This window comes from Bacillus sp. FSL L8-0199 (genome assembly GCF_038005705.1).
Taxonomy (GTDB): Bacteria; Bacillota; Bacilli; order Bacillales; family Bacillaceae_G; genus Bacillus_A; species Bacillus_A cereus.
Window position 1 is genome coordinate 3,081,029 of the sequence record NZ_JBBOTS010000001.1, and the last position, 230,686, is coordinate 3,311,714.

Below are 230,686 nucleotides of genomic sequence, written 5' to 3' on the forward strand. Positions count from 1 at the left end.
GTTCAGCGTGAAATTAAGTCCTGGCGTCTCTAATAAAAATTTTGCATAATCTGTTTTCACTTTAACTGGTGATACACCAAATACCTTTTCGTAAAATTCAATAGACTTCTCTAAATTCGTAACGTTTATACCGACGTGAATATATCTCATACCTTATTCCTCCTCTTTATATATTATTAATCAATTTTTTTTGATTAATTACTCAAAATTTTAACAGCAGCTACCTTTACCTGTTTTTCTAAAGATACAGCATAATTCTTCTGATAATAAATTATTTACTTCCGCATCATTTAAATCATAATAACTCCACGTACCTTTTGTTTCTTTTACAATTAAACCTGCGTCTAATAAAATCTTTAAATGATAGGACAACTTAGATTGCGTCATTTCAAAAATCTCTGTTAAATCACATACACAAGTCTGGCCTCGCTGGCAAAGTTCATACATAATCTCTAAACGCTTCTGATCAGCCAACGCTTTAAACTTTTTCTCATATAACTTAAAATCTTGTGCCACTGTAGTTTCCTCTCCCTTCATCAATTTTTTTTGATATTTATAGTATATACGCAGATGGGTTCTATATGCAACTAATTAATCAAGTTTTTTTGATTTATCAAAAAAACTTCCTCGCATCCTATCTTTGTTACAGTAAAAAAGACCATAGCTTTTTCAACAATGAAAAACTACGGTTCTTTTTACAACTTAATAGTTATAATATTTCCCAGCGATGGAGTCTCTATAACTGTTTTAAATTTTAATTTGACCATTATAGAGTAGTGCCCCATCAAGCTAAGAAAAACAAATACCCCAAAATGAGAAAAATCGATATAACTCTTGTTTTTGGTGCATATTCATAAAAATAGTTTAAATCCTTAAGTTGATGGTTGTGGGGCGGGCCCCAATAAGAACGGTATCTAAGTGTTAGTTCCATTCAAAAGGCCTCAGCCGACGATTAACTCAAGTACCGATTTCGGATGACCCCCATGTGATGAAGTTCGTGTCCTGCGATGCCGTACGCGAGGGCGCGCGCCGTAATGCTTAGGTTGTTGGCTGTACCCTTACGATTCCACGCCTCAGCCGGTAGCCCGCGCAGCAATGTGATCGTTGATTGCCGGACGGCCTGGTAGTCTTCGGCCAGTTGCGCGATTGTCCAGCTTCCAAAAGGAGGCATGAACAATTCCTGATCGAAACCGGTCAGCGGAGTCTGGTCCCCTCTTGCGAACCGGAGCAGGCGGTAGGTCATGACGCGTTCCGCGTCTGTAATGTGGCCCACAACTTCTTTCAGTGTCCATTTTCCTTCCGCATACCGATATGCGGCCTGGCTTTCGGTCAACGATGCCAGGAGCTCGGTCATTTGCTTTTCCTGAGCGAGCAAAATGTCGATGATGTTACCGTCTGGCACCAAACGGATATATTCGCCGGAGCTCCCAGCGTATTCTTCTTCTGACGGTCTTTGATTCATGCGTAGTCACCTCTTTATGTAGATATAGAAAATTATAGCACTCGTCTATGTCTAATAAATTCGCGAAATGATAGAACTTCCCTTCTAATAATTGAGGCTAAGCAACTATTTAGTCGGTCGCCACACTATCCTGATTCGTTAGCACAATAAGCAATTCTAATCAATAATGCATAAAAATTAGAAGTTATACAATATTTCAAAGTTATTAATATATATTAGATTATTCCGAAACACACATAAATATATTTTGTCGAAACTATTAAAAAGGGAGAATTTCTCTAGCTGAAGAATTAATAATTGTGTTACCAATATGTAAAAATCTCAATTTAAAACTAAAGGAGAACAAAATGGGACAAATAATTGTATCGATGTACCTCTCACTAGATGGTGTCATGGAGGAACCAGCTTGGACTGCTCCATATTTCAATGAAGAAGTAGCAAAGTTTCAATCCGATTTACTGTTTGAAAGTGAAGCTCTTCTACTAGGGCGAGTAACCTATCAAGGTTTTGCAGCTGCTTGGCCTTCTATGACTGATGAAGAGGGTTTTGCTGATAAGATGAACAGCATGCCTAAATTTGTTACTTCAACAACTTTGGAAAAAACCGAATGGAATGCAAATCTTATCAAGGGTAATATTGTAGAAGAAATATCGAAACTGAAGGAACAGCCTGGTCAGAACCTTTTAATCTATGGCAGCAGTGATCTTACACAAACATTAATGCAACATGACCTCATTGATGAATATCACTTTATAGTCAATCCCGTTATCGTAGGGAGCGGAAAGCGTCTCTTTAAAGACCAGAACAATACAAAAGCATTAAAACTTATAGAAACAAGAACGACCAGTTCAGGTGTCGTTATTCTTTCCTATCAGCCGGAGAAAAAAGAATAATTATTGATAAATTATCTTATGGAAAACTCTATTTATTCCATAGGAGTTGCTATTATTTTATTAATTATCTGTGCAATGTTTAGGGGCATTATACGTATAATTCGTCATACTAACAATCGTAAAAAGCAAGATTCAGTCGCACAAAATTAGATAAGGTTATTCAACTGTTAGAAGAACAAAACAAAGATTGACTCTTTCGGATCAGGAAAAGTTCAAATAACTTCCAATAACGAGAATAATGTAAATAAGCTGTCCATGTGGGCAGCTTATTGTTTTTTTGCTTAGCGTGCAAAATTCGCGTCTTGTTCGCGAGACCCCACACAGTACGATTTTATTTCAAAGACACAACAATCTTACTACACACTTTTTATTTATCCCACACTCTCATCTGCTAGTATTACTATTTTTTATTACTAATGTTGCCGTTTCACTCGGATGGCTAAGAGGAAAATGATGGCCATATGGAACAAAATCAACTTTACCAAGATGCGATGGAGCAGAATAGGCTCTGTCATACTCCCCCCAAATAATGTGAAGATTATACTTTGTTACTTCATTGAAATCATCTTGATCGTTTTTCAGTAGTAAACTGTTAAGCTGAACCGTTGTATTTAAAATTCTAGGAGAAGTAAAACTGTTCCTTATTTTTTCAATATAATGTTCAGGGATACTCTCCATACTTTCAAACAAACCATTACTTAATAAATAACGCCCTATCAAATTAGTAGTTGCCAATTTTAATGTCCATTTGTTTATAAATTGAGGAACATTTAGCGATTTAGCATTTTTTTTAGCAACAGGTGGCTGAAGTAAAGTGATTGTATACTTCTCATCTATGTACTCTTGTACCAATGCTTCCAGAAGAATAAACGCACCGAATGAATGGCCAATTAGATGTGCACCATTCGTAGCTTTCTCCAATAACTTTTTCACTACATTCAAATAGATAGCTAGAAGATTTTTCTCTCGTTTAAAAGGAGAACGTCCCAAACCTGGAAGATCCAAGATCCATACAGGTTGACCAGTTTTTTCATGAAGCTCTTGTGCCAAAGGAAATAAATCCTCTCCATCACTCAATAAACCATGTAATAAAATAAACGGTTTACCCTCTCCTTGTAATTGGTAAAGGGTAGTGCTATCGCATAATGTTCGTTTAAATACATGATTATGCTGGCCATTTTGATACATCATTCGATAATCCAAATCAGCTACTACGGCAGGGAAAACTTTCATTACACTCGCCTTCTTAAACCAATCTCCTCCCATAATTTTTTTCGCTGAAACATTTGAAAATTTTCGTTTTGTAATAAAATTCAGTCCATCAGAAGGAATTTTTGTTATTTTACCTACTCCACTATTCATAATTGCTTTCATAAGTGGCATTGGGACAGAGATTTTTGGTGCCCTCATATTCATACTTTCCGACATAATACTTAATAATTCAGCCATGTTCTGATCGTGCGGTTTGTCTTCAACAAGTGTATATGTTTGAATAGTCGATTGCTCCAATCTGAAAACCTGCACAATAAACTTCGCAAGCCCATCGTTTGAAATAAGTGGTAACCTATATCCCTTACCTCCAGGAATCATTGGCATGAGCCCTCTTCGCATACTCTTCACAAGCAAACCTAATCCTGCTATCTGCTCTGTACTCCCTGTTTTACTACTACCGACTACAGTTGGCGGATTAATTACAGAAAGCGGATAACCTACTGCTGATGCCTGCTGACGGATATAAAGATCTGCTAAAAATTTTGTTCTCTCATATGGATTTTTTATTTTCAAATAATTGTTTCCTTCTTGAAACACATCAATTGCAATCTTGCTATTTTTATCATCAAAGGGACTCATATAACCTACAACATGAATAAATTGTTGCAAGCCCTTCAATTGATGAATACTTTTAGCTAATTCACTAATATGTTTCGCGCCATTTAAAAATACGGAAGCTGCCTCTTTACTTGTCGCTTGAATATCCATGGGGCCTCCTGCGTGAATAATCACATCCGTTTTCAATACCCTCTCCTTATCTTCAGCACTTAGACCTAAATCTATTTTCGTCAAATCACCTTCAATAAAGTGCATAACTTCCTTTTTTAAGATGCCTCTTTCTTGAAAAAGGCGTATTGCTTTACTTTTCGACCTCACTAAAAGAAGAATTTTCACATCCTCTTTGGCTAACTCTTTCACTAATTGCTTTCCAATAAAGCCTGTTCCACCAGTTAAAAATACTGTTCTCATATAAAATCCCCCTTTTTAGTACTATTCAGTACTAATTTGATGTAAAAAAAATGCTTCTTTTATCGAAGCAATTTAAAAAAATGATCTGCTGTTTTCGTGATTACAGTTGCATCCTTCAATGTTTCTGAAATAAATAACGCTCCTTCAAGATTTGTAATAAAAAGTGATGCAACCTCATCAATATGAATCGTATTTCTGAATTCTCCATTCTCTACCCCTTGTTTAAGTAATAGAGAAACTTTCTTTTGTAATCCTGTAAAAAAAAGACCTATTTTTTCTTTTATTTGCGTGGCCTGTTTAGGACTTTGAATATAAAGAGTAATAAATGGACAGCTCCCCTTATACTCTCTCGACTGAACTCCTTGTGATAATTGCTTTAAAAACAGTTGGATACGATCTTCAACTAAAAATTGGTTCTGAGAAAGTACGTCATCAATTGCAGATTGATACATTTCAATCCAATAATCAACGACCCCTTCTAATAATACTTCCTTATTAGAAAAGTGATAATACACATTAGACTTTGAAACTTTGCTTACACGTACTAATTCATCCATACTTGTATAAGCAAACCCTTTTTCTAAAAATAATGTTGCAGCTACTTCAATCACACGTCTTTGATTCATTAATTTTACCTTTGTCATAACTAGAACTATATAGTACTAATTTAAATATTGCAAGTATTTATGTTCATTTAGAAAAAAGTTTGATTAAAAAAATTCTACTAATATTGATTTTACTGCAAAAAAATCTTAGCATCAGTGTTACGCAAAAAAGAAAGGGAGTGGATCCCCCACTCCCTTTAACCATCTACCCCTGATTCTTCTGCGCTTCTCTAAACTCCTCCTTCACCTTCTCTAACAACCCTTCTTCCGTAATTAATCGATATGCCGTATTCGCTAGTGCTTTTGCCGATGTAATTAATGCTTTATCTCCAAGTTCTGAACGTGCTGCTTCTCTAAATTCATTCGTATGTGCAATTAAATCATCTGGTCCGATTTTAATGTACGGATGAATTGTCGGTACGACTTGACTTACGTTTCCTGCGTCGGTTGAACCAATCCCTACTCTTTCTTTACGATTTACATCTTCACCTAATAGTTCTAGTTCTTCCGCTACGATATCGTTATATGTTTTTGTTACGAGTAATTCATCGATTTCATTTTGGAATTGATGGATTTTTACTTTTGCACCTGTTGCTAACGCTGCTCCCTGTGCAATGTTTCTTACTTTTTCTGTTACTTCCGCGCATCTTTTTCGCGTTGCTGCACGGATGAAGAATCTTGCTGCAGCGTAGTCAGGAATAATATTAGGTGCTTTTCCGCCCTCTGTAATGACCCCATGAATTCTCACGTCTGACGGAAGTTGTTGGCGAAGTGCGTTAATACCGTTATAGAGCTGAATAACCGCATCTAATGCATTAATCCCTTCTTCTGGCGAAGCTGCAGCATGAGCTGTTTTTCCATAAAAATGAAAATCAAGTGGATCGACTGCTAATGAAGGACTCGTTGTCGCTGTCTTTCCGCTCGGATGAATCATAAGCGCCGCATCAATGTCTTTAAATAAACCTGCCTTTACATAACTTGATTTCGCGCTACCATTTGGCCCGCCTTCTTCTGCTGGCGTACCAAACACGACAACTTCCCCGCCAATTTCTTCAAGCGTTGCTGATAATGCGATTGCTGCTGCAACGCTAATTGTGCCAATTAAATTGTGACCACACGCATGACCTAGTCCTGGTAAAGCGTCGTACTCCGCTAAAAATACGATTGCAGGTCCTTGTTTTCCAGAGCTTTTTCGCGCGATAAATCCCGTTTCATGTCCAGCTATATTGTGCTGCAACTGAAATCCTGCACTGCCTAGCAATAAACTTAACGTTCTAGATGCATAAAACTCTTGGTTACCAATTTCCGGATTCGCATGAATATCATGACTTGTTTCTATGTACTTTTCCTTATTTCTTTCGATACTCTCTTCAATTGTTTTTCTTTGTGACGCTACTCCTGTCGCTCCCATTTTTCTTCCTCCTTTTATTTTCACATAAAAAAGCCTCTTTCTAAAAGATAGAAAGAGGCTTCTGTATATACAGTCAAAATGAGCTTCTTTCTTATCTTTCAAGTTACCTTGCTGGAATTGGCACAGTATTCATAACGAATCCGCTGCCGAGGTATCATAGGGCCAGTCCCTCCACCTCTCGTGATAAGAATTTTCATAAAATTATATTAAATTATTTTTTATTCTAAGTTCATTCCAAGTAAAAGTCAAGGAATTCCTATCCGAATTTACCGAATATCTAAAAATCCTTTTAATACACCAATTGTCTCAGGTGCTTGCAGTCTTGCACATACGTACGGAAATTCCGTACTACCTTCAAACATCATTTGGGATGTAAGGGGTGCGCCTGCCCAGAAGATTTCATCATCAATTACGATAAACGGGAATGCTTTATTTTGTCTTTGTAACTTTACATTTTTCAGTGGAACTGGTCCATCACTATACACTGTTATTTGCGCATTTGTACGCATTAACGCTTGCCATACTCGTTTATCCACTTGTTTTGTACTTGGAAGTGAAATAATAATTTTTCGTTTTGCGACTAAAACATCTTTCAATAACCCTTTCGTTTCCTCAAGATTCATTTCCATAAACCAGCGTAAACGTTTCGAAATTTTCCGTTCCCACAATTGTCTTGATGTCGTACGATCATACACATCTCCGTGACGTTCTATATGAGCTGTTAATTGCGATAACGCTTGTTTTCTTGAAAGGTTTTTACGCATATAATGGCAATCTGATAATTGAATGAACTTCCCTCTCGCCCTTGTCACTGCTACATTGACGAGGCGATGGTTTTTGTGATCAAAGAATAATACGCCAGGTCGTTCTTGCGGATAACTGTCAACCGTATCAAAGATCATCATATCTCTTTCAGAACCTTGGAACTTATGAACTGTCGCCGCTAAAACTGGTATGTTTTGATATTTCGTTCTCTGCAACATTTCTCTAATACACGTTGATAAAAAGCGTGACTGCGCCCTGTAAGGTGTCACAATACCGATTGATTGCACACCGTCTAACAATCCGATTAACATCATTTGCATTGCTACTAAACCAGACATAATGTTAAAACGTGAACCAGAAGCAGCATCTTTTAACGAAAAAGCTCCCATTTGGCTCGTATCAAATAAAACACTCGCTTCATTTGCGAACGGCTGCAATTGCGCAAGTTCTTTACGCTCTGAAACAGACGGATGATCGTATACTCTATTTTTATAAATAAACGAATTCGTAAACTTCGATATATCCGCATGCATACGTCTTTGTTCCTGCAACATAAATAGGTTTGGGTGTGCTTCTGATTTATTAACAGACTCAACAATCCCAGCATGGTAAAACATATCTTCCCCAAGCCATTTGCGAACGAGTTCATGATTTGCCATCGCAATTGGAGGTAACTGTAAAAAGTCACCGCAAACGACGATACGTTTTCCAAGTGAAGCAGCTAATGCAATTTGCGGAACATATGCCATACTTACTTCATCTACAACAACTAAATCAAATGTGCGCTCATAAATAAGTGAATCAATGGCACATTTCGATAAAGTTGCGCCGATTACTTTCGCATTTTCAATATATTCTTTTTCTACTTCTTTAATTTTAGCCTTTTGCTTTCGAAGATCACTTTCAATCTCTTGTATACGCTTCTTATCAGCAGATGTTGCTTTATACGATAAGATTTTTTCACGAAGATCTTGTCGCGTCTCTTCTAAATAGAGTCTTTCCTCACCCCAAGATCCGTTCGTCGTTTCAACTAACTTCGACGCAAGTAACGTTTCATGATTTCGTATATGTTCATGTTGACTATAACCGTAACGAACAATTTCGCCAGGCGTCCATTTCTTTTTCTTCTCAATTTGCTTCGTTACTTCACTCATTAATACGTCTACTGCCGCATTACTATGAGCCAACACAAGTACCGATTTTCCTTTTTGATAATGAGCCGAAATAATACGTGATAAATTGTAAGACTTCCCTGTTCCTGGTGGTCCCCATACGTAAGTTGTCGGATTATAAAACGCACGATATGCCAATTCATTTTTCGGATTTTTCATCTTCTCAATATGTTTCGGACTGCTCGTCCCATCAACAAGACGCTTTATACGATTACGTTTTAGCTTATCTTTACGTGCTTCCTTCAACCTCTCTTGTAGTTGCTCTAACAATTGCCACGGTTCACTATATAAAACAGCTTCTCGTATTTCACCTTGTATATAATCATTTAATTTCAGTTCTATTTCTAATCCATGTACAGACAATACTTCTCCTGTCGCTTCCTCACCATCAAACTCAATTCGAATGGGTGAACCTTCAGGTAAGCTTACTTCCGAAATAAGCTGAAATACGTATACTGTACTTTCATAATCTGTATATAAAAAACGACCATTCATGATAGAAATTTTACTACCACCTATCGTTTTCCAATGTTTAATTTCATATGCTAATGCATAATGCCACTCTTTCATCGTTTCCGATAATGAAGGAGTTTGAGTAGTTGTATTCATCGTATAATCTCCTTCCTTCTCCCCAAACATACTTTCTCACTATACCATATAAAACGCTAAAATTTGTAAGGTTTTTATCTTGCTTATTTTCTTAATTTTCAATAACATATTGTATATAATTTTCAGAAAGAAGGAATCTACATGCCAGTTAGAAGAATTGAACACGTCGGACTTATGGTTGCAAACTTAGAAACATCTATTTCATTTTATGAAGAAGTAGTCGGCTTACAACTCATGAAACGTATGGGACACCCGAATCCAGACTTAAAACTCGCTTTTTTAGGTGTGGAAGAATCAAAAGAAACGATACTAGAACTCATTGAAGGCTACAACTCTTCTCTTCCGGCAGAAGGAAAAGTACATCACATTTGCTTTAAAGTGGATTCATTAGAGGATGAGATCGAAAGACTGAAGAAACAAAAAGTAACCTTTTTACTAGGAGAAGAAATTGAAACATTACCAGATGGAACACGTTACATATTCTTCGCTGGTCCTGATGGAGAATGGATTGAGTTTTTTGAGACGGAGAGATAAAATGAAGCTTTAGGATAGAAAAGGAGCCGGAATTCCGGCCCTTGTTTTTAATGAAACATATTTTATTATAGGAATAAAAATCTTTCTAATAGCTCTAACTTGCACAATGCTTCCCGTTAATATAATACGCTGATTCTGTGAAAACTGTAAATACAACCTCTACTTCTGGAAGTCCAAAATCCATTACATATGTAGTAATGGCCTTGGCAAATCGATCACGAATTTCCTGTCCACGCTCGAACCATTTCACTTCAATAAGAGGAAACGCTTCTATTTCTTCTCCATTGAATACAAACGTAGAACTTGGTAGTTCCAAGGTGAAATTATCCGTACCACACTCACAGATATCTGCGAGTTCTTCTACTAATGGCTTGCTTATGCTTTTTAATTGTTCAGTAGTAATTCCACGAAACACAACATGCGGCATGTTATTCCCTCCGTTACATAGCTTTATATTTCCTCATATCATAACACAATTTATTTTGCTGCACTAACATCTATTCGTACATTTCAATGATATTCTTAAGAATGATCATATGTTATTGAAGCTAATATAATCAGGAGTTAAGGAAAAGCAGACTGATAGAATTAAAGGTGAAGAGGTAATACTTGACCTCAATTCTAATCGTCATATAATCAATGCCATGCACAAAATGACTCATCAAAAAGTATTATCTCATGAAAAGCAAGGATTTATTAAAATGACTCATCAAAACATCGAAGCAGTACGTTGAGTAATTGATGAAAATAATAGTGGAACCTTACAACATAAAGAATAGTACCTCAAGATTTTGATTGGTTGGTATGAAGGCGATTTCTCCCTTATCGTTTTATGATATGCTAATAACATTTGATAAAATATGGTATCTATAGACAGTCAAACACCTTTAAAGATACCTCATCCAGTTCTTGCTGTTGCAAGATAAACAGCATGTAATCAGTTAACCACCCACATTAGTAACGAAAACATAAAGAAAAGGCATTCCAAATATGAAACACCTTCTTTCGTTTTATAAAACCATCCAACACGCTGAACTTTTCAATTTAATATAATGACTCGTTTAACTAAAGAAATTAATTACGTGCATAACGCTCTTCTCACTTTTCTTGCAAAATTTAGTGGATCATCAACGTCTTCGATATTAACGTAAATTAAATTTGGATCATCACATAACCACTCATTGTGTATAGACGAAACGATTATTCCTTGTTTAATAATTGTCGCCACAAATTCAGTGACTTCTTTTTGTAAGAGTGCTACTCGGCCTAGGCATAATGCCCGTCCGGTTTTATTGTCTCGTGATTCGAATGAAAAGGAAGTTGTTACTCTAAAACGTTTTCCCAAGATTGTTGCTCGTATTTCATCTCGGTTTATTGTTGCCACGCATTTCCCACCGGCGAATCCTTCTTGACCGCCAATGATTCTTGCAAACTGTTGACAAATTGATTCCTCATTAACCGCCATACCTTTAATCATTCCTCCTTTTACTATTAGATTATGAATTCATACATAGGTCTGAAACGGCAATGAATCTAATCTATTATAAAAAAATGATGGCAATCTACCGAAAGCTATTAACTCAATTATTCTTGATTGTATGAATTGTTATCAGAGTTTAAATGGTGCAGAATTTTTATTCTATGCTTAATGGGCATCGGAGACTGAAAGCAAAACTCAGCTATTATATGGTAAGACATTTTTAAAAAGCATAAAAAAGACACCCTAAGGTGCTATCCTCCGACTTGAGAATCGTATCTATGTATGGAGAAATTTAGAAAAAACAAATACAAAAGAGAAGATTCTAACTATAATTTATAGAACTCTTATGCCATGACTTACTTACATATTTCCTTATTTACCAGAAGAAGAATCTCAGTTACATTATTTTCTGAACAGTCTCGTTAAAGCCATACCAAGAAATCCAGCGCCCATTCCTATTAGCCATCCAGTTTGGGCATTACCTAACATAGATCCCACTCCTCCACCAAGAAACATACAGCCAACGAATACTAATCCTCCAATTCCCCAATTCGGCCGTTCCATAATTCAATCACATCCTTTCAATAAAACATATGCGATTGGCTAACTCAACTTTCTTCCTTAAGATAGTTCATTACTTTGCTTAGGTTTAGCACTTCAGGGAATTCATAAGATGCGAAGCTTGAGTCATTTATATAGATTGTAGAAATACGGGTATCAATCGTTATTAAAAATAACTGACGCATTTTAAACATCATCGATTTTATCATTTTGGACAACCTATTCTGTTAAATTGATATACATGCGAAAAAACTATCAAAATAAAACCCCAGAAATCCAATGGTCTCTGGGGCTTCCTTATATATTTAGCTCTTTTTGCTTTTTGTTTTGTTTATATCTATACAGCAATTTTCGGCTTATTAGAGAAATCACTAATAAGGTCAGAATTAATAAGATAAGTTGCATAAATGATAAATCAAAATATTTAGCACCTGTAACGATTAAAAGTGTAGAAATCGTGCCTTTTACAACGAAAAAAATAATAACCCATAATCCGCCTTTTTTCCAGTTCATTTTATATTACCCTTTCCTACGTTTAAATTCTTAAAATATTTAATGATAGTTCTTAAATGTGACAACTTAATAGAAATCTATTATATTAACAAAAAATTCATGTCTAATTAAATGCAACGATTCTATATTAAATGAAAATGATATTCATCGTCAATTTTATTGACTATTTGAATACTTATTATTTCTTTCTACTTTGTTTCTTATAAGCAATACACTCTTGTATTCAAACAAAAACACCTCCATTACATTTGCACACTTAGTATGCGAATGCAAGAGGTGTTTTTTCATATACCATCAGGTAAGACTTCCTGCTTTGTTTATTTCTTGATACGTAGCTATTTTTTAATAAACAATAACTGGATCATACGTGTCCAAACTATCATATACAGTTTTTGCAACATTAGGAAGAAGGTTCACACACCCACCTGATCCTCCTGTTAAATAAGCATTATTTCCCCAGTCTTTTCGCCAGCCGGCATCGTGGAATCCTTGACCACTATTTGTGAATGGAACCCAGTAATCTACTTTAACCGCATAATCAGCTTTTCCTACTGCGTTACCTCTTAGCGTATATGGTGTTCGTTTATATAGGACGTACCACACACCTGGTGATGTATCTTCACCAGTACTATGTTTACCAGTTACTACATTTGTTGTAACGACTAATTTTCCATCTTTGTAAATCCAAATTTGTTGCTCTGCAATTGAAACTTCTGCATACGTGTCTCCGATGCCATTATTCGATGTTGTTTTATAACCGATACCTTCCTTCTCCCAACCATTCCCTTGAATATTAGAAGCAGAAAGCGATTTGTCGCCTTTCTCAAAGGCTTGTTGAACTTGTTTAGTTTCTTTTTCAACATCTAGTGCCCAGCCGTATCCCTGTCCTTTTACTGATATGACTGAACCGGAATGAGTTTTAAATGAGAAATCTTTATTTAATGTTGATTTGGCATTATTAATTTCAGTAATTTTCTTCTTAATGTCACTCGCATCAATTGTAACTTTCATATCCTTTGACATAGAGGCATTTTGAATTAAATCTTTCGCTTTTAAAGGATAAACTTCATCCTGCACTTTATACTCAACAGACTGCCCAAGAAGATTCTGTAGTGCTTTCTCCTCTTTTTTGACAATCGGATCGTCTTCTTTAATAGGTTTTATGTATGCAGACTTCAGATGAATTTCGCTTTTATATTTTTGTTTATCATAATCTTTCAGTAGACTAGTAACATCATACTGTTTTCCTTCAACACTTTTCGAAATAACAATTTTCCCTTGTTCTAGCTTCGCCATAGCATCTTGAGGCGCTTTTAATTTCTCATTCATAGAGATGAGCTTTTCTTCTACAAGTTTTTTCATCGTTTCACTACGATACTGATCTGCCTTCTCTGGTAGCAATGAATAATTTTCTCCCTTTGAGGAAGGGAAAAATGTCCACTGGTTTTTTAATAGTTTCTTAACTTGAGGCAAATCTTTTTCCGTAAGTTCCGTTTTTGTATCTTTTTCATCTAAAATTTGTTGTTGATCAACATAGACTTTGTTTGCTAGTCCAGATGTCTTTAATTTCTGTATTGCCTGATCAGCACTCAGACCACCAACTTTTGTGTCATTAATTGTAACATTCGAATTGAAGTGAGTTGCCTGATAATAACTCATTCCCCCAATAAGAAGTGCAAATACACCAATACCCGCTGCAATAAACTTCCAATTTGTATAACGTTTTTTTGATCTTACTCGTTTTTGATCAATTTCTTCAACTGATTCATTTGTTGTATTGTTGTTCATCAATCTTTCCCCCGTATGCATTAACGTCAAACGATTTTCAACTAAAATCATAAACTAGTGTACCTTATTTTTCCTAAAATTTCATTATTTCCGACCACATTTTATCGCAATTTAATGATTAAATTTAGATTTTTCAATAGTACGATGCATTGCACAGCCCTTTACAAGTTATAAAATGAAATTTCAATCAACCGTTATACCAAAGGAATTAACTACATCTTTTTTGGAAAACTTTTTCTCTTTACGTAAAACACGAATTATATTATCCATTTTATAAACATCACCTCCTAATTTTGTCAAAAAAATAAACGATAGTCCTTCTATCTAAAATGTAGAAGGACTATCGTTTTTTCAGTTAGAGTATTTGTATAATCGTTTAACTTTTTATTTCCTGAAGGTCAAACTTGATGAAGATGATGAAATTTCATCTCATAGCCTTTAAATGAAAACATTATGTTTTTTATGGCAACCAAGTTTATTTTCTTAGCTTGATGTCCCCCACATCTCCAGCAGCCTAAGATGAAGTAAGAGTCTGTTCAACTAGATTTTTTCTAATATTTTTAGGAGCATCTTATTTCGCCTCGTCATATTTCACTAATTGAATTTAAAACACATCCGTATGCTATTTAGTAAAATTTACGATTCGAGACGTAATTATTGCAGTAATCAAGATAATACTAGCGGTTATCAAGCCAGATTCTCCAATCCAAATCTCAGTTTGATACCCTGTACTTGCACGTGTGAAAGGTCCTTGAATAATGGCATTCCAAGTAGCATGGATGATAACCGAAGGCCAAATGCTACCTGTGATAAGTCGTAAATAAGCTATAATATAACCGAATGGTACAATACAAAGATAGATACCAAGTACTGAAAGAACGACAGATGGTCCCGCTACATATAGACCAGCAATAACTATTGGAACATGCCACGTTGCCCAAATCAATCCACTAATAAGGATGGGCCGTGAAAACTCTGCATCGACTAGCCTTGTGAGCATATAACCTCGCCAACCCATTTCTTCTCCCAAAGCTGGGATTAAGCCAAGCAAACTTCCGAAAATGCCGCTCAATACTACTAGATAAATGAAGCTGAATGGTGCCGTTACATACTGAAGCCCAAGCATATTGTAGATCGGTTCTAAAATAAACATACCAACTTCGGGATACTGAAACCCCGCAATTCCGCTCAACCAGGCGATAGAATACGTAATTCCACAAATAATCATAGGGATTAGCAGAGCAAAACCAATCCCTTTCCATATCTTTAAGTTACCGAGACTAAAAGATACATCTTTAAACCCTTCTTTCAGTATTATGCGAGTCAAAATAGAAGATAATGCTGGGGTAAACATATATACCACAATAAGTAGCATACTTTTCGTAATTATTACTACTACATTTAGGATAATTGAAGTAATGATTAAGATACTCAGAAAAAGTTGAAGTCCTATTTTAGCACGTTGGATTTTATCTTTATTGTGGAACGATTTTGCGTGTAATATCATTTTAATCCGCCCTTCCCCTATAATTCACTTGTTTATCGAATATACTTCTTGTCATTTTCACAGACACAACTTAGAATAAAAATATTTTTGTATACAAATTCATTCATCTTTAAAATCCCTCCCCAATTTATAATCTAGTCTTACTTACGACTCATCAATGTGATTATTATTTATAAGTTGTCATAGCGGATAGTACAAAAGTGTAATGATTAGTCTATGACCTGTGTCAATTAACCTCATGACAATATGTAACTAGAGAATATGATATGGAATAGATAACAATTGAATTAAGGCAATTGATTCGTGCAAGTACAATGAATCAATCTTGCTTTACAAATAATTCAATTGAGGTGGAAAAAATGAATAAGAAAAGAATAATTGCAATGGTTAGTACAGCTTTATTAGTCACAGGAGGTGTAGAAGTAGGTAACGCTCAAACAGTAGCAGTCGAAAATTCAAGTCAATCAATACAAAAAAATATAGTTAAATCCATACAATCACAGGCTTACCCATTAAAAACGATAGAGCCGTCAAAATCATTTGAGGATTTAAAACCACTTAAGAAAATGATTGGGAGCGCACAATATGTAGGATTAGGAGAGAATACTCATGGAAGCTCTGAAATTTTCACTATGAAGTTTCGCCTTGTGAAATATTTGGTTACTGAGATGGGTTTTACAAATTTCACAATGGAAGAAGATTGGGGAAACGGCTTAAAACTAAATGAATATATCCAAACAGGAAAAGGAAACCCTAGAGAATTTTTAAAATTGTTATATCCTACTGATGAAATTATAGCCATGATTGAGTGGATGAAAGATTATAATGCTGATCCATCCAATAAAAAAAAGATCCAATTTATTGGGCTCGACTTAAAAACGTTGGACCAAGGCAGCTTTAATAAAGTAATTGATTATGTAAGGGTGCATCGACCGGATTTGTTGGCAGAAGTAGAAGAAAATTATAAAGAATTATCGTCTTTTACTGAAAGTATACAGGAATATATAAAACTTGCTCCTGAAATAAAAGAAAAGTTCAAAGGAAATGCTGAGAGGGTAGCTCGATTACTAAAAGATGAGAGTGAGCAAGCCAACACAGAAATAGTTTCACCTGAGTACATCTGGGCGAAAGCAACGGCAAGTGCAATAGAGAAATTTACCACAATGCTACTTCCTAGCGACTATCCAAGTATGATAAAGCTACATGAGCAATACTTGGCCGATCATGCAATGTGGGCACAAGAGACATTTGGTGGTAAAACGATGGTATGGGGACACAATATTCATATAGCTAAAGGAATTATCGATGAGCAATTATATCCTGATGTTGCGGGGCAGTTTTTAAAGGAACGTTTAAACAATAATTATGTCACAATTGGTAGTACAACTACGGAGGGGAATTTCACCTTATACAGTGAATATGATCCTTCCACTGGAGGTAAAATTACATCGCGTGCGATTCCACAAAATGTAAATAGTTTCAATTATACCCTCGGAAAAGTACCATATAACATGTTTTTATTGGATAACCGTCACCTTAAAGGACCAGCAGAGAAATGGGTTAAAGCAAAAAGACCATTACTAAGTATAGGAGGACAAATCATCCCCAACAGTTCGGTATACTTTGATACTTCATTGCTTGAGCAATTTGATATTATTTTTCATATTCGAAAAACAAGTCCATCTCATATTAAATAAAAGTACAAAACAATCCCGTTCTTGCAGATGTAAGAACGGGATTGTTTTGTGGGGATTAATAAAGTGAAACTTTAATCAGCAAGTTTTTGTTCATCCCCCACTTATTATTAGCCTTCACCAATCGTGCGTTTACCGTCAGCCTGCCCCCCCACCTAACGCTTAATTTTGAGGCGGGGGTCTTACTGCCTGGCAAATAGCGGGATAAAAGCATCTTTGTTAACTAGAAGTAAACTGCTCTCCCCCTTTTTAATATCATTTAGAACTGTCATATGACACTTTTACACTAGTGAGAATGACAAAAAAAGCCGTACAATTCGGTTATTACATAGATAGGAGCGATGAACTTTATGAAATCAAAATTCATCCAGAATGGTTATTTTTTATTGCTAACTTTCGTTACAGGATTGTTTTATTTTTGTTTTTATCTTATAGCTCTGCTATTTAGTTTCACCCTTTCATTTACTGTTGTTGGGATTCCATTAATTATGCGCGTACTACAGACTACGACACCTTTTATCCAATTCGAGCGCATACAGACGAAAATTTATACAGATATTTCAACAGACTCTTATGATAAAAGTATAACAATAGATACATCGAACTGGGCTCAGGTGAAATTAGTGCTTACAGATCGTCGTACTTGGTCTGCTGTCTTTTGGTTAATGCAGAAATTAGTGATTGGCATTTTCAGTCTCATTAGTGCAATCATTTTTTATGTAATGCCACTTATGCTCCTGTTGGCACCACTACTGTATCGATACATCGATATGAATATTATATTCATACAGATAGATACTTTTGCCAAGTCACTCTTTGTAATGTTTATGGGGATAGTATTTACCGCCATAAGTATTAGAATAGTAGAAGGTTTGACAAAGAAAATTGGGGGCTATACACGTAGTATGATTCGGCAACTAAATCAATAAAAGTTTGCAGTCTGTGAGTAGTATCGTAGTTTTAAATTAAAAAGTATAATAAGGCAGGAAGGATTAAATTATAATATAGGAAGAAAATGGTAGGCTATTTAGGGGGTAAAGAACTTGTTAGATATGGTTAAGTATTGGTTTTGGTACGATTGGATTATGTTAGGGATACGTCTACTTACTAGTGTGTCTATCATCCTAGCTACATTAAATTTTCAGGATGGTTTAACATTACCACTTTGGATTATTATTCTTTGGGAAATTATTGCCTTCTCTGTTCCATGGGTAGCCTTACTATTCAATTATAAATATTATTTGTTCACAGAAATACTGCTATATGGTGGACAATGTATATATTTAACCTCATTATTTCCGGAAGCTTACAACATATTTCTTATATCAGTGTTTCTAATTGCTGCGAATAGTAAGCATTTGTCCTATTATTGGACAGCTCCAATAACAGTTTTTATAACGACTGGAATTTTCTATGCGGTTGCGCCAAGTAATAGCTATTGGGTTATGGTCACCTATTATGGATTCGCATATGTAATGGGCTTCGCTTTTCATTTATTAATCGTCAATCATAAACAAAATGAATCAATTCGTAAACAAAACGCGGTACTTGAGCAATATATGTCTCAGATTGAACGCATCACACTGGCGGAAGAACGGAACAGACTGTCGAGTGAGCTTCATGATACAGTTGGTCACGCTTATACTTCTATTATTATGGGGATGGAAACGTTGCGCACCGAACTTGCTACTGAAATGGGTATACAGAGGCTAGATTCTCTGCTTGAAATGGGACGGAAAAGCATCGAGGACGTGAGAGGTTACCTACATCAAATGGATTCTCCGTGTCAATCGCCTTCCTTAATTCAATCTCTCCAAAATCTTGGAGCCGAATTTCAGGAGCACGCTCAGGTTAATGTAAGTTTTCGAGCATACGGAGAGGAATATGAATTGTCTCGGCAAGCAAAGATAGCGTTCATTCGTTGCTTACAAGAGTCCCTTACGAATGCAGTACGCCATGGTCAGGGAACTGAAATTATAGTTTCATTGCAGTTTGAACAACAATATACGAGATTAGAAGTTCAAGATAATGGAAAAGGAAATGTAGAATGGCAGGAAGGCTTCGGTATGAATGCGATGAAAGAACGAGCAATGAACTTGCAAGGTCAATTGTCTGTATATACAAAGCCAGAGGAAGGAATGCTTGTTACTTGTACCATACCGCGACAAACTGAAATAAAAGATGGACTTATTCGTTTGTTAATTGTAGACGATCAGCCATTTGTCCGGGAAAGTTTGAGGACACTACTCGATAGATATGAAGATTTAAATGTAGTCGGTTTAGCTGAAGATGGCAATGAAGCCATCGATTTGTGTGGGCGCCTTCAACCCCATGTTATACTTATGGATTTAGATATGCAGCACATGGATGGAGTCGAAGCAACCAAAAAAATCAAGCAACAATGGCCACATATCCGCGTATTAATTTTCACAACGTTTCAGGATACCGAACAGGCGTTGGAATCACTTCGCAACGGTGCGGATGGCTTTTTACTTAAATCTATTGAAACGTTGGAGCTAGCTAATACGATCCGACTTATTCACAAAGGTGGAACACTGATTGATCAGGGAATGTCTCACAAAATATTTGAGAAGTTCGATGAGCAAAAAGAGACACCACAATCAAAAGCAGCCGCTTATGAGCTAACAGCTAGGGAGATAGAAATATTACAGCTAGTAGCAAAGGGACTTCGATACACTACCATAGCATCAAGGTTATATTTGTCAAATGGCACGGTCAGAAATTATGCTTCTACAGCTTATACAAAGCTAGGAGTCTCTAACAAAGAAGAAGCTGTTCAAAAGGCTCTAGAAATTGGAATTATTGAATAAAAAAGTGTTTTTTGTTTCTTTACAGCAAGGTAAAATGTAGTTACAAGGTACAGTAAAGGATAAAGTGAAACTTTAATCAGCCCTCACCAATCGGGTTTTTACGGGCAGGCCGCCCCTACCTAACTTCTTTGCTTCCGGTGAATTTTGAGGTGGGGGTCTTACTGTCCGGCAAATAGCGGGATAAATAGCACCATTACATTAATCTTTTCTCGGGAGTACAATTCCTTTATATAATTGAACTGTAATCAAGTAATAAATCGAGTAAATTACTACAAAAATAACAAGTGGTAACCAAATACGAGAGTACGGATCGATTAAAATAGGACTAACCATGTTCATACCAAATAATATATGAGTAATCCCGACAATTGCTGGGAATAAAATATGAAGTATAACTCTTTATAGATTAATTTTGTTAATAATTCTCGGCGGACAACAAATTTACAAAGCATTTGATAACGTGCCACATCTTTTGATGCTCCCGACAGAACTTTAAACATTAAGCAACTTTCCATCATTGCTAAAAATGCAACTCCAACGAAGAACCCCATAAACATTAGTCCGCTAGCAAAATCATGACTCACAATATTGTGACGAAAAACCGGGAAAATAATAATAACTAGTTACTATTATTATTTATTTGTCACTTTTAAAGCATCTAACACTATCTTGGTTGCTTCTGCAATAAGCTTATCATCGTATTTAGCATCCTCTTTATCATGATTAGAAAGTATCGCAAGAACAATTGGCTTTTTATTTGGTGGCCAAATAATTGCGATATCATTTCTGGTTCCATAAGATCCCGATCCCGTCTTATCAGCTACTTCCCATCCTCCTGGAACTCCAGCACGAATTAAGTTGTCTCCCGTAGTATTCCTTTTCATCCAATCTATTAATAAATCCCGTTTCTCAGTTGAAAGTACATCTCCTAGCGTAAAAGCCTGAAGACTAGTAGCTAATGCCTTTGGGGTACTAGTATCATGTACGTCTCCTGGATGTACTTCGTTTAATTCTGGTTCAAAACGTTCAGGATTTGTAACGGTGTCTCCTACTTCTCTTAGTGATTTTTTGAATTCACTAGGTCCACCTAATTGTTTAAGAATAAGATTTTGTGCAGTATTATCACTATATCGAAGAGAAGCATCTGCAAGCTCTTTCAGGGTCATACCACTATCAACATACTTTTCTGTAATTGGATTATAATTAACAAGATCTTCACGGGTATACAAAACTCTTTGATTTAGATCTTCTATTGATTTCTTTTGTAAAAGTACTCCCACAGCTAAAGCTTTGTGGGTAGATGCGTATGCAAACCGTTCATCTGATTGATAAGTAACGGTTTGATTCGTATCAGTGTCCAATGCATAAATACCGAGTTTAGCATCAAATTCTTTTTCAAGTTTAACAAAAGAATCATTACCGGTAGTTTCTTGTTTGGTTTGATTTGTTTGTTTTGTTTGTTTTGTTTGTTTAGATAATTCAGATTGAGTATTACCATCGGAACAGCCTATAAGCGTTGCACATGAAAGGAATACTACAGGTACCACCTTTTTGTAATGTAAAATGTTAAAAAACTTGTTTAAGACTATCATACATTTTCAACCTCTTTCAAGAATATATGTTTTTTTAGGTGTTATACATATCGATACAATTAAAGAGTGTATCGGATATCACTCTCTTGCATCTCACTTTTCATAAAATGAGTGAACTATCATGAACCCCTGTTTTATACGTATACTTAATAGACAACCTAAATAACAAGTTTGTTCCATTTTTATCAGTAGTCGTATCTAGAAACCTAAAAAAGTCCATTTAGAAAATCTAAATGGACTTTTTCGCTCATATAATCCTATCTATAGTTAAACGAATAAGATTAAATAAATTTAATTTTTCTTATTTTATCTAATAAACTGTTTAGGCATTTCTTTAACGTGCTTATCGTCATCACGCCAATCATAGGTTTCTTTCTGTGAAACATCTAAAGTTTGATCTCCAATTCTAACAATATTCTTATTTACCCATTCAATATATGGATCTGTATCTGGATAGTTCCAATATATATTTTTCTCTGAATCTGTATCAAGGTTAACTAATTCACCCCTAACAGCATCCGCACTTAATGATCCTGCATTATGAAAATAAGTCTTGATGAGATATTTTCCATCTGGAGATTTCACTGTTCGAATGAATTCCCCTTTTGGAACACCTTGCAAACTAAAAAGTTTCCAATATCCAAATCCAATTATAATTACTAACATAGTAAGTATAGTTAGTAATACTTTTCTTTTTGTTTTTTTTATTTCACCTTTTGTATTTATAATACTCATTCAACTCCATTCCACAGAACACATACCATATTATACCATTAAATAAATGGTATAATATATCAAAAATAAAAATCCTCCCGTAATAGTATTATAAAAAGAGCATGTGATGGTCTCCCTATTTATAAAGTGAAACTTTAATCAGCCCTCACCAATCTGGCTGCCCGTTAATGCGGGATAATCATGAAAATTCCCCTTTAAGAAAAAAATAAAAAATCAGACAGTATACTTGAATTGCTCTTCGCAAGAGAATATACTAATAAAGCAGGCTATGACGTTCCTTCCTTCTAACTTCTTTGGCCAAATAGGGATGTTACTTTCCTGCTAAACACATAGGCTATGACAATTCTTCCTTCTTTGTAGAAATTTCAAATTGTTTTAGAGTTGTCAATTCCCTATGAAAAATAATTAGACTATAAAACCTCTTTCTTCTTTGGGATTGCATAAACTTTAGTTTATCAACCATTGATGTAGAGGTTTTCTTTTCTTAATTAACAAATTACCACTTAACAACTAAATGTTATATCCCTAATTTTCCACTAAAAAATAGCTATGTACCCTCTGTACATTTTTCTACAATTAGTGTGTTTATACATATAAAAATAAAAATCTACCACTGAAAGGAGGACAGTCAGACTATTCCCCTCTTTTATAAGGCGTGAATAGCTGGCGTTCTCATGAAAAATTCTATTTACATAAGAAGAAGTTTGAAAGTAATTATAAAAAGAGAAGAAAATAAACTACCGAACATTTATTTAGCCACTGTTTTAAAAAACTTGGAAAATTTAGGATTTACTTTTTCCGAGCCTTTAATAGAAGAGTTGCAAACACTTTCGGTTGATGCATTCACATCGTTTTACAAAGAGTTGGTAAAACATTTAAAAGAAATGGTTGGAGCACATATTCAGTTTACTCCTATGTATCCAAACTTTCCGCAACAAATGATGGATTTAAGTGACGCTGATTTATACATTAATGCTATTATTCATTATGTGACGTTGCGCCTACCTGTATCAAAAGTAGAAGAACGACTCCCTCTTTTAGATAGAGTTGATTTGAAAGTTATTGACTTAGGAAGTGAAGAAGATTTCAATCAAATGATTTCTCAATTGATTAGTGCAAACAGCTCTATTTCCTCAACTGATAAGACGGATGTAGAATGGGCTATTACACACACTGAAGATGTTTCCTGTTTTCTACCTAATGTAATTCCTCATAAGGAAAATATGTCTTTTATAATTGGGGTTTTATTAATAAACAGAAAAATATCAGCCGATGCTGCTGCAAAGTATTTTAAAACAGCAACTGATGTTCTTCGCCTTGCAGTTGCTTTATCTGAAGGGGATGTGAGTTTAGCATCCTCCGTCCGATTCAAGAAGTTTAACCGAGCAGAAAGACGCTTCCTTTTAGGATTGTTAGAGCAATGCGGAAACATTACCGAAGATATGCTTCGATACAAAAAACGTTGGATTCGTTTAGGTGAAATTCTTCATCCAGCAGAATATCATACTCGTTTCCCAAAAACTCACCGAGCATTTGAGATTCTTCGCAACAACATTAAAGTTGAAACATTTAATGGAAAAATAGAAGCAGCTTTGTTGAATCGTGATATCATGACAGCAAAAAATCTTTTAAAAACTCGCCCGGGGGAATTTGCCAGACGCTTGGATCATTTAATCCGTTTATGTAGTGATAAGTCAACAGATGTTTTCAATATTCTCGAAGATTTTCTAAGTATAATAGGAAACGTTTCTACTCCTGTATTACTTCAACTCACAGCTCATTTTAAGCATCGAAATGATAAAAATGAATTTCGCACCTTTTTTCCAAAGGGAAATGTAGCAAAAGCTATAGGTATTGAAAATACACTTCCATTTATCTCAGAGGATATTTGTTTAATGATTGTAAAAATGTGTGAAGATACTTTAAAAAATCGCTTCGCAGAACTTCCAAGTCTCGGAAAAGTATTTTTGGATGAACAGTTAAAAAATCACTTAGTTCCCTTCTCTCAACGTTCAGCCAGCAAAGCGCTTCGCACATTATCTCGAGGAAGTAAAGTAGATTTGCCAGAAGGAGATACGATTCGTTTTTTCCTATGGTGGAAAGAAGGCTATGTGAATGGACAACATACAGGACGTGTTGACATTGATTTATCTGCTGCAATGTACGACGAAGATTGGCAATACAAAGAACATGTATCCTTCACGAACTTACGTTCAAAAAATTTCAAAGCCTACCATAGCGGAGATATTACTTCTGCACCAAAGGGGGCATCTGAATTCATTGATTTCGATATTCCGTCTGTGTTGAAATATGGTGCACGCTATGTAGTCATGACTTTGCTTTCTTACACAGACCAACCGTATAAAGATTTACCAGAATGCTTTACTGGTTGGATGGTTCGTCAATATCCTGGTTCAGGTGAAATATTTGAACCTTCTACTGTTCAAGATAAAGTGGATATTACTGCCGACACCCAAATCTCTATTCCAGTTATTTTAGACTTAAAGGAACGAAAATTGATTTGGACAGATTTGTCTCTTACAAGAGATCTAACTTATGATAATACCATCGAGGCTAATCAAAAAGGTATGATACTAGTTGGAAAGGCTTTAACTAATTTAGTTAAACCGAATTTATATGACTTGTTCCGATTACATATTGAAGCTAGAGGTGAACTCGTTCAAGACATCGAAGAAGCAGAAAGCATTTTTTCTTTGGATAAAGGGATTACTCCTTTCGATATTGAAAAAATAATATCTGATTTTATAGCTGACTCAAAAGGCTAACTACATTACAAACATTAATAATGCGTGGAAAATATCGATGTATAATGTCTATGTGAAACAGGACCCGATAGATGCATATCAGGTCCTGTTTTTTATTTAGTAGATACTAAATAGTCCAGTTAATCACTATTCATCTAAATACACTATACTAATAAAGTGAAATTTATTCGAAAGAAGTTCATTAGTTAATATGTATCTAATTAAGAAACAGTCATATACCAGCCCAAACATCTTTTCCATATCGCCCTTCATCTTGCACACGATCCAACCAATTTCTTGCTTCTTGTTCACTGACTTCATGAATTTCTTGATATGCTTGACAAAGGGTATCTTCTACATCCGGAGCCATTTTACTTCCATCACCACATATATAAAGATGAGCTCCATTATCTAATAACGAAATTAAATTGATTCTATCTTGTTTTATTAAATGCTGTACATATGTTTTTGGATGTCCCTCTAGACGAGAAAAAGCTGTGTGTAAAGAGATTAATCCATCTCTTTCATCATTTTCTAGTTCTGTACGATAAAGATAATCTTTTTCAGGATGACGACAACCAAAATATAGATGTGCTTGTCCTAAGTTAATACCTTTTTGCTTTTGAACACGACGCGCTTGCAAGAATCCACGGAATGGTGCAATTCCAGTACCTGGACCAACCATAATAATTGGTGTTTCTGGATCTTTAGGTAATTCAAAGTTTGATTGTGGCGTTCGAATGAAACAGATAATCTCATCTTTATTATGACGCTGAGCTAAGTAATTAGAAGCGACTCCTTCATATGTCCCTTCCCCACTCCATGCAGGCGCATTAACAACACCGACCGTAATGCTCAGACGATTCTGTGCAACGAGTGGAGAGCTTGAAATAGAATAGTAACGCGGTTTGAGCGCAGGAAGAAGTTCTAAAAAGCGTTCAAATCGGATTTCACAAGCCTCATACTTTTCAAGAAGGTCCAACATTGAAATCCGTTTCTTTAATATTTGTTCATGGTAAACTCCTTCTTCTAATAATGCTTCCAATTCTTTTTTATGAGGAGGACATGCTGTGAATGTTACCATTTCTCGTATTTGTGCACGAGTGGCTGCTTCTTGAACTTCGACACTATAACTAAGAAGGTCCAATAAACTAACAGGACTGTCTAAAGGTATGTGATTTATACTTCGTCCACTTGCACTCAGTATAACTTGATCCTTCCCATTTAATCCAAAACGTTTTAAAATTCGGTTGATATTTTTCTCGCTATTAACTGGCAGCACTCCAAGGTGGTCTCCTTCTTTATATGTAGCGCCTTCTGGCAAGGATACCTCGATATGTCGTGTACTTCTATCACTACTGGATGATTGGAGTTCACGATTTTCTAGTATAGATGCATAAACTGCTTCATATGTTCGTGCAAGAGGAGATCCTCCAAGACGACTGACAAATTGCAAACTCAAAGTACTGCGCTCTTTTTCCATATTTTTGTTGAGCTCCAATCCAAATGCCTTCATTGCATCAGACCACATACTTTGTTTCCATTGCTCGAGCTGTTCCTCGAAATCACCACTTGCATCTGCTTCTCCGCGTTTAGAAAATCTTGTTGCTCCTTTTTGAGCCATCTGCTCATCAATGTATCTTGGAATCCGTTGATAGGTACTAGCCCAATTATGATCTCCACAACCAAAAACTGCGTATTGAACCCCTTTTAGCTCATCCGGTTTTAGTTCCTCCAACCATTGCACAAACTGCCCTGCATTACTTGGCGGTTTTCCATTATAAGAAGAAGTCACAATAAGTACCGCTCCTTCTTTTGGCAAACTTCCAATTCGATCGTTAAGAGCTACCACTTCCGTTTGAACTCCTTCTAAACTAGCTGTATCCGCTAATTCTCTTGCAATACCTTCTGCTACACCTGTATCCGAGCCGTACAGAACAAGAAGTGAAAGATTATCGGCCCCAATAATAGAAGGTGTCTTCTGAACGTGCTGCTTAATTTCATCGTTTTTCAGCTTGTCCTCTGTAGGTGCAAGAACAGTAGGATGGCTAATAGTTTGTTTTCGGGGTAGAATCCTAATCTTAAAATCGCCGGGCTTTAGCGTTAATGTTTGTTTTACTTCCAGCTGATAGTTTTGATAATCGATTAATTCAAAATGTTGAAGAAGCATTCCCATTACAAGAGTGGCTTCATGAAGTGCAAATTGCATACCGATACATGCTCTCTGGCCATTTCCAAATGGCTTATAAGCATGATGAGGAACCTTATCCAGCTCTTCAAATCGTTCAGGTTGGAATTCTTCCACATTGTCTCCCCATGCATCTTTATCCCTATGTAGCTGTGGAATAAGAACAGAAATACGATCTTCTCCTTTCTTAATTGGGTATTTCCCGCCAATCACTGTATCTTCTTTTGCATAGAGACTGAATGCTGGAGCGGTAGGCCATAGACGCAGTGATTCATTTAAAATCATCCGTATATACTTCAGTTTCATAACTTGTTGGTATGTTGGAGTAGCATCTGTCAAAACACGGTCTACTTCTTCATAGGCTTTTTTCAATTTATCCGGATTCTTTAATAAAAAGTAAATTGCAAAAGATAACAATCCACTTGTTGTCTCATGCCCAGCTATTAAAAAAGTGATAATTTGGAAACGAATGTTTTCATCATCTAATTTTTCACCAGTTTCCGGATCTGGCACATTTAACATACGGGAAAGTAAATCATTTTCTTCCTGATCTCCACTACTTTTACGTTCAGCAATAATATTATCTACTAAAGAAAACATAGATTGGATATCATGCTGAAATTGACGTTTCGTTCTCCACATAAGTTTGTCTTCTATATCCAGCCGCTGCAATTGGTGCATCGCCTCATCTAGAGCACGGGTCATGCTAGTAATAAAAGGATGAGGTGTCTCACGATAAAAGCTATTAAATCGGTAATTAAAACCACATAGACCAATTGTATCTAACGTAAGCCGAGTCATATCCTCTGGAACATCTACGTTTTCATTCGGATTCAGTCTTGCCCATTTTTGAACGAGTTGTACAGCAATATCGACCATCATGGCATGGTAATCTTTCATTGCCCGTTGGCTAAATGTAGGCATCAAAATATTATGAGCTTTTTTCCAGTTAGGCTCGTGAGTCTCGCTTGTAAATAATCCGTCTCCAGCAAAGGCACGAACTTTTGCTAAAGCACCATCTATACTTTTATCGAACCGTGTTTCGTCACAGACTTCTGCTACCAGTTCATGTCCGGAAACGACAATTATGGCATCACTTAAAGTTTGAATTCGAAAAATGGGACCATACTCTTCCGCCAGCTTAATAAACGATAGAGTCGGTTTATCTTTATCGATTAATGGGAGATTACCCAGCGGTCCATATGTTTTCGGCTGAGGAATGGCAGATACTTTTTTTTCCATTTAAAACACCCTTTCAAAAAAGCATGAAATAACATATCCCATTTAATAAAGAGGAAATAGCAACTAATCGCCTGGGATAAAGATATGTAATTGATTACCTTATTTTATCTTTTCCCTAACTATTCATGATTATGATATTACGTATAAGCTTGGCAATTAGATTTATAACTTGTAGAAAAATACTAAATTAAAATGAAGCGAATAAATATAGTTGGAGCCTTTTAATGTTGAGGTTAAAAGATAATCTAAACTTGTAATGTTTATGAGAAATTGCAAATGGATCTCATCTCTTGTATTTGTTTATAAAAACGATTATTTTGATTCATTTTCTTCTAAAACACCCCAAAACAAAGAAGTTGACGCTCTTAAGATTGTAGTATTCGAAAAATCAGTAGTTTAGTTAAACCAATACGATAAGCAAATATACCGTGTTACTAGTGAAAGAGGACCTGATATGAACATCAGGTCCTCTTTTACTATATAATTATTTCCCTGCTTCTTTTAGTTCTTTTCCAGCTTTAAATACCGGCGCCTTAGCAGTAAAAAACTTGTAGGAATCATTATCTAAGGTTTTATTCTTCTCTACCGATTTAACTTCTCGACAGCTTCCGCACTTGTATCTACACGTTTAACGAAAAAAACTAGTAGTAGTGCAACAACATTCATGCCAAGCGCTACATAAAATGAATATTGAATTCCAGATAATAAAGCTTTCTGAGTTACTATTGCCTTCGTAGTTTCTGTGAAGGTTGTTGGATCTATATGAGACATTAAACTTTCAGCTTTCGTTTTTGTTACAGAATTCATAATCGTAACAAGAATAGCAGTACCAATCGAACCGGACACTTGTTGAGCTGTATTATTAACAGCTGTACCGTGCGGATTTAAGCGAGTTGGCAATTGATTAAGACCATTTGTCATAAGTGGCATCATAACCATCGCCATCCCAAACATCCGCAGTGTGTAGATAAGAATAATATGTGTGTGACTAGAGTCAATTTGCAGATTTGCCAACATATACGTTGAAACAGCTGTAATGGAAAGCCCCACTATGCCAAGAATCCGAGGACCATATTTATCAAATAGTTTACCTGTAATTGGTGACATAATCCCCATTATTACCGCACCTGGAAGCATCATCAGCCCAGAGCTCAGCGGCGAAATACCACGGACGTTTTGTACATAAGCTGGTGTTAAAATCATACCCGAAAACATGGCCACCGCGTTGACAATTGCAATTACAGACGCAAGTGCAAACATTGGGTACTTGTAAACACGTAAATCCAATAACGGCTCATCCATTTTTAATTGACGAATAATGAAAGCAATTAGGGCAATAGCGCCTATGATTAAGGTTGTTAAGACAACTTTATTTGTCCAACCATCGGAGCTTGCAGAACTGAATCCATATAACAAACCGCCAAAACCGACAGAAGATAATAGTAATGAGAGATAATCAAGTTTTGCATTTTTGTTTTGTTTCATGACATTCTCAGATTTCCAAATCCCTAACAGTAAGCTAATGATTGCTAACGGTAAAATCATTTCAAAAAGCAAACGCCAGTCATAATACTCTACAATATAACCTGATAGTGTCGGCCCAATTGCTGGAGCTGTAATCATAACTAGTCCAAAAATCCCCATTGCTGTTCCCCTTTTTTCTCTTGGAAAGCTTACTAGCATAATATTCATTAACAAAGGTCCCATAACTGAAGAGCCTGCCGCTTGAACCATCCGACCAGTAAGTAATAAACCAAAGTTAGGTGCTACAGCCGCTAAGGCAGTACCAAGAATAAAAATCACCATAGATGTAATAAATAGGCTCCTATTCGAGAAACGCGTTATTAAAAATGCTGAGGCCGGAATTAATATACCACTTACAAGCATATACCCTGTAGAAAGCCACTGGATCGTTGAATAATCTTGAATGTTTAAATCTTTCATTATTGATGGCAAGGCTACATTTAAAAGGGAGTTATTTAGAAATGAAACAAATGCCCCAATAAAAAGGATTACAAGCATTACATATGGTGGTTTTCTTTTATGTAATGTTTCACTCATATATTTAATTGCCCCTTCATTATAAATTTCATTGATTCGTTTAAATCGTTTACATATTTGCACAAGAAAATATTACCCTTGCAGTATTTTGCCAAACTCTTCGAATGGATATTCTCTTTTTAGCAATTCCACTTGCTCAACATACCATTTTAAAATCTTTTTGTTGATTAAACCTTTATAAAAATGTTTGTTAACGGAATTTAAATTAGGCTGAAATACAAAAAAGAAGCAACTGAAAATCCCCTTCTAAAATAAAGTGAAACTTTACATCAATGGGAATTTTACAGGCAGCGAGAAAAATCAAAAAGACTACGCACCCATTCCTTTAAATACAGGCTTGTAGATCTAGTTATGTAACCATCCATAAAAAGGAATATTACATAGGCTAAGTCTAACATTACATTTTTAAAGTGAGGAGAATAAGCGTATGGACCAATATTGGTATTTGAATTCAAAGGGAAATGGGCAACAATATACTAACCAAATTTCATTATATTCACAGCCCGAAATAACTACATCTGAGGTAATGAATGATTTGAAGCTTCCTGAGAATTGGAGTTACCGAGTCTATCCAGTTAGTTGGGATTCATCAGCCAATTATACGGGGTCCAATCCCCAACCTCCTCCCTTCTCTTGGGGGCAGCAGCCAATTAATTATGCAGAGATACTACCACAAGGTCACCCTGCTAATTGGACTCCATTACCAGGTCATGCAGGTTTTAATTTTCAAAAACCTCCCTTCCCCTGGGCGCAACCATTCAATCATACAGGGATGTTCGCACAAGGTCATCTTGCAGCTTTACTATCGCCGCCAGCCAAGCCTTTTCATTTCAATACCAATAACTCGGGTGTTTTTGGAAACCCTCCAGGATGGGGTGGTCCGTGGGCCCCAATGGGATGGGGAAATAACGGAGGTAACGGTCATCTGGGAATGATTGGAAACTTACTTGCAGCAGGAAAAGGCACCATGAGTGGAATAGGAATGATCAGTAGTCTAATCGGGATGGGGAAGTTCTTCTTTTAGTTAATTAGAACAGGAGAATGTGGCTGTAGCTTTAATCAGCCACATTTAAGGACAGTAATCTCCCACCTAACTTCCTAGCATAGCATTCGCGGAAATTTTAGGTGGATATGTATTGTTACAAGTTGCCGTTTTACTTTGAGTGCTCCTTTACTTTCTTATCAAGTGCTTTACTATAAGCATCTTTGTTTTCCTGTGATAACTCATAAATTGCTTTTTTCCAATGCTCTCCGTCTACACCTGATAAAAATTCAGTACCTTTCATTGTAGCTTCTTGAATCTTCTGTTTATCTTCTTTACCAGCATCCTTAATTAACTTCGTTGCTTTTCTTGCCTCTGTTACCCCTTCTTGTATGGATTTGTGAATGTCTTTGTATGTATCAGGTACTTTTATGTGTTCCATATTGTCTAAAATTTTATCTATCTCGTTTGATGTTTTTAAAACAGCTTTTGCTTTTTCTTTGTCCTTTAAGGATTCTCCTAAGTTTAGTAATAGTTCATCCTTCTTAAATTGGAACTCTACCACTTGCTCACATATGTAGTACGGATACTGTTGTTCAGAAATTACTGTTTTCGTTATTGCTTTACTAGTTTGCTCAGTCTTATGAGTAGAATCTTTATCTCCTACCTCGCATCCGACTAACAGCATAAATGGAACTGCTAACGTTACTAGTTTCTTTGCTCTCATTATGTATTCTCCTTGTAGAAATTATTGTAAGTAATTAACATATCAAACTATAACATACATTACATTATGGTTCACTTCCATTACGTTTTAAAATGTAAAATAAGAATACACCCCATAAGCCACAAATAAGATTAATAGAATAGAAATGCCGAGTACCATATATATGATCCATTTTAAATTTGAGTTCATATAATCCTCCCACCTCTAGATAATTCCAGTATATAACAAAAAAGCATTGGATACCCAATGCTTTTTACACTTACGCAAATAAAGAAGTATTCGCATATAAAGCTGGTGAACCACCTGAATGTACGAATAAAATATTGTCTTCCTTATTAAATTTACCTTTTCTAATTAAGTCGATTAATCCCGCTACCGCCTTACCTGTATACACTGGATCAAGTAAAATACCTTCTGTTTTCGCAAGTAACTGAACTGCCTCTACCATTTCCGGCGTTGGTAACGCATAGCCTGGCCCTACATATTCATCAAAGCACGTAACAGCGTCGCGCGGGATAAAGTTTGGAATACCAACGTGTGCTGAAGTTTCATCTACAAGTTTTGCTACTTTCTCTTCTTGCTCAGCTTTTCCTCTACTTACGTTAATCCCGATTACAGGAATATGGCTTTGTGTTCCAGAAAAACCAGTAATTAACCCAGCATGCATACCGCCGCTACCACTTACACAAACAACTGAACTGAAATCAATTCCTTGCTCAAATGATTGCGCCATAATTTCTTGCGCACAAGCAACGTATCCCATAGCGCCCGTAGGGTTTGATCCACCAACTGGAATTACATATGGTGTATTCCCTTTTTCACTTACTTCTTTTGCTACTTTATGCATTTCTTCCATCAGGTCTGCTCCGTTCGGTACAACAATTACATTTTCAGCACCTAATAAGTGATATAAGAAATAGTTTCCGTTAAAGTCTCTCTTCTCTTCTGGCTCAAGCCCTTCCTCTAATACAAGGATACATTTCATTTTTTCTTTTACCGCAGCTGCCAGTGTCAGGCGGCAATGATTTGACTGAATACCACCAGCTGTAATTAACGTATCTGCACCATTTTCCTGTGCATCCGCAACTAAAAATTCTAATTTTCTCGTCTTATTGCCACCAGCTGTTAAACCAAGTAAATCATCTCGTTTAAAATAAATAGTCGGGCCACCAAGTGCTTCAGAAAAGTTGTTTAACTTTTCAATTGGTGTATATGATTCTGTATATTTTTTTCTCGGGAATTTAGCTAAATTCATTGTAACGCTCCTTTTGTACTTCTTTCACAATATATGTAACGTTACTATTATTACACGTAAAAATGGTGAAGTCACCTTTCTCGGTTAAAAATGTATTAAAATTCGGTACATGAAATTTATATCGGCGGTTTTTCAAATATATCGACTTACCGACAAAAAGTGACAAAATAAAAAGAGCCCACACATTCAAATGCAGACTCCCTCCAATCACTTATTCACCGAAAAACGAAGTAACTGTGTTAATCCCGGCTCTAAATTCATTTCACCTTTATGGCGTACGTATACGACTTTATCTCCATTAAATTTCGGAGGATTTGCTTTACTATACGTATGCCACTCATTCGTTCCTTCTATAGAATACTCCATATATTCAGTTGCACCGACAATTATATTTTTACTATCATCTGCCGTTACATTTGGTGCCATCTGCGCAATTTTTGAATCACTAATTAATAACTTCTTTATATCCTTATCACGTTTGTAATCGTAAGCTGTCACAATTACATCGTTACCATATGCTTTCACTTGTAACCCTTGTTTAAATGAATAGCCATCTGGAGCAGTTTTCTCTCCTCCATTTGGTCCTGCTGACATCCAGCCTGTTTCAATCCCGCCCGTATTTACAACAGTGAAACCTTTTTCATCTCCGCCTTTAATTTTCTTTTTACCAGCCCAGTCAGGTAAGTTTAAATCCCAATGCGTATGGCTCGTGAAGAAAACAACTTGCGGATAGTCTTTTAATATATCGTACAATTTATCCACGTTTAAATAATCTTGTAAATACGGCGATTGTCTTGATCCCGATACCGTATCAGGTAAAACGTGATGAGAGAAAATAAAGATTGGCTTATTTTTATCTTTTTGACTATACTCTTCTAAATTTTGTTTTAACCAACCTAATTGCTCATCACTCATATATACTTCGTCCCACATTTTTGAATCGTGGTATTTCATATATTTTTCAGTTCCTAAAAATAAAAGTGGATAGCCATCTAATTCTTTTTTATGATATACCTTTTCTTGTCCACTAAATTGTAAGTAGCGACCAAATAGTGTTTCTTCCGTTACACCATTTGGCCATGTACTTTGAGAGAGTTTCCCATCCGCTGTCCATTTACCAGCATAAAACTCATGATTCCCCACAGTAGACCATACATTTTCCGGATGCTTATTTTTATTTAACACACGCTTTACATCATCATATTGTGACTGTTGTCCAGTCGGCGTTATATCCCCATTCATAATAAGCGCTCTAGAAAGTGGCGTTACTTTATTCATATCTTTTAATACGTGATCAAAATCTCCTAAATCACCTTGAATGTCACTAATAACATTAAAAGTTGTAGCTGATTTTCGAACTTGCTCTTTCCCTTCCGCATGTGCTGAAAATGTCGGTAATAATGCCGCCATAACTGCTAACGAAGCAACTGTCTTTTTCATACAAATTCTCCCCCTAATAATAGAATGTACAAACTGACATATTCTGCTTTCTCTTAGGTGCTTGTCCAATTCACATTATAGGGGGAGATTGTAAAGATTAATGGAATAAAAAATTAAGTGTTTTTTAAGAGATTTTGTCTTTTTTCACACTCCACAATTAGCAATTCGCGCCAATATAGCTTTCTAGTCTTTAACATTACATAAATGTAAATGAATATGATGAATCTCTTAGTTTAATATGTTGTCTTTTTAATCTCTGTTATATAACCGCCACAAAATATGCTATCTTTTCAAGTTCTCTTTCTTTAATAAACGTTACTCCTCTTTTAATTAGCCTTAAAATTGTAAAGTGGCTTAATAATATGTTTAATATCAATTGTTTCTTTTGTATTCTCAATAATTTCATCCATTGGCTTATATACCATTGGTGCTTCATCTAAAGTACTTTCTGCAACAGATGTAGTCCAAACCTCTGTCATTGTATTTTGAAAATCCTCTAAGTTAAGTACTTCTTTCGCCTTCTTGCGACTCATAATACGCCCTGCTCCATGAGGGCCAGAAAAGTTCCAATCTGGATTTCCTTTACCAAATGCAATGATTGAACCATCTCTCATATTGATTGGAATGATTACTCGTTCATCTTTCTGAGCTGAAATAGCACCTTTTCTTAGAATCATATTGTCCATATCGATGTAGTTATGGATTGTAGTGAATTGATCTGTTACTTTCCAATCCATTTTAGTGACGATTTCATCAATCATTGCTTTACGATTTAACTCCGCATATTTTTGTGCAATTTTCATATCATTCATGTAATCTTTAAATCCTTGTCCTTCTAAATAAGCTAATTCTTTACGAATCACCGGTTTCTTAATTTCACGTAAAGCTTCATGTATTTCTTGTTGTCTGCCTTCTTTCGTTAAACGCTCAATCATTTCTTCTTTAATAGATTTAACGTTTATAAGTTGCTCGTAAGCAAAGTTTTGATAGTACTCTGCTACTTGTTTCCCTAAATTACGCGAACCACTATGAATAACAATGTATACATTTCCTTCATCATCCTCATTCAGTTCGACAAAATGATTGCCCCCGCCAAGTGTACCAATACTTTTTTGAGCACGTTGCAATGTAAACGGGGCTCTTACACTATCAAAATCAATCATTTTTGAAAATCTATGTTCCTTATCTCGAATACGAAAACCACTTGGGACAAATTTACGTATCGTTTCGTCTAAGTAATCGAAGTTGATTTCCTCTTTTTTCTTATTAATTATAACAACCTCCATGCCACAACCAATATCGTACTTACCTCCCAGTTTCCTGAAAGTGTGGACTATACCTTCTCTACAGTCATCGAGATATGCAGTCTCTACTGTAGGCTCACCGTATTAATTATTCCTCTTCAACTCAAAATGGATGAGGAATAATTCTGTACCTTAGTCTGCTAACATGGTACAAGTCTCTGAACCATTCGATTATGTCACCATAACCACTGGCTGCTGATTGCCCTCGCCTTTTATCGTTAGGGTTCCCAGTCAATTGAGTGAGTAGTTTAAAGTCTGAGCCGATTAGTTAACCCCGACTAAATTAGGAACAATCTTATCTTGAATTGTCATTGTTGTCCCAATCGTGCAACCTGCACCCGCATGTGTATCTGGCATAATACGAATCTTGCTATCCTTTACGAATTCTTGGTTACAAAGATCAATAATTTGACCTGCTGCCGTTTCTTCTACATTCGTAGTATATACTTTTGCTTCATTGTATTTTCCTCGTAATTTCAACATCTTCTATTTCCCCTTCCCTTTAGTTTCTACAAAACATTAATTTATACATATTTATAATTATATTTTCCACCACTACAGCTCATTTCCTTTTTTATAAAAAAAGACACAGAGATTCCTCCCCATGCCTACTAATCTCCTACCTTTTCACCGCATGCACATAATGCACTGTCTCAAAAGCTTTCAAATAATCGTTTCGTCCTTCAAAATATAATTTATTTATGTCTTCTGGCGATAAATGTTCATAAATGAGTAAGCCCGCCTTCTCTAACAGTGCTTCCATTTCGGCATAAGAAAAACATGATTTCATCGGTTCTCCGCCTACCGCAGCCATTTTCACCATATTTTCAACTCGATTGGACAGTCCTTTTTTCGTAAATAAGTTTTCATCGGGATAATCGAAAACGATAGAACTCCCTACTGGAACTATCTCAAACAAGCACTCTATTAAACTAGCAAGTTCCTCTTTCGTTAAATAGTACGTAACACCTAAAAGGCTAAAGAAAGTCTTTTTATTTTCAAATCCTTCATTGCGTAACTGTTCATAGGAAAATCCTTTCGTAAAATCCATTGAAACAAAATGAAGGTTATTTGGAACTTCAAGTTCTACTTCTTTTATTCTTTCCTTCTTAAACGCCTGCGTAGAAGGATGATCCACTTCAAATATTTCTATTTTATTCTCTAACTCTCGGTTTCTAAAACTGAACGTATCTAAGCCTGCACCGAGTATGACGTATTGTTTCGCTCCTAATGTAATTTCATGTAGTAATACTCTTTCACAATATGCGGCACGTGCTAAAGGTGTTGGTGATAACTGAACTTGTGTAATCCATTTTAATATTTCTTTTGGATTGTCTTGAAACCGCTCTGCAATGTCTGTATTGAAAAAGTGAATCCCTTGAACCATGTTCGTTTCAATATTGTTACGTTCTTTTGGCGATATGAATTCTTTAGCGATATAATCATCAAAGACCTTCGGATTATCAAATTCACTATGATATGCCCTGCTGAAAGCTGATACTAACGACGTTACACTTGCTTCACCTTGTTTCACGTACATACACTCTCCTTCATTTTTACAACAAAAATAGGGTTCCCCTGGCCAGGAGAACCCTATTATACACTTTATTTTTATATCGGTAAATTATAGCATAAATAAGTTTTTTTGTAAAGTTTTCAGCCTACTAACGCTCAACAATTTGTGTAATCTCTAGCAGGAAGATTTCGATCTACACCGAATATTCCAGTTCATAACAATACAAATGGAGGGCGTCATGAAAAGATTAGTCATCATTACAGTTGGAAAAACACACAGTGGAAAAACTACATTTGCAAGAGCATTAGAAAAAGAGTTACCCCACTCTTTCGTTATGGATCAAGATAATCAAGCTGAATTTATTAACACGCATTACGAAAAATTACAGCCGGCTAAAGGCCCTAATACATTTAAGCACGGTCTTTCAAAATTCATTGTTGATTATGCGAAAGAACATTCAAATTTACACCTTATTATTAGTAACTCCAATCGCAGTAAAAATGGAAGGTTATATTTACTAAACGAATTATTTCCACAGAATGAATATGTACGCATACTCGTTCATTTTGACATTCCAGATGATGTACTTTACGAAAGAGTGGCTCGAAGCACGCGAAGTACCAATATTTTTAGAGGTGGATATTCTAGTTTCAAAGAAGTATTTGATCGACAATAAACTGAATCACTTCACGATGATGTGGTAGATCCTATAGAAAATGAGGCTGATTATTTGTTTGTTATTCGCAATAATAAAGATGTAAGCTTTACTATTGAAGAAATTGTTCATCTAGCTAAAGATTTATCCCCTACTCCAAAATAAGAGATTATAAAAATTACATAATCATAGATTATTATGCAAATACTTCCTCTAGACGGCGCAGATGGTATATAATGATGGAAGAATCTACTTCTATATGCTCATTTTTACACAAAACAGTTCATGCATATGAAAGAAAAGAGGTACAAAAATATGAAAACAAAACAAACAATTGCTGCGTCTACACTAGCTTTAGCAATGATTGCTGGCGCGAACTCTGCTCATGCTGAAGTAAATGATGCTACTCCTCAGCAAAGTACGGGAGATCGATTAGCTGAAATTAAGCAACATAAACAAGAGTTAGATGCAAAATTGCAGCAACACAAAGAAAACGTGGATCAAACATTAAATGAACTTAACAAGGTTAAGGAAAATGTTGATACGAAGGTGAATGAACTACATGAACGTAAACAAGTTGCTGATGAAAAAATTAACGAAGTTAAACAGCATAAACAAGAACTAGATGCAAAACTGCAGCAAGACAAACAAATCGCCGAAGATAAAATCGCTGAAATTAAAGAGCATAAAAAACAAGTAGAAGATAAAGTTGCTGAAGTAAAAGAACATAAGCAAAATATCGATAACAAAGTGAATGAGATTAAAGAACATAAACAAACTGTCGATGAAAAAGTGAATGAAATGAAGCAACATAAAGAGAACATTGATCAAAAGGTTAATGAACTTAAGGAAGTTAAAAAACAAGTAGATGAAAAATTAGCTGAGTTAAAGAAAGCGAAACAAACTGCTGAGGACAAACTCGCTGAACTAAAAGAAAACAAGCCGAATACCGGTAACACGTTAGAGGAACTTAAGAAAATTAAAGGCAATTTAGACAGTCTTTCCGCTAACTTAGAATTAGCTAAACAAGATGTAAAAAACAAACTAGCTGTTTTACAAGAAGCTAGACAAGATTTAATTAATAAAATTAACGAAATTAAACAATCGAAACAAACTGTTTCAGATGATTTATCAAAGAAAAAACAAGACTTAGATATTAAAATCAACGACTTTAAGCATACTGAGAAAAAAATTGACGACAAATTAGCTGAGTTACATACAACGAAGCAAAATGTTGATAACAAGATTAATGAAGTATCACAGTCTAAACAAACGCAAGCAGATAATGGTACTAAAAACAATAACGCTAAAGAACTTCCTAACGCTGGTAGCGAGCAATCAAACAATATGGCTCTAGGAATGCTATCTGTATTAGGCGGTGTTTTATTACTTACTCGTAATAAAATTAAAACGTTATTCTCTAAATAAGTCCATAAAAAAAGGAAAACCGCACATACATGTACGGTTTTCCTTTTTTTATATTAACTGTCCATCTCGAAGCGTCAATATACGATCACATACATCAAGCATTCTTTCATCATGTGTAATCATAATTGCTGCTTTTTGGCTCTCTTTCACTTCGCGTTTCATCATTTCAACAACTTCACGTGCGCGTTTTGAGTCTAAACTTGCCGTTGGCTCATCGGCTAATATTAAATCTGGGTTGTTCATGAACGCACGAGCGATTGCTACCCTTTGTTTTTCCCCGCCAGATAGTTGATTTGGATAATGATTCTTTCTTTCTCCTAATCCAAATGCCACTAATAAATGATCTGCACGCTTTTCGGATTCTTGTTTACTTTCTTTTTTTAGCTTTGCAATGTAAAGTAACTGTTCTTTCACATTTAAATATGGAACAAGGTTTGCAAACTGGAAAATGAAGCCGATTTTTTTCAAACGAATGTCTGTCATTTCCTTTTCTGATAACTGTGTAATATTTTGCTCACGAATGTAAATATCCCCTTTTGATGGTGATAATAATGCACCCGCGATTGATAATAACGTACTTTTCCCTGATCCAGAAGGACCGACGATTCCGATAAATTCTCCGGCTTTCACATCAAGCGATATCGGATGAAGGGCTGTTACTTCCGTATTCCCTTCTCCGTACACTTTACTTACTTTGTCTAATTTTAATAATGAAGTCATTACATCCCGCCTCCAATTGCTTCTAATGCATCAACTTTTAATACTTGGTATAACGAAATAAGTGTTCCTAAAATACTAATTACGATAAAGATTGCTGCATATTGCGCAATCATCGGTGTTGTTAATAAGAACGGCATACCTGCTGGTAAAATTTGTTCTAACCCTTGTACAAGAACGATACTGATTACCATCGCAACGACTGATAAGAATAACGCCTGCACGACTAAGCTATTTGCTAAATACGAGTTCTTTGTACCGATTGCTTTTAATACACCTAATTGCTGTGTTTTTTGCAGTGTAATAACGTAGAAGAATACACCGATTAATAACGCAGCGATAACAAGTAAGAACGCAATAATCATCGTTAATGTTCCTTGCTCTTCTTTAAATCCTGGAATACTTTGCAGTACTTCTTTTTTATCGATAACATGAGCATTTTTAATCTCTTTATCTGCGTTAAGTGCAATTGCACTATAATCTTTTTGGTTTGGTTGTGAAATGGATCCCCATACGTCTTCATTTACATAAACGACTGGTGTATGGCTAAACATTTGATCTTTCGTAAATCCGACGATTTTAAATTCTTTCTTTGAAACAGGATCGATAATTGTATCTCCAAGATCGATTCCCTTCTCTTTAATCGATTCGTCAGCAACCATCTCGTTGTTTGCTGTACCTAATTTCTCCCCTTTTACAATTTTCGGTTCTAAAAATGAATCCCGTTCACTTGAGAAAATAGCGATATCAACCTTTTTCGAACTATCTTTCTTTTCATATGTTGAAACTTTCACACGAAACGGAACGGCTTCTTTCTCGCCTACTTGATTTACTACGTTATCTACATCGTCTTTCTTAATTTGTGAACGAAGTAATTTATTTTCCGCATCATCTGCTAAAACGAACTTATTCGCCTCCATATTTTGAATCGATGAAGCATTATCATATGATAGTCCATTTGCTAATCCTGAAATAACAAGAACTAAAAATGATAATAACACCATAATCAGTCCGATTAATCCGTATCTTAATTTTGATTGTTTCAATTCACGCAGAGCTAAAAACATTTCGCTCGCTCCTTCCTCTTTCTTTCTATGCACTAATCATAAAAAAGAAATATGAACGGAATATGAACAGAAGATTACAGAGAGTAAGATTTAATTTTCAGAAAGTATTGAAAAAAATTAAAATCCTTGATACAATTCAGTCAAATAATATTGACCGAGTAATTTAATTCAAGGAGTTGATCATGTTGAAGCCCGTATTAACACTAACTACTTATAGTCAACTAAAAGCATTAAGCGATCCACTACGTGCCGAAATGATGATGCGTCTATGCGAACGTCCTTATACAGGACAATTACTATCTGAGAAATTCGGCATTTCAAGGGCGAAAATTCATTATCATTTAAAAGAATTAGAAAAGAATAGTCTTATAGAAATTGTTTATACAGAAGAAAAGAATGGAATCATTCAAAAGTTTTATCAATCTGTCGCTAGAGGCTTTACCCCTGCCGCAGACCTATTACCTCATTTAGAAATATTAAGCAAATCAGGTCGCCAAATCTTTTTAAAAATGATAGAAAGAACAAAAAACCAAATCTTCGCTGCGCCAGAAGAAGCTTTTACATTACGAAATGCAAGTGAAGATCCAGCTGAGTGGAATTACGTTTCATCCTGCTGGGAGTTTGATGCTACGCCAGAACAATTTCAAGTTTGGGTGAAAAAGTTTCATGAATTGATGGCTGAATTAAACGAAATTACAAAAGGTGCAGATAAAGATCCGAATAGTAAACCTTATTATATTTCTACTACTGCACTTCAAATCGCTGAGAGAACAATGCAGCAATTTGTTAAAGAAGAAGAAAAATCGTAATACGATTTTTTTTACCAAGACGGTCAATTTTATTTTACCGAATAAAATTATTATAAAGGAGTAGATAAAGTGGACATATTAAAAAACCGAAATTTCGTCTTATTATTTTTAGGGAGAATTTTTACAAACATAGGAGATAGCTTGTATTATGTAGCAGCGATGTGGCTCGTATATAAGCTAAGTGACAATCCCTTTTATTCTGGATTAGCTGGTTTCCTTACGTTATTACCTTCTGCACTTCAATTTCTTACTGGTCCATTCGTTGATAGATGGTCAATTAAAAACACCCTCGTCATCACACAAGTTTTGCAATGCATTCTTATTTTAATCATTCCTATTACACACTACTTCGACCTATTAACAGTCCAACTACTACTCATCATCATGCCAATCGTAGCCTTTATCGAACAATTCGCCTATCCCGCACAATCGAAAGCTTTACCACTTCTACTGCATAAAACACAATTATTAAAAGGAAATTCACTCTTTTCATTTGCATATCAAGGCATTGATTTAATTTGTACGACGCTTTCTGGAATATTAGTAGCACTACTTGGCGCAATCACTTTATATGTAATCGACTCTTTTACATTCGCGATTACTGCCCTTTTGTTCGTTTCATTGAAAATGCCACAGCAAACGGAATCAGACACAACACTTTCAACTAAACAATATTTCTCTGATTTAAAAGAAGGTTTTTCAATCGTATTTCGTTCATTAATGGGCGTCTTCTTAATCGGTTCCGTTGTCGCTAATTTTTCAATCGGTATGATGATGGCAATACTCCCTTCTTTCACTGATTCCTTAGGCGGGGTGAAATTATACGGTTTCTTTTTAGCCGCTATATCCGCCGGTAGTTTAATTGGAGCACTATTCAGTTCATGGGTTGGTAAACATAGTGTTGGCCGTGTCTCCATTATTAGCTTTGCGACTAGCGCTTTCTTTTGGTTTCTCTCTACGATTGTACCGTTTCAATGGTTATCTATTCTCTTATTTGGCTTAGCTTGGATACCAATTGGGGCGACCAACATATTATTTGCGACAATTGGTCAAATTGTAATTCCAAACCAGTATCTTGGGCGCATCAATTCAGTTACACGAAGTATGGGCACAATTGCTATGCCGTTCGGTTCTTTAATTGGCGGATACACTGCTAATGTATATAGTAGCCAACTTATTTTCGCGCTCGCTAGCATTGGAATTTTATTCATTTCTCTCGTATGGCTGCTTCATCCGAAATTACGGGCTTTGCCGAAAGCAGATGAAATTACGGCGGATACTTTTGAGCTTCAGTTTAAGGAAGAACGGGTAAAAGGTACTGCTTTGTAACAGGAATACAGTACGTGAAATTTATATCAGCGATTTTTCAAATATATCAGCGCAAATAGAATTATATCGGCGATTTTCAAAATATATCGGCGCAACTCAAATTATATCAGCGATTTTCCGATTATATCGACTTACCGACATAAAACGACAAAAAAAGAGGCCGTTCCGAAACAGCCTCTTTCTTTCCATCTATTTCGGAAGCTCCACCCGAACGGTCGTTCCTTCCCCCTTCGTACTATACACCGAAACGTTTCCATGATGCAGTTCAACAATCTTCTGCACAATCGACAACCCTAAACCGCTACCTTCTACGTTTCTCGTCCTTGCTGTATCTACTTTGTAAAAACGGTCAAAAATACGATCCATTTCTTCTTTTTCCATACCGATTCCGTTGTCTGATATAGAAATAATGACACTAGACTCTAACTCTTCGACGAAAAACTCAATCGTTCCACCATCGTTTGAAAACTTAATGCTATTCGTGAAAATGTTACTCCATACTTGGTGAAGTAAGTTTTCATCACCTTTTATAGTGATATCTGGCACATTAAATTCAACGGCGATATCTTTTTCCCGCCATTTCCACTCAAGCATAAAAATGACGTCTTTAATTTGCTTCTGCAGATTGAATTCTCTTATTTGTAGAACCTTTTCCTCTTTATCTAATGAAGCGAGCGTAAGTAACTGTTTACATAAACTAGACATTCGCTTACTTTCACCCTCAATAATTTGTAAGTAATGATTTCTTTCTTCCTCACTCATCTTTTCTGTTTGCAACGTCTTTGAAAAACCTTGTATGGAAGAAAGCGGCGACTGAAATTCATGTGAAACGTTCGAAACGAATTCTTGTCTCATTTCATCTAGTTCTTTTATACTTTTCGTCATCTTTTGGAAGCTTGTAGATAACGTTCCTATTTCATCTTTTCGTTTTACATCTAATTCAATTTCATATTCCCCACTCGCAATTTTTTGCGTAGCCTTCGTAAATTTACGGATTGGGCGAACGATATAACCTGCTGCAATCGCTATAAAAATAATACTTAATAGTACGATAAACCCTAGTAATACCGCTAGAAAAATTCTCATCTCGCCGAATTGTTGTTGAACGTCAGGGCGAATGAATAAAGCGTACTGTTTATCACCGTGTTGTACTGGGACACCGACGCTATTAATTAATTCATTATCGAAAAACCCTGTAATAAAGAGACGCGTTGGATATGTAGAAACACCATTAAACGTTTCTCCTTGCAATACTTTATGAACAGTAGCATCGCTAATAGACGTCTTACGAAACGCATTACCGATACGCTTTCCATTCTTTTGATCATCGACAATATAAATTTCATACCCTAACTTTGCGATAGAATGTAAGTACGCCTCTTGATTTTCTTCACTTTGCTTTTCATATAACGATTTAACTTCTTCAGCATACTTTAAAATCTTTTCACTGTTATACGGTTTTAACTTCACTTGATAATATACGTTCGTTAATAAAAAGCCGATAATACTACTAAGTAGCATAATGCCGACCGTCATAAATACAAATCTAGAATATAGTGATTTCATCTTAGTTCAACTCCAACTTATACCCGAGGCCGCGCACTGTCGTAATTTGAAAATCATCCGTTCGTTTTGAGAAACGATCTCGCAGCCTTTTCACATGAACATCAACTGTTCGTTCATCTCCTTCAAAATCCATTCCCCATACTAATTCAATTAGCTCTTCTCTTGAAAATGTTCTTCCAGGATAACTAGCAAGTTGTGATAATAACTCAAATTCCTTTAAAGGAAGCAAAATTGTTTGACCGTTACACTTTACTTCTACACCTTTTCGATCAATTGTCGTTCCGTGCAACGTAATAATATCTGCACTCAGCATTTGATAACGTCGTAATAAAGCTTTCATACGGAAAATCACTTCAGCTGGTTCAAATGGTTTTACGATATAATCGTCCGTACCAGAAATGAATCCTTTTTCTTTATCAACTAACTGATCTTTCGCCGTTAATAAAATAACCGGTATATCATGATACTTCCGGATTTCTTCACATAACGTATAGCCATCAACGAACGGCATCATAATGTCTACGATCGCAAGATGAATATTTTCCTTCTCTAAAACATCTTGCGCTACCTTTCCATCTTCTGCTTCAAAAACTTTAAACCCCTCTTTTTGTAAATGGTAATGCAACAACTCTCTAATATGCTTATCATCATCAGCTAATAAAATATGTATCATCTTCATTAAACCCTCTCTTGTTCATCCTTCTACATCCTTACCTTAAGAAACAATTGAATTTTTTGCAAGAAAAAGAATCTATTTTGAAAAAAGACTATTCAAAATAGATTCTCACGTTTTAGTATTAAAATTATTTTAATCAAAAACAATTTCTAAGCCTTCGAAATATCAACAAATCCTTCTCCGAACACATCACGAACATCGTGTATAGCGATGAACGCCGCCGGATCCGTAGTTTGAACAATCCGTTTTAGCTTCACTACTTCTTGCTTATTAATAACAACATAAAGAATATCCTTCGGCGTTTTCGTGTAATAGCCATGACCTGAATACACGGTAACCCCTCTCCCCATTAAGGTTGTCACCTTCCCGGCAATTTCATCTGGATTATCAGAAATAATCGTAATAGCCTTCTTCGGATTTAACCCTTCAATTACAAATTCCATCACTTTCGTTGCTACATATAGCATAATAATTGTTATCATCAGTTTTTCTGCACCAATGATGAAATAAGATGAAAACGCAACGATTAAATCGAAGAACAGTAGACCGTAGCTAATACTCCAGCCTAAATACTTATGCGTCATTCTTGCTAAGATCGTAGTACCTGCTGTCGTTCCACCAACGCGAATGATAAGACCAATACCACACCCGATAAATATTCCTCCGAAAATGGCATTTACAAGCATTTCATCCGAAGCAATTGTCCAGCCTTCTGTTAAATGAAGAAATAGCGAGTTAGTCACTACAGCGATAATCGTATAAATTGTTGTAATCTTATTTAAAAATTTATAACCAGCTATTAACAAAATCGCATTTAAAATTAAGTTAACTAAGCCTGGTGACCATTCAAATAAATAGTACGTAATAATCGTGATACCTGTTACCCCACCCTCACCAAACTCGTTCGGGATAACAAACAAATTGACACCTAATGCAAAAAGAAATGCACCAATAATAATAAAAATAATGTCTGTCGTTCTTTTTTTCATACAGTACCTCACTTCTTATGTAAATATTTATTCTGTCATAAACTCTCACCATTATATCGTGGAATATTCAAATCGAACAGTGGTTTGTTTTTATTTTAATATAAGATAAAAAATCAACATTATTTATTATGTACTGCAAATAAAGTTTTGATTTCAACCGTAATTTACTCTTAAAAAGAAATGCTGAACATTGACTTGCGCAAATTTCAAATAAAAAAGTACCCATCTAATTGTCATACGCAATGAGATGGGTACTGCATGATACATTTAGTTTTTACATGTATTGTTTGGAGAAAATTGCAAATAACGACCTATACTCGCCTTATTAAGACCAAATCCATACATCATCATTATTTTCAGCGTTCGTCTTTGCTTCATGAACTTTTTCAATATGATCAACTGTGTTCCAGTTAATAGAAATACCACCCCAGCCTACATACTTCATATCAATTTTCACTTTCTCACCCGCATTAAATACTTGTCCCTTTGTTAAGAAAACATCAATAATAGCTTTCTTTCCATTTAGCGATGGATACTCAACTACAACATATTTAGTAGCACCGTCTCCCTCATCTTCCATCGTTCCTACTTTTGATACTTCTCCAATTACATAATTAGGTGAGCCATCTTCTTTCATGTGCATACCTAACTTGTTTGTTGTATTTTCAACTGCAGTTGCAACCATATATTCTGTAAAATTACGCATCATAGATCCAGTAGCTTTTACTTCATCTCCTACTTTCACATTTGAAAGTGAATCAATATACACACTAACCGGTTCCTCATATTGCTTAGATTTTACAACAATTACACCGTTATCTACTTCTACTACTCGTCCTTCTAACGTCGAGAAATTCGATTCAATAGAAGCTGCACTCGCTTTTGTTACTTCTAGTCCTGGTAAATTTGTTCCTGATAATGCTGCGATCCCTAAAGCACCTGCTAAAATTAATTTTTTCATACCCATTATGAAACATCTCCATTCATGATGATTTTATTTTTTTGATTGGTATCGACCAACCTGTAATCATTATAGTTACAGGTAGTGAAAATAACAACCGTTTTCCTCATGCAATGTTGCATACTGTAATTTTCAAATATAAATCGGTTATTCCTATATTCAACACTAAGACTGAATTCTTGAATCCCAGCAGGTAAACGGATTGATGATGAAGAAACTAATGTCATACATCATGTTTTTCAATGATACAGTTTGTATAATCGTAGTCCATTACATTATGTAGGAGCGGAGTTAACATGTTAAAAAAACCAAAGAGATTACAGCAAGGAGATACCGTGGCAACAGTAAGTCCTTCGTGGGGAGGAGCAGATAACGATATGACAGGACTCAAATAAATAAAAAACACTCCTATAAGATATGACTGTGAATTGGTACTTTTCAAATGATATGAAGATTACTTATCTAATGATAAAGGGGGATTTACGTGTATGGAAGTAACATTTACAGTAAGTAAATGGGATGAAAAACTAATTGATGATACTAGAAAAGATTTCCCTATTAATATTGCCCATGTTGAATATGATATTGATGGAGAATTAAAAGGAAAAGCTTTTGTTGAATACTTATTATATTATGTAGACTCAAATATAAATGATGGTCACTTGGCTACGGCTAAAATTTCTGGATTTTTACACTTTGAAGGAATTTATAAGGGGCAACAAGGGACATTCACAGCTATAGAGCAAGGAATATTTGATAAAGGAAATTTAGATTCCCCAGGAACAATTATTAAAGCTACCGGTAACTTAGAAAATCTGAGAGGGTCCTATAATTATCAGTTTACAGGTCAAACTAGTAAACTGATTTTAGAGTTTGAATTTTAGCAAAATACCTTACATTTTAGCAGAAAGGACATTTCTTGTAATACTCGGAATGTCCTTTTTGTTGACGAGCTTATTCAACTATTTTCTAATAGTTAAGAAAAGAACAGAATATACGTTATGGGGGAATTAAAACGCTAAGCCTGAGAGGCATGGAGAACCCACTTATTCATTACTTCTCCTATTAAAGAATAATCCCCGAAAAACTTCCCTTCATAACTTCTTTTCCAACTTGATTCACACATGTAAACATCGCAATTATCTTTGTACGTTTTTTTCATCAGGTTCTAATTGTTCAATTGTTACGTCACAACGAATCGTTACTATTAATTGGTGACTTTCGATCAAATGAAAATCGCCTCTTATAGAGAGCAGTTTTACTTATATTTATTCTTATGCAAATTCTGAAGCATATTCTTCGTATGTCTTTAATGTATTAAGCAATCGAGCTGATTCAATCATGATTTCGTTCGAAGAATCAGTTACACAAATGACAATAAATCGATTATCATCTCTATCTCCAAACAATCCTTCTGATTCAAGTTCCATTAACACATTTAACGTTTCTTTCAACAGTGTATTTACTCGTATATTAAAGTCATCTTCGACAATATTATGATATTTCTTAATAATTTTTTTCACTTCATCAAACATTCCAAAATCGTCCCATTCGCTCCACTCAACAGCTCCGTATCTATAATAATTGTATAAAGGGTCCGATTTATTAACTTTGATTAGTCTTTCTTCATTAGCCACTGGTCCAATGCTATTGACACAATCGTCTGTTAATATGGAGTACCCATATATTGTGTCAACACCGCACCTAGTTAAAAGTTCGTTATAATGACAACGAATTGCATTTTTCAATTCAACATAAAAACTTTTTTGAAGATGCATTTTCATCGTATTTCCTCCATTTTTTTGTAGCGACCTGCTGTTACATATTTCAATCTTAACATGAAAATCAACATTAAACGTTAACTGAGCCAAAATAAGAAAAACCGAAACTCAAATCATTTCGGTTTTTCAAAACTATAGAAGTCAATATTTACTTTAAAGAATGAACAAACAACCCACTACGCAGTTTCGGTTCAAACCACGTTGATTTCGGCGGCATGACTTCTCCGGCATCTGCGATTGCTAATAAATCTTCCATAGATGTCGGATATAATGCGAATGCTGCTTTGTATTCGACGCTGTTCACAAGGCGTTCTAGTTCTTCTAGCCCCCGTATTCCGCCAACAAAATCAATGCGTGAATCAGAACGCGGATCATGTATTTCAAGTACTTGGCTTAATAAATGATCTTGCAGGATAGATACATCTAAACCTCTAACAAGATCATTCGCATCAAATGTTTCTTCTTTCACAGTAAGCTTATACCACTTCTCATTTACATACATTCCAAATGTTTTTGGTTCATTTGGTTTATACGGAGAAACAGGTGCCTCTTCTACATAGAAGTATTGCTTGATTTGTTTTAAAAACTGTTCTTCTGATAAACCGTTTAAATCTTTCACAACTCGGTTATAGTCCCAAATCGATAATTCATCATGAGGGAATAGAACGGATAAGAAGAAGTTAAATTCCTCTTCTCCTGTGTAATTTGGATATTGTTCTCTTCGCATAAGTCCTACTTTTGCAGCTGATGCAGAACGGTGATGCCCATCTGCAATATAAAGATTAGGAATATCTTCAAATGCGTTTACTAAAGTCGTAATTACATCTTCATCTGCAATCTTCCACGCAACATGCTTAACACCGTCTTCTGCTGTAAATGTATAAATTGGCGCATGCTCTTCTTTCCAGCTTCTAATTAAATGCTTTACTTCATCTTTTGTACGGTACGTTAAAAAGATCGGACCTGTATTTGCGTCACACACATCTACGTGGCGAATACGATCTAACTCTTTTTCATGACGTGTTCTTTCATGTTTTTTAATTGTATCATCTTCATACTCATCAATAGATGTACAAACGACAAGGCCTGACTGCGTTCTTCCTTGCATCGTCAGTTCATAAATATATAGCGCTGGCTCTTCATCTTGTATGAACACTTCTTCTCGTATAAATTGCTTTAAATTGTCGCCCGCTTTTTCATACACGCGATCATCATACGGTGACAGTGCAGGGTCTAAATCAATTTCTGCTTTATCAACATGCAAGAAAGAATATGGATTCCCTTTTACAACTTCCCTTGCCTCTTCACTATTTAATACGTCATACGGTAAAGCTGCAACTTGTGCTGCTTTTTCCTCTACTGGACGAATGGCCCGAAACGGTCGGATTTTTGCCACATTCCTCTCTCCTTTACACAATCATTCGAACGGCTACAACACCTGTAATTTTGCTTATATTTTCCACAATATTCTCTTTTATTATATCATCAATTCCGTTATCGATATCAATCATTGTGTATGCCCAAGAATGTTTACTACGATTAATCATATCTGCAATATTAATATGATGTTCCGCTAAGCATCCTGTAATTTGCCCTACCATATTCGGGACGTTTTGATGCATAATTGTAATTCGTTTCTTTCCGATATACGGCAATTCTACGTTTGGATAGTTTACTGAATTACGAATATTTCCTGTCTCTAAATATTCACGTAATTGACGCGCCGCCATTACTGCACAATTTTCTTCCGATTCAGACGTTGATGCGCCAAGGTGAGGCGTCGCTGTTACATTTTTCATCTTTATTACATTTTCATTCGGGAAATCCGTTACGTAATGTGTAATAATATCTTCTTCTAATGCTGTTTGAAGAACCTTTTCATCTACAAGTTCTCCTCTAGAGAAATTAAATAGACGCATCCCTCTTTTCATCTTCTCTACAGCGTGTTCCCCAATGATCCCCTTCGTTTGATTCGTAAGAGGAATATGCAGTGTAATATAATCACACGTTGCAAAAATTTCATCAAGGCTAAATGCTCTTTGCACATGTGTAGAAAGACGCCAAGCTGTTTCAACTGAAATATAAGGATCATATCCGATAACATCCATGCCTAACGCTAACGCATCGTTCGCAACTAAAGCACCGATTGCGCCAAGTCCGATAACACCTAGACGTTTCCCTGCAATTTCTGATCCAACAAATTGTTTTTTTCCTGATTCAACAAGCTGTGGTACTTCTTCACCCTCTAAGTTTTTCGTCCAACTTACACCATTAATAATGTTGCGTGAAGACATAATAAGACTGGCAATAATGAGTTCCTTTACAGCGTTTGCATTTGCCCCCGGCGTGTTAAATACTACAATTCCTTTTTCTGTACATCTCTCGACAGGAATATTATTTACACCAGCGCCAGCTCTTGCAATCGCCTTTAAGTCTTTTGAAAACTCTTCTTGATGTAAAGAATAGCTACGAAGCAAAATTCCATCTGGATGATTGATTCTATCTCCTACTTCATAACGTTCTTCAGTAAAAACTTGCAAGCCTTTTTCTGCAATTTGATTTAACGTTTGAACACGAAACATATCCCCATCTCCCTATCTATTCTCAAGCTCAAATTCCTTCATATAATCTACTAATCGTTTTACGCCGTGTGCTGGCATCGCATTGTAAATACTGGCACGCATACCGCCAACTGAGCGATGTCCTTTTAACGTAACAAGGCCGCGTTCCTTCGCTTTTTGTAAAAACTCATTGTTAAGTTCTTCTGACGGTGTTGTAAATGGAATGTTCATAAGTGATCGATACGCAGGATCAACTGGTGAAGTAAACAATTTAGATTCATCTAAAAAATGATAAATAAGTGAAGATTTCATTCTATTTTGTTCTTCAATCGCAGATACTCCGCCTTGCTCTTTCAACCACTCTAGTACAAGTTTTGTTACGTAAATACTAAAGGATGGCGGTGTATTATATAAGGAGTTATTTTTACTGTAAGTTTCATAATTTAACATTGTCGGACAAGAGCGATCTGCTCCCCCAATTAAATCTCTTTTTATAATAGCAATCGTTAAGCCCGCTGGTCCTAAATTTTTTTGTGCTCCCGCGTATATAAGACCAAACTTCGAAACATCATATTGTTCTGACAAAATATTTGAAGACATATCCGCAACGAGCGGCACTCTTTCTATATGTGGAATATCCACATATTTTGTCCCCTCAATTGTATTATTCGTTGTAATATGTACATAATCTAGTTTTTCATCGCTTAGTAAACCGTCCAGTTTAGGAATCGTAGTAAACTTCTCTTGCTCGGAAGAAGCAATCACTTGTACTTCCCCAACTTTTTCGGCTTCTTGCAGTGCCTTTTTAGACCATGAGCCAGTTAGTACGTATCCAGCTTTTTTATACGTATTCATTAAGTTCAGTGGTATCATAGAAAATTGTAATGACGCACCGCCTTGTAAAAATAAAACATCATACTCATCAGGGATGCTCATTAATTCACGAAGTAAGTTACTCGCTTCCTCTATAATACTTTGAAAATAAGAAGATCGATGACTCATTTCCATAATAGACATGCCTGTCCCGTTATAATTTACAAGCTCCTTTTGCACTTTCTCTAAAACTGGCAAAGGGAGTATTGATGGTCCTGCTGAAAAATTATAGACTCTCTCCATTACCCTCATAACCTCCCTATTTCTCATTTTTATTAATTTTTAAACTTTCTGAATTATAACCCAAAATATAATACGTGGTCAATTTGTTTTCTATTATTACGGCGCAAGACGCAATGGAATCGCTTGCATGTGCAAACTATTTTTATAAACATACAAAAAAGTGTTAAGTACATAATCGTACTTAACACTCTAGTAATAAAGTATAATTGCTAATTGTCCGTGAAGAACCGATCAAAAATTTGATAAATAGCAGAAAGACCAATGAGCCAATAAATAGTGTCCACAAGCGCCGGCATAGAACCAAACCATTTCTCAACTACATTGTAATCTAACGCTACAAACAACCAATTCAAACCGCCGAGAATCACCAAAATTACTGTAAGGTAAGACAAAAATTTCATTATGATTGCCCCCTAGGTGATAAGATGGTGAAAGGCCTTTCACTAGAAATATATGTAGTAAACTTCAAAACTTACCTATTTTATAAAATTTATTTTCGGTACCACCCGCTAATAACTGCCTCTGCTTCTTTACTATGTATTTGATACGCATGTGTACTATCATTAGAGCCAATAAACCAAATTGAAAAACCTTTAAAATATGATTTCGGTTCTAATACATCGCGGTAAGCACGCCATCCATTTAATTGTACATCTTTCGAAAACACATTTGAAACATCTGGATTCCATGGATTTTGTAATCCAAGTTCACGTGCTGGAACGTTAAATCCACCGAAATAAACTGGCTTTCCTGTTGCATTATGTAATTGTTCCAATTGCTGAACAACATTTTGCCCACGATTATATACTGTCGTCGCAAATAAACTTTGCTTCACTTCTTCATATGACGGATTTCTTTTTCCAGAAACTTCAAACCAACTGTCTATGCTAACAATATCTACCTTCTTTAAATACGGACGGTTTATTTTCTCTATAAACTTCTCTTCATAAGAAGAGTCCCAGCTTGCTGTTAACCACCAGTTCATTTGATACAAAATATTTCCTTTATACTGATTACGAACAAAATCAATTGTATCGCTCCAGTATCCTTCTGCATACTCCATATTCACGAAATTAGAAGCAATCTTTAGTCCATACACATTGTATTTACTTGTAATGGAATTAAAAATATCTTGCAGAATAACCGTCTTCCAATTCCAGAAGAAATCATTAATGTTACTTGGGTTCCATTCTGTCTCTCCAACATTCCCCTGCTGAATATATGGGAACGGTTCCACTATAACTTGAATATTACGCTTTAATAATTCTTGAATTAAAATAATAGCTTGTTGCTTTTGCGCTTGATTAATTACCATGTTAGTAGAAGTCACATTTGGGATATCTACTTGAATCGGTACATTTACTGTATTTAAATTTAAGCGCTCCACATCCGCTAATACTTTCGCTACATTTCCAACTTCCCATACTGTTACGTTTCCTGATTTGATTTTTCCAGATTGAACAGTATTTACATCTGCCTGTACATTTCCTTGAAAACAAAAAGAAAACAACATAATAAACACTCCTAAAAAACTTATTAAACTCTTATTTTTCTTCACAACTTTCCCCCTATAATTTTTGGCTTTCTTGATTATTTTATACAACGTTTCACATTTATTCCAGAAAAAAATGAAGTGCCATTCAACTATATTCATATAAATCTTCTAAAAATAGTAGGAAAAATAAAAAAGGAGCAGATTTCCGCTCCTTTTTATCCTTTTACGATTGAAATTATTGAATCCCTTCTGGTAACTTAATTGAATCAAACTTTTCATATGAATCAATCTTTATACTCACAACTGCATCCAATTTTTCCTTATCTGTACTAGCTTTTTTATCTGAGTTACTTTCACTCACTTTTATAGTTGTTCGCATCTCTTCAAATTTATAATCTTTTGTTATTATATATTCAATGTTAAACGCATCCATATTAAATCCTTCCGTTAATTTTTTCATATCTCCATTAATTTTTTGTAACGTATCTACCGCTTCTTTTCCCTTTAATTCAAGTGTAAGTTTATATGTGTCTCCATCTTTCTTTGCTTTCATTTTCTTAGCCAAAGCTTCCGGTAAATCTAACTCATTAAGTAAATTTTTACTGACCATTACATCATTTACATTAAATTGATCATTAGGTATCGTAACTAACTCTCCTGTATCAGGGTTTTTCACTTGAGCAGCGACCTTTCCATCTACTTCATACGTTACAATATCTGTACCACTTATTTTCATTTCAGCTCTAGAATTCTTCAGTTTCGGCTCCATTTGTATTTTCATTTTAATTTCTTCTGATTGGCCGCTCCCCTTCATTGACATAAGAGATGTCAATGTAAGATATTCCTCTTGTTTTAATCCGTCAGCTGCTTTTTTAAAAATATCTTTCGCTACTAACTCTTTTTCTTTTTTTACAGATACTGTTTTAGGTCCACTTGTTTTTTCACTGCTACAACCAGTTGTTAAACCTACTATTAGCGCCAAACTAGATATTACAACCATTTTCTTCATACTGATTCTCCCCATTTCCCACTTAAAAATATTTTCATCCCATGTATAGTAAATCAACTGAAATAAATATATATACAATAATTATTTAACCTCTAAACGAAACCAGTTATTCAATCCGTATACTAATGTAACTAAAGCTCCTATCACACCAAAAACAACAATATTTATACCAATTGACGAACCAAATAAAACAGCCATCATTGACACCATCAGTAATAGCATAGCAATACTATTTATCTTAATTTCTACTACATCGCCATCCTTTACTTTCTTTTCTTTACTTCCAAAAAAGAATTGTTTTACTTTAATATTCGCTTCATCTAATTCAAAAGGAAGCGTATATTCTTCGTTATTCTCAAGTTTCATTACTACTTCGTTATCTACCTTTACAGCAACTCTTGCTACTCCTCCCATTACCCCTGTTGCTCTTATTACTTTAATACTCATGCTAAATCTCCTCTCCCCCTATGACTTCTCCATGTCATTCATTTTTGTAATTCTTCTCTTATGAAATCCTTGAATGTAAAACAAAAAATGTATTTGTATGACATCGAAATCTTTTACGCTATACACCCATTTCTCGTTAAACAAAATATTCCAACAGAAATTATAACAAGTTCCTGCAAATTTTTTTGTCAAATTTTGTCGCGTTTACAAAAAAAGAGACTCTTACATATAGTAAAAGTCTTTTCTATTATTACCGTGGCTGTAACGTTAACATTTTCCCTTCTATTCCCGCTGTATTCAGTGTAGTCGTATGATACTCTCCATTTACCCAATCATCTATTTGATCATGATACCAATCCCTTCTAAAAGGATAAAAATCCTCTTCCCCCTAATTCGCTTTTATTATGAAAGAACCTTTTGAAACATTGAAAAACCCCCTTCATTTTCCTACCAATGAAGGGGGTTTTCTTATCGTTCGCTACGCCAACTTTCATTATGCCCAAGATTTGAATCTGTCGCTACTTGCACATCATATAACATTTCACTAAAGAAGCGTTTATCTACTTCTTTTGGTACAATGCGTCTTTCATCATCAATCTCATCGTATTCATATGAACCACGATTCACTGTACCTGCTTTATAAAATTGAATGTCAAATACACATACATCTTCTTCATCTTCATAACCAATCGGTGCTCCGCTAAATGACAATTGCACGCCTAATCCGGTACGAGTATCTTCTTTGTAAAATGTATAATATACACCGCCATCTTGAACAGACCCACGGATCCATCCAAGCTTCGTCATCTTACCGAATAACGAACGACCATTTAGTAAAATACCGCCAAATCTCTCAATAGCACTCTCATCATTCTCTTCTACTACAAACACTGGACGCTCAATTTGTAGGAACGGCTGAACAATTCCCGCACTTTCTAATTGCTCTTTCCATAATTTCTTCTCCGCCTCAGGCAATTCTAACGGATGAACGAAACCAATAACAGTGCCAGATGAAAGTTCATAACTCTTCCCGTCAATTGTACAGAACACGCCACCTTCTGCATAACGGAATGCCTTCAGCAACTTCCCCTCCTTATACTCACCCCAAATGAGTGAAATAGAAAATTGCTTCATAATTGGATTATCCATAAATACAGACTTCCATGCATTATGTGACCAATAACGCTTTAATGAAAGTGCCGTTTCCAATCGTTGTTTTTGCATGGAAAGAGTATTTCGGAGTTCCTTCTTTAAAGAGGCTAATTCTTTTTTAGCCTCTTCAGCCTTTTCTACATCATCTTTTGCATTCGGCTTTGGAAGTGACTTCATACGTTTTCCTTCTTCTGTCTCTAATTCAATTTTTGACTCTGTAGTTAAAATGGCAGTAAAATTTCGATTCCCGAAATCCATTATTTTTTCACCATGTATAGTAAAGCCAAGGTCCGGCACCAATTGATCTTCCAGCTCTTCCTCTGTTATACCACGTGTTTTCGCAGCAAGACTTAGCGCTTCTTTTGCTGCATTACGTACTTGCTTATGTTTATATTTAAATGCTATTGCATGAATAGACATAAGTGCAAGCTTAGATGAAGACAAACCTAAAGCACGAACGGCATCCGCTGCTATCTTTCCTCTCATTTGAAGCACCCATTCATCAATTTGCTTTATAAGTATGTCGACCATTTTGTCGTCACTATACATTCCGTATAACGAAAGAATTCCACGTTTCTTCACATCTGCGTCTTGAGAAATCCATATTTGATATATTGTTTGCACATATTCTTTTAAGTCCTCTTCATTTAAAGCTCTACCAATTACTTCTGCTGTTTCTTTCTTCTCAATAACAGCATCTGAAATATACTGTTGTAAATAGGCTAACGGAATTGCAGCATCAGCAATTTCATCAGAGTCACGTAAACGGATTTGTGGCTCATCCCCAATCAATTGCAGAAGTGAATTTCTTGTTTGTTCAGTTAAAATACGTGCACATAGTTCTTCTATCTTTTCTTCCTCCGTTTGAAATAAAAACGAGAATTTTCCTGTGAAAGATTCATTTTTACTTTCTTGCAAAGCTTCCTGTACAAGTTTCGTATATTTTTCAAGCTTATACTCTATAAGTATTTTCATCACATTTTCACGAACAATTTTCTTTTTATTATGAAGTTCAACTGCTACATCTGCTGCAGCTTCTACATCTTTTGAAAGCAGTTTAACTACAGACTCACGCATTTTTTTAGATGAATCTCCTAAGCTTTTAATTAAAATTGGACGCATTTTAATCATGTTATCCTTTGCTAACTCTTCTAAAATATATGCTTTGGCCACAGCAGAATACTCATCAAATCGTTCAATGATGTACGCTTGTTCTTTTACAATTACACAAACAAGCGCTTCCTTCGCCTTATTTCGCTCTTCACTGTAGCATGCAGCTTCTTCAACTGCATAAGCGATAAGCTTTTCCTTACTTAATCCATACGAAAGCAGATCTTCTAATACTTGTTTCGGTTCTACTCCTCTGACAGAACATTCGTAAAGAAGTTCGTATAAATTAACACTATCTTCATTTCCAAACTGTAGTGTAAGTACAGCTTCCCTCTTCGCTACATCATCTATATCCCAAAGAAGCGCAACCTCTAACACCGGCATACCCCAATACATACTTCTATATTTCGGATTTTTAAGTATTTGCTCCATATCCTCAAGTGACAATTTCCCTAGTAAATAATCACGATATGTATCCCGCACTGTAGACAATTTTATTTGCAAAGCAGCAACAAAAAATTCTTCTCGCATTTTCCCTATATTTAGCTCATATCCTTTTTCAGCTAACGTGCGTGCGATGATGAGATAATTCATTTTACTTACATATTGCAAAGTACATTGAATAAATTCAGGATCTTCCTCCAACATAAAGCATAGCAATTCATATTCATACGTCTTACAAAAATCCTCACTATTTAAATCATGTTGCCTTAGACGATGCGCAAAAAATCTTTCCTTAGAAATCCAAAACTGTGTACAAAAACTTTGAATTTCTTCATATGTTTCTCTATTTACACTACCAGTTTTTTTGTAGTTTTGAGACTGACCGAGAGTGTGACACATATAACGTGTTGCATAGTTTATAAAACCCCAAACATTTTTCTTCGCCAATATTTCAATATATCGCCTCGCAACATTCGAATATTTATGAACACAAAATAATAGCCGCCAAATATGTTCCGGTAAATTCCCACCTATAAATACTTCACTATCATCTATACCTTTTAAATACCGTTTAACTGCTTCAACCTTTTCCTTTTCCCCTAGCAGTTTCAATATAAATTCTGTATGTTCTTCTAACCTCTCATTCAATAAAGAACTATATGTACGAAACTTTTCATAATCTACATCAAACATTACAAGAAGTAATGTTACTTGCTGGTTAGTTGGTAAAGTATGTAATTGTCCCTCTATATAGTTCGGATTCTCTCTTGTTAACTCTCTAAGAAAAACATCTGCTTCATTCACATAACTTGAAATACTGGATAAATATTTGCATGCGATTGTTACAAGTTTGTCCAAAGGAAATGCACTTTTTTCTAAATAAATCTTCATTTTAGAAAAACTGACATGCGCAAAACGGACTACAAGAATATTTAATAATTGCTCCTCGAGTATATGGTAAAATAATCGAAAAAAATCCGGATCTTGTTTATGCACTTTCCTAAAATCGTTTATAAATCGCTCCGCAAAATCGCTTCTTTTTTGATCACGAATTGTCGTTAGTTGAATATCTTTTAAAATCTCTTCTTCTTTTGTCTGTAAATATCGTTGTGATAATTGTTTCTGTTCTTCTGTCATATTAATATATTGAAACAACTCAGATGTACTAGTAGTCAAACTTTGTACCCCCCGCATCTTTTTATCTATTATAAAAATACCCTTATTTAATGGTAGTATAGCATAAATCTCACAAAAACGAACATACATTCTATGTTAAGTTAATGTAAATTAAAATACACTACTCAAAATACATTTCCTTCTCTCTAAACTTCCCATTACGCACTTCTCCCCACTAAAATCCTTTAATTTTTCACTACACCAATTCCTCAAAATCCCCTTCACATAAGCTAACGTTTTCTTATTATTTTCAAACGCAATTTTAAGTACCTCTAACACTTTCTCTCCAAAAAGTCTTTGTATCCAATTCTTCAATTCCTTCACAATATATGGGGATAAACTACTAATATTTTGTTCATAAAACTTATAAACTTCACTATTTGGAACGTCCTCTTCTATAGTTTCCACCTCTATCTCTTCCGCTTCTTCTTTCTCTTCAATAACTACTTGTGAACTACTATTATCCTCTTCTTTTGGCATACCAAAATGCTGCAATAATAATGGAATCTTGTATTCTTCTTCAAGGCATTTACGTAAAAATATATGTATGAACTCATTACTTTTTATAGTCTTTAACTCACGTAATACGCACTTCTCCACATTCGTATTTGAAATAGGGTTATATTGTAACCAATTTATTATGAATACCTCTTTCGTTTCCGTATCATATAAAATCTTTCCATACTCAACAAACCTGTTTAGCAACTTCTCAACAGTCTCCATACTATAACCTGTTTCAAGCTCTGCCACACGCTTCGGTAATATGTAAATACCACATTGCTTTGTTTTCGTACCAGTTAACAAATATATGTAAAAATAACGCTCCTCTGGCGTTAAATCTAATATGAATTCATCTTGCCAAAAGTTCACCTGCACATTACGGTATACCGCCATATGTTTCCCTCCACTCTTTGCTAGTAAATAGGAAAATTTTAATCCTTCATTATAAAGATAGGCATACGGGAATGGTTTTGGCATTCGAATTACAATTTTTTTACTACTACAACGCCGGTTTCATTTTTTCGCGCTTGTTTTGTTCTTGTAGTTGTTTTTGTTTTTGTTTTTTCTTAGTGATTTATTACTTGGTAGGGGCTTATGAGGGGCTTGGAAGGGCATTCTACATTACAATCTATCAAATACAATTTGTTCTTCCTACTAAATAGGAGCTATTCCAAATTATTATTTTGGATAGCTCCTTTCAAACTCTTCTTATTTTTTACTTCTACCAATGTCAGCTTCTACATACAATTTCTTCTGCTATTTGCGGGCAGTAACACTCTCATTTCAAAATTCGGTGAATAAACTGCTCGATTGCAATGCGAGTGACCCTCACTGATTAAAGTTTCATTTTATTTTTGCATTGAATCTAACATCTTCACAATAAAGGCAGCTGCCTGACCACGAGTTGCTGTGCCTCGAGGATCAAACTCATTATTTCCAATACCATTAACTACCTTTAGACTGTATAATCGTTGAACCGATTCTTTGTATGTTATTAAATGCTTATCTGTAAATGGTAATGCTACTAACTCACCTGTAATTCCTTTATATCGTAATGCTTTGTCAATCATAATAGATACTTCTTCACGAGTAATTGGTGAGTTAGGATCAAAAATCCCTTCACCACGACCATTAATAATTCCTGCACTTGCACAACGTTTAATACCGTCATGAAGTGATGGATGTGCCTCATTAATATCTACAAATGACTTATTTCCCTCTGGTAGTTTAAGAGCATTCGAGATTAATTTCGCAAACTCCGCTCTCGTTACATTTCGATATGGCGCAAATACACCATTACCTTCGCCTTGCATAATACCTAGACTGTTTAATTTACGAATATGCCCTTCAAACCAGCCACCTGTAATATCATCTTTTGGTTTTTGTACTTCTTCCTTTGGTACATTGTAGTTAATTTTAATCCAACTTGGGTCATAGAAAATCCATTCTCCATTACCTACTTTATACCAACCATTTTTAACCGCTAATACTTTGTAACGATCTCCGTTTGAAGCTTTACGTACAACACGATGTTCAATACCCGCATCACTACGTACATTGATGCCACTACCATTTACCACTAGTTCCATGCTAGGTTCAGCTGGATTATTTTCATTTGGATTAAATGAGTCATTTTTATCTTGTAAAGGCGTATCAATCTGCGCATTTATATTTGCATACCACTGAATTCCTTGTACGAAACCAGCCCAATTACCACGTGAAATTAAAATGTCAGGACATTTTTTCCCGCTCCATTGTTGATGCTTGTAAATATGATCTGCACCAATTCCTTCTTTGTTCATTAAATAACCTGCAAGTCGTTTTGCATTTTCTAACGCTTTATTGTAATCACCGTCTTGGTTAACCGCAATCTCGATACCGATAGACTCCCTGTTTCCTGAACCATCTCCATCTCCTGCATGCCAACCATTTTCGTTTGTTGGTAAGTGTTGATAAATTTGTTTATCATCTACAGTAAAATGCCATGAAGCTGTTCGGAAAGTGCCTTCAGTTGCTTGCTTGTATAAATATTTCGCATGATTTTCAGCATTAGCACCAGCGGCTGTATTTGCGGTCTCATGAATTGTAATGTAACGTGCTTTCATCGGATTTGCAGGACGAATATCAGGATTTCCTGCTGGAACAATCCATTCCACAAATGGAACTCCTGCAAGTGTTCCATATTTCTTCGTACTCTGTGCACTATATTGAATACCTCTTGGCTTTGCAACAGGTTTCATTTGACGATCAGACCCATCATTTCGACCATCTACAGATTCAAATGCCTTTTCAATGTTTGAAATAGCTTCCTTTTCTGCTACTTGTCCCTTCTTAGCATCTTGCATTTTGTTTAATTCTTCTGTTTCATCATGTTTATGCTTATATTCTTCTAAAAGCATTTTTTCATTTTCAGATACTTCTGCTTCGTTAATTTGTACATGATCAGGAACTTCCAACTTGAAATTAGAATAATTTAATCCGCTCGTTCCATGTTCTCCTTGGGCAATATTAAGTTGATCAGTTTGAGATTTGTTTATCTCTTCTGCTGATGCTGATAAAGGTACACTCCCTAAAATCACTAGACTTGTTGATAGTGCGATTACTTGTTGTTTGATTGTCTTATTCATTATTATAATAAATACATACACACTCCCACCGTGTATGTATCTCAACCTCCCTTTATTGTCACATTAATTTTTAAAAATATGAATCTACTATGTACTTCTATTATATTTTCTTTTTATTTACATATTTTAATTATTTCATTTTATACTCATTAAGAAAATATTTATATGTCATCCCTACAGATGAATTTCATCTAACATACTTTTTATAAAATTCGTCAACAAACATTATTTTACAACTAATTACAAATACCGTCAAAATAATCAATTTAAACTTAGACAAATAACTGGTATACAATTTCATAATAAGAGATCCTATACTATCGAAATACATCTATTACAAATTCCCTTTAACGTTTTCAACAATCTCATTTATCGTATTCCGATCAAACTTATCACTAATTTCATATGACTCACGATCTCCTACGAATTGCACGCCTACGATATCATTGCGATCCTTACCGTATTGCACTTCAATAATAGATCCTCGCTCTATTTGCTTCCAAATGAGACCTGCTTCATCTTTATTATCTAAAATAATGCAGTCTTCAATATTTTCGTCAATCCCAATTAACTTATTATCATCCATATATCCAATCTCGTATTGTTGCCGTTCTTTCGCTTTGCCACTTACTAATATACCTTTGCTACCATATGAGTAATCCATATAGTCCTTTTTCTCCGTTTGTACCGCTTTCGGCTTTTGTGCTTCAGTTTTTTCAGCAGCCCCACAACCTGTAATAAGACTGATTGGGATAACCACTATTAATACTAATCTAGTAAATTTCTTTATCATTTGTAACCAACCTCATATATTTAATGCAAAACTCCATTTATTACTCTATTAAAGAATAACATGATACTAAGTAAACAGAACGAAAGATAACATATTATTTACATACTCGCAATTTAATGAAGGACCAGGCCATTTAAACCTAGTCCTACATAACTTTAACTTTGCTTCACATACTTAATTGTATTAAATGACGTCTCATTAAATAATCGCAAGTTTTCCCCATCATAATCTTGAACTTTATATGCTATTTTCTTTTTTTGAATTGTATCTTCTACACCGTCTACTAAACGTTTATTGAGATGTAAATAGATTGTAAAAGCTTCCTTATCATATTCCCAAGTTCCTTCAATATAATTCTTTTTATTTGGATACTCACCTTTACCATACGTTTCAAATGTCTTATCACCTTTTAAAATGAGTGACATATTGAAACCGTCTGTTCCTTGGAATCCCCAATTACCGATTAATTCCGTACCATCTTTCACATTCTTCATAACGTTATCTGTATTAATTCCAGCTTTCTTATCTAACTCTTTCAAATCTTTCATTGATACTGTACCGTCACCGATTTTAATATCTCCTTCAAGATCTTTGAATGCCTTAAGCCAGTAAATATCTCCTTCTTTCACTAGCTTTTCAGATTTCTCTATTAACTCTTTATCAGTCTTATCACCTTTTTCTCTTTTTTCTTTTCTGGTAAATACTTCATTTATTAAAGAAAAAGACTCTCTAAAATAACTAATTGCTTTTTCAAAATCTTTTTGTTGGTTTACATACTCTGCAGGGGGATCTATCGACTCAAATTTATCTAACACTTTATTTAATTCTTTCACACTATCTACTATATCTGATTTCTTTTTCTTACCGTCAAAAACCTCTCTTGTAATATTGTTATGCTCCGCAAACAACTTATCAAACTCTACTCCTAATTTATACACTTTATTAGGATAGTCTTCCTTTGAAACTTTTTCTTTCTTACTATTAGACTTCGATTCTTTTACTTTAGACTCTTCCGTTTTCTCCTGTTTAGAAGTGTTCGTTTTCTCAGAAACTCCACAACCAAATAACAACATGACCGGAACTGCTACCCCTAGTAGTTTCTTTGCATTCATGACTGATTTCTCCTTCTACTTGAATAGATTACTCTTGCTATACCCATCCTCTTTTTTTATCTTGTAATTAAAGTTACAATCGCAATAACTCCTAGAATCGGTCCCCAATATTCCATTTTTATAAAAAATAATGAGTGCTTTTTGTTAAACATAACTTTTTCACCAGTTTCGGTATCTATATAAACTTTCCCATCTGGCTTATTAATATATTTACCTAAATACCAAGACATAACCCCTGATATAATAAACATTACCGCCATTGGCCAACTATGGTCTTGAAAATATGTAGCATCCCCCGTTATAGATCCAAAGATAGCCTTACCCAAAAGAGTATTAATAATTACAATAATTGCGACTAAAAAACCCCAACCAGACCAAATAATCATCTATTTCTCCTCCTAAAGCGTACAACTTTGTACTTTATGTTAATTTGAACTGCAAACGAAAATGTTTAAAAAACCGAATATTCAGACGTTAATAATTATATTTAGCTTACATTCGATTCTAACTTTAATGTCCTAAATGCAAATGAACCAGATATAATTTGTAAAATTGTCGGAATAAGTAAAAAGAATAATGACATAAACAACATAACTATAGGAATCACAATCATACAAACCCCATAAACTTTATTATTAACCTTGTTTACTAAACACGATAAAATGAACAATCCTATTTGAACCGTTAAAATAATAGAGTAATAAGCTAAAAGTTCGTAATCAACACCTTCCATAATATTAAACGCTACAACTATTAATATTATGGAAATAATAATTCCCAAAATGCCACCAATTAAACCTAATACGAATTCAGGTGTTCTTTTCAATTCAATCCCCCTTTTATGAACCACTAACAACTTGTATATTTTTCCCACTCACCATCATACCAAATATTCACTGGAAAAACTATACAAATGTATTTTTTATTCTACTATACTTTGCTTCTAACTATAGATAGCTTGTAGCAGTCACAAAATCAAAAGCTTCAAAATTACTAACTGGTTTTGATACCTTTAGAAAGTAGACATACCTCTTGAATACAATTAGTATTAACATATGAAATACGAAAAGCTTAAAAAGGCTTTCACATGAAGAAAGGAAGTTGCACAACTATGGATCTTAAAACAGTTATGCAAGAACTTGAAGCTCTAGGTAAGGAACGAACGAAAAAAATATACATATCTAACGGTGCGCATGAGCCAGTATTCGGAGTAGCTACAGGTGCTATGAAACCAATCGCTAAAAAAATAAAATTAAATCAAGAATTAGCTGAAGAACTTTATGCCACAGGCAACTACGATGCTATGTACTTTGCAGGTATTATTGCCGATCCAAAAGCTATGAGTGAGTCTGATTTTGATCGCTGGATAGACGGGGCATATTTTTATATGCTATCTGATTATGTAGTGGCAGTAACTTTATCGGAGTCAAATATTGCACAAGATGTTGCTGATAAATGGATTGCAAGTGGGGACGAGCTTAAAATGTCTGCCGGATGGAGTTGCTACTGTTGGCTTTTAGGAAATCGCAAAGACAATGAGTTTTCCGAAAGTAAAATTTCCGATATGCTTGAAATGGTGAAAGATACAATTCATCATTCTCCAGAACGAACAAAATCCGCTATGAATAATTTCCTAAACACCGTGGCAATTTCATATGTACCACTACATGAAAAAGCAGTCAAAACTGCAAAAGAAGTTGGTATAGTTGAAGTGAAACGTGATAATAAAAAAAGCAGTTTGCTACATGCTTCAGAGAGTATTCAGAAAGAACTTGATAGAGGAAGACTTGGTTTTAAGCGTAAATATGTAAGGTGTTAAAAAAGATTCGTATTAGGGTGTCAATCTGATAAAGATTGATCCCTTTTTCATTCAGGTTATATATCCCCTCATTTACTTTTAACTTATATTAAAAAATAATATCCTGATAACCTACTTCCATTACCTTTTCATTTAATAATCGAACTCCTACACCATTTTCTATATCCCACGTACAATTAAATGTAATTCCAACCTCTCATCCTTCCGTAATATCTGCATACGGAACAACAATACCCTCTAAACCGATCATCTCTAGTATTTGATCAGTTGTTTCAACTAATGGATAATTTTCTTGCACTCCAATATCATATCCCAATTCACATCGCCTTTGTTTGTAATAGTCTAATATAGACTGTAGTAAACTTATTTGTACCTCTTCCCAATTTTTTATTAATGATTGATACGCTACATACTGCCCTTCATCAAACATCTCATCTTCTTCACCATCTATCATCAAATCAATCTCAGTGACATTGCCTATAAAAGTTATAGGCATACGCTTACCCCAAGCATAATTATATTCAATCTCTCCAAAAACTGAATCGTTCACTCTCATTTATCCGTCACTCCTCTCGCACTTATTACTAAGGTGTCCCTGTTTATTGTTAACTCCCATCAACACTTAACATTTGAAATATTCTTTCAAAAACATATAAAACGTTGGCCAACTCTCCTTTAATTCTCCATTTAAAAGTAATGCATCTCCACCTTCAAAATTTACTGAGTAAACTTTATCAGTTACACTATCAAGGACCAATGCAGCATTTGCTGTCATTTCCGTTAAAACTAAATACTTATTAGGAAATCCATGTTCCTTTCGAGCAATCATTGTGTAATATTCTATATTATTCTCTTCATCTATAATATCAAGTAATTCATAAGGAATGTGCTCATCCCAAAAAGGTCCTGCAAACCGATAATAAAACTCTCTAAATGTATTAGACACTACTACACCTAACCTATTTATTACTTCATTCACCTGATCTTTATCCGCCCGCTTATATATGTCTTCTTCCAAAACTTCTTCTAAGCAATTTGGCAAAGCATGCATTTGTATCCCCCTTTTATAAGGTTATTCCATGTGTTTATGAAATGAATTTGCATCTCCCTGCAAACTACCTATATGGCATAGAATCAATAAATGTAACCTCTAAACCATCAAACATATTTTCTCTTTTCGCTTCATTATATTTAAAATCATAAAGAACAATAGCAAAGTTAATATCGTTCGCTAAACTATCTCCATTTACTAGCTTTTTTATTTTAGGAATAATTCGTTCACTATAAGAAAAATCACTTAAAATATGTTCAACCTCCCTTTTGTTATTCTCATAAAAACAAATTTCAATATTATCTTCATCATAATAACCGAATTCAAAGCTCGTCCCAAACTTTGAATGAACTGAATCACCATCTATCGTGTAATCTATATCGACATACTCCTCAAGATTTTGGAGTGATTTAGAAATTCCAAACCAAACTGAAGCCATTCCACTATATTCCACTTTTCCACGCCCCTCTAGCCGGTCTATAATTCATATAAACATTCTTCACTTTACTATTTTTGTAATCTCAAACTAGAAATCAACTCATTTAAACTGTTCGAAATCCTCGAATTCGTTCTTTCCACTTACATTATTTAAAACAACTAGTGAACCATTTCCTTTTATCCCTATAGGAATCTTATCTAGTCCCTTAATAACTCGTGATTAAGTCTTCATCCTCATATCTAGGGTCTTTCTCCACTTTACCATCTTTTGTTTTGATGACTTTTAGTCTACCTAACCACTCTGCTCCGTTATATGTCTCTTCACTTACCCATACATTATGCTTTTTACCGTCTACCTCAACTACTAATGTTGGGTGTGTAAATATGAATTCCTCCTCTACATGCCTACCTACAATTTCTGCATGTAATGATGTACCTTCTTCAACTAGTTTACTATTCTGATACCCTTCGATAATAGATAATCCAATAAATACAAAGAATATCAGTCCAAATACGGTCACTTTCTTCTTTGTACTCCATTTATTCTTTGCTTTCAATTCCTTTTGTCTTGCTTCTCTTTCTTCGCGTTCATCCAAACTCTCATTTAAAGCGTCTTCCCATGCCTTAATTTCTGCTTCGATTTCCGCTTCGACTCTTGCTAATTTTTCTAGTTGTTCATCGGTTGCTACCATCTCATATGAGTTCTCTTCAACTAAACGAATTTCAATACCCGTTTTTCTTATTTCTTTTAAGTCTTCTTCTGTACCATTTAACTCTCGAATGACTTCTCCTTGTTTGTTAACGAGTTTAGCGTGAATGTTTTTTTCTCCTTCTTCTTAAACATCTGAGCTCCTCCTTTATTTGTTTCCTATCATAGATAACCCTATTGCAATTAAGAGAAAGAAAACGATAATAAGGAAAGCCTTCCCTTTGCTTACTTGTGTTGTACAACCTTCCAAGACCGCCCATATAAGAATTGGGAAAAGAAGAATTCCTAGGAGAATATCAACCAACTTGTTGCTACTCTTCTTTAGTGGTTTTTCTTCTACTATCGGTTTTATCTGGACAGCTTCTTTTCTTATTTGTTTCGGCTTCTTTTTCTTGCGTCTATGATTCACCCAACATACCCCTTTTAGAATAACTTTTTACAACTATAAAAATACCGGAATATCCCCTTTTCATTTCCAATTATTCATATAAGCTCTCAATTTCCATACACCAAAAAGAACCTTTTCCCATACACTTATCATCAATTTTTTCTAATTTTTCTTTCAACCAACTTATTGTACACTCTGGTATATTATTATCGATAAAGGCATCCTCACCATTTATCTCTACTGCCCTATCGATCATTTTTGAATATACTAATAAACATGCTGCAAATTGATGTATAGAAGAATTCATAAACACTTCTTTATACGCATCACTATTATTTAGAAATACTATATTTTCTTGTTTTTCAATTATACAAATTGGATCTCCAGAACTTGTTGTTCCTAAATACAAATATTTTCGAAACTCTTCTGGCATATGAAATACATTTATAATAGACCTTACGAAAGACTGAGATGAAGTAAATTCTAAATATGGTGGCGGTGTTTCCGGTAAGCCTCCTATAGCCAAAAATCGTTTCACTTCAGCTGAAAAGTTTTTGTTTATTAATTCTTTTTCAGGAAATGTAATGAGTGGGCCATCTTTATTAACATCCCATTTCTCTCGAAAATCCTCTGGTAGTATCATTTTTTCACCTTCTTGATGTATTTATAACTTTTTACATTTAGTTGAGCTACTAGTTGTTTTTTTATTTTCTCCCATAAAACATCTATTAAAGCTTTCCGTTATAATAAAAATCACTCCTTAACAGAGTGTCATAGAATGATTCATCACATATATCGTTTTCTTATACGACTACATGTCCATAAAAATACTTTTTACCAATCTTCCATTCTTTCTTTGTTAAAACATCGATATATGACATCAACTCTCTATTTTTTTCATTTGTTATTATCGTATCGTATTGAATAGGACATTTGATTCCACTCCAAATTGATAAAACGGAAGGTATAGTAACAACATTATAAGTAGTTCTATCTCTTAAAGAACTCATAACTTCCGAAACTAACTCCTTTGCCAAATCTCCAGGAAAAGATAGTCTATTACGATAATAGTATTCTTGCGTATCGTTATTTTCGATAAATTTAGAATAAGCTTCATTAAATTCTTCTAACGATACTTCATAATACTCGTCCTCCATTCCAAGCATCCATGAAAGTTCATTTCTTATAGCTTTTTCAACAAAGGTATCTTCCCACTCTTCTAGTAATGCTAAAAGATATGGTACTACATGATATGAAAGAGTTTCACCAGCACTTACTACAAAATTATGAACTCCATCCTCTGAAGCACTTGAAAGGAATTTCAAATTATTCGTTTCTAATAAATCATCGTGAGTAGCTACTGAACAAAATAGTCTAGTACATAAATGTAAAACAAGCTCATTTCGAGTACTATTCATAAGTTCAATTAGTAACCCCTTTACGGAGAAATCACCTAACTTTAACAATTCGTTAATTAAAATAAAGGATTCTGTCTCTGTTGCACTACCCCTTAAGTTAGACTTAAGAGTTTCTATTGTATGATTAGAAACTTTTCCATACCAAATATCTTTTTTTAGATCCTCTAATTCCATCATTCTCCCTCCTTTTATTGCTGCTTACATTTATACGAACCATTTTATATGGATAATATTATTAATTATGTAACTTATTTAAAAAATCCGTAAAATCATTAGCCACAAAAAATATATTTTCTCTCGCTACTTCCTCTGCTTCCTCAGCCGTAATCCCTTCACTTTCCATCAATGTTTCCTTTTCCCATGCCCCCTCATGTTCCCAAAAGACGACAATTGGATCTTCTTCATGATTTTTATAATCAAAGCAGATTAAATTTCCTGCTGGATCAAATGCGAATGGCACCAATGTATTTGGTAAAGTAGAAATATACTGATTATATACTTTAACGATATACTCACTACTATCCACATCATAAGAAAGTAAAGTTCCAAATACCTTTGTTATCGTGCCTATTTCAAATTTATAAGGTAACACAGCCGAACCATTATTATTTGTAGCACATTCTACATAGTCACTTGGAAATATATACCCTATCTCTTTTCCCACATTGTTTATATATTCTGCTGAAACTGGCTCATCCGGTACTAGCCATGTTAAGTCTTTTCTCATTTAACTTCACCTCCTAACAAATCACATCACGTTTATCCGAAATAACTAATTGCATCATCAACCAACCATGCCAGTCGTATGTCTTCTTTCGTAATCGTTTCATTGTTATGTAAGTCTTCCCACGCAATTAAATCAATTGACGCAGTCCACAAAATGTTGTCACTGCCTTTTGATGCACCGATTCCTAATGCCCCTGTGACAGCTGCTATTTCAATTACATTTTCTGAGAATCTATTTTCAAATCTACTTATTTCACTTGATTTACTCAATTTCGAATACATTCCTTTCATCACCCACAGGCATAAGTACTTTGTGAGTTTTCCTGTTTTATTATAATTGGTCATGGTAAAGCCTATATAGAATTATAGCTATAATTCTATATAGGCTTTTTTTCACCTGGAATTTTAAATTTATTTACATCATATTCTTTAATTATATATACTTTTATAGCTTCAAAATCTTTACCAAATGCAAGAGATGGATTTTTTAAGAAATATATTATTTCTTCCTCATCATAAATTCGGGCTTTAATTATTTCTTTGTCCGAGTGAAACGATAAATTGACTCCTTTGTAAAAATATTCGTAGTATCCCTCTTCATCCTGCTCACTCTTATCTTCAAAAGGAACAGATTCAATATGATATATATTCCCATTTACATTTATTGATTTCATACAGCATCACTCCCTTTTCAAAAATATTCACAAGAAATTAAATAGTCTCTGTCAATCATACCAAAAATAAGGGATTTACTTTTAGAATTTATAAAAAATATATAGGATTAAATTACAATCTTTATATTATTTTTCATATTACTTCATTATCTCTGTACAATTGTGTAATGTGTCACAGAAGTAGACATATTGCAATGAGTCGCAGTGAAGTGGAATATCCCTTGAGAATATAAAATAAGAAGATTAATCTAGAAAGACTATCTAGTTCGATCTTCTTTTATTGAATTTTTAATTAATGCAATTTTACCCTTAAAATAATATAATCAACGGGTGGATTATTATTTACATCCTCAAAACTGGGTCTAATTTTAAAATCAAATTCATTTGTTATACTTTTCAATGAATAAAGGTTTGTTCTATCTACACTTGTACGGGGGAGCAATATATCCGAAAACGTAAAACGCATGAAGAATATGTTGCGGAACTATTAGAAAACGCGGGTATGATATGCCGCAGAGGTTTTAGAAGTTCATGGCGATAATATCGAAGTTATAGGAACATACAAAGGCGCTAGAAATACCACAGAACACAAATGTAACTCATGTAAAAATATATGGGAGGCAGCACCAACAAATATTTTAAAAGGAAAGGGAGAGAAACATTATGTCAAAGTTATTACGTGAATTATCTAAACCGGATAGTGAGGCCCTGCGTTCCGAAGCACTAGAACAGTTGAAAGTTACTTCAGGTAAAATTGTTGCTTGTGATCCTCTTATTTTTAATAAAAATCACTTCGAACAAACAATTCAGCCAGGTACATATCCAATTGTTGCTTGGTGGCATAAGGAAGATGGAGTCATTGCTGGTGCCGAATTGAAATTGTCGGAGTCAAAAGCGGTAAGATGGAAGATGGCAACAAAACCAGGACAAAATGTCAGTGAACTGGAAGACGGATATATTTTTGGTTACCCAGTTGATACAGGCTTAGGGTGCTTTGCAGATGTTGAGGCAATTGATAAGTTAGAAGAAATAGAAGATAGGTTACAACAAGAACTAGGAGAAGAATTTACTAGTTTGTATGATGATCTTATAGATGACATACTAACAGAACATAATGAAGATTGGGGAAATTGCGTGGTGTGTGAGGAAACAGGAAGTAATATTATTATATTCCGTTCAGGTTATGGAGATGGATTTTACCCTTCCTATTGGGGAATCGATGAAGCAGGAAAAATCGTTTCACTTGTTACTGATTTTCAAGTGCTGCATGAGGAAAATTGAGGACAACATCAATAATGATATAAGAATCAATATTTTTTCTTTTACAGCGTCAAATATTCCTCGTCTAATATTTGTATATAACTCGTAGAATAATCTCCTTATATACTACTGGTTCTAATAAATAGGGTTATATTCTTAAGTGAATATAACCCGTCATTAATTCTCGTTGTTTATTAACAGTTTTTTATTTAAATAATTTATTAACTCTACTGATGTAGAGTTAATAGTGCACTGTTTATCACGATAGAGGTGAACTTCAGATACTCTACGCTCCGAAATTACTTTTTCTATGATTTCCTGGCGATTATATTCTACCTGCACCGTTTCACAGTTTCCCCAATGAGTAGGAGCGGATTTTTCGTTTGATTCAAATACATCTAGAAGACGATTCAATATCTCTTCCTCGTTAAATGCTACAGTCGGATACATTGCGATTGTAAAATAATTCGGTTTCATTTTTTTGTTCTACAATATTCCCTTGTTCATCATACTTTTAAAAGTCATTTCACGTCCCGCAATACATTCAGACTCATGCTTCTTCATTCCGTTTTGAAAAAATTCAACATGGTAGCCTTCAACCGTGCTTCTATTCATATTGCTGATTCTTTTTATATTTCCATTCATATACAATTCCACATACTCTCCTTGTTTAACACCATTTTCTACATAGAAATAACATTCTATATTTCCATTCTCATAAACATCATAAGCTAAGCCAGTAAACAATTTTTCTTTACCATCATCTGCACACTCTACTATTCCTAGCCCATAAGGTCCCCCATATTCTAAACACTCTTCAAACTCAAGGCTATTCTGTATTATATACTCCTTCGTTAACACACCATTTAACATTTTCAATCCTCCTTTACAATATTAGCTAATGGTTAAGCTCTGTTTATGTAAAAGTAAGTTTTTATCGTAATACACTTCTATTTTTATTATGTAATTTCTATATACAATGAGGGGGATTTTCTAATATTTTTTTATAACGTATATATCCATCAATATATAATTTTAACTTTTAAATACATATTTTTTCTGATTTTTAAATTCACTCCTCAATCGCCTAATGAACTAACAGATCCCCTTAATTATTTTTCATTTTGCACAGTATGTATTAATTACGCACAAATAAAAAAACTACAGTCTAGTATATCACTGTAGATTCTTACATTTACTCTTCTTGATAATGCACTATATCATAGGGATAGTGTGATGTCTCTTTCAAAACTGCATTATCTTAAGTCTATTTATAGTACTTAATGCATCTTTCTTGGAAAAGGATTCTATCATCAAACAGCACTTCTTCTTGCAGAAACTTTATTATATCCTCTATTTTCGCAATGAATAATGTGAAAAAATCGCCCGAATTAGGATATGAAAATAGTCCATACCCCTTTGGTGACAGTATTTTGTTGACCTCCTGGATCTTTTCCGGTAAAAATTCATAATTAAATGCTTCTAATTTCTCGAGTTCTTCTTGTGTCGCTAATTCAATTTGGTGGGCAAATTCATAATCAAGAATAAAATTTACAATTTCTTGGTATTGCTCACCTTTATAGTCAACGTATAAAAACTGTTTCGTCGTCAATCCATATTTTAATAGGTCTTCATGTAAGTCATAACTTCCTTGCTCCTTCAAAAACGTTTCCAAATCCTTGCTATCAGGAAATATAATCTGCGCTATTTCTTGATTAGGCATATTAGCTTCCTCCCTTTTATTGAAATAATTCTCCATGCTTGTTAGGAATATATTCCGGGTAGTTTTTACGATAAAATTGATCAATCATCTGAAGCACAGAGTCCCACTCAGGGTATGGCTCACGTTCTCCAAATACCATTTTCGCTTCTGGAGTATTCATCAGAAAATTATCGAATTGAGTAGGTACTGGCAATCCTAGTTTTTTTCTTACATGGATCAAGAACAAGATTTCATAAGGATAAAATCCGAATCCAAAATCACCAAATTCACCTAGCTGTCCGATTTCAGAAGCTAATGCAGAATGATACTGAGACATTATCGAAATTAGATGTTCTATTTCTTCTAAATCACCAGTCGACCAACGTTCCAGCACTTCATCATAAATGTTTAGGTCTTCAGGGATTAAGTCACATCGCAGTTCAGCTTCCTTAAACTTATTTATCACGGCTAGATGCAATTTTTCATTCGTTCCCATGATGGTTTTATTTTTATACTGCAAGTACAGCTCTAGCAAAAACCAAATATGTCTATCCTCTTCATTGGCATCTATTAAATGTCCACCGAAGTGATGAGCCATAAAATCATATAATATATTTTCTTCTTTCTCCCATCCATACATTGCAAAATGAACTAATGTGAGGACGACTTCGCTAAACGAATATCCCAAGATCATTCTTGGATACCTTATTGTATAGAGATCCTGTCCCATGCATTGGTAAAATAAGACCTTCTGCATGTTTTTTAATCCTTCTGCATTGTTTCCACCGTTGATCAATACATCGTTTTTCCATAGTGACAAGTGATATGAAGAAATTTTGCTTAGATTTATTAATAGTATGTGATCTTTCTCTGTTTCATTTTGCTCAACAATTTTCTCAATCTTTCTTCTACTGACATTATATTTATCTTTAACATCTTCAAATTTGATTCCATCCACAAAATTTTTGCTATATCTTTTAAAAGCCATTTCTAACTTTTTTTGATTCATAACTGCATCCCTCCTATGAATACATCTATTTTCTTCTTTAACCTTTCCCCTTAATTCACTCTCACCTTCAACGAACTCATATATTTCTATACAATTTGTATTATCTATTCATTCATATAACTTATCACCAGACACACTTTTCTGTTCACTCCAAACCTCGCATTTACACAGTGCATCTCTTTCAGTAAATTAAAGCAATAGAAACTATCATTAGTTTTTCTTCTTCTCTTATTTTTTCCCACAACTGTTTGCTAAGTGAACATGTTCATTAAAAATGTTGTTGTTAATTTGTTTTTCATATTTCTTTAATTCTTCATTGATTTTACTGCCAGTTTTACTTTCAAAACTTTTCTCTAATTCTGCTGCTATATCTCTTAGACTTGTTTGTAATTCATGAAATGCCCCTATGTTTTTTTGAAGAGCATATGTATCTTCTTTTATAATGTCTATTGATTTAAACCCTACTTCTGTTTTTAACATCATACGCTGCATTTCTCTTTCAATCTGTTTTTTAGCAGCTTGTAACTCCTCAACAACCTGACTCGCTAAATCTCCTGTCACATTTTCGATTTGCTTTTCTATCTTTTTAATTTCCCCCATAAAATCCATCATATAATTATCTCCTTATCTAAACTGAAAATTCCCCGCTAATTGATTATCTTTATCCCTAAGTGAATTTGCTGCATCACTAATTTCATCCCCAAATCTACTTAAACTTTTTTGTTCTTTTCTTAAAAGATGAATTAATTCTTCTGCCATGTGTACATCGTGAAAATAGTCATTTCCACCTTCTTTCGTTTTAGCAATTCGTGAGATGGCTTCATCTATTTCGTATGCTTCTAATAGATGATATTTCCCACCTGGCCCTGTTTCATATTTTAATTGACTTTTCAACTTTTGAACCGCTTCAGCTTCTTTTCTTTGAAACTCTTCTATATTTTTTGCTATATCTGATAATCGATTACTGAGCATTTGAATTTTTTGTGCTTGTCTTATAATATCTTCAGGTTCTAATTTTAATAGGGGGCTTCCATTTGAATGAAAGGATCCCTTAAATGTATCTCTGCCGTGTCCGTCCATAGTTAAACGTGTAAAAAAATCTTCTTTTGTATCATTCTGTCTCACTGTAAATTGCTTACCAATTAGAGGTGCACCGAATTGAGTATGGTTACCAATTGGGTCATTCTCATGTGTATAATCCGTAGCTTTGTTTTCCATTTCCCCTCTATCTACTCGTTTTTTCGCTTCAGGACTTAGCAAACGATAAGGGTTTGGTGCAGCCCATGTAGTTGCATAAAAATTCCGTTCCGAAGCAACATAATCAGCTTCTGCGCCTCCTTTACTATGCCCTGTAGCATGCACATAAGTTGGCTGATATGTTTCATTTACTTTATCTACCCATTCCAATCCGGTATTAAAAGATGTTGCAAAATCTGGTTTTACTGTTTGACTATTACTTGGAGTAATTACTTTAGAATGTGTTTTAATTCCAAACGTAATTTGATCGATATCTGTTTCGAAATCTGCTAATTGCTTAGGCTCTGTTCCACGAAATGCAAATACTATAGTTTCATAGTGAGTTTTATTCTCTTTATAATCATTTTTCGGTACCACTGCAATAGCTTGTAATCCATTTTTCACTTTTTGACAATCTGCATCTATTGATTCTATAACAACCCATTTTTACCATTAACACCTTTTATTTCTACACCTTTGTGCAAAAATTTATCATCATACACTTTATCTGATAGTTCGAAGTAATCTTCATCTGTCGCAATTGAATTCTTTTTAAATTCACTCATATCTTTCAACTCATTTCATGGTATATTTTAACTATATTCAAATACAAGGGGATTTTTTATGAAGAAAAAATTAGTAATTATTTTATCCATTATTTGTATTATAGCAGGAGGATTTTTTACAATGGAATACTTAAAACATAAAGAAAAAGAAGAATTTTTTTGGAAAACACAAGAAACAAGAGTAGAAAAGTATATTCATTATAATGTTAAAGATGTTAAATCGATTACATTTATAGAACATAAAATAAGTCCAATGGGAATTCCGTCTATAGAAGGATATATAAATGATGATAAAGATCTATGGTTTGATGCTAGTATCAGTACTACAGAAAACTTCGAAGATAAATTTTCACGTTCTGGAGAACTAGGAAAACTTATAAAAGACCCTGAAAAATCTGTATCCGAAATTGAAGAGGAAGAGAAAGAAAAGAAAAAAGAATAGTCTCTGCACTATTCTTGTCTATCCCATTTTAAAAAGAATGTAATGGTAAGTTTTTTATAAGGGGCATTTCTAATGAAGAAAGTAGTTATTTTAATTGTATCTGCTTTGTTACTCATAGCAGGAGGATTTTTTACTTTGGAATACTTAAAACATAAAGAAGAAGAGGAAAAGTTTTGGAAAGTACAAGAAACAAGAGTAGCAAAATATATTCATTATAATGTTAAAGATGTAAAATCTATTACATTTACAGAACACGAAACTAGTCCTATGGGCGTTCCTCATATAAAAGGATATATAAATGATAATCAAGAATTATGGTTTGATGCCGGTCTTAATAGTAATGATAATTTCGAAAGGAAATTGGGGCGTTCTGGAGAACTTGGACAACTTATAAAACAGCCTGAAAAATCCGTATCCGAAATTGAAAAGGAAGAGAAAGAAAAGAAAAAAGAATAGTCTTTGCACTATTCTTGTCTTGTCTTCCCTATCCAATTTTAAAAAGAATGTAATAGGGGCATTTCTAATGAAGAAAGTAATTATTTTAATTGTATCTGCTTTGGTGCTCATAGCAGGAGGGTATTTTACAATGGAATACTTAAAACATAAAGAAATAGAAGAAAAGTTTTGGAAAGCACAAGAAGTACGTGTAGAAAAGTATATTCATTATAATATTAAAGATGTGAAATCTATTACATTTACAGAACGTGAAACTAGTCCTATGGGCATTCCTAGACTAAAAGGGTATATAAATAATAACCAACAATTAGATTTTGTAGCTCGTATTAGTACTACAGAAAATTTCGAAGATAAATTTGACTGCTCTGCGGAATTAGGAAAACTTATAAAAGATCCTGAAAAGTCTGTTTCCGAAATTGAAAAGGAAGAAAAGAAAAAAATCCAAGAGTAGTCTTTACGATTACTCTTTTGTTTTCCTATAAAAAATAAAACAAAAGTTGATTATTTGTAATATAGTAATAGCCATTTAACTATCTATAAGATAATTTTTTTATATTTGATAACCATATGCCTATCAATCCCATTATTTTAGTCTTATTTTTTTTCCAATCTTTATTATCTCTCATCTATCTTACGTTTTATGTATGCAGCGATTTCTATTCTCTTGTTTAGCTATGTCTCTTACATTTGCAGAAACATGAATTATTCAACCGAAGATTTATAATCACTCTTTACATTTTTTAACCCTTCTATTACATTATTTATTCTTATCGATAAATCTTTTATTTCCTCTACTGTCAATTCACCTTCTGCCTCTTGAAGATTAAACATACTTAGCCTCTTTGTTATACCTTTAATACGCCCAACAAAAACCATATGATGATTGACTGCTATTTCTCCTATGGCAGTATCAACGATAACATCTTCAATCTTTCCTACATTATCAAATTCATCCGCTAGTTTTGCTATAGCATATCGATACCCTCTCTCTTCATCTAATAACTCTTCGTACGCCTCCCGAATTGCATGAAATAATTCATCATACTCCCAATCTTTCATACATCCTCCCTCAAAAAAATCCCCACGCTTATGTGAAAATAATCTTTCAACACAAATATGAGGACTTCCTTATTTCATTACTATACTTTATACATTTTATTCGTTAGAATCTTCGTCTTTCAATTTATATACTCTATCTCTTTTCTCATCACTTTTGACAAAAATAAGCTTTTCTTCTTTAACAAAACCTTCTAATAGTAAGCATACTTGCCCATATGCTTTAGGCTTATTCGTTGTGAATCTTTCATCTGATATTTTACCAGCTCGTATTAATTGTTCGCATAACTCAAGTGCACTTATTTCTTCAGAATTAATTAATTCTAAAATGTCCTTTTGTAAGGGCGATAAAGGTACGGGAATCTCAGCTACCTCTACCTTTCCTCGTTTGTTTTCTTCTTCAAATAAATCTTCGAATGAAATTTGATTCATACTTCTTTTCCTTTCTAACGATTGATTTGTATAACATGAACTGAATCCTATAGCGTATGTATTATTATGTATCACTTACCTTTTTTCAAAAATCTCAAACTCATGTACGTCGTTTCATATAGTATATTTCGATTATACCAAATATACGTTCTGTTTTCTATTGTAGAATTCGTTATAATAGGGATGAAAGTAATAATGAACATTTTCTCGTTGTTAATTGTATACTCTCTGTAAAAAATAGAAATATAATCTGTAAATTTGTATAATAAAATAGTACGAGTGAAATTTTATTATAGAAAGGTTCTGGTAACATGTTAGGTATTCATGTTGAAAAAACAAAAGATGAACTAATTATTTCATGGCAATTCTCTAAAATTCATATTCCATTATGTGAAATCACTGAGGTAACGGAAGATAATACATATGCTGGTGTTGAAGAAAAAAGCGCAATCCGAATTGGAACAGCATATGGTACAACTGATCGTATTTTAATTAAGACAGTAAAACAAAATTATTTATTATTCACTACTAATAGAGTATCCATTTTAAATAAAATAAAAGCTTAATTGTTTTTCTTCCTATATTTAAACGTTAAACACTTTCATTCTATTATAGGAAACGCTACAAAAGATTCGTTGATTACTCCTGCTCCTAATTCGGAAGCGTATGGTGAAACTATATAACACAAACACCCTAGCTCTTCGCTAGGGTTTTCTTAGTTTTATCTATAATACAGTAGTTCTACAATTCTTATTTATTTTTATGAACTCCTTGTAATTGACTAATAACCTCATTGGCAGTGCCCTCAAATCTTTTAGGGTTATCAGCAATAATTTCATTAAGTAAATTAATTATCGTTAGTTGTATATCATGATTCATTCCTACAAGTACTTTAGCATACTCACTTCTATATAAATCATTATTTAAAATTCTTATGTTTAGTAGCATTGCCCACTCTTTTGCACTTTCAACCATTTTTGGTAAAGCTTTAGGCATCTCTGTTAGATATTTTCCCATTTCAAAATCTTCAATAAAATGAACTAGACCAAACATAACTTCTTCCTCTTGTGTTTCATCCTCAAATACTATACACAACTCTTTAATAAGCTTCTCATCATCACAATCTGCTAAGTTTTCTAATACACTGTCAAACTCTTCACATTCCGATTGATTTTTTAAAAATCTACAACTATATAATCTCTTAACCTCAGATTGATAGTCCATATAAATTTCTCCTTTTAAATGAATTGGATAATTAAATTAATATGATCATTAGTTTTCAACTTTTCTATTACATCAATATATGCCTTCCATCTCAAGTTTACATTTTTAAATATTCAGCAATTTCCACTTCTCCTCTTTCAATAGCAAATTCGTAAGCTCCCATCTCTTTCATAGTATCCCCTGTATACTTTACAGTACTATCAATACCATTCTGAACAAGATACTTTACAATATTAAGATGCCCACCATAAATCGCTGAGAATAGAGGATTTCTATTTGGGTCACTAACATCTAATATTGCACCATTATCAAATAAGTACTCTACAATACCAATTTCACCTTCACTAGCTGCATGTGCAATAGGCGCTGACTTTGGTACACCTTCATTAAGGTTAATATCCATACCAGATTCAACAAGAAATTTTATCATATCCAGTTCACCAGCTCTAGCTGCAGCATGTAGCCACGTTCCATAAGGCGTTACAAAATCAAGCAAACTTTTATCAGTAATAATGATTTCTTTCGCTTGTTCTATATCCCCTTTTTTAATGAAATCATAGATTTTTATCGCTTTTCCCTTACTTTCCATAGAATCCCCCTGCACTATTTTCATCTAGATTAAACAGTTAGACATTGACTACTATACATTTAGCTAAGTGCTGCTGAGAGAGCAGATTTAAGCATAGTATCAAAATCGTAAAAAGTTTCCATATGCTCGCCTGAAGGCTTGTCTAGTTCAACAAATTTCTTTTTGGAAACATTATAACAATACCAAGCTATATCTGAATCTCCGAAAAAAATCAGCTCCTCTTCGTCTTTAATTGATTCCCATATTTCATTAGCGTCAAAAAAACTATCTACCTGGTTTATTGGCTTAAAATCTAAAAAACTTTGGTCAATCCCATATATTATTAACCCATTAAATTCAATTCCATTAACTGTTTGTAAAAATTTATAGTACTGCTGGGGCAATACATCTTCACCAAATTTTTCTACTACAGATTTACGAAATCTCGATAACTCCTTTTCATTAGTAGGTAAATTCAGTTTTCGATTTTGGTTCTCTCTTATTTTTGAGATATGACTAATCTTCTCTCTCCACATAACATCACCTTCTAATAAATATTTAATTCTTTTCGAGGCTAGAATTGCATAAAGTAATCATCAATAGTACATCTAATCATAAGGCATTGCTTTCAAATTCCCCCTTGCTTTCGGCATGCCATTCAAATATTTTTCGAATCTCCCCTAGCTAGTTTTAACCATTTTATTTATCTAGATTGATATTTTAACGAAGCATATCAAAGCTATTTTTATAACCCTATACACATACTTTAGAGTTATTTTATATAAAGTGGATATTCGCTCATTAAAATCCATTGACTTCTCCCCCTTTTATAACATTGTTATTATAATTTTCCACATATTTTCACATCATTATGTTCATAATACGTTCAATTAATCAATCATAATAAACCATTACTTTCTAATAACTGATACCAATCATCCTCTTTACTTCCTACAGTCTCACTAATTCCTCCAAACTGAACAAACTTATTACCTAATTCACAATATCTTTTTCCTACATAATAATGTTGTAAGAAATTATTAAAATCACCATATGACTCAATAATAAAATTTTGATTACTTAATTCTCCATACAAACAAGAAACTTCTCCATTCATCTTATTAATAAACAATGGATATCTTTCAATTTTCCCTATACAAATCCAATTATCAGCACCACCAGGCATGTCCTCCGTATAAAATTGAATACTTTCGCGTTTTAGATGACCATATATAGTAATTACTCCACCATTCAACATTTCATATTTTTTTATAATAAAGTTATAATCTTTCAAAGAGCCTTCTTCTAATTTTTCATCAATCTTTTTTTCTACCTCTACAATTTCACCAATAAGCAAACAAAATGGATCATTACCTAAAATACCCTTAATTAATTCTATTTTTTCTAATACTGATTTCTCCATTTTCTACTCCCACTCATTATCTATTTAACTAAGATATAACTATTACTGTACCCCTTTTAAAGGTTATTATTTTTCACTTCATCAAACCACTCATCAGCAATATGGCTAGCTGTTTTAACTTCATCATTCGTATATACTAAATCATACTTATATTGAGCTTTAAACTTGCCACTATGAACATCATATATTAATTTCATCTCAGTTGGCATGTCACGCTCATACCCTTTGCATAATTCTTCAATTTTCTCAATATCTTCACATATAATGCGCAATACTATAGACTGTCTTTTGATAGACACATCATATCTTCTGTCTCCATCTTCCAATGCATCATTTACTTTGTGACATTTTACATATTTATTGTTAATGCAATAAAAGAAACTTCCCGAAATAATGCCTTCCTCACGCGAAGCATAAACGTACACTTTATCCGCTCTATCTTCAACATATTCCAAACATATACATATCATATCAGCTTGCAATTCACTAAACCTTTCCTCAAATTCTTTCATATTACTTTTTCACTCCTTAGATTAAAATTCAAATAGCAACGTCTTGATACCCCACTTCAGTTACTTTTTCATTTAGTAAACGTATTCCTAATCCATTCTCTCTATCCCACGTACAATCGAAAGTTATCCCAATATCTCGCTCTTCATGAATATCTCCATATGGGACTACAATTCCAACTAATGTGATCCTCCTAAGTAATTGGTCAATTGTTTCGATATACGGATAATTTTCATTAAATCCAATATCATACCCTAATTGTTGACGCTCTTGCTTGTAATAGTCTAAAATCACTTGTAAAAAAACTTGCTGCAATTGTTCCCAATTTTGCAATAATGAATTATAAGCAGTATATTGTCCTTCATCAAACTTACCGTCTTCTTCACCTTTTACTATCAATGCTATTTCAACTTCTTTTCCACAAAATTCAACGTTAATGTCCTTAACCCATCCATATGTATACTCAATCTCACCAAAAACTGCATCATTTATAATCATTTTTAACTCTCCCTATTTACTCCCTTGGATTCATATCGATTTCTCTATTCGTATGAAAGTTACCCTCTGATATTAACTGTTTTTTCCAGTCATTTCTATACTCAGTATAGTACTATCAATTGCTAATTTTCCAATTAGTTTTTTCGCCTTACCGTATGGAAATCTCTCTACTAATATATAAGGAAGTTTTTTTGAACCCTTTAGCAAATCTACCGCGGCAATCTCAAGCCCTAATACGTTCTTTATTCTTATTAAATCTTTCAAACCTTCACTAGGAGTTTTCACTAACACTATATTACAAATATCAGATGACTTATGTATTGTTTTCTGTTCTATTTCACTTACACAACCACTATTCACCCATTTTTTAAAATCAGCGGTAATTACAGTAGCATGGCTTGGATTCATATCCCCAGAATCAATTACTACCACCTCTTTTTCCTCTGCATGTTGAGCCATTAAAAATACATTACCACCACCGTCATCACCAATTGAGACATACCCCCTCGCATACTCATCTACTTCCCAAACCTCGTTCCTTTCTGCAATATACTCCGTACCATAAATAAGTAAACCACCACCGATTGAAAAGCCATTTGTACATCTCAATAATTCCTTATATACATTAGGTAATGTAACATTCATGCGATTTTCTACTGCTTGAATTTCAATATCACTCGCTGCTGACTTTTCTATCAAATCTGGAATATTAGATAGATTAATCATTTAATAATCCCTCCTAAACTATTAAGATATTTAAACGTATCGCCTGTCATCTCTCTATAATCGTTTCGCAATAAATTTCATGAAATTCATAAAGTATGTCGGTATGTAAGCCTTCATTTTTCATTTGGTAAGTAGACAATCATTTTCCCTTCGGGGTACTCACCTTTCCATCCACAGGGCCATCCTCCCATTTTATACGCCTTAAATACCTTTTCATAAAAATTATCCACCTTTCCATTTACTAAACGATTTAGTGCACACATCTCAAGGTCTCTTTCTACTTCCTCAAGAATATTTATATGATCAATAGAAATAAACTCCTGATAATAATTATAGTTATCAGAAAAAACTTCATATAACATATCTTTTTTTGATTCCATATTAGGGTTATAAGTTCCTTCTAATAATTTTGCACTTTCATCCGATTTCATATCATCCCAAACGATTTGTGTAACATCCAAATCTTGAGACCAAGCCAATTCCTGTGCTTTATCAAAATCATGAATTATTTCAATGTCATGTAATAATTCATGTAACTTTATATCATCCCTATCAAATAATCTTCTTTTTTGTATATACCCGATAACTTCCTCAACTAACTTAGTATTTTCACCATACTTCATCCCTGTAGCCACCTTCCGCGTCCGTCGTCCTTCGTTCCCATTCTTCATACTGTATTCACTTATGGATATTCTTTTGAATTTCATTGATTTTTTGTAAGTATCTTTACTCATGCAGAGCTGCCTCGAAACCCCATTGCCCTTGCTTCGAAATAAATTCTAATCAAAAACAACTCTCAATCCTAAGTTTTACGATAAATAAAAAACATCCATCTTGAAAAAAGATTGATCAAAATGGATTCTTCTTCAGCAGATTTTTGATTGGGCTTTATAAAAAATCCAAGCATTTTCTGCCTGTATTGCTCCATCATCGTGCCTGATTATTCTCTTAAAAGTGAAGAGTTGCTATTAAACTTTCTTAATATACTCATACACTTCTTTAGGTTTTATATTAAGCATGTGGGCAATCTCCGTTATTTTCTTTCCTTCTTCCTTCATCTTTTTTACTTTTATCTCCATTGTTTGCTCATATTCTTCTGCAATATCAAATAATGGACTTAATAAAGAGTTCCACATTTCAAAATCAGTAAATTTATTTCTTTCCAAAAACTCATTTAACAATATATCCAATTCTTTAGTTTGTATCATTCTTTTACCTTCTAACACTTGTTTCTCAGTTAGAAAATCACCTATATCTTTCATAAAATTAATAAATGATTCCATGGAATCTGCAAGAAAATCGCCACCACTCCAACTATCCATTCCGTGCATGAGTGAAGATATAGGGTATCCTTCCTCACTTAAGTCAATAATAATTGGATCTCCACACATAGTTTCATATGCAATAACAATCCAATTTGCATCCCAAGTATCTTCCTCATCGGTTACAAGTGAGTTTCCATCGGTGTCAATGCTGTATCCTACTTGAAATTCATCTAATTGCTCAAAAGAACATACATCAAAATTTACATACTCTCTAATTTTTTTATATTCTAAGTTAATAAGTTCTAAATTTCTCTTTATCTCTACTTTTTGATGATAAGAATTAAATTGTATCATTGTCATTTTTACTACATCCCTATTCATACTTTATATGTATTCTTTTGTATCTGGTTGTTTACTAACAAACTAAGCCAAGAATATTAATAATAGATATTGTTATTTTTTCTTTGCTGTATTCCCTACAGTTATTAGAAAACAAATTACAATGAAACTATAACACCAAATTCTCTACATGTTCTCAAATGTCTAATAAGATATTCACACCAACATTATTTACTAATAACTCGGTTAAAGATGGTGCAATTTTAACTGCATCCTCCATGTCCAAATTTCCAAAACTGTTATAGTATATACCAAAACCATCTTTACCTTGTAGATAAATTAATGCACCCCCACCTTCATCATCACCAATTGCGAGTGAATGAAGAAGGTAATTCTGCACTTTATAAGCTTCATTCATTTCTATGCAATCCGAAGCTCCCCATATCCTAATATACATTTGGTCATTAACATTAATTTCAACATTTGAAGCTAGCTGAATCATTTCTATATATTCTGTAGGTACATCTATTACTGAGAAATGCTGAAGCGCTTTAATTTCTTTTTCTTTCGAAGGAGGTTCTTTTGTATCAACAGTATACATAGCACTGATATTATGTAGTATGTTCATTTTAATTTTAACTTTCTATTAATCATGTAACTTACTTAAAAACTCTGTAAACGTATTAGCAACAAAAAATACATTTTCTCTTGCCAGTTCTTCTACTTGTGCTTCTGTTAAACCTTCTTGACGCATTAACATTTCTTTTTCGCCAGCATTCTCATGCTCCCAAAAAACTACAATTGGGTTTTCTGTATTATTTTTATAATCTAAACACATTAAATTTCCAGCTGGATCAATTGCAATAGGGAATACTTTTTGCGGAAGCGTAGGTTTGTATATTTCATACTTTTTAACAATGTACTCACTACTTTCCTCATCAAAACTAAATAAACTACCAAAGCAACGCTCTACATTGCCTACTTTAAATTCTTCTGGTAATACACTCGCACCTCCATTTATTTTTACACAATCAATATAATCTTGAGGTAACTGGAAGCCTAATTGTAATCCAATTTCTTTAATCTTAGTTTCTAATACTTCTGCATCAGCATATTCCCACTCTAAATCTTTTCTCATCTAATACCCTCTCCCCATAATTTATTTCCACCAAGATGGTTAATGCCATGAATATCTGTTAATACTAATTGCATCTTTCCAGGAACCTGATGATGGTGCCAAATAACCTCCTTTGTTCTAGCTACTCCCTTTTCAATCTAATCAAGCTGTTGTGGAGTAAACAATTCTCTTGGCACTTTACCTTTTTCAATTTCCTCTTTTTATGTCCTTTTACACTTTTTAAACTGTATATCATCTGGCTTAATATATAAACTTTTATCTAGTCTCATTGTAATCTTAGAATATCAAGCGGACAAACTATAATATCAATGGTAATGCCAATGATATTAATATTATTGAGGATTTGCGGGCGAATATCGGTTTTTGTTGAGAAAACAGTGATGAAAAAGACGAGCTTTTTTATTTAAACTGATTGATTCGAGTGTATGTTGGAAGTGGTAATGAATGCTTCTGAGCATTTACAGAACTTCTTTACAAGCAACGAATCGAACGAGACACGAGAAAAGCTATCCTTGAAGTTCGTAAAAACAAAGAAACCATTAACTTAAACGAAGATGCTAAATAACTCTTGTCATGAAATGACACTTAAAAAAGTCAACAGACCACTACATTCTCCTAACGTCGCTGTTGACTTTTCTTATTGGAAATGTATTTTTGGCAGTGCCCAAAGAACTCACAAAATAGTATCAATTTCCTTTTACAATTTGACCAATATCTTTCTCATCTTCACTTATCAAATCATAAAATCCTACATGAACACCTTCTTTATACAACCAACATAGGTCTGTTCCATAGGGCGCATCAAAAATTTCTAACATAACTGGGGCTATTTCCAATACAGAGTTTGCTCCTAAAACTTGAAAATTACTAGAATCATTTACATATTCATCATTATCTTCTGAAGAGTAAATAGTCCACCCATTTAATTGAGGAACTTCTGATTTTTCTCTAAATGTATAACGTATTGGTTTTCCGGATACAACATTCTTAGAAACAATAAAACCTCCATAGTCAGAATTATTAACTTTCATATTCACACTCCTCAATAAGAGTTAATAAATCATTTCTCAAAGAATACTCTTTGGTATAATCCACACATGATCTTTCAAATTATACTTTGAACCACTACTAATCCACACCTTTTGCTCTTCTAATTTCAATTATACAATATTAACAATCTATTTTCTTTTATTAATATATACCGCGCATTATTCATTAAGTTTAAATACATTTAAAGCACTTGTTGTCCAAAATAACAATCAAGTGCTTTAATTTCATATGATTTATAAGTAACATTAATCCATCACTATTCTTTTTTTCAATAGTCCAAATAAAGCTAGTTAATTTGGATATTTTACATGTTTACTCGCTAATAATGCAATTCTATTTTTCAGAAAGTTCATTAACAAATTCAGAGAAACTTTTAGAAATTAGTCGGATGTATTCCTCTCTTAACTCGTTATCTTCTTCAAAGTAATCCATATCACAATGATATACACTACCTCTATCTTTCCCATCAATTGATAAACAAATCAAACTCCCCGCTGGGTCAATTCCAATTGGAAGCAAATTACTTGGTACCACTTGCACCAAATTATAAATTCTTAATTTCTCTTCTAGATTTATTTCATTTTCTATTGATAGAGGAAAAAACATTGAAACAGACGATGTTATTACGCCTTTCTTAGTTGTATCATTAGTTTTAAATCTTCGTTGCTCAGTTTTCCCTCCATTTTTAGACAGCAAAAATTGTTTATAATCAGCAGGTAACAATATACCATACTTATTTTCGAAATCTTCGATATCTTCAATGCCAATAGGGGTAAAAGTATATTCAAAATCTAAATTCCTCATACAATTAACCTTCTTTCCTGTTCATTTTGTTTTTCTCAATCAGAGTATAATCTCTCAATCAATTCAGAAAAAGAGTCGCATATTAATTTAATTTTATCCTCATTCACTGATTCCTGATCATAGAGAACTACTGACGGAGAATCTTCAGCACAGTAATTAAAACAAATCAGTCCCCCAAATGGGTCTCTTGCAAATGGAATAATACCTTCCGGAAGTGAAGTTAATTCATAAACAACTTCTATATTTGCATCTTTGCTTGTAAAACTTAATAGACAATCAAAGACTGCTCCACCCTCATCATCATTAATATCATAAATATTAGGCTCAGGATAACCACCGTTATTTTTTTTAATGCATTCACGGTAATCATCTGGAAATCTGACACCAAATGAATTCTCCACAGCAATAATTACTTGCTCATCTATCGCTCCATCCGTAAATAGCCAAGTTACTCGGCTCATTTTATCATCTCCAAAATAATTTTCTTCAGTTTACCTGTTCTACCGTTATCTCCACCACCCAAAATTGCTCTACCACCTGTATGACACGCAATCTGATGTTCATAGTAAGCTGCCCGTAAAAGCCCCCCATTGGTGAGGGCTGATAATCAGTGGGGATGAACAAAACCCCCAGTTTCACTTTATTCACTACCTTTAACCCCACCACTCTCCAAATTCGAGATCCTACTCTGAATACTCGCCTTTGAGGCATCATGGGCTTCTTGGAATTTCCCGCCATAGTTCGTTCCAGTTCTAGCGACACTTCCATCTGGCAGTATTTCTACACCTTTAAAGATTTGGGATACAGAGTCCGCACCTTTTGCTAATGTATTTTCAATTATATAATACTGGTAATTTCCGTTAGGTTTAATTCATAAAAATAATTTTTAAACATTTATAACATGCCTATCTAATAAAAAAGCGCTTGATTGTCTTTCGTAGACAATCAAGCGCTTTAAGTTCATTTGTTTTTAAGCAGCATAAATTTATAAATTTTGTAGTAACAATATGACACTTGTTATACTTCATAACAAATACTATCTAAAAACTTACGAGTTTGTACGAGTTCGTTAGTTTAACTACTTTCTTTCGTTGAACTACTAAAAGAAATTTTCTATTTTCAATAAAACTACATTCTCGAACTGTAATCAATTGTAAATACCTTTTTATCATCTGATCCTTGAATTCAAATAAAAAGTTTTTAATAGAAATAAAAAAGCTCAATACGGTCAAATTAATGATGTACTGAGCACATTAATTACTAAATATAATTATAAAATTTTTAGTTCAGATTAACGCACGTAATAATTAACACTAAGTTTATTATTTGTCTTTCAAAAATTTCAAATACTTTCCATCTTCTACACTAAAGCATCTACCTCTAGATTTCTTATTAGCTATTTCTAAATACTCTCTAGCTTTAGAGAAATCCCCTACCTCATAAGCCACCTTGCCAGCCCAGAGTTCTCGTTCACCTGTATCTCCTCTTTCAGGATCTGCAACAAATATTTTATCAACCCATTTTTTCATCCGTTCAACATCATTTAATAAAATAGAGATATCTAAAATACCCCATATTATTAAAAAGCTCTCGTCATAAGTTACCTTATCATCTGGAAGCTCTCCCCATGCTTGCTCCAATAAAAAAACAGACTCTTCTAAATTTCCCTTATCAAACGCTTCATTACTCTTATCCATTAATCCTTGTATATAAACACCCTTTTCACCTGTTACATAAGCCATTACATCTACCTCCTAAATTTCATCTTTAATCACTTCAAAATATTTATCATCTTCACTATAAAAAATCGAATATCCTTCAAGTATATATGCCCTAAGCAAATACTCTTTAGATTTATTAACTTCTCCTAATTCATACAAACTTTCACCGAGACGTAACATAATAAAAGGGTTTTCTATTCCATCAGGACAATTAATTGCATTAAATAAAAATTCTTTAGCAGCGCTAAAATCTCCATTTATATAACATGTGTCACCTAATGCTGTATAAATCCATGTACTTGCTGCCCAATTATATTTAGGTTCTGGCACTAAATATAAAGCTTCTAAATACATTTTTATTGCATTCTCATATTCAAAACGATTAACTAAGTTATCACCTTCAGAACATATACTTACTATTCTTTCATACAGTTCATCCTGTAATTCCAATATAAACTCCCCCTAATTATCTGGTGGTAAATATGTCTGTCCTAAACTAGCACCCTCAGAACGGTTTTTACTATAGTGTTCCAAATAATAATTATCTGGATCACGCATCCAATCTCTTACTTCTTTAGACTTTGGTCCATACTTCCGTCCAACTTCATTCCACCAAGTAACTGCATCTATTTTATGTGCCATATCTGCCTCACTTAACGGACGCCACTTATTGTTACCGTCTAAAAATTCAGTTTTACCACGTACTGTTCGTATTTTTGGTGGATCTTCATTTTTCATTCTCTCTATTACTTCTTTACCAGTTCTGGAAGCTTTGCTAGGTGTACTACCCATATATTCCAAACGTTTAGTGCTGCCACTTAATTCAGGTAAACCCACTTCTTTATTACTTGCGTAACCCCCATCTGGTCGGTGCCATTTTCCATTTACATCTTGATAATAACCTTTAGGAATATCACCCGTAACCCTATGTTGTAATCTTAAACCCTCACAATAAAAAAGCAAACCATGTAAACCTTATTAAACTACTTCTTTTTCTTCTACTATCGGCAATTCATATGCCGTTTTATATTTCATCATGCCATATACAATGTTTACAAGCCTTCTCATAATACATACCAATGCTTGTCCTTTTGTTTTTCCTTCTTTAAGCTTCTTTTGATAGTACGCATGAAACACTGGATTTCGTGGCATCTTACTGCCTTTTGCTACTTGCACTTGCTGCACCACTGCTAAATTATAAAATAAAGCGTGTAGCGCCTGTTTCCTTGTTTGCTTTTGTGTGTCTTACCTTTCCCACCAGAACCAAAGTAAACAGGCGCAATCCCCGCAAATCGTGCTAATTTGTTGGCATTTGGAAATCGTCTTACATCTTCAATTTCTGCAATTAATGCTGATGCCGTCACAAGTTCTATTCCCGGCATCGTCTCTAATTGATAATCTAGTAGATTTACTAGCTGTTTTAATTCTCTTTCGATGTATTTCATTTCTTTCTTTTTAAACTCAATCTCCCGTATAATACTTCTCACTAAAAAGTCTCGTGTGTCTTAATATTCCTTCATTGTATGTCCATCTTCTTTTACAAGTTTTAATATGTCGCTTGCTTTCTTTACCGAACATGTATTGTGACTAACCTCTACTAAAAAAGCCGTTAATTGCTTTATATTTGCCCCCTCTAAACAAGAGGGTGACGGATATTGCTTCCAAAATGCTAATGCTGTTTTTCCATTTTCTACGCTAAAACACAAAAAAGCACTTGTTGCCTTTAATTGACAATCAAGTGCTTTAAGTTCATATGTTTTTAAGTAGCGTAAATTTGTAAGTTTTGTAGTAACAGTATGACACCCTTTGTACATCATGACAAATACTATATTAAAACTTACGAGTTTGTACGAGTTCGTTAGTTTAATATACATTCCATGTGTTTATATTTATCGCCCGGTAAAATGTCATCTCGCCTAAGCTCGTACTTTATTTTCTATTCTATCATTGCACATAACACTCTATGATGGTACAACCATCATGGAGTATCTATTTTCAAACGCCCTATTATTTTTTCTGTCTTTCATTTAGTTAAATAGGATTATTCGGAAATTCACTATGATATTTATCGATTAACGCTTTATATTCTCTATCATTTGGTACTTCTCCTAAGTATTTATTTTTCCAAATAATCATTTGGTCACTAAAACCATATTCTGTATCGAACCAATTTGTATAATCATAATGCATCTTAAATTTCCCACTACTCTCAAGAGTCATTGTAAAGGAATACCAAAGTTCTTGCTGATTATCTTTAAAAACATTTCTTAGTTCATCACTCAACTCAAACAGCTTTCTTTTATTTTTTTTAAATTCTTCTTTATCAATAGCATAGTTAAATGGGATTTTCACACTATAATTAAAGCATTGTCTATTTTCAGGTGTATTATAAAAAAAGTACGTTCCCCCTCCAGTTTCCGATATCTGAGCATAAAAATAAAATTTCTCCCATTCTTCTGGAATCATTTCATTAACCGTTTCAGCTATTTCTCTATACAACTTGTTCATTTCTTTTTCCACTTTAATCAACCTCCTGCGCGATTTCTAATCGTTTTCTCAAATATCCCTTTTCCTTCTATTTCATAAACTATTTCAAAATAATTTGGTCTTAATGACGTTCCTTGATAAACTGGTTCAATTTTTACTGATACTTTTTTAGGAGGCTTCCCACCTAATGCATTAACCCATTCTTTCTCCATATTATACCATTCTCCACCCGAACGATTAATTTGTTTATTTTGAGCGATTAAATTATCAATATCACCGGATCCATGGAATTGCGTCCCTATCAAGTGCCCACCATCATCAGGCAATCTATCTTCTCTTCCTGCAGCCACTTGCATTCCTGTGTTTCGTTTTCCTTTTTAAAGTATTAATCCTTCCGCCTCAACATCTACTATTCTACCAAGTTCATCTGTTGTATATTTATAACCATCCTCAGTGATATAGCGTACGTTTGGCGCAAGTTCTTTCCTTCCATTTTTTCCTTTAACAATGTGCTTCCCAAGATCTTTCTCTTTTATTTCAGTTATCTTAGGAGTTTCACCCGTACCCTTAACCCCACCACTCTCCAAATTCGAGATCCTATTCTGAATACTCGCCTTTGAGGCATCATGGGCTTCTTGGAATTTCCCGCTATAGTTCGTTCCAGATCTAACGACACTTCCATCTGGCAGTATTGCTACACCTTTAGCGAATGGGGTTACGGATTCCACACCTTTTGCTACTGTATTTTCAATTATATAATATTCCCGACTTAATCTATCTAACAATCCTTAAAAATAATCTATATTGATTTTCACTAATTTAGCAATCTCTAATATCTCTAAGAAAAAAGCACTCGCTACCAATCATAGGTTTTCGAGTGCTTAAATGTATATACTTCCCATCATATTTAAATCATTTTTAAGATTTGTTCCTTCACATTTTCGTCAAACTTGGCTCCTTCTACCTTTGCTCCTGTCCAAACTACATTGTCAAGTTTAGCACCGGTAAAATTCGCGTCAGTAAAATCACCATTTAAAAGGGTCGCTCCTGTTAAATCTGCGTTTGTAAAATCTGCATTTCTAGCGTTTACTTCTGATAAATTAGCATCTTCTAAATATGCTTTTTCAAAGTTACCTTCTGTAAGATTCGCGTTGCTGAAATCCGTTCCCGAACAGTCGGCCTGTTTTGCATCTATTTTATATAAATTTGCTCGTCGAAAAGTAGCATGATTTAATATCGTTCCAACTAATTCTCCATATGAAAAATCAACTTCATCAAAACATGTTTCAAAACAACTACTTATATTTACCTTTGCATATTTCATATTGGCTTTAGAGAAATTAGCTTCACCAAATCTACAATCTGCAATATGTATTTCCTCTAAATTACAGCTCCTGAAATCAGCAAACTCAAAATCACAATCAAAAAAAGATGCTCTCATTAGTGAAGAAGCTCTTAAATGGACTTGTTTTGCCATGATACCCTCTGCCATCACCTCTGACAAATCTGAAAAAGTAAGATCTAAATTGCTCATATCTAGCCCATCTATAATTTCATCATTGTATTGAGATCTATTTAATATTTCCATGACTCTTATTCTATCATTATTTTTCTCATCCATGATTACAAATTCCTTTCATTTAACTTTCCAGATACTCCTTCCAAGCAACATTTGGAGAATAAGTTACAACCATTCGACTTTCATGAAAACTTGGCATGGCCATTACTTGAGCTGGTTCTAAGTATTTCATTACATGTAACCAACTATCAAGTAACATATCTATATCGGCTTCTAATGGATTTTGTAAAAGGTCTATACAAATCCCACCCCAATCCAGCTCTGATACGACAGCTGGGCTATTTAGTAATAATTCCTTATCAAACATGTCTAAAATATGACCACTCAAATATGTTTTAGCGCCTACCCCCAAAGGACCGTTAGGAAGAAACCTTACCGGTATAGGTAAGGCAGACATATTCATCCACATATGTAACCGTTCACGTTCTGTATTCCATGGATAAGACGCTTTCCAAAAGATTTGCGACACCCCAAAACGTGGTTTTACAATTTCTGCGATTTGATCGGATAACTCAAAAAAAGCAGACCATAAACTTTTAGGTATTGATTTATGAAACTCAAACTCAAGATATGACCTATGACTCCAGTTAACTTTAAAGCTTCCTCTATAGTGCACTGCTTTATCACGATACAAATGTACTTCTGATACTTTACGTTCCAAAATCACCTTTTCAAGAATTTCCTCACGATTATATTCTACCCGTACAGTTTCACTGTTACCCCAATGAGTAGGAGCAAATTTTTCATTCGAATCAAACACGCTCAAAAGACGACCTAGTATCTCTTCCTGATTAATCGATACTGTAGGATACATTGCAATTGTAAAATAATTAGGTTTCATTTAAATCCCCCTTAATACTAAAAAGTAAAGTTACATACTTATCTATATTTTTATCCATATACCTCCACCAGGGATATCTGGGTGCGCTTCCCACTTATGTGTCACTTTACCACTATTTGGATCAGTATAGAAAATGTCACTCTCTTTCGCTAAAGGCCCACTTGGTCTTGGATGAGGAGGAATCCCATTCAAATCGGGTTTATCGCTTGATATTGTCACAATATGACTTCCATTTTTATCTTCGAGCATCTCTCTTTCAGCTCGCATTTGGCTGTCATTATGAATAACGTGTTCTTTGTCACTTATTTTGTGTTTGTGATCATGAACTAAATCGATTTCATCCTTAGCATTACGACCTATACTATCTGGACGCGTAAGATGCCCTTCACTGGATGTATACGTAACAACCTTGCCAGAGTTATTGTCCTCTAATGTACGATTTAGGTGTTCTCCCAAAGCTTTTCTTCCTTTTATTTCTTCTTCTCTTCCACGCTCTTGACTTTTCTTTAAATTTTCACGCTTAACATCCCACTCTTTACGTTCTAAAGGCTCTTTTGTTTCTTCACAATGACGATTATACCTAATGTTATCTGCTTCCTTATAATCCCCCCGTGCTTTGGCTTCATCTATTTTTATTCGATAGTATTTTTCTCTTTCCGGGGTTAGTTTAATTTTGTTTGGGTTTGCGTTACTACCACCACTACCCTTAGCAAGTTGATAAGCGTCATCCTTAGCTGCCGTACTTGCCTTTGAAAACTTTCCAGCTACTTCTCCAACAGTTGAAGATTCTATATAAGGAAGCTTCATTCCTATTCCAGTATCCACCGTCCTAACTGCTACTGGAATAGGAGTATTTTTCATAGCATCTAGTGCATTCTTTAAAGTCTTATTTTCCTTAAGCGATTGTACCACATTATTTCTACGCTAAAACGCAAAAAAGCACTCATTTCCTTTAATTGACAATCAAGTGCTTTAAGTTCATATGTTTTTAAGTAGCATAAATTTGTAAGTTTTGTAGTAACAATATGACACTTTTTATACTTCATAACAAATACTACATTAAAACTTACGAGTTCGTTAGTTTAATATACATTCCATGTGTTTATAGTCATCACCCAGTAAAATGTCATCTCGCCTAAGCTCGTACTTTATTTTCTATTCTATCATTGCACATAACACTCTATGATGGTACAACCATCATGGAGTATCTATTTTCAAACGCCATATTATTTTTTCTATCCACTTCACATAAAATTTATTTTTCATTCATCATTATATTTTTTAATCGTGTAATTTACTTAAAAAATCAGTAAATGTATCTGCAATGTAAAATACATTTTCTCTTGCGATTTTCTCTGCTTCTTCTGCCGTAATCCCTTCACTTTCCATCAGCGCTTCCTTTTCCCATGCATCTTCATGTTCCCAAAAAACAACAATTGGATTTTCTTCATGATTTTTATAATCAAAGCAAATTAAATTTCCTGCTGGGTCAAATGCAAATGGAATTAATTCTTTAGGTAATGTATCACTAAAGTCATTATATACTTCAACTATATATTCGTCACTATTTTCATCAAAAGATAATAAAGTCCCAAAAACTCTCTCATGATTATTCACATTAAATATTTCTGGTTCCACATTAGCACCATTATTCACAGCTACACATTTTATATAATCGTTTGGAAATTTAACACCTATTTCATTACCAATTTCCCCTACAAAATCTTCACTTACAGTTGCATCAGCAAATTGCCACTCTACTTTTCTCATCTAATTCCATCTCCCCATAATTTATTTCCACCTAAGTGATTTACTTTATGTACTTTTGAAATAACTAATTGCATCTTGCCAGGGACTTGATGGTGATGCCATGTTAATCCTTTTATTCTTGCCTTACCAGCATTTATTTGAGCTAATTGACCTGGAGAAAACAATTCTTTTGAAATCTTGCCTGAATCAATCGCTTCTTTTAATTTCCTTGTACATTCCTTAAATTGTGCCTCATCTGGACTAATATGTAAATTCTTATCTAGTCTCATTTTCGTTTTAGTATTCGAATATGTTTCTGTTAGTCCCACAACTTCTTTAAACTCTTCAACACTATCATATCCCTTAGGCACAATTGATCTATTAATCAAATTTCCGTCTTTATCGTAATTATTTTTAATTACTTCGTCAATTTCAGATCTATGAACAGCGTTACCCGTACCCTTAGCAAGTTGATAAGCGTCATCCTTAGCTACCGTACTTGCCTTTGAAAACTTTCCAACTACTTCTCCAACAGTTGAAGATTCTATATAAGAAAGCTTCATTCCTATTCCAGTATCCTCCGTCCTAATTGCTGCTGGAATAGGAGTATTTTTCATAGCATCTAGTGCATTTTTTTAAGTCTTATTTTCCTTAAGCGATTGTACCACATTATTTCTACGCTAAAACGCAAAAAAGCACTTGTTGCCTTTAATTGACAATCAAGTGCTCTAAGTTCATCTGTTTTATAAGTAACATTAATCCGTCACTATTCTTTTTTCAATAGCCCAACTAAAGTTAGTTGATTTGGATATTTTACATATTTACTCGCTAATAATGCATTCCTTAATTTAACAGAGAATATTTTAAGATTTATTTTGCTCTTCATATTCTTTCATCTCTTCGAATTTTCTTCGCTCATTTTCATTACTCGGTTTCTTCCCTAAATATTTATATTCAAAATAATCCACTCGGTCATTCGGTCCAAAAGTAGATTGATACCATTTAGTATACCCATAATAAATTTTTAATTTCCCCTCAGATGTCACAATCACGTCAAAAGGTTTATAGACTTTGTCTCAAAATTTTAAAAACCTTTTATTCAAAACCGATAACAATCCATTCATCTACAAAATCCCAAAAGTGAACATTATATTTAGGCTGACTCTTAGCTGACCAAAAAGTAGCATTGTTATTCTTACAATTTTCATAATCTATAGCTATGTAGCTCCCCATACCATTACTAAAGAATCCAAAAGATGTTTTTAAATTAATCTTTATAGGTTCTTCCAATTCATCTATAATCCCCCACTCTAAGTCATCATCCCCAAAGTAAGTTATAGCTTCTAATGGCATCAATCCCATCGATTCACTTGTGTAATCATAAAATCCATTATGAACATTTTCATAAAAGTCCCTAATAGATTCAGGAATTTCTCTCCATGAAGATTCTAATTCCTCATTATTAAAACTATCTTTAGGATTTCTTCCTTCATAATATAAATCTTCTCCACCTTGATTTTTTATTGTATACAAGATTGAATAGGTGTCCTCACTTATCATCAGTTCAATATCCTCAAGGTATTCTGATAAGTAAGCAATAGTATTAGATAAATTATTATCTACATATTTTTTCCATATACTTAAAATTTTCTTGATTCTCTTTTCTCTATTATGTTCACTAAATACTTCCACCCATAAATCAGGAATTAAAGATGCATTTATATTCTTAAATTCATTTGCATTAATCAATTGAATATCTTCATTATACTCTCTTAATATATCTAACTTAGAACTCATTTTTCCCCATCCTTTTTAATATTATTTTATATTATTCTTTTTTAAAATCATCAATTTGTTTTTGCAATATTCTTTCAAGCTGTTTTTCTCTTGTAATCATCTTGCTCCTAAAGTCAAGACTAACTTCTATCTCATCTGGTGTTCCCTTTTTATAATGTGTCCATTCTTCATACGATTTAGATTGCTTTGAAGTGTTTGCAGATTTACTTAATCCTGTAAAGTTTTCTGGGTTATTTAATACTTCTAACTGTTGTTTTTCTGTTAAATTACCAAAACCATCCATACTTGCAATTCTGTCCATAGACACAATATGATCTGCTTCTAGTGAACCTATAAAAGTTTTTCCAGGAAGAGCCTGATCCTCCGTTTCTATCTTTTTATTGTGGCCTTTATTTACTTGTTTTCTTATTTTTGCTGTCGGTGTTTTTTTTCTTAATGCTTCATATTCTTCATCTGTAATCTTTCTCTCACCGTACCTAGGAGGAATTCCACTATCCCCCGTACCCTTAACCCCACCACTCTCCAAATTCGAGATCTTACTCTGAATACTCGCCTTTGAGGCATCATGGGCTTCTTGGAATTTCCCGCTATAGTTCGTTCCAGATCTAACGACACTTCCATCTGGCATTATTTCTACACCTTTAGCGAATGGGGTTACGGAGTCCACACCTTTTGCCACTAGACCTTTAATGAAGTAGTCCGCATCATTAATCTTATCTACGGTTTTCCAGCCTTGTATTTTTAAATTTTTTAATAGATTATTTTCCTTAAGCGATTGTACCACATTTTTACCCAAATTTGGATTAAAACCAGGCATTCCTTCTTTGAATTTTAATAATTTGGCTAAATCAGCTAATTCACTCGTCCCTTTGAATGCTTTTACTCCTTTTCCTACTGCTCCAACAACTGGGATTGCATCTAATCCGCCAAAAATGATGTTTCCTACCCGCTCTTCTTGGCTCAATTTCCTATGTGTTCCCCAGTCTTCTCCGTCGATACCGCTTTTTATTTGTACACCTCCGTATACTACTGCGGCAGCGGCCCCGAGTGGTGGACAAAGGATTGTTGTGATGATGATTCCTACGCCTATTCCTATGTCTCGCACCATTTCTAGTTTTTTCTGTTCATCTTCTATCGATTTGTATTCAAATCCTCGTGTGGATGGGACTACTTTCTTGTATTCTTCATAATTTAATTTTGCATCCGGATTTTGTTTTTTTAGTTCTTTGTATTCCCCTCTCAGTACGTTATCAAATGCAGGTGAATCTCTAAAAATATCTTCTACTGTTATTTTATCTTTCTTCTTCTGTATTGTTTGTGGTACACTTCCGTAGCCTGCATGCGCACCTGGTAATACTGTCGTTGTTGTAGAGCCAATTCGGTTATTTGTTTCAAAACTGAGAATAGATGTATCTCTCATTTTTTGAGCGAATTTATCCATTTCTACTAAAAAAGGTTTATCTATATGTTCAGAGACTAATCGCCCTGCTTCTCCGCAATATTTTTGTAATGTCGAATAACTATCAAGTAATTCCCCGATTTTTTGCGATTGATCTTTAGGATTAAAATGGATACTACCATCCGAGTCTAAATCTCGTATTCTTCCATCAATTCTTTTTAATGATTCATTTGCTTCCCGTAATTTCATGAGTGCATCTTTTGTAATTCGATTCATACCATCCCCCATGTTTTGCCATGGTTCAGGTCTATATTTCACATCCATCTCGTTTTCATCCCCCCAGCCGTATGGTGATTTCTACAACTTACTTAATATTTCACGTAATTGTTCGTCCTTTTCAAGCATTTCTACACATACATTTCCTACAACTGTCGCTGACCTAGAATAGTGTTCAGCCAATTCTAGTGTTTTGTGTAATATATCAGGATATTTTTCAATTACTCTCATCGCTTCACCTTTTTGATAAAAATCACAGCTTAATAAACTCTCAATATTCGTTCCAATGACGTCTACATGGATTTTATATATATTTTCTAACTTCATTACTATATCAAGTAGTTCTTGAAAATTAACTAATACTTCTTCTCCACCACCAGAACCACTATCTCCCATTGATACTTGCATTATTGAATACCTCCTAACGAGAATTGTCTCGGGTCAATTAACTTTTTATATGGCATTTTTAACACGTCATACAATTTCTTATTAATCGCATAGAGGCTCACCCAGTCATATCGATTACGATCTACATCGATTTGAACGAAATCTTCTCCTTCAGTAAAATATAAGAAACATTCCCATTTTCCTCCTCTATTACTTCGAGGTCTCGTATACGTTTCTATCGCTATAACGTCTTTATTTGATAAATCTTTTTCCTCAAATGTTTGTTGTTCTGCCTCTGTCATTCTCTTTGAGAAAAATGTATCTTCTATTTCCCTCGGTTCTCTCAATAAGAAAGGAATGCGTGTTAATAATGAAAAATATACGTCCGGCTTTGGTATGTAGTCGATCTCGTATTTTTTATTTGGTTCTATTTCTGTTAATACAGCCACACGGTCTTTATCCTCTTTTAAAAAGCCAATTAATACATTATTCATTCTCGTGTATTCATGACAATTTTCATATTCCTTTAATAGTTCAATTATTTGAAAAGCTGCAGGGGTAATTCCATTTTCACTTGTAAGTAGGCCTTTTTCTTTTAAACTCGTAGTTGCTTTCGTGACACATTCTGCATCAAGTAAAATAATTGCGTCACGGTTTGGCAATCCAAATATATCGGTAACCCCAGCTGCACCTGCGAGAACATATAATTCAGCAGGTGCAAAACTCATTTCTTTCCCCATTCTTTTATCCCTCGTTTCTCCATCACAGTTGTTTTATCGCCCTTACTTCCGATTTATCTCCGTACGTTTGAATGCTTTTATCTAACTCTTTCAAAGCTTTCGTATGTCCTTCAAATGCCTCTACCATTTCTGAATTATATTGAATGATCAAATCAAGATAACTTAAAAATGCATCTCTCGTTTTTCCATTCCATTTCGCACCTGTGACATATGCTTTTAAGTCTTTCGCTTGGTTTAAAGAATCCTTCATACCATTTTCAATGTTTTGTGCGTAAGAAATGGCACTTGCAGTGTTACTTCCTATAATTTCAACCTCTTTACCACTCATGTTGGTTCCCTCCATTCTTTGTATGCTTAATGGATAAGTTTTTCAAATTCCTTTTTCTTTTCTTCAAAAGCCTTGGTCGCTGCAGCGTATGCTGACGCTTTCTCCGATTCTGCTTTCGCTTTATATTCCAAATACTTTGCATAAGCTGTACTTTTTGCAGATCCAACATCGCTTAATGCACTTTTAAAATAGGATACTAATGTATGTAATTCTTCATCCTTTTCATGACGTTTTTGTTCAAATTCAACTGCCGGAATTTTATTAGCTTCTAAACCATTACTTTTACTCTCATAATCTCTCTTCGCTGATTCAGCATCTTGAATGAATTGCTTTAACTCTCTTTCTTTATCTTTTAAATAATCATGTAAATCATCATACCGATCTCGTTTCCTCGCACTTTCTGTAAAACCAGACGCATTTAAAAAAGCATTGTACAATTCATCTAACATCTTTCTCCCCCTTTAGCACAATAACTATGTAGTTAAATTCGTATATTTAAACATGAATATTCATTACATTAAGAATTAACAAATAATTTTTTTACATATTGCTATTTTATCAAAGGGATTTTAACATTTCCATATTTTATGAATGGCTTTCGCATTTTTCTTCAATAAAGTGAAACTTTAATCAATATGACTATGTATTTATTACTACCTTTTATCCAATTCATTCGTATTAAATCCTTGCTTGAGAGTAAGACCAGTTCTTTCTTATTTCATCAACAACTATTTCTGGATAATCCCAATGAAGCGTACGAGTAGGCTCCCTGACTCGTTTTACTATTCCTTAGGCTGTTTTGTTTCTATATTCATTCCAATATTTTGGCTCAGTCGCTCTTAAAAGAACAATAGAAAAAGGATCTGATATGAATATCAGATCCTTAACTTTAATTTCATAATACATACATCTTTTTACACGATAACTGGTTCATACGTGCTCAAATTATCATACTCAGTTTTTACAATACTAGGTGGAAGGTTAACACATCCTCAGATTCACCTTTTCTTGTAGCAGTGCATAATGTTTAATAAAATTAAAGCATATTTTTACTTACCAGACTTAATTTTTTCGTTATATTCTTCTAAAGTTAACCCTTTTTCTTTTAGATAAACAGCAACTTCTTTCCCTACATAACGATAGTGCCATGGCTCATACTTAATGCCAGTAATATTCTCTTTATCTTTTGGATAGCGGAGAGTAAATCCATATTCTGCAGCGTTCTTATCTAACCATTTGAATGCATCGGTAGTTTCAAATTTTGCATTTAAATCTTCTACAGTATTCTGCCATTCAACTGAAATAATGTCTAACGCTAATCCAGTATGATGTTCACTTGCACCAGGATACTGAAGATATTCCAATGCCTTAGCACTAGCCTCTTTATCCGACAAGCCCTGAGATTTATAGCTTTTAACTGAAGCATCATAATAAGTTTGTTGTAATTTTATAGCTCGATAACCTGATCTTAAATAAAGATTGATTCCCTCTTTTTTTGCAGCTGCTACCATATCCTGATAGGAAGTTGCAATTCTACTATCTATTTTCATATTTGGCTTCGCATTTTGGGTGATACTTGTTAATTCAATTCCTAGTTCCTTTGATAACATATGCTCTCTATTTACAAGGATAATTCTCCAATCATTAACATCAGAGATAGGTAAAACATCTTTTTTCTTCGCATGTATTTCATTTTTATTTTTATCGTTATTATTAGTAGTTGCCTGAGATGTTTGCTTTCCACTACAAGCAGCAAGACTCCATCCCATTGCTAATACCAATGCTAAAATTATAAATTTTTTAATTGTATCTCATTCCCTTTTTGTTTATTAGTCTTTATACCAATTTCCCAACACGTCTCTAGGAATCTCCTTGAAATCCTTCAAAGAAACCGGGCCGACAAATTTTTTAATTCCATGTTTTTTAGAATTTTCATCCGAATAATCTTTTAAAAATTGAATTTTAAATTGTTTCTTACCATCAGCATAGTCGGTTACTGTCGGTACGATTGCCGCTTGTCGTATACCAAAAGTTTTATCTTCATACTTAACAAATTGTACATAAGATAATCCTCCAACCAATGTTTCTAATTTTTCTTGCGCAGAAATAAGATTTCCAAGAGAATAATAGATTAGCGTTTCATGTCCATCTTTATTTTGTTTCCACTCAATTGGTTGAATTACATGTGGATGATTTCCAATTACTACATCTACACCTAAATCTGTTAAATATTGAGCAACTTCTTTTTGTTGCTTTGAAGGTGTTGAGGTATATTCTACTCCCCAATGCACCATAACAATCACCATATCAGAGCTACTCTTTGCCTTTTCCACATCATTTTGTATCGCTTTTTTATCAATTAAATTTAAAGCCCAAGACTTATCAGCTGGAATTTTAATTCCATTCGTACCATATGTATAATTTAGTAACGCAAAACGAATACCATTTTTTGTAATCGTTTTTATTTCATTACGCTCGTTTTTACTCTCATTAATACCTACTGGGATAACATCCGGATATTTTTTCCAGTATTCTCTTGTATTCGCAACACCTTTAATACCCATATCCATAGCGTGATTTGTCGCTTGCGTCACTATATTGAATCCAGTGTCCACTAAAGATTGGCCTACTTCTTCAGGTGTATTGAAAGTCGGATATCCTTGTACTTTTAAATTATTTCCGGCAATCGGAGTCTCCTGGTTCACTATAGCAAGATCACTTGATTTAACAGCTTTTTTGATATTTTCATAAATATAATTATAATCATATGAACCGTCTTTTTGTTTGCCATCTTTAATTACTGCGTCATGATATAAATTATCACCCGTTGCTATTAAATTCACAACCGATTGTACTTTTTTATCTTCCGTAAAATTAGGAGACTGTTGGATAGGACTTTTATCTACCCAATTCGGTGCTTTTAATGATGTATCTATATTGGATTCAGCCGGTGGTAATGAAGCTTTAGATGTCTTAACATCTGTATTACTACAAGCGGTTAAAAGCACTAAAAAAATAAGACATACTAAAAAAAACTTTTTACTTCTCTGTAAAGTATCTAACATGTGATCCTCTTTTCTGTTTTATTCCTTATAACCAGTTCTAACAAATCATTCTTTAAAACAACGTATTTTGGTTTTACCCTTAATTATGGAAGGACACTCTGTTACACCTGCTTCGGAATATACTAATAATTGTTTTCCGCTTTCTAGCAATCTATCGATTCCATCAGAAGTGATAGGTTACTAGAAAAAGATGATCCATCAGGATGTCGACTAGTTTGATATACCTATTCCAATTGCAATAACTCGTTTAATATTTAAACAAGATAGGAGAATCGTTCATATAGCCTCTTCTCTCGCTTTATGTTTAAAGTGCCTCCAAAAAAGGGATCGTTGCTGTACCCCTTTACATAGTGCGAAATTTTTGTAACTAATTTCTTTCATTCAAGCGACAAACATTATACCGATAACAATAAGTAAGACCCAAGAACTTATTTTACCAATATACGAAAAAAGTAGCAATCTTTTGTCCCATATAAAGAAGCCCATTAGGAGAAATGAACGAGAGATTCATTCTATTCAATTCCTTCATTGATTAATAAAAAAACAAGCCATCCAACTATTGGATGGCTCTATACTATAAAGAAAATTTGTTATTGGATTACTTCAATTTCCCTTCAAAAACAATCTTCCTACCGCACGGCTCAACTACTGTTTTGCCGTCTTTCTTTACTTCATGAAAGATTGGCTCTTCCATACGACGAGACGGAGCGTAGCCTTCTTGTTCCATACGTGCTAAGCAGTCTGTAATTGTTTCATTTTCAAGTACTTCAAATTTCTTTTTATTAGGTTGTTTTGTCATGCCCTAACCTACTTTCTATTTTTCTTGATGCAAATTGATTTTTCATGTAGACCATATATAACATTGCGAGAATTCCCATTATAATCATAACCGCAATAAAAAAGCTTGTATACTGTATTTTTTCTATAAATACGCCGCCTAATACAGGTCCCATAATACTTCCTAAACTAAAAGCGATTCCGGATAATATATTACCTGCCGGTAGTAAATGTCTCGGTAATAAATCAGTCATAAATCCAAGCCCTAAAGAGAAGCACGATCCAATAACCATACCCGCTAAAAGCATGCAGGCAAAGACGATCCAGTAATATTGATCAAATACGGCGGCAAGTAGAAAAATGCCCGTACTTATGCTAAACGTCCACGTTAATATACGGTCCCTTCCGTATTTATCACTCAATATACCGAGCGGAATTTGTGTAATAATACCCCCAACTGCAAATGCTGGTAATAAGAAGGATACATCTGAAACAGACCACCCTTTACGAAGTGCATATACTGGTAAGTTACTGTTTAGCATTGCTTCAAGTACGCCATATGCAAGTGGTCCTAGCAGTGCAATCCATCCTAATCCAACAACTTGTTTATAACGAGAAAATGATGATTCACTCTTCGCTTCTCTTTCATCTTGCGCTGGGAATGCATTTTTTGTTGGAAGTAGTAAAAGCCAACCTATTAAACAAAGTACAGTAGATATAATAAATGGCGTTGCAAGACCGTACTGCACAGTGCTTGCTAAATACGGGCCAACGGCAAAACCAATTCCAAAGAATACACCGTATATCGATACTTGTCTCCCTATTTTACTTGGGTCTGATGTTGTCGTGATCCACGTTTGTGTTCCGACATGAAGCATATGATCTCCGACTCCAACTAGAAATCTAAGGATAAACCATACCCAAAACGAAAATATTTGTGTAAAAAAGAATAATGAAATAATAACGAGAAACCCACCTATAACAATAATCGGCTTCATTCCAAACCTTTGCATCGGTTTTTCAAGAAACGGCGAAATGACTAATATCCCAATGTACAATGCCGTCGCATGAATACCATTAATACTTGAACTAACCCCTTCTTGTTCAAAAATCATTGCAATGGCAGGTAAGAGCATTCCTTGTGATAAACCTGAGATTGCTACAATCCCAACCATAATCCAAAAAGTAAAACGCATTGACATCCCTTTCCCTCTCCTTCTCACGCTTCCACTTTTCATTATAAACTGTTTCTGCAAATGCGTGTACGGATATTCACAATAAAAAACAAGCTAAAAGAATGAACCTTTTAGCTTGTTATCTTATCCTTCCCAAACTTGCGCTTTCACATTGTTATGAAATTGCTTAAAGTATGGATGTTTATAAAAAGCAGTTTCATATAAGTATTGCTGTGCGTTAGCGATTGGTGGCTGCGGATATTGCATTTGTAAAGGAACTACAGCTGGCGAAACTTGCATATACAGCGGGTTTATCATCATTTTTGTATATGCGTAATGATTATATGGCGAATAAGCGATGAAAAATGGTTGATGCATTGATAATCTCCCCTTTTACCTACAATGTTATAGTATATGCAATACCTTTCATTTCGGGGATTATTTCTGTTCTAACCAATTCTCTACATGTTTTATAAATACATCTAAACAATCAATAAACGGCGAGTGTCCGCAATCTTCTAATACCTTCAACTCTGCATTTGGCAAATGTTTCGCTAATTCCTCACCGACTACTTGGGGTACGACATAATCTCTATCGCCTTGTATGACGAGTGTTGGCGCTTTAATACGATGAATTTGCTTACTTCCCTCTACAACCCCATTATGTTCATCTGAAATATTAAATGTAATGAGCGCATAATTCACATCTACGAAATTACGTTGCGTTAACATATCATCTAAATACTTTTCATAACGGTCCGGTTCAGGTTGGTTATGCGTATATATTAATAGATTCCATACTGTACGGTAATATAGTTTGTTCATATTTTTTATCGCGTCTAATACTGGAGCGATTTGTACTGGATCTTGTGCAATTTCTTCTTTCGTCTTTACTAAACTTGATACAATCGGCTGCCCATTCGTATCTTTTTTAAAGATTGGGTAACCTTTCATTCCTACTGATTCTACTAAAATTAACTTTTCTACAAAAGTTGGGTGATTCGCTGTAAATTGCATCGCAACGCCACCGCCCATTGACCAGCCCATTAATGAGAATTTCTCTAGCTTTAACTCGTCGATAAATAATTTTACATCTTCTGCAAAGTCTTGTAATGAATCTATCGATTGATTATACGTTGATTGTCCAAACCCTCTTAAATCAAGAGCGTAAATATGGTATTGATCTTGCAACTTTTCAATAACTAAATCCCAATGTTGTGACGATGTCATGTTCCCGTGAATGAGTACAAGAATATCTGTATTTCGCCTTCCAACTTCCTGATATGCAATCGTTTCTCCGTTCGATAGTGAAACAAACTCCATTGTTGCAGGCTTAATCATCACAAGTTCCCCCATTCTATTTAATAGAAAGAAAATTCTTTACTTAATTAAAGAATAGCACGTAGAATGTACGTTCGCAACATAAAACCTATAAGAATTTTTTACATAAATCAACATGTCTATTACTAGACAATTATTATAAAAAAGTATATAGTTAGCTAGGTAACTAATTTGAAAGGATCAAAATACATGGACGAAAAACAACATTTTTTTCACATCGTCAGCCAGACTTCTCGAAAGTTTACGAAGAAATTTAATGAACGTGTATCTCCAACAGGGTTATTTAGTGCGCAATGGGCTGTTATTTTCCGCATTAATCAAACTGGTTCTTGTACGCAAACAGAATTGTGCCAGTATTTAAATGTTGAATCACCAACGATGACTCGTACATTAACACGTATGGAAACGATGGGATGGATTATTCGTACAGAAGGTAAAGATCGCCGTGAGAAGCTCATTTCTTTATCCGAAACAGCGATAAAGATGATTCCAATATGGCAAGAAGAAGTTGATACTTTCGAAGAAAAAACGCTAGAAGGTATTAATGAAGATGATTTACATCAAGCATTTCAAGTGTTACAACAAATTATTAAAAATTTAGATTAAATTGGAGGGATGACGATGCAAAGTGAGAAACTTTGGACGAAGGATTTCCTCGGAACTTGTTTTAGTAGTCTATTTCTCTTCTTAACATTTTACATGCTTATGACTACTCTGCCTGTCTATGTAATAGACGGCCTAAAAGGAAAACCTGAGGAAATTGGTTTAGTTGCAACTGTGTTTCTTATTTCTTCTGTTTTATGTAGACCATTCACAGGAAAATGGCTCGATGATTTAGGAAGAAAGAAAATATTATTTATTTCACTTTCATTATTTTTAGCCGCTACTGTTATGTATTTCGGTGCGCAAAGTTTATTCTTATTACTTGCCCTTCGCTTCTTACACGGTATTGGGTTCGGGATGGCAACGACAGCTACTGGTACGATCGTAACTGATGTTGCGCCAGCTCATCGACGAGGCGAAGCACTTGCATATTTCGGCGTATTTATGAGTCTGCCGATGGTAATTGGTCCTTTTTTAGGTTTAACAATTATTTCTCATTTTTCGTTTACTGTGTTATTTATCGTTTGTTCCGTATTTTCATTACTTGCATTTTTATTAGGACTACTTGTAGATATTCCACACGAAGCACCTGTTAGCAAACAAAAACGTGAAAAAATGAAATGGAAAGACTTAATCGAACCATCTTCTATTCCAATTGCACTTACAGGATTTGTTTTAGCCTTTTCTTATAGTGGTATTTTATCCTTTATTCCTATTTATGCGAAAGAACTCGGTTTAAGTGAAATTGCAAGTTACTTCTTTATTTTATACGCACTTGTTGTTGTCATTTCTCGTCCATTTACAGGAAAGATTTTTGATCGCTTCGGTGAAAATGTACTCGTTTACCCTGCTATCATTATTTTCACAATCGGAATGTTCATATTAAGCCAAGCACAAACTTCATTTTGGTTCCTTGGCGCAGGTATGCTAATTGGTTTAGGTTACGGAACATTAATTCCGAGTTTCCAAACGATTGCGATTTCTGCCGCTCCAAACCATAGACGTGGTTCTGCGACAGCTACGTATTTCTCATTCTTTGATAGTGGTATTGGCTTTGGTTCTTTCATTTTAGGTATTGTCGCAGCGAAATCCAGTTATCATAATATGTATTTTATCGCAGCTATTATCGTTGCGTTCACTTTACTTTTATATTATGGATTACACGGACGAAAACAAAAATTCAAGAAACAACCTACAGACGGAAAAATTTCCGCTTAACGTTAATAAGGAAAGTAAACTTCCCCGTTTACTTTCCTTATTTTGTATTTCTTTCAAGACGAGCGTATACTTATAGTAGAAATAAAAAGGAGGGCCATATATGAAACTAAAAAAATCTCCCCTACTCTTACTTATACTAACATTCATATTTGTAATTACAGGGCTTGGGTTTACTTACTTCAAACAAAATAAAACGACCCCATCAAAACATAATGTGACAAAAGAAAACTGGTTAAATGACCCTTACTTACGTTGGTCATATACCCATATGAAAGAATTCACTTTAGTTAATAACGTAAAAAACAATCCTGACCAAATTGCTCACTTCCCTTCCGCATTGCAAAACTTAGACGATTTTGCTGTGGAGCGTAGATTCGGAAATACAACTCCTCTAAAAAAACTTTTAGACGATAACAAAACAGATGCTTTTGTCGTTGTACATAATGGACAACTTGTTTACGAACGATATTTCAATGGGTATAAACAGAATGAACCTCATGGTATGGCATCATTAGCAAAAGTCTTTACCGGGGCAATTATACAATCTCTCGCTGAAGAGAATCGTATTGACTTAGAAAAAACAGCTGACACTTACATAAAAGAATTAAAAAACACACCGTTCGGTAATGCCACACTTCAGCAATTAATGGACATGCAAGTTTCAGCAGAATACCCGACCCACGGATATGAGCAGCCTGGGCTAGAAAATCAAGATGCACAATTATATTTAGCTAGCAATATTTTACCCCGCGGCAAAAATTACGACGGTCCGATGAAAATTTATGATATGTTACGAGAAGCCGAAGAAACTGCACCGCCTGGTTCTTCCTTTTCTTACAATAACGGATCAACAGAAACGCTCGCTTGGATTATTAGAACTATTACTGGTAAATCACTAGCTGAAAATGTAAGTGAACGAATTTGGTCTCAAATTGGTATGGAAGAAAACGCGTATTACGTTACAGATGAAACAAAAGTAGAACAAGCTAGTGCTGGATTAAATGCAACTGCTAGAGATATGGCGAGATTTGGGCAATTACTATTAAACAATGGAGAATATAACAGAAAACAAATTCTCCCTTCTTCTATTACAGAAAGTGTAAAAAATGTCCAAGAAGGTGAACTTGCAATTGGCCCTGGAGCTTCCATTTCTTATCATAATCAATGGTGGATTCCGCACAATGAACAAGGTGCTTTTGAAGTGTTAGGTAGTTACGGACAAACACTTTACATCGATCCGAAAGCAAATATGGTAATCGTTCATTTCTCTTCTAACGCAACGCCAAGTAATGAAATACATTCGACTTACTCAAATATGTATGTTGATATTGCCCATCATTTAGAAAAGCTTCCACAGTAGTGGAAGCTTTTCTAAATGATGGGATATTTTATTTATACTCCTACATATTAGAAGATGCTGAAAGAATAACTGCTTATAACACGCCTATCAAAATTTATATAAGCAGTTTACATGTTTAATTAAGTTTTTAACTAATACATCCACACCTTTTGGAGAATTCGTTAAAACACTTCCCTTACAAAGATTGTCTGTTCATATTGGTCGAAAATTTCTTCTATAGATGAAAATAAAGTTTCTTCCGGGATGATGAACTTTATTTTTTGACCATTTTTTAACATAAAGGAAATTGTTCCATTATCATTAAAACCTGTATGAAACGTTCCTCGTTTATTTAATAGTACCTCTTCAATTGTATTTATTTCAATTGAAAAGGTATTCTTTAATTGCAAGAGTTCATGTATATTGCCAGTATGTATTTTTGTATCTATTTCAGTTTCTAAGTTTAATTGTTTTTTCTCAATTTTTTTGAACCAAAACAAAAACAATAGCTCTGAAATACCAGGTAATTGTTTTTTATAAGCATGTCGACTATGAAACTGTCCGCCAATCTTTATAAAATATATACAGTCACCTGTAACAAAAACTTTATAATACATATCTGCCGTAAACATTTTAGGCTTTAAAAGATAAAAACTTTTGATCATAATTCCCCCATCAATTTTAAGTGTATTTGTATAAACATTTTTAGCTAGGTTTGTGCTTAAACATATTTCTCATGTAATGCAACACTATTGTATTGAATCTCCTCTCCCTTTGCAACAGTTGCTTTGAAGCCAGCTAGTAACCTTTCTCTATACTATCCCTATAAGTGCTACCCCATTTCCAACCGTTTTCTTCTAGTATATTAAAAGCAGAATCTGATACAAGGCTCTATATCAACCTATCAATAAATTACCACCCTACAAATATCTGAATTTTCTTTATGTTGGAGGTTATCTCCTAAACAACCTCGAATAATTGTAATACATATACATAAGGAGGGTGATCTATTTTGTTTCGTTCCTTTACAAATGGTTGCGTCGCCTTAGTGCAACGCTTCTTGCCAGAACCGTTTATTTTATCATGTTTACTAACTGTTTTTGTTATCTTCTTTGGTATGTTTGCGACTCACCAAACCCCTGTAGAAATGATTAATCACTGGGGTAATGGAATTTGGGGACTCCTCGCCTTTTCTATGCAAATGGCACTTGTACTCGTGACTGGATCTGCTTTAGCAAATGCTCCTCTTATTAAAAAGGGATTAACGAAAGCTGCCAGACTACCAAAAACGAATGGACAAGGCATTATTGCCATTTCAATTGTAAGTTTACTTGGTGCATACATAAACTGGGGCTTTGGAATTGTTGTATCTGTTTTATACGCAAAAGAAGTGGCAAGGCAGCTGGACGGATTAGATTATAGACTAGCAATCGCCTCTTCTTACTCTGGATTTCTCATTTGGCATGCGGGTCTTTCTGCCTCTATCCCTCTTACGTTAGCAACAGGCGGTGAAACGTTAATTAAAACGACTGCTGGAAGTATTAAAGAGGCGATTCCAATAACAGAAACGTTATTCTCACCATACGCTCTCGTTCCAGTTATTATTTTTCTCATTACGATGCCTCTCATTAATAAGGCGATGCATCCAGATGAAAAACATACGATAACTGTAGATCCTAGCGTGTTCCATGAAGAAGCCGCTGCTCAAGAAGTAGAAAAAAATACATTCGCTGAAAAGATGGAAAATAGCATTATTATTACACTTTGCGTTGGATTGTTAGGTCTCATTTATATTTTCAATTACTTTTATACGAAAGGTTTTAACCTTACTCTCGATATCGTGATTTTTATGTTATTAATTGCAGGTCTTATTTTCCACCGTACTCCGATTCAGTATATTCGCGCTTTTTCAGAATCTACGAAAAGTGCTTCTGGCATTTTACTTCAATTTCCGTTTTACGCAGGAATTATGGGCATGATGATTGGAGCAAATAGTGAAGGACTTTCACTTGGAGGAGCTATTTCTAATTTCTTTATTAGCATTTCAAATGAAACGACTTTTCCGCTCTTTACATTTTTAAGTGCTGGCATTGTTAACATTTTCGTTCCATCTGGCGGCGGTCAATGGGCTGTGCAAGCACCAATTATGATTCCAGCTGGCGCTGAACTTGGTGTACCTGCTGCAAAAACAGCAATGGCAATTGCATGGGGCGATGCTTGGACGAATTTAATTCAACCTTTCTGGGCATTACCAGCATTAGCGATAGCTGGTTTAGGTGCTCGTGACATTATGGGATTTTGTGTTGTGAACTTACTATATGCGGGTTTTATCATTAGTCTATGCTTCTTATTTATTTAAACAAAAAGCTAGTTTTATACTAGCTTTTTTACATAATAAATCACTTATTTCCCACGCAATTTATAACCTTCTCCCACTCTATCTCCGTAAGATGTAATGACTCAAATGCAAAAAAATCTTCACACACTTTTTCAATTAGATGTGGATTTTCCCTCAAAAAATTCCACTGTAACGCTTTAGGAAGAAAATGCATTTCATATTCTTTACTTCCCCGTACTACCTCATCAACTTCTCTTTCACAAATTCCTCTTATCAAGTAGTCATTTCTTAACTCTATTTGAATTTGCTGAAATGTTTTACTACATTTTTTCAATTGAAGTAAACACGTAACATACTTCCGAAAAAGTTCGCCGTCATACTGAACACAGTTTATAATACGGTCGACTTCATTCATAATGTACGAGCCTTTTCTTCTATTTGTAATAACCATTTTTCACGCTTTGATACTTTACTCGTTTTCACAGATTGAAACACTGAACGTTTTATATCGCGAATGCCACAAAAACGTAAAACACCTCTCTTCATCATAATCCAATCTGCTGATCGATATAATAGTGCGACGTACCATAACGGTGAATCTAGCGTATTAATCACCCACGCCTTCTTACCTTTCAATAAGCCTTTCGGCAGAGCCCCTTCATATTTATAAGCAAATCCAGCTACGAAAATACGATCGATAAATCCTTTTAAAATTGCTGGCATCCCCCACCACCATATTGGATAGATGAATAGAAGTGTATCTGCTTCTTCTACTAACGTTCTGTACCGAGCTGTTTCTTCTTCATTTACTAAATCACGTCTTTTCTTCTCTTCATTAAATACGAGGACTGGATCAAATTGTTCTTTGTATAAATCAAGCAGCGTAACTGAATGATTTGTTTCCGGTAGTCCTTTTTGCACATGATTTAAAATCGCCGCGTTAAAACTTGAAGGATTAGGATGAGCGTATACAATTAGTACGTTCACTACATAACAACTCCCTCTATACGTTAAAGTTTCCCCTTCTTTAATAACTTCTCTAAAATTTGTACGTTTTTCGAACTTTGCAATAATCGATTCAATAATATAAGTAATTCTTCTTTTTCTAAATCTTTCAGTTTCTCTTTAACTGCACTCTCACCAGCACCTTGAATATCATAAACAACTGCCGCCATATGCTTACAAAGATTCTCATATGGACATTCGCAGCTACTTTCTGAAAAATCTTCGAGATTGATAACTACTTCATAATTTCCTGCATTTCCAGTAACGAAAGCAAACACTTTTTTATCATGTATTTCAACATCTTCTACATGTCCATCTTCATAATATTCATATCCCTTATCTACAATGTACTTTGGGATCCATTTCGTTATATCTTCTAATAAGTAAGCGTACATAATTGTACGCCTTCCTTTAATTCCCTTTTGACTTCAAAAATCCTGTATGTTATTCTAATAACTGTCAAATAGCAAGTCTATATGACAAAACGACTGACACCTATTCGGCGAAGGTGTCTCTTTTCATTTGCAGCCGATATGAATTGCCTCTTTCAGGCACATTCAATTTTTGACACTACACACTCAACACCATTCCCTGTATCAGGCTGCTTTAGCAGTCTTTTACTCTACATACTCCGTTATTTTAAGAAAAAAAGAGAGCTTAGCTCCCTTTTCTCGCCTTATACAATACCCCTTTTTCAGCATAGAGATATTCATCAGCTAATGTAATTTTCCCATCCAGTTTTAGTTCGTCTAATAATCTTGATAAATAAAATTGATGCAACATCTTTTTCGTGAATTTTCCTTCATGATGCGAAACGATATGTTCTTGAATATCTAACAATGATATCGGCTTATCTTGCTCTATCATATATTCATAAACTGTACTACGCAGTTTTACGTATTTTTCGAGTGTCACAGTAATGCGCAACCCCTTTCTTCTTAATATAAATTTTCGTAATCGGTTTTTTTGCAATAAAAAAACCTCTCCGATAAGAAGAAGTTACGTATATATCTTCGTCTTATCTCCCAGAACAAATATGTTCTGCTGGAATTAGCACCTGCATCGCGGTTGCTGGGTTTCATCGGGCCAGTCCCTCCACCTCTCTGGATAAGAAAATATTCACTTAATTCTTACTATACGTAATTCCACTTTAATTGTCAAATAAATATAACAAATTATATTTTCTTCCTTACTGTTCATACTACCCATATACGAACACGCAAGGAGGATTATGAAATGCATCAAAATGCTCGCGGATATGTACAAGATTCTTTTCAATCATTACAAGAAGCTAAAAATTGTTTAGAAGAAGCGCTCGAAACAGTTGAAAAAGATTTTAATCGCGCTCGTATTGAACAATCACTTTATGCTGTTGAACAAGCTATTCAACGTTGCGAGTACACCGTTCATATTTTAGAAAAAGATTAAAAACTTCCCATCAATTGATGGGAAGTTTTTTCAAATGGCATACTTCATAATTATTGCCGTTATGATTAAAAAATATACAGAATTAGCAATTTCTAAAATTCCTACTTTTATAATAGAAATTTTTTTGCCATACAACATAATCGCTCGAATGACACTTGGTATAAAAATAAGAGAACACCACGGATTAATCACAAATATGATTATCGTTAATACGATATGATATCCCCAAGATATAAGACGATACTTCGGGTTATTTTTTTCACGAATCATCGTTTTCACATAGAACGTACTACCTAAAAAGTATAAAAATGAAATAAGTGCAATGAATATAGCTGTATGATCGATTTGCTTCATTGAAAAGTAATAACTAATTAACCCACCGATACAAAACACAATGATTGCACAAATATCATTTAGCAATGCTCTTTCATTTTTTTGACGGGCGTAATACATATTCACTATAAATAATGGAATCATTACTATTAAGAATAAAAGAATTCGCCACTCATATAATAAAGAAATCATCCCAAATAGGAACGCAATACTGAAATAAACAATGGCAGCTTGTAAAAACTCTTTTTTTCGTCTTTGCTTTATGTACGTAAGAAATGGATACGTGGCTAAATAGATAAAGAACCACGCTAAAAACAATGGAATATGATAAATAGTAGGTTTCCCAAGTATGACACTTAATAAAAAAGGAATAACAAGCATGGCCCATGCACCATGTTGCTTCGGAATAACTAACTTCATTAACTATACACCTCCCTTTTAAAAAAAGTTCTCACCTACCATTATACAAATAATTTTATATAATAACGGATGTATATTAAATCGATTTTTTGACAAAAAAATGCTCCTTACAATATGTAAGAAGCATGAAAGAGGCAAACGAATATGTAAGTCGCGACCCTACCTTATATGAGTATGCTTTTCTATGTCACGTTATGCTCATCTAATATACCGTATTTCTTTTTAAATCTTGTAAGAATCGTAATCCATGAAGTACTAAATAGTAATAAGAAAATAACATTCGAAATCGCATGGCTCAAATCAAAGTAAAAACTTGCGATATAATACGAAATGACAGTTTCCCACGTTGCTTCTCGTATAAAACCGAGAAGGCCCCAGAAATTCATAATCCAGCCAAATAAAAAACCAACAATTACTCCGTAAAGAAGTCTTCCCCATAGCTTTTTCATAAAAAATGTATTACGAAGTAGACCTGCTATAAAACCAATCATGCCCCACGAAAACATTTGCCACGGTGTCCACGGACCTTGTCCTAAAAAAATATTAGATACGATTGCTGCTGTAGCACCAATCATAAAACCAGTTTCACTTCCAAAGACAATTGCAGAAACGATAATGACAAAAGAAGTTGGTTGTACACTTGGTAAAATAGAAAATGGCACCCGGCTTACTGCTGCAATTGCCGCTAATACAGCAACGAGAACAATTTCACGTGAAACAAACGCCTTTCTTTCAAAACGGATATAGAAAGGTAACATAATAACCGCTAATATAAACAAACTACTTAACATGTAATAACCGTCCATGACAAGTGTCGTAAAGAGTAATGTGCCGATTATTACTGCAAAGATACATATTATGAATGCAACATATCTTTTGGACACGCTTCGTACACATCCTCCCACGTTAATGCATATGGCAATTCTTTTCGAATGAATCGATTAATAGATGTTGTATAAAAGAAGTTGCCGCTAAAAAATTCTTTCGGTGCATCATTCATAATGACTGTTCCATCAAATAACATCATACATTGATCAACGTATTTCGCTGCAAATTCAATGTCATGCGTCGCCATTACAATTGTTGTTCCTTCTTTTTGTAGCTTCCTAAATAGCTCTCCTACTCTTTCTTTCTTCCATGGATCTAACCCCTTTGTCGGTTCATCCAGTAATAATAGCGTTGGCTTTGATAATAACGTTGTACATAGCGCAAGTAATTGTTGCTCTCCTCCGCTACAATCATGCGGATGGCGTTCTTTAAGCGCATGTAACCAAAACTTTTTCAACATCTCTTCTGCAATTTTTCTTCCTTGTTCTCCATATAATTCACGCGCACGTTCATAAACCTCGTCCCATACTGTATCAAATGTAAAATGGTAATACGGATGCTGCGATACATACCCAATACTTTTAAAACGTTCTTTCGAATCAATTTTATGTATTACTTTTCCGTTCCACTTTACTTTCCCTCTTCTCGCTTTTTGTAATCCTGCTAAAATCGTTAACAGTGTAGACTTACCTGTACCATTCTTCCCAACGAGTGCTACCCATTTTCCTTTTTCAATCGAAACTGATAAATCACGTAAAATAAGCGGACTATTTTTTTCATATTGGAACGAAATATGCTCTGCGCTTAAAATTACCTCTTGCTTTTCACTTTGTGCTATTGGCTCATTTACATATGATATCGCTGCAAAATCATTCATTTTCATTTGCGCCTCTCGCACTGTAAACGGAATATCTCTCACATTCCACTCTAAAAATAGCCTTGGAATTTGCGGAATAAATGGACGGAATGTTTCTACTCCCCACATATCCGTAATAACAATTTTAGGACTACCATCATACATAATACGGCCATTATCCATACAAACAACGCGTGTTGCAAGCGGGATAACTTCATCTAAACGATGTTCACTTAAAATAATCGTAATTCCAAGTTCTTCATTAATCCGTTTTAATAATCCTAAAAACTCTTTTGCAGCGATTGGATCTAACTGCGCTGTCGGTTCATCTAATAATAGCAATTTCGGCTGCATAACTAATACCGCAGCTAAATTAACAAGTTGCTTTTGCCCACCAGATAACGTGTGAACAGATTGATGCAATAAATCTTGAAATCCTAAAAAGCTAATAAGCTCTGCTATTCTTTTTTGAATAATATGTGATGGTAATCCGATATTTTCTAAAGAAAATGCTAATTCTTGAATCACTGTATCCATAACGATCTGATTTTCTGGGTTTTGAAATACCATCCCAATTTCTTGGGCAGATAACAAATCAGCTACTTCCTCTATTAAAACACCCTCATAAAATATCTCTCCAGAACGCGTACCAATTGGAAGTAACTCCTTTTTAAAATGTTTTAATAAAGTCGTCTTCCCAGATCCCGATCCTCCAGCAAGTGCAATAAACTCACCTTTTTGAACAGAAAGAGAAATATGCTGTAACGCTTTTTCATTTTCATCAGCATATACAAATGATAAATTGTTTATTTCTGCATGCGCCACCATATCCATTCTCTCCCTTCCATTATGATTGGTAAACTAATAAACATCGTAAATACGACAAACATCATCCCATCGTATTGCTGAAATAGAATCGATTCGACTTTCGGATAAATAATCAATTTCCCCCCGCCATAATTACTACATATAATAGCCGCTATAAATAAAATGATTAAATAACTGAGCGTATACCAATCGCGCCTTTCCATTCTATAGCGAATATACGTCGTACGCTTCGTTACACCAAATCCACGAGCTTGCATAGAATCTGCCGTTTGCAGTGCATCTTCTAATGAACAAATTAATAATACTTGCAGCAATTGCATACCATTTTTGACGCGTTCAATTATCGAACCTGAATCTACCTGCACACCTTTCGTCTTTTGAACGAGTGTGATTTTCTTTAATCGCCTTATAAACAAAGGAACAAATCTCACTGTAATCATCGTTAACAATGCAACTTTCGGTGAAATTCTTGAAAACAAATATAAAAATTTATGACTGGAAATAATATCATTGTATGACGCAAACGTAAACATAACTGCAACTAGTAATAACCCCATTACTATTCCAAACATAATCGCCTCAAGCTTAATACGGTCATCACCTAACCAAAATAACGTAGTTCGACCTCTATGCGTTAATAACGAATTAAATAAAATTACCATAAAAAAGAAAACAATTGTGCTCGGTAGCATCTTTCTTATCTTTTCGCTATTTCCTTGCATCACATTTAACATAATAATTAATACTATTGCTCCAATTAAAAAAAGAGGATGAAGACACATCATACATAGTATCATCACCCCGATATAATAGAAAAAATTCACAAAAGGATGTAAAGAAGAAAAACTTATTTTCATAGCCCTTTACCGAATGCCTTTCTTATTGTAATACGTATACCCACTCAATTGTATCTCCTGGTTTTACCGTAGCTACACCAGCACTATGGTTTGGAAAAGCACCGTTCACACGATATTTCCATCCACTAGTATCCGCAATATCTTTTTCATATAAATCATTAATACCTTTTACATAAATACTATCTCTAGATCCGCTTGCATCAACATCTAATCCTGTACGTTGCAATACTTTATACACTGTATCGCCTTCTTGTACATCCATCTTTTTCGCACCCATTATATATCCGTTATTTCCTTTTACCGAGATTGTTACTTGTTTTGCTTTAGGTACTGGTGGTACTGGTGGTGGCACTGGGTTTGGTGGTGGTACCGGTGTTGGTGGAGCTGGTACACTATTGTTCTCTTCTGGCTTTTTCTTTTGCTCCTGCTTCGGTGTTTCTTTCGGCTGATTCACAACCTTTGCTTCTTCTTTTACTTCTGGTGCTTTCGGTTGTTGTTTCTCTTCTTGTACTTGTTGCTGCTCTGGTTGCTTATTTACAGCAGGTTGCTCTTTCGGTTGTTCCTGTTGTTTCTCTTCTTTCTTTACCTCTGGTTGTGCCTGCGGCTTTTCCTCTTTCGGCTTCTCTTCTACTTTTTGTTCTTGTTTCTCTTTCTGTTCTTCTTGCTGCTTTTGCTCTGATTCAGCTTGCTTTTCTTCTGCTTTTTCTTCTGGCTTCGCTTCATCTTTTTGTTCTTCTTGTTTCGCTACCTCTTCTTGCTTCGGTTCTACCTTCTTTTCAGGCTTTACAGCTGCCTCTTCACATCCGGCAAGTAGCCCGAGCGAAAGCAGTAAAGAAATGAACCATTTCACCTTACTCATCCTATCTCTCACCTTTCATACGAAAATTAGGAGCAAATAATTGCTCCTAATTTTTTGTTAAGCTGCTTTACGTCTCCATAATACATATGCAGAAGCAATACATAATACCCCCATACCTACTTCTGTTGCTGCACTATGAGATGATGCTCCTGTTTTTGGTAGACTGTTACCGTTTCCGATTTTTTTATTCTTAACCGGTTCGTTATCTACAACTACTTTTAGATTTTCATCTTTTGTTTCTTGTTGTACTTGTTTTTGTTCTTTCGGTTCTTCAGTAACTTCTTTTTCTACTACATTATTTTCTGGTTCAACGACCTTTTCTGGCTCTTCAATCGGTTTTGGCTTAATTACATCACCAGCGTCTACATTAGACCAATCATAAATAGATTTTCCCATTTCCTTAAATTGAAGTAATGCTAAAAGAGCCTGTTCTGTAGCCATTCCGTTACCATTTTGATCACTTGGTAACCATTTAAATTCACCATTTGAAAGTTGATATGATAATAGGTTTTGCATTGCCTTATGAAGACGGTTTTGATCTACATCTTTAACAAGCGATAATCCAATAATTGCTTGCGCAGTACTATTTGAATTTTCTTGTCCATCAGCTGAAAAACCGCCATTTTGCAGCTGTTCGTTATATAAATACGCAACAGCTTTTTGTATAGCTGGTTTCACATCTGATCGCTCTTGATAAGGAGCTAATGCTGATAAAACCATACCTGTTACATCAACGCTACTAGCACTATCTTTACTACCTGAACTATTATAAGTCCATCCACCGTCTGTATGCTGATTATTTAACAGTGCTTCCACTAGAGCAACTCTGTTCCATTTTGATTCAACTGGAATCTCATACTTCTTCGTATCAAATGCAAGTAAAGCAAATGCATAACCTGTAACAGAATTCACTTTATCTGACTCATACAATTTTTGAACTAAATTATGTCCACCTACATTTTTAGGGTCTGCACTCATTGCATTCATCATAATAATTGTTCTAGCTAAATCTGTCGCTGAAAAACGGTTAATACGCTTTTCTACTTTTTCAGTTACTGACTTAACATAATTTAATTTTGCCTCAATTGGCACATTCTTTCCAGAACGAGAAAGCGCTACAGCTACCCAATCACTTTCAATTCCATCTTGTAACATCTTGTCTGATGTTTTAGAAATGGCTTCATTTAATTGTGCACTTGGAACTTGAATGTTCTCTTGCTGTGGTTGTTCTGTTTTTTTATCATCTTGACCTTCTGGTTTTGGATCAACTGTCGGTTTACCATTTTCACCTTCTGGTTTTGGATCGACTGTCGGTTTACCATTTTCATCTTCCGGTTTTGGATCGACTGTCGGTTTACCATTTTTACCTTCTGGTTCTGGTTCTTCTGTTTTGCCACCGTTAGGTTCTTCTGTTTTACACGTCCCGAACTTATCTAACGTTTCTTTCAATGTTTCCTGGCTTATATTGCTCCAGTCTGAAACAAAGCGAAAGACAACAACATCTCCAGATTTTAATTTATAACTATCTGCTCCGACTTCTGCAGACTTATCATTTACATCATACAGCCAAGCACTTGTAGCCCCGGCCATTAAACCGTCAATTCCTTTTACATATGTTCCAAACGACATCGTTTCAGATTCTACCTTGTCCCCCATGACCTTTTGCAGCAAACTTAAAGCTGTTTCCCCATCTTTAATTTGCTCTTCTTTCGGGCATAACATAATGCCTTTTTGTGATTCCCCAATAATTGCAAGTTTTGCTGTATTTTCTTCAGCAAACGTAATATGTACTGTATTCGCAAAAGAAACAAATACAAGTGTCACTGCCATTAACGACGTAAGCAGCCACTTTTTCAACATTGCCATCCCAAAATTTCCTCCCTTACTACCATTTACACAAAAAAAGGCCCTTCAAGGGCGTGCGATTGACACTCTCTTTTTGTAAGTGTCGAACAAAAATGTACAACACCTCCTACCCGCATTATTCGCGGCTATATTTGTATAGGAAAAATAATTTTGTTTATGAACGTATCATTGTGATAACATTCACTTTTCTTGGCACAACTTACTTCCATTTAAGTTATCGTAAAACGATAAACCTATACATTCTGTAAATTTTAAATTTCTGTATTATTTTACTATTGACAAAGAATTTTGTCCATGCTTTATCGGATTTATTTTCTAAGAATAATAACTTATTAACTCTTAACTATGTAAACTCTTTTCACTAATAATGACGCCATCTTCATCCGCATAAACATATTCATTTGGATTCCAATCCACTTGTCCAAAATGCAATGAAATATTTCGTTCTCCTTTTCCTTCTTTCACACTTCTATTTGGCATTGTCCCTAACGCTAAAATACCAATATTAATATTCTTTAGTTCACTAGAATCACGAACATACCCATTCACAATAATTCCTGCTAGCTTTCTTTCTTCCGCAATAGCTGCCAAATTATCACCAAGTAACGCACAATTCCTAGACGCCCCGCCATCAACAACTAATACTGTTCCTTCTGGTAATGTTTGCAATCCTTCCTTCACTAGTACATTATCATCTTTCACTTTTACAGTTGCAATTTTCCCGTGGAATTGTTCTTTCTTCCCAAAAGACCGAAAAGACTGGCGACATATTTGTAATTCCTTTTCAAATTCATCACATAGATCTGTAGTTTTCCACATCTTGTTCCCTCTTTTCCTTTTTCTTTCTACATAACATATTCTTGGCTTATTATCGTTTCCCTGTCTAATATTGCAATAATTTGTATGTACGGGAAAAGGATACAAAAACTATTGCCTTAAGAAGCTACCTTTATTATAATCTATTTCACGGATTAAATTCAGAATATTAAAATTAATGAGGTGAAGAAGGAGGAATTTTATGCAAATACAAACTGGGGCAAAAAAACAACCTAGTAAACAAAAGTTTAAAATGCCTGATGCGTACGTACTACTATTTTTTATTGCCTTACTTTGCGCCATTGCTACTTATTTCGTTCCCGCTGGAGAATTTAAAAGAGTTACAAATGGGACCGTTACAACGACAATACCGGGAAGCTATCATTCTGTTCCACAATCACCTGTAGGATTTGTTTCTTTTTTTACCGCTATTGAAAAAGGAATGACACTTGCTGCTCCTATTATCTTTCTAATTTTATTTACAGGTGGAGCCATTGCAATTCTTGAAAAGACAGGTGCTCTTGACGGTTTAATCTATCATGTTATTAACAAATTTCGTAATCAGCAATTACTTTTCATATGTATTGTCGCCGCACTTTTTTCTATTCTTGGAACGACTGGCATTATCGTTAATTCAGTTATCGGTTTTATCCCCATTGGTATCATCGTTGCACGCACATTAAAATGGGACGCTATCGTCGGTGTAGCAATTATTTATTTAGGCACTTATGCTGGTTTTAACGCTACTATTTTATCCCCCTCACCTTTAGGCATTTCACAAAAGATCGCAGAACTTCCGATGTTTTCGGGAATTGGTTTACGCACAGCTATCTATATATCTTTTTTACTTGCCACTATCCTTTATATTAATTGGTATGTAAAGCGCTTGAAAAAATCGAATAAAGGAAGCATTCTTGGCGACAACTGGTTTCCAAGTAACGCTCTTTCAAGCGAAAAAGAAGCAGAGAAAAAAGAAGTTCCTTGGACGATACGTCATAAATTAATTTTACTCGTTTCAGCTTTATCATTAATTGCATTTTTAATAGGCGCTTTTCGTCTACATTGGACGGACGCAGAAATGACCGCTACTTTTATTTTCATAGCAATTACAGCCGGAATAATAGGTGGCATGAAAGCAAACGATATCGCTTCTACTTTTCTAGCGGGCTGCCAAAATCTCATATATGGTGCTTTAATCGTCGGAATGGCTCGCTGTATTTCAGTCATTTTAGAACAAGGAAAATTACTTGATACAATCGTTAACCAGCTCGCACAGTCTCTTGAAGGACAAAGCCCTGTATTTGGCGTTATCGGTATGTACGTAAGTAGTGCTGCATTACATTTCCTTATTTCATCCGGGACAGGAGAATCGGTTATTTTTATTCCGATATTAGCTCCATTAGCTGATTTCATGCACATTACACGCCAAGTTACAGTACAGGCTGTTATGCTCGGCGAGGGTGTAGTAAACTGCCTTAATCCAACTTCCGGTGTTTTAATGGGCGTTCTCGCAGCAAGCGGGATTTCTTATGGAAAATGGATTCGTTTCATGGCTCCACTTGCACTCATTTGGTTTATCATAGGACTTGTTTTTCTTATTGTTGGGGTGAATATTGAGTGGGGACCTTACTAAATACTTAACTTGATAAATAAGTACTATCGTTCCATATAAATATCTATTCTATTTCCCTCACTAGTCCTATAAAAATCATTTATTCTAGTAAAAATATAAGAAGGGATTGATCATAATGATCAATCCCTTTTATCAAAATATAATACCTTTAAAGATCTTAGTTCCAGATTTTATTTACCCATTCAGGATGATCAATAAAAGGATTGCGGTTATGTTGATATTTTGTAAAAATCACTTCATTACGCTTTCGCTCTAAATCATCGACCGGGTCTTGTTCATTCCATTTTAATAAGACAGATAGTTTCCCCATGTATGGATCTTTATTGTTATTTACTTTTTCATTCAGTTCTAAATCTATTTCGCTGTTGTCTCCCTCGTAACGAACAGCCATATAAAACAGCATTCTAGCAATATCTCCTTTTACACTATCACGAGGTTCCCAAGAATCACTATCATATTTACACTCTGTCGCTTCAGAATGATTCACACCACCATTATCAAAATCTAGATTTCCACGTGAACTATTTACAGATACATCCGTCGCTCTTAAATGATGTAGATCTGTTCCAGGTCCTGCAGTCGTTCCAAAGTCACCGTGAGATTTTGCCCAAACATGCTCTCGGTTCCAGTTATTTACTCCTGATCCATTCGTAAGTTTCCCTTGCGAACGACCAGTATATAAGAGTATCACATTATTTTTATTATTTGGATCTTCATCAGTATCTCTTAGTGCTTCCCAAACCGCACTGTATGATAACTTTGTATGATTATCAATAATATTATGCAGTTCCTTCTTTAATTCTAACCCCGTTTTTCCTATTGCGTTATTATAATATGTATCGTCATAATTTTTCACAATAATCTCTTGTGCTGATGCAGAAGCTACTTCACCGTGTATAGTATCTGTGAATGATAGAGATGCAGAACCTAAAATAAAAAATGAAGACAGTGTAATCATAGCAATCTTTGTATTTCGAAACTTCATATACCCATTTCCCCTTTAAAATATAATTTGAAGCTATTCACTAAAAAATGCTTTCTAACTCCCGAAACCTTTTAGAAACCCATACCCCTTTTCTGTTTATTTAATACAAGACTCTATCCAGTCTGTATCACTTCTAAACTTTTTATTTATTCACATTCCAAACAATTTCACTTTTAACAAGAAATATCCTTCTCCTATAAAGATTATTAAAATATTCTTTACAATTTAAAAGTAGTTTAATATTAACTTATAAATTTAAATTTATTTATGCAATAATGCATATTTGATAAATACTTTAAAAAACAGTTTGAATAAAATGCATTCAAAGAAAACCGTGCCACAAAACAGATACAATCTAAGACAGAAATAATAAAAATCAAGATGATAGCTCGACTTTTCCCTTTTCCATAACTGTCTTTATTTTTGTGTAAAACCTTTCTTTCTCTGAATAATACGCACAAAAATAGATTGGATACCATGTAGGCACCAATCTATTTTAATTAAAGAAACTGTGTCAATTCTGCGTTCACAACACGTTGTGCAGTAATAATAACATTTTCAGCTGTTAGTCCATAAACACTATATAGTCCACCAGGTTGATTAGGAACAATTTGAACTTCATATTCAAATGCTTGTCCAAAAGTAGGATGAACTAAACTTAGAGTTGCAAAAGTAGAAGCATTAGAATTCACATTGAAGTTTACCTGTTCAATTAATACTAATGAACCGTCAAGTCTAAAAACTCTAGCTACTCCAGTAAGTGGGCCCGCAGTACGGTTAAGGATCTTCACCCTAACTTTATTTGCGTTAGCAGGTTGATTTCCTACGTTTTCAATTGGTCCTGTAGTAAGAGCCATATAACATCACCTCCATTATATTGTTATGATATTCATTCATACGTATTAACGTTATAATCTAATTACTCAATTTATTTAAAATAAAAAGAAGCTTCAAATTCTATTATATTTAGGTCATAGATATTAAACTTAATAAAAAGGCATCTAGCTAAGATTTTGAAGTGCTACAAAATCAAAAATTTTATATCACCACAGTTTTCTACGAGAATCCAGTGAACAGCTTATTTACATAATTTTCGTTATTGGAAGTAAACACCAATAAATAAGCGTATTACTATTCTTTAAATGAGTAACAGCTCTAAAATTGATTTTTAATAGAGAAAAAGGGTTACAGATTCGATTGTAACCCTTTTTCCAAATATTTTTTGTTTTATACGATTTCTATAATGATTACAGGACTGAAGTATGATTCAAAATAGCATTGATTATATGATTCCAATCGTCACAGTGAATCTCGTGACCCGATCCTTCTAAGGGTAATAACACAGCATGCGGAATTTCATTAACAAGAGCAAGACCATGCTCGTATGAAAGCACTGTATCTTCTGTACCATGGATAACCAAAGTAGGTATATTGATTTCTTTTAATCTCCCCTCATAAGAATCCTCACCTTTAAGAAGGGAATGATTAAACATACTGAGTAGATTATTTGCCCGTTTTATTTCGTTTTCTACCTGCTTATAAGCCCTCTTCTTATCGAATTTATGCTTTGAACCACAAAGTAATGCTGATCCTGCAACCAAGTAATTTGCAACAGATTCTTCATCCGACCAATTTAGTTTGGCCGCATTAGTATGGTAAGCGAGTATCTTTTCATCGATCGGAGGCAAATTTCGGTCGTTATCTTCAGAACCAAAAATACCTGATGCAATCAAAGTTATACTTATAACTCTCTCAGGGTTCCTTAAGGCTACAATTTGAGCAATCATTCCACCTAATGACATTCCAACAATATGTGCTTCGTCAATATGATATGCATCGAGTACCCCAATCGCATCATCAGCCATATCTACCACAGTATAGTGGGAACTCCCCGGTTCATAAGTAGTTGACCGTCCGACATCTCTATTATCATAACGAATAACATATCGGCCCGTATCAGCTAATTGTTGACAAAATTCTTCATCCCAATAAACCATTGAACACATGGCTCCCATAATTAGTAAGACTGCTGGATCTGCTGAATTACCAAAGCTCTCTGTACATATATCAATTTTATTAATTTTAATAATCTGTTCAGTCATGATTAACTCCTCATTTCATTCGTATTTAGTTAATAAAAAAAGACACAACCAAATAAACCCACACATTTTGAAAAAAATAGTCAGGCATAACGAATTGTGTTTAAAATTAACGTAAACGAATGAACTTGATAATCATGTTAAACACTCTCCTAGTATAATGAAAATAAGGATAAAACCCTTATTTTCATTATAACATAGCTCTATCAGTAGTAATATAGGTTCATTTCTTCTTATTTTATAGTTAAAAAAGTAATTTTTACTGTATGAATCTGCACTCTTAGTTGAAGAAAAGACGATGTATACAATGTCCAAACCAAATTAATATAACGTCTTATTATCAGTAGTTAATACATCTAGAAGTCTAAAAAACATCCTCCAGTTAAGTACTCTGGAGGATATACATATTTCCATAATCATATTCTTACAAGAAGCCACACAAAATGAAACCTCTTTAGTACCCAAAAGGCTTACTCTTATCTATTAATAACTGTACATCGTCTTGCTCCTCTACAGATTAAACGCTCGGCTTCTCTTAATGAAATTGGAACAAGTACAGCTTCATCAACATCGTCTTCTACATCAAAAACCGCAAATGCTTCCCCACCTACGATTAAAACACAAATGAATTCTACTTCTAAATCATCATTAGACCTAGGAATACAATTGGAAATAGTACAACGTTGAATACCCCCTGCTAACAATGTTCTAGCTTCTTGCTCAGATATTCGAATAAAAACAAATTCCTCTATGGCTACATTTCCAACTTCCACTTCAATTTCTACTAAAAGAAAGAATCTGTTTCTAATTCTCACTATACAATTTGCTCCAATTGAAATAATATCTTCATTCATTCTTTTCACCTCCTTTAACACTATAAAATTCACAAAGAGGTGAAATGGTGTGGACAAGCAAACAAAAAAGTTGTTTTTTTGAAATGTGAGACATTAGTTAACAACTATCATCAAAAAAACAGAAAAAATACCCTACACAACAGGAAGTTTTCTCTGTTTTTAGTCTGTATACGATATTCAAAATTAGTTAACATAACGTCTCATTATCAGTAGCAATGAAAAAGGACAACCCTGCTCTCACAAGTGAAACTTCTTTTTTAGTTCTATGAATCTATACATTTTTTATACATTCCTATCCTAACGCGGTTTTAGTGCTCTTGTTTGTTACTGGATTAGCCAAAAAACTGTATAAAATCTTGCATACTCTTAGCTTAGGGGGCAAAAACACTGCCCCCAATACTTGCTTTCTTAGAGTATTTCTTGAACCCCCATTGAACACTCTCCCGTCACTTGTCTATCTTTAAGCGTAACTTATTTAAAGTTCTTACATCGAGGATTTACCTTCTCCCAAAGCCAAACAAACAATTCAGATTACATGCCTATATCAAACTAAACATTCAATCTTTATCCAGTTTGTAAATAAAAAAGGACAATCAGCCCCATAATGGACTAACTATCCTCTAAATTATTATCTAAATTCAATAAAGTGAAACTTTAATCAGCCCTCACCAATTGGGCTTTTACGGGCAGTTGATCCCCACCTAATTTCTTTGCTTCCGCTGAATTTTGAGGTGAAGGTCTTACTGCCCGGCAAATAGCGGGATAAAACTAGAACTTCTTTTCCTATGTATCATTATTTCGTAATTTCACCAAACTGCGCTCTCGTCACTTTCGCCAAGTCATCTACTTTAAGCTCAATTTGTATACCAATTTTCCCGCCACTTACTATCATCGTTTCAAGTGATTGGGCACTTTCATCAATACATGTAGAAAATAACTTTTTCATTCCAACTGGTGAACAACCGCCGCGAATGTATCCTGACACTTTCGTAATATCTTTAACAGGAATCATTTCAATTTTCTTTTCACTTACTGCTTTTGCGGCAGCTTTTAAATTCAGTTCCTCATCTACCGGAATAATAAACACATGATAATTTTTACTATTTCCTTGAGCGATTAACGTTTTATATACTTCTCTCACTTCTCGTCCAATTTTCTCTGCCACTGATACGCCATCAATTTTCCCATCGTCTGGATCATATGACATCATCGAATATTCAATTTTTTCTTTATCTAATATTCGCATCGCATTTGTTTTATCTTTTTTCATAGCGTTCTCCTTAAAACTTTATTTCATATCATTAAGTTTTCCTTTATTATACACCCTTTTCCATTTCTCCTACATAACTTCACGTATTTTTCAAAACTAAAAATATTGATAATTCAAAAATCATCTAATATAATTTGGAAAAACTTACGTTAAGGAGAGATTTGCAATGCGAAATGTTAATACTTCTTTCCAACTTCATCATCATACGTAACGCCGTGTATCCGAAGAAAAATTTTTCTTCGTGGGTACAGGGCTTTTCCTGTTGACCCACGAAGCGTTCATAAAGCTATGTGGGTATTTTTATACCTGCATAGCTTTTTTTAATTTAAAAAAGGAGTGATTACAATGGAAATGAGAAATGTAAAAGGAACGAAAGACTATTTACCAGAGGAGCAAGTGCTGCGAAATAAAATTAAAAGAGCTTGTGAAGATACGTTTGAACGATACGGATGCAAACCTTTAGAAACGCCGACGTTAAATATGCATGAGCTTATGTCTTACAAGTACGGTGGTGGCGATGAAATATTAAAAGAAATATATACACTTCAAGATCAAGGAAAACGTGACCTTGCGTTACGATACGATTTAACTATTCCATTCGCAAAAGTCGTGGCAATGAACCAGAACATCCGCCTCCCTTTTAAACGGTATGAAATTGGGAAAGTATTTCGAGATGGGCCAATTAAACAAGGAAGATTTCGTGAATTTATACAATGCGACGTTGATATAGTCGGTGTAGAATCAGTCATGGCAGAAGCGGAACTCATGAGTATGGCGTTTGAGCTGTTCCGAACGTTAAACTTAGAGATAACGATCCAATATAATAACCGAAAATTGTTAAATGGTATTCTTCAGGCCATTAACATCCCTACTGAGTTAACAAGTGACGTCATTTTATCATTAGATAAAATCGAAAAGATTGGGATTGATGGTGTACAAAAAGATGTATTAGAGCGCGGAATTTCTGAAGAAATGGCTGATACGATATGTAATACCGTATTATCTTGTCTAAAGCTTACTATCGCTGACTTTAAAGAAGCTTTCAATAATCCACTCGTTGCCGATGGAGTAAACGAACTACAACAATTACAGCAATATTTAATCGCCCTTGGAATAAATGAAAATACGATATTCAACCCGTTTTTAGCGCGAGGACTCACAATGTATACAGGAACTGTATATGAAATCTTCCTAAAAGATGGCTCAATTACATCTAGCATAGGTAGCGGCGGCCGTTACGATAACATTATTGGAGCATTCCGTGGTGATAATATGAACTATCCAACAGTCGGTATTTCATTCGGTTTAGACGTTATTTATACAGCACTATCACAGAAAGAAACAGTCTCATCTACAGCGAATTTATTTATCATCCCACTCGGGACAGAGTTACAATGCTTACAAATCGCCCAGCAATTACGTTCTACCACTTCCTTAAAAATCGAACTCGAACTAGCAGGACGCAAATTAAAACGTGCCCTGAATTATGCCAATAAAGAAAATATCCCTTACGTGCTTATTATTGGGGACGAAGAACTTAGTACAAACACTGTTGTGCTGCGGAATATGAAAGAAGGTAGTGAGGTGAATGTCGCCCTTTCTTCTTTAAGTAGTTATTTATAATACGAACCACCCTCGTTTGGGTGGTTTTTCTATTTTATAGATTATAATTAGTTTACATAAAATAATTATAATCTACTCAAAGCTACAAATATATAATATCAAATTATTCATTATTTTTGGCAATATATAGATATGAATTGTTTTAGGAGGATTAACTTTGAAAACCTACATCCAAGCACTAAAGTGGACTACAGGGATCTATCATCTTTTATTACTTCCTTGTTATTATTTATTTCTAAGTCACGTTAACCTATATGGGATACCTTTACTTCTATTGATTGTGTTGCATATCACTACTATTTTATTAGCTAAAAAAGTAGACATGAATACGTACCCTCATTATATCGGCATTATCGTTACTCTAGTTGCCTTCTTTCCTTATATAGTAATCGTTCTACATATTATAGCAGCCATTTTCCTTTTATTAGATGCGGCTTCTACGAATGCAAAAGAAGTTTATGATTTATAGATGGATAAAATGAAACTTTAATCCATCTAGTTTTGAAATGGGCCGGCAAAAAGGATTTACTTTTTAAGTAAACCTTTTTTCATTTTTAATTACTTTCCTTACTCCAGAATAATAAAAGAATATTCTGTTTAATTTTTATAAATTTCTAAATATTTATAAAACATTCAAATTAACATACATTTTAGTTATGTAAAAAATCTAAGTTTTAAGGAGATGAATCCATGCTTAAAAAGTTGATAGCAGGTGCATTATTAACTGTTTCGTCGTTAACTGGAGGAGTGGGATTAGTATCAGCTAGTACCGAAAAGGATTATTCGATTTCCTCTTTCGAATATGTAACTGTAGATGAAAAGACTGTTGATTCGTTTAACAAATTGAGTGCTCCATCAAAGGAAGACATAAAAATAACATTAGTTCTACCGAAACAAAATCAAAATGGAGACTGGTTATCTTATGGATTTTCGAGCAAAGAAAGTTTAGAGTCTTTTATTGAAAAAGATAAACAAAGGTTGAATAATTCAATCACTCCCCTTGGTGTTGGTGGAAGCGGACCTGGTAGTACAGACTTCTATAAACACACAAATCAAGGTAGCGAGTATTTTTCTCTAAGTAGCGGTTATAAAAACTTGTCTGCTAGTTGGCAAAATCAAATTGTTTCTGTACGTACAGCATCCCCCACTGCTAGCTATTCAACAACGCTATGGGAACGTACTTCAACGGACGGATATGGAAAAGGTGTTGTTTTTAAACACGCTGATTGGTATGGTCAAATTGCAAACTTAAATAATTTTCCAACTTCAGCAGTTGAAGTTAAAAAGTAAAAAAATTTAAAAATAAAAGGTGTTTTCACGTATGAAAACACCTTTTATTTCTACAATTATTTCTTCTATAACAATTTCAACTCTTAACTATTATTTTTCGTGTTCCTACTCTCCAAAACTTTCTCCATATTATGAGTTGCCCATTCCATCATTAATAGAATCACTGGACGTAGTGATTCACCAAGCTCAGTTAACGAATATTCAACTTTAGGTGGCACTTCACGGTATACTTCACGATGTATAATGCCATCAGCTTCAAGTTCTCTCAGCTGAAGTGTTAACATTCTTTGTGTGATATTAGGTTTTAATCTTTTTAATTCATTAAACCTCTTTTTCCCATCTAATAAATGATACAAAATAACACCTTTCCATTTTCCACCAATCACCTCTACCATCGCTTCAACTGGACAAGAATATTTATTTAAAAATGGGTAATTTATATTATTTTCGTTTGGACAATCCATAATAAATCCCTTCCCTTAACATTAGTATCTTTTTTGATACTATACCACATAAATGTGCGTACTTGTATCTATGTTACTTTAAAAATATAATTTACTTACAAAATAAATTAACGAAAAGAGGAACTTTTATGACAAATACAAACGAAATTACAAAAGAAAAGATTATGGAGGCTTTTCATTTCAGACATGCATGTAAAGAATTCGATCCTATGCACAAAATTTCAGAAGAGGATTTTAAATTCATTTTAGAAACAGGCAGATTATCTCCTTCTTCTTTTGGATATGAACCTTGGAAATTTATTGTCGTACAAAATAAAGAATTAAGAGAAAAACTACAACCGTATTCATGGGGCGCTGGTGGGCAACTTGCAACAGCAAGCCATTTCGTCATTGTTCTTTCAAGAAACATTAAAGATATGCATTATGATGCAGAGTATATTAAATATATGATGAACGATATTATTGGATTGCCTGAAGACACTCAAAAAATTAGATATGAATTCTTCAAAAAGTTCCAGGAAACAGATTTTAACTTATTACAATCCGATCGTACTGTATTTGATTGGGCATCTAAACAAACTTATATTGCTTTAGGTAATATGATGACGAGCGCAGCTCAAATCGGCATTGATTCTTGTCCGATAGAAGGATTCGATAAAGAGAAAGTAGACTCCTTACTTCGTCAAGAAGGCATTATACAAGGCGATAATCTTGAAGTATCAGTTATGGTTGCCTTTGGTTACCGTAAAGAAGATCCAAAACGTGATAAAACAAGACAGACTATGGATACAATTGTTGAATGGATTAAGTAATATAGCACAGACAAATAATGCTCCTAATAGCTGTATACTCATACTAAAGAAGAATGAATTGTTTTCTTACGTATGAATTTGGTTTTTCATGGAAAGATATGTTAGTATGTATACAGTTTGAGTGCTCTATTTTTAGAGTCGAACAGGAGGAGAATGAATATGTCTGATATTGAAGTTGGCGAAGTGTTTACTCTTAGTGATGAGAATAACGAAGAGCAAGAAGTAGAAGTACTTGGAGCGATGGATGTCGAAGGTGCAGAATATATTGCAGTTGCCTTTGTTGAAGATATCCAAACAGAAACTGAGGAAGACATTGATATTTTCTTTTTAAAAGTAGAAGAAGATAATGAGTTTTCATACATTGAAAATGATGAAGAGTTTGATAAAGTATCTGCTGCGTTTGAAAAGATTTTGGATGAGCAAGAGCAAGAATAGTATGAATGAAAAACACGAGGGCGGATGCATATCCGCCCTCGTGTTTTTATTCATCACTCATTCAGTGATTTATGCAGTAACTCCAGTACATCTTTCATCGCAAAAGGTCCATCTTTTTTAACATGCTCCGCAAATTCTGAAACGAGACGTAATGTTCTCACACTTTCGATTGGATGTTCTCCTGATGCACTTTCAGCTGAAAGCATAACTGCATTCGTCCCGTCCAGTACAGCTTGAAACACATCAGTCACCTCAGCCCTTGTTGGAATAGAATGATCTACCATAGATTGAAGCATTTGTGTTGCTGTAATGACATATGTATTCGTTCGATTACATTCCTGAATCATCATTTTCTGTAAAAGCGGAATGCATTGATACGGTAACTCTACTCCTAAATCGCCCCTTGCAATCATAATTCCATCTGCTTCTTTACATATATCTTGAAAATTCTCGATTGCTTCCATCGTTTCTATTTTTGCAATTACATTAGGTGACGTTTCTTTATACTGTTGTATAAAATCTCGTATTTCTTTTATATGACTAGGTTTTCTTACGAAAGAACACGCGATAAAATCAACATTCTCCTCTAAAAGAAACTGAATATCTTTTTTATCTTTCTCTGTAATAGCTGGTAAACGAACAGCCGCATCTGGTAAATTAACTCCTTTATGGGATGAGATATTGCCACCTGTTTTTACCTTCGTTTCTATTTTGTCCGTACTTATCTTTTCAACAATTAATTCAACTTCTCCATCATTAATTAAAATTCTACTGCCTACTTTCACATCATTCGGTATTCCTTCATAATCAACACTCGCTTCTGTATTACTCCCTGTAACTGGTTCTGTATGTAAAATAAAAGAATCTCCTGCCTGAAGTGTAATTTGCCCTCCCTTCACTTCACCTAATCTTATTTTAGGTCCTTGTACATCACCCAAAAATTTAATAGAGTCATCTAATGATTTCACTAAACGAATGATGTCTTTATGACTTTCATGCGTGCCATGCGATAAATTCAGTCGAACAATTTTCATACCATTCTTTATTAACTGCGCTAACGTTTCTTTATTATTACTTGCGGGTCCAATTGTACAAATTCGATCGATTGTCATTTTTGTTACCATCCTTTTCTTAATAAGGTTCCCATATGAACTTAAAAATAACAGAGATTCTGACATGAATAGATTTAAATTTACACGAATCTCATAAAGTTAAACCTGTATCCCTTGCTGGCTAAGCATTAGAAGATATATTCGCTTTTTTGCAAATGAAGACATGTTGAATCGAAAGTAAAAGAAAAGTTAAGTATGGGATAAACCATTGAGAGTTTCGAAATTTTCATATATTGTATGAATTGAGTTCGAACTCAAAAATTTAAAAAGGTGGGAAAATTAGTGAATATGAAAAAATCTTTATCGGTGACAACTTTAGGGTTAGCGGTTTTAGGTTTTGGTTTTACTAATAACGCAAGTGCTTCAGAGGTCGATGCTGTAGACAAGCAGCCCGTTTTAGTTGACTTTGATACAATTCAATCAACAAAAACATCTAGTGTTCCTAGTTTGACTGTTGCAGCTGCACCTAAGAATGACTCTAACATTAGCGTATATACTCCCTTTTTTGGTAACCCATATGCAGTTGCTAAATCGAAATCAACTACGACCGAAGACTATGTTTATGCAAAAGCAAGAACTTTCAATGGCGATGGCTCATTAGTAAATACGAAAAGTAATAGTGCAAAAAAATCATCCTTTGTAAGTGCTACAGCGGCCAACACAAGCATTTATTATGGAGATGATTACGCTATCGGTAACCATACCTATAAATTAAGTGGTTATAATGATGTGAATCACGAAACAAAAGCTTTCTGGTAAGAAAGAGAAAAAAGATATGCATCTTGCATATCTTTTTTCTATAATATTTTACATATATTGAGGTGCTATTTATGAAACAAATATATATTATTAGCGGTGTTTTACTTATTTCATTACTTACAATTTATATTTTGTTCAATACTTCAATCATACAACCTCATCCACCTTCCATAGAAAATAAACGAGAGCAACAAACCAATACTATTTCTTACGGATTGAAGGATAATCAAGGCCAACATATTAACAATGGTAGTACAATTACTAGTGAGGATAATAAAATTAATGTAACATTATCATTCGTACATACTATTAATGAAAACCGAAAATATGGATTAATTGTTCTAGAAGATTACGAACAAAAACCTTTTAAAATAGAAGATACTACTAATGAAATATTACACTATTTTTTTGATATGAAACCAAACAGTTCAATTACTACGAAAATCTCTTTACACACCTCTCCTAATGCAAGTGAATTAACCTTTTTAATAATAAAAAAACCTGAATACAAATTAAAAGATAATAACTTAAATAAAGCAGCTATTTTAGAAGATATTCTAAGTATGCGATATTCAATGCATCCTCTTCAGAAAGAAAGCGAAAAAATAAAACTCTCCCTTATAGATCCAGATGCTATTTTAAAAGATGGTCTTTACGAACCATTATTTGTTACGAACCGTGAAGAGAATTTACAAACTGTCTTCTTTGAAAAGGAAGGCAAGCAATTAATTCTATCAAACGGTAATGAAACAAATGATGAAATGACTTACGCAATCGTGGCTTTTAAAGATTGGAAACAAGTTGAAATATTTAACAATAGAAAAGTTATTTATACTAAGCTTGCACCTGAAACGAGACAAATCTTTAATTTCACATTGCCTTTAGTGGATCAGGAAAGTAATTTTCAACTCGTCGCTTTTCCATTTCCTTTTAAAGTTAGCGAAGAAGATTATATCAGTCAACAAGCATTCAGTTCCTTTCGCATCGTAATTGAAAATGAAAATGAAAATAAATAAGTTATACTGTGCACATTACAACAACCTAAAAAAGGCCTACTCACACGAGTAGGCTTTTGAAACTATGAAAGTTTCGTCAATAACTGATTTAAATCTTTTTTCGTTTTCGTCGTTAATGATTTCATTTTATTAATATCGATTTTTTCTTTCTCCGCTCCTACAATTAACGGATACATACTTTGACCGATTGTTTTAGAATCCGTCGGATGTGATGCTTCTAGCTCTTTTTCAATCACATCCCACTTTTCATTAATTTGTTTGCCAAGCTTATTCACTGTTTCCAATTTTGGATTAGCAGCTAACTGCTTGTCCAAGCTATCAATTAATGCTACAACTTCTTTAACGTTCGTTTTCACAGCAACACTTTTCTTCGGATCTTTCGTTGTCTTTCCGTTATTGTTTGTGCTTGTACTTGTGCTTTGATCTGCTGTTTTCCCGCTAGTCGTTTGATCATTCGTTTTTCCTGTCGTTTCTTTTTCTTTTGTTTTTACATTTTCGTTTTGAGTTGACGTTTTGCCGTTACTTTCTGTTCCTGATGATTCTTTCGTATTTTTTGCATCCTTATCTGTTTTTTCATTTGAAGAAGTATTTGTTTCTTTTTCAGTATCTTTCGTTGTTTTTGACGCTTCATCTGCACTTGTCGTTTTTGCTTCTCCATCATTTTGCGCAGTTACTTGCTCTTTCTTTTCCGTTTCTTTATCTACTGAAGGACTACAAGCTGCCATAGTAAGCATTGTACCAATTGTAATCGATGCGATAGCGACCTTTTTCATTTTCATATAAATCCCCCTATGTTTTACATAATTTATCCTCCCCTTTACGATTCGATTCCCCCTTAAAAAATCCCTTTTCATACGAATTATCATCTTTCCGACAGTAATCTTCATAATAATACGTACAAAAACTGATAAACTCATTTTAATATTCGAGTTTCTTCTACTTCATTTTTCTGCTCGCAAGTAAAAGAAAAAGAGTATATTGTCACATTAAGAATTACTATCTTCATATGACAATATACTCTTCTATCAAATTTTTATCTTTCTTGACATTTTATTTATACAAAAAAATAAAATTTTCTTTCGTTTTTTGTTTCTCAACATTTGTTAACATAATATTTTTATGAATAACCACCATTCGAGTGAATGACTTGCCCAGTAACCCATTTCGCTTCTTCACTTACTAAAAAAGAAATTAAGCGCGCAGCATCCACCGGTTCTCCTACTTTACCTTGCGGGAATTTCCATACTAAATGATGCTTCAGCTCCTCTGTAATCCATCCTGTATTCGTCGGTCCTGGATCTACAGCATTCACTGTAATCCCCTTCTCCATTGCAACTGGTGCTACTGACTTTGTAAATGCTTCAATTGCCCCTTTCGTTGCTGCATATGCTAGTTCATCTGGCATTGGACCTACTGACTGTCCTGAAGTAAGATTAATAATACTCCCGCTCGTTTTAAGTGAATAATGTTTTATAAACAATGAACTTAATAACATAGTAGCCCGAACATTAACTGTATAATGTTTATCCAACTGCTCTACATCTAATTCCTCAATTCTCGTATGAGTAGAATACACTGCATTATTAACTAGAATAGATGGATCACCTAACCGTTCTGATACCATATAAAACAAACGATTTGGCGAATAAGATTGCGATAAATTGATTTCTGCCATTTCACATCGAACATCGTAACTTTCAATTTCCTTTTTCAGCAAAAAGGGTTCTTGATCACTCATTCCCCATGGCATCGCTTTATCATACTTTGGCCAGTACGTGAAAAAAATGTCTATCCCCTTTTGAGCAAGCACCTTGCATACAGCTGCACCAATTCCATTCAGACGAGTTGCCCCTGTTACAATTGCTATTTTCTTCACCTTTTTCTCCTCCATCTATACACAGATCCCCTGCATGAATACAGAGGATCTATCTTCTTATTGAATATTTGACAGTATACGTTCAGCACCTAATTTTAACATTTTAATAAAGATATAATTTACAATCGTAAACATTACAAATAAAACGATAAACATAACCCATAGTCCGACATGAAGGAAGAAGTATAATACACTTACTCCCCCCACAATAATTAAAGCTATTAAAATATTAGCCAAAAAATTCCACAAAGTGGTATATCGACTTTTAAATAATTTCTGCTCTGTATCCCAATGAATATCTGCAGTTTGTGCGTCCCAGCGTGTTCCGATTAAATTAATTAATAACAACCCGTTCGCACTTAGTAAAAACCACAGTATCATAAAGACTGGAGAAATCCCAGCTACAACTGCCATCGTAATACCGAATACTGCTAAAATGATCACATTAATTAACCAAGCAGTGATTGCTTTCGCAAAAAAGATATCCGAAGCCTTTACTGGTAAATAACGATTCACAAACCAAGAGCTTCCATCTCGCGAAAATGACGTTGTTGCAATGACGTTACTACCCATTAAAAATAACGATGCACAAAGGCCAACACCAATTGCAAATCCCGTTGTCTCTGGATTGTTAATATACTCTGTAATAAACTTTAAATTCCCATCTTGCACAAATAAAATAAAGAACAACATAATTGGCATAACGAAAGTTTGTACAATGCAATTTAAGAAAAATTGTGGTGTACGGAATAACGTTTTAAATTCTTTTTTCACATACGCTTTTAAATGAGAACTTTGCACTGTTGATTTCTGTAAACCTTCCGCCGAAATAACTTGCTTCTTTGCTGTACTCGTTGAAAGTCCAATAACTCCTTTTAAATATGTACGCTCTGCAATGTAATAAAACAACACAAAGAAGACAAATGAAATAACTGCAAAGATTATTACATATAAAGGACCTTTCCAATTTGCATTTTCTACTAATGCCACTGCTCCAAAATATGTAGTTGGAAAATAATTTGTCATTTGTACTAAAAGAGAAGATTGATTATTTACAAGGTATTCCGCAGCCCCGTCTCCAGAAAACGCACTTTTATTTCTCCACTGCATAAATACGTTAATTCCTACAATAAATAATATACTTACGATTCCAATAAATATATTTCCTCGATCTTTATTTTTCGCTATATTTGTATACCTCATAATAATTGTCATCAGTAACGAAGCTAATACTAACGGCACGATTGGGAAGAGTAAGTAAATAAAAATCATATATATGTAATATGTAATAAATGCGCCACTTTTTAAACCGTACGTAATGAAGATTGGTAATAAAATGAATGAACTCATTACGTATTGTGTAATTAATACCGTTAAAAATTTTGCCGAAATAATTTGCGCTGGTTTTAATGGTAACGGCAGTAACATTTCAATATCATTGCTGTAGTAAAATACAGTTAAAATGTTCGTTATACTCATTAAAAATACCCATATACTCGCAATCGCAAGTCCCATTGCAATAATCATTCCCGGCCCTTGCCCTAATTGTTTCAGACCTTCATACATTCCGTGCGTCATCGAACCAAATATTAAAAAGCCAACAAATAAAATAGCTGCAAATGAAAATAAATACGCCCATCGCTTCTTCTTATCTGTTATAAAATCTGCATAATTTAACTTTAATAGTACCTTCGTTAACGTCCAAATTTTACTCATTTCCCGTCATCTCCAAGAACATTTTTTCAAGTGATTCATTGGATTTAAAATGATCTCTCATCTCATCTAAATTTCCTTTAAACTGCAAATTCCCCTTATTAATAATAGCAACTCGGTCACATATTTTTTCCGCTACTTCTAATACGTGTGTAGAGAAAAATACAATCTTTCCTTTATCCGCATGTTCTCTCATCATTTGTTTTAAAATATATGCAGATTTCGGATCAAGCCCTGTTAACGGTTCATCTAAAATCCATACATCTGGCTCATGCACGAGCACACCAATAATAACGATTTTTTGTCTCATACCGTGCGAATAACTTTGAATTTGATCAGATAATGCATTATAAAGATCAAACTTCTTCGCTAAAGACTCTATTCGTTCTTGCCTTACTTCTTTTGGCACTTCATACATATCAGCCATAAAGTTTAAATATTCAATTCCTTTTAAACGTAAAAACATATCTGGACTATCTGGTACATAACCAAACGTCTTCTTCGCTTCCATCGGCTCTTCCATAATATTTTTTCCGTTAATCGTAATAGTCCCTTTGTCTACCCCGTGAATACCAGTAATCATCTTAATTGTCGTTGATTTACCCGCACCATTCGGTCCTAAAAATCCAAAGATTTCGCCGCTAGGCACAGATAAACTTAAGTCTTTTACTGCATAGGTAGACCCATTATAACTTTTTGACACATTCGTAATTTCAATCATTCCATCCAATCCTTTCCTTAATTACCAAATAACTATATTGATATTATAGCATACTTCTATTTTAAGATTTTTACATTTTTCAGTTTATTTAACCTTTAAAATAAATATACACCCCTAATCCAACAACTAAAACGACAGCTAGTATAATATAAATCATTGTTAAGCGTTTAATATTCCCCTTTGTCGCTTTGCTATAATTTGCATCACCATTCCGCCCAATTAAAACCGTCGCAATGACAGTAATCACTACAAGTAATACAACGATCATGATCCAAGTTAGCATTTCTTCCTCCCCCTCCTTACAACCATTTTACAATATTATCCTCTTTATTTCGCAGCATATTTCCTCTTTTTACTATTATTATGAAGCAAACTGGAAAACTATTATTACCATTCCTATCCAATTGTGATATATTTATAACATAACGTGACTTATTTCTAACAACACAAGGAGGACCTATCATGAAAACAACTTGGATAAAATATTTAGGATTTCTCGGTTTCTTCGGTTTCCTCGGATTTTTTTATGAAAAAGGATTGTTTACTATGTTCTGTTTCTTCTCCTTTTTCACATCGTATAGAACGGTTCAACACGATGAACTGTTTGAACAAATCGTTAATAAATCGTGCCGTAATGCTTTTATCTTTACGTTACTAACTACCGCTATCATTATGTTCATTGAAATGTTATTTCCAAACCCGGCGCTACAAGAAATTGATATCGCTCTTATTTTCGGCACACTCATTCTTACGTTCGGTTTTTCTATGTTCTTTTATGATAAACCTGTTGATGAAATGGAAGATGCACCATGGCGTTCGTAACGAGGATAAAAGAATACCGCGCCAAATTGAACATGACACAAGAAGATTTAGCAAAGAGCGTTGGTGTGCGACGTGAAACAATTAGTCATCTCGAAAAAGGTAAATACAATCCTTCCTTACAACTTGCTCACGATATAGCGAAGGCACTACATAGTAAGATTGATGAGATTTTTATTTTTGAGGATTGATTAAAGGCGTCCAGTCACAAGAATCACATAAAAAAATACCGTCATTCTTTCCAAGAAGAATGACGGTATTTCTCATTGATTATCCATATAAAATCGCATGAAATACGCCTAATAGTAAGTATTGATCCTGCATGTAATCTTCATCATATACATTCATCTCAATGTAATACATATCTTCCTCAAGACGAATATTCCAATCTGCAATTACATAGCCTTTTCGTAATAACTTTCCCATTCCAAATGAAGTTTTATGAACAACATATTCTTCTGCCCTATATGTAAAGGTAAATAAGAAATTTGCATCCAATAACTTTCCGTCACATACAAGTATTTCATGCTCTGCATCATGATTATCGATGTACGTTACTAAAATCCTTCTTTGGCGCTGTCTACTTACATCCTTTGCAATGACGCGAATATTGTCCTTACTATCCTTTATTTCATAAATAATATTACTACCAATTTTCGGAATAAAATCCAGCACTCTCATCAACATATTTTTATAATAGCCTCGTACTACGCCTACTTGCTCACTTCCATTATAAACCTCTATCGGCGTCGTATCTGCTTTGCTATCACACGGTCGTTTGTAAGAGAGCTGCATCATTCGCTCTCTTCTTAAGTACTGATCAAACGTCACAGGATATTCTATCATGCGCAGTTCTTTATTTAGCTCATACAAATAGCTTTGAACACTCTCTATTAATGTTGTAGTAGCTATACGCTCTTGAATTTCAAATTCTTGCCAACTGGAAGAAACATTCCATTGATTATGATCCTCTTCATAGAAGAAACCAAGAATTACCTCTTCACGGTCAGCCGTTTCATATTTCATAGGCACGTTCTGCCCATGTTGAACTTGTTCCATCCACTGACCTAAATAAATACCCAGCTCTGCAACCTTCATACATGATTTTTGAAAAAATACGCTGTCACTCGCGCAAATCGTTACATCTCCTTCGATAAAACCCTTTGAATAAGCATCATACCGTGGCTCATCCTTCTGCGGGATACTCTTATCTAACTCAAATAAAAACGTTAACATCCTTTATTCACCTCTAGTTGTTACACTAATCATACATGACATCGCATCACTCTGAGAAACTATTTATATACGCATATTTAATTCACGCATTATAACACGTGAATGATCTTGTATAGTAGCGCTATTTTTTGTTCTATATCTTAGTATACGAATTTACATGAGCGATTTTTCAACTATATCTATCGCAACTTACAATATATCAACGATTTTTTCAATATATCGATTTTTCGACAAATATCAGCACAATTAAAATGAAGCTACCTTTTCTTCCGCCACTTCTACAATTTCTAAAATTTGTAGAATACTCTCCACTTCATAAGTCGGGTTAACATCTGTCCCGTTTTCTTTCAAACTCGGATTATACCAACACGTATCAATGCCGTAATCTTCTCCGCCTTTCATATCAGAAGTTAACGAATCTCCAACCATTAGTACACTTGATTTATCAGTAATCCCAAACTTTTCAAACGCATAATCAAAAATCTCACGCGCTGGTTTTTGATGACCAACTTCTTCAGAAATAATAATGTGATCAAAGAAATTACATAAAGGCGAATTTCCGATTCTTGATTGTTGCACCTTCGTATATCCATTCGTAATAATACCTAACTTGCAATCTTGAAGATTTTCACATAATTGTACTGCGCCTTCTATAAGATGTACTTCCTTCCCTAAATTTTCAAGGTATACATCACTAAATTGCTGCGCATCTACGGCTATATTATGAAGTGCAAATAATTGTCTAAATCGCTCTACGGCTAATTCACTTAGCGTAATCATTTTATTTTCTAAATCTCTCCATAATCCATTACTAATCTCTTTATAACTTGCAAGATGATCATTATACCCTGTAGGCATGCCAAACTGTACAAACGCATTATGTAATGCGTGTCTTTCCGTTTCAGGGAAATCTAATAATGTATCGTCTACGTCGAATAATATAAATTTGTATTTCATGATGTTCTCCTCAATTCCTATTTTAAAAGCTTCGTTCTCATTGCTTATAAGTTTATATATATGTCGCGATGAAGCGCTTTAACCCGCTCTTTATAGAATACACCTTTATCTTTTATTTTCAAATGTGCTATAAATAAATTTGCTAGCATGACTGCTGTATCTAGTCTATAAAATAAACTAACAATATGAGGAGTAACATTAAAGATACTATCATTCTTATATCCATCTTTAAATTCATCCCAACTAACCTCATTTGTTTCAGCTATTCTCATAAGCTCCAGCAATGGATGACCAATTAAAGCATTATCCCAATCAACTATTGCTTTAACTTCTCCATTATACCCGATTAAATTGGCTGGTCGAATGTCCATATGTAATAAACATTTTACATGATCTGCTGTACTAAGAATATATTCAATTGTTTTTGTATCCGGAAGATTAATTTTGCAGTTCGTGATTGTATTAAACCCTTCTATCCGTTTCACAATTCGTTCTGCTATATACTTACTAATGGGCTCTCTAATATTTTGTTTGTAATACAAACCATCAATTGGCATACTATGAAGATTGCTCACTAACTCCCCTATTTTGCATGCGGAAATTGGCATATGATCAGCATACACACAATCCGAAATTAAAAAATCAAGTTCGGTTGAAAGATGCAATCCGTGTATCCTTGGTACTGGAATACCTTTTGAATGACAATACTTAGACAGCTCCGCTTCCTTTTGCAACGAAATCCGACTGTTAAATAAGTCTTCATTTATATTTTCCACTTCTCTTTCCCACGGTACTCGAAATGCCAAAGACCCCTTTTCTGAATCTCCTTGAAAAACAATATTTTGCACTCCCGTTCCAATCACCTTTAAATCTTGAATAGCTAGTTCCTTATACTCTTGACTTAGTATTGTTGCCAGCTTCTCTCTTAACCCCTCTGCTTTTACACGTGTATGAATCATTTTATCCCCCGATTCTTAAGTTCTTTTCATCCATTTTCTCCTCTGTGCACAACATCCTCATTAACAAAATTATAGCAACAATAGTAAAAGGAGGCTAATCCGCTCAGCCTCCTTCTCATTATTAATCTTCTAGCAATAACTCTTTCATTTCCTCTAACGACTCTTTCGTAAAGCCAAGAGCTTTTTCAGCGTATGCTTCAACTGATCCGTATTGCTTTTGAATTTCACCAATCGCAGCTTGCAAGTATTCAGCACGTGCTTCAAACATTGCACCTAATATCGCTCTGCTCTCATCGTTTTGTAATTTCGCACCTAAAAAGGCCATCATTTTTTCATTTAGCTTTTCACGGAATCCGTTACTTAGTAAGTAGTCTTCCATTACTGTTTTTTCTGGTACACCTAGTAAAAGTAGTAATAATGCTGAACCAAATCCAGTACGATCTTTTCCAGCTGTACAGTGGTTTACTAACGGTAAGTTTTCCGGGTTTTGCGCTAAGTTTAAGAAGCTCACGAATGCCTCGTTACCACTTACGAAATCTTGATTCATTTTCACAAGATACTCACCTGGTTTTCCTAACATAGAAAGGTCACCAACTTGGAAAAACTCATTTATATTTAAGTCTTTCGCTAAGTCTTGCATAACTGGTAAGCACACTTGACGAGCACCCGTAATTTCTGGATTCGGCTTATGCTTCACTTCAAAGTCTGTACGGTAATCGCAAATTAACTTTAAACCAGACTTTTGTAAATAGGCAATATCCCATTCAGTTAGCCCTGCTAATTCTTCAGAGCGGTATAATTTGCCCCATTTTACTTTACGGCCTTCAGTCGTTTCATATCCTCCCATATCACGGAAGTTAAACGCACCTTGTAATGGCAATCTACGCTCGGCTACTGTTACTGCTTGTCCATTACTTCCTACTAATCTAAAATATGGACGTTCATTTTCACTTGGGTTTTCAATTGTATATGATAATTCCCCATTTACTGTTGCAAGTAATTCTCCATTTTCTTCAATATGATCTGGTGAAGTACTCCAATAAATACGAACTTCTTCTATATTATTTTCCCACTTTATTTGTAACGTATTATCTTTATTTCTTTCTACAGTTGCTTGTAACCAATTTCTTTGCTGTCCCATTCTTTCACCAACGCTTTCTCATATAATCAAATCTCACCCTATTGTATTATACAAATATCTACTTTGTCGTTCTCATTTTTCTTTTTATCTTACAAACAGGCGAAAAGTTCTTTTACTTGTTCAAAATTTGTACAAGGGTTCTCACTAAATGTGTCCCAGATTATATCCTAAAACTTCCTTACATACCGCTCAGTACAACTCAGCAACTGACATCCATTCTTTTCAAAAACATCCTTCATCCATTCATTTTGTATATTTGTCTCACCAATATAATAAGATGCACCTATTTCCTTTAAGACAAACATCGCACCTGCAAATAATGCAGCTTCATATCCCTTATTACGCATATTTGGAGTAACTGCGAAGTACATAAGTTTCCCTTCTTCTAACGTACCTCTTTCAATATGTGGGATTACAATTCCTATCGGCTCTTCACCTACACTCGCTGTTAAACAATGTTCTTTCCATTGCTCACCAATTTCTTGTAGCATCATATGCACAAATTGATCATGAACGACTGTTTCTCCCGTCGCTTCATTCCACAGTGAATAAAAAGCCTCTTCTCCAACTTCTTCAATAAGCTTAAAATCAATTTCACTTTCTACATCTTCTACTTCATATATATCTTTAAATACAATCATGTTTTCCGTAACATATTCAAATGAATACGTTTCAAAACATTTTTTATACACATCATAATTTGGACTTTTTGAAGAGATTTCAAAATGTAGTTTTTCTAATCCATCTTTTTTAGCTTCAGCAACGCAATATTGCATCATTTCCTCTAATTGCTCTTCTGTAAAAATCTCTGCATTATTTTCTTTTATCATAATAGAAGAAGCATTTCTTCTTATTTTAAAATATTTTTCTAACTGTTCTATCGTCGTCATATTCTTCCCTCATCTATATCATACTCGAATTTCTAATCGTTCTCCTTGCATGAGCAGGATTGTCCTTGAATATATAGAATACTAGAAAAGATCGCATCTTTAAAGTGCGGAGGAGGTTCTCCAGTGGATATTACAGCATTGCAACAACAGTTAGAGCTTATACAACAAAATGACTATACGCAACTACAGCATATAGACGTAAATGAGTTAACTTTGAACATGCTCCAGTATATCGGAACGACTGATAGCTACGTTCGTTACCAACTTATATATAAATGTTTTGCGCATTTCATTCATCATGAATTCCTTATGGACGATCAGCTGAAATTACTTCTGCAAACTTGTTTAAGTGATGAGTATTTATATTGTGACATTTACTCCCCACATACAGATGGGGTTTTCACACGTTCTTACACTGTTTCGTTAATTGCGTTAATACTCCAATTCGCTAATTCGCACTACTTTTGTACAGAGGAAGATATCGAAGAAATAAAAAATAAACTCATTACATACACAAACTTAGAAACGGATTTTCGGGGCTATATCGAAAATAAAGGATGGGCTCATTGTCTTGCTCACGTATCTGATGCCTTTACTGAAATTGTTCATAATACGTATACAACTTTTGAATGGTACGAAGAATTAATTCATTGTTTATTAAATAAAATCTTTATTCCATCTGACCTTTTTCATAATAACGAAGATGAGCGCATTGTTACGCCATTACTAGCAATGCTGTATCATGATTTTCCTCAAAACGAGTTAATTTCTATTATTCATAAAAAAATAAAAAGGCTTCCTCAAATAAGAAAACGCCTTTCGCTTAATGAGTATTGTATTTTATGTGCCAACATTAAAACCTTTTTACGCACATTATTTTTCAGAACGAAAGACGACCATAACTTAGCCTTTACAGCACGTAAAACAGAAAGAATGTTAAAAGAAATTCCTAACTATTATTAAATACAAGGAGCAATGACATGGGTTATATTGAAGATATGAGAAATCTAGTAGGAAATCATCCACTTATTCTAATAGGATCACACGCCATTATATTAAATGAAAAAGATGAAGTATTGCTGCAGCTCCGTACAGATTTTAACCGCTGGGGCATTATTGGTGGTGCCCTAGAATATAACGAAACGTTAGAAGATGCTTTAAAACGAGAAGTGTTTGAAGAAACTGGACTTATTATTAAAAATCCAGAACTATTCCGTACATACTCAGGGCCAGACTTCTTTCAAATCTATCCAAACGGCGATCAAGTACACGGTGTACTCGTTGTTTATATTTGCCGAGAATTTCATGGTGAACTTGTATGCGATCAAAGTGAATCGAAAGAATTACGCTTCTTTCCGCTTGATGAGTTACCTAGTAATCTCCCTTCTGTTATTGAGAGGATTATTACAGATTATCTAAAAAAATAAGGGAACGCTTAACGTTCCCTCTCAAATCCAATCCGTTTTTTAATTTCTGCTAAATTTATCTTCGCAATAGCGCGTGCCTTCTCAGCACCGTTTTCCAACGCTTCATATAATAAATTCGTTTCATTCATATACATAGTGTATTTCTCACGAGGTCCAGCTAACTCACGATCTACAACACGAAACAACTCTTTTTTCACATCGCCCCATCCGATTCCAGTCTCATATTTTTCACGTAATGACTGTACTTCGTCTTCTGTCGCAAATTCTTTATAAATTGTAAATAAGGTTTCTAGTTCTTTCGGTTCATTTGGAAGTGAAGAATCTGTTTTGATTTTAAATATTAATTTTCGTAGTTTTTCTTGCTTTGCAAATAATGGGATCACATTTCCGTAACTTTTACTCATCTTCCTTCCGTCAAGACCAGGTAAAATAGCTCCTTCTTCTTGTATAACATACTCTGGAAGTGTAAATGCCGTGCCAAATGTATGATTAAAATACGTCGCAATATCACGAGCAATTTCAATATGCTGAATTTGGTCTTTTCCAACTGGTACATGAGTAGCTTGAAATAATAATATGTCAGCTGCCATTAAAATCGGGTACGTGTATAACCCCATATTCACTCCCGCATCGACCTCTAACCCTGCTTCTTTATTTTGCTCCACCTTCGCTTTATACGCATGAGCACGGTTCATAAGACCTTTCGGAGTTAGGCAAGCTAAAATCCAAGCTAATTCTAGAATCTCTGGCACTTCTGTTTGTCGATAAAAAATAACATCTTCTCCAATTCCAAGTGATAACCAAGTAGCTGCTACCTCTTTCGTATAACTGCTGAACTTTTCTGAATCATGCACAGCATTTAATGCATGATAATCAGCTATAAAGTACAATGCTTTTCCTTCATTATTCTTTGACATTTGTAATGCAGGTTTAATCGCACCAATATAATTTCCTAAATGCGGATAACCTGTCGGCTTAATTCCTGTTAACATTATTTTTTCACTCACACTAACTCCTCCTTTCTCAAAATAAAAAGAGCCCCTCATCCTAAAAAAAGGACGAGAGACTCCCGCGGTACCACCTTAATTAGCTATCATTAGCTCACTTCATACTTCAATAACGTGAAGTAACCGTCTTTACCTACTCATTTCAGTTAGAAGCTCTAGAGCCCATTCCATATTCATCCCTTACTGATTCTCACCACATATCAGCTCTCTGAAAAGTTTCGAATATGTACTCTTCTCTTTCATTGCTTTTTCGTTATTTTTTACAGTTTATCACATTTCGCTTCCAAACAAACCCGATTTTTCTATTTTATATAGCAGGAATTTCCACTTCTATTGTCTAATGTTATATAGGTTTGCAGAAATATTCGAAACAACTTTGGAGGTTTTTTCATGGTAAAATATATATCCATTTTAGGTTCCACAGGATCTATCGGCACATCTGCATTAGATGTCGTTTCAGCTCATCCTGAACATTTTAAAATTGTCGGTTTAACCGCAAATTATAATATCGATCTTCTTGAGCAACAAATCAAAACATTTCAACCTCGCATTGTAAGCGTTGCGACAAAAGACTTAGCAGACACGCTTCGTACGCGTATTTCAGCGAATACAAAAATCACATACGGAACTGATGGCTTAATTGCGGTAGCTACTCACCCTGATTCAAATCTTGTATTAAGTTCTGTTGTCGGAGTTTCCGGACTACTTCCAACGATTGAAGCATTAAAGGTGAAGAAAGATATTGCCATCGCTAATAAAGAAACGTTAGTTGCAGCTGGACATATCGTAACTGAACTAGCGCAACAAAACGGATGTCGCTTAATTCCAGTAGATAGCGAACATTCAGCTATTTTCCAATGTTTAAACGGAGAAAATAATAAAGAAATTGACAAATTAATTGTTACAGCTTCTGGCGGTGCATTCCGTGATAAAACACGTGAAGAAATGAAAACTTTACAAGCAAAAGATGCTTTAAAGCACCCAAACTGGTTAATGGGCGCAAAACTAACGATTGATTCTGCCACATTAATGAATAAAGGGTTTGAAGTAATGGAAGCGAGATGGCTATTTGATATTCCGTATGAAAAAATTGATGTAATGATTCATAAAGAAAGTATCATTCATTCTTTAGTAGAATTTATTGATGGATCAGTTATGGCACAGCTCGGTGCTCCTGATATGAGAATGCCGATTCAATATGCGTTTCACTATCCTACTCGGCTACCTTCTTCCTATGAAAAATTAAATTTATTAGAAATCGGTAGTTTACATTTTGAAAAACCAGATTTAGAGAAGTTCCCTTGCCTACAATACGCATATGAATGTGGCAAAATCGGTGGTACTACTCCCGCTGTATTAAATGCAGCAAACGAAATTGCGAATGCACTATTCTTAAAAAATGAAATTGTCTTTTTCGATATTGAAAAAACAATTTACAAAACAGTTGAAGCTCATCATAACGTAAAAGATCCTTCACTAGATGCTATATTAGAAGCGGATCAATGGGCGCGCCAATATGCAAATGAATTGTTAATAAAAAAGAGCTAAAACAGATAATACTGTTTTAGCTCTTTTTTCACGTATTCAACTTAACAAATCTATAACCGTGCGTCACTAACACTTTTAATATCGCATATCCTGGAATGGCTAAAATAATGCCCATAATCCCGAATAAGTTTCCGGCAGTTAAAATGATAAAAATGATAGTAATCGGATGAATGTCTAACTTTTTCCCCATAACTTGTGGAGAAATAAATTTACCTTCTGCTAATTGTACAACCATCATAACAATAATTACTTTTAACACCATTGCTGGCGAGTCGATAAATGCGATAATTAACGCTGGTGTAATGGCGATAATTGGTCCTACGTACGGAACGATATTTACAATCATCGCTAAAATAGCAAGCAGTACAGCATATTTAATACCGATAATAAGGTAACCGATTAATAACATAATACCGATAAACAAGCTCACGATAATTTGCCCTCTAATATACGAGCTAATCGCATAGTGCATATCATCTAGTATTCTCATTGCTGCTGGTTGTCTTTGCTCTGAAATAAACTTTAAGAAGTGATTCGGCAATTGTTCGCCATCTTTTAAAAGATAGAACAATATAAATGGAACCATTACAAATGTTAAAACAACCTCTGTAATAGTACTCAAAAATCCAGTTACATTCCCAGTTACTGATGATAATGACTTTGTAAAATCAACTGTGTATTCTTTTACCATATTCGCAACATTAATATTTAAATTCTCCTGAATTTTACCGAGTAAATTACTTTCCCCGAATCTACGTGCTGCTTGTTCAATCTCATGGCCAAAATACGGTAAGTTATCAATTAATGCATCAATTTGATCTTTAATAATAGGGATAACCGTTACAACTAAAAATACAAATAATCCTAGTACGATTAAATATATGGAAGCTATCGATACGATTCTTGAAACACCTTTCTTTTCTAAAAGCGAAACGAATGGATGTAAAATATAGAATAGTACGCCTGCTAATAGTACTGGGAAGAAAATTGTTTTTAAAAATACGATAAACGGTGTAAAAACAAATGATATTTTTGTTAGCAATAAAATATTAATGAACAATAACGCAAATCCAAGTAATACCGCCAAATAATTTTGTTCTCTAAAAAACTTTCTTAACTTATCTCTTTTTCTTATATTTATTTTCTCCAATGAAACCACCTCTTCGAATGATGAAAAGCCCTTATTCAGGGCTCTTCATCATAATCTATATATCTATTTCTTTGCAGCTTTCACTACAAATGATACAATAAAAATTAACACGATTGCACCTAATAATGCTGGCACGACATGAATCCCACCAAATGATGGCCCAAAGGATCCAAATAATCTACCACCTAACGAAGCACCTAATAAACCTGCGATAATATTTCCGAACATACCACCTGGGAAATTTTTACCCGTTATAGAACTAGCAATTGCACCTATAATAGCACCAACTAAAAATGTGATAATCCATCCCATTTTTAGCCCTCCATTTCTATTATAGTTTGTATGATTTAATACAAACATATGTATTTATCATTGCTAATCATATTTCACTATAGAAATATATTTACTACTATTTTACATATGGAGATACATATATTATATGCAAAAAAGAAAAATATTGTCAAACTCACCCATAAAGCAATTATATTTATATACCATATTTAAAGGAGGCTTCATTATCTATGATTCTTAAGTTAAATTCCACTTCTTTTGAAGTAGCAACATCCATTTTACAGGTTCAAATTCCAGCTTATAAAGTTGAAGCAGACTACTTAAATAGTACTGCCATACCTCGTTTATATGATACTGTAAACGATATTCAAAGTTGTGTTGAAACATTCTATGGATATTTTTCTGAAAATAAACTTGTCGGTTTTATTTCTTTTGTACAAGAAGAAAAACTAATCGATATCCACAGGTTAGTTGTATCCCCCGATTTTTTTCAAAAAGGAATCGCAACGAAACTCCTAATTTATATATTTAACATGTTTCCCTCTTCAATGACATACATTGTACAAACAGGTAAAGCGAATACCCCTGCTATTACTTTATATAAAAAACACGGATTCATTACAGTATCAGATACAATACTTCCTGACGGTATGATTCTTACACAATTAAAAAAGACAGAATACACAAAATAATTTGACTTGTTTGCTCCTTTATGTTATTTTTTACTTTATAAAACCTTTTGCTGAGTCCAAATTTTGGAGCGGGGGAACCATTTTTGTAGCTATGCTACTTGGGGCGAATCTTTTTTAAGTAGGGAAACTCTCACTTCCCGAGTCCGACAGCTAACCTCGTAAGCGTAATGGGAGAGGAAGGTGCTTTTTGCCTATGTTACACATTTTGCCTCCTTAATTATAAATATGGGATCGATATCAAATAGTCACCTATATTTATAGAAAAGGAGAATGTATTATGTTACGTTTATCTGATCACGCAATAAAAATGATGGAGCAAAGACTCCGAATTGAAAAACAACGCACATATCAAGCAAATAAAGTTGTAGATAACTTACATCACAAATACTTCTTTCAGCATATTTTTCAACCGAAAAGATAAAGTAAATGTTTATTTAATATTAAAAAACACAAGGTGTGTCTTACAAAGGCATTCCTTGTGTTTTTTATATTCTTTATAAAATTCTCACTACATTTAAGCTTGCTGTAATGGCACCTGCTATAGTAGTCACATGCCCTACACCTAACGGGCCATTTTGTAATATTAATGTTGAATTGGCACTCGTCACATTCACAAGAAGTGTATTTGAAATGGCTGGTTCGATTACTACAGTTGATGTCGTTACGTTTTGTATAAAACTCCCTGTTAGTTGCGTTCCATTTAATAGCACCCTAACAGATACTGTCTCATTCCCACCAGTCGCGTCCCCTTGGAAATAGTAGCTTACTAAATATATTCCTGGTGTGGATACTGTGACAGTTGTAGCACTAGTTAAAGATACACCAGTTCCATATACAGTGGATCCAGAATTAATTGGGATGTTGGCATTTGCTGCAATTGTACTTGTTGAGGTAGAGAAGAAATAGCCGCCACCTGTTGAAATGGCAGACGATCCAGTTGCACCGGTTAAGCCGGTTGGGCCCGTAGCACCTGTTGGGCCTGTTACTCCCGTTCCCCCTGTTGCTCCTGTTATTCCTTGGATTCCTTGGATTCCTGTCGGTCCTGTTGCACCAGTCGCTCCTGTCGCTCCTGTTGCGCCGGTTGCTCCCGTCACACCTTGTGGGCCTTGAATTCCTTGGATTCCTTGTGGGCCTGTTATTCCAGTCACTCCGGTTGCTCCCGTTGGACCCGTTATCCCTTGCGAACCTTGAATTCCTTGGATTCCTTGTGGACCTGTTACTCCCGTAGAGCCGGTCGCTCCTGTTGGGCCTGTTACTCCTTGTGGACCTTGAATTCCTTGAGGACCTTGAGGGCCCGTTACTCCCGTCGGACCTGTTGCTCCAGTTGCACCGGTTGGACCCGTCGAGCCAGTTATACCTTGTATGCCTTGAGGTCCAGTCGGGCCTGTTGGACCAATCGGACCTTGAATTCCTTGCAGACCTTGAATTCCCTGTGGACCGGTTGGACCTTGTATCCCTTGTATTCCCTGAATCCCTTGCGGGCCTGTTGCACCAGTTGGACCGGTTGGACCCTCTGGTCCTTGCACTCCTTGTATTCCAGTCGCTCCCGTTGGACCTATATCTCCTTGTGGACCTTGAATTCCTTGGATTCCTTGAGGACCAGTTGGACCTGTTATACCACTTATCCCTTGCACTCCTTGTAAACCTTGAGGACCGGTTGGACCGAGTGAACCTTGGATTCCTTGTAGCCCCTGTAAACCAGTTGGACCGGTCGCTCCCCTTACTCCTTGCTCACCTTGTATGCCTTGTATCCCTTGAGGGCCGGTTGGACCGATTGGCCCCTGTGCCCCTTGCACTCCTTGTGGACCAGTCGGACCGGTTGCTCCTACCGGTCCCTGGATTCCTTGTAGACCTTGCGGACCAGTCGGACCGGTTACTCCTTGTATCCCTTGTGGACCTTGAATGCCTTGATCACCCGTTGGACCCGTTGCCCCCATTGGTCCCTGTACTCCTTGCAAACCTGTTACACCAGTTGCTCCGGTCGGTCCCTGGATTCCTTGTACCCCTTGAATTCCAGTCGCTCCTGTTGCTCCGGTCGCTCCTGTTGCCCCTGTTGCTCCAGTCGGACCAGTTGGACCCCCTGGTGATCCTGCTGGACCGGTTGGACCAGTTGGACCTCCTGGTGGACCAGTTGGACCGGTTGCTCCAGTCGGGCCAGTTGCAGAACCTGTCGGACCAGTTATCCCAGTGGCTCCTGTTGGGCCAGTTGGACCTGGATCACCTTGTAAACCGGTTGGACCAGTCGGACCGATTACACCTTGCACTCCTTGTATTCCTTGTATTCCTGTTGGACCTACCTGCCCCATCTCTCCCTGGGGACCTTGTAAACCTTGAACACCAGTTTCCCCTTGTGGACCCATTGGTCCTTGCTCCCCTTGAATTCCTTGAGAACCAGTTGGCCCTGTTGGACCAATCGGACCCTGTATTCCTTGTATTCCGGTTACACCTTGTAAACCACTACCTCCTAAATTACCTTGCACACCTTGTATACCAGTATTTCCAGTTGGTCCAGTCGGGCCAATTTCCCCTTGCACTCCTTGTATTCCTTGTACTCCTGTTGGGCCGGTTGGACCGATTTCTCCTTGCATTCCTTGTATGCCTTGTATTCCTGTTGGACCGGTCGGACCGATTGGGCCAGGAATTCCTTGTATCCCTTGAATACCAGTTGGACCAGTCGGACCTCTTTCTCCTTGTATTCCTTGAACACCTTGTATTCCCTGTGGGCCTCGTTCTCCCATAGGTCCTTGATTACCTTGAGAACCTTGTGGTCCAGTTAAACCAGTTGGGCCGGTTGGACCGATTGGACCTTGTACGCCTTGTATTCCTTGCGGTCCAGTTGGTCCACCTAAAGCACCAGTTGGACCGGTTGGACCAGTGGGCCCCGTAATACCTGGCGGTGGAAAAGGAATAGGTGCTTGAAACTTACTACACTTATCTTGATTCTTCACAAGCATCTCCCCCGTTATAACTAACGTATCAAACTATTTTTAATACATTTAAACTAGCTGTTATCACACCAGATAATGTCGTTACATGCCCGATAGCTAACGGACCATTTTGTAAAGACAAAGTTGCATTTGAAGAAGTAACTTCAATGACCATCGTATTCGAAACCGCTGGTTCTAATACAAAAGTACCTCCTGTAACATAAAAAATAAAACTCCCTGCCACTTGCGTTCCATTTAAAGTAAGACTCACAGAAATCGTTTCATTCCCCCCATTTGGATCACCTTGAAAATAATAGCTGACTAAATATATTCCCGGCGTACTTAACGTTACAGTTGTTGCATTTGTTAAACTGACACCAGAACCAAAAGTGGTAGCTCCTGAATTAATTGGTACTAACGCATTCGCTGCAATTGCACTCGTTGAAGTAGAAAAGAAATAACCGCCACCGCTAGGTAAACCAGTCGCTCCTGTTGCACCTACAATTCCTAAAAAACCTATAGGCCCTTGACTACCCGTTGCTCCAGTAGGTCCCACAGCTCCAATCGGCCCTTGACTACCTTGGACTCCAGCTGGACCTACACTACCGTTAACCCCTGTTATTCCCCTCGCTCCAGTTGGGCCTTGTATTCCTTGTATTCCGGTTACTCCCGTTGCACCGGTAGGTCCTATCATTCCTGTACTTCCTTGTATTCCTTGAATACCTTGAACGCCTTGTATTCCTTGTGCACCGGTCGCTCCTGTGGCTCCTGTCGCTCCTGTTTCTCCTGTTACGCCCGTAATCCCAACATTTCCTTGTGGTCCTTCGGGTCCCTCAATACCTTGCGCCCCTTGCACTCCTTGTGAACCTGTTATCCCGTTTTCTCCTAAATTCCCTTGAGGCCCTCTAATTCCTTGAGCACCTGTAGGACCGATGATTCCTTGTATTCCTTGAGAGCCTTGCGCTCCTGTTGGACCTACTATACCTTGTATTCCTTGAGGCCCTTGTAAACCAATTGCACCTGTCGGACCTGTTATTCCTTGAACTCCTTGTATTCCTTGAGCACCTTGCGGACCCGTCAATCCATTTTCTCCTTGTATTCCTTGAGGTCCTTGTATACCTTGAACTCCAGCTGCTCCTGTTATTCCTTGAACTCCTTGTATTCCTTGTGCACCTTGTGGACCAGCATCTCCTGTTTCTCCTCGTATTCCTTGTGGACCTTGGGCTCCCGCCGCTCCTGTTGTGCCTGTAGGACCTATTATCCCTTGTAACCCTTGTATTCCTTGCGCTCCTGTTGGACCTGTTACTCCTTGTATTCCTTGCACACCTCTAGGACCTTCTGCACCGGTTGGACCGATTTCTCCCTGTGGACCTTGTATGCCTATTGGGCCTTCTACACCGGTTGCTCCTGTTATTCCTTGAGCTCCTTGTATTCCTTGTGCACCTTGTACGCCAGCTACACCAATTACCCCTTGAGAACCTTGTGCTCCCCTTGCACCTTGAGCACCAGTGGGACCCGTTATTCCTTGTAACCCTTGCGCTCCTTGGGGACCTTTAGGACCAGTTACACCTGTGATACCAGATTCACCGGTTGGACCTGTTGGCCCTCCAGGTGGACCAGGCGGGCCTGATGGACCAGTCACTCCACTAGATGGACCAATCGGACCGGTTATTCCTGTTGGTCCTCCAGGTGGACCTTCTGCACCTTGTGTACCAGTAGACCCAGTTGCTCCTGTTATTCCTCGTATTCCTTTTGGTCCTTGAAAACCTGTGGATCCCCTTACCCCTTGTATCCCTTGTATTCCTTGTGGACCTTGAGGACCTATTACACCTGTTATCCCCCTTATTCCACTTATACCTTGAGGTCCTTGTATTCCAGTAGAACCAGGCGGGCCAGTTACACCTTGTATCCCTTGATCACCTTGGTGCCCTTGCTCTCCAGTAATTCCTCGTATTCCTTGTGGACCTTCTTCTCCTTGTATACCTGTAGTTCCGTCCTCCCCTTGTATTCCTTGCGCCCCTTGAGGACCTTGAGGGCCCGTTACACCTGATATTCCGGTTACACCTATTTCTCCCTGCATTCCTTGTGCACCCGTTTCCCCTCGCTCACCTATTTCTCCTTGTATTCCTTGGGCGCCCTGTATACCTTGACTACCAGCAGGGCCTGTAATTCCTTGTATTCCTTGCATACCTTGTAATCCAATATCGCCAACAGGACCTTGCTCTCCAATTAATCCTTGAGGACCTTGTAAGCCGACCGGACCTGTAATTCCTTGCTCTCCAGTATCACCAACGGGACCTTGTATCCCTTGAGCTCCTGTTGTCCCTCGTGGACCTTGTATTCCCCTGATACCTTGAGGGCCTTGTGGACCAGTTGCTCCTGTAGGCCCAGTAATTCCCGGGGGTCCAACCGGACCTTCATGCCCTCCAGTTGGACCACTATTACCCGTCGGACCCGTTGCTCCTATAAGCGGAAGAGGCAGTGCCACTCCAAATTTTTTGCACTTTCTATGATGACGCACAACAATCCCCCTCCCCAAAAATAATTACACTTTTTATATGAAATGCATTTTTATAAGAAAAGTACATCTCTGACCTTATTTTTTTAAAAATAAAGAAGCCTATCATTTCATCTATTTGAAATGATAGGCTTCTTTTATAAAAAACACTTTACTTTCTAACTTTAATAATAAAAGTAGTCGGCACCATTCTAGCTTTATATAAAGAATAATACTTCGTAGAATGCATCGCTAGTTCTTCATCAAACGTGCTATACGGTTCAGGTTCTTCTATTCTCTCAATTGTAAAGCCTGCTCTATTTAACTCATTTATATATGTACTTATTTTTCTCTTATATAATTTCGCTTGTACATTTTCTCCTTTAAATGTTTCAAACGTAATGGACGTTTCCTCATGATAAGAAGACTTTATAGCAACTTCCTCTGTACCATACTGTAAATTTGAATATACTGGGTGCTCCCAACTAAAAATAAAACTTCCTCCTGGCTTTACATACGAATAAATCAGTTCCAACGTTTTTCTTAAATCCGAAGTCCAATTTAATGCATAAATAGAATATACAATATCAAAATACCCTTTCGGAATATTCAATTCCTCTTCCATTTCTCCCCATACTAACTTTGGATCCCAACTCTTTAACGTTTCATTCGCTATTTCAATTTGTGCACTTGAAAGATCAAGCCCCAATATCAAGAACTTTTTTATTTCTGATTGAATCTCATCTTCAGACGCTGTATATTGGGCATATTTAGGTAAACAATCAACTTGAAAGATAATAAGGTGCAACTGTATCCCAACACTTTTTATTTATAGCTAGCATTTGTGTACCTTTCATATCATTCCCCCCATCCATTTTTCTTTCTCTAATATTACTTACATACCATAACCAGATCGCCCTTTTCTCTTCGCCCGGTAGTTTTTCACTTTTGCAATCGTACCGCACGCTCTTCCTCCTTCTTCTCCAGCATACATACCGCACCATCTTTTACTTCCATTTCGCGAATGATCATAAAATACCCAGCGACAATCTGGACATGCTTTTAACCTTCCCCACACATTTTCTTGAATTGACATTAACACAATACTTAACACTTTTGTATACACATTCTCTTCATATACTGGTTCATATGTAATACCTTTCATATCATCCTTTATATGTACATGAAATGGGTATTTCTCTAACCACTTTTGCAATGATTCTCCGCCTTCAATTGCCACCCGAATATCTTCTCGAAAACTTTTTAGTTCCTCTATCGTATAAAATGGAAGCTCTTCATGAAAATATTTATTCATAAATTGCTTTATATCATCTTCGGTCTGCAACAAATCAACTGCTTCTCTCGTATCATTTGGTATTTTCCATTTATTTAAAAATTCTCGAATATATTCTAGTTCATTTGGTGCATTTTGATTCAATTCCATCCACCTTCTTCTTAAAATTTACTTTTTTCTGACTTTATGTATAATTATAATATAAAACTGTTAACCATCAAAATATTTTACTGGTTACAATATTAGGAGGAGTTCTATGAAAAGTTTCTCAATACCGATACGTTTCATGCTTATTTCTTCATTTTTTATGTCTTTTGGGTATTTTGCGGTATACGCATTTTTAGCTATTTATCTATTAAACTTTCTCCATTTTTCAGCTGTTCAAGTAGGAACAGTGTTGACGGTTATGACAATTACATCACGAGTTCTCCCTTTATTCTCAGGATTAATTGCTGATAAAATAGGCTATATCATTATGATGATAGCCGGATTATTTTTAAGAGGAGTCGGATTTATCGCTTTAGGGATATCCTCTGATTTCTATACAATTTCTATTTCTTCTGCACTTATTGGCTTCGGAACTGCATTTTACGAACCTGCCGCTCGCGCTATATTTGGCTCACAGCCAGCTCATATGAGAAAAAATTTATTTACATATTTAAACCTTAGCTTCAATTGCGGTGCAATAATCGGACCAATTGCAGGAGGGTTCTTACTCTTACTCGATCCAATCTATGCTTTCTCTCTAACAGGATCCCTTATGCTGTTATTCGCTTTCATCTTTTACTTACTTAAAAATCACTTCCAAGTCACTACTGAAAATACATCTATTACATTAGGAATACAGGCTATTTTACAAAACAAACCTTTCCTTTTGTTTTCATTTATCATGATCTTCTTCTATATTATGTTTACTCAGCTTACTGTCGCACTTCCACTTCATATGAAAAACATTAGTAATAGCAATCAGCTTGCTACACTCGTTATTACAATAAATGCAATAACAGGCGTCATATTTATGGTGTTATTTCGAAAACTATTTCATAAATACAACACACTTTCAATTATTAAATACGGTGTTTTATTAATGAGTATTTCCTTTTTACTCATTCCTCTATCTCAACACCCGTATTGGCTATTTATTTGTGTAATTTTATTTACAATTGGTGAAACACTCGTATTACCTAACGCTGATATCGCTATTGCAAATTACAGTAATGAATCCTATACAGCTACTTACTTCGGATTTTATCAACTATCACTCGCATTTGGTTTTATCATCGGTAATTATACCGGTACATCTTTTACATCCAACTTAAGCGGCATGTATACACCATGGCTTATTTTTGGCGGAATAGGACTTATTGGTTTTATTTCACTACATATTTTAAATATTAAACAAGGGGACTCTAAAGAGGATATATACCTATATAATGATACGAAACACCTTTAACACATTACAATTGAGCTAGTACCTTTAGACAAAAAGTCTATAATAAAAAATTCGACCGTCATATGTGACAGTCGAATTTTTTATTCTTCATATTCAAGATGATTATGTGTTTTACAACCAAACAAATAACAAGCCCCTATATGATAAGTTTCAAATTCTAACCCTGGAACATATCCAGATTTAATACGTTCTATCATTTTTTTATAACAATGATTCTCTTCTGTATATTCTTCAATTAACTCTTTCTTATCTTTTTCTGTCCAGTTTTCTTCTACTTCTTCATTCTGGACATCTTCTATTTCTGCTGTTTTCGCTTCAATAGATTCCCGTATAACTTCATTCATACGGGAAAAATCATTAGCTTTATATAGAGCATACACAAACCTACTAATCCAGTTAGGACTTTTCCAAACTTCTTTGTATCCCTTTTCGAACCATTCAATTGCTTCTTTATAGCAATTCAACTCAACATATAAATCTGCTACATTAATTTCCCCTAAAAAATTATCAGATTCCCTGTTAAAAGTATCTAACTTCTCTTTTGCTTCTGTCGTTCGTTCTAAATCAATTAAACATTTTACATAGCTATACATGATATAGTCCGAATCCCCTGCAACTCGTAAAAAAAATTCCGAAGCTTTTTCCAGCTCTCCAAGGTTATAATGAGCTACAGCTACATTATGATATGCTTCATCCGATGGTTGAATTGAAATAGATTTTTGTAATACTTCTTTCGCTTCTTCCCACTTTTTTTGTTTCATATAAATTTCCCCTAACATGTTATAGGGAAAGTATGAAGAAGGATTCAACTTAACAACTTCTTTTATTAATTCAAGAGCTTTCTCATCATTCTCTTCCTCATAAAAGTACATCCAAGCAAGATTATTGAGAGATTGTACCCCTCTAGATTCATGTACTGCTCGATGAAACAGTTCCATTGCTTCCTCACATTTATTTTGTTCAAACATTTCAATTGCCTTCTCGTTAATGTTCAAATAACTACCTCCGAAGTGAATAAATTCATCTACGCTTTATCATTATTTTAAGATGTAAAAATTGAAATTTCTATAAAAAATTTCTTTATCCTGTCTATATTTCGAATAAAACAGAAGCTTACATACACAAATTTACAACAATAAGTAAACTTTTCAATCTCCCTTAAATTGGATATACAGCCTTTTTAACTTTACATATTATGGTATAATTAATTATAGTACTAACTAAACATTTACGCTGGACACTAGCAGTCTAACAATACCAAAATCAATTGAAATCGGGGGATGTTATGAAAAAGAAATTAATTCTTCTATTCATCGGAATCATATTATCAGGATGTTCAACTATAGCAGAGAATTCTTTAGAAACCGGGAAAGGCAGTATGGAATTATTAACACCAACGATCACAACAAAAGATAATGAGTTAGAAATTAAGACCGAAGGCATTGATGAAAATAAAGTAACTTTTATTTATGTTGCTAATAAAAAAGTATTGGAACAAAAGCTAAAGAATGGTGAATCCTACAAACTTAACATTAAAGATATCGAACACGCTCATCGGACAGACTACAAACCAAAAGTTCAACTTTTCCAAACGAAAGATGATAATGATGATGGAGAAATGGTAACGTTTAAACAAGTTAGATATACAGTTAAAAACTAATTTTAAAGTTGTTTCATTATAAATGTAACGAACGAAAATATACTTTTAACAGTAGATACATGTAAGGGGTGCTAACATGAAAAAACGATGGATTTCTTGGTGGTTTGGTAACATATTTTGGATTATCGTTTTTGGAATATGGGCAGCTATTATTTGGCTACGAGATGTTGATGGGGCCGGTGTTACTCAAACACCCGAAATTAAATCAATATCACTTATCGTTTTATTAATTGCGTTTATCATACCGGTATTTTTTCAAATTATATGGCTAATCATTAATTTGAGAATGAGTAAAAAAAATAATTATACGATTTAGCTTTTTGAATTAATAGATGAATATTTTTCATAAAAAAAGAGAGGAATCTACATCAAAATAGATTCCTCTCTTTTACATTTAGACTTATACTGCGCTTTTAATGCAGCACTACTCCTCTTTTTTACGATGCATGTTCATCTTTCTTCTTCATTAACGCTCTTTTCTTCATCGCCTTCGTTAAATATCCACCCTTAAACGAGCGAATTTCATACGAAGACATAAACGCTTTCGGTGCAATTTCATTAATGATTTCCAAAAGTTCTTTCTCTCTAGAACGCTTTGCGACGATATCTAAGCGATAACGTATAGAATTAATACCTTCGCCCTCAAATACTGTAACGCCAAATCCAGAGTGACGTAACTCATCTACTAATTCATTACAACGGTCTAGTAAACTAACTTGATACGTAATATAACCAATTGCTAATTTATTCTCTATATAACCGCCTAATAACAGTCCCGCACTAAAGCCAATGACATAGGCAACGATGTTCATCCAATTTGATAAATCTTGAAACACAATACCTAAACTGACAATGTAAATAGCTCCTTCTAACAATCCAACACCAGCAGCGGATCTTGTTTGATTCTTTACAAGCAAAATCGTACGAATTGTTAATATTGGAACGTAAATAATTTGAAGCACAAAAATAAGTAGCGCTTGTAACATTGGTATCCACCTCTTTCAAAAAGTCTTTTGTCATAATAACATACATAACCTTTAGAAATCGATGGGTTTTTTAAAAATTTTTTATTATTTTTCATACTATTGAAAAACACAAAAAAGAAGCGTATTATATTTGTCGTTAATTTGATTACTTGTATATTATCGCTAAACTAAAAAGGAACCCGATTAGGTCCCTTTCATCATAGCTCTATGTTTTTCGAAGCATGTTCCCTTTGCTTCTCTTCTTCTTTCACTAACTGCATATTTGCATACGCTAAATTTGCAATCATTAAAAAGTGACCACCTAAAATACCTGTACCGAATGCCCACATTTCCATTTCATGCTCAATTTCATACATGATGATAGCTCCTAAAATAGCAGCTGCAAATCGGTTTAAAACTCCTAATCCAGGAGCCTTTTCCTTCATTACGATACTTTTTCCGAGTTTTTCCACTCTGCGAGCTAATAACCAAAGACAATAGGCGCTTACTGCTAATCCAATACCGAACCCTGTCACTTGTTTTCCAAACGGAGTAATCGTCCACATAAGTAGTAAACCACTAAAGATTACATACAATTGTAATCGATATACACGTAAGGCTTCTTGAATCAAAATATCCGCTCCTAAGTTCTCATTTTTTGTACTTTTAGAAGAAAAGCAGCAACTTACACAGTTGCTGCTTTCTCTTCTTCTTGTTCTTGTTCCATCTTACGAATTTCAACACGTTTAATTTGGTAAGCGTCTTTTTCTAACACTTTAAATTCATAACCTTCCGCCTCAACGTGTTGTCCTTCTTCGATTTCATGATTTTGCATCATAATCCATCCACCGATTGTATCCACATCATCTTCTTCGATGTGTAATCCAAATAAATCTTTCACTTCTGAGATAAGCACTTTTCCATCAACAATGATATGTTGCTCGTTTACATGTTGGATTGGTGGTGCTTCATCTTCATCATATTCGTCACGAATTTCGCCGACGATTTCCTCCAAGATATCTTCAAGCGTTACAATTCCGGCTGTTCCTCCGTACTCATCATATAAAACAGCCATCGGAATTCGCTTCTTCTGCATTTGAAGTAATAAATCGTGAATTGGAGTCGTTTCCATCACTTCAATAATCGGACGCATATACGAGCGAATAGATGATAAATCTTTTTGATCCTCGGTCATATATCGAATAAAGAAATCTTTTACGTTGACCATACCGATAATATCATCTTTATCTTCTCCAAAAATCGGATAACGTGTGTATCGCTCATTTTGGATTACTTTCATGTGTTCTTCTACTGAATCTTCCAGGTAGAAACCAACGATTTCTGTTCGCGGTACCATAATCTCTTTTGCAATACGATTATCAAATTCAAAAATGTTATTTACATACTTGTATTCAGCTTGATTAATTTCGCCACTTTCATAGCTATCTGAAAGGATAAGACGTAATTCTTCTTCTGTATGAGCTACTTCATGTTCTGAAGCTGGCTTTAAACCGAATAAACCAGTTATCACACGTGCTGAACCGTTCAATACCCAAATAAATGGATACATTACTTTATAGAACATCATTAATGGACCTGCCAATAATAACGTTACCCTTTCAGCCTTTTGAATTGCCATCGTTTTCGGAGCTAATTCCCCTACTACAACGTGTAAATACGTCATAATCATAAAAGCAAGACCAAATGTTAATACTGATGAAATAGAAGGATTTAAGTTCCATTTCTCAAATAACGGGTGTAATAACTTTTCGATTGTCGGTTCACCTAACCAACCTAATCCCATAGCTGTAACTGTAATACCTAATTGACAAGCAGATAAATATTCATCTAAATTTGTTGTTACCTTTTTCGCTGCTAAAGCACCGCGTTTTCCTTCCGCAACAAGCTGATCGATACGACTTGAACGTATCTTTACAATCGCAAACTCTGCTGCTACGAAAAATCCAGTAAATGCGATTAAAATCGCAACCATGACTAAATTAAATATTTCCAATGAATCCCCTTAGTTAAAAAACTAAGGTGTCCACCTCCTGTATACTATAATGTTTTCTTATTTGTTCGTTAGAAAACATAGCCCGATACAAAAATTAAAGAGGTCGGATTTCACTTATTCTATAATAATAGAGCAAGTGTCTGTATTAAAGCTGTCGTTTGACCAGATAAAGATTTCGATATTTTTTCACGTTGTGAATCAGTCAATCCATCTAAAAGCGGCTTTAACTCAGTAAGCTCCACTTCTAATTGATGAATATGGTCTGTCACTTCATTCACTTGTTTCGAAACGTGTTCATTGATACCGAGCAGCTTCTTCTTCTCCTCGATTTTCTCTTTAATCTCACAAAGCGGCATATGCATTTCTTTGCACTTCTCAATAAATTGTAATGTCTCAAATGCTGTTTCGTCATAATAGCGATAATTAGATTGAGATCGCTCCGCTTTTAAGATACCTAGATTCGTATAATAATCAATCGTTCGTTTCGACACGTGAGCCATGAGAGCCAACTGTCCGATTCGATACACCTTCCCAACGATCTTCCCCCCTTGTTTATATTACTTACATCATACAACACATAAACTGTACAGTCAAACGTGACGGTTTATTATTCACAATTTATACAAAATTCCAATCTCCTCCTATGATGATTCAATACGAGTAATCTACACTTATACAATAAAATTACTAAACTACTACCTAATCACTACATTGTCTGCCACTTTTAACCTTTCTTATTTAAAAGCATATCCTACTAATAATGATTGCTTGTATAGGAGGGAATTAATATGAAAAAGACAATCATTTCTCATTTTTATAATGAAGAATACCTACTTCCATGGTGGCTTATGCATCACACGAAAATATTCGATCACGGCATTTTAATTAATAGAGGGTCTACAGATCGTTCCGTAGAGATTTGTAAACTATTAGCACCCCATTGGGAAGTACGAAATTCAAGATTTCTTGAGTTTGATCCAACTAATACTGATATTGAAGTGATGGAAATTGAAAGAGAAGTTTCAGGTTGGAAAATCGTTTTAAATACTACTGAATTCTTTTGTTGTAATAATACTGAAGAATTTTTTTCATCTCTTCATACACTAGGCCAAAACATGTATGCGATTAGAATGATTTTAATGATAGATAATCATAATTATAATTATTCAAAGCCTAGATATTCTATCCCCTTAGTAGAACAGCGATACCACGGTGTCTTCCCTTATAACCCAAATCTCGGATGTGCTTGGAGATTTATTCACAATCATCTAGACGGTGCATATTTACCTGGTAGACATCATTCGCGGCACGGATATATAATTTATGACTATCCTTCATTTATTTTAAAATTTTATTTTAGCCCTTGGAATGAACAATCAAAGGCAAGAAAATTACAAATTACACCTACCCTTTCAAAAAGGGGTGTTCAAATGGGACTTCAAACACATTACGGTCAATCTCCCGAAGTACTGGACATACGTTTTTTAGAGCTTAGTAACCTAACACAAGACCTCCGTCATAACCCTGAATATCAAGAATTATTTCCAAAATTCAAACCGTAATATTTTCTGCATCGTCATCACCTCAAACATTTTCATTCACTTAATCAAAAACAATTTCATTTGCATAAAACATGAATACTATATAAATAATAAATTTTTATTTTAGGAGGAAAAAATGAAAGCTGTTATTCTTGCTGGTGGGTACGGTACAAGAATTGGGGAAGAAACACATTTAAAACCGAAACCTATGATTGAAATTGGAACAAAACCTATTCTATGGCACATTATGAGTTTGTATAGTCATTACGGGATTACTGAGTTTATTATTTGCTTAGGCTATAAAGGATATGCAATTAAAGAGTTCTTTCTAAATTACAACTTACACATGTCTGATTTCACAATACAGTTAAACGATAATACAATTACTAGCCATTCTCATCGTGTAGAACCATGGAAAGTTACACTAATCGATACTGGTGTAAATACCGAAACGGGTGGCCGAGTGAAAAAGATTCAAAATTATGTCGGAGATGAACCTTTCTGCCTCACTTATGGTGATGGATTAAGTAATGTAAATATAAAAGAACTTATTACATTCCATAAAAAACATGGAAAAATGGCTACTGTTACTGCCGTACAACCTCCTGGTAGATTTGGTTCTCTCATATTAGATAAACAGTCTGTAACATCTTTTCAAGAAAAACCATTAGGTGATGGCGGATGGGTTAACGGTGGATTTTTTGTTTTAAATCCTGAAGTTTTCAATTACATTAGTGGAGATAAGTCTGTTTTTGAAACAGACACTTTAGTTCAGTTAGTAAACAAAAATGAATTGGCCGCATATCAACATTCTGGTTTTTGGCATCCGATGGATACATTGCGCGATAAAAATAAATTAGTCGAGCTATGGGAAAGTAATAACGCTCCGTGGAAGGTTCGGTAATATGGCTTCATCATCTTTTTGGAATAAGAAAAAAGTATTTATTACGGGACACACTGGATTTAAAGGCTCCTGGCTCACCCTTTTCTTAAGTTCTTTAGGTGCAGAAGTAGTAGGCTTTTCTTCTCATCCCCCATCCATTCCTAACATTTTTGAACAAGGTAACGTAGCAAAAGAGTGCACGACAATGAAAGGCGATATTACAGATTACCATTCTTTATTTCATGCCATGAAGCAACATAAACCTGACATAATATTTCATTTAGCAGCTCAGCCAATCGTAACCGCTTCATACAAAAATCCTATCGATACATTCAAAACGAATGTTTTAGGTACTGTCCACGTGCTAGAAGCAGCAAAGTCCGTCGAAAGCGTACGTGCCATTATTAATGTGACAAGCGATAAATGTTATGAGAATGACGGTAGTGGCGACCGAGCGTTCGTGGAAAATGACCGACTAGGAGGTTTCGACCCTTATAGCGCTAGTAAAGCTTGCGCTGAAATAGTGGCAACATCCTATCAAAAATCATTCTTCCGCACTAATACCCAGAAACTCGCCTCAGTCAGAGCTGGTAACGTCATCGGCGGTGGTGATTGGGCAGAAGATCGATTATTCCCTGATATCATTCGGGCATATTTGCACAATCATACTTTGTGTATTCGAAACAAATATGCCGTCCGTCCGTGGCAACATGTTTTAGATCCTCTACATGGCTATATCCTTTTAGCTGAGAAACTTTGGAATGATGCTAAATATGCAGAAGCGTGGAATTTCGGCCCAATGAATGAACCTAACAGAACCGTTCATGATGTCATTGAATCTGTAATAAAATTATGGAATAACCCACTAACAATCATTTCCTCCTCTACAAATACTCCTTATGAATCACCTGTTTTAACACTCGATAGTACAAAAGCAGTAAACAAACTCGGCTGGACTCCTAAGTTATCAACAGATGATGCTATCGCTTGGACTGTTGATTGGTACAAAAAATATGCATCTGGTGAAAAGATAGAATCTTTCACACGACAACAAATCGATGCATTCAAAAATTTATAAGGGGGCTATAAAATGGAACAGAAAAAATGCCGTTTTTGCCACTCATTACTAACCAACACTTTTTTAGATTTGGGCGTTTCCCCTCTTGCTAATTCATTTGTAGCTCCTGAAAGCTCATATAAAATGGAACCTTTTTATCCGCTGCACACATTTGTTTGTAACTCTTGTTTACTCGTACAGCTAGATGAATTTGAATCTCCACAAAATATTTTTCATAACTATTTATACTTCAGCTCTTACTCCTCAAGTTGGCTACTACACGCTAAACAATATGTAGAAATGGCGATTAAGCGTTTCAACTTAACGAAACATTCAAAAGTGATTGAAATCGCAAGTAACGATGGGTACTTATTACAATACTTTAAAAAAGAAAATATCGAGACATTGGGAATTGAACCCGCGAAAAACGTAGCAGAAATTGCTATCAAAAAAGGAATTCCTACTCATGTGAATTTTTTCAGTAATGACTTAGCAAAAAAATTGCCACAAGCTGATTTAATCGTCGCAAATAACGTATTAGCACACGTTCCAAACTTGCATGATTTTGTTGCCGGTTTAAAAACGTTATTAAAACAAGATGGCACGATAACAATTGAATTCCCACACTTATTAAACCTCATATCCTTTAAACAGTTCGATACTATCTACCATGAGCACTTTTCCTACTTCTCACTTATAAGCCTTCAAAAAGTTTTAAGTTATCATCATTTACAAATTGTTGATGTAGAAGAACTATCAACGCATGGTGGTTCCTTACGGATTTTTGTAAACCATCTAAGTGCCCAATCAACTATCCATTCCAATGTTACAAAATTAATTCAAAAAGAAGTCGACCACGGGTTAGATACTTTAGATTGCTATCTCCTTTTTTCTAAACGCATCGAACAATTGAAAATAAATATTTTAAAGTTTTTTATTGAAGCGAAAGCTTTAAACAAACAAATTATCGGTTACGGTGCTCCAGCTAAGGGAAACACCCTTTTGAATTATTGCGGGATAGGTAAAGAATTTCTAGCTTATACAGTAGATAAAAATCCTCACAAACAAAATCTCCTTTTACCAGGAACTCGTATTCCAATAAAATCTCCAGCAGAAATTAAACGTACAAAACCGGATTACATTTTCATACTTCCTTGGAATTTGAAAGACGAAATTATGAAAGAATGCTCTTTCATTCGTGAATGGGGCGGTAAATTTTTAGTGACGGTTCCAGAAGTTGAGGTGATCGAGCCATGAAGAAAGTTGTTGTAACAGGTGGTAGTGGCTGGATAGGTAAATATGTTGTACATTCACTTATACAAAAGGGATATGAAGTGCACGCCACGTATAATAAAAATAAACCCTCTCACCTCCCTTGCCATTGGCATAAAGTAAACTTGCTTCGCGATGACGAAGTAAAACAATTCATTTCGGACGTTCAGCCTAGCCATCTCATTCACCTTGCTTGGGAAGCAGTGCCACCAGCATGCTATGTATCTATTAATAATTACTATTGGCTAAAGTCTAGTATTTCATTGATTCAACACTTCACAACATGCGGCGGAAAGCGTGTTGTCGTTGCAGGTACTGGCGCAGAATACGAATGGTTTAACGGCGTATTATTTGAAGATTCACCGCTCCTTTCCTATAAAACCCCGTATTCTTTATGTAAAAATGCACTGCACTCCTGGCTAGAAACGTATGCACAACAAACAGGCCTCAGCATGTGTTGGGGCCGCATTTTTCATATGTATGGCCCTCACGAACAAGGTAATCGGCTCGTTTCTAACATTATCACTTCCTTATTAAAAAACGAGGAAGCACTATGTACACATGGAAAACAATCGAGAGATTTCCTCCATGTGAGTGACGTCGCTGACGCTCTCGTAACAATATTAGAACACGGCGTTACAGGCACCATCAATATCGCTTCTGGTCAATCTGTACAAATTAAAGAGTTAGCTTCTATCATTGCTAAAAAGATAAGAAAAGAACATTTAATTAAACTAGGTGCAATCCCTTTCTCTAAAGATGAACCTTTATTTGTCGGGGTTAATGTAGAACGTTTAAAAACTGAAGTAAACTGGAAACCAACATACGATCTAAATACAGGAATTGAAGAAACAATTTTATGGTGGAAATCATTTATACAAAAACATAACGATATGCATCATTAAAACGTAAATCCTTCGTTCCTCTCGCTAATTCCTTATACCATTCTTCTAATCTTTCCGGCGTAACAATATGATGCGTACCCATTCCCCCATGCTTACTAGCTTCAGAAAGAGTCGGACCAATTTGTAATTTTCTCTTTCTCATCGCATCGTTCCACGGACTAAACCCATACCATAATATACAGGCAAGAGGTGGATAAATCATCGATTCATGCGCAGATAAATGTCTTCCAACCGTATAACTTCCATGCTCATGATTATGAATAAATCTACCTCTTCTCCATAGTCTCCACTCCTCTGGTAAATAACCATGAAACCGCTGTTTCATTAAAGGTATTCCAAAGTTAAGGTCCGGATAGTTGTAGTTAGGATCATCAACCATAATAAGCCCGTCCAGCCAATACATCCTCCCTCCCAATTCATCTAGTGATTTCCAAAACTGATTTTTATCTTGCATGCAAAGAAACTCAGTCGTATTTAAAACCATTTTCCATCCTTGTACTTCTTGTTCTATCCTCATCACTTCATGATCTGTCGTATATGCATCAAACTCTGGATTTACAGAATCTCGCACTTCCCAATGCGGTGCGAATTTTTTACAAATCTCAACCGAACGATCTGTTGAACCTTTATTAATTAAAATACCATGATCAAAAAGTTTCGTATGATGCATAAGCCACCATGGCAATAAATACTCTTCATTGTAAAAATGCGAAATAACGGTTGTAGTTATAATAATCTCCTCCTCTTTCTCTATTAATCTACTTTTTATCCTACAACCAATATACTCATAAGCAAAAATATGTTTCCTAATTATTAATCAAATATTATTATTAATATTTTTGTAAGTTTTCCTTTGGTACCCAGCCTTTCTCACCATCTCTTCCTTCGCACCAAACCCATCCATTCAATTCTTCTAATCCGATCACTCTTTCTCCAATACTCACATTTAATTCTTTCGCAGTATATTGTTTTATAATAATTCCTGTTCCATTCATATCTTTTTTTATAATTTGCTCCGGAACCCATCCTGTCCGGTCATATTTCTCTTCGTGACAAAACATCCAGTTTTCCCAGTTTTCCGGACCAACGTAACTCTCTATCATTTTCACTACATCCCCCTCTTCTAAGCGAATTGGATTAGGATAATTGCTAACATGTGATTTTATAACGATATATTTCATAACACCCTCCAATAATCAGAAAATTAAGTTATAATATCATTATAACTTAAAGAGGAGGAATGCACGCATGTACTACAACACTTCATTCGAAAACGATCAACCTGTAGGCCGTCTATAAACTAAGACGGGCAATCATATAACACATACACTACGCCTCGTCTTAGGGAACTCATAATACCCTAAAAATAGACGGAGGTACTTTACATGAAACACACAATTTTAGGAGCTATATGTTTATCACTAGCAGCAAGTATATGGGGTGGTATGTATGTTGTTAGCAAATACGTACTCGATTTTATCCCACCACTAACACTCGTTTGGCTACGCTTTATCATTGCTTTTGTTGTTTTGTATGGCATTTTGAAACTAGCTGAGAAAAAGCAAAAGAAAAAAGTAACCATTCGCAAAAAAGATTGGCTCCTATTCGCTTGGATTGGATTTATCGGCTATTTCATTTCGATCACATGCCAATTTATCGGAACAAAATTATCCGACGCTCATACAGGCTCGTTAGTTACATCAGCTACACCTGCATTTATGGTTATATTTGCAGCGCTCATTTTGAAAGAAAAACTAAGCGCCCGTAGACTTTTATCTACTATACTAGCGACAATCGGCGTTATTATCGTAATCGGGTGGGATATTGAAATTGGCTCCTATTTTATCGGAACAATCATTTTAGTTGGAGCCGCTATTACGTGGGCTTTACTATCTATTTATGTAAAGATCGCTTCAATCCAATTCTCATCCTTAGTTATTACAACGTATGCCATATTCTTTTCACTCTTTTTTATTACACCTTTTATGATATGGGAACTACAAACATCCTCTATCGGAACAGTAAATACGTACGTAATATTTGGCGTATTATACTTAGGTATTGTCTCAACAGCAGGTGCCTTTTTCCTTTGGAATAAAGGATTAGAATTAATAGATGCAAGCATCGGTTCCTTATTTTTCTTCTTACAACCTATTGTTGGATCATTACTTGGCTGGCTCTTATTAAATGAGACATTAAATAGTAACTTTTTTATTGGCGGTATTCTTATTATATGTAGCGTTTTAATTACTACTTTTGAAAAGAAATAAAAAGCAGGCAGAGATTTTTAGTCTCTGCCTGTTCGTATTATTGGATCTTGGTCGTGAAAACCAATACAAATCGGTATATTACTTTGCACTTCACTACGTACACTTATAAAACTACACAGCGTTTTAGCAATTAAATATAAAGTTACACCGACTGCTTTTTCACTTGTGTCAAAGCCATTTCCATTATACATATCTGCTAATTCTACAGACCCCGGCCCCTCAATATTATATGTCCATTCAGATGCCCAATCATCGTCCTCTTCTTCAAGTGGAATATATTCCTCACAAATATAAAACTGACTATCCCATTCGTTATCAAGGTCATACTCAAAATAAATCGCTTTTGATTCTTCATTAGTAGCCATTTCTACAGCTGCATCCAAACCTACTCGAATACTTTCCTTATATGACTCTAAATCAATTGCTTTAATTCGTTCTGCATATTCTGCAGACGCTAACATGCTACAAATTTCAAAATACTTCGCTTCTATTTGCTCTACTGCTAACGAAAAGACATCCTCTTGCATCTCTTCTAAATACTGAAATATATCCACACTAAACACTCCTCACTCTTTACGCACTCCAATGCGATGGACGGGATAACATTTTCGGTAATTTCGTATGCTTATCCCCTTTCGCTGCGTTAATTTGAACTTGCGTCAGAAAAATACTATTTGTAAAATCAGCCCCGCGAATATCTGCATCTCTTAAATCTGCTCCGATAAGATCTGCTCCTCTTAAATTTGCTCCATTTAAGTTAGCCGCAATTAAGTAAGCACCCCTTAAATTTGCACCTTGTAAATTTTTCTTTTTCAAATTTGCTCCCATAAGATCTGCTCCGCGGTGAATGATTCGTTTCTTACGTGCAGTATTCATTTCCTTCCATACTAATTCGCTCGTTTCTAAAAGAAGAATGTTCACCTCTGCCCTATGCATTGGAACATTTATTTTCATTAACTCATCTGGATTTAAATTCGAAAGTCGCTCTGTCTCCTCAATTGCGGTCTCCAGCTCTTTATGAATTGGCTGTGTTGCCTTTAAAATAATCGCCTCATTCAAATACCAAAGCATTTCATGAAGCTGATGCATAACCGGAAAAGCATCATACATTTTTCTCGCATGCTTAGCATCTTTCCGCCAATCAATTCCTTTAAACGTACCCTGAGAAATTTTCTGCCCAGCACCGAAACATTCAAATACTGTACAACCTTTATAACCTTTTCCTCTAAGATTTTTATGTATACTACATTTAAAATCTGATTGTAAGTTGGAACATGGTTTACCACCATCTTTATTCACCGCAAAATCTACTGATGCTGCGAACGGTAACGCCACGCAACATAGACCGAAGCATTTTTCGCAGTTTGCTTTTAAATGATCATTATGATTAGTCAAAATCTATACCCCCTGTTGTCTTTTGACTATTTCATAATATTCCAACTGTAATAAATAATCAATTTTAAAATAAACCGGCATCTTTCGTTTCAATTCATAACTTTATCATTCGATTTCCTTTCAATTGAAAAGGACTATTTCTATTTAATGAATTATAATTAAATTATAAATTTTCTAACTAAAAGGAGACTTATTATGGCACTAGAAATGAAAACAAACTGTCAAATTTGCGATCAATCGCTCGAACAAGATTCTGAAGCATACATTTGTGTATATGAATGTACATTTTGCGCACCATGTACAGAAGAAAGACAAAACGTTTGTCCAAACTGCGGCGGCGAATTAGTACGTAGGCCGAAAAAGAAACAATAAAAAGCAAAGCGATATCGCTTTGCTTTTTATTGTTTTCTGAGTATATGAAATTATATCGAACACAACTTAAACATTTAAAAACTTCACACAAACAGGCTCTGGCACAGCAACATCAGATTGTAAAAGTGTTAACTTTCCTGTAGATTCATCTCTTGAAAATAGCACAAGATTATGTGACTTTTCATTTGTAGCAACAAGAAACTTTTCAGTAGGATCTAATACAAAGTCCCTCGGCCAATTTCCTTCTGTAGATGTATGTTCCACAAATGCAAGCTCACCTGAGTTTTGATCCACACTGAAAACAGCAATACTATTATGACCACGATTACCTGCATATACAAAGCGGCCGTCAGAAGAAATATGGATAGCACTGCCTTGACTATTTTCATCAAATTGTTCTGGAAGAGTAGAAATATACTGTAATTCTGTAAAGGATCCTTCTTCCGAGTTATATGTTAACGCAATAACCTCTGAACTAAGCTCCGTCATTACATAAGCGTATTTTCCATTTGGATGAAAAGCAATGTGTCTTGGTCCACTTCCCGGATTCACAGACAGGCTATTCACTTCTATTAATGTACTATCTTTTATTTCATACGTAATTAATTTATCTATCCCTAAATCAACACCTACCACATATTTTTCATCAGGAGTGTACCCCGCGTAATGTGCATGTGGTTTTTCTTGTCTTTCTTTATTCGGACCTGAACCTTCATGCGCCATAATAGATGAAGCAGGATTTACAGTTCCATCTTCTTCATTTACTTCAAAAGACTCAATCGTTCCTTTATGGTAATTTGCTGTAACTACTGTATGATTTCCACTATCAACACTAATATGACAAGGAGAAGCCCCTTCTACTACTTGTCTATTTTTCGCTTTTAGTTCTCCAGTATGACTATCAATGGAATAAGCAGCTACACCGCCAGATTCGTCTTCCTTAACAACGGAATAGAGATATTCATTATTTCGGTTAATGGTTACATATGTAGGGTTATCCAACTTAGCGGCAAGTGTTACATTACCAATTTTTTTTGCTTCCGTGTCTAAAATAAACTTATATATTCCTTCGCTATTTTCTTTCGTGTAAGTCCCAACATATCCGATAAACTCTTTGTTATCCTTCATTTTCATAACCCTCTCTCCCTATATTTTTCATTCATCATACTTCTTAAAATATTTTATGTTGAAAGAGTATCCAAAAAAATCGGAGTACCTCTTTATACGTTACCATATTTTATTGGTAAATAACTTTTAAACCCACTTTTTTTGATACGCTGCTATACTTTCATATTCTTCTTCCAATTGGCGGGACAGACGAATATAGATTGGCGTTAAATCTTTATATTTCTCCACACTTTCCATGTTTGGCTCATGATGAAAATCTGCACCTACCATTTCAGAAACTACGGATAATGTATCTATTTCACCTAAACTATATAAACCGAGGATTGCAGCTCCTAAGCAAGAGCTTTCGAAACTTTCAGGAACATATACGTCTTGATGGAAAATATCCGCCATCATCTGTCTCCAAAGTTCCGACCTTGCAAAACCGCCTGTCGCTTGAATTTTTTTCGGTTCGCCAATTAGTTCTTTTAAAGCGAGAAGAACTGTATATAAATTATAAATTACCCCCTCTAAAACAGCACGGATAAGATGTTCTTTCTTATGATGCAATCCGAGTCCAAAGAAAGATCCTCGTGCATTTGCATTCCATAAAGGAGCTCTTTCCCCTGCTAAATACGGGTGAAATAATAAACCGTCAGATCCAGGATTCACTTTTGCTGCTATTTCAGTAAGCACCTCATATGGATCTTTTCCTAAGCGCTTTGCAAGTTCAATCTCTGAAGTGCCCAATTGGTCACGAGCCCACCTGAAAATCATACCGCCGTTATTAACTGGTCCACCGATTACCCAATGGTCTTCAGTTAAGGCATAACAAAAAATTCTACCTTTTGGGTCTGTTACAGGACGATTTGTTACAGCACGTATCGCACCGCTTGTACCAATTGTAACAGCCACAACGCCAGGATCTATTGCATTTACACCTAAATTAGATAGTACTCCATCACTCGCTCCTACTACAAAAGGCGTAGAAACAAGTACATTCATCTCTTTGGCAAACTCTTCATCTAATCCTGTTAAACTGTGCGTTGTTGGAACAAGCTTTGAAAGCTTTTCATCTGTAATTCCTGCTACATGTAAAGCCTCTTCATCCCACTTTAAAGATTTTAAATTGAACATTCCTGTCGCTGATGCTATAGAATAATCAATTACATATTCTTTATATAACTTGTAAAAAACATATTCTTTAATAGAAATGAATTTATAACTTTTTGCGAATAACTCTGCTTGCTCATTCTGTAGCCAAACTAATTTCGAAAGTGGTGACATCGGATGAATTGGTGTCCCAGTACGAAGGTAAATTTCATGACCATTCATATCATTCTTTATTTTCTCCGCCCAGCTTGCACTTCTATTATCTGCCCAAGTGATACATCTCGTTAACGGCTTTCCCTTTTCATCTACAGCAATGATACTATGCATTGCTGAACTAAAAGACACACAAAGAATATCATTCGGCTGTACACTACTTATTCGTACAGTTTCTTTAATCGTATTTATTACTGCATGAAAGATTTCTTCTGGGTCTTGTTCTGCTGTTTCAGGTGTAGGAGAATATAAAGGATATTCAATTCCATGACTAGCAATAACAGATCCATCAGTAGAAAATAGAACTGATTTTGTACTAGTTGTCCCAATATCTACACCAATCATATATTTTGAGCTCACCATTTCTTCCTCCTAACAAAAAATTGCTACAGTATCCCACCATAAAAATACATTCCTTTTATCTATTGATAACGTTGTAAGCCATAATTATCTAAATAGAAACATCTTTATCTTAAACAAACATATCGAGTAGTAAAACGCCTCCAAAAGCGATAAATGAAAGTAATGTTTCTAATACTGTCCATGTTTTAAATGTTTCTTTCACTGTTAAACCTAGGTATTCTTTTACCATCCAGAACCCAGCATCGTTTACGTGAGAAAACATTAACGCTCCTGCACCTGTTGCAATGACGAGTAATTCTAAATTCACACCTGTCGTATTTTCAACGATTGGCGAAACGATACCGGCTGCTGTTGTTAAAGCGACTGTCGCTGACCCTGTCGCAATTCGAATTAACCCAGCTACTATAAATGCTAATACAATTGGAGATAGAGCTAAATGCTCAGACATTTGAGCAATAGCATTCCCTACCCCACTATCGATGAGAATTTGCTTAAATCCCCCGCCAGCACCAATAATCGCAACAATTGAACCGATTGGTAATAAGCTATCTTCTGTTATCTTCTTAATAGCTTTTTTATCGATACCTTGACGAAATCCAAGAAAATAGAACGCCGCAAAACATGCAATCAATAGTGCAATTATAGGACTACCGATTAATGTGACAATCTTCATCAAAGTATTAGAAAGAGGCACATAAGGAGCTGCTGCAGCTAAAACCATTAACATAACAGGTAACAATATAACTAAAAATGAAACTCCTATTCCTGGTAATTTCGTTGATTTTGTATTTACACGAATCAATTCCGGCTCATTTTCAGGAATTACACGTTTGTGAATCCATTTCGCAAATATAGGACCTGCAATAATCGCTGCAAAAAATGTAATAATGAGTGAATACATTAGTACCTTCCCAAGATTCGCTTTATAAATACCAATTGCAACTATGGCCCCTGGATGCGGAGGAACAAGGCCGTGTACGACAGATAGCCCAGCAATTGCTGGTAATGCTATCAATAAAATATTTTGTTTCGTTGTTTTATGAATTGAAATTACTAACGGCAGTAATATTAAAATGCCTACTTCAAAAAACACCGGGATTCCAATAATAAAACCTGCAATTAACATCGCCCATGGTAAGTTTTTTATCCCAAAGGATTTAATAAAGAACTCTGCCACTTGCATTCCAGCACCTGACTCTGCCATCATTTTCCCTAAAATTGTACCTAATACTAAAATACCTACTAAATGCCCGAGAACACTGCCGACTCCCGTTTCATAAGCACTCACTATTTTATCCATTGGCATCCCAGACATAATTGCTAAAAACAAACTTGCAATCGTTAAACTAATAAATGCATGCCATCTCCACCACGATACCCCTAAAATAACAATTACGATTGATAATAATGTAATCATTAAAAGGTACATATTCATACGCAGTTCCCCCCTTTATGTAAACCCTTTCAAAATTGCTATACAATTAAGAGAACCTATATAGTTCTTTCATGAGCAAGAATTTATATATCGATATACAAATCATCTTCACAAAATAATAATTTATACAAAAAGAATCTCCCTTATCAGAGATACATGTTAACTCACCTCTCTGATAAGGGGATTTCTCTTCCATAATTATAATGTTATTGTGATAAACGCTTCGCGCGATCAATTTTCCCTTTTTTAAAAGTGAATGACACTTTCTTCTCTTGCTGTTTTCACGTAGTAAGACTACAAACTCAGTATCCACTTTAAACGATGAAGTTACTTAGGATTTGTCTTCTCATGAAAAACAATTTTCGGAAAGCACCTTCACTTTCATAACATTATAATTTAGGCGCTTTCGCCCAATCAGCAGCAAATTTCTCAATACCTTGGTCTGTTAATGGGTGCATAGCAAGTTGTTCAATTACTTTATAAGGGATTGTTGCAATGTGAGCACCTGCCATCGCTACACGAGTTACATGATCTGGATGTCTGACAGAAGCCGCAATAATTTGTGTATCTAATTGATGAACATCGAATAATTCAGCAATTTTAGCAACTAATAGTACACCATCTTCAGAAATATCATCTAAGCGTCCTAAAAATGGAGAAACGTACGTTGCACCTGCTCGAGCAGCTAAAAGTGCTTGGTTCACAGTGAAAATAAGTGTAACGTTCGTTTTCACACCTTTTTCAGTAAGGTAGCGACAAGCTTCTAATCCAGCTAACGTCATCGGAAGTTTAATTGTAACTTTTTCATCGCCACCGTTAATTTTAATCAGTTCTTCTGCTTGAGCAATCATTTCTTCAGCTGTAACAGCATCTGGCGTTACTTCTGCCGAAACAGATTCAACTTTAGGAACCGCCTGACAAATTTCTGCAATACGGTCTTCAAATTTAATGCCCTCTTTTGCTACTAAAGAAGGATTCGTTGTAACACCAGCTAAAACTCCAAGTTTATATGCTTTTTTTATATCCTCAAGATTTGCAGTATCAATAAAAAATTTCATGATTAATTCCCTCCAGTTTTTAAACGTTGATGAGTTACATGTTTAATATGCTTATCCCGTAAAAGCCCGATTTGTGTGGAATGAAGCCCCTACTTATTAAAGTTTCACTTTATTTCTTTTCTACTGCATGTCCACCAAATTCATTGCGCAGAGCTGCTACAACTTTTCCTGTAAATGTATCATTGTCTAATGAGCGGTAGCGCATTAATAGAGACATTGCGATAACAGGAGTTGCTGTTTGAAGGTCTAATGCTGTTTCTACTGTCCATTTTCCTTCACCAGAAGAATGCATAACACCCTTAATCTCATCCAGTTTTGCATCTTTAGAAAATGCATTTTCTGTTAATTCCATTAACCAAGAACGAATCACTGAACCGTTGTTCCATACTCTTGATACTTTTTCATAATCGTAGTCAAATTCACTTTTCTCTAGAATCTCAAATCCTTCACCAATAGCAGCCATCATACCGTATTCAATTCCGTTATGAACCATTTTTAAGAAGTGACCACTACCAGCTTTTCCAGCATATAAGAATCCATTTTCTACAGCAGTATCGCGGAAGATAGGTTCAACGATGTCCCAAGCTTCTTGATCTCCTCCGATCATGTAACAAGCACCATTACGAGCGCCTTCCATTCCGCCAGAAGTTCCTGCATCCATAAAGTGAATGCCATCTTTCTTTAATTGCTCATATCGGCGGATAGACTCTTTATAATGTGAATTACCAGCTTCAATTAAAATATCTCCTTTTGATAAAAGTGGTGTAACCTCATCAATAACAGAATCAACAACAGCGTGTGGTACCATTACCCAAAGAATTCTTGGTGATTGTAATGACTGAACAAGTTCACTTAAACTAGATGTACCTGTTGCCCCGTACTCTTTCATTTCTTCTACTGCGCTCGTATTTAAATCAAATGCTACTACTTCATGTTTATGATCCATTAAATTTTTCCCTAAATTTAATCCCATTTTACCTAACCCAATTAATCCTACTTGCATAATATAATTCCTCCTCAAATCATCTTTTATTAAAAATCCATATCACTACAATCTGGAATACCTTTCAGCACTGAAATTTTAATATGTACAGAAAGGTATTCACAGTCATAGCTTAAGAATTCAACACATTTTTTGTAATTTGAACAACATTTTCTGTCGTAAATCCAAATAGATTCATGACTTCAGCTCCAGTACCTGAAGCTCCAAATGTTTCAATTGATATTACTTTTCCTTCTTGTCCTACATAACGTTCCCAACCGAGAGATACACCCATTTCAAGAGATACTCGTTTCGTTATAGAAGACGGAAGAACGGATTCTTTATATTCGTTCGATTGGTGATCGAATAACTCCCAGCTCGGCATTGCAACGATGCGAACAGAAACTTGATCTTCTTCTAATTTTGCTTTCGCACTAGCAGCTAAGGATACTTCAGAACCTGTCGCAATTAAAATCACATCCGGATTTTCATTCGTTTGTGTTAATACGTAAGCTCCTTTAGAGAGATTCTCTATGTTCGCTTTCGTTTCATTAAACACCGGTAAATTTTGACGGCTCAGTACTAAAACGACTGGACCATCCGTTTGCTGTAAAGCATACGCCCAAGCACTTGCTGTTTCATTTGCATCTGACGGACGGATAACTGTTAGACCAGGAATTGCTCGAAGAGCTGCCAATTGTTCAATTGGTTCATGCGTTGGACCATCTTCTCCTACAGCAATCGAATCATGTGTAAATACGTAAGTAACAGGTAACTTTTGCAGTGCAGCCAGTCGAATGGACGGACGAAGATAATCATTAAATACAAAGAATGTACTTACGAAAGGTTTTACTCCTCCATGAAGCGCCAATCCATTCGCTGCAGCGCCCATTGCATGTTCACGTACACCGAAATATATATTTCGTCCAGCATATGATTCTACTGCATATACTGCTTCACCTTTTATATCTGTCATCGTAGAATGAGAAAGATCCGCACTTCCACCGAAAATAGAAGGAATCGATTTCACATAATGATTAATAGCTTCCCCACTTGCAACACGAGTGGAAATCGTTTTTTCAGTATCAAAAGATAGAATGTCTTTTGCTTCAATTAAAACCTCACCTGTAATCGCTTTTTCTAATTCATCTGCCAGTGTAGGATTCGCTTCTCTGTATAAGTTGAACTGCTCATTCCAGTCATTGTCTTTTTCAATACCTTTTTGTCTTAGTTCATTAAAATGAGCTTTTACTTCTTCAGGTACAAAGAAATCTTCCTCATAATTCCAACCATACACTTGTTTTGTCGCTGTCGCTTCTTCTACTCCAAGCGGATTACCATGTGCTTTGTTCGTTCCAGCAACTTTTGGACTTCCATAACCTATAATGGTTCTAATTTCTATAAGAGTAGGTTGATCCGTATTTTCTTTCGCTGATTGAATAGCTTTTGTAATCGCATCAACATCGTTTCCATCTTCAACTCTTACATATTGCCAATGTACAGATTCTGCCCTTTTCTGAATATCTTCAGAGAAAGCAATGCCTAATTCACCATCAAGTGAAATTTCATTTGAATCATACAGTACAATTAACTTGCCAAGTTTCATATGTCCTGCCATTGACATCGCTTCATAAGCGACACCCTCCATTAAGTCACCATCTCCGACTAAAGCATACGTATTGTGATCTATAATAGAGTGACCATCCTTATTGAACTTCGCTGCTAAATGAGCTTCTGCCATTGCCATTCCGACAGCATTAGCAATCCCTTGTCCTAACGGGCCTGTAGTCGCTTCAACTCCAGGAGTATGCCCAAACTCAGGATGTCCTGGTGTTTTACTATTTAACTTTCTGAAGTTTTTCAAGTCATCAATTGAAACATCATATCCAGCTAAATGAAGTAAGCTATATAACAGACTTGATCCATGTCCCGCCGATAAAACGAAACGATCACGGTTAAACCATTCTGGGTGATTAGGATTGTAATTTAAATGATTCGCCCATAATGCATAAGCCATTGGTGCTGCTCCCATCGGAAGACCTGGATGACCTGAGTTTGCCGCATTAATAGCATCAATCGATAACGTACGAAGTGTATTCACTGCTAATTGATTTATGTTTTGTGTCATAGTAATCGTCCCCCTAAATGCTTTCATTAAAGAAAGTACTTATTTTTCCGTCTCTTGATCTAACCACCATTTAAATCCACTTTCTTGCAACAGTTCATTAGACGCTTCTGGACCATATGAACCAGACTCATATTCATAAAGCGGCAATAAGTTTTCCTCGAACGCTTCAAGAATTGGTTGTACCCATTCCCATGACAATTCAACTTCTCTCCAATGTGCAAAGAATGTAGCGTCTCCACTCACAGCATCATGAATGAGTCTTTCATACGCTTCAGGTACTCCCACATCCGCTTGCTCACAAGTAAAGTTAATACGCATCGGTTCAATTTCTCCATTTTTCAATGGATTTTTACTGTTTAACTGTAATGAAACGTTCTCACCTGGGCTAATTTCAATTATTAATAAGTTAGGTGCTGCATTTGGATTATTATCTTGATATTGCTGTTTTAACGTATTTTTAAACTCGATTACAATACGAGTAGACTTTTCTTTCATTCGTTTGCCTGTTCGTATATAGAAGGGAACGCCAGTCCAAAATGGATTATCGATCCACAGGCGAGCAGCAACAAATGTGTCTATGTTAGAAGAAGGATTTACTCCTGGCTCCTCTTTGTATGCTACAACTTGCCCGCCTTTTATCTCACCTGCAGCGTATTGTCCGCGAATGATATGGCTTTGAACGTCTTCTTTTTTCACTTTACGAAGCGTTTCCATTACCTTTCGCTTTTCCTCTCGAATTTCACATGCATTAACCTTTTCCGGCAGATTCATAGCAGTCATCATTAATATTTGTAACATATGATTTTGAACCATATCTCGAATAGCCCCTGCCTGGTCATAATATCCTGCCCTTTCTTCAACCCCAACTGTTTCACTCGCTGTGATTTGTACATTCGCTATATGTTCTTTATTCCAAATTGATTGGAGAACAGGATTTGCAAATTCTAATGCTTCAAGATTTTGAATCATCGGTTTACCTAAATAATGATCGATACGGTATATCTCGTCTTCTTCAAACGTGCGACTAAGCTTATCGTTAAGCTCACGAGCAGATGTAAGGTCGTGCCCGAATGGTTTCTCAATCATCAGACGTTTCCATCCATCCGTTTTATCAAGTCCGCTTTCTTTAATATTTAAAGCAATGGTCTCGAAAAATTCAGGAGCAACGGAAAGATAAAACATTCTATTTCCTTTTATATGTAATTCTTCTTCCCTTTCACGAACGACTTGTAATAACCTCTCATAGTCTTCTGGCTTACTCACATCTAATGGACAATAGCGAAAATTATCTAAAAAACCTTCCAGTTCCGGAGTACCTTCTTCTCTATGACGGGAAAACGTCTCTATTGATTCTTTTATTCTTTCTTGAAAATCTACATGAGATACTTGACGTCTCCCAAGCCCGATAACGGATATTTGCTTTGGAAGCTTTTGATCTCTATATAAGTTATATAGTGCGGGGTAAATTTTGCGTTTCGCTAAGTCCCCTGTCGCTCCAAATAAAACAAAGGTCATTGATTCCAATTTCAGTCCCCCTCTTGTTGTATAATCCTTGTCAATATTTTAAAAATGAATTGTACAGAAGCTCATGTTTTATAAAAACAAAGAGTTATCAAATTCCAATTCTTTTTATACCTTTCGCTTTTTAATTGTCCCCAATATTAATAGTGGCAATTCAAAGCATTTCTACCACAACTTACTTATTTATAGAATTTAACAAAACATTTTATATCTGATTACTTTTAGTAATTAAATAATCTTATGTCTAATATATTAACCACATAAATTATTATCGTCAATAAAAATGTCTTGAATTACATACGATTTATTTCGTAATACTTTTCTAAGTGTATTCCTAGTTACCATTCATTTTCAAAGATAATGATCGTTATAATAAATATCAGTTTCATCTAAATATTCAATTAATTTTGCGTTAAACTCACGAGCAGACATTACATTATAATCAAAAGGCTTCTCTATAATAAGACGATTTAATCCTTTTATAGCTCACAATCCACTTTCCTTAATATTTAAAGCAATGACATCAAATACTTCTGGTATAACAGATAGGTAAAACATGCGGTTTTCAGGAATGTTTAATTCTGTTTCACGCCTCTTTACAAGACTAAACAAATCTTGATAGTCCTCTACATTCGCTGTATTTAATTGACAATAACGAAATGTGCTAATGAATCCTTCTACTCCTGATTCGTCATCAGTAGATCTTCTAGAAAATCTAGCAATGGATTGTTCTACCTTTGTTTGAAATTCCACATCTGACATTACCTTTCTACCAATACCGATAATTGAAATATACTGCGGTATATTTTCATTACTAAATAGTTTGTATAAAGCAGGGTGAATTTTGCGTTTCGCTAAATCCCCTGTCGCTCCGAATAAAGTGAAACTTTAATCAGTGGAGGTTTTGTTCATCCCTACTGATTATTAGCCTTCACCAATCGGGCTTTTACGGGCAGTTGATCCTCCACCTAACTTCTGCTTCCGCTGAATTTTGAGGCGGGGGTCTTACTGCCCGGCAAATAGCGGGATAAACATAATGAATAAATCATGCTGCAAAAATACCATCTACCCTTTCTTCATAAAGCTTTACAATTGCTTTCGCAAGTACGTTACATTATTTCACGTACTTTCCCCTTCTCTATATAAAATTCTCACTAACAAAATTCAAAATATTATACTTATTTTTCGTACTTTGCTATGCTATAACCACAAACAGGAGGTATAAACTATGAAAGCACAAATTATCCATTCTTTTGGTGATTCATCTGTATTTCAATTAGAAGAAGTTTCAAAACCAAAACTTTTACCAGGTCATGTTCTAATCGATGTAAAAGCAACAAGTGTAAATCCAATCGATACAAAAATGCGGAGTGGAACCGTTTCAGCCGTCGCTCCTGAGTTTCCAGCTATATTACACGGCGATGTAGCTGGTATTGTTATTGAAGTAGGAGAAGGTGTTTCGAAATTCAAATCAGGGGATAAAGTATACGGATGTGCCGGAGGTTTTAAAGAAACTGGAGGTGCACTTGCAGAATTTATGCTTGCTGATGCACGATTAATTGCTCACAAACCTAACAATTTAACAATGGAAGAAGCTGCTGCTCTACCATTAGTTGCAATTACAGCTTGGGAATCTTTATTTGATCGTGCAAATATTAAACCTGGTCAAAATGTTCTCATTCATGGAGCTACTGGTGGCGTAGGACACGTAGCCATTCAACTAGCTAAATGGGCAGGCGCTAAAGTTTTCACAACAGCTTCTCAGCAAAACAAAATGGAAATAGCCCATCGTTTAGGAGCCGATATAGCTATTAATTATAAAGAAGAAGCTGTTCAAGAATATGTACAAAAACATACGAACGGAAACGGATTTGAAGTTATATTTGATACAGTAGGCGGCAAGAATCTTGATCATTCTTTTGAAGCTGCTGCGGTCAATGGAACTGTCGTAACTATTGCAGCTCGTTCAACCCATGACCTCTCTCCTTTACACGCAAAAGGACTCTCTCTGCACGTTACTTTTATGGCATTAAAAATATTACATACAGATAAGCGTAATGATTGCGGAGAAATCTTAACGAAAATAACGCAAATTGTAGAAGAAGGAAAACTTCGTCCATTGCTAGATTCTAAACCTTTTACGTTTGATGAAGTTGCACAAGCACATGAATATTTGGAGTCAAATAAAGCAATAGGTAAAATAGTTTTGAAAAACGTTTGGTAACTTTCACTAAATAATACAAATAACAAATGTTTGTTGTTGGAAAATAACAGCGAGATCGCTTCGCCTTATCTTTTTCTTAAAAGGCGTGCCACAACCTTAAAAGCTTTCCATCCTTTACAACAAGTAAAAAAATAACAGCTAAATTTTGAGGTGGGGGTCTTACTGCCCAGCAAATAGCGGGATAACATTCAAAAAAACCTTGCAGAAAAATTCTACAAGGTTTTTGTCCATAAATACAAATTAATCACTATATTAAAATGAAAGAGTTTGTAATTCATCACAATAATATTAAATATACGCTGCTTTAAAGGCTTGTTGGACAGCTTGTACTTCTAATGAGTCTTTACCATATAAGTTCGTTGCTACACGAATACAAGCTTCTTTTAATTCTTTAAAATCAGAAGCCATATTTAATTCATCCGTATTTGCATAATAGAAAATATCAAACATTTTATCTTCTCCAATGCCATGTATGTTTACTCCATTATGGCTTCCACCACTAGCAATCAAGTAAGCTACTTTATTAATAATGCTAGAGTTCGTGTGTACACCACCATGATCGTGGTCAGCATCAATAGGTAAGTTATTATAATGCCTATAATCCTCTGGATATCTAGAAGAGATAGATGATGGGTTTTTCATATCTCTAAAAATACGACCTGATTGTTCTCCCATTGTCCAATTGAACTTTCCGTTATTGGCATACTTTTCAACTGCTACTCCTAAAATATCAGATAACGCTTCATTAATTGCACCAGCTTCTCCTGCGTACTCAAGTCCAGACTCATTTCTTGTAACCGCGTGTGTAAATTCATGTCCTGCCACATCAAATGCTCTAACAATTGGATCTCCGTATACTAGCATAGCGCCATTACTAAATGCATTAAACCACTGCTTAGGATTTCCTTTATTCGTACCATTTGTGTTCCAACCATGAACGACAGAAATTACTTTTTGTCCGTTATTATCAAAGCTGTTACGGCCATATTTTTCTTGATAAAAATCATATACTTTCGTTGCTAAATAATGGGCACTAACTGCTTTAGGATCTGTAAAATTTGTAGAATTACTTGTTACTAAATCATCGAGATAACCCCATACATTTCTTCTATAATTATTATAATCTTTATAATTAGCAGTATATGTTTCAATTCCCTTACCACGAGAATAATCTGCAAGCATGTACGTTCCATCACTTCTTTGTGTAATTCCAAACGTACGATTAATACCTAAGTCATCTTTTCCTGTACCTGTTAATTTTGAAGGATCTGTTGATTTATTTGATGTCGCAGATTGGACAATACTACTCTCTACTTGTATACCCAATTTTTGAACGAGTTCTTTTAATAGATTACCACCAAAAGCATCAATTAATACTGTACCGGATACATATTCAGGTGTAGATGCACTAAAAGTAATTTGATATGCGTTTGTAGCTTTATTTGTATTTTCATCTACATATACCACTTGTTTAATTTCTGGTTCTTCAATAAATGTGAGATCATTTCCATAGATGTTGAAAAGCTGTTTCTTTGCATCCTCTTCTGATAGAGTAATAGGTTGTTTCAAATCTTCCTGTTGTTGTAAATCTTGAGCACTATCTCCCGAAACGCTCGTAAGTACACCATCATCATTAATATGTGCTGTTAGTTGATATCCGTATACATCACGTCCTTCATACGTTTGTTGAAGACGTACCAATGTAGTACCATCATAAGATTTACGACTTTGCGTAACATTATAATTAACTTTGGATTCCGTATTAACTTGCTTTGATGATAATGCTTGTTCTGTTTTTCCTTTTAGTGCATCCTTTGCTACATTTTCTGCCGAATTTTGAGAAGGTGCTGTTAAATTACCTGTTCGGAACGTATCTTCCTTTGTTTCCACTTTTAAATCTTCTGTTTTCGCATGTACTCCTCCATAAGGCATAATCGCCGATAACACCACTCCTGTAGTTAAACCTACCTTTACGAAATTATTCATATTTTTACTCCTTTATAATCGTATTATTAAATTAAATAAATGTATTTTAGAATTTTAAGCATAGATAAAAAATTTTAACTATGGCCAATCGTTTTTACATACCTCTACATACATAGGTTAATAGATTGGTTTGCTACTTTTTTAGATTCAATTCATTTCTCAAAAATTACTCATTATATAAGCTATCTTTATATTTATTCATATACGTTATTTTTTGTGGTTCTGATAACATATTTATTGCCATCCACACATTCTTTTTCATTTCTAATTTTTGCATTGGTATCTCTTTTAAAAACTGATTACCTATAATCGCTTCCATTTCTTCATCAATTCTTTGTATAAGATTTTCTTCTGGATTATTTTGCAAAGAAGTATTTTTCAATCCCCATTTTGTTATTATAAATTCATTCGTTTTATTCATAGGATTAATAATAGTAGCTTTACTAGTTAATCGTTTTTTTATTTCATCATGATAGATTTTAATTCTATATCCCTCTTTTAGTGGAATGATATCTTTTACAATTGTTACATTTGTTCCTTCCATTTCCTTCGTATAAATTTTTTCACCTTTTTCATTAAAGACCTCTATCGATGCATATTTTTCACCTACATAATAGCTATGAGGCGTTTTAGTAGTAACCGTAAAAATAGCTCGATTTTGCTCTAAGTCTGTATTTAATACGGCAAACTGGTCATCTCCTAATCCTAGGAATTGAATCGTTTCATTTACCAACTTACTCACTTTCATTTCGTTAATATCAATCTTTAGACTATTATCTTTTTCTTTTACATAGGCATAATACGAACTGAAATGGTACATACTATTCGTTTTCCCACCTGAAATTTCAACCGTATACACTCCATTTGGTACGTCTTGTAAATTGATATCTGTTGTTTCAATTGTTTTCTCTTGAATAACTGTATTCCCTTCTTTTAATTTAATTTTTCCTCCTTTTAATGTATCTATTTCATTTGTATTTAAATGGATATGCAAATTCCCTTTTAGCCCAAGTGGAGCAATTTGCTGATTCGTAACTATTTCGAAGTTGGAGTTTATCGGAATATCAGGATCAACTATAGCTCTTGCTTTCGCTAATTGTGATTCAGGCACTATATAAGCTAAAGAAGTAACAGCCGGAAAACCTTTCGCCCTATTCATCTCTATTTGTTTATGATTAAGCTTAAAGCCCCATCTTTCAAAAACAGGTGTAAAATCAACTTGTCCATTCTCACTATAATACTGATTCATTAAATCTGGTAAAGAATGGTCACCTTTTTTGAAAGCAGCATTGCTAGCTAGTTTTCGATAACCTTGATACATTTTTGCAAATGCTTCATCGCCAGCTTTTTGTTTCGCCATCGTTAAAAGAATAAGTTTTTGTCGTAAATCTAAATCATCATAATTTTTATTTTCTTTCATTAAAGCATTATATAAATTCCGTTCTACCTGTTCCTTTTTTCCGAAATTAAACAACCAACCAACTTGATCTGCTTTTTTGCCGTATTTACTATATTGATATTGAACACCAAATAGATTATTAGAAACTTCTCCTGTAAATATTCCTTGATTATCAAAACCAGCTTGGTATCCATGAGCGATTTCATGTAAAGTTCCCCAACTTAGTTTATCTAACCACATCTTTGTACTATCTGTACTATTCGCTGTCCAATTTGTGCCATAATAGGCACCGCCAGCACCAGATATATCTGCTTTTAAGAAATAACGATTTTGACTTTTTTTATTTTCAAACGTTGAGCCATCTAAACCAATAATTGAATCATACATCACAAAAATATCTTCATAATACGCAATTAACTCATCCAATGATTGAAAATCTTTTAAAGATCTTACTAACTCTTTATCTTTTTTAGGTACAAATAATTGAAAACTCTCCCCTTGAAGTAACGCATACTCTCCATCAAATTGATCCCATGTACTAAAAAATTGAGATACACTTCCTTGTTGTTTATAAATGGGAAGGGGTTTAGTAGCACTTTCATTCCCTACTTGGTACTCAAGTACAGCGTGCTCTTCACCATACGGAGTATCTATGAAAGGAACTAAAGACGTATCACCTTGGATAGTAACCCATTCATTTCCTACTTGTATGGATTTTTCATTTTTTGAGTCATTAGACAATAAACGTAATGTTAATTTGTCTTTAAAATTAGGATTTGTTTGTCTTACCTTTAATGCTGTATTTCTCTTCAAAATAAATCCTAAATCTTGTCGATCATGATATTTCCCCTTACTTATGCCCGCCTGAAATATCCAAGTAGGCTCTTCTAAACTAGTAATTTTTTTTGCATTTATTCGTTCATCAGCATGTAAGTGTATATTTCCTATGAGGAAAAACATTGTATACATTAGGCCTATAACAAGTAACCTTTTCATTTGCATATCTCCTTCTCTATTTTTTTATATACAAAATACAATAAAGCCCTCCTTCTTCACTTATAATTGTCGTCAATAAGTTACTTATCAGTGTAATTATTATAGTTACATTAACTCGTGATTATCAATCATTAAATGTATGTAATTTTGCATATATGAATATTTTGTGATAAATTCCAAAATATCGTATAATTATCAATATTTTTTCAGACATTATTCAATAAAAAAACACGAAGACTCTTAAGTCTTCATGTTTTTTATACATGTTATTACACTTGTGATTGAATTAATTACTAAAATCTTTTTAATCGTAAAAAATCAATTATTTTTAGGCTGATAGCCGTACCTAATCTTTTACAATTTACTCATTCTTTTTGTTCTGTAATATTAAATTTTGAAACCAATTCCGTTAATTCTTCCACCTTTTCTTTCATTTTGTTGGATTGGATTGATATTTGTTCAATTGATTCGGCCTGTGATTGAATTGAATTTACAGTTTGAAGAGTCTCCTTTTTCACATCCGTTGCAGTTTCAGAAACTAGCGAAAGAGAAGCATTTACTTCTTCTGTACCAGCAGACATCTCTTCTGTCGCTGCGGATACTTCTTGAATTTGACCTGTAATCTTATCAATATCTCTCATAATAGACAAGAAGGTTTGATTCGCTTTGTAAGCAGCTTCTTTTCCTTCTACTGCCTTTTGTTGTCCTTTTTGCATGACATTAACTGTATCTTGGGTATCTTTTTGAATGGATTTTATTAAATGATTAACTTCTTTTGCAGATTCTTTAGATTGCTCAGCCAAGTCTCGAACTTCTGCGGCAACCACTGCAAATCCTTTCCCATTCTCTCCAGCACGTGCCGCTTCAATAGCGGCATTTAAGGCAAGAAGATTCGTTTGTTCGGCAATATTAGTAATTGCAGCGAGAGCTGTATCAATCTGTTGTGTATGTGTAACAAGTTTATTTATTACTTTCGATGTTTCCTCGACAACATCATGCACACTATTCATTTGAAGAATAGAGTGATTTATCACTTCACTACCGATATTTATTCGTTCTGTAGTCGTTACTGCTACCTCAGCGACTACTGCTGAAGATTCAGCTACAGTTTGCACCCCGGTTGTAATTTCTTCCATTGAGGATGAGCTCTCCTGAATACTAGTTACCTGTCCTTCTATTTTTGTTTTTACTTCTAAAACAGTCTGTACAACCTCATTTGAAATACTAGACGCTCGATTTGTATCTTGTAATACGCCCTCCGTAGTAAAAATAACCTCTTGTGTTGTCATCTTAACATTCGCAATTAATTGTTGAAGGTTATCTAACATACTATTAAAAGACTGAACAATATGCCCTAATTCATTATTTGCTTTATAAGGAGTACGTGTTGTTAAATCTCCAGCTGCTACTTTTTCCATATCATTTTGTAGTAATGCAAGTGGTTTTCGGATAGTTAATTTAATAACATATCCAATTAATATAATTATTAAAATTGCTAAAATCGAAATACTAACAAACATTATCATTGTATTTTGAGCACTATTATTATTTTCCTTCTGTAAAAGCTCTGCATTATTACTATTATATAAAATCAATTCACGAATTGATTTTATTGATTTTTGCATATTAGGTTCAATCTCTTTTAGATAATATGCATATGCTTCCTCATTATTAGACTTCCCTAATTCTTGTGCTTTCTTCATTTGAGTCCTTAATTCATTAAATGTTTCATGAAACGTGTTATATAATTCTTTTTCTTTAGTAGAAATAAGCTTAGCCTCAAACTGCTTTAAAAGATGATCATTTTCCTTACGAATCCCATCCATTTCTCTTATTAATTCGTTCATTCTTTTTTCATCTTTTGATAACATTATTTCCATAAAGTTCATATTAACGTGATAAAAATTAGATTCTACAATTCCAATCCACTCAATTGGTAGTAAATTATCCTCATACATATTAGAGGAAGTACTTTTCCCTCTTTCTAATCCCCAAAACCCTATTAGGGATAATACTATACATGCAATACTTGATATAGTTATTAATATGTTTAGTTTTGTACCAACCTTACTGTTTCTTAATAATTCCAATTCACTTTCTCCATTCTAATATATAGTTTAAGTAATGTATTTTATACCAAGAATCCCAAAATTACGATGTTTATTTTGTAATATGTAATTTTGCATATCGTCCACTACTGATTCAAAATAACCTAACATTGTAATTTTCGTTTTCCAAAAATTCATGATTATGAACACATCTCATTAATTCTTGAACTTCTTATCCAAAATATCCGCATATACTGTGGCACCAGGGAAAACCATCACTGATATGATATATAAATTACGCTTCCATACAAGACTAGCTTAAAAATATTTTTCTTATTGCTCATTTTTCTATTTCCCCTCTATTAGAAGTACTCCTAGCACATCACACTAATAAAAACGATAGTATTAAAAAATAAGGAAAGACATAATACGTATGTCTTTCCTCTAAAATTGTAATACTCAATATGCTCTTGGCTCTATTTGATTTTCCATTTAAATCCTCACATATCTTTCTTTATAATATCTCCTAACTCCATCCAATTTGTAATACGCGGGATATTGAGATATTGATTGTAAGAAGTAGTTTTTGCATATACATTTATCGGTTTTCCTATTAACGTTTCTAAAACAGCCGGCTTATCATCAAAGAAATAGTTTAATTTTATTTCTTGTATGAAGTGTATTTTTTCTTCATCCTTCATTCCATAGAAAAAGCGATCTTCATGTACCGGAAATCCTTTTTCTATTAACCATTTTTTTGTTTGCTCTCCATGCTCTTTAGGTCGCGCCGTTATATAGTAAATTTCATGTCCCTGTCTTTCTAATTCTTGCAATGTCTCTACAGCATATGGAAACGGTGAACAAGAAGTATAATAAATCTCATCCAGCAAACTATTCCACATATGACCGCCTTCCTCCGAAGTCATGCCAAATGCTTCATGAATTTCAATTGTTTTTAAAGAATGGAATACATCCAACCCTACTTTTTTGTTTAATTTCTTATTATATAAATGAAAAGCATGCTGCCTTAAATCAATTAATGTATCATCGATATCAAATCCAAACTTCACTCTTCATCGCTCCTTTCTGCAATCCATTTATCGGAACATATAAGTAGTTTTTATTCCCCTTATTTCTCATCTTTCCGATATACTGGATAGCCAATAAATCTATAATCTTTTCCAATCTGGGTAAATGATATATCCTTAAATTCAATTGCATCTTTCATTTTAGTAATACCAGTCCCCTCTACAAAACTAGGCGCCAATCTACCTCCAATAATTTTAGGTGCGAAATATAAAATAATTTTATCCATTAGTTTATTTTCAATAAACGAAGCATTTACTTCTCCACCACCTTCAATAAGCAGGGAGGAAACTCCTTTTTGTCCTAAAACATCAAGCATTTCATGTAAGTTTATATGCTTTTCTCCGCTAGTAACAAATACTTTAACTCCTGCATTTTCTAATGCTTTCTTTTTTTCCTCTGCATGATTACTTGTTGTAAATATCCAGGTAGGAGCTTCTCTATCTGTAACAACGTTAGCTTCCATCGGTATGCGTAACATCGAGTCCAATATTACTCGAATTGGATTTCGGCCATTTGGAATACGCGTTGTCAATGATGGATTATCCTTTTGAACAGTATTCGCTCCTACTAAAATAGCCGCATTTTCGTTTCGTATTTGGTGTACTTCTTGTCTTGCTTCTGTAGATGTAATCCACTTACTATCCGATAAAGACGTAGCGATTTTCCCATCTAATGTAACTCCTGATTTAATCGTTACAAATGGGCGCTTTGTCAAAATATATTTATTAAAGACTTCATTCATTTTTTTAGATTCTTCTTCACACATTCCTACAAGTACTTCAATACCTGCATCTTGTAGAATTTTAATTCCACGTCCAGAAACAAGCGGGTTTGGATCAAGTGTAGCAACTACTACCTTCTTAATTCCTGCTTGTACAATTGCTTCAGCACAAGGCCCTGTTCTACCATGATGAGAACAAGGTTCAAGAGTTACATAAATTGTACCACCACGTGCCTGTTCTCCAGCCATACGTATCGCATGTATTTCGGCATGTGGTTCTCCGGCCTTCATATGTGCTCCGACCCCTACAATTCGATTATCATTTACAATTACAGATCCAACCAATGGATTTGGAGTCGTTTGTCCCTTCATAGCCTTGGCATTTTCTAGTGCTAGCTTCATATACAATTCATGCTCAAGCATGTAAGTGTCCCCCTTCAAAATGTCCAGAACGCTGAATCTTCGTTTGCAAATATTTCTCATTAAACTCTGAGACATCACCCCATAACGGTTCACGACTCGTAACATTTAATCCAGCTTTTTGTAACGCTTCTAATTTTTTCGGATTATTTGTAATAAGTTTTACAGGTTTTGAGCGTAGCGCTTTTAATACTTCAATTGTATCATCATAGTTTCGAACATCATCTTCAAAACCTAGGTTCAGATTAGCTTCTACTGTATCTAACCCATTTTCTTGCAAGAGGTACGTCATAGCTTTACTAAACAAGCCAATTCCTCTTCCTTCATGATTCGCTAAGTAAAATAAAGCACCTGAACCATGTTCTGTAATCATTTGTAAAGACTGCTTTAATTGGAATCCACAGTCACAACGTTTACTACCAAAGATATCACCGGTGTGACAAATACTATGCATACGAATTAGGGCATCTTCAGAATTCTCAAAATCACCATATACAAGTACACTAGATTGCTGCATATCAGCTAAATTAATAGATGAGAGTTTTTCGATAATTCCTTCTACACTATTTGTAACCTCACTACATTGTAACCAAGAATACCATTGAAAAACTTTAGTCTCCCCATATAAATTAATTGGCAATTTGATAGGGCCTACTAAATAAATATCCTTTCCATCTTGATGTATAAATTGAATTTTATCTTCTAACATATGAATTGTATCTGTTGTAACCATTAGGTACCTCCTAGTATAGAGAATCTCTAAAATTCTCTTCCATTGTTATATTTTTTATTGTTTAACTTACACAACGTAAGTGTTTTTACAGATGCTATTCTTTTTTCTCTCAGCTTATATGCAATATGTATCATTACAACTTTGGCCATTTAAAGAAAAGAGTTTTAGTTACATAAAACAACTTAGTTACTTTATGTAAGTGAGTATACATTCGTAATCAATTTACGTCAAGTAATTAATTATAAAAACATTTGTTACTAATAGTAAGATGTTATATAATTTATTTTAGGAGGTGAAGGAAAATGAATGATTCTACATTATGCCCTCGCTTTGAAAAAGGAATGAAATTTTTTAGTCAACGATGGACAGCACTAATTATTTACCAACTTTTTTCTGGATCTCAGCGCTTTTGTACACTTGAATCTTCTCTTCCTGTTAGCGGAAGATTACTTTCAGAAAGATTGAAAGAATTAGAACTAGAAGGAATTGTCGAACGTAAAGTCTTTCCTGAGACACCAGTTCGTATAGAATATTCTTTAACTCAAAAAGGATTTGCTTTAGAAGCTATTATTCGCGGAATAGAAGAATGGTCACAGGAATGGATAGAACTTGAGGAATAACATAAAAGCTTTTTCGTATATAGTTTTAAGTAATCAAATTACAGATACCTATTATTAAAACGCTAATTTTTCAAGCATTTATGAAAAGCTAGCGTTTTTTAATAAATAAAATGTAAGAAATAAAGCAAGGTGATCAAAACGATCACCTTTTTCCCTTACAGATTAAAATAGTGTTTTAAAATCTTTTATTCATACATACTCGATTAATAAAAAAAACGAATAAGCTTTTTTATTAATAAACAGTTTTATTTTTACAATACAGTTAGCTTCCCCTGCTATTTGCGGACAGTAAGACCACCACTGATTAAATTTCTATTTTATTACATTCGAATATTACTTATGAAATTTCACACGCTCTTCAAGTGGTTGGAATTCTTTTTCACCTGGTGCAGCTGTTGGATTACCAAATGGCATTTGTGCAATTAGTTTCCAATTAGCAGGGACATTCCATTCTTGTTTTACCTCATCGTCAATTAATGGATTATAATGTTGTAATGATGCCCCTAATCCCTCTGCTTCTAAACCTGTCCACACGACTAATTGGTGCATACCTGATGCTTGGTGTGACCAAATTGGGAAGTTTTCAGCATATGCAGCAAATTTTTCTTGAAGCGATTTAACGATAGCCTCATCTTCAAAGAATAATACTGTTCCATAACCAGCTTTAAAAGAATCCATTTTTTGTTGCGTTCCTGAAAAATCTCCATCTCCAACTACTTTTCTTAATGTTTCAGTGGTAATATCCCATAATTTATCATGAGCTTCACCAAATAATACAACTAATCGTGCAGTTTGAGAATTGAAAGCGGATGGAGTATATTTCACAGCAAACTCCACGATTTCTTTAATTTTTTCATCCGATACTTGTACCTCTTTATTAATCCCATAGTAAGTACGTCTTTCTTTCAGTGCAGTATAGAAATCTTTTGTCATAATTCCGTTCCTCCTAAGTTTTAATATTCTTCAAAATGATACATCTCGAAGATAATATGCGTTTAAATGAGTTCATTTTTGAATCATTGAACTTCCTAGCACCCATTGCCAGTCATTCTAAATCTAAACACACTGCTTCCTTCAGTTTTCCTAAAAAAAGCCTTATAACATCATTCATAAAATCTAATCATCATTCGGTACTATTTTACCCATTCTCTATTCATGTATCCTGCTTGTTTCATATTTACACAAAGATGAAATGTAGCTACTTTAATCACCAAATTTCACATTAATTTAGAGCATCTTCAATTACAGCAATTTCGCTCACTCGAACAAAACGATGCAATTTAAAGAACATTGCAAAATTAAGTACTACCTGTAAAAGAACCCTCTTAGCCGACTATAAGAAAAAATAATAAAAAGCCAAAAACGAACAATAATATGTTCATTCTTGGCTTTTACTTAACCATCACATTTACTTTTACTATTGCTTCAAATGATTTTTAACTGCCCTTATTACCAATTTGTGATCTTCTTCTGGTGGTAATCCTGAAACTGTTATCATTCCAATAACCCCTACGTTTTTTATTCTGATAGGAAAACATCCACCAAACGCAGCGTATTCTGAAGTATCTAAAAGATATTTTTCATTATAGGAGACCCCAGTTATTTCACTTTGTATCTGCATATAATACGAGCTACGATCATGCAGGGAAACGACTCGTTTTTTACGCTCAATCCATTTCGTATTTTCCTCATTTGTCCCTGTCATCTTGAAATGAAATAATTGCACACCATTTTTCGTTATATCAACAGCAATCAATTTCCTCTCTCGCTTTGCTGTTTCAACGATAAATAAACCTAGTTGCAAGGCATCTTCATTTGTAAAAGAGGAAAATTGAAGTGTTTCCTCCTCTTTTAAAATTTGTTTACTTATTTCATTCAAATTTGAAGTACTCATATCTTTAACCTCCATAATTGTTTTATGCCACACCGACATTTTTTCGAAATTATTAGGCCATATAGTACAACCTTTCAATCAATCTGATTCTAAATAAACTACTGTAACATCTTTGGTAACTAGTAGTACCGTAAAGCCTGTTTTCTTCTTACTGGTGCTATTATGAATGACATTCAAAGTTATAAAAAGTACTATTCTACTTATCCCTATCTTACAGAGACTATTATGAAATATATTTAACATCTTAAAAATGTATGTACTAAAGAATAATATTTTTAATCACTAACTTTTTTGATCAATCGTTATAATCCAATTTCATCAAAATTTTTATCAATTATTACACTATCCAACAATAGGAGGAAACAAAGATGGATGAAAATATATCCAAAAGCTGAAAAGCAGTTGAGTCCCTTGAGAGAATAGTTATAATTCACTACATATAGAAATAGACATACAAAAACGCCATCCTTTCCTATAATTCTAAAGAAAGAATAGCGTATTCTTTTCAAAAATGAGTTCTTTTATTGAAAAACTTTGATTCTATATTATACATAAAAGGGCAACCAATGCTAAAACAGCTGGAAGTCCTTGTTTCACAATAATTGATTTATTAGATGTGAAACCTCCGAAAATAGCTGCTATCACCACACAAATCACGAAAAATAATTGGACCATATAACCAATTGGATTGAGCCCAAGTACAAGTCCCCAAATGAGACCAGCCGCTAAAAATCCATTATATAAACCTTGGTTTGCAAACATAATGGCTACGTTTCGATCTCCTTCTAAATGCTTCGGTAATTTGAAAGCACGTTTCGCTACTTTTGAATCAATAAAAAACATTTCAAGGATCATGATAAACAAATGTTCTAATGCTACGATCCCGACTAAAATAGCTGCGATTATTTCCACACTATTCTGCCCCCTACACTCTCTATTCTTTAATATTCTCTACATTTTTTTGCATCTGTAATAGAACATGAATAAGTATTTTGCGCTCTTCTCCATTGATATTTACGAACATTTCCTTCATAAAATGTTCCTTTTCTTTCTTGTTAAAACATTAATTGATATATCAATTATTGATACATCAATTAATATACATCTCTCTTTTTATTTTTGCAAGTTTTTTTGCTCAATTGGTTTTATTTTGTTCCAGCAACTTTAAACCAATTCAAAACATCAGTTCGCATTTCTAGAAATCATAGTTACTTTAAGTTCATTCTGACAATCATATTTAACTACATATATAAAAGAATTGAGTTATACCTCCATCAATTTATAAAAATTAATTTTTTCTAAAAACAGATACTTTACGTTTTTTATAGTAATAAAAATCATTTTTTGTTTCAGAGGCAATCCATTTTGTTAGCTTGATGGGCATAGGATAGCACCCAGATGACGAACCAATTATCTTTCAAAAAGACGGCTAGAAAACTGGATTTGGTACAGGAGTTGCCTACTTCTCCGATTCAGCTGGTACTAATTTAGAGCTAATTGCTCCAAAAAGGCCATTCAGACGTGAATAGTTAAAATAAATTAATACCGAAACAAGCCACCTTCTGCCTGGAAGGTGGCTGTTTGTCGGCAAGTTGATAAAATGACTAAAAAAGGACAAACTCTCCAATGTGAGAAGTTTGTCCAAAAAGTTATTCGTATTAACTATTTTTACACTAATACGAATAATAGTGAATTAGAATAATGACTTAATACTTGCTAAGACAGTAAGTACACCTACAATAATAACAAATACGTTACTCATTTTCCCTTTGTATTTAGCTAGTACTGGAACTTTTTGAATCGCATACATCGGTAATAGACATAAGATAGCAGCAACTAATGGACCGCTTAGAGAATCAATAAGTCCAAGAATACTTGGATTTGTATAAGCAACGAACCAGCATGATAATACAACAAAAGTAAGGATTACTGTCTTAATTGTTTTTTCTTCAATATCTTTTCCACGTGATTTACCGAACTTAATAATCATGTCACGCATTACTTCAAATGCTCCTATATAATGGCCAAGGAAAGACTTTGTAATAGCCACAAAAGCAATAATTGGAGCTGCAATAGTGATTACAGGCGAATTAAGCTCATTAGCAAGATATGAAAGAATTGATAAGTTTTGTTCTTTTGCCATTTTTATATCATCTGGAGTCAAGCTCAATGCGCTACTCCAAACGAAGAACATAACAACAGCGAATGTCATGATATAACAAACCTTTTGTATTTGCGCACATTTAGCATCAGTGGCTTCGATTCCATACGTAGCTCTCTGTTTCACAACAAATGATGAAATCATAGGTGAATGATTAAATGAGAATACGATGATTGGTAGAATCATCAATATCGTCCCAAAATAGCCTGTTCCTGTTGAAGCAGTTGAAACAGCTGAAAAACTAAGCATTGACGTATTCCACTGTGGAATTAAAGATATTGCGATAAAAAGTAGAGAAACTATGAAAGGATACACTAACATACTCATTACCTTTACAGTAATATCTTGACCAAAATTTAGTATAGCGATAAGACCAAGAACTAATACAAGTGATAAAATAGCCCTTGGAGGTTCTGGCATGTGCAATTGATGCACGATAAAACTACTTGCAGTATTTGTAAGCGCAACCGAATACATTAGTACGATTGTATAAATTGAACCGAAATATACGATGTTAAAAATGATACTCGCTTTATTTCCGAAATACTCTCTAATTGTACCTGTGATCCCCTCATCAGCAGAATTAGAAGCGTATATCATTTTAGCAAGCGCCCTATGTGAGTAGTACATAACTGGATATGCAAGTAATGTAATTAGTAGTAAAGATAATAAACCACCTGAACCTGCATTAATCGGTAAAAAGAGCACCCCTGCTCCAATTGCAGTTCCAAATAGACTCAGTGCCCATGTAGTATCCTGCTTATGCCACTTTTTCGGATCTGCATATTGCTCATTTTTTCGTGCGGTATTTTCAGCTTGAACTTCTATTTTCTTTGCAGTATTCCCGTTCATATAATAACTCCCCCTTGTATCTATTCCTGCATCTCTCTTTGCATCTAACAAATATTCCCTTTCTGGAAAATGAATTCCTTACAAGTTGCCCCACATTGTATGTCCTTCATCATAATGAATCCAAATTGAAACATTCACTAATTAGCGTCCTAATATAATTGTTAGCGTTCACAAAAAAGTTTACTCGTAATATCCGCTCTTTATATAAAGACCCCTTAAGAGAACAATATAGAATAGACTTCATAAATACGTTGCAACATTTCTAATAACAGTGTATTACTTTAATGGTTTCTCTTTTTTACTTTTAACAGTAATTTTAGCTAAACCGGCCTCTCTTCATTTGCGAGGCATTTCTTTCTCAATTCTATACATTACCTTCATAACTTCGGTAGCACTGATGATATTGCTTACACAAGCCACTGAAGCACATTACATACATTTCGCCTCTAATCACACACCTTTCTTACTAATAATCGCATTTTTTATATTTTCTCCAGAGATAATAAAATTTCTCTCGACGCCCTCATTATAACGTGTATATTTATAAAATTAATATTTTTATATTTTCAGAAATATTAAAGAGGAATAATTTTATATGGATAATATTTTACAGTTAGCATGTAGCCATTGTTTTTATCGCTTAAAGCTGAATTAGTTATTAAAAAAATACAATAATACATTGTTTTTCTAGGTGACTTATTATAAAGATACTTATATCCCCTTTTATCAAAAAATCTTATTTTAAACATAAAAGATATTCTAATAAATAATTAATGTAGGTAAAAAGAAAAAAATCCCAAAATACAAAAACCAAATTTTAGGATATATATTATTAATATTGAATTCATATACAATTTAAAAAGCTACACTGAGCAAAAAGCAAAAAAGCTGCCCCATATGGACAGCTCATTTACATAATTATCGTTATCAGGAATACACAAACAAATCACTTCAATATCATCTTAATTGTAGTTTGTTCGGCTCTTCTTCAGGGATATCTCTATGTTTGTAATGAATCGTTTTTACATCATTTCCTTTTATGCGAAAAGTAATTGTGTCCTCTCCATAAGGCGGATTGTGTGCACCCTCAAAAGTTTAAATTTTAAAATCCCTCATTAACTAGCTCTTTTATCGAGTTTAATTTTGAAGAAAGCTCGATAAACCATTCTTCATCCCCTGTTAATAATGCAAGATCTATAAGATAAAGGATTTGTTCCTTATTTATTACCTTTGATTCAGGGAGTTTGTTAACGTGTTTACTAAAGAGTAAAATCGCTTCGTTTATTGTGTACTGGCCGTCACGTTTCACAATACTAACTGTAACTATATCCTCTACATCATCAAGTGATACAATATAACCAACTATTAATTCACCTTCATTTGATATTCCACGAACCCAATCTCCTACTTTTAAAACATGATTATTATTTGACATCATACCGTTTCACCTTCCTATAAATATTTTTTGTGACGATAAAAAAGATATAAAAACAATTATACTGTAATATTTTTCATTACATTTAAGTGTTAAGAACTCACGGCTATATAATAATTAAGCCGCTTAACGCTCTTGATTGATAAGGTCAACAACTTCTTTCATTGTATAATTCTTTAAGTATTCACCTAGATGCTCTTCAGCACCTAAGAAAATAGCGAAAAGAACTTTTCGCATGTTCGAACCTACAACACACTGATTGTTTGATTCTGGACACTTCGGCTGCAAAGCACCTTCAGAGGTTATCTGATAAATATGCCAAAGATTAATTTCATCTAAATCGCGAGCGAAAATAAAACCGCCACCAGTCCCCTCTTTCGATTGTATAAACTTATGTTTTTTTAACAAACTTAGTACTTTGCGAATGCGTACTGGATGTACACCTGCACTTTCTGAAATAGCATTACTTGTTGACATCCGATCTGGCTGTAAAGCTAAATAAGTTAAACTGTGTATGGCCAAGGTAAAGTCGCTGTTCATGATTTTCCTCCTACGATCAAAAATATTGTTTCTCATATATTAACTGTAGCCATAAATATTACAGATAGGTTAGAACGTTAAAACATATAGAATACTTCTTGCCATAAAAAATTAATTCTCTTATATTCTATCCGGTCCCACCTATATCTGATAACTTCATTTAGCTTTTTAAGTTGAAAATAAAATTAAACACTCCACTGTTTCTTCACTTGTTCTTCTGCCAACTGTTTAATTTTTGTCCAAATCGTATCTTTACTCACAATAACATTTGTTTGATAATTTCTATCATTATAATTAACTGTAACACATACTTCAATCATCTTCTGCTTCCTCCTTTCAAAAAACTTTTTCTAAAAATACTACTTATTAATTGGCCAATTTTTGCAATTCAATGTTCAAAAACGTTCGAACGCTACGTGGTAAAAATTTACGAATTTCTTCCTCATTAAAACCAATCTGCAATCTTTTCTCGTCCAGCATAATTGGGCGACGTAACATTAGTGGATGCTCAATTATTAATGTATAAAATTCATTGAGCGAGAGCTCCTCAATATTTATATTTAAGTCCTGAAAAGTTTTCGATCTAGTTGAAATAATTTCAGTAGCCCCCTCTTCAGTTAAACGAAGAATCGATTTAAGCTCATCAACTGTCATAGAATTTGATACGATGTTTTTTTCAATATAATCAATTTGATGCTCTTCAAGCCATGCTTTCGCTTTTCGGCATGAGGCACAGCTTGCTGTTGTATATAGAATTACCATATTTCACTCACTCCTTTAATGTTATGAAACGTACATTTTAAACATCGGTTATTGAAATGTATTAAAAAAAATTACAGTTTAGAATCAAATACAAGCAATATTATTTATTCGAGAATATTTAATTTATCTACATTTTACAGACGATAACAACTCACTTCTAAAAACTATACTGTAATTTTAAACTTTACAGTTCTATAAATCAAATGTTAAGTCTTGGATTCATTCTATTAACGTATAATAGGAGCAGTTGAGACAATACTTGCCTCAACCGATTTTTATATCTCTTTATAATTTTTTGCAGTAATGACTGTTTCAAACTCAAAGGTTTCGGGTAGATGATCTGCATAAGAATATTCAAAAGTTCGTCCATCCGTTAAATAAGCTACTTGTTCAACTCGCATTAGGAAATCCTGATTTGTTAAGTTCATAAACTGCTTTTCCCTATCATCTGGGCGACTTCCTTTAACCCTGACAACAGATGTCCCTACTTCAAGACCAAGTTTATTTTGAATATGTGAGTATATCGACTCCTCTAAAACAGAAGCCTCAACACCTGGGATAACCGAAATTGGCATCCATGTATGCTCCATAATCGTCGGAATGCTGTGAATGATGCGGAGGCGAATGATTTTATAGACGAAATCACCGATTGAAACTCCCAATTTCTCAGCAACTACTTCATCAGCCCCAACAATCGCAAACTCGATAATTTTACTTTCTACCTCACTGCCGTATACAGCTTTCGTACCCGTTAAAGTTTGAATCATTCGTGCCTTTTCCTGTTGACGCCAATCTTGCACCACTGTTCCACTTCCGCGCCGGCGGATGATGTAGCCATCTCTAACTAATAGATCCAGCGCTTTCTTAATAGTAAGGGCTGAAACACCAAATTCTTCAGCAAGGACGGGGCTACTCGGAATTTTTTCGTTGATTTTATATTCACCGTCTAAAATTTGCTGTTTAATCTTTTGATAAATGCCGAGGTATTTTACTTGTGTTGATCCGCTTGCCATTTTCATACCTCCTTTATACTGCAAACTCTCTTCTATTCATTCAAATGTAAAGCCTCAAGTTTGTAAACTGAAGGTGATGGGGCAGCAAATCCATTTTCTAAGATTTCTATATTCGTTACCGCTTCTTCGTCTTTCACAAGTTTTGGTGCACCATTTATAATTGTTTCATACGCGGCATCATAGAAACGACCGTAATCACCAAGCGGCGTTTTAATTTGTTTTTCAATCCAGTCACCATTTGCATTACGATATTTAGCAACTCCATAGTACATCGGTGAATCTTCACCAAACCCTGCACTCTCAGGCATAATCCCCGCTTTCAAATCATTTTCCTGCTGATCTTCACCATATTTAATAAATGATCCATTTGTTCCATGAACGATAAAGCGTGGATAATCTTTTGCTACGACATGGTTCGTTTTCAGCTTAATCTTCAACTGATTTCCGTAATGTAAACCAACATCGAAATAATTATCAACCGCACCTTCCATTTCATTATTACGAATATCGTATGTCACCGTATCTGGACGGCCGAATAGTGAAATCATACGGTCCATCGTATGAATACCTAAACTGTAAAATGAACCTTCTTCTTTTGGAGCTTCATGAGTGATTGAACCAGGACGGAAATAATCAATATGTGATTCAATCTCAATAATATCACCAAGGAATCCTTGTTCAATTACTTGCTTCACAGCTAAAAAATCACCATCAAAACGGCGGTTTTGATAAGGCATAACTACTACACCTTTTTCTCGTCCTAAAGCTAATAATTCTTTCGCATGTTCCACTGTATCGCAAAATGGTTTTTCAACGATAACTGATTTTCCAGCTAGTATAACTTTTTTTGCTAATTCATAATGCGTATGTGCTGGCGTACAGATCGTCACCACTTGAATTTCCTTGTCATTCAACAATTCGTCCAAATCAGTAGTGAAGTAAACACCTTTTTCCTTATATGGAGCCGCTAATTTCTCATTTATTTGACGTACAAAAATCGTTTTTATTTTTATATTATTACGTGTGTTTACATAAGGTAAGTGATAGCGGTTAGCTGACTTTCCAAATCCAATAAAGCCCATTGTTAATGTCATATTTTTCAACTTCCTTGCTCATAAATTTTCGTTTCTATATTTATTATATAATTTAATTATTAAAAGTATATAGTTTTAAATTTATAATTATATATTAAATAAAAAATCCACGATAAAATTCATTCTCACTATAAGTTATGGACCTATAAAGTGAAACTTTAATCAGTGGGGCGATTTATTCTCTACTGATTATTTACCCGTAAATACCGGGATGAAAAGGAGCGTAATGAACATGGCATATACTACTATATCTATGGAAATTTTCGGATCACCTGAACAAGTATGGCAATTAATAGGAGGTTTCAACTCCCTTCCAGACTGGTTACCTTATATACCTAGTAGTAAATTAACTGAAGGCGGTCGTGTACGTCATCTAGCTAATCCAGATGGTGATACAATTATAGAACGCTTAGAAGTATTCAATGATAAGGAACGCTACTACACGTATTCAATCATGAATGCACCGTTCCCGGTCACTAATTATTTATCTACAATCCGGGTGAAAAAAGGTACTGAAAGTAACACATCATTAGTAGAGTGGTCTGGTACGTTCACTCCTGTTGAGGTTAGTGATGAAGAGGCAATAAATCTGTTTCATGGTATATACAGCGATGGACTGAAAGCATTGCAGCAAGCATTTCTAGATTAATTCATGTAATTGATTGAGACGAAAAAGTTAATTAACAGTCAAACATTCGACTTTGTGGTTAAGTTCATTATGAAAGATAAACAAATACAAATTTCATGCCTGCTTGTTAATGACAAGAAATAAAAAATACTACCTCCAAATGGAAGGTAGTATTTTTTTATTAATCAGGAAAAACAATTAATCCCTCTTCTTTTTCCTCCTGTTTTAAATCTTCTTCTGGGAAGGTTACAGTTGAATTTTTATCACCTGTTCTTTTTGTTTCTTCACCTGGAAATACGAAAGTTGAATTTTCTTTTCCTTCATTTTTTTCTACGTTATCTGGAAATACCATAGTATCATTGGTAGTCAAATCACTATGAAATCCAAGGTTAGACAAAATCGCTTTTAAATCTGGTAAAACCCCTATTTTATCAGATGATGGATTATTAGACTTTGTGCCTGTATTAGGATTACTTAAAATTGCCCTCAATTCTTTTGGTGTATATGCCTTACCTAAATGTTCTTTAGCAATCCCTTGAATTGATACAGCAGCCCCAGCAATTATAGGCGAAGCGCTAGAAGTACCACGGAAGTTAGAAGTATAACGATTCATTATATTCTGATCTGTAACTTTTTGCCCTTTACTATTTTGATTTTGATATGTATCTAATGTATCAACATACTCTCCCCAACCATATACATCAATTCTACTACCATAGTTAGAGAAACCTAAACGTTTATGAGGAACTCTTGCAGTAGATGCTCCAACTATAATAGCTCCTGAATCTTTAAAGTCTGGACTATTTCGATTTAAAATCTGTTTACCATTACGGTCTTTAAATTCATCTAAATCAATCCCACCATTACCAGCTGCTTCTACAATAATAATGCCTTTATCTGTACCTTTGCGAATTGCGTTAAATATACTCGGGTATACTTCTACTGGTAAAGGGTCATCTCCATATCCATCATATTTAAAGGATTCTTCTATTAATAAAACATCTCCAGCCTGTAAAGAATCTACGGCACTTAAAATAGCATCTCTTACATCGATTCTCCCATTATCTCGGATCACTGAAATTACTTTTGCCTTTGCTTTTGGTGCAATCCCAATGTTCCCAATCCTATTGTCAGCTGCAGAAACAACACCTAGAACTGAAGTACCGTGAGAAAGATCATTACTCATTTTTCCAGACATAAATTCAATATTTTGACCGACTAAATCTTCATGATTTAATAACCAGCCTTCTTCCAAATCTACAAAGGTTGCTCCTTGACCATCTCCTCCTTTAATTCCCCAAGCATAAGGAGCATTAATTCCTAAAGGTGCCTCTTCAAGATATCCCTGTCTCGAAAATCTAGGTTCATCATAAGGATTGATTGATAATACAGGCAATCTCGAGCTAGTTGTTGTGTTTATACTCTTATTAGAACGAAATTGTATTTTACTAGAATCGTTATTGGCAGCATGTACTGTATTTGTTACAAATGTCGTACCTACCCCAGCAAAAGTTGTAATTGCAAGTGATGATACCAACATACCTTTAAAATTTTTCATCTTTCCACCTCTAGTTTTCTATTAGAATTAACATATTTAATAATGTGTATGAACCAAAAATCTTTTTATCTTATTATAAAAATTAATAGATTTTTATAACTTTTTGATTTACATAAAAACTCCTTTCATTCTTGTAATTCAATGTGTATATTTCAAAATAACAAACTAACTGTAACTATTATAGTTACACCTTTATTGATTTTCAACTACGAAATATAAATTTTTAAAAATAAATTTATATTACTTTAAAACAGAGCTAACCTTTTACGCATATAAAAAAACAAAATATCTGTGCAAATTACAGCGGTGAATAAGTTTATAGACTGCAAAAAAACAAGAAAAAGCAAAACACTAAGTGCTTTGCTCCTTATAAAATTCCTTTTAACTTTTCACCAATTAACCTCGCTACATACTCATAGCCTTCTGGTCCAAAGTGTAATCCATCTTTTTCACCATTTTCTACAAATCTTTTATAATCCCGTTCTTGAATCATTTCAGCGAATACGTTTAGAAAATAACTTCCTGTTTCCCTCGCCACTTTCTCCACCACGTCTGCATACTGACCAAGCACTCTATTTGTTCTATTACGCTGTCTTTCTTCATCAACTGGTGCAGGACTAATCAGTAGTACTTTATCTGATGAAATATGGTTCACAATCTTCTCTAAGTTTTCTTTATATGCTTGTAATGACACTTGAGAAAAAGAAACTGCATCATTCGTACCAAGAAAAACTGTTACGAAATCTGGTTTATATGATATTACATCTTCTTCAATCCTATGTAACGCATCGAATGTATTATCCCCTGGAACACCTGCATTCACTACTTTCCACTTCGGAAACATCTCTTGCAAACGTGGTGTTAATCTCGGCATTCCATCAAAAAATGTTTCATCAGCTGTAATACTATCTCCAAAGCACACTAACGTTTTCATTAAGCTACTCTCCTTTTACGTATGAAACAACTTTCCTTCTATTGCTTTTATATATCTTTCAGCAGAACGTTCAACTGCCTCATTTGCATTTTCTTTTACTACTCGATGAAAAGCATTGTATAAACGATTAAACTGTAACGGCTTCACTCGGTTCACCATTTCTTCCACTTTTCTCGCTGGTAATGGAATTAAGTTTGGATAGCTATACATAAAACTTACCCACCGCTCATCCGCTACAACTTGAATAATATCACCTGTTAACAAAATCCCTTTTCCATCATTACCTTCTTCCCAATGCAATACAGAACCACCACTAAAATGTCCTCCAAGACGATGTACAGTAATCCCATCCGCTAATTGTAAAGACTCACCAGACCAATAAATAATACGACTACTTGGGCGCATCACCCATTCTTTATCATCTTCATGTATATAAATTGGTACATCAAATGTCTCTGCCCATTCTACTTGCGTTGAATAATAATGAGGATGAGACAATGCAATTGCATCTAATCCACCAAGCTCTTTTATTTTCGCAATTGTCGTTTCATCTAAATACGTAATGCAGTCCCATAGTAAACGATATGACTCTGTTTTCACTATAAATGCCGTTTGACCGATCGCAAATCCTGGTTTTGTCGTAATACTATAAAGTCCATTTTCCTCTTTGATTATTTCATTTTTATATGTATCATCTGTTTGCAAATTTTCTAAAGTCGTCCAAGACTGCCCTTTCGGATTCACATATTGCCTCTCTTCATCACAAATATGACAACTCACCGGTTCCTCTACACTCGCTGCATACTGCACACCGCACGTTGTACAAACGAAATTTTTCATCATAATTCCCCCTATCCCTATATTTTTATTAAGCTGATTTTTGTTGATAATAATCTACTTTTTTATTTTCAATTAATAAACTTATAAAAGTAAGTAAATAGGCAACTGTAACCGATAATGGAATTACAGTAAATCCTTTTTCGCTTCTGCAACATTCATCTCACTATCTCCCCCAAAATATTTGTACTAAAAAGTCACCTCAACCTCACCCATCCAATAACGCCAAGCTGCTAAATAATCTTCTAAATCTTTCGGGTGGTGCCGTAAACATGTATCTATACGCAAATATAATCCTATGACTATTTCTTCATATAAATCACGGTCTTTTTTATAAAATACACATTGTTTCATCGCATAACCAATCGTTTCTTTTGTTAAATCTTCCGGAGTTGAACAGAACGCATAAATTAAATCATATATAGGATCTCCTAACACTGGTAAAGGATCAATTACACCGTGCAGTTTATTCTCTTGAAATATAAAATTATGAAATCCAAGATCACCATGCAATAAAAATGGCTCATTTATTCCAGTCCCCCTACTTGGACTATTTGCTAACTTAAAAACCGTTCTATACTCTTCCTCACTTATATAACGTCTTACATTTTCATGAGCTTCCATCACATTTGTCGTTAAAAATTCATTCCAAGATTGAACTGGGCTTTCTTTCCATCCCCAGCCATCAACCTCTGTAGCTACTTCATACTTATTGATAACTTCCTTTACAAGTTTACTAAGAACACTCCGTTTATGGCCTAGTTTGCAAGAAGTTGTGCCCTCAAGGAATGAGTAAACAATATAGCGATTTAAAGGTTCCTTATATAAAAGCTTTGGAAATAATTCGTCCTTTTTATAAAACTGAAGAAAATAAGCTTCTTCACGTATGACATCCGATTCATTCAACTTTATAACGTATTGTTCATCTAACAAATATATAGTACTTGTCGTTCCCCCGTTTAGTGCTTTTACGCTATTTGGATAATGTGAAATAACTTTTTCCTTAACTAGTTGTGCAGTGATTATTGAAATGTCCATTCTCTCACCCTTCAACTCCGAATATTTCCTTAATTCAAAAGACAACTTTACTATTATTTGACAAACATAAGGGAATTCCTCCTAAAAATCTTAATATAACAAAAGATAATTTTATTTCATTTCAACTGCTTCCTTCAATATTCCATCATAAAGTTCATTCCATTTATGGTAATGCGATGTGATTTCTTCACTCCAAATGATCTTCATTTAATCTAGTAATTTCTATTGAATTATCTCTTTCTTTTAACTTAAGAACCAAACTTTCTACACCAAACACTTCTGTAAACGTATGACTACCTACAATTAAATTAATTCCTTTAAATTTCGCATGTTGCACTGTATATAATGTTTTTTCACCTGTTATGTACGTGTCACATCCTTTTTCTAATGCACGTTCAATCAAATTTGTATTATTTCCTGCACCGGTTAAGATTGCAATCCGTTTTACTGGTTTATCGTGATTTCTCCAGCTCTTCACTTTCTCTTCCATTTTTTCTTCAAGTTTTCCAACTAAGTTTGAAAAAGGAATGGCTTCTTTATATTCTCCTATTCCTGGTAGTTCTTCTTCCTCATAGGTTGAATATTCCAGTATTGTATCTATCCTAATTTCGTTAAATAACGATGTACACGTGCCAAACTTTACAAAATCTAACGGCAAATGAATCCAAAAATGATTCATTTCATATTGCTTCAATTTCTCAATACATGCCTCTTCCATACCAAATAAAAAACTCCACGGCGCATGATGTGTAACTATCATATCGACTCCATTTCGATACGCTTCTTCAATAGTTTCTAACGTTAAATTTGTTGTGTAACCGATTTTGTGAAATTCATCTTTACTTATATAAGTAAAACCATATTCATCATCGCCATATTTATGAAGATGCTCTCCAAATAGTGATGTTATATGTTCATTAAATTGCTTTATATTCATTTTTATTTCTCCTTTCATTTACTTTTATATTTCATAAATAAGGAAATACTAAATTACAACGTTACATACATATAGGAGGACAATATGAAACCTGAATTTTTAAAAGCTGTACATGATGCAATCGGAAATGTCGAACACATTCATATAGAGGAAAGCGGTGCTGACAGCTTACTTATTCATCATGATGATGCACAGCAGTTACAACAAGTTGCTAAAACGTTAGAAAATAATAATTTCCGCTCCGCTTTAAGAACAACTGGAAATGCTTCGTACATTGAAGTATTGAACAGATAATGAAAGTCCGGATGTATTCCGGGCTTTCTTTTTATCCCGCTATTCACCGGGCAGTAAGACCCCCACTGATTAAAGTTTCACTTTATATTGAAACTTCAAACTCTTTCACATACACCGCTGTTCCAGCAATATCTATTTGTAACTTCTCGTTTTCTATCCCTTTCGTTACATAAACAGTTACACGACCATCTTTATTTATTTCCTGTCCTTGCTCAACGATTAAACTCAATTCATGTTCAAAACCTTTCTCTAAATACTCCGCATAATACGCTCCCATTACACCTGAAGCTGTTCCTGTCACTGGATCTTCAATCGTCCCAGCGTAAGCTGATGAAAAATGACGGCCGTGCATTTGTGCTAGTTCATCATAAGTTTCTAGACAAATTGGGTGAATAGAAGCATTAGGTATTTCTTTTAATACTGATGGAAATGCAGCATTATTAGGTTTCATTCTCTCACATGCATTAAGATTTTTAATCGGTACAATTACAGTCCAATTACCAGTACTTCCATATACAATCGGTAAACTTACATCTAAATCATTTATTTCTAAACCGATACTATGAGCTAATTCTTCTTTTGAACCTGTAAATTCTTTAAACTGAGGTGCTGCCTGTCTCATTTTAATAAAGGTTTCTCCATTTTCATTTACACCTATTTGTATCGGTAAAATCCCAGCCTTCGTTTCAATCGTAAGGTTACTTTTCTCTTCTAATAAACCTTTTTCGCGCAAGGCAAATATCGTTCCTACTGTCCCATGACCACATAAATCCATTTCAAAACCAGGTGTAAAATAGCGCATTCTTATATCTCCTACTTCTGAGGAAAGAACAAAAGTTGTTTCGTTATATCCAACTTTTTCAGCAATAATTTGCATTTCCTCTTCCGTTAATCCATCTGCTTCTAATACAATACCTGCTGGATTTCCCTTATTTGGTTTATTCGTAAATGCGTCGTAATGAAATACGTTTATAGTCTTCATTTTCTTTTTCCCTAACCTTCTGTAAAAATTTTATAATAAAGCTCTACCTCCGTTTTCAACGAACAATTATTTCTCCAAAATATTCTCTGCATCTTTTCATTTGAAGTATGTGTGCTTCCGATGTAATAAGTAGCCTCTATTTCCTTTAACATATGTAAAGATTGAAGATGCAGCCGGGAAGCAATTCCTTTCCCACGATAATAAGGCATTACCCCAAAATAAAATAATCGTCCTTCACTTTCTGTTCCAGTTTCTATATGCGGTATGGACATACCAATCGGCTCATTTTTATCATAAAAAACAATACATGACTTTTCCCAACCCTTACCTAACTCTGTTTGTACAGAATAAAAATGTTCATCGATAGTTAAAATTGAAGTTTGATTCCCTGAACCCGACATACATTGTTCCCAAATATATTTAAAATCTTTTTCCGATAACGTTCCTTCTGCTATTGATCAATATGTATATTGTCTTTCAAGCTCTTCTACATTGTTCAATTCTCTACATACTTCTATCTTTGCGGCATACAAAGAAAAACCGGCATCAAGTAACACTTTTGCGCTTGAGTTATGACTACTAAACCTTTTGTTTAATACAATACTCGCTCTTTTTAACTCCCAATTAAAACAAACCTCTTCAAATCTACTTATCTTTTCTTTATATGTTTGTACGTTATACAAAACGTCTTCTTCGATTTCTTCAATCGTTACTGCATTTGGTAAGCCATTTAACACTTTTTTAGAAGGGCCAAACAGATTCTGAATGATTGCAAGATCGTATATCACCACTTTATTTCACCTACACCTGGCTCAATAAACTTCCCTGAAACATGCTCGTTTGAATCTATTACCCAATCATATATATTTTTTGCTCCTTCAGCCGGAGTCATATTCGCATCAAAAGCACCAGTGTCAGTCTTTAATTTTCCTGGGTGAATAGCAGTTACATGAATTCCTTTATCCTCAAACTCTTGTTGTAAACAGAGCGTTAACATATTTTGTGCAGCTTTAGCAATTCGATATGAATATGAAAACTGACCTTGTGGAAACTCTTTGTTCGCCATTTTATGCAATGAACCTAACCGAGAGGACACATTTATGATTCTCGGATGATCCGATTTAGCTAAAGCCATATATGTACCTTTTACAGCTCGAATTACACCTAAGCAATGAATATTAAATAAGTCCGTTAACTCTTCTGAATTTGTATGTAAAGCCTCAGTCTCCTTTCCAGTAATTCCTGCGTTATTGATAACTAGATCTATATACTCTGCATATTCCTCAAGCTGGTTTTTCATTTGCTCCGTACTCTCATCAACTGATAAGTCTGCTAATATAGGAAAACATCTGCAACTAAACATTTTCTTCAATTGTGTTAACGCAACCTCAGTTCTAACTAACGGATAAACGATATGTCCATTTTCATGAAACACTTTTACTAACTGTAACCCTAATCCGCGATTTCCACCTGTAATTAGCACTCTCATATATTCATCTCCTTATTTTTAAAATAAATAAGAAAATCCATCCACTTACCATTCTCTAATGAAAACGCCTCTCTCTTGCATTCAAAAGAAAAACCTGCTCTTTCCGCAAGACGAACGGATGGTTCATTATCAACATGTATATGTAACTCGATTCTATGAAAATGAAGACGATTAAAAAATAACGGTAACGCGGCTTTTACACTTTCTATCCCATATCCATTTTTCCAATATTGATTATGAATAGAGTAGCCCATCATTGCCCACTGATAGTCCATACGTAAAATTTTTATAAGCTCTAACTTACCAATATTAGCTCCGTCTTCTTTACGAAAAATACCTAATACGTACATCTCATCTCGATGTGCTGCTTCATCAAAGCCTCTTATCCATTCCGTGAACCATTCTTTTGTTGATGATGCCATAACTTGATAACCATCGTCATATTTATACTGAGATGGTAACCTCTTATTAAATCCATCTAACCAACTTTCATAATCATCTTTTTGAAACGGACGGATCATAAGTCTCTCTGTCTCTATTTGTAATAGCGGCAGCTTCATTTACATCTCTTCCCTTGATTAATATTTGAATATTCTTTATTATCTTACACAAAATACAAAATCTAGTAAATTATTATGTTTTTGATAAACAAGGGCCTGTTAAACTACAATATTAATTTTTGAGAAATACAAAAAGGAAACCCTGTTCTAAAGGGTTTCCTTTTGTCATCATACTACCAAACTTATCTGTAATTTAAAACGTTGTATTCTGTCTTTAATATTCCATAAACATCAACATCTTCATATGTATTTAATAAAAGTCTATTTTGTCTCAATGTGCCTTCTTTACGTAAACCCGACTTCTCTAATACTTTAATCGACGATCTATTTCTGGAAATGGCAGATGCCCAAATTTTGTTTAGACCTAATTCGATAAAGCCAAATTGAATCATTCTGTTTACAGCCTCAGTTGCAAAACCCTTTCCCCAATAATTCTTACCAATCCAATAACCAAGTTCACCTCTATTGTTACCCTTGTCAATTCTTAGTGTAATTGTACCTACAATTTCTCTTGATTCTTTAGAGACAATTCCTAAAGGATATTCAATTCCTTTCCTAATAAGTTCTGGTTGCATATCAACCCAATCTTGCGCGAACTCCAATTTATATGGATGCGGAAGCCCAAGAATATTAGCTAATTCCTTGTCATTAGCCAATTCTTTAATTCTAAAAACATCATCATTGGTAAAAGGTTCTATACATAAATGCTCAGTTTCTAATTTTATAGCCATCTTTTCTCCCCCTTGTACTGAAATTAGTTAGATCCCTTTATTTTCAATATTACACCAAAAACACAAAATTTTTAAAATCTTTATGATGTCTACTAACAGAACCATAAACAAAAAATCCAGTTATGCTTTGTACATAACTGGATTCCTCATCATTTAATCGTTTTTATTTTACAAGTATATTTTCTCTTAATTCCCTTTTCAATACTTTCCCTAAAGCATTTTTCGGTAATTTGTTCATAAATACAACTTTGGGTATTTTATAGCTTGCTAGTTTTTCTTTACAATACTGTATAATTTCTTCTTCCGTTAAAAATGTTTGCATGTCTTTTACAATGTACGCTGTCGGAACCTCTCCCCAAAAGTCATCTGGAACTCCAACTACTGCAACTTCTAAAACACCATGTATTTCATGAATAACATCTTCTACTTGATCTGGATATACATTGTCACCACCGCGTATAATAACGTCTTTATATCTTCCCATAATATGCAGGAATCCATCATCATCTATCATGCCAGCATCACCCATGTTAAACCAGTTATCTTTTACTACCTTCTTTGTCGCCTTTTCATTATTCCAATATCCTTTAAACATGTATGGACTCTTCACATGAATCTCTCCAACTTCATTTGTTGTTAGTTCATGTCCTGTTTCCGGATGAACAATTTTCACCTCTACATTTTTCAAGGTCTTTCCTACAGAAGACATCTTTTCTTTTCCCATCATTGGATGCCATGAGGTTACAACCCAACCTTCTGTACTACCATAGCCTTGCACCATATATATGCCTTTTTCCATATATTTTTGAATGAGTGTTTCTGGCACTTTTGTACCACCGCTTTGTGCTACTTTAAAGGTTGAAATGTTACGTTCTTTTTTATTTAGTTCATCAAGCATGTAACTATAAACGGATGGGAAAGCAAGCATCGTAGTAATTTTCTCTTCTTCAATCTTATCCCAAATAAGAGCAGGATTCGAATGAGCTAAGAAGATCATCGTAACGCCATGATAAATACAATTTAAAATAGAAAGCACGCCACTCATATGAAACAATGGATGCACAGATAAAAAGCGTTCACCTGCTGGGATTTCTCTTTGTCCCGCAATTTCAGCAAAATAATGATGTAAGTTTTTATGTCCAATTACACATGCTTTTGCCTGTCCAGTCGTTCCTGATGTAAACAAGTAAATGGCATCATCTTCTTCATGAACTTCTACGTTCGGTTCTGTCGTTGGCTGTTTTTGCAACTCTAATTCAAATGAACCAAAGTCTTCTTTTGTCGTTTGAATTACATAAGGAATTTCTTTAACAGCATCAACCTTTAATAACACTTCATTAAATTCTTCATCAATAACTAACACTTTTAATTTCGCTTCTTTTACAATCGTTTCTAATTCATAAACAGTCAGCTGATGATTTAGCGGAATAAATACCGCTCCAATTTTTAAACTTGCCATCATAACGCTTGGAAATGGGTGATTATTTTTGCATAGTATTCCTATACGATCTCCTCTTTGCACACCATTATATAACAAATAATGTGCAAACTGATTTACTCGTTCATTATATTGCTGAAACGAATATCTTTTCTTCCCCCCTACAAGCGCTTCCAAATTTGGTGATTGCATTGCTCTCTTTTGTAATAATTGTCGCATCGTTCTCAAGTAAAACTCCCCTTTATATATGTTAGGTTTTTTATTTTACCAGATTAACTATTAATTTACTAAAGATTACACTTAGTGAATATAAGAAGAATATAAAATATCCATTTACTTTACAAGTAAATGGATATTTCCCATTATATATTAGAATACTTCTTGTTCATCACATATTGCACATACTCAGGTGCACTTTTATCAATCTCTTCATCACTTAGTTTATATTCTGCACCATATAAATAAAAGGAAGGTATAAATTCCATACCTGTGTATAAGCATGTAGCTTGGAATGGTTTCGTCAACTCATCCATTGTAATTCTACTATTTTCATAGTCTTTTTCTAATCCACCTATAGAAATAGCTACACCAAATTCTTTCCCCTTCACTTTATCTCCTTTAGATCCGTATGCAAATCCATATGTTAATACATCATCGAACCATTTTTTTAATAATGGTGGTGAGCTATACCAGTAAAGCGGAAATTGAAATATATATCTGTCATGTTCTACTAATAACTTTTGCTCTTCTTCAATATTAAACTCCCAATTCGGTGCCACTTTATACAATTCATGCACCGTAATTTCATCCGAATATTTCTCAAGTTCTTCAATCCATCTTTTATTAATTTTTGATTTTTCAATATCAGGATGTGCTACAATTACAAGTGTTTTCATCTTTTTTCATCCCCTTTATAAATTATTCAACCCTTTACGTATTAGTATGAATGAGTCACATATAATTGAAAAGTACGTACTTTAAAGTGCTATAGGAACCTTAAAGTACCTGTGGAGGTGTTATATGAATCAAAATGATAATTGCCCAATTGCAACAACACTCGATGTAATCGGTGGAAAATGGAAAGTTCATATTTTATGTATTTTGTCGGATGGAAAAATGCGAACAAATGAAATTAAACGAGAAATCCCAAACATTACACAAAAGGTTCTTACACAACAACTTCGGCAACTTGAAGCTGATGGGATTATCTATCGTACCGTATATCAAGAAGTTCCACCAAAGGTTGAGTACACACTAAGTGAATACGGAAAATCTTTAATGCAAATAATGGATAATCTGTTTGAATGGGGAAAAGATCATCAGATTAAAAGATTACATGACTAAAAAAGCACTATATACTTTGTTTCATCCTCTACGTTCATATTTTTTATTTCTATAAAGTTTATTTTCATCATTTTTTAGCTAACTTGTTTTCTTAGATTGATGGACGTGACCCCACATCCATCAATCTAAAAAGATACAATTAGAAAAATGAGATTTCTATAAAGTTTCGCATATAAACACTACTTCAGCCTCATTAAACGCTCGCTCTACTTTTTCTAATCTCAATTGTACGTAAGCTATAAAGAAGCACCCCTAAACCGAGAATTTTTTCATTATTAGACGCATTAGAACCTAAGGTAATAGTAGGTACATTTAAACCCATGAACCTTTCACTCCATTCTATAGGCATATAAAAAGATACTCCTTAAAAATAAAAAACGCTATTCTCTCTGTAAAATCATAGAAAAGAATAGCGCTTTTTATTTTGAAATAGAAATCATCATTTAAACTAAACATGCTAATATTGATTTTGTGCGATTGTCAGTTACCTCATAATAAATTTCTAATCCTTTCCGAGTACCTGTAACCATTTTAGCAGCTTTTAATTTAGATAAATGTTGACTAATTGTACTTTGAGGCATTTGTAAATCCCCATACATTGTTGTTACATTAGTAGGACCTTTTGCAAGCATTATTTTTACTAAAGATAGACGAACTGGATGCGCCAATACCTTTAACACCTCAGCGATTTCTTGAAACATTTCTTTTTTTTCTTTCATCTTATTTCTCCCCTTTTATATACATATTTATGTTATCCATATATATAATTCGAAGGTATATGCGTTTTTGTGTCCGTCATTGAAAAAAAATATAAAAAAACTTTAATCCGAAACTAAAGGATTAGCTTAACATAATGTCTCACCATTAATGATGAATAGGAATCTCATTATAGAAGCAGCAGTTTTTATACTACACCTCTACATTCAACTAACTAAAACCAATGAAAAAAAGAGCAGATAGTCTGCCCTTTTATGATGCCTCCTTATGTTCCGTGGAATGTTTAACACTCCCCAGTCTCTTTAGTTTATTCCACCCTACCGCTACTCCTCGAAGCGATGAGAATATAGATTTAATGACAACATAAGTCATAAATTGACGATAAATAAAACGTTGTAAAATTAACCATGCCAATGGTTTTGGGTTCTCTTCCTCTAATTTAAATGCGAACAGAGAAGCGAGAAGATCCATTAAAAAGAATACAAGATAAAATCCTAAAACTTTTAGCGGATTACTACTAAATATTCCTATAATCATTAATATATCTGCAAAAGGAGCAATGAATTGCAGCACATATTGGAATAACCACATATTAGGCAGTGCAATAAATCCTAATGTTTTATGCTTTGGATTACATAACGCTTTTCGATGTTTCCAAAGACATTGAAGTGTACCATATGACCAACGATACCGCTGTTTAATGAGACTTTTCACATCTTCAGGTGATTCCGTAAAAGCATGAGCTTTTTCTTCATATACAATTCTATGCCCTTGACGTAAAAATGTAATAGTAAGATCCGTATCTTCTGCTAACGTATCTTCGCTTAAATATCCAGATTCAACTACATTCTTTTTGCGCCACGCCCCAATAGCTCCTGGAACTACTGTAATACAATTTAACTCATCAAAAGCTCTACGTTCTAAATTAAACCCTGTAATGTACTCAACATGTTGCCAAGTAGTTAACAAATTCCGTCTATTCCCCACTTTGACATTACCTGAAACTGCAGCTACATTCTGATCTTCAAAGTGTCTAACCATTAGAGAAATGGCGTCTTGCGCAATAATAGTATCCGCATCTAAAGTGACAATTATTTCTCCTCGCGATTGTTGAAACCCTAGGTTCATTGCCGATGATTTCCCGCCGTTTTCTTTCTGAATGAAACGAACTTTAGGGTGTTTATAAAATGTTTCTTTCATTACTTTTGACGTACCATCTGTCGATCCGTCATCCACAACAATAACTTCAAATTCTCTATAATTACTATCCAAAATTGAGTGAATTGTCTTGGCTATCACCTTTTCTTCATTATATGCTGCTATGACAACACTAACAAAAGGTTGATAGGACGAATTAATATAGCGAGATAACGTTTTTCTTTTCTGCTTCCATGCAAAATAAATTAAGAATAAAAATCGAAAAATCCCTAATCCAATAGCAATATAAAAAATAGTTGTTAATATATGCTTAAAGTATCCTGCCCCTGAAAAGACAGCTTTATTGTAAAGTAAATATTGCTTCCCCTCAGAAGAAACAGGAGGCATAATTTCATCTCGTTCTTTATTCATTAAATCTGAAATTGTTACAAAACTATATCCATTTTTTTTAAGTTCTTTAATAATAATGGGAAGCGCTTCTACCGTATGGGCACGATTCCCTCCCGCATCATGGAGAAGAACAATATTTCCCTCTCCCTTATAAATGGGAGTAAGAGCACGCTTTACTAATTCATTCGTTGATGGTGTTGCCCAGTCTTCAGGATCAACTTTTTCCGCCACCATTGTATAGTTCATATTTTGTGCACGCAAAATAGGCAATATTTCATTTGATGAATCTGGGTTAGCATCGGCTTCATATGGCGGTCTAAATAAAACCGTAGAATGTCCAGTTATTTCCTGAATTAAACGTTGCGTCGTATTAAGTTCTAATTTTGTTCGTAGTAAAGACGTATCAGCGACGTTAGGATGCTTGAAAGTATGATTGCCAATTTCATGCCCTTCATCGTATATTCTTTTTACAATACTAGTATTTAGTTGCGCGTTTTCACCAAGTACAAAAAAAGCAGCTTTTATTTGATTCTCTTTTAATATATCTAAAATTTCTGGCGTATATTTCGGGTCTGGTCCATCATCAAATGTTAATACTACTTGTTTCTCATTTGGTTTTCCATATCGTTGCACTTCATATGCAGATGGTAAGGATTGATATACTTCATCTGTAATATAACCATCTTTGCCTACTTTAAAATCTCTCAATCCATTTTTTCTTTCATTCTCAATCTGTAAAATTTCACCTTGTCCAGAATAATTCACTTCATCTAAACTACTGATTTTATGTAATACATTAGGATTTTTTTGTACCTCAATAGGATTTTTTAAAACTTTCCATATTGTAGGATCTTCTGCTCCTAATCTCCATAGCGCAAACCCCTTTGCATTATTGTCCATTGCGATTTTCACTTGATTATAAAGAGTAACACCGTCTAAGAACCAAGCAGTATGTTCTTTCTCTCCTGTTTTATATCTAAAATACGGATTTCCACTCATCTTATCCCATTGAATTTTTATATTTGAATCATGAGCCATTGCCATAACTTCTGAGAAAGTCATAGACTTTGCAGCTTCTTTACTATTTACTTCCCAATCGTATCCATAGTTACCGAAAGCAACTATAAGTTTATCAGACGGAATATTCAGTTCTTTTAATGTATGTTGGAACCATTTATTTGAAGCAATTGGTCCTGGTTCCCCGGCTCCATAGTGCTCATCGTACATCATTACAATCATACGATCTATTATTTTTCCTAATGCACTATAATCAAAAGCCTTATCATTAGCTGGAACATCTTGTGTGACGAGCAAATCATGTTTATGAAAGGCCGTAGTAAGTTCTTTCATAAAATTTGTTAAGTTTTCTTTATCACTTTCAGGTACGGACTCAAAGTCAATATTAATACCTGAAAACTGACTCTTTTTAACTTCGCTTACTAAATTATTAATAAATTTCGTCTTCACATCATTCGGCGAATTCAGTAACTTATGGATAAGCTCACTATCAGGGCCAGAAGCTTTTTCTGTATAGTTAGTAAGTAACGGCATAATCTTCACATGATTTTTTTTTGCTAGTTTTACAATCTCAGGTTTTATCTCACTTCTAATCGTTAAATCTTCTTTTAAATGATACCATTCTGGTACTAACGTGGTTAATGAATCGATATTTTCTTTTAAAGAAGCGGTACTATTTTCATCCCAGTTTACATAAAAACCATACACTTCTTTAGGATGTTTACTATCCTTCGGCGGATTCACCAAATTTTTATTATCCTTCGTTTCGGTATTTGGGTTAAATGCTTCCTCCTTTAACTGCTGATCACTAAGTTTTTGATTAATTGGTACCAGTTTCGTATCTTGTTGTACAGCGGTATTCATATTTGGAATTTCTGGTGTTGAAAAAATACTTTGAAAGAAAAAATAAAATACAACACTTACACTAACTATTGAGATACATAGAAACCAAATAAAGGCTATGTTTCTCCTTCCTTTCGGATCATAAAAAACAGGTTTTTCTTTATCTTTCTCTTGTTGAATGTTTTTCTCCATTATATTTTTCACATACTCCTTCTTAATAAAACTATAGAATAATAAAGTGCAACTTTAATCAGTGGGGGTTTTGTTCATCCCCCACTAATCATCAGCCCTCACCAATCGGGCTGCCCAGCAAATAGCGGAATAAATCCTTTTAGCTTTGAAATGAATCTCTCACTTCCATATTCTATTGATTCTTCTTTTCATTCCCTTGCTGGTGGCCTCTATTTTCTTGTTGAGACCCCCTACCATTGTTCCCTTGCTCGTTTCCGTCATTTTCTTTCTGGGATCCTCTTCCATTGTTCCCTTGCTGATTCCCATTATTTCCTTGTTGAGGATTTCTTCCATTGTTCCCTTGCCCATTTCCATTATTCCCTTGTTGAGACCCTCTTCCATTGTTCCCTTGCTCATTTCCATTATTCCCTTGTTGAGATCCTCTTCCGTTGTTCACTTGCTCATTTCCATTATTCCCTTGTTGAGATCCTCTTCCGTTGTTCACTTGCCCATTTCCATTATTCCCTTGTTGAGATCCTCTTCCGTTGTTCACTTGCCCATTTCCATTATTCCCTTGTTGAGATCCTCTTCCGTTGTTCACTTGCTGATTCCCATTATTTCCTTGTTGAGCTTCTCTACTGTTATTCTCTTGTTGATTCCCTCTATTTTCTTGCTGAGATCCTCTTCCATTGTTTTCTTTTATTTGCTTGGATGGCTGTTCCTCTGTTTTCTTTTGTTCTTTCTGCTCTTGCTTTTCATATTTTTTTTCTTTTACAGGAGACAAATCCAGTGATGTATCATGAGATGGCTCCGGCTGTGATTGCACCTCTTCTTCGTTTTCCACCGGATTAGACGGGTTGGCAGGAGGCGTAAGTGATTTGTTCTTCTCATTCTCTTGCTTTATGTAGACACCTGTGCCAATTCCAGCTTTTCTAGCATTCTCTCTTACTTGCATTGTGCTACTTTGATATTCAACTGTAATATGTTTTAGCTCATATTCTTTCTTTAATTCTTTCATTTCCTTTTCCAAAAGTGGTTCTAGTGCCTTGTCCTTTGCAACTGCTGTTAGCATAACTTGCTTATCATTCGTTAAATACTTATCCTCTTGACTTTGCTTTATAATAGTACGTATTACTTCTTGCAATTGTTTATTTTCCCATTGCTTCAATTCTTTTAAAATACGCCTTCCATCATCATTACAAGCCTGCAAATCTATAACACGAAAATCCTTTGTTACGCTCACCTCTAAACTTGGATTTATATCAACTGAGACGTAAGCAAATACTTTTTCTTCTGGTTGGTTGTAGAAAAACAGCACTGCAAATAGAAAACAAGCAACAAGTATTGATGCAGGCTTTAAAAAGGAAGGGATCGAAAAATACGATACTTTTTGTTCTTGCTCATCAAATGAGATTTCCTCCCCGATTATGCAAGAATCCCCTTTTCTTTTACACGTAATAAACTCTCCATTTGGTGTTAAAACAACTACGCTATGCTTTTTTATATCCATCACAATTCCTTTATTCATCATGCTTTCCCCCCCTTTATATAATCAAGAATGTATGTATAGTTGTTTGCAAAGATAATACACATTGCAATGATATATTTTCTATGACGCTCCAATGTTTTGCGACTTACCCTAACACGCGGTTCAATATGTTTAAGTGGTAACTTTTTCTTTCGGAACAGCTCTTCCATCATTTCCTCTTCTTTTATAATAATTTTCACAATTTCTATTAAGTGCTCACGCGTATCACGATGCTTAGGAGATTCTTTAGCAAGCTCTGAGAATGTGATTTTAAACTCAGCTAGCACACTTTGAAAATGAAGAATTTCCTCCTTACGGTTACTATTTTCCATCTCTTTCATATACTCCGTAAGCGACACTTGCATTTCTAACATTTCCTCTTGCTCATCTTCTTTTAAAAAGACAAAGTTATGTTTAGACTCCTTACGTATATAGTCAATTACATCTCTTTTTATAAGAAGATCAGCAAACGCTAAAAAGGATTTTCCTTTTGTATAGGAATACTGTTCAATTGCTTCGTTAAACGCAAACAATCCAATGCTATATTCATCATCCTGTTCTGTAATATATCGGCGGCAGACAGATGAGATTGATTTTCTAATAAAAGGCTGATACTGTACGATAAATGCTTCTTTATCTTCTTCGTTGTTTTGTATGTTACATACGATATCTTCTATTTTCGGTTTTCTTAAGATCTTCATTACTAAACTCAACACTTGTAATCTCCCAGCCTCCTTCAAATAGCAAAATGGTCACTACACAAGTGACCATTTAACCAGATTTTCTTGGTACTTTTCTTCGGTCTTGTTTTCTTGCTGTTAGTTATATTTTTAGAGTCTAACGTTTTCTTAATGATTTTTCCTTTTCTCTCGGCACTAAAGTTAAGTTTGTATTTTTATCTACTTTCTTATTTTCTACCGTTCGTTTTGCTTATTCTTTTTCTATTTTATCTGCAATCCTTGAATAACTCTCCTCTATATAATTGGTAATTTCATCCTTTTACTTTGGATGCCCACTTAATCTAGTAATTTTATTAATACTTCTATATTCTTTCATAGTCATTTTTCTTCTATTTATTTTTTCCACTATACATATTCGGAGGAGTACAAATTTTTATGGGGGTCAAAAAATATTTTTATAAAAAAATACATATTTATTTCAAAAATAAAAACCATCAATTTGAAAAAGGGTAATCAAATTGATGGTTTTCTTATAGTATCTATTAAATTAAGTTGGATTCTCATCATATCTAAAAAAAGTACTAGCTATCCTCTGCCGCTTTTCTTCACTTTTATCTTTCTTGGTTATCATAATATGTCTTATC

228 protein-coding genes, 22 pseudogenes, 3 riboswitches and 1 other annotated feature (2 of these 254 cut by a window edge) are annotated in these 230,686 nt (G+C 34.6%); of the genes and pseudogenes, 55 read left to right on the forward strand and 195 right to left on the reverse strand.

Features of this window, described 5'->3' with window-relative positions:
* The 3 genes from NST86_RS15960 to NST86_RS15970 form a co-directional block, all read right to left on the reverse strand.
* Window positions 1–150 carry the start of an ArsI/CadI family heavy metal resistance metalloenzyme gene (locus NST86_RS15960; RefSeq protein ID WP_001269068.1) on the reverse strand. The gene continues 288 nt to the left of window position 1, outside the view, so the window shows 150 of its 438 coding nt (coding positions 1–150); its start codon is at window positions 148–150; the stop codon falls past the left edge of the window.
* A 60-nt stretch (window positions 151–210) separates the two neighbouring features.
* Entirely contained in the window at window positions 211–537 is a 327-nt protein-coding gene (gene arsR / locus NST86_RS15965; RefSeq protein WP_002000155.1) for an arsenical resistance operon transcriptional regulator ArsR, read from the reverse strand.
* Between the two features lie 415 nt (window positions 538–952).
* The gene (locus NST86_RS15970; RefSeq protein WP_001076316.1) at window positions 953–1,462 is read right to left on the reverse strand and encodes a DinB family protein; all 510 of its coding nucleotides are present in this window, start codon (window positions 1,460–1,462) and stop codon (window positions 953–955) included.
* 347 nt (window positions 1,463–1,809) lie between these two features.
* Here NST86_RS15970 and NST86_RS15975 point away from each other — a divergent pair, with 347 nt between their 5' ends.
* The gene (locus NST86_RS15975) at window positions 1,810–2,355 is read left to right on the forward strand and encodes a dihydrofolate reductase family protein (protein WP_086423271.1); all 546 of its coding nucleotides are present in this window, start codon (window positions 1,810–1,812) and stop codon (window positions 2,353–2,355) included.
* A gap of 18 nt (window positions 2,356–2,373) precedes the next feature.
* Window positions 2,374–2,546: pseudogene (locus NST86_RS15980) on the forward strand (DUF4083 family protein).
* Between the two features lie 193 nt (window positions 2,547–2,739).
* Here NST86_RS15980 and NST86_RS15985 read toward each other — a convergent pair.
* The 4 genes from NST86_RS15985 to NST86_RS16000 form a co-directional block, all read right to left on the reverse strand.
* The gene (locus NST86_RS15985) at window positions 2,740–4,596 is read right to left on the reverse strand and encodes an alpha/beta fold hydrolase (protein ID WP_086423270.1); all 1,857 of its coding nucleotides are present in this window, start codon (window positions 4,594–4,596) and stop codon (window positions 2,740–2,742) included.
* Between the two features lie 59 nt (window positions 4,597–4,655).
* On the reverse strand, window positions 4,656–5,222 hold the full coding sequence (locus NST86_RS15990) for a TetR/AcrR family transcriptional regulator (protein ID WP_001076336.1): 567 nt from the start codon (window positions 5,220–5,222) through the stop codon (window positions 4,656–4,658).
* Between the two features lie 184 nt (window positions 5,223–5,406).
* Window positions 5,407–6,612, reverse strand: coding sequence for a M20 family metallopeptidase (locus tag NST86_RS15995; RefSeq protein WP_086423269.1), 1,206 nt, complete (start codon window positions 6,610–6,612; stop codon window positions 5,407–5,409).
* Window positions 6,613–6,700: 88 nt separating this feature from the next.
* Window positions 6,701–6,802, reverse strand: a riboswitch (SAM riboswitch).
* A gap of 76 nt (window positions 6,803–6,878) precedes the next feature.
* Window positions 6,879–9,188 carry an AAA domain-containing protein gene (locus NST86_RS16000; RefSeq protein WP_140159029.1) on the reverse strand — a complete coding sequence of 770 codons (2,310 nt, stop codon included), beginning with the start codon at window positions 9,186–9,188 and terminating at the stop codon, window positions 6,879–6,881.
* Window positions 9,189–9,299: 111 nt separating this feature from the next.
* Here NST86_RS16000 and NST86_RS16005 point away from each other — a divergent pair, with 111 nt between their 5' ends.
* Complete coding sequence (locus NST86_RS16005; RefSeq protein WP_001145286.1) at window positions 9,300–9,692, forward strand: VOC family protein; 393 nt, start codon at window positions 9,300–9,302, stop codon at window positions 9,690–9,692.
* 94 nt (window positions 9,693–9,786) lie between these two features.
* Here the strand turns inward: NST86_RS16005 and NST86_RS16010 are convergent, their stop codons facing one another.
* A complete protein-coding gene (locus NST86_RS16010) occupies window positions 9,787–10,119 on the reverse strand; it encodes a DUF1904 family protein (RefSeq protein ID WP_001120970.1) in 333 nt (110 codons plus the stop codon).
* A gap of 130 nt (window positions 10,120–10,249) precedes the next feature.
* Here NST86_RS16010 and NST86_RS16015 point away from each other — a divergent pair.
* A pseudogene (locus tag NST86_RS16015) lies at window positions 10,250–10,468 on the forward strand (DUF6241 domain-containing protein); the annotation flags it as partial.
* Between the two features lie 302 nt (window positions 10,469–10,770).
* Here the strand turns inward: NST86_RS16015 and NST86_RS16020 are convergent.
* From NST86_RS16020 to NST86_RS16040, 5 genes are all read right to left on the reverse strand, one after another.
* Window positions 10,771–11,157: a DUF1259 domain-containing protein gene (locus NST86_RS16020; RefSeq protein WP_001986336.1), complete on the reverse strand. Its 387-nt coding sequence runs from the start codon at window positions 11,155–11,157 to the stop codon at window positions 10,771–10,773.
* A 417-nt stretch (window positions 11,158–11,574) separates the two neighbouring features.
* Window positions 11,575–11,736 (reverse strand): hypothetical protein, encoded by a 162-nt coding sequence (locus tag NST86_RS16025; RefSeq protein ID WP_000441008.1) that lies wholly within the window; start codon window positions 11,734–11,736, stop codon window positions 11,575–11,577.
* Window positions 11,737–12,030: 294 nt separating this feature from the next.
* Window positions 12,031–12,246, reverse strand: coding sequence for a hypothetical protein (locus tag NST86_RS16030; protein ID WP_001104105.1), 216 nt, complete (start codon window positions 12,244–12,246; stop codon window positions 12,031–12,033).
* 342 nt (window positions 12,247–12,588) lie between these two features.
* Window positions 12,589–14,034: a L,D-transpeptidase family protein gene (locus NST86_RS16035; RefSeq protein ID WP_140159028.1), complete on the reverse strand. Its 1,446-nt coding sequence runs from the start codon at window positions 14,032–14,034 to the stop codon at window positions 12,589–12,591.
* Between the two features lie 622 nt (window positions 14,035–14,656).
* Complete coding sequence (locus NST86_RS16040) at window positions 14,657–15,541, reverse strand: CPBP family intramembrane glutamic endopeptidase (RefSeq protein WP_086423266.1); 885 nt, start codon at window positions 15,539–15,541, stop codon at window positions 14,657–14,659.
* A 359-nt stretch (window positions 15,542–15,900) separates the two neighbouring features.
* Here NST86_RS16040 and NST86_RS16045 point away from each other — a divergent pair, with 359 nt between their 5' ends.
* The 3 genes from NST86_RS16045 to NST86_RS16055 all read left to right on the forward strand — a co-directional run bounded on the left by NST86_RS16045 (window position 15,901) and on the right by NST86_RS16055 (window position 20,066).
* Window positions 15,901–17,238 (forward strand): erythromycin esterase family protein, encoded by a 1,338-nt coding sequence (locus NST86_RS16045; protein WP_086423265.1) that lies wholly within the window; start codon window positions 15,901–15,903, stop codon window positions 17,236–17,238.
* Window positions 17,239–17,585: 347 nt separating this feature from the next.
* Complete coding sequence (locus NST86_RS16050) at window positions 17,586–18,164, forward strand: sensor domain-containing protein (protein WP_086423264.1); 579 nt, start codon at window positions 17,586–17,588, stop codon at window positions 18,162–18,164.
* 114 nt (window positions 18,165–18,278) lie between these two features.
* Window positions 18,279–20,066 carry a helix-turn-helix transcriptional regulator gene (locus NST86_RS16055; RefSeq protein WP_086423263.1) on the forward strand — a complete coding sequence of 596 codons (1,788 nt, stop codon included), beginning with the start codon at window positions 18,279–18,281 and terminating at the stop codon, window positions 20,064–20,066.
* A 198-nt stretch (window positions 20,067–20,264) separates the two neighbouring features.
* On the opposite strand, the pseudogene NST86_RS16060 reads toward NST86_RS16055, so the two are convergent.
* The 3 genes and pseudogenes from NST86_RS16060 to NST86_RS16070 all read right to left on the reverse strand — a co-directional run.
* Window positions 20,265–20,653 (reverse strand): annotated as a pseudogene (locus NST86_RS16060) (ABC transporter permease); the annotation flags it as partial.
* A gap of 45 nt (window positions 20,654–20,698) precedes the next feature.
* Window positions 20,699–21,658 (reverse strand): class A beta-lactamase, encoded by a 960-nt coding sequence (bla, locus tag NST86_RS16065; RefSeq protein WP_227593152.1) that lies wholly within the window; start codon window positions 21,656–21,658, stop codon window positions 20,699–20,701.
* 306 nt (window positions 21,659–21,964) lie between these two features.
* On the reverse strand, window positions 21,965–22,393 hold the full coding sequence (locus NST86_RS16070) for a DUF5412 domain-containing protein (protein WP_000022538.1): 429 nt from the start codon (window positions 22,391–22,393) through the stop codon (window positions 21,965–21,967).
* A 674-nt stretch (window positions 22,394–23,067) separates the two neighbouring features.
* Between NST86_RS16070 and NST86_RS16075 the strand changes: the two genes are divergently transcribed.
* Window positions 23,068–25,179 (forward strand): TerD family protein, encoded by a 2,112-nt coding sequence (locus NST86_RS16075; protein ID WP_000798021.1) that lies wholly within the window; start codon window positions 23,068–23,070, stop codon window positions 25,177–25,179.
* A gap of 211 nt (window positions 25,180–25,390) precedes the next feature.
* Here the strand turns inward: NST86_RS16075 and cypD are convergent, their stop codons facing one another.
* Together cypD and NST86_RS16085 are read right to left on the reverse strand one after the other, a co-directional pair.
* Complete coding sequence (gene cypD / locus NST86_RS16080; RefSeq protein WP_016118240.1) at window positions 25,391–28,588, reverse strand: bifunctional P-450/NADPH--P450 reductase; 3,198 nt, start codon at window positions 28,586–28,588, stop codon at window positions 25,391–25,393.
* Window positions 28,589–29,170: 582 nt separating this feature from the next.
* The gene (locus NST86_RS16085; RefSeq protein ID WP_061663772.1) at window positions 29,171–30,649 is read right to left on the reverse strand and encodes a DHA2 family efflux MFS transporter permease subunit; all 1,479 of its coding nucleotides are present in this window, start codon (window positions 30,647–30,649) and stop codon (window positions 29,171–29,173) included.
* Between the two features lie 427 nt (window positions 30,650–31,076).
* Here NST86_RS16085 and NST86_RS16090 point away from each other — a divergent pair, with 427 nt between their 5' ends.
* Window positions 31,077–31,673 (forward strand): hypothetical protein, encoded by a 597-nt coding sequence (locus tag NST86_RS16090; protein WP_086423261.1) that lies wholly within the window; start codon window positions 31,077–31,079, stop codon window positions 31,671–31,673.
* A 130-nt stretch (window positions 31,674–31,803) separates the two neighbouring features.
* Here NST86_RS16090 and NST86_RS16095 read toward each other — a convergent pair whose 3' ends face one another.
* The 6 genes from NST86_RS16095 to NST86_RS16120 form a co-directional block, all read right to left on the reverse strand.
* Window positions 31,804–32,358, reverse strand: coding sequence for a hypothetical protein (locus NST86_RS16095; protein ID WP_001201801.1), 555 nt, complete (start codon window positions 32,356–32,358; stop codon window positions 31,804–31,806).
* Window positions 32,359–32,617: 259 nt separating this feature from the next.
* Window positions 32,618–33,613, reverse strand: coding sequence for a D-cysteine desulfhydrase (locus NST86_RS16100; RefSeq protein WP_001046613.1), 996 nt, complete (start codon window positions 33,611–33,613; stop codon window positions 32,618–32,620).
* Window positions 33,614–33,820: 207 nt separating this feature from the next.
* Window positions 33,821–35,053: a DUF4073 domain-containing protein gene (locus tag NST86_RS16105; RefSeq protein WP_016118244.1), complete on the reverse strand. Its 1,233-nt coding sequence runs from the start codon at window positions 35,051–35,053 to the stop codon at window positions 33,821–33,823.
* A gap of 326 nt (window positions 35,054–35,379) precedes the next feature.
* Window positions 35,380–36,339: an RNA-splicing ligase RtcB gene (locus NST86_RS16110; protein ID WP_016118245.1), complete on the reverse strand. Its 960-nt coding sequence runs from the start codon at window positions 36,337–36,339 to the stop codon at window positions 35,380–35,382.
* Between the two features lie 282 nt (window positions 36,340–36,621).
* Entirely contained in the window at window positions 36,622–36,840 is a 219-nt protein-coding gene (locus tag NST86_RS16115; RefSeq protein ID WP_000916247.1) for an RtcB family protein, read from the reverse strand.
* 136 nt (window positions 36,841–36,976) lie between these two features.
* Complete coding sequence (locus tag NST86_RS16120) at window positions 36,977–37,897, reverse strand: class I SAM-dependent methyltransferase (protein WP_086423260.1); 921 nt, start codon at window positions 37,895–37,897, stop codon at window positions 36,977–36,979.
* A gap of 214 nt (window positions 37,898–38,111) precedes the next feature.
* On the opposite strand from NST86_RS16120, the pseudogene NST86_RS16125 reads away from it, so the two are divergent.
* Window positions 38,112–38,693, forward strand: a pseudogene (locus NST86_RS16125) (ATP-binding protein).
* Window positions 38,694–38,843: 150 nt separating this feature from the next.
* Window positions 38,844–39,956: an LPXTG cell wall anchor domain-containing protein gene (locus tag NST86_RS16130; protein ID WP_000851007.1), complete on the forward strand. Its 1,113-nt coding sequence runs from the start codon at window positions 38,844–38,846 to the stop codon at window positions 39,954–39,956.
* Between the two features lie 48 nt (window positions 39,957–40,004).
* Here NST86_RS16130 and NST86_RS16135 read toward each other — a convergent pair whose 3' ends face one another.
* Window positions 40,005–40,676 (reverse strand): ABC transporter ATP-binding protein, encoded by a 672-nt coding sequence (locus NST86_RS16135; RefSeq protein ID WP_086423259.1) that lies wholly within the window; start codon window positions 40,674–40,676, stop codon window positions 40,005–40,007.
* The gene (locus tag NST86_RS16140) at window positions 40,676–41,740 is read right to left on the reverse strand and encodes an ABC transporter permease (protein WP_000477751.1); all 1,065 of its coding nucleotides are present in this window, start codon (window positions 41,738–41,740) and stop codon (window positions 40,676–40,678) included. Before NST86_RS16140 ends, NST86_RS16135 begins: the two co-directional genes overlap by 1 nt.
* 185 nt (window positions 41,741–41,925) lie before the next feature.
* On the opposite strand from NST86_RS16140, the gene NST86_RS16145 reads away from it, so the two are divergent.
* Together NST86_RS16145 and NST86_RS16150 are read left to right on the forward strand one after the other, a co-directional pair.
* Window positions 41,926–42,549 carry an ArsR/SmtB family transcription factor gene (locus tag NST86_RS16145; protein ID WP_033683910.1) on the forward strand — a complete coding sequence of 208 codons (624 nt, stop codon included), beginning with the start codon at window positions 41,926–41,928 and terminating at the stop codon, window positions 42,547–42,549.
* Between the two features lie 69 nt (window positions 42,550–42,618).
* The gene (locus NST86_RS16150) at window positions 42,619–43,878 is read left to right on the forward strand and encodes an MFS transporter (RefSeq protein ID WP_000353379.1); all 1,260 of its coding nucleotides are present in this window, start codon (window positions 42,619–42,621) and stop codon (window positions 43,876–43,878) included.
* A 189-nt stretch (window positions 43,879–44,067) separates the two neighbouring features.
* Here the strand turns inward: NST86_RS16150 and NST86_RS16155 are convergent, their stop codons facing one another.
* The 4 genes from NST86_RS16155 to NST86_RS16170 all read right to left on the reverse strand — a co-directional run bounded on the left by NST86_RS16155 (window position 44,068) and on the right by NST86_RS16170 (window position 48,076).
* Complete coding sequence (locus NST86_RS16155; RefSeq protein WP_016118249.1) at window positions 44,068–45,444, reverse strand: sensor histidine kinase; 1,377 nt, start codon at window positions 45,442–45,444, stop codon at window positions 44,068–44,070.
* A gap of 1 nt (window position 45,445) precedes the next feature.
* On the reverse strand, window positions 45,446–46,123 hold the full coding sequence (locus NST86_RS16160; protein WP_000781962.1) for a response regulator transcription factor: 678 nt from the start codon (window positions 46,121–46,123) through the stop codon (window positions 45,446–45,448).
* A 146-nt stretch (window positions 46,124–46,269) separates the two neighbouring features.
* A complete protein-coding gene (locus NST86_RS16165; protein ID WP_000747484.1) occupies window positions 46,270–47,109 on the reverse strand; it encodes a YitT family protein in 840 nt (279 codons plus the stop codon).
* A gap of 325 nt (window positions 47,110–47,434) precedes the next feature.
* Window positions 47,435–48,076 carry a F0F1 ATP synthase subunit alpha gene (locus NST86_RS16170; protein ID WP_000525524.1) on the reverse strand — a complete coding sequence of 214 codons (642 nt, stop codon included), beginning with the start codon at window positions 48,074–48,076 and terminating at the stop codon, window positions 47,435–47,437.
* Between the two features lie 482 nt (window positions 48,077–48,558).
* Here NST86_RS16170 and NST86_RS16175 point away from each other — a divergent pair, with 482 nt between their 5' ends.
* A complete protein-coding gene (locus tag NST86_RS16175) occupies window positions 48,559–48,954 on the forward strand; it encodes a DUF3224 domain-containing protein (RefSeq protein ID WP_000454083.1) in 396 nt (131 codons plus the stop codon).
* A gap of 390 nt (window positions 48,955–49,344) precedes the next feature.
* Here the strand turns inward: NST86_RS16175 and NST86_RS16180 are convergent, their stop codons facing one another.
* The 15 genes from NST86_RS16180 to NST86_RS16250 form a co-directional block, all read right to left on the reverse strand.
* Window positions 49,345–49,854: a DUF4303 domain-containing protein gene (locus NST86_RS16180; protein WP_000781769.1), complete on the reverse strand. Its 510-nt coding sequence runs from the start codon at window positions 49,852–49,854 to the stop codon at window positions 49,345–49,347.
* A 145-nt stretch (window positions 49,855–49,999) separates the two neighbouring features.
* On the reverse strand, window positions 50,000–51,247 hold the full coding sequence (locus NST86_RS16185; protein ID WP_086423258.1) for a DUF1015 domain-containing protein: 1,248 nt from the start codon (window positions 51,245–51,247) through the stop codon (window positions 50,000–50,002).
* A 13-nt stretch (window positions 51,248–51,260) separates the two neighbouring features.
* Window positions 51,261–52,433 (reverse strand): 3-phosphoglycerate dehydrogenase family protein, encoded by a 1,173-nt coding sequence (locus tag NST86_RS16190; protein WP_000490230.1) that lies wholly within the window; start codon window positions 52,431–52,433, stop codon window positions 51,261–51,263.
* Window positions 52,434–52,445: 12 nt separating this feature from the next.
* Entirely contained in the window at window positions 52,446–53,528 is a 1,083-nt protein-coding gene (gene serC / locus NST86_RS16195) for a 3-phosphoserine/phosphohydroxythreonine transaminase (RefSeq protein ID WP_000442937.1), read from the reverse strand.
* A 209-nt stretch (window positions 53,529–53,737) separates the two neighbouring features.
* Complete coding sequence (locus tag NST86_RS16200; protein ID WP_000670803.1) at window positions 53,738–53,929, reverse strand: DUF378 domain-containing protein; 192 nt, start codon at window positions 53,927–53,929, stop codon at window positions 53,738–53,740.
* A gap of 89 nt (window positions 53,930–54,018) precedes the next feature.
* Window positions 54,019–55,086 carry a glycoside hydrolase family 113 gene (locus NST86_RS16205; protein ID WP_025966673.1) on the reverse strand — a complete coding sequence of 356 codons (1,068 nt, stop codon included), beginning with the start codon at window positions 55,084–55,086 and terminating at the stop codon, window positions 54,019–54,021.
* Window positions 55,087–55,258: 172 nt separating this feature from the next.
* Window positions 55,259–56,032: a DUF6612 family protein gene (locus NST86_RS16210; RefSeq protein ID WP_000738991.1), complete on the reverse strand. Its 774-nt coding sequence runs from the start codon at window positions 56,030–56,032 to the stop codon at window positions 55,259–55,261.
* An 81-nt stretch (window positions 56,033–56,113) separates the two neighbouring features.
* Window positions 56,114–56,479, reverse strand: a complete 366-nt coding sequence (locus NST86_RS16215) for a hypothetical protein (RefSeq protein WP_086423257.1) — start codon at window positions 56,477–56,479, stop codon at window positions 56,114–56,116.
* A 468-nt stretch (window positions 56,480–56,947) separates the two neighbouring features.
* Window positions 56,948–60,361 carry a DUF4132 domain-containing protein gene (locus tag NST86_RS16220; RefSeq protein ID WP_340934091.1) on the reverse strand — a complete coding sequence of 1,138 codons (3,414 nt, stop codon included), beginning with the start codon at window positions 60,359–60,361 and terminating at the stop codon, window positions 56,948–56,950.
* A 111-nt stretch (window positions 60,362–60,472) separates the two neighbouring features.
* Window positions 60,473–61,255, reverse strand: coding sequence for a DnaD domain-containing protein (locus NST86_RS16225; protein ID WP_000312101.1), 783 nt, complete (start codon window positions 61,253–61,255; stop codon window positions 60,473–60,475).
* A gap of 455 nt (window positions 61,256–61,710) precedes the next feature.
* Entirely contained in the window at window positions 61,711–63,489 is a 1,779-nt protein-coding gene (locus NST86_RS16230; RefSeq protein WP_002000187.1) for an S-layer homology domain-containing protein, read from the reverse strand.
* A 334-nt stretch (window positions 63,490–63,823) separates the two neighbouring features.
* Window positions 63,824–64,282, reverse strand: a complete 459-nt coding sequence (locus NST86_RS16235; protein WP_000591634.1) for a hypothetical protein — start codon at window positions 64,280–64,282, stop codon at window positions 63,824–63,826.
* Window positions 64,283–64,437: 155 nt separating this feature from the next.
* Window positions 64,438–65,394, reverse strand: coding sequence for a DUF3994 domain-containing protein (locus NST86_RS16240; RefSeq protein WP_016118256.1), 957 nt, complete (start codon window positions 65,392–65,394; stop codon window positions 64,438–64,440).
* A 56-nt stretch (window positions 65,395–65,450) separates the two neighbouring features.
* A complete protein-coding gene (locus NST86_RS16245; RefSeq protein WP_000587855.1) occupies window positions 65,451–65,780 on the reverse strand; it encodes a hypothetical protein in 330 nt (109 codons plus the stop codon).
* Between the two features lie 101 nt (window positions 65,781–65,881).
* Window positions 65,882–66,220, reverse strand: coding sequence for a DUF4064 domain-containing protein (locus NST86_RS16250; protein ID WP_000831724.1), 339 nt, complete (start codon window positions 66,218–66,220; stop codon window positions 65,882–65,884).
* 285 nt (window positions 66,221–66,505) lie between these two features.
* On the opposite strand from NST86_RS16250, the gene NST86_RS16255 reads away from it, so the two are divergent.
* A complete protein-coding gene (locus NST86_RS16255; protein ID WP_061664364.1) occupies window positions 66,506–67,213 on the forward strand; it encodes a DNA alkylation repair protein in 708 nt (235 codons plus the stop codon).
* 88 nt (window positions 67,214–67,301) lie between these two features.
* Here the strand turns inward: NST86_RS16255 and NST86_RS16260 are convergent.
* The 11 genes and pseudogenes from NST86_RS16260 to NST86_RS16310 all read right to left on the reverse strand — a co-directional run bounded on the left by NST86_RS16260 (window position 67,302) and on the right by NST86_RS16310 (window position 72,617).
* Window positions 67,302–67,769 (reverse strand): annotated as a pseudogene (locus tag NST86_RS16260) (DUF6985 domain-containing protein).
* 66 nt (window positions 67,770–67,835) lie between these two features.
* On the reverse strand, window positions 67,836–68,264 hold the full coding sequence (locus NST86_RS16265) for an SMI1/KNR4 family protein (protein WP_061664363.1): 429 nt from the start codon (window positions 68,262–68,264) through the stop codon (window positions 67,836–67,838).
* 64 nt (window positions 68,265–68,328) lie between these two features.
* Window positions 68,329–68,718, reverse strand: coding sequence for an immunity 22 family protein (locus NST86_RS16270; protein ID WP_061664362.1), 390 nt, complete (start codon window positions 68,716–68,718; stop codon window positions 68,329–68,331).
* Window positions 68,719–68,771: 53 nt separating this feature from the next.
* Window positions 68,772–68,904: pseudogene (locus tag NST86_RS16275) on the reverse strand (SecY-interacting protein Syd); the annotation flags it as partial.
* 4 nt (window positions 68,905–68,908) lie between these two features.
* Window positions 68,909–69,394 carry a hypothetical protein gene (locus tag NST86_RS16280; protein WP_086423278.1) on the reverse strand — a complete coding sequence of 162 codons (486 nt, stop codon included), beginning with the start codon at window positions 69,392–69,394 and terminating at the stop codon, window positions 68,909–68,911.
* 165 nt (window positions 69,395–69,559) lie between these two features.
* Entirely contained in the window at window positions 69,560–69,820 is a 261-nt protein-coding gene (locus tag NST86_RS16285) for a hypothetical protein (protein WP_001016547.1), read from the reverse strand.
* Between the two features lie 70 nt (window positions 69,821–69,890).
* Window positions 69,891–70,442, reverse strand: a complete 552-nt coding sequence (locus tag NST86_RS16290; protein ID WP_061663523.1) for an SUKH-4 family immunity protein — start codon at window positions 70,440–70,442, stop codon at window positions 69,891–69,893.
* Between the two features lie 160 nt (window positions 70,443–70,602).
* Window positions 70,603–71,391, reverse strand: coding sequence for an Imm47 family immunity protein (gene imm47 / locus NST86_RS16295; protein WP_140159026.1), 789 nt, complete (start codon window positions 71,389–71,391; stop codon window positions 70,603–70,605).
* Between the two features lie 61 nt (window positions 71,392–71,452).
* Window positions 71,453–71,944 (reverse strand): SMI1/KNR4 family protein, encoded by a 492-nt coding sequence (locus NST86_RS16300; RefSeq protein WP_061663525.1) that lies wholly within the window; start codon window positions 71,942–71,944, stop codon window positions 71,453–71,455.
* Between the two features lie 50 nt (window positions 71,945–71,994).
* Window positions 71,995–72,234, reverse strand: a pseudogene (locus NST86_RS16305) (DUF7021 domain-containing protein); the annotation flags it as partial.
* 86 nt (window positions 72,235–72,320) lie between these two features.
* Window positions 72,321–72,617, reverse strand: a complete 297-nt coding sequence (locus NST86_RS16310) for a hypothetical protein (protein WP_063264064.1) — start codon at window positions 72,615–72,617, stop codon at window positions 72,321–72,323.
* Between the two features lie 663 nt (window positions 72,618–73,280).
* On the opposite strand from NST86_RS16310, the gene NST86_RS16315 reads away from it, so the two are divergent.
* Window positions 73,281–73,898: a DUF4241 domain-containing protein gene (locus NST86_RS16315; protein WP_061662905.1), complete on the forward strand. Its 618-nt coding sequence runs from the start codon at window positions 73,281–73,283 to the stop codon at window positions 73,896–73,898.
* 234 nt (window positions 73,899–74,132) lie between these two features.
* On the opposite strand, the pseudogene NST86_RS16320 reads toward NST86_RS16315, so the two are convergent.
* The 6 genes and pseudogenes from NST86_RS16320 to NST86_RS16345 form a co-directional block, all read right to left on the reverse strand.
* Window positions 74,133–74,354 (reverse strand): annotated as a pseudogene (locus NST86_RS16320) (hypothetical protein); the annotation flags it as partial.
* A pseudogene (locus tag NST86_RS16325) lies at window positions 74,305–74,750 on the reverse strand (toxin-antitoxin system YwqK family antitoxin). The pseudogenes NST86_RS16325 and NST86_RS16320, both read right to left, overlap by 50 nt.
* Window positions 74,751–75,144: 394 nt before the next feature.
* A complete protein-coding gene (locus NST86_RS16330) occupies window positions 75,145–75,600 on the reverse strand; it encodes a hypothetical protein (RefSeq protein ID WP_061662904.1) in 456 nt (151 codons plus the stop codon).
* 16 nt (window positions 75,601–75,616) lie between these two features.
* Entirely contained in the window at window positions 75,617–76,588 is a 972-nt protein-coding gene (locus NST86_RS16335) for a hypothetical protein (protein ID WP_061662903.1), read from the reverse strand.
* A 228-nt stretch (window positions 76,589–76,816) separates the two neighbouring features.
* The gene (locus NST86_RS16340; protein WP_061662902.1) at window positions 76,817–77,200 is read right to left on the reverse strand and encodes a hypothetical protein; all 384 of its coding nucleotides are present in this window, start codon (window positions 77,198–77,200) and stop codon (window positions 76,817–76,819) included.
* A gap of 12 nt (window positions 77,201–77,212) precedes the next feature.
* Window positions 77,213–78,390, reverse strand: a pseudogene (locus tag NST86_RS16345) (cytoplasmic protein).
* Between the two features lie 58 nt (window positions 78,391–78,448).
* Here NST86_RS16345 and NST86_RS16350 point away from each other — a divergent pair.
* The 3 genes from NST86_RS16350 (at window position 78,449) to NST86_RS16360 (ending at window position 79,739) form a co-directional block, all read left to right on the forward strand.
* Complete coding sequence (locus tag NST86_RS16350; RefSeq protein ID WP_063264065.1) at window positions 78,449–78,832, forward strand: DUF1433 domain-containing protein; 384 nt, start codon at window positions 78,449–78,451, stop codon at window positions 78,830–78,832.
* 72 nt (window positions 78,833–78,904) lie between these two features.
* Window positions 78,905–79,288 (forward strand): DUF1433 domain-containing protein, encoded by a 384-nt coding sequence (locus NST86_RS16355; RefSeq protein WP_000758185.1) that lies wholly within the window; start codon window positions 78,905–78,907, stop codon window positions 79,286–79,288.
* 67 nt (window positions 79,289–79,355) lie between these two features.
* On the forward strand, window positions 79,356–79,739 hold the full coding sequence (locus NST86_RS16360) for a DUF1433 domain-containing protein (protein ID WP_061663077.1): 384 nt from the start codon (window positions 79,356–79,358) through the stop codon (window positions 79,737–79,739).
* Window positions 79,740–79,990: 251 nt separating this feature from the next.
* Here the strand turns inward: NST86_RS16360 and NST86_RS16365 are convergent, their stop codons facing one another.
* Together NST86_RS16365 and NST86_RS16370 are read right to left on the reverse strand one after the other, a co-directional pair.
* Window positions 79,991–80,347, reverse strand: a complete 357-nt coding sequence (locus NST86_RS16365; protein ID WP_000656073.1) for an Imm3 family immunity protein — start codon at window positions 80,345–80,347, stop codon at window positions 79,991–79,993.
* A gap of 96 nt (window positions 80,348–80,443) precedes the next feature.
* Window positions 80,444–80,776 (reverse strand): DUF3895 domain-containing protein, encoded by a 333-nt coding sequence (locus NST86_RS16370; RefSeq protein WP_001071932.1) that lies wholly within the window; start codon window positions 80,774–80,776, stop codon window positions 80,444–80,446.
* A 311-nt stretch (window positions 80,777–81,087) separates the two neighbouring features.
* On the opposite strand from NST86_RS16370, the gene NST86_RS16375 reads away from it, so the two are divergent.
* Window positions 81,088–81,342 carry a SunI/YnzG family protein gene (locus NST86_RS16375; RefSeq protein ID WP_000900619.1) on the forward strand — a complete coding sequence of 85 codons (255 nt, stop codon included), beginning with the start codon at window positions 81,088–81,090 and terminating at the stop codon, window positions 81,340–81,342.
* A gap of 184 nt (window positions 81,343–81,526) precedes the next feature.
* Here NST86_RS16375 and NST86_RS16380 read toward each other — a convergent pair whose 3' ends face one another.
* The 41 genes and pseudogenes from NST86_RS16380 to phaZ all read right to left on the reverse strand — a co-directional run bounded on the left by NST86_RS16380 (window position 81,527) and on the right by phaZ (window position 109,983).
* Window positions 81,527–82,000, reverse strand: coding sequence for an Imm30 family immunity protein (locus tag NST86_RS16380; RefSeq protein WP_016118277.1), 474 nt, complete (start codon window positions 81,998–82,000; stop codon window positions 81,527–81,529).
* Window positions 82,001–82,097: 97 nt separating this feature from the next.
* Window positions 82,098–82,589, reverse strand: coding sequence for an ankyrin repeat domain-containing protein (locus tag NST86_RS16385; RefSeq protein WP_000444063.1), 492 nt, complete (start codon window positions 82,587–82,589; stop codon window positions 82,098–82,100).
* Between the two features lie 59 nt (window positions 82,590–82,648).
* On the reverse strand, window positions 82,649–83,104 hold the full coding sequence (locus NST86_RS16390) for a YrhA family protein (RefSeq protein ID WP_061663076.1): 456 nt from the start codon (window positions 83,102–83,104) through the stop codon (window positions 82,649–82,651).
* Window positions 83,105–83,466: 362 nt separating this feature from the next.
* Window positions 83,467–83,991 carry a hypothetical protein gene (locus NST86_RS16395; RefSeq protein ID WP_061663075.1) on the reverse strand — a complete coding sequence of 175 codons (525 nt, stop codon included), beginning with the start codon at window positions 83,989–83,991 and terminating at the stop codon, window positions 83,467–83,469.
* A 56-nt stretch (window positions 83,992–84,047) separates the two neighbouring features.
* Complete coding sequence (locus tag NST86_RS16400; protein ID WP_061663074.1) at window positions 84,048–84,503, reverse strand: immunity protein YezG family protein; 456 nt, start codon at window positions 84,501–84,503, stop codon at window positions 84,048–84,050.
* 28 nt (window positions 84,504–84,531) lie between these two features.
* Window positions 84,532–84,999 (reverse strand): DUF2004 domain-containing protein, encoded by a 468-nt coding sequence (locus NST86_RS16405; RefSeq protein ID WP_061663073.1) that lies wholly within the window; start codon window positions 84,997–84,999, stop codon window positions 84,532–84,534.
* Window positions 85,000–85,071: 72 nt separating this feature from the next.
* A complete protein-coding gene (locus tag NST86_RS16410; protein ID WP_061663072.1) occupies window positions 85,072–85,725 on the reverse strand; it encodes an SMI1/KNR4 family protein in 654 nt (217 codons plus the stop codon).
* 113 nt (window positions 85,726–85,838) lie between these two features.
* On the reverse strand, window positions 85,839–86,459 hold the full coding sequence (locus tag NST86_RS16415; protein ID WP_372584797.1) for a cytoplasmic protein: 621 nt from the start codon (window positions 86,457–86,459) through the stop codon (window positions 85,839–85,841).
* A 234-nt stretch (window positions 86,460–86,693) separates the two neighbouring features.
* The gene (locus NST86_RS16420; protein ID WP_000177840.1) at window positions 86,694–87,350 is read right to left on the reverse strand and encodes an SMI1/KNR4 family protein; all 657 of its coding nucleotides are present in this window, start codon (window positions 87,348–87,350) and stop codon (window positions 86,694–86,696) included.
* A gap of 175 nt (window positions 87,351–87,525) precedes the next feature.
* Window positions 87,526–87,957, reverse strand: a complete 432-nt coding sequence (locus NST86_RS16425) for an SMI1/KNR4 family protein (RefSeq protein WP_001023210.1) — start codon at window positions 87,955–87,957, stop codon at window positions 87,526–87,528.
* Between the two features lie 18 nt (window positions 87,958–87,975).
* A complete protein-coding gene (locus NST86_RS16430; RefSeq protein ID WP_061663070.1) occupies window positions 87,976–88,467 on the reverse strand; it encodes an SMI1/KNR4 family protein in 492 nt (163 codons plus the stop codon).
* Entirely contained in the window at window positions 88,464–88,604 is a 141-nt protein-coding gene (locus NST86_RS34880) for an HNH endonuclease (protein ID WP_223262117.1), read from the reverse strand. The genes NST86_RS16430 and NST86_RS34880 overlap by 4 nt, the downstream gene beginning before the upstream one ends.
* Window positions 88,605–89,153: 549 nt before the next feature.
* The gene (locus tag NST86_RS16440; protein WP_061663069.1) at window positions 89,154–89,498 is read right to left on the reverse strand and encodes a DUF2185 domain-containing protein; all 345 of its coding nucleotides are present in this window, start codon (window positions 89,496–89,498) and stop codon (window positions 89,154–89,156) included.
* 352 nt (window positions 89,499–89,850) lie between these two features.
* Window positions 89,851–90,321, reverse strand: coding sequence for an SMI1/KNR4 family protein (locus tag NST86_RS16445; protein ID WP_061663068.1), 471 nt, complete (start codon window positions 90,319–90,321; stop codon window positions 89,851–89,853).
* A 35-nt stretch (window positions 90,322–90,356) separates the two neighbouring features.
* On the reverse strand, window positions 90,357–90,782 hold the full coding sequence (locus tag NST86_RS16450) for an SMI1/KNR4 family protein (RefSeq protein ID WP_061663067.1): 426 nt from the start codon (window positions 90,780–90,782) through the stop codon (window positions 90,357–90,359).
* Window positions 90,779–90,889 (reverse strand): annotated as a pseudogene (locus NST86_RS16455) (HNH endonuclease); the annotation flags it as partial. The gene NST86_RS16450 and the pseudogene NST86_RS16455, both read right to left, overlap by 4 nt.
* A 78-nt stretch (window positions 90,890–90,967) precedes the next feature.
* Window positions 90,968–91,192 (reverse strand): annotated as a pseudogene (locus NST86_RS16460) (hypothetical protein); the annotation flags it as partial.
* Window positions 91,193–91,643: 451 nt separating this feature from the next.
* A complete protein-coding gene (locus NST86_RS16465) occupies window positions 91,644–92,063 on the reverse strand; it encodes a hypothetical protein (RefSeq protein ID WP_061663360.1) in 420 nt (139 codons plus the stop codon).
* A gap of 12 nt (window positions 92,064–92,075) precedes the next feature.
* The gene (locus NST86_RS16470; protein WP_000422661.1) at window positions 92,076–92,492 is read right to left on the reverse strand and encodes a tetratricopeptide repeat protein; all 417 of its coding nucleotides are present in this window, start codon (window positions 92,490–92,492) and stop codon (window positions 92,076–92,078) included.
* A 12-nt stretch (window positions 92,493–92,504) separates the two neighbouring features.
* A complete protein-coding gene (locus NST86_RS16475) occupies window positions 92,505–93,005 on the reverse strand; it encodes a GH-E family nuclease (protein WP_061663358.1) in 501 nt (166 codons plus the stop codon).
* Between the two features lie 15 nt (window positions 93,006–93,020).
* Window positions 93,021–93,742: pseudogene (locus NST86_RS16480) on the reverse strand (transposase); the annotation flags it as partial.
* A 331-nt stretch (window positions 93,743–94,073) separates the two neighbouring features.
* Window positions 94,074–94,562, reverse strand: a complete 489-nt coding sequence (locus NST86_RS16485; RefSeq protein ID WP_061663665.1) for an antitoxin YezG family protein — start codon at window positions 94,560–94,562, stop codon at window positions 94,074–94,076.
* Window positions 94,563–94,567: 5 nt separating this feature from the next.
* A pseudogene (locus NST86_RS16490) lies at window positions 94,568–95,257 on the reverse strand (DNA/RNA non-specific endonuclease).
* Between the two features lie 179 nt (window positions 95,258–95,436).
* Window positions 95,437–96,150 carry a pentapeptide repeat-containing protein gene (locus NST86_RS16495; RefSeq protein WP_000343658.1) on the reverse strand — a complete coding sequence of 238 codons (714 nt, stop codon included), beginning with the start codon at window positions 96,148–96,150 and terminating at the stop codon, window positions 95,437–95,439.
* A 19-nt stretch (window positions 96,151–96,169) separates the two neighbouring features.
* Window positions 96,170–96,949 (reverse strand): hypothetical protein, encoded by a 780-nt coding sequence (locus NST86_RS16500; RefSeq protein WP_000804110.1) that lies wholly within the window; start codon window positions 96,947–96,949, stop codon window positions 96,170–96,172.
* 42 nt (window positions 96,950–96,991) lie between these two features.
* On the reverse strand, window positions 96,992–97,861 hold the full coding sequence (locus NST86_RS16505) for a hypothetical protein (protein ID WP_016118294.1): 870 nt from the start codon (window positions 97,859–97,861) through the stop codon (window positions 96,992–96,994).
* A 369-nt stretch (window positions 97,862–98,230) separates the two neighbouring features.
* Window positions 98,231–98,719, reverse strand: coding sequence for an SMI1/KNR4 family protein (locus NST86_RS16510; protein WP_001233226.1), 489 nt, complete (start codon window positions 98,717–98,719; stop codon window positions 98,231–98,233).
* Window positions 98,716–99,261, reverse strand: coding sequence for an HNH endonuclease (locus NST86_RS16515; protein WP_241673164.1), 546 nt, complete (start codon window positions 99,259–99,261; stop codon window positions 98,716–98,718). Before NST86_RS16515 ends, NST86_RS16510 begins: the two co-directional genes overlap by 4 nt.
* A gap of 300 nt (window positions 99,262–99,561) precedes the next feature.
* Window positions 99,562–99,756 (reverse strand): annotated as a pseudogene (locus tag NST86_RS16520) (immunity protein YezG family protein); the annotation flags it as partial.
* A 37-nt stretch (window positions 99,757–99,793) separates the two neighbouring features.
* A complete protein-coding gene (locus NST86_RS16525) occupies window positions 99,794–100,495 on the reverse strand; it encodes an SMI1/KNR4 family protein (protein ID WP_000095661.1) in 702 nt (233 codons plus the stop codon).
* A gap of 31 nt (window positions 100,496–100,526) precedes the next feature.
* Window positions 100,527–102,218, reverse strand: a complete 1,692-nt coding sequence (locus tag NST86_RS16530; RefSeq protein WP_080451575.1) for a hypothetical protein — start codon at window positions 102,216–102,218, stop codon at window positions 100,527–100,529.
* A gap of 33 nt (window positions 102,219–102,251) precedes the next feature.
* Window positions 102,252–102,578, reverse strand: coding sequence for a hypothetical protein (locus tag NST86_RS16535; protein WP_001198201.1), 327 nt, complete (start codon window positions 102,576–102,578; stop codon window positions 102,252–102,254).
* Complete coding sequence (locus tag NST86_RS16540) at window positions 102,578–103,297, reverse strand: DUF5081 family protein (protein ID WP_000514120.1); 720 nt, start codon at window positions 103,295–103,297, stop codon at window positions 102,578–102,580. The genes NST86_RS16535 and NST86_RS16540 overlap by 1 nt, the downstream gene beginning before the upstream one ends.
* A 22-nt stretch (window positions 103,298–103,319) precedes the next feature.
* Complete coding sequence (locus tag NST86_RS16545) at window positions 103,320–103,625, reverse strand: WXG100 family type VII secretion target (RefSeq protein ID WP_000014535.1); 306 nt, start codon at window positions 103,623–103,625, stop codon at window positions 103,320–103,322.
* 26 nt (window positions 103,626–103,651) lie between these two features.
* On the reverse strand, window positions 103,652–104,074 hold the full coding sequence (locus tag NST86_RS16550) for a hypothetical protein (protein ID WP_000883455.1): 423 nt from the start codon (window positions 104,072–104,074) through the stop codon (window positions 103,652–103,654).
* A gap of 600 nt (window positions 104,075–104,674) precedes the next feature.
* Window positions 104,675–105,406 carry a M15 family metallopeptidase gene (locus NST86_RS16555; protein ID WP_000241986.1) on the reverse strand — a complete coding sequence of 244 codons (732 nt, stop codon included), beginning with the start codon at window positions 105,404–105,406 and terminating at the stop codon, window positions 104,675–104,677.
* 48 nt (window positions 105,407–105,454) lie between these two features.
* Window positions 105,455–106,690: a CapA family protein gene (locus NST86_RS16560; RefSeq protein ID WP_086423249.1), complete on the reverse strand. Its 1,236-nt coding sequence runs from the start codon at window positions 106,688–106,690 to the stop codon at window positions 105,455–105,457.
* Window positions 106,691–107,288: 598 nt separating this feature from the next.
* The gene (locus tag NST86_RS16565; protein WP_000166303.1) at window positions 107,289–107,489 is read right to left on the reverse strand and encodes an NETI motif-containing protein; all 201 of its coding nucleotides are present in this window, start codon (window positions 107,487–107,489) and stop codon (window positions 107,289–107,291) included.
* Entirely contained in the window at window positions 107,473–108,669 is a 1,197-nt protein-coding gene (locus NST86_RS16570; RefSeq protein ID WP_340934102.1) for an MFS transporter, read from the reverse strand. Before NST86_RS16570 ends, NST86_RS16565 begins: the two co-directional genes overlap by 17 nt.
* 117 nt (window positions 108,670–108,786) lie before the next feature.
* Window positions 108,787–109,020, reverse strand: coding sequence for a hypothetical protein (locus NST86_RS16575; protein ID WP_000554161.1), 234 nt, complete (start codon window positions 109,018–109,020; stop codon window positions 108,787–108,789).
* Window positions 109,021–109,080: 60 nt separating this feature from the next.
* A complete protein-coding gene (phaZ, locus tag NST86_RS16580; protein ID WP_000594881.1) occupies window positions 109,081–109,983 on the reverse strand; it encodes an intracellular short-chain-length polyhydroxyalkanoate depolymerase in 903 nt (300 codons plus the stop codon).
* A gap of 189 nt (window positions 109,984–110,172) precedes the next feature.
* Here phaZ and NST86_RS16585 point away from each other — a divergent pair, with 189 nt between their 5' ends.
* From NST86_RS16585 to NST86_RS16595, 3 genes are all read left to right on the forward strand, one after another.
* The gene (locus NST86_RS16585) at window positions 110,173–110,589 is read left to right on the forward strand and encodes a MarR family winged helix-turn-helix transcriptional regulator (protein WP_000343675.1); all 417 of its coding nucleotides are present in this window, start codon (window positions 110,173–110,175) and stop codon (window positions 110,587–110,589) included.
* A gap of 15 nt (window positions 110,590–110,604) precedes the next feature.
* Complete coding sequence (locus NST86_RS16590) at window positions 110,605–111,804, forward strand: MFS transporter (protein WP_001190318.1); 1,200 nt, start codon at window positions 110,605–110,607, stop codon at window positions 111,802–111,804.
* Window positions 111,805–111,904: 100 nt separating this feature from the next.
* On the forward strand, window positions 111,905–113,164 hold the full coding sequence (locus NST86_RS16595) for a serine hydrolase domain-containing protein (RefSeq protein ID WP_061663353.1): 1,260 nt from the start codon (window positions 111,905–111,907) through the stop codon (window positions 113,162–113,164).
* Between the two features lie 161 nt (window positions 113,165–113,325).
* On the opposite strand, the gene NST86_RS16600 is transcribed toward NST86_RS16595, so the two are convergent.
* On the reverse strand, window positions 113,326–113,808 hold the full coding sequence (locus tag NST86_RS16600; protein ID WP_061663351.1) for a hypothetical protein: 483 nt from the start codon (window positions 113,806–113,808) through the stop codon (window positions 113,326–113,328).
* Window positions 113,809–114,155: 347 nt separating this feature from the next.
* Here NST86_RS16600 and NST86_RS16605 point away from each other — a divergent pair, with 347 nt between their 5' ends.
* Window positions 114,156–115,502: a short-chain fatty acid transporter gene (locus NST86_RS16605; protein ID WP_000490011.1), complete on the forward strand. Its 1,347-nt coding sequence runs from the start codon at window positions 114,156–114,158 to the stop codon at window positions 115,500–115,502.
* A 40-nt stretch (window positions 115,503–115,542) separates the two neighbouring features.
* Here the strand turns inward: NST86_RS16605 and NST86_RS16610 are convergent, their stop codons facing one another.
* From NST86_RS16610 to NST86_RS16625, 4 genes are all read right to left on the reverse strand, one after another.
* The gene (locus NST86_RS16610) at window positions 115,543–115,896 is read right to left on the reverse strand and encodes a hypothetical protein (protein WP_001006482.1); all 354 of its coding nucleotides are present in this window, start codon (window positions 115,894–115,896) and stop codon (window positions 115,543–115,545) included.
* On the reverse strand, window positions 115,893–116,468 hold the full coding sequence (locus NST86_RS16615; protein ID WP_001101652.1) for an NAD(P)H-dependent oxidoreductase: 576 nt from the start codon (window positions 116,466–116,468) through the stop codon (window positions 115,893–115,895). The genes NST86_RS16610 and NST86_RS16615 overlap by 4 nt, the downstream gene beginning before the upstream one ends.
* A 23-nt stretch (window positions 116,469–116,491) precedes the next feature.
* The gene (locus NST86_RS16620) at window positions 116,492–116,881 is read right to left on the reverse strand and encodes an SWIM zinc finger family protein (RefSeq protein ID WP_000271497.1); all 390 of its coding nucleotides are present in this window, start codon (window positions 116,879–116,881) and stop codon (window positions 116,492–116,494) included.
* Between the two features lie 262 nt (window positions 116,882–117,143).
* Window positions 117,144–117,401: a hypothetical protein gene (locus NST86_RS16625; protein WP_000171476.1), complete on the reverse strand. Its 258-nt coding sequence runs from the start codon at window positions 117,399–117,401 to the stop codon at window positions 117,144–117,146.
* Window positions 117,402–117,501: 100 nt separating this feature from the next.
* A riboswitch (SAM riboswitch) is annotated at window positions 117,502–117,600 on the reverse strand.
* Window positions 117,601–117,722: 122 nt separating this feature from the next.
* On the opposite strand from NST86_RS16625, the gene NST86_RS16630 reads away from it, so the two are divergent.
* On the forward strand, window positions 117,723–117,914 hold the full coding sequence (locus NST86_RS16630; RefSeq protein ID WP_000554032.1) for a hypothetical protein: 192 nt from the start codon (window positions 117,723–117,725) through the stop codon (window positions 117,912–117,914).
* A gap of 30 nt (window positions 117,915–117,944) precedes the next feature.
* Here the strand turns inward: NST86_RS16630 and NST86_RS16635 are convergent, their stop codons facing one another.
* The 7 genes from NST86_RS16635 to rraA form a co-directional block, all read right to left on the reverse strand.
* Window positions 117,945–118,667 carry a YwiC-like family protein gene (locus tag NST86_RS16635; protein ID WP_044795161.1) on the reverse strand — a complete coding sequence of 241 codons (723 nt, stop codon included), beginning with the start codon at window positions 118,665–118,667 and terminating at the stop codon, window positions 117,945–117,947.
* Between the two features lie 182 nt (window positions 118,668–118,849).
* Window positions 118,850–119,551, reverse strand: a complete 702-nt coding sequence (locus NST86_RS16640) for an ECF transporter S component (RefSeq protein WP_000044901.1) — start codon at window positions 119,549–119,551, stop codon at window positions 118,850–118,852.
* Window positions 119,524–121,185 (reverse strand): ABC transporter ATP-binding protein, encoded by a 1,662-nt coding sequence (locus NST86_RS16645; RefSeq protein ID WP_033694169.1) that lies wholly within the window; start codon window positions 121,183–121,185, stop codon window positions 119,524–119,526. The genes NST86_RS16640 and NST86_RS16645 overlap by 28 nt, the downstream gene beginning before the upstream one ends.
* On the reverse strand, window positions 121,158–122,036 hold the full coding sequence (locus NST86_RS16650; RefSeq protein WP_016118307.1) for an energy-coupling factor transporter transmembrane component T: 879 nt from the start codon (window positions 122,034–122,036) through the stop codon (window positions 121,158–121,160). The genes NST86_RS16645 and NST86_RS16650 overlap by 28 nt, the downstream gene beginning before the upstream one ends.
* Before the next feature lie 22 nt (window positions 122,037–122,058).
* Window positions 122,059–122,895 carry a DUF4430 domain-containing protein gene (locus NST86_RS16655; protein ID WP_086391526.1) on the reverse strand — a complete coding sequence of 279 codons (837 nt, stop codon included), beginning with the start codon at window positions 122,893–122,895 and terminating at the stop codon, window positions 122,059–122,061.
* Window positions 122,896–122,952: 57 nt separating this feature from the next.
* Entirely contained in the window at window positions 122,953–124,761 is a 1,809-nt protein-coding gene (locus NST86_RS16660; RefSeq protein ID WP_086423248.1) for a DUF4430 domain-containing protein, read from the reverse strand.
* A 339-nt stretch (window positions 124,762–125,100) separates the two neighbouring features.
* Window positions 125,101–125,580 carry a ribonuclease E activity regulator RraA gene (rraA, locus tag NST86_RS16665; protein ID WP_000266033.1) on the reverse strand — a complete coding sequence of 160 codons (480 nt, stop codon included), beginning with the start codon at window positions 125,578–125,580 and terminating at the stop codon, window positions 125,101–125,103.
* Between the two features lie 199 nt (window positions 125,581–125,779).
* Here rraA and NST86_RS16670 point away from each other — a divergent pair, with 199 nt between their 5' ends.
* Window positions 125,780–127,210, forward strand: coding sequence for a YfcC family protein (locus NST86_RS16670; protein ID WP_086423247.1), 1,431 nt, complete (start codon window positions 125,780–125,782; stop codon window positions 127,208–127,210).
* A 157-nt stretch (window positions 127,211–127,367) separates the two neighbouring features.
* Here the strand turns inward: NST86_RS16670 and NST86_RS16675 are convergent, their stop codons facing one another.
* The 5 genes from NST86_RS16675 to ybaK form a co-directional block, all read right to left on the reverse strand.
* The gene (locus NST86_RS16675; protein WP_086423246.1) at window positions 127,368–128,195 is read right to left on the reverse strand and encodes an endonuclease I family protein; all 828 of its coding nucleotides are present in this window, start codon (window positions 128,193–128,195) and stop codon (window positions 127,368–127,370) included.
* 500 nt (window positions 128,196–128,695) lie between these two features.
* On the reverse strand, window positions 128,696–129,052 hold the full coding sequence (locus tag NST86_RS16680) for a hypothetical protein (protein WP_001229417.1): 357 nt from the start codon (window positions 129,050–129,052) through the stop codon (window positions 128,696–128,698).
* 390 nt (window positions 129,053–129,442) lie between these two features.
* A complete protein-coding gene (locus NST86_RS16685) occupies window positions 129,443–130,297 on the reverse strand; it encodes an alpha/beta fold hydrolase (RefSeq protein WP_016118311.1) in 855 nt (284 codons plus the stop codon).
* A 473-nt stretch (window positions 130,298–130,770) separates the two neighbouring features.
* The gene (locus NST86_RS16690) at window positions 130,771–131,148 is read right to left on the reverse strand and encodes a hypothetical protein (protein WP_016118312.1); all 378 of its coding nucleotides are present in this window, start codon (window positions 131,146–131,148) and stop codon (window positions 130,771–130,773) included.
* A 793-nt stretch (window positions 131,149–131,941) separates the two neighbouring features.
* Window positions 131,942–132,418: a Cys-tRNA(Pro) deacylase gene (gene ybaK / locus NST86_RS16695; protein ID WP_001992643.1), complete on the reverse strand. Its 477-nt coding sequence runs from the start codon at window positions 132,416–132,418 to the stop codon at window positions 131,942–131,944.
* A gap of 345 nt (window positions 132,419–132,763) precedes the next feature.
* Here ybaK and NST86_RS16700 point away from each other — a divergent pair, with 345 nt between their 5' ends.
* The 3 genes from NST86_RS16700 to NST86_RS16710 all read left to right on the forward strand — a co-directional run bounded on the left by NST86_RS16700 (window position 132,764) and on the right by NST86_RS16710 (window position 135,331).
* The gene (locus NST86_RS16700) at window positions 132,764–134,041 is read left to right on the forward strand and encodes a histidine--tRNA ligase (RefSeq protein ID WP_086423507.1); all 1,278 of its coding nucleotides are present in this window, start codon (window positions 132,764–132,766) and stop codon (window positions 134,039–134,041) included.
* 157 nt (window positions 134,042–134,198) lie between these two features.
* Complete coding sequence (locus NST86_RS16705) at window positions 134,199–134,510, forward strand: hypothetical protein (RefSeq protein ID WP_078438840.1); 312 nt, start codon at window positions 134,199–134,201, stop codon at window positions 134,508–134,510.
* 221 nt (window positions 134,511–134,731) lie between these two features.
* Complete coding sequence (locus NST86_RS16710; RefSeq protein WP_000914243.1) at window positions 134,732–135,331, forward strand: hypothetical protein; 600 nt, start codon at window positions 134,732–134,734, stop codon at window positions 135,329–135,331.
* 83 nt (window positions 135,332–135,414) lie between these two features.
* On the opposite strand, the gene NST86_RS16715 is transcribed toward NST86_RS16710, so the two are convergent.
* The gene (locus NST86_RS16715; RefSeq protein WP_000340574.1) at window positions 135,415–135,795 is read right to left on the reverse strand and encodes a winged helix-turn-helix transcriptional regulator; all 381 of its coding nucleotides are present in this window, start codon (window positions 135,793–135,795) and stop codon (window positions 135,415–135,417) included.
* A 128-nt stretch (window positions 135,796–135,923) separates the two neighbouring features.
* Here NST86_RS16715 and NST86_RS16720 point away from each other — a divergent pair, with 128 nt between their 5' ends.
* Both NST86_RS16720 and NST86_RS16725 read left to right on the forward strand, forming a co-directional pair.
* Window positions 135,924–136,607, forward strand: coding sequence for an NAD(P)H-dependent oxidoreductase (locus NST86_RS16720; RefSeq protein ID WP_000185718.1), 684 nt, complete (start codon window positions 135,924–135,926; stop codon window positions 136,605–136,607).
* Between the two features lie 153 nt (window positions 136,608–136,760).
* Window positions 136,761–137,042 carry a DUF1292 domain-containing protein gene (locus tag NST86_RS16725; RefSeq protein WP_002005464.1) on the forward strand — a complete coding sequence of 94 codons (282 nt, stop codon included), beginning with the start codon at window positions 136,761–136,763 and terminating at the stop codon, window positions 137,040–137,042.
* A 53-nt stretch (window positions 137,043–137,095) separates the two neighbouring features.
* Here NST86_RS16725 and NST86_RS16730 read toward each other — a convergent pair whose 3' ends face one another.
* Window positions 137,096–138,154, reverse strand: coding sequence for a pyruvate kinase (locus tag NST86_RS16730; RefSeq protein ID WP_140159053.1), 1,059 nt, complete (start codon window positions 138,152–138,154; stop codon window positions 137,096–137,098).
* Between the two features lie 282 nt (window positions 138,155–138,436).
* On the opposite strand from NST86_RS16730, the gene NST86_RS16735 reads away from it, so the two are divergent.
* Both NST86_RS16735 and NST86_RS16740 read left to right on the forward strand, forming a co-directional pair.
* The gene (locus tag NST86_RS16735) at window positions 138,437–138,913 is read left to right on the forward strand and encodes a hypothetical protein (RefSeq protein WP_061663342.1); all 477 of its coding nucleotides are present in this window, start codon (window positions 138,437–138,439) and stop codon (window positions 138,911–138,913) included.
* A 71-nt stretch (window positions 138,914–138,984) separates the two neighbouring features.
* On the forward strand, window positions 138,985–139,929 hold the full coding sequence (locus tag NST86_RS16740) for a hypothetical protein (RefSeq protein WP_086423505.1): 945 nt from the start codon (window positions 138,985–138,987) through the stop codon (window positions 139,927–139,929).
* A gap of 62 nt (window positions 139,930–139,991) precedes the next feature.
* On the opposite strand, the gene NST86_RS16745 is transcribed toward NST86_RS16740, so the two are convergent.
* The 5 genes from NST86_RS16745 to NST86_RS16765 form a co-directional block, all read right to left on the reverse strand.
* A complete protein-coding gene (locus NST86_RS16745; protein ID WP_000782566.1) occupies window positions 139,992–140,708 on the reverse strand; it encodes a hypothetical protein in 717 nt (238 codons plus the stop codon).
* Window positions 140,709–141,046: 338 nt separating this feature from the next.
* Window positions 141,047–141,805 carry an SDR family oxidoreductase gene (locus NST86_RS16750; protein ID WP_033683918.1) on the reverse strand — a complete coding sequence of 253 codons (759 nt, stop codon included), beginning with the start codon at window positions 141,803–141,805 and terminating at the stop codon, window positions 141,047–141,049.
* Window positions 141,806–141,862: 57 nt separating this feature from the next.
* Entirely contained in the window at window positions 141,863–143,521 is a 1,659-nt protein-coding gene (locus NST86_RS16755) for a putative ABC transporter permease subunit (protein WP_000036856.1), read from the reverse strand.
* Window positions 143,514–144,239, reverse strand: a complete 726-nt coding sequence (locus NST86_RS16760) for an ABC transporter ATP-binding protein (RefSeq protein ID WP_086423504.1) — start codon at window positions 144,237–144,239, stop codon at window positions 143,514–143,516. The genes NST86_RS16755 and NST86_RS16760 overlap by 8 nt, the downstream gene beginning before the upstream one ends.
* Window positions 144,240–144,327: 88 nt before the next feature.
* Window positions 144,328–144,522, reverse strand: a complete 195-nt coding sequence (locus tag NST86_RS16765) for a hypothetical protein (RefSeq protein ID WP_000958863.1) — start codon at window positions 144,520–144,522, stop codon at window positions 144,328–144,330.
* A gap of 179 nt (window positions 144,523–144,701) precedes the next feature.
* Here NST86_RS16765 and NST86_RS16770 point away from each other — a divergent pair, with 179 nt between their 5' ends.
* Both NST86_RS16770 and NST86_RS16775 read left to right on the forward strand, forming a co-directional pair.
* Window positions 144,702–145,061 (forward strand): DUF3796 domain-containing protein, encoded by a 360-nt coding sequence (locus NST86_RS16770; RefSeq protein WP_000859205.1) that lies wholly within the window; start codon window positions 144,702–144,704, stop codon window positions 145,059–145,061.
* Window positions 145,049–145,249, forward strand: a complete 201-nt coding sequence (locus tag NST86_RS16775; RefSeq protein WP_000896322.1) for a helix-turn-helix transcriptional regulator — start codon at window positions 145,049–145,051, stop codon at window positions 145,247–145,249. The genes NST86_RS16770 and NST86_RS16775 overlap by 13 nt, the downstream gene beginning before the upstream one ends.
* 79 nt (window positions 145,250–145,328) lie before the next feature.
* Here NST86_RS16775 and NST86_RS16780 read toward each other — a convergent pair whose 3' ends face one another.
* The 5 genes from NST86_RS16780 to NST86_RS16800 all read right to left on the reverse strand — a co-directional run bounded on the left by NST86_RS16780 (window position 145,329) and on the right by NST86_RS16800 (window position 150,241).
* Window positions 145,329–146,294, reverse strand: a complete 966-nt coding sequence (locus NST86_RS16780) for a tubby C-terminal domain-like protein (protein ID WP_016118320.1) — start codon at window positions 146,292–146,294, stop codon at window positions 145,329–145,331.
* Window positions 146,295–146,540: 246 nt separating this feature from the next.
* Entirely contained in the window at window positions 146,541–147,251 is a 711-nt protein-coding gene (locus NST86_RS16785) for a YjjG family noncanonical pyrimidine nucleotidase (RefSeq protein WP_000875415.1), read from the reverse strand.
* Between the two features lie 44 nt (window positions 147,252–147,295).
* Window positions 147,296–148,210: a phosphotransferase family protein gene (locus NST86_RS16790; RefSeq protein ID WP_000582027.1), complete on the reverse strand. Its 915-nt coding sequence runs from the start codon at window positions 148,208–148,210 to the stop codon at window positions 147,296–147,298.
* A 121-nt stretch (window positions 148,211–148,331) separates the two neighbouring features.
* Window positions 148,332–149,351: a tyrosine-protein phosphatase gene (locus NST86_RS16795; protein WP_000531496.1), complete on the reverse strand. Its 1,020-nt coding sequence runs from the start codon at window positions 149,349–149,351 to the stop codon at window positions 148,332–148,334.
* 167 nt (window positions 149,352–149,518) lie between these two features.
* Entirely contained in the window at window positions 149,519–150,241 is a 723-nt protein-coding gene (locus NST86_RS16800; protein WP_016118322.1) for a GNAT family N-acetyltransferase, read from the reverse strand.
* A gap of 123 nt (window positions 150,242–150,364) precedes the next feature.
* On the opposite strand from NST86_RS16800, the gene NST86_RS16805 reads away from it, so the two are divergent.
* Both NST86_RS16805 and NST86_RS16810 read left to right on the forward strand, forming a co-directional pair.
* Window positions 150,365–151,204 carry a DUF2785 domain-containing protein gene (locus NST86_RS16805; protein WP_000355452.1) on the forward strand — a complete coding sequence of 280 codons (840 nt, stop codon included), beginning with the start codon at window positions 150,365–150,367 and terminating at the stop codon, window positions 151,202–151,204.
* A 17-nt stretch (window positions 151,205–151,221) separates the two neighbouring features.
* Window positions 151,222–151,668, forward strand: a complete 447-nt coding sequence (locus NST86_RS16810) for an NUDIX hydrolase (RefSeq protein WP_000540458.1) — start codon at window positions 151,222–151,224, stop codon at window positions 151,666–151,668.
* An 8-nt stretch (window positions 151,669–151,676) separates the two neighbouring features.
* Here NST86_RS16810 and NST86_RS16815 read toward each other — a convergent pair whose 3' ends face one another.
* Complete coding sequence (locus tag NST86_RS16815) at window positions 151,677–152,675, reverse strand: tryptophan--tRNA ligase (RefSeq protein ID WP_001290884.1); 999 nt, start codon at window positions 152,673–152,675, stop codon at window positions 151,677–151,679.
* Window positions 152,676–152,719: 44 nt separating this feature from the next.
* Window positions 152,720–152,927 (reverse strand) — a binding site (T-box leader).
* Window positions 152,928–153,065: 138 nt separating this feature from the next.
* Here NST86_RS16815 and NST86_RS16820 point away from each other — a divergent pair.
* Window positions 153,066–154,223, forward strand: a complete 1,158-nt coding sequence (locus NST86_RS16820) for a 1-deoxy-D-xylulose-5-phosphate reductoisomerase (RefSeq protein ID WP_000241797.1) — start codon at window positions 153,066–153,068, stop codon at window positions 154,221–154,223.
* Between the two features lie 28 nt (window positions 154,224–154,251).
* Here the strand turns inward: NST86_RS16820 and NST86_RS16825 are convergent, their stop codons facing one another.
* Both NST86_RS16825 and NST86_RS16830 read right to left on the reverse strand, forming a co-directional pair.
* Window positions 154,252–155,373: an AI-2E family transporter gene (locus NST86_RS16825; protein WP_000411483.1), complete on the reverse strand. Its 1,122-nt coding sequence runs from the start codon at window positions 155,371–155,373 to the stop codon at window positions 154,252–154,254.
* Window positions 155,374–155,436: 63 nt separating this feature from the next.
* Window positions 155,437–155,685, reverse strand: a complete 249-nt coding sequence (locus NST86_RS16830) for a GlsB/YeaQ/YmgE family stress response membrane protein (protein WP_000539714.1) — start codon at window positions 155,683–155,685, stop codon at window positions 155,437–155,439.
* A 209-nt stretch (window positions 155,686–155,894) separates the two neighbouring features.
* On the opposite strand from NST86_RS16830, the gene NST86_RS16835 reads away from it, so the two are divergent.
* Window positions 155,895–156,356 carry a GNAT family N-acetyltransferase gene (locus tag NST86_RS16835; protein ID WP_000601232.1) on the forward strand — a complete coding sequence of 154 codons (462 nt, stop codon included), beginning with the start codon at window positions 155,895–155,897 and terminating at the stop codon, window positions 156,354–156,356.
* 38 nt (window positions 156,357–156,394) lie between these two features.
* Window positions 156,395–156,537: riboswitch (cyclic di-AMP (ydaO/yuaA leader) on the forward strand.
* Window positions 156,538–156,633: 96 nt separating this feature from the next.
* Window positions 156,634–156,777, forward strand: a complete 144-nt coding sequence (locus NST86_RS16840; protein ID WP_000945243.1) for a hypothetical protein — start codon at window positions 156,634–156,636, stop codon at window positions 156,775–156,777.
* 73 nt (window positions 156,778–156,850) lie between these two features.
* Here the strand turns inward: NST86_RS16840 and NST86_RS16845 are convergent, their stop codons facing one another.
* From NST86_RS16845 to NST86_RS16860, 5 genes and pseudogenes are all read right to left on the reverse strand, one after another.
* Window positions 156,851–159,310, reverse strand: a complete 2,460-nt coding sequence (locus NST86_RS16845) for a BC_3345 family exosporium-associated protein (RefSeq protein WP_340934115.1) — start codon at window positions 159,308–159,310, stop codon at window positions 156,851–156,853.
* A 22-nt stretch (window positions 159,311–159,332) separates the two neighbouring features.
* A complete protein-coding gene (locus NST86_RS16850) occupies window positions 159,333–161,804 on the reverse strand; it encodes a collagen-like protein (protein WP_340934117.1) in 2,472 nt (823 codons plus the stop codon).
* Window positions 161,805–161,952: 148 nt separating this feature from the next.
* Window positions 161,953–162,489, reverse strand: a pseudogene (locus tag NST86_RS16855) (class I SAM-dependent methyltransferase); the annotation flags it as partial.
* A 30-nt stretch (window positions 162,490–162,519) separates the two neighbouring features.
* Window positions 162,520–162,637, reverse strand: a pseudogene (locus NST86_RS34885) (class I SAM-dependent methyltransferase); the annotation flags it as partial.
* Window positions 162,638–162,675: 38 nt separating this feature from the next.
* Window positions 162,676–163,218: a CGNR zinc finger domain-containing protein gene (locus NST86_RS16860; RefSeq protein ID WP_001072924.1), complete on the reverse strand. Its 543-nt coding sequence runs from the start codon at window positions 163,216–163,218 to the stop codon at window positions 162,676–162,678.
* 112 nt (window positions 163,219–163,330) lie between these two features.
* Here NST86_RS16860 and NST86_RS16865 point away from each other — a divergent pair, with 112 nt between their 5' ends.
* Window positions 163,331–164,527 carry an MDR family MFS transporter gene (locus tag NST86_RS16865; protein ID WP_000834825.1) on the forward strand — a complete coding sequence of 399 codons (1,197 nt, stop codon included), beginning with the start codon at window positions 163,331–163,333 and terminating at the stop codon, window positions 164,525–164,527.
* Between the two features lie 80 nt (window positions 164,528–164,607).
* Here the strand turns inward: NST86_RS16865 and NST86_RS16870 are convergent, their stop codons facing one another.
* On the reverse strand, window positions 164,608–165,522 hold the full coding sequence (locus NST86_RS16870; RefSeq protein WP_001024442.1) for a tetratricopeptide repeat protein: 915 nt from the start codon (window positions 165,520–165,522) through the stop codon (window positions 164,608–164,610).
* 290 nt (window positions 165,523–165,812) lie between these two features.
* Between NST86_RS16870 and NST86_RS16875 the strand changes: the two genes are divergently transcribed.
* Window positions 165,813–166,187 carry a hypothetical protein gene (locus NST86_RS16875; RefSeq protein ID WP_000727843.1) on the forward strand — a complete coding sequence of 125 codons (375 nt, stop codon included), beginning with the start codon at window positions 165,813–165,815 and terminating at the stop codon, window positions 166,185–166,187.
* A gap of 76 nt (window positions 166,188–166,263) precedes the next feature.
* Complete coding sequence (locus tag NST86_RS16880; RefSeq protein ID WP_000747669.1) at window positions 166,264–166,503, forward strand: DUF3923 family protein; 240 nt, start codon at window positions 166,264–166,266, stop codon at window positions 166,501–166,503.
* A gap of 121 nt (window positions 166,504–166,624) precedes the next feature.
* On the opposite strand, the gene NST86_RS16885 is transcribed toward NST86_RS16880, so the two are convergent.
* The 4 genes from NST86_RS16885 to NST86_RS16900 all read right to left on the reverse strand — a co-directional run bounded on the left by NST86_RS16885 (window position 166,625) and on the right by NST86_RS16900 (window position 169,693).
* Window positions 166,625–167,173, reverse strand: a complete 549-nt coding sequence (locus NST86_RS16885; RefSeq protein ID WP_000938438.1) for a DUF2179 domain-containing protein — start codon at window positions 167,171–167,173, stop codon at window positions 166,625–166,627.
* Window positions 167,174–167,370: 197 nt separating this feature from the next.
* Window positions 167,371–167,784, reverse strand: coding sequence for an ATP synthase subunit I (locus NST86_RS16890; RefSeq protein WP_000613876.1), 414 nt, complete (start codon window positions 167,782–167,784; stop codon window positions 167,371–167,373).
* Between the two features lie 53 nt (window positions 167,785–167,837).
* Window positions 167,838–169,166, reverse strand: coding sequence for a hemolysin family protein (locus NST86_RS16895; protein ID WP_000402258.1), 1,329 nt, complete (start codon window positions 169,164–169,166; stop codon window positions 167,838–167,840).
* A 119-nt stretch (window positions 169,167–169,285) separates the two neighbouring features.
* Window positions 169,286–169,693 carry a MerR family transcriptional regulator gene (locus tag NST86_RS16900; protein WP_000285635.1) on the reverse strand — a complete coding sequence of 136 codons (408 nt, stop codon included), beginning with the start codon at window positions 169,691–169,693 and terminating at the stop codon, window positions 169,286–169,288.
* Between the two features lie 261 nt (window positions 169,694–169,954).
* On the opposite strand from NST86_RS16900, the gene NST86_RS16905 reads away from it, so the two are divergent.
* The 5 genes from NST86_RS16905 (at window position 169,955) to NST86_RS16925 (ending at window position 174,824) form a co-directional block, all read left to right on the forward strand.
* On the forward strand, window positions 169,955–170,728 hold the full coding sequence (locus NST86_RS16905; protein WP_000750973.1) for a glycosyltransferase family 2 protein: 774 nt from the start codon (window positions 169,955–169,957) through the stop codon (window positions 170,726–170,728).
* Window positions 170,729–170,843: 115 nt separating this feature from the next.
* Window positions 170,844–171,611, forward strand: a complete 768-nt coding sequence (gene rfbF, locus NST86_RS16910) for a glucose-1-phosphate cytidylyltransferase (protein ID WP_016118329.1) — start codon at window positions 170,844–170,846, stop codon at window positions 171,609–171,611.
* Between the two features lies 1 nt (window position 171,612).
* Window positions 171,613–172,668, forward strand: coding sequence for a CDP-glucose 4,6-dehydratase (rfbG, locus tag NST86_RS16915; RefSeq protein WP_000168657.1), 1,056 nt, complete (start codon window positions 171,613–171,615; stop codon window positions 172,666–172,668).
* A gap of 12 nt (window positions 172,669–172,680) precedes the next feature.
* The gene (locus tag NST86_RS16920) at window positions 172,681–173,904 is read left to right on the forward strand and encodes a class I SAM-dependent methyltransferase (protein WP_016118330.1); all 1,224 of its coding nucleotides are present in this window, start codon (window positions 172,681–172,683) and stop codon (window positions 173,902–173,904) included.
* On the forward strand, window positions 173,901–174,824 hold the full coding sequence (locus NST86_RS16925; RefSeq protein ID WP_000758367.1) for an NAD-dependent epimerase/dehydratase family protein: 924 nt from the start codon (window positions 173,901–173,903) through the stop codon (window positions 174,822–174,824). The genes NST86_RS16920 and NST86_RS16925 overlap by 4 nt, the downstream gene beginning before the upstream one ends.
* On the opposite strand, the gene NST86_RS16930 is transcribed toward NST86_RS16925, so the two are convergent.
* On the reverse strand, window positions 174,793–175,593 hold the full coding sequence (locus tag NST86_RS16930; protein WP_080119276.1) for a glycosyltransferase family 2 protein: 801 nt from the start codon (window positions 175,591–175,593) through the stop codon (window positions 174,793–174,795). The two genes, NST86_RS16925 and NST86_RS16930, sit on opposite strands and share 32 nt — an antisense overlap.
* Before the next feature lie 61 nt (window positions 175,594–175,654).
* A complete protein-coding gene (locus NST86_RS16935) occupies window positions 175,655–176,005 on the reverse strand; it encodes an SH3 domain-containing protein (RefSeq protein WP_000875291.1) in 351 nt (116 codons plus the stop codon).
* Window positions 176,006–176,209: 204 nt separating this feature from the next.
* Here NST86_RS16935 and NST86_RS16940 point away from each other — a divergent pair, with 204 nt between their 5' ends.
* A complete protein-coding gene (locus NST86_RS16940) occupies window positions 176,210–177,094 on the forward strand; it encodes a DMT family transporter (protein WP_000683261.1) in 885 nt (294 codons plus the stop codon).
* Between the two features lie 17 nt (window positions 177,095–177,111).
* Here NST86_RS16940 and NST86_RS16945 read toward each other — a convergent pair whose 3' ends face one another.
* Window positions 177,112–177,648 carry a hypothetical protein gene (locus tag NST86_RS16945; RefSeq protein ID WP_061663329.1) on the reverse strand — a complete coding sequence of 179 codons (537 nt, stop codon included), beginning with the start codon at window positions 177,646–177,648 and terminating at the stop codon, window positions 177,112–177,114.
* Window positions 177,649–177,667: 19 nt separating this feature from the next.
* Window positions 177,668–178,489, reverse strand: coding sequence for a pentapeptide repeat-containing protein (locus NST86_RS16950; RefSeq protein ID WP_000181427.1), 822 nt, complete (start codon window positions 178,487–178,489; stop codon window positions 177,668–177,670).
* A 195-nt stretch (window positions 178,490–178,684) separates the two neighbouring features.
* Between NST86_RS16950 and NST86_RS16955 the strand changes: the two genes are divergently transcribed.
* Window positions 178,685–178,861 (forward strand): DUF1272 domain-containing protein, encoded by a 177-nt coding sequence (locus NST86_RS16955; RefSeq protein WP_001162791.1) that lies wholly within the window; start codon window positions 178,685–178,687, stop codon window positions 178,859–178,861.
* A 66-nt stretch (window positions 178,862–178,927) separates the two neighbouring features.
* Here NST86_RS16955 and NST86_RS16960 read toward each other — a convergent pair whose 3' ends face one another.
* From NST86_RS16960 to NST86_RS16995, 8 genes and pseudogenes are all read right to left on the reverse strand, one after another.
* The gene (locus NST86_RS16960) at window positions 178,928–179,995 is read right to left on the reverse strand and encodes a lactonase family protein (RefSeq protein WP_033694173.1); all 1,068 of its coding nucleotides are present in this window, start codon (window positions 179,993–179,995) and stop codon (window positions 178,928–178,930) included.
* Between the two features lie 120 nt (window positions 179,996–180,115).
* A complete protein-coding gene (gene gntK, locus NST86_RS16965; RefSeq protein WP_000254931.1) occupies window positions 180,116–181,657 on the reverse strand; it encodes a gluconokinase in 1,542 nt (513 codons plus the stop codon).
* A 109-nt stretch (window positions 181,658–181,766) separates the two neighbouring features.
* A complete protein-coding gene (gene gntP, locus NST86_RS16970) occupies window positions 181,767–183,092 on the reverse strand; it encodes a gluconate permease GntP (RefSeq protein ID WP_001057623.1) in 1,326 nt (441 codons plus the stop codon).
* 389 nt (window positions 183,093–183,481) lie between these two features.
* The gene (fsa, locus tag NST86_RS16975; protein ID WP_000667676.1) at window positions 183,482–184,150 is read right to left on the reverse strand and encodes a fructose-6-phosphate aldolase; all 669 of its coding nucleotides are present in this window, start codon (window positions 184,148–184,150) and stop codon (window positions 183,482–183,484) included.
* 109 nt (window positions 184,151–184,259) lie between these two features.
* Window positions 184,260–185,153: a phosphogluconate dehydrogenase (NAD(+)-dependent, decarboxylating) gene (gnd, locus tag NST86_RS16980; protein ID WP_001195925.1), complete on the reverse strand. Its 894-nt coding sequence runs from the start codon at window positions 185,151–185,153 to the stop codon at window positions 184,260–184,262.
* Between the two features lie 112 nt (window positions 185,154–185,265).
* On the reverse strand, window positions 185,266–187,260 hold the full coding sequence (gene tkt / locus NST86_RS16985; RefSeq protein ID WP_086423501.1) for a transketolase: 1,995 nt from the start codon (window positions 187,258–187,260) through the stop codon (window positions 185,266–185,268).
* A gap of 39 nt (window positions 187,261–187,299) precedes the next feature.
* Window positions 187,300–188,784: a glucose-6-phosphate dehydrogenase gene (gene zwf, locus NST86_RS16990; protein ID WP_000445363.1), complete on the reverse strand. Its 1,485-nt coding sequence runs from the start codon at window positions 188,782–188,784 to the stop codon at window positions 187,300–187,302.
* A 348-nt stretch (window positions 188,785–189,132) separates the two neighbouring features.
* Window positions 189,133–189,669: pseudogene (locus NST86_RS16995) on the reverse strand (glucose-6-phosphate dehydrogenase); the annotation flags it as partial.
* A 340-nt stretch (window positions 189,670–190,009) separates the two neighbouring features.
* Between NST86_RS16995 and NST86_RS17000 the strand changes: the two are divergent.
* A complete protein-coding gene (locus NST86_RS17000; RefSeq protein WP_061664255.1) occupies window positions 190,010–191,005 on the forward strand; it encodes a zinc-dependent alcohol dehydrogenase family protein in 996 nt (331 codons plus the stop codon).
* A 288-nt stretch (window positions 191,006–191,293) separates the two neighbouring features.
* Here the strand turns inward: NST86_RS17000 and NST86_RS17005 are convergent, their stop codons facing one another.
* The 6 genes from NST86_RS17005 to NST86_RS17030 form a co-directional block, all read right to left on the reverse strand.
* Window positions 191,294–192,991 (reverse strand): M4 family metallopeptidase, encoded by a 1,698-nt coding sequence (locus NST86_RS17005; protein ID WP_227593145.1) that lies wholly within the window; start codon window positions 192,989–192,991, stop codon window positions 191,294–191,296.
* A 166-nt stretch (window positions 192,992–193,157) separates the two neighbouring features.
* Entirely contained in the window at window positions 193,158–195,386 is a 2,229-nt protein-coding gene (locus NST86_RS17010; RefSeq protein ID WP_000826243.1) for a putative mucin/carbohydrate-binding domain-containing protein, read from the reverse strand.
* Between the two features lie 365 nt (window positions 195,387–195,751).
* Window positions 195,752–197,476: a methyl-accepting chemotaxis protein gene (locus NST86_RS17015; RefSeq protein ID WP_061664253.1), complete on the reverse strand. Its 1,725-nt coding sequence runs from the start codon at window positions 197,474–197,476 to the stop codon at window positions 195,752–195,754.
* A gap of 458 nt (window positions 197,477–197,934) precedes the next feature.
* Entirely contained in the window at window positions 197,935–198,504 is a 570-nt protein-coding gene (locus NST86_RS17020; protein ID WP_000668223.1) for a 5' nucleotidase, NT5C type, read from the reverse strand.
* A gap of 59 nt (window positions 198,505–198,563) precedes the next feature.
* The gene (gene ribD, locus NST86_RS17025) at window positions 198,564–199,667 is read right to left on the reverse strand and encodes a bifunctional diaminohydroxyphosphoribosylaminopyrimidine deaminase/5-amino-6-(5-phosphoribosylamino)uracil reductase RibD (protein WP_061664252.1); all 1,104 of its coding nucleotides are present in this window, start codon (window positions 199,665–199,667) and stop codon (window positions 198,564–198,566) included.
* A complete protein-coding gene (locus tag NST86_RS17030) occupies window positions 199,660–200,397 on the reverse strand; it encodes a GTP cyclohydrolase II (protein ID WP_000258865.1) in 738 nt (245 codons plus the stop codon). Before NST86_RS17030 ends, ribD begins: the two co-directional genes overlap by 8 nt.
* Before the next feature lie 302 nt (window positions 200,398–200,699).
* On the opposite strand from NST86_RS17030, the gene NST86_RS17035 reads away from it, so the two are divergent.
* A complete protein-coding gene (locus NST86_RS17035) occupies window positions 200,700–201,017 on the forward strand; it encodes a winged helix-turn-helix transcriptional regulator (RefSeq protein ID WP_001000104.1) in 318 nt (105 codons plus the stop codon).
* Window positions 201,018–201,350: 333 nt separating this feature from the next.
* On the opposite strand, the gene NST86_RS17040 is transcribed toward NST86_RS17035, so the two are convergent.
* From NST86_RS17040 to NST86_RS17095, 11 genes and pseudogenes are all read right to left on the reverse strand, one after another.
* Window positions 201,351–201,950: a nitroreductase family protein gene (locus NST86_RS17040; RefSeq protein WP_000158938.1), complete on the reverse strand. Its 600-nt coding sequence runs from the start codon at window positions 201,948–201,950 to the stop codon at window positions 201,351–201,353.
* A 484-nt stretch (window positions 201,951–202,434) separates the two neighbouring features.
* Window positions 202,435–202,950: a heme-degrading domain-containing protein gene (locus NST86_RS17045; protein WP_140159051.1), complete on the reverse strand. Its 516-nt coding sequence runs from the start codon at window positions 202,948–202,950 to the stop codon at window positions 202,435–202,437.
* Window positions 202,951–203,451: 501 nt separating this feature from the next.
* Window positions 203,452–203,823 carry a DUF1304 domain-containing protein gene (locus NST86_RS17050; protein ID WP_000402471.1) on the reverse strand — a complete coding sequence of 124 codons (372 nt, stop codon included), beginning with the start codon at window positions 203,821–203,823 and terminating at the stop codon, window positions 203,452–203,454.
* A 781-nt stretch (window positions 203,824–204,604) separates the two neighbouring features.
* Window positions 204,605–205,924 (reverse strand): aromatic amino acid transport family protein, encoded by a 1,320-nt coding sequence (locus NST86_RS17060; protein WP_001014190.1) that lies wholly within the window; start codon window positions 205,922–205,924, stop codon window positions 204,605–204,607.
* Window positions 205,925–206,881: 957 nt separating this feature from the next.
* Window positions 206,882–207,019 (reverse strand): annotated as a pseudogene (locus NST86_RS17065) (DUF3888 domain-containing protein); the annotation flags it as partial.
* 7 nt (window positions 207,020–207,026) lie between these two features.
* Window positions 207,027–207,362, reverse strand: a complete 336-nt coding sequence (locus NST86_RS17070; RefSeq protein WP_000987462.1) for an IDEAL domain-containing protein — start codon at window positions 207,360–207,362, stop codon at window positions 207,027–207,029.
* A gap of 123 nt (window positions 207,363–207,485) precedes the next feature.
* On the reverse strand, window positions 207,486–207,899 hold the full coding sequence (saiR, locus tag NST86_RS17075) for an Rrf2-family transcriptional regulator SaiR (protein WP_001083465.1): 414 nt from the start codon (window positions 207,897–207,899) through the stop codon (window positions 207,486–207,488).
* A gap of 185 nt (window positions 207,900–208,084) precedes the next feature.
* The gene (locus tag NST86_RS17080) at window positions 208,085–208,219 is read right to left on the reverse strand and encodes a BA3454 family stress response protein (RefSeq protein ID WP_000573532.1); all 135 of its coding nucleotides are present in this window, start codon (window positions 208,217–208,219) and stop codon (window positions 208,085–208,087) included.
* A gap of 46 nt (window positions 208,220–208,265) precedes the next feature.
* A complete protein-coding gene (gene spxA / locus NST86_RS17085) occupies window positions 208,266–208,661 on the reverse strand; it encodes a transcriptional regulator SpxA (RefSeq protein ID WP_000236190.1) in 396 nt (131 codons plus the stop codon).
* A gap of 275 nt (window positions 208,662–208,936) precedes the next feature.
* Entirely contained in the window at window positions 208,937–209,674 is a 738-nt protein-coding gene (locus NST86_RS17090) for a GntR family transcriptional regulator (RefSeq protein WP_061664251.1), read from the reverse strand.
* A 32-nt stretch (window positions 209,675–209,706) separates the two neighbouring features.
* On the reverse strand, window positions 209,707–210,768 hold the full coding sequence (locus tag NST86_RS17095) for an oxidoreductase (protein WP_000176636.1): 1,062 nt from the start codon (window positions 210,766–210,768) through the stop codon (window positions 209,707–209,709).
* Between the two features lie 232 nt (window positions 210,769–211,000).
* On the opposite strand from NST86_RS17095, the gene NST86_RS17100 reads away from it, so the two are divergent.
* Window positions 211,001–211,417, forward strand: a complete 417-nt coding sequence (locus NST86_RS17100; protein WP_000332041.1) for an SRPBCC family protein — start codon at window positions 211,001–211,003, stop codon at window positions 211,415–211,417.
* A gap of 160 nt (window positions 211,418–211,577) precedes the next feature.
* Here the strand turns inward: NST86_RS17100 and NST86_RS17105 are convergent, their stop codons facing one another.
* The 6 genes and pseudogenes from NST86_RS17105 to NST86_RS17125 all read right to left on the reverse strand — a co-directional run bounded on the left by NST86_RS17105 (window position 211,578) and on the right by NST86_RS17125 (window position 216,700).
* Window positions 211,578–212,954 carry a S8 family peptidase gene (locus NST86_RS17105; RefSeq protein WP_061664249.1) on the reverse strand — a complete coding sequence of 459 codons (1,377 nt, stop codon included), beginning with the start codon at window positions 212,952–212,954 and terminating at the stop codon, window positions 211,578–211,580.
* Window positions 212,955–213,321: 367 nt separating this feature from the next.
* A complete protein-coding gene (locus tag NST86_RS17110; protein WP_000855198.1) occupies window positions 213,322–213,888 on the reverse strand; it encodes an SGNH/GDSL hydrolase family protein in 567 nt (188 codons plus the stop codon).
* Window positions 213,889–213,903: 15 nt separating this feature from the next.
* Entirely contained in the window at window positions 213,904–214,731 is an 828-nt protein-coding gene (locus NST86_RS17115) for an MBL fold metallo-hydrolase (RefSeq protein WP_002000328.1), read from the reverse strand.
* A gap of 25 nt (window positions 214,732–214,756) precedes the next feature.
* Window positions 214,757–214,873: pseudogene (locus tag NST86_RS34890) on the reverse strand (DUF7010 family protein); the annotation flags it as partial.
* A 41-nt stretch (window positions 214,874–214,914) separates the two neighbouring features.
* Window positions 214,915–215,763, reverse strand: coding sequence for a phosphotransferase (locus tag NST86_RS17120; RefSeq protein ID WP_000355249.1), 849 nt, complete (start codon window positions 215,761–215,763; stop codon window positions 214,915–214,917).
* A gap of 187 nt (window positions 215,764–215,950) precedes the next feature.
* The gene (locus NST86_RS17125) at window positions 215,951–216,700 is read right to left on the reverse strand and encodes a Nif3-like dinuclear metal center hexameric protein (protein ID WP_001022450.1); all 750 of its coding nucleotides are present in this window, start codon (window positions 216,698–216,700) and stop codon (window positions 215,951–215,953) included.
* An 84-nt stretch (window positions 216,701–216,784) separates the two neighbouring features.
* Here NST86_RS17125 and NST86_RS17130 point away from each other — a divergent pair, with 84 nt between their 5' ends.
* Window positions 216,785–216,994 (forward strand): hypothetical protein, encoded by a 210-nt coding sequence (locus tag NST86_RS17130; protein WP_000801654.1) that lies wholly within the window; start codon window positions 216,785–216,787, stop codon window positions 216,992–216,994.
* A gap of 82 nt (window positions 216,995–217,076) precedes the next feature.
* Here the strand turns inward: NST86_RS17130 and NST86_RS17135 are convergent, their stop codons facing one another.
* The 7 genes and pseudogenes from NST86_RS17135 to NST86_RS17165 form a co-directional block, all read right to left on the reverse strand.
* Complete coding sequence (locus tag NST86_RS17135; RefSeq protein ID WP_086423498.1) at window positions 217,077–217,976, reverse strand: PhzF family phenazine biosynthesis isomerase; 900 nt, start codon at window positions 217,974–217,976, stop codon at window positions 217,077–217,079.
* Between the two features lie 11 nt (window positions 217,977–217,987).
* A pseudogene (locus tag NST86_RS17140) lies at window positions 217,988–218,764 on the reverse strand (GNAT family N-acetyltransferase).
* Window positions 218,761–219,465, reverse strand: coding sequence for an SDR family NAD(P)-dependent oxidoreductase (locus tag NST86_RS17145; RefSeq protein ID WP_001264499.1), 705 nt, complete (start codon window positions 219,463–219,465; stop codon window positions 218,761–218,763). The pseudogene NST86_RS17140 and the gene NST86_RS17145 overlap by 4 nt, the downstream one beginning before the upstream one ends.
* Window positions 219,462–220,025 (reverse strand): GNAT family N-acetyltransferase, encoded by a 564-nt coding sequence (locus NST86_RS17150; RefSeq protein ID WP_000775348.1) that lies wholly within the window; start codon window positions 220,023–220,025, stop codon window positions 219,462–219,464. Before NST86_RS17150 ends, NST86_RS17145 begins: the two co-directional genes overlap by 4 nt.
* Window positions 220,026–220,207: 182 nt before the next feature.
* Window positions 220,208–220,756, reverse strand: a complete 549-nt coding sequence (locus tag NST86_RS17155; RefSeq protein ID WP_000985518.1) for a GNAT family N-acetyltransferase — start codon at window positions 220,754–220,756, stop codon at window positions 220,208–220,210.
* A 163-nt stretch (window positions 220,757–220,919) separates the two neighbouring features.
* Entirely contained in the window at window positions 220,920–222,422 is a 1,503-nt protein-coding gene (locus NST86_RS17160; RefSeq protein WP_140159050.1) for a class I adenylate-forming enzyme family protein, read from the reverse strand.
* A 134-nt stretch (window positions 222,423–222,556) separates the two neighbouring features.
* Complete coding sequence (locus tag NST86_RS17165) at window positions 222,557–223,090, reverse strand: NAD(P)H-dependent oxidoreductase (RefSeq protein ID WP_000855232.1); 534 nt, start codon at window positions 223,088–223,090, stop codon at window positions 222,557–222,559.
* Window positions 223,091–223,214: 124 nt separating this feature from the next.
* Here NST86_RS17165 and NST86_RS17170 point away from each other — a divergent pair, with 124 nt between their 5' ends.
* Window positions 223,215–223,538 carry a winged helix-turn-helix transcriptional regulator gene (locus NST86_RS17170; RefSeq protein ID WP_001072981.1) on the forward strand — a complete coding sequence of 108 codons (324 nt, stop codon included), beginning with the start codon at window positions 223,215–223,217 and terminating at the stop codon, window positions 223,536–223,538.
* A 193-nt stretch (window positions 223,539–223,731) separates the two neighbouring features.
* Here NST86_RS17170 and NST86_RS17175 read toward each other — a convergent pair whose 3' ends face one another.
* From NST86_RS17175 to NST86_RS17200, 6 genes and pseudogenes are all read right to left on the reverse strand, one after another.
* Window positions 223,732–223,887 (reverse strand): hypothetical protein, encoded by a 156-nt coding sequence (locus tag NST86_RS17175; RefSeq protein ID WP_001121202.1) that lies wholly within the window; start codon window positions 223,885–223,887, stop codon window positions 223,732–223,734.
* A gap of 94 nt (window positions 223,888–223,981) precedes the next feature.
* Complete coding sequence (locus NST86_RS17180) at window positions 223,982–224,257, reverse strand: ArsR/SmtB family transcription factor (RefSeq protein ID WP_000660066.1); 276 nt, start codon at window positions 224,255–224,257, stop codon at window positions 223,982–223,984.
* A 250-nt stretch (window positions 224,258–224,507) separates the two neighbouring features.
* Window positions 224,508–227,855: a glycosyltransferase gene (locus NST86_RS17185; protein WP_086423497.1), complete on the reverse strand. Its 3,348-nt coding sequence runs from the start codon at window positions 227,853–227,855 to the stop codon at window positions 224,508–224,510.
* A gap of 172 nt (window positions 227,856–228,027) precedes the next feature.
* A complete protein-coding gene (locus NST86_RS17190) occupies window positions 228,028–229,365 on the reverse strand; it encodes an anti-sigma factor domain-containing protein (RefSeq protein ID WP_086423496.1) in 1,338 nt (445 codons plus the stop codon).
* Window positions 229,355–230,078, reverse strand: a pseudogene (gene sigI / locus NST86_RS17195) (RNA polymerase sigma factor SigI). The gene NST86_RS17190 and the pseudogene sigI overlap by 11 nt, the downstream one beginning before the upstream one ends.
* Window positions 230,079–230,653: 575 nt before the next feature.
* Window positions 230,654–230,686 carry the 3' portion of a glycosyltransferase gene (locus NST86_RS17200; RefSeq protein WP_016118353.1) on the reverse strand. The gene runs 729 nt beyond the window's last position, so the window shows 33 of its 762 coding nt (coding positions 730–762); its start codon lies off the right edge, out of view — the gene reads right to left on this strand; the stop codon is at window positions 230,654–230,656.

What these genes read in the sequence shown, in the direction of transcription:
- NST86_RS17090 (WP_061664251.1), bottom strand. Translation starts at nt 209,674, where the DNA reads ATGGCAAGCGGATCAACACAAGTAAAATACCTCGGCATTTATCAAAAG.
- NST86_RS17040 (WP_000158938.1), bottom strand. Translation starts at nt 201,950, where the DNA reads ATGACAAAAGATTTCTATACTGCACTGAAAGAAAGACGTACTTACTAT.
- ybaK (WP_001992643.1), bottom strand. Translation starts at nt 132,418, where the DNA reads ATGAAAAAAGATAAAACAAATGCGATGCGAATATTAGATAAAGAAAAA.
- NST86_RS16280 (WP_086423278.1), bottom strand. Translation starts at nt 69,394, where the DNA reads ATGGTAGCAACCGATGAACAACTAGAAAAATTAGCAAGAGTCGAAGCG.
- NST86_RS16335 (WP_061662903.1), bottom strand. Translation starts at nt 76,588, where the DNA reads ATGAATCAAAAAAAGTTAGAAATGGCTTTTAAAAGATATAGCAAAAAT.
- NST86_RS16730 (WP_140159053.1), bottom strand. Translation starts at nt 138,154, where the DNA reads ATGACAATCGATCGAATTTGTACAATTGGACCCGCAAGTAATAATAAA.
- NST86_RS16405 (WP_061663073.1), bottom strand. Translation starts at nt 84,999, where the DNA reads ATGATTATAAATGATGCAGTTTTTGGTGAGATTGAGTATACATATGGA.
- NST86_RS16955 (WP_001162791.1), top strand. Translation starts at nt 178,685, where the DNA reads ATGGCACTAGAAATGAAAACAAACTGTCAAATTTGCGATCAATCGCTC.
- NST86_RS17035 (WP_001000104.1), top strand. Translation starts at nt 200,700, where the DNA reads ATGAATGATTCTACATTATGCCCTCGCTTTGAAAAAGGAATGAAATTT.
- NST86_RS16790 (WP_000582027.1), bottom strand. Translation starts at nt 148,210, where the DNA reads ATGATTCATACACGTGTAAAAGCAGAGGGGTTAAGAGAGAAGCTGGCA.
- NST86_RS16560 (WP_086423249.1), bottom strand. Translation starts at nt 106,690, where the DNA reads ATGTTAGATACTTTACAGAGAAGTAAAAAGTTTTTTTTAGTATGTCTT.
- NST86_RS17125 (WP_001022450.1), bottom strand. Translation starts at nt 216,700, where the DNA reads ATGAATATAAAGCAATTTAATGAACATATAACATCACTATTTGGAGAG.
- NST86_RS16845 (WP_340934115.1), bottom strand. Translation starts at nt 159,310, where the DNA reads ATGCTTGTGAAGAATCAAGATAAGTGTAGTAAGTTTCAAGCACCTATT.
- spxA (WP_000236190.1), bottom strand. Translation starts at nt 208,661, where the DNA reads ATGGTAATTCTATATACAACAGCAAGCTGTGCCTCATGCCGAAAAGCG.
- NST86_RS17150 (WP_000775348.1), bottom strand. Translation starts at nt 220,025, where the DNA reads ATGAAGCTGCCGCTATTACAAATAGAGACAGAGAGACTTATGATCCGT.
- NST86_RS17110 (WP_000855198.1), bottom strand. Translation starts at nt 213,888, where the DNA reads ATGAAAACGTTAGTGTGCTTTGGAGATAGTATTACAGCTGATGAAACA.
- NST86_RS16035 (WP_140159028.1), bottom strand. Translation starts at nt 14,034, where the DNA reads ATGAACAACAATACAACAAATGAATCAGTTGAAGAAATTGATCAAAAA.
- NST86_RS16885 (WP_000938438.1), bottom strand. Translation starts at nt 167,173, where the DNA reads ATGTTACAAGCGCTACTTATTTTTGTGCTTCAAATTATTTACGTTCCA.
- NST86_RS16110 (WP_016118245.1), bottom strand. Translation starts at nt 36,339, where the DNA reads ATGGAGGTTGTTATAATTAATAAGAAAAAAGAGGAAATCAACTTCGAT.
- NST86_RS16495 (WP_000343658.1), bottom strand. Translation starts at nt 96,150, where the DNA reads ATGGATGAGAAAAATAATGATAGAATAAGAGTCATGGAAATATTAAAT.
- NST86_RS16710 (WP_000914243.1), top strand. Translation starts at nt 134,732, where the DNA reads ATGCTTAAAAAGTTGATAGCAGGTGCATTATTAACTGTTTCGTCGTTA.
- NST86_RS16085 (WP_061663772.1), bottom strand. Translation starts at nt 30,649, where the DNA reads ATGAGTGAAACATTACATAAAAGAAAACCACCATATGTAATGCTTGTA.
- rraA (WP_000266033.1), bottom strand. Translation starts at nt 125,580, where the DNA reads ATGTGGAAAACTACAGATCTATGTGATGAATTTGAAAAGGAATTACAA.
- NST86_RS16175 (WP_000454083.1), top strand. Translation starts at nt 48,559, where the DNA reads ATGGAAGTAACATTTACAGTAAGTAAATGGGATGAAAAACTAATTGAT.
- NST86_RS16775 (WP_000896322.1), top strand. Translation starts at nt 145,049, where the DNA reads ATGGCGTTCGTAACGAGGATAAAAGAATACCGCGCCAAATTGAACATG.
- NST86_RS16795 (WP_000531496.1), bottom strand. Translation starts at nt 149,351, where the DNA reads ATGGGACAGCAAAGAAATTGGTTACAAGCAACTGTAGAAAGAAATAAA.
- NST86_RS16530 (WP_080451575.1), bottom strand. Translation starts at nt 102,218, where the DNA reads ATGGATGTGAAATATAGACCTGAACCATGGCAAAACATGGGGGATGGT.
- NST86_RS16090 (WP_086423261.1), top strand. Translation starts at nt 31,077, where the DNA reads ATGGACCAATATTGGTATTTGAATTCAAAGGGAAATGGGCAACAATAT.
- NST86_RS15975 (WP_086423271.1), top strand. Translation starts at nt 1,810, where the DNA reads ATGGGACAAATAATTGTATCGATGTACCTCTCACTAGATGGTGTCATG.
- NST86_RS16570 (WP_340934102.1), bottom strand. Translation starts at nt 108,669, where the DNA reads ATGTCAATGCGTTTTACTTTTTGGATTATGGTTGGGATTGTAGCAATC.
- NST86_RS17165 (WP_000855232.1), bottom strand. Translation starts at nt 223,090, where the DNA reads ATGAAAACACTTGTAATTGTAGCACATCCTGATATTGAAAAATCAAAA.
- ribD (WP_061664252.1), bottom strand. Translation starts at nt 199,667, where the DNA reads ATGCTTGAGCATGAATTGTATATGAAGCTAGCACTAGAAAATGCCAAG.
- NST86_RS16660 (WP_086423248.1), bottom strand. Translation starts at nt 124,761, where the DNA reads ATGGCAATGTTGAAAAAGTGGCTGCTTACGTCGTTAATGGCAGTGACA.
- NST86_RS16265 (WP_061664363.1), bottom strand. Translation starts at nt 68,264, where the DNA reads ATGCATGCTTTGCCAAATTGCTTAGAAGAAGTTTTGGAAGAAGACATA.
- NST86_RS16905 (WP_000750973.1), top strand. Translation starts at nt 169,955, where the DNA reads ATGAAAAAGACAATCATTTCTCATTTTTATAATGAAGAATACCTACTT.
- gnd (WP_001195925.1), bottom strand. Translation starts at nt 185,153, where the DNA reads ATGCAAGTAGGATTAATTGGGTTAGGTAAAATGGGATTAAATTTAGGG.
- NST86_RS16840 (WP_000945243.1), top strand. Translation starts at nt 156,634, where the DNA reads ATGTTACGTTTATCTGATCACGCAATAAAAATGATGGAGCAAAGACTC.
- NST86_RS15990 (WP_001076336.1), bottom strand. Translation starts at nt 5,222, where the DNA reads ATGAATCAAAGACGTGTGATTGAAGTAGCTGCAACATTATTTTTAGAA.
- NST86_RS16670 (WP_086423247.1), top strand. Translation starts at nt 125,780, where the DNA reads ATGCAAATACAAACTGGGGCAAAAAAACAACCTAGTAAACAAAAGTTT.
- NST86_RS16425 (WP_001023210.1), bottom strand. Translation starts at nt 87,957, where the DNA reads ATGAACATACTACATAATATCAGTGCTATGTATACTGTTGATACAAAA.
- NST86_RS16835 (WP_000601232.1), top strand. Translation starts at nt 155,895, where the DNA reads ATGATTCTTAAGTTAAATTCCACTTCTTTTGAAGTAGCAACATCCATT.
- NST86_RS17185 (WP_086423497.1), bottom strand. Translation starts at nt 227,855, where the DNA reads ATGGAGAAAAACATTCAACAAGAGAAAGATAAAGAAAAACCTGTTTTT.
- NST86_RS16255 (WP_061664364.1), top strand. Translation starts at nt 66,506, where the DNA reads ATGGATCTTAAAACAGTTATGCAAGAACTTGAAGCTCTAGGTAAGGAA.
- NST86_RS16595 (WP_061663353.1), top strand. Translation starts at nt 111,905, where the DNA reads ATGAAACTAAAAAAATCTCCCCTACTCTTACTTATACTAACATTCATA.
- gntP (WP_001057623.1), bottom strand. Translation starts at nt 183,092, where the DNA reads ATGAATATGTACCTTTTAATGATTACATTATTATCAATCGTAATTGTT.
- NST86_RS16240 (WP_016118256.1), bottom strand. Translation starts at nt 65,394, where the DNA reads ATGAATGCAAAGAAACTACTAGGGGTAGCAGTTCCGGTCATGTTGTTA.
- NST86_RS16610 (WP_001006482.1), bottom strand. Translation starts at nt 115,896, where the DNA reads ATGAATGAAGTCGACCGTATTATAAACTGTGTTCAGTATGACGGCGAA.
- imm47 (WP_140159026.1), bottom strand. Translation starts at nt 71,391, where the DNA reads ATGGAATTAGAGGATCTAAAAAAAGATATTTGGTATGGAAAAGTTTCT.
- tkt (WP_086423501.1), bottom strand. Translation starts at nt 187,260, where the DNA reads ATGACACAAAACATAAATCAATTAGCAGTGAATACACTTCGTACGTTA.
- NST86_RS16565 (WP_000166303.1), bottom strand. Translation starts at nt 107,489, where the DNA reads ATGACAAAACAACCTAATAAAAAGAAATTTGAAGTACTTGAAAATGAA.
- NST86_RS16675 (WP_086423246.1), bottom strand. Translation starts at nt 128,195, where the DNA reads ATGAAGTTTCGAAATACAAAGATTGCTATGATTACACTGTCTTCATTT.
- NST86_RS17005 (WP_227593145.1), bottom strand. Translation starts at nt 192,991, where the DNA reads ATGAATAATTTCGTAAAGGTAGGTTTAACTACAGGAGTGGTGTTATCG.
- NST86_RS17000 (WP_061664255.1), top strand. Translation starts at nt 190,010, where the DNA reads ATGAAAGCACAAATTATCCATTCTTTTGGTGATTCATCTGTATTTCAA.
- NST86_RS16800 (WP_016118322.1), bottom strand. Translation starts at nt 150,241, where the DNA reads ATGACGACGATAGAACAGTTAGAAAAATATTTTAAAATAAGAAGAAAT.
- NST86_RS16635 (WP_044795161.1), bottom strand. Translation starts at nt 118,667, where the DNA reads ATGAAGTTAGTTATTCCGAAGCAACATGGTGCATGGGCCATGCTTGTT.
- NST86_RS16875 (WP_000727843.1), top strand. Translation starts at nt 165,813, where the DNA reads ATGAAAAAGAAATTAATTCTTCTATTCATCGGAATCATATTATCAGGA.
- NST86_RS16045 (WP_086423265.1), top strand. Translation starts at nt 15,901, where the DNA reads ATGAATAAGAAAAGAATAATTGCAATGGTTAGTACAGCTTTATTAGTC.
- NST86_RS16780 (WP_016118320.1), bottom strand. Translation starts at nt 146,294, where the DNA reads ATGTTAACGTTTTTATTTGAGTTAGATAAGAGTATCCCGCAGAAGGAT.
- NST86_RS16140 (WP_000477751.1), bottom strand. Translation starts at nt 41,740, where the DNA reads ATGTTTTTAGCTCTGCGTGAATTGAAACAATCAAAATTAAGATACGGA.
- NST86_RS16180 (WP_000781769.1), bottom strand. Translation starts at nt 49,854, where the DNA reads ATGAAAATGCATCTTCAAAAAAGTTTTTATGTTGAATTGAAAAATGCA.
- NST86_RS16415 (WP_372584797.1), bottom strand. Translation starts at nt 86,459, where the DNA reads ATGAGTAAAGATACTTACAAAAAATCAATGAAATTCAAAAGAATATCC.
- NST86_RS16155 (WP_016118249.1), bottom strand. Translation starts at nt 45,444, where the DNA reads ATGAAATCACTATATTCTAGATTTGTATTTATGACGGTCGGCATTATG.
- NST86_RS16920 (WP_016118330.1), top strand. Translation starts at nt 172,681, where the DNA reads ATGGAACAGAAAAAATGCCGTTTTTGCCACTCATTACTAACCAACACT.
- NST86_RS16445 (WP_061663068.1), bottom strand. Translation starts at nt 90,321, where the DNA reads ATGAGGAATTTAGATTTTGAATATACTTTTACCCCTATTGGCATTGAA.
- NST86_RS16390 (WP_061663076.1), bottom strand. Translation starts at nt 83,104, where the DNA reads ATGTGGAGAGAGAAGATTAGTCATATCTCAAAAATAAGAGAGAACCAA.
- NST86_RS16330 (WP_061662904.1), bottom strand. Translation starts at nt 75,600, where the DNA reads ATGCCTAATCAAGAAATAGCGCAGATTATATTTCCTGATAGCAAGGAT.
- bla (WP_227593152.1), bottom strand. Translation starts at nt 21,658, where the DNA reads ATGATAGTCTTAAACAAGTTTTTTAACATTTTACATTACAAAAAGGTG.
- NST86_RS16515 (WP_241673164.1), bottom strand. Translation starts at nt 99,261, where the DNA reads ATGAAGCTTTCTTATATAGAATCTTCAACTGTTGGAGAAGTAGTTGGA.
- NST86_RS16315 (WP_061662905.1), top strand. Translation starts at nt 73,281, where the DNA reads ATGTCAAAGTTATTACGTGAATTATCTAAACCGGATAGTGAGGCCCTG.
- NST86_RS16585 (WP_000343675.1), top strand. Translation starts at nt 110,173, where the DNA reads ATGGACGAAAAACAACATTTTTTTCACATCGTCAGCCAGACTTCTCGA.
- NST86_RS16600 (WP_061663351.1), bottom strand. Translation starts at nt 113,808, where the DNA reads ATGATCAAAAGTTTTTATCTTTTAAAGCCTAAAATGTTTACGGCAGAT.
- NST86_RS16960 (WP_033694173.1), bottom strand. Translation starts at nt 179,995, where the DNA reads ATGAAAATGAAGGATAACAAAGAGTTTATCGGATATGTTGGGACTTAC.
- NST86_RS16075 (WP_000798021.1), top strand. Translation starts at nt 23,068, where the DNA reads ATGAAAAATTCTATTTACATAAGAAGAAGTTTGAAAGTAATTATAAAA.
- NST86_RS16740 (WP_086423505.1), top strand. Translation starts at nt 138,985, where the DNA reads ATGAAACAAATATATATTATTAGCGGTGTTTTACTTATTTCATTACTT.
- NST86_RS17180 (WP_000660066.1), bottom strand. Translation starts at nt 224,257, where the DNA reads ATGAAAGAAAAAAAAGAAATGTTTCAAGAAATCGCTGAGGTGTTAAAG.
- NST86_RS16655 (WP_086391526.1), bottom strand. Translation starts at nt 122,895, where the DNA reads ATGAGTAAGGTGAAATGGTTCATTTCTTTACTGCTTTCGCTCGGGCTA.
- NST86_RS16725 (WP_002005464.1), top strand. Translation starts at nt 136,761, where the DNA reads ATGAATATGTCTGATATTGAAGTTGGCGAAGTGTTTACTCTTAGTGAT.
- NST86_RS16190 (WP_000490230.1), bottom strand. Translation starts at nt 52,433, where the DNA reads ATGTTTCGTGTTCAAACGTTAAATCAAATTGCAGAAAAAGGCTTGCAA.
- NST86_RS16550 (WP_000883455.1), bottom strand. Translation starts at nt 104,074, where the DNA reads ATGTTAGATGAATTGTACAATGCTTTTTTAAATGCGTCTGGTTTTACA.
- cypD (WP_016118240.1), bottom strand. Translation starts at nt 28,588, where the DNA reads ATGGAAAAAAAAGTATCTGCCATTCCTCAGCCGAAAACATATGGACCG.
- NST86_RS16385 (WP_000444063.1), bottom strand. Translation starts at nt 82,589, where the DNA reads ATGGAAAGTAAGGGAAAAGCGATAAAAATCTATGATTTCATTAAAAAA.
- NST86_RS16535 (WP_001198201.1), bottom strand. Translation starts at nt 102,578, where the DNA reads ATGCAAGTATCAATGGGAGATAGTGGTTCTGGTGGTGGAGAAGAAGTA.
- NST86_RS17105 (WP_061664249.1), bottom strand. Translation starts at nt 212,954, where the DNA reads ATGAAAAATTTTAAAGGTATGTTGGTATCATCACTTGCAATTACAACT.
- NST86_RS16525 (WP_000095661.1), bottom strand. Translation starts at nt 100,495, where the DNA reads ATGAGTTCTAAGTTAGATATATTAAGAGAGTATAATGAAGATATTCAA.
- NST86_RS16300 (WP_061663525.1), bottom strand. Translation starts at nt 71,944, where the DNA reads ATGAGAAAAGACTTAACATGGCTAGTACCGGATGAGCCAGTTTCAGCA.
- NST86_RS16050 (WP_086423264.1), top strand. Translation starts at nt 17,586, where the DNA reads ATGAAATCAAAATTCATCCAGAATGGTTATTTTTTATTGCTAACTTTC.
- rfbG (WP_000168657.1), top strand. Translation starts at nt 171,613, where the DNA reads ATGGCTTCATCATCTTTTTGGAATAAGAAAAAAGTATTTATTACGGGA.
- NST86_RS16720 (WP_000185718.1), top strand. Translation starts at nt 135,924, where the DNA reads ATGACAAATACAAACGAAATTACAAAAGAAAAGATTATGGAGGCTTTT.
- NST86_RS16000 (WP_140159029.1), bottom strand. Translation starts at nt 9,188, where the DNA reads ATGTTTGGGGAGAAGGAAGGAGATTATACGATGAATACAACTACTCAA.
- NST86_RS16030 (WP_001104105.1), bottom strand. Translation starts at nt 12,246, where the DNA reads ATGAACTGGAAAAAAGGCGGATTATGGGTTATTATTTTTTTCGTTGTA.
- NST86_RS16880 (WP_000747669.1), top strand. Translation starts at nt 166,264, where the DNA reads ATGAAAAAACGATGGATTTCTTGGTGGTTTGGTAACATATTTTGGATT.
- NST86_RS16925 (WP_000758367.1), top strand. Translation starts at nt 173,901, where the DNA reads ATGAAGAAAGTTGTTGTAACAGGTGGTAGTGGCTGGATAGGTAAATAT.
- NST86_RS16865 (WP_000834825.1), top strand. Translation starts at nt 163,331, where the DNA reads ATGAAAAGTTTCTCAATACCGATACGTTTCATGCTTATTTCTTCATTT.
- NST86_RS16370 (WP_001071932.1), bottom strand. Translation starts at nt 80,776, where the DNA reads ATGAATCAAATTTCATTCGAAGATTTATTTGAAGAAGAAAACAAACGA.
- rfbF (WP_016118329.1), top strand. Translation starts at nt 170,844, where the DNA reads ATGAAAGCTGTTATTCTTGCTGGTGGGTACGGTACAAGAATTGGGGAA.
- NST86_RS15985 (WP_086423270.1), bottom strand. Translation starts at nt 4,596, where the DNA reads ATGAGAACAGTATTTTTAACTGGTGGAACAGGCTTTATTGGAAAGCAA.
- NST86_RS16360 (WP_061663077.1), top strand. Translation starts at nt 79,356, where the DNA reads ATGAAGAAAGTAATTATTTTAATTGTATCTGCTTTGGTGCTCATAGCA.
- NST86_RS16690 (WP_016118312.1), bottom strand. Translation starts at nt 131,148, where the DNA reads ATGAATGAAGATATTATTTCAATTGGAGCAAATTGTATAGTGAGAATT.
- NST86_RS16135 (WP_086423259.1), bottom strand. Translation starts at nt 40,676, where the DNA reads ATGACTTCATTATTAAAATTAGACAAAGTAAGTAAAGTGTACGGAGAA.
- NST86_RS16230 (WP_002000187.1), bottom strand. Translation starts at nt 63,489, where the DNA reads ATGAATAAGACAATCAAACAACAAGTAATCGCACTATCAACAAGTCTA.
- NST86_RS16165 (WP_000747484.1), bottom strand. Translation starts at nt 47,109, where the DNA reads ATGAAAAAAAGAACGACAGACATTATTTTTATTATTATTGGTGCATTT.
- NST86_RS16100 (WP_001046613.1), bottom strand. Translation starts at nt 33,613, where the DNA reads ATGAATTTAGCTAAATTCCCGAGAAAAAAATATACAGAATCATATACA.
- NST86_RS17080 (WP_000573532.1), bottom strand. Translation starts at nt 208,219, where the DNA reads ATGATTGAAGTATGTGTTACAGTTAATTATAATGATAGAAATTATCAA.
- NST86_RS16830 (WP_000539714.1), bottom strand. Translation starts at nt 155,685, where the DNA reads ATGGGATGGATTATCACATTTTTAGTTGGTGCTATTATAGGTGCAATT.
- NST86_RS15970 (WP_001076316.1), bottom strand. Translation starts at nt 1,462, where the DNA reads ATGAATCAAAGACCGTCAGAAGAAGAATACGCTGGGAGCTCCGGCGAA.
- NST86_RS16130 (WP_000851007.1), top strand. Translation starts at nt 38,844, where the DNA reads ATGAAAACAAAACAAACAATTGCTGCGTCTACACTAGCTTTAGCAATG.
- NST86_RS16430 (WP_061663070.1), bottom strand. Translation starts at nt 88,467, where the DNA reads ATGAGAAAAGATTTAGAGTGGGAATATGCTGATGCAGAAGTATTAGAA.
- NST86_RS16510 (WP_001233226.1), bottom strand. Translation starts at nt 98,719, where the DNA reads ATGAGAAAAGTAGAGTGGCAATTTGCTGATGCAACTGTAAGTGAAGAT.
- gntK (WP_000254931.1), bottom strand. Translation starts at nt 181,657, where the DNA reads ATGGTGAGCTCAAAATATATGATTGGTGTAGATATTGGGACAACTAGT.
- saiR (WP_001083465.1), bottom strand. Translation starts at nt 207,899, where the DNA reads ATGAACAGCGACTTTACCTTGGCCATACACAGTTTAACTTATTTAGCT.
- NST86_RS16350 (WP_063264065.1), top strand. Translation starts at nt 78,449, where the DNA reads ATGAAGAAAAAATTAGTAATTATTTTATCCATTATTTGTATTATAGCA.
- serC (WP_000442937.1), bottom strand. Translation starts at nt 53,528, where the DNA reads ATGGAGAGAGTCTATAATTTTTCAGCAGGACCATCAATACTCCCTTTG.
- NST86_RS16170 (WP_000525524.1), bottom strand. Translation starts at nt 48,076, where the DNA reads ATGGGTATGAAAAAATTAATTTTAGCAGGTGCTTTAGGGATCGCAGCA.
- NST86_RS16025 (WP_000441008.1), bottom strand. Translation starts at nt 11,736, where the DNA reads ATGGAACGGCCGAATTGGGGAATTGGAGGATTAGTATTCGTTGGCTGT.
- NST86_RS16630 (WP_000554032.1), top strand. Translation starts at nt 117,723, where the DNA reads ATGCATCAAAATGCTCGCGGATATGTACAAGATTCTTTTCAATCATTA.
- NST86_RS16590 (WP_001190318.1), top strand. Translation starts at nt 110,605, where the DNA reads ATGCAAAGTGAGAAACTTTGGACGAAGGATTTCCTCGGAACTTGTTTT.
- NST86_RS16120 (WP_086423260.1), bottom strand. Translation starts at nt 37,897, where the DNA reads ATGTACGTGAAACAAGGTGAAGCAAGTGTAACGTCGTTAGTATCAGCT.
- NST86_RS16700 (WP_086423507.1), top strand. Translation starts at nt 132,764, where the DNA reads ATGGAAATGAGAAATGTAAAAGGAACGAAAGACTATTTACCAGAGGAG.
- NST86_RS17155 (WP_000985518.1), bottom strand. Translation starts at nt 220,756, where the DNA reads ATGGCTATAAAATTAGAAACTGAGCATTTATGTATAGAACCTTTTACC.
- NST86_RS17170 (WP_001072981.1), top strand. Translation starts at nt 223,215, where the DNA reads ATGAATCAAAATGATAATTGCCCAATTGCAACAACACTCGATGTAATC.
- NST86_RS17120 (WP_000355249.1), bottom strand. Translation starts at nt 215,763, where the DNA reads ATGGACATTTCAATAATCACTGCACAACTAGTTAAGGAAAAAGTTATT.
- NST86_RS16770 (WP_000859205.1), top strand. Translation starts at nt 144,702, where the DNA reads ATGAAAACAACTTGGATAAAATATTTAGGATTTCTCGGTTTCTTCGGT.
- NST86_RS17070 (WP_000987462.1), bottom strand. Translation starts at nt 207,362, where the DNA reads ATGATGTCAAATAATAATCATGTTTTAAAAGTAGGAGATTGGGTTCGT.
- NST86_RS16245 (WP_000587855.1), bottom strand. Translation starts at nt 65,780, where the DNA reads ATGATTATTTGGTCTGGTTGGGGTTTTTTAGTCGCAATTATTGTAATT.
- NST86_RS16105 (WP_016118244.1), bottom strand. Translation starts at nt 35,053, where the DNA reads ATGAAAAAGACAGTTGCTTCGTTAGCAGTTATGGCGGCATTATTACCG.
- NST86_RS16235 (WP_000591634.1), bottom strand. Translation starts at nt 64,282, where the DNA reads ATGATAAAGAAATTTACTAGATTAGTATTAATAGTGGTTATCCCAATC.
- NST86_RS16400 (WP_061663074.1), bottom strand. Translation starts at nt 84,503, where the DNA reads ATGAAAGAATTTGAGGAAAGGTTTAGTGAATTGCAAGCTGATATGATA.
- NST86_RS16745 (WP_000782566.1), bottom strand. Translation starts at nt 140,708, where the DNA reads ATGAAAATGAAAAAGGTCGCTATCGCATCGATTACAATTGGTACAATG.
- NST86_RS16290 (WP_061663523.1), bottom strand. Translation starts at nt 70,442, where the DNA reads ATGATACTACCAGAGGATTTTCGAGAGAAATGGGATGTTAATAAAGAT.
- NST86_RS16715 (WP_000340574.1), bottom strand. Translation starts at nt 135,795, where the DNA reads ATGGATTGTCCAAACGAAAATAATATAAATTACCCATTTTTAAATAAA.
- NST86_RS16685 (WP_016118311.1), bottom strand. Translation starts at nt 130,297, where the DNA reads ATGACTGAACAGATTATTAAAATTAATAAAATTGATATATGTACAGAG.
- NST86_RS16755 (WP_000036856.1), bottom strand. Translation starts at nt 143,521, where the DNA reads ATGAGTAAAATTTGGACGTTAACGAAGGTACTATTAAAGTTAAATTAT.
- NST86_RS16410 (WP_061663072.1), bottom strand. Translation starts at nt 85,725, where the DNA reads ATGATTAATCTATCTAATATTCCAGATTTGATAGAAAAGTCAGCAGCG.
- NST86_RS16225 (WP_000312101.1), bottom strand. Translation starts at nt 61,255, where the DNA reads ATGGCGGTATACCGTAATGTGCAGGTGAACTTTTGGCAAGATGAATTC.
- NST86_RS16070 (WP_000022538.1), bottom strand. Translation starts at nt 22,393, where the DNA reads ATGAGTATTATAAATACAAAAGGTGAAATAAAAAAAACAAAAAGAAAA.
- NST86_RS17175 (WP_001121202.1), bottom strand. Translation starts at nt 223,887, where the DNA reads ATGCCTATAGAATGGAGTGAAAGGTTCATGGGTTTAAATGTACCTACT.
- NST86_RS16380 (WP_016118277.1), bottom strand. Translation starts at nt 82,000, where the DNA reads ATGGACTATCAATCTGAGGTTAAGAGATTATATAGTTGTAGATTTTTA.
- NST86_RS16395 (WP_061663075.1), bottom strand. Translation starts at nt 83,991, where the DNA reads ATGGAGAAATCAGTATTAGAAAAAATAGAATTAATTAAGGGTATTTTA.
- NST86_RS17030 (WP_000258865.1), bottom strand. Translation starts at nt 200,397, where the DNA reads ATGGTTACAACAGATACAATTCATATGTTAGAAGATAAAATTCAATTT.
- NST86_RS17060 (WP_001014190.1), bottom strand. Translation starts at nt 205,924, where the DNA reads ATGAACGGGAATACTGCAAAGAAAATAGAAGTTCAAGCTGAAAATACC.
- NST86_RS16210 (WP_000738991.1), bottom strand. Translation starts at nt 56,032, where the DNA reads ATGAAGAAAATGGTTGTAATATCTAGTTTGGCGCTAATAGTAGGTTTA.
- NST86_RS16935 (WP_000875291.1), bottom strand. Translation starts at nt 176,005, where the DNA reads ATGAAATATATCGTTATAAAATCACATGTTAGCAATTATCCTAATCCA.
- NST86_RS16785 (WP_000875415.1), bottom strand. Translation starts at nt 147,251, where the DNA reads ATGAAATACAAATTTATATTATTCGACGTAGACGATACATTATTAGAT.
- NST86_RS16005 (WP_001145286.1), top strand. Translation starts at nt 9,300, where the DNA reads ATGCCAGTTAGAAGAATTGAACACGTCGGACTTATGGTTGCAAACTTA.
- NST86_RS16200 (WP_000670803.1), bottom strand. Translation starts at nt 53,929, where the DNA reads ATGAAATTTTTGTCTTACCTTACAGTAATTTTGGTGATTCTCGGCGGT.
- NST86_RS16760 (WP_086423504.1), bottom strand. Translation starts at nt 144,239, where the DNA reads ATGATTGAAATTACGAATGTGTCAAAAAGTTATAATGGGTCTACCTAT.
- NST86_RS16340 (WP_061662902.1), bottom strand. Translation starts at nt 77,200, where the DNA reads ATGATGGATTTTATGGGGGAAATTAAAAAGATAGAAAAGCAAATCGAA.
- NST86_RS16540 (WP_000514120.1), bottom strand. Translation starts at nt 103,297, where the DNA reads ATGGGGAAAGAAATGAGTTTTGCACCTGCTGAATTATATGTTCTCGCA.
- NST86_RS17010 (WP_000826243.1), bottom strand. Translation starts at nt 195,386, where the DNA reads ATGAAAAGGTTACTTGTTATAGGCCTAATGTATACAATGTTTTTCCTC.
- phaZ (WP_000594881.1), bottom strand. Translation starts at nt 109,983, where the DNA reads ATGATTAAGCCTGCAACAATGGAGTTTGTTTCACTATCGAACGGAGAA.
- NST86_RS16215 (WP_086423257.1), bottom strand. Translation starts at nt 56,479, where the DNA reads ATGAGTATTAAAGTAATAAGAGCAACAGGGGTAATGGGAGGAGTAGCA.
- NST86_RS16355 (WP_000758185.1), top strand. Translation starts at nt 78,905, where the DNA reads ATGAAGAAAGTAGTTATTTTAATTGTATCTGCTTTGTTACTCATAGCA.
- NST86_RS16450 (WP_061663067.1), bottom strand. Translation starts at nt 90,782, where the DNA reads ATGAGCCGAGTAACTTGGCTATTTACGGATGGAGCGATAGATGAGCAA.
- NST86_RS16310 (WP_063264064.1), bottom strand. Translation starts at nt 72,617, where the DNA reads ATGAAATCAATAAATGTAAATGGGAATATATATCATATTGAATCTGTT.
- NST86_RS17100 (WP_000332041.1), top strand. Translation starts at nt 211,001, where the DNA reads ATGGCATATACTACTATATCTATGGAAATTTTCGGATCACCTGAACAA.
- NST86_RS16440 (WP_061663069.1), bottom strand. Translation starts at nt 89,498, where the DNA reads ATGAAAGTTAATAATTCTGACTATGGAGGTTTTATTGTTTCTAAGAAT.
- NST86_RS16765 (WP_000958863.1), bottom strand. Translation starts at nt 144,522, where the DNA reads ATGCTAACTTGGATCATGATCGTTGTATTACTTGTAGTGATTACTGTC.
- NST86_RS16420 (WP_000177840.1), bottom strand. Translation starts at nt 87,350, where the DNA reads ATGACAATGATACAATTTAATTCTTATCATCAAAAAGTAGAGATAAAG.
- NST86_RS17135 (WP_086423498.1), bottom strand. Translation starts at nt 217,976, where the DNA reads ATGAAGACTATAAACGTATTTCATTACGACGCATTTACGAATAAACCA.
- NST86_RS16160 (WP_000781962.1), bottom strand. Translation starts at nt 46,123, where the DNA reads ATGAAGATGATACATATTTTATTAGCTGATGATGATAAGCATATTAGA.
- NST86_RS16115 (WP_000916247.1), bottom strand. Translation starts at nt 36,840, where the DNA reads ATGTTGAAATTACGAGGAAAATACAATGAAGCAAAAGTATATACTACG.
- NST86_RS16940 (WP_000683261.1), top strand. Translation starts at nt 176,210, where the DNA reads ATGAAACACACAATTTTAGGAGCTATATGTTTATCACTAGCAGCAAGT.
- NST86_RS16810 (WP_000540458.1), top strand. Translation starts at nt 151,222, where the DNA reads ATGGGTTATATTGAAGATATGAGAAATCTAGTAGGAAATCATCCACTT.
- NST86_RS16575 (WP_000554161.1), bottom strand. Translation starts at nt 109,020, where the DNA reads ATGCATCAACCATTTTTCATCGCTTATTCGCCATATAATCATTACGCA.
- NST86_RS17115 (WP_002000328.1), bottom strand. Translation starts at nt 214,731, where the DNA reads ATGATGAAAAATTTCGTTTGTACAACGTGCGGTGTGCAGTATGCAGCG.
- NST86_RS16375 (WP_000900619.1), top strand. Translation starts at nt 81,088, where the DNA reads ATGTTAGGTATTCATGTTGAAAAAACAAAAGATGAACTAATTATTTCA.
- NST86_RS17130 (WP_000801654.1), top strand. Translation starts at nt 216,785, where the DNA reads ATGAAACCTGAATTTTTAAAAGCTGTACATGATGCAATCGGAAATGTC.
- NST86_RS16545 (WP_000014535.1), bottom strand. Translation starts at nt 103,625, where the DNA reads ATGAGTGGTAAAGAGGTTGAAATTATAGGAAGTAACACTGCAAGTGCC.
- NST86_RS17145 (WP_001264499.1), bottom strand. Translation starts at nt 219,465, where the DNA reads ATGAGAGTGCTAATTACAGGTGGAAATCGCGGATTAGGGTTACAGTTA.
- NST86_RS16040 (WP_086423266.1), bottom strand. Translation starts at nt 15,541, where the DNA reads ATGATATTACACGCAAAATCGTTCCACAATAAAGATAAAATCCAACGT.
- NST86_RS16095 (WP_001201801.1), bottom strand. Translation starts at nt 32,358, where the DNA reads ATGAGAGCAAAGAAACTAGTAACGTTAGCAGTTCCATTTATGCTGTTA.
- NST86_RS16365 (WP_000656073.1), bottom strand. Translation starts at nt 80,347, where the DNA reads ATGAAAGATTGGGAGTATGATGAATTATTTCATGCAATTCGGGAGGCG.
- NST86_RS16500 (WP_000804110.1), bottom strand. Translation starts at nt 96,949, where the DNA reads ATGAAACCTAATTATTTTACAATTGCAATGTATCCTACAGTATCGATT.
- NST86_RS16010 (WP_001120970.1), bottom strand. Translation starts at nt 10,119, where the DNA reads ATGCCGCATGTTGTGTTTCGTGGAATTACTACTGAACAATTAAAAAGC.
- fsa (WP_000667676.1), bottom strand. Translation starts at nt 184,150, where the DNA reads ATGAAATTTTTTATTGATACTGCAAATCTTGAGGATATAAAAAAAGCA.
- NST86_RS16620 (WP_000271497.1), bottom strand. Translation starts at nt 116,881, where the DNA reads ATGTACGCTTACTTATTAGAAGATATAACGAAATGGATCCCAAAGTAC.
- NST86_RS16645 (WP_033694169.1), bottom strand. Translation starts at nt 121,185, where the DNA reads ATGGATATGGTGGCGCATGCAGAAATAAACAATTTATCATTTGTATAT.
- NST86_RS16680 (WP_001229417.1), bottom strand. Translation starts at nt 129,052, where the DNA reads ATGGCTCTTACTACAGGACCAATTGAAAACGTAGGAAATCAACCTGCT.
- arsR (WP_002000155.1), bottom strand. Translation starts at nt 537, where the DNA reads ATGAAGGGAGAGGAAACTACAGTGGCACAAGATTTTAAGTTATATGAG.
- NST86_RS16820 (WP_000241797.1), top strand. Translation starts at nt 153,066, where the DNA reads ATGGTAAAATATATATCCATTTTAGGTTCCACAGGATCTATCGGCACA.
- NST86_RS17045 (WP_140159051.1), bottom strand. Translation starts at nt 202,950, where the DNA reads ATGTCGGTGTGGCATAAAACAATTATGGAGGTTAAAGATATGAGTACT.
- NST86_RS17190 (WP_086423496.1), bottom strand. Translation starts at nt 229,365, where the DNA reads ATGATGAATAAAGGAATTGTGATGGATATAAAAAAGCATAGCGTAGTT.
- NST86_RS17095 (WP_000176636.1), bottom strand. Translation starts at nt 210,768, where the DNA reads ATGACATTAACAATGGGCTTTATTGGATTTGGAAAGTCAGCTAACCGC.
- NST86_RS16020 (WP_001986336.1), bottom strand. Translation starts at nt 11,157, where the DNA reads ATGGCGGTTAATGAGGAATCAATTTGTCAACAGTTTGCAAGAATCATT.
- NST86_RS16650 (WP_016118307.1), bottom strand. Translation starts at nt 122,036, where the DNA reads ATGAAAATAAGTTTTTCTTCTTTACATCCTTTTGTGAATTTTTTCTAT.
- NST86_RS15995 (WP_086423269.1), bottom strand. Translation starts at nt 6,612, where the DNA reads ATGGGAGCGACAGGAGTAGCGTCACAAAGAAAAACAATTGAAGAGAGT.
- NST86_RS16465 (WP_061663360.1), bottom strand. Translation starts at nt 92,063, where the DNA reads ATGGCTTATGTAACAGGTGAAAAGGGTGTTTATATACAAGGATTAATG.